This window comes from Streptomyces sp. CNQ329, assembly GCF_000482585.1.
The window spans coordinates 115344-346029 of sequence record NZ_AXVU01000001.1; the positions used below are offsets into that span (position 1 = coordinate 115344).

Consider the following 230686-nt stretch of genomic DNA (forward strand, 5'->3'; position numbering starts at 1 on the left):
TGTGTCCCGCCGTCTTTTCACCTCGGAGTCCGTTACCGAGGGTCACCCCGACAAGATCGCTGACCAGATCAGCGACGCCATCCTCGACGCCCTGCTCAAGGACGACCCGCACTCGCGGGTCGCGGTCGAGACACTGATCACCACCGGCCAGGTGCACGTGGCCGGCGAGGTGACGACCTCCGGTTACGCGGACATCGCGACCCTCGTGCGGAACAAGATCCTCGACATCGGGTACGACTCGTCGAAGAAGGGCTTCGACGGCGCCTCCTGCGGCGTCTCGGTCTCCATCGGCGCCCAGTCGCCGGACATCGCCCAGGGCGTGGACACCGCGTACGAGAGCCGCGTCGAGGGCTCCGGCGGCGACGACCTCGACTTGCAGGGCGCCGGCGACCAGGGCCTGATGTTCGGCTACGCCTGCGACGAGACGCCCGAGCTGATGCCGCTGCCCATCCACCTGGCGCACCGGCTGTCCGCGCGGCTCAGCGACGTCCGCAAGAACGGGACCATCCCCTACCTGCGCCCCGACGGCAAGACGCAGGTCACCATCGAGTACAACGGCGACAAGGCGGCCCGTCTCGACACCGTCGTGGTCTCCTCGCAGCACGCCTCCGACATCGACCTCGACTCGCTGCTGACGCCCGACATCCGCGAGTTCGTCGTCGAGCCGGAGCTGAAGGCCCTCCTCGACGACGGCATCAAGCTGGACACCGAGGGCTACCGGCTGCTGGTCAACCCCACCGGCCGGTTCGAGATCGGCGGCCCGATGGGCGACGCCGGCCTGACCGGCCGCAAGATCATCATCGACACCTACGGCGGCATGGCCCGCCACGGCGGCGGCGCCTTCTCCGGCAAGGACCCCTCCAAGGTCGACCGCTCCGCCGCCTACGCCATGCGCTGGGTCGCCAAGAACGTCGTCGCCGCCGGCCTCGCCGCCCGCTGCGAGGTGCAGGTGGCGTACGCGATCGGCAAGGCCGAGCCCGTCGGCCTGTTCGTCGAGACCTTCGGCACCCACACCGTCGCCGTCGAGAAGATCGAGGACGCCCTCTTCGAGGTCTTCGACCTGCGCCCGGCCGCCATCATCCGCGACCTGGACCTGCTGCGCCCGATCTACTCCCAGACCGCCGCCTACGGCCACTTCGGCCGTGAGCTGGAGGACTTCACCTGGGAGCGCACCGACCGCGTCGACGCGCTGCGCAAGGCCGCGGGCATCTGAGCGCCCGCTCCGGGACGTATGCGGCGGGCCCGTCCGCATGACCGGCCGCCGTACGCGGGCGACGCGGCCTTGCGGCACGGCGCGATACCGGGGTCGCGGCCCCGGAGACGATGTGCGGGACGGCCCCGGGCCCCGGACCCCGGTCCGGGGCCCGGGGCCGTCCGGCGGGCATGCGGCCGGGGTGTCCGCGGCGTCTGGTAGGACGGAGAGGTGAGCAGCGAGGACGGCCGGGACGCGGCACCCGAGGGGGCGGAACAGCTCGCGCTCATCCGGGAGACCGTGCGCAAGGCCAAGGGCCCCCGCGCCCGGCCGCGTACCTGGCGCGGTGCCGCGCTGGCCGAGGAGCTGCCCGTCGCCCGCGTCCTCGTCGACAAGGGGCTGCTGCACCTCGACCGCCTCTTCGACTACGCCGTGCCCGCCGCCATGGACGCCGAGGCGCGCCCCGGCGTGCGCGTGCGCGTCCGCTTCGGCGCCGGCGAGCGCGAGGGGCGCAGGGAGGGCGGCGGGCTGATCAACGGGTACGTGGTCGAGCGCCGCGCCGACAGCGACTTTCCCGGCGCCCTCGCGCCGATCGCCCAGGTCCTCTCGCCCGAGCCCGTCCTGGGGGCGCAGCTCCTCGGCCTCTGCCAGGCCGTCGCCGACCGGTATGCCGGAGCCCTCGCCGACGTCGTCCAGCTCGCGCTGCCGCCGCGGATGGCCCGCGCCGAGAAGAAACCCTCGCCCGATCCGCTTCCGCCGCCCCCGGCCCCCGGCCCCGGAACCTGGGCGCGCTATGCCAACGGGCCCGAACTGCTCGCCGCGCTGGCCGAGGGCGGCGGCCCGCGGGCGGTGTGGACGGCGCTGCCCGGGCCGGAGTGGCCCGACGAACTGGCGCGCGCGCTGGCCGCCACCCTGGCCGCCGGCCGCGGCGCCCTGGCCGTGCTGCCCGACGGACGGGCCGCCGCCCGGGTCGACGAGGCGCTGACCGCCCTGGTCGGCCGCGGCCGGCACGTGCTCCTCACCGCCGACGCCGGCCCCGAGGCGCGCTACCACCGCTGGCTCGCCGTCAGCCGCGGCGCCGTCCGCGGTGTCGTCGGCACCCGGGCCGCCGCCTTCGCGCCCGTGCGGGACCTCGGGCTCGCCGCCATCTGGGACGACGCGGACACCTCCCACGCCGACGACCGCGCCCCGCAGCCGCACGCCCGCGAGATCCTGGCTCTGCGCGCCGCCCGCGAGCACACCGCGCTCCTCGTCGGCGGCCACGCGTGCAGCGTCGAGGCCGCTCGCTACGTCGAGAGCGGCTGGGCCCAGCCCGTCGCCGCGCCCCGCGAGACGGTGCGGTCCGCCGCTCCGCTCGTCCGCACGGTCGGCGACAGCGAGCAGGCCCGCGACGCCGCGGCCCGCGCCGCCCGGCTGCCGACGCTCGCCTGGCAGGTCGCGCGGGAGGGGCTGCGGTCGGGCCCGGTCCTGGTGCAGGTGCCCCGCCGCGGCTACGCGCCCCGGCTGGCCTGCGCCCGCTGCCGGACGCCCGCGCGCTGCGTGCGCTGCGCCGGGCCGCTGGTCGGCGAGGGCCGCCGGGAGGCGCTGGTGTGCGGCTGGTGCGCGGCGCGCGAGCACGCCTGGCGCTGCCCCGCATGCGGCGGCACGCGGCTGCGTGCCCAGGTCGTCGGCGCCCGGCGGACCGCGGAGGAGCTGGGGCGGGCGTTCCCGTCGGTGCCGGTGCGCACGTCCGGCCGCGATCATGTACTGGCACAGGTGCCGGACGCCCCGGCGCTGGTCGTGAGCACGCCGGGCGCCGAGCCGGTCGCCGAACACGGGTACGCGGCGGCGCTGCTGCTCGACGGCTGGGCGCTGCTCAACCGCCCGGACCTGCGGGCCGGGGAGGAGGCGCTGCGGCGCTGGCTGACCGCCGCCGCGCTGGTCCGCGGGTCGGCCGCCGGCGGGGTCGCGGCGGTGGTCGCCGACCCGGCGCAGCGGCCGGTGCAGGCCCTGGTGCGCTGGGACCCGGCGGGCTTCGCCCGCACCGAGCTGGAGGAGCGGGCGGAGCTGGGCTTCCCGCCGGTGTCCCGGATGGCGGCGGTCTGGGGACCGGGGGAGGCGGTCACGGCGTTCGTCGGCGACGCGGGACTGCCGCCGTCGACGGAGGTGCTGGGCCCCGTACCCGTGCCGGAGGCACCCGCGGGGGTGCGGGGAGGAGCGGGCGGAGGCCCGGCGCCGGGGGAGTCGTGGGAGCGGGTGCTGCTGCGCGTCCCGCCGGGCCACGGAGCGGCCCTGGCGGCGGCCCTCAAGGCGGCGCAGGCCGCACGCATGGCCCGCCGCACGGGCCCGCCTCTGCGGATCCGCATCGACCCCCCGGACATCGGCTGAGCCGAGCCCCGCCGGGAGTCTGCGCCGGGCGCGCACAGCGGCACCTTGACCAACGCGCGGCGCGGTAGGTGCCGGCCGGGCGACCTCCACGCCGGTCCGGCCCGCCGCCCACGGCTTTCGGCCCTCCGCCCGCCGGCCTCAGGACTGCGTGATCGCCACCGCGTCCGTCGGCTGGGCCGGTGCCGCCCTGCCCGGAGCCGGCCGGGCCGCGGGCACGACCGGGAGCGTTCCGGACGGCAGCCGGGACTCTCCGGCGGTCTCGGCGGCGCCGGCCTCGCGGGGCGGCTGCTGGGCGCGGCGGGCACCGTAGCGGCGGTGCACCGCCTGCTTCGTGACGCCCAGCGCCGAGCCCACCGCGTCCCAGGAGAAGCCGAGCGAGCGGTCGAAGTCGACGGCCGCGGTCACCAGCGTCTCGACGCTGTCCCGCAGCTCCTGGGCGAGCCGCACCGTGGGCGCCGGGGCCCGCCCGTACACGACGAAGCCCGCGGACGGGCCCGTCCGCCGGGGGCGGTAGACGTTGCCAAGCTGGGCGGTGAGGGTGCGCAGCGCGTCGACCTGCCTGCGCACCCTTTCGATGTCCCGCACCAGGAGCTGCAGGCTCGCCCGCGCCTGGGCGTCGTGGCTTGCGTGGTCGGCCATGGAGAAGCCTCTCGAACCGGCGTCGTACGGATCGGGCTGCGGAGCGGCCCGTTTCGGTCACTTTTCACTTTCCTGCCTGAAGCAACGCGACACTTACCCGGCGGTCACGGGTCGGGGGCGCGCGCTCCGCGCCCGGGAGCGTGCGGCTGACCGCACGCCCCGGGCGTATCCGGACCCTGGCATTCCGACCGTGCCCGCCCCCGCGCCGGCCTGCGCCGGGTCCTAGACTTGGGCAGCTATGCCGCCGCCACGCCGTACGGCGACCCGCCCCCTGTTGCCGCCGAGAGGACCCGCACCGCACATGAGGCTCGTTTTCGCCGGTACGCCCGAAGTCGCCGTCCCCGCCCTCGACGCCCTCCTCGCGTCGGACCGGCACGAGGTCGTCGCCGTCGTCACCCGGCCCGACGCGCCGGCCGGGCGGGGCCGGCGGCTGGTGGCGAGCCCCGTCGCGCAGCGGGCCGAGGAGGCCGGCGTCGAGGTGCTGAAGCCCGCGCGGCCCAGGGAGCCGGAGTTCCTGGAGCGGCTGCGCGCCATCGCCCCCGACTGCTGCCCCGTCGTCGCGTACGGCGCGCTGCTGCCGAAGTCCGCGCTCGACATCCCCGTCCACGGCTGGGTCAACCTGCACTTCTCGCTGCTGCCCGCCTGGCGCGGCGCCGCACCCGTGCAGCACGCGATCCTCGCCGGCGACGAGGTGACCGGAGCGACCACGTTCCGCATCGAGGAAGGCCTCGACTCCGGGCCGGTCTTCGGGGTGGTCACCGAGCAGGTGCGGCCCACCGACACCAGCGGCGACCTGCTGACCCGGCTGGCCATGGCCGGAGCGGGCCTGCTCGTCGCCACGATGGACGGGATCGCGGACGGCAGCCTGCAGGCCGTGCCGCAGCCCACCGAGGGCGTGACATCGGCGCCGAAGATCCAGGTGGCGGACGCGCGGCTGGACTTCGCCGCGCCCGCGCTGCGCGTCGACCGGGTGGTCCGCGGCTGCGCACCGGCGCCCGGCGCGTGGACGACGTTCCGCGGCGAGCGGCTGAAGGTCCGCTCGGTCGTCCCGCGCCCCGAACGCACCGATCTGGCGCCGGGCGAGCTGGCCGTAACGAAGTCCGCGGTGCACGCGGGCACCGGTTCGTACGCCGTGGAGCTGCAGTGGGTGCAGGCCCAGGGCAAACGGCCGATGGCGGCGGCGGACTGGGCGCGCGGCGTGCGGGTCACCTCCGGCGAACGCCTCGGCGACGGCCCGGAGCCCGCCGGGGCGTAGGCTTCCGGTGTCAGCAACTGCCAGTCCCGGAGCACATGTCACGTGAGCGACCAGCCGCGCCGTCGCCGGCCAGCGAAGCCCTACCGCAGGCCGCGGAAGGACCCCGTTCGGATCCTCGCCTACGACGCGCTCCGCGCGGTCGACGAGCGCGACGCCTACGCCAACCTCGTGCTGCCGCCCATGCTCCGCCAGGCCCGGCAGCGCGACGGCTTCGACGCCCGGGACGCGGCACTGGCCACCGAGCTGGTCTACGGCACGCTGCGCCGCCAGGGCACGTACGACCGGATCATCGCCGCGTGCGTCGACCGCCCCCTGCGCGAGGTCGACCCCGAGGTGCTGGACGTCCTCAGCCTCGGCGCCCACCAGCTCCTCGACACCCGCATCCCCGCGCACGCCGCGGTCTCGGCGACGGTGGAGCTGGCGCGCGTGGTGCTGGGCGACGGGAGGGCACGGTTCGTCAACGCCGTGCTGCGCAGGATCGCCGCCCGTGACCTCGACGCCTGGCTGGCCGAGGTGGCGCCGCCCTACGACGAGGACCCCGAGGAACACCTGGCCGTCCTCCACTCCCACCCGCGGTGGATCGTCTCCGCGGTCTGGGACGCCCTCGGGGGCGGCCGGGCCGGAATCGAGGAACTGCTCGCCGCCGACAACGAGCGGCCCGAGGTCACCCTCGTCGCCCGCCCCGGCCGGGCCACGCCCGCGGAGCTGAGCGGCCCCGACACCCTGCCGGGGCGCTGGTCCCCGTACGCGGTACGGCTGGCCGAGGGCGGCGACCCCGGCGGGCTGGACGCGGTGCGCGACGGGCGGGCCGGCGTGCAGGACGAGGGCAGCCAGCTCGTCACGCTGGCGCTGGCGAACGCGCCGCTGGAGGGATCCGACACCCGCTGGCTCGACGGCTGCGCGGGCCCCGGCGGCAAGGCGGCGCTGCTGGCGGCGCTGGCCGCGGAGCGCGGCGCGGCGCTGGTGGCGGCCGAGAAGCAGCCGCACCGGGCCCGGCTGGTCGCCCGCGCGCTGGCCGGCAACCCGGGCCCGTACCAGGTCGTCGTCGCCGACGGCACCCGCCCGGCCTGGCGGCCCGGCGGCTTCGACCGCGTCCTCGTCGACGTCCCCTGCACGGGCCTGGGCGCCCTGCGCCGCCGCCCCGAGGCCCGCTGGCGCCGCCGCCCCGAGGATCTGGAGGGCTTCGCCCCGCTGCAGCGGGCGCTGCTGGGGGACGCACTGCGGGCGGTACGCACCGGGGGAGTCGTCGGCTACGTCACCTGCTCCCCGCACCCGGCCGAGACCCGCGCCGTCGTCGACGACGCGCTGAAGGCGGCCGGTGCCCCCGCCGCCGAGCTCCTCGACGCCCGCCCGCTGCTGCCCGGCGTACCGGACCTCGGCGACGGGCCCGACCTCCAGCTCTGGCCGCACCGCCACGGCACCGACGCGATGTACCTCGCGCTGCTGCGGCGCACGGGCTGAGGCCCCGACCCGCGGCTCCCGGGCGGCGGCTCCGGCACCGGCACCGGCGTCCCCGGCCCGTCGCGGGCATGGCAGGCTGGGGGTATGGCAGTCCAGATCAACCCCAGCATCCTGTCCGCCGATTTCGCCCGTCTCGCCGAGGAGGCGGACGCCGTCTCGGGCGCCGACTGGCTTCACGTCGACGTCATGGACAACCACTTCGTGCCGAACCTGACGCTGGGCGTCCCGGTCGTCGAGTCGCTGCGCCGGGCCACCGACACTCCTCTCGACTGCCACCTGATGATCGAGGAGCCCGACCGCTGGGCCCCCGCGTTCGTGGACGCGGGCGCCGGCTCCGTGACCTTCCACGCCGAGGCCGCCGCCGCGCCCGTGCGCCTGGCGCGCGAGCTGCGCGCGAAGGGCGCGCGGGCCGCGATGGCGCTCAAGCCCGCCACCCCGGTCGAGCCGTACGAGGATCTGCTGCCCGAGCTGGACATGCTGCTGGTCATGACCGTCGAGCCGGGCTTCGGCGGCCAGGCGTTCCTGGACATCATGCTGCCGAAGATCCGCCGCACCCGTGAGCTGATCGCCAAGCACGGCCTGGAGCTGTGGCTGCAGGTCGACGGCGGGGTCTCCGCGGAAACCATCGAGCGGTGCGCCGAGGCGGGCGCGGACGTGTTCGTCGCGGGCTCCGCGGTGTACGGGGCCGAGGACCCGGCCGCCGCGGTCCGGGCCCTGCGCGCGCAGGCGGCGGCCGCCGGCGAGGGGGCGGCCTGGGCGACGGGCTGCCGTTAGCGTCCGCGTACCACCGGAACACCCCCGCGCCCGCGGTCCGCGGTCTCCCGGAGCCGGTACCTCCGGGCCCGGATCGTGAAAGTATTGAGGAAGCAGCGCTGTCGAACAGCGCCGCCGGGGAGAGCAAAGGAGATTTCGTGTCGACGGGCCGGACGGCTGCGCGGATGGGACCCGCGGAGCTGGTGCAGGCGGCGGCGATGGCCCGCCGCTTCTACCTCGAGGGCAAGTCCAAGATCCAGATCGCCGACGAGTTCGGCGTCAGCCGCTTCAAGGTCGCCCGGGTGCTGGAGACCGCGCTCGAACGCGACCTGGTACGGATCGAGATCAGGGTCCCCGCCGAGCTGGACGCCGACCGCTCCGACGCCCTGCGCGCCCGCTTCGGCCTGCGGCACGCCGTCGTCGTGGAGGCGCCGGCCGACGCCGTGCCCGACACCCGCGACCCGGAGAACCTCGGCGGCGTCGCCGCCGACCTGCTCGCCGAGCTGGTCACCGAGGGTGACGTGCTGGGTCTGGCCTGGGGCCGGTCCACGATCAACATGGCCCAGGCGCTGCACCGGCTGCCCCCGTGTACCGTCGTCCAGCTCACCGGCGTCTACGACGCGGGCACCGCCGAGCGGGGTTCCGTGGAGGCGGTGCGCCGCGCCGCGGAGGTCGCCGGCGGCGAGGCCCACCCGATCTATGCGCCGATGCTGCTGCCCGACGCCGCCACCGCCACCGCGCTGCGCAGCCAGACCGGGGTGGCCCGCGCCTTCGAGTACTTCGACAAGGTGACCGTCGCCGCCGTCTCCATCGGGTCCTGGGAGGAGGGCATCTCCGCGATGCACGACATGCTCTCCGAGGAGGAGCGCGCGCACTACGCCTCGCTGGGCGCCGCCGCCGAGATGTCCGCCCATCTCTTCGACGCCGAGGGCCGGCGCATCGGCCGCGACCTGGGGGAGCGGTGCATCACCGTCGAGGCGGACCGGCTGCGCCGGATCCCCGAGGTGGTCGCCATCGCCGGCGGCGCGCGCAAGCGCGAGGCCATCGTGGCGGTGCTGCGCTCGGGCCTGGTCACGAGCCTGGTCACGGACACCGTCGCCGCGGACTACCTGCTGGACGAGGTGGCGCCGGGCCCGCGGCCCGCGCTGGACCGCGCCGACCCGGACGACCTGTAGCCCTCCGGCCCGCTCCTCAGTCCGCCCGTGTCTGCAGCGAGCCGGTCAGCACGCCCGGGATCTGGGAGCGCGAGGTGAAGCCGAACTTCGCGAGGATGTGCTCCACGTGCGCGTCCACCGTGCGCTTGGAGATCACCAGCTTCTCGGCGATCTCCCGGTTCGTCAGCCCCCGGGCCACCAGCCCCGCCACCTGCCGCTGCCGCGGGGTGAGGCCGTCGCCCGCACCGGGCGGCTGGGCCGGGACCGCGGGGGCGGCCGGCGCCGCCTCGTCGGCGAGCGCCACCGCCACGGCGGCGTCGGTGGGCAGCCGGCCGCCCTCGCGGAACGCGGTGTCGTAGCCGTCGTTGCCCAGCGCCTCGCGCGCCGCGTCCGCCGCGCTGTCGTGCAGGTCGTGCAGGACGGCGATGCCGAACCTCGCCTCCTTGACCGCCCGGCGCCACAGCGCGTCCGCGGCGCCCTGCAGCGCGGCCACCCGCTCGAAGTGCCGCAACTCCGCGGCGCGCCACGCGAAGCCCTCCAGGAAGTGCGCGATGCCCATCAGGTCGTGCAGCACCGCCTTGGCGCGGATGCCCTGCCGGGCGCACTCGATGCTCTCCAGGTGCTCGCCCTTCAGCCACAGGCCGATGCTCTTGACCCACAGCGCCCAGCCGCGCGACCACAGCTCGGCGGGGGTACCCGCGTTGCGCCTCAGCGAGTCCTCGCTGAGCGCGATGCCCTCGCCCGTGCCGCCGTTGAGAACGTGGAAGAAGCCCGCGATGAAGCCGCTCATCAGCAACCCGGTCTCGTCGCCCTGCTCGGCCAGCTCCCGCCGGGCCGCCTCGAAGCCCTCGGCGACGCCCGCGGTCCGGCCGCGGAAGTAGCGGGAGTGGTGCCGGAAGGTACGGGTCCAGGCGAGCCCCGTACGGTCGTCGATGCGCAGCGCGATGGCCTCGGCCTCGTCCAGCAGTGCGAAGGTGTCGCCGCGCTCGCCCTGCATGTCCATGAACCACGAGGTCAGCCAGAGCGCCTTGACCCGCTCCCGGCGTTCCTCGGGGCACCGGTCGAGGGCACGGCGCAGCCAGTAGCGGCCCTCGGTGAGGAGCCCGGTGCAGTGCCAGTAGCCCCACAGCATCGTGGCCATCTTCAGGCCCGAGGCCCCGTCGCCCGGGTCGGTGACGCAGAACTCCAGCGCGACCCGTATGTCCGCCTGGTCGCGCACCATCTGCCGCAGCAGCACGGACTGCCGGTCGCCGGTCCACTCGGCGTCGAACAGCCGCGCCCGGCGCAGGAAGTGGTCGCGGTGCCGGCGCCGGGTCCGCTCCGCCTCCGCGCCGGGGCCGAGCTGTTCGAGCCCGAACTCGCGGATGGTGTCGAGCATCCGGTAGCGGGTGCCGTCCTCGGACTCCACCCGCAGCACCACGGACTTCTCCACCAGCCCGATCAGCGCGTCGAGCACCCCTTCGACGGGCAGCGCCCCCTCCGCGCCGACCGCCTCGGCGACGTCCAGGCTGAACTCCCCGGCGCACACCGCGAGCCGGGACCACAGCAGCCGCTCGGGCTCGGTGGACAGCTCGTAGCTCCAGCCGATGGTGGTACGCAGCGTCTGGTGCCGCGGCACGGCGGTACGGCGGCCCCCGGTGAGCAACTGGAAGCGGTGGTCGAGCCGGTTCAGCATCTCCTCGGGGGAGAGCACCCGCAGCCGGCTGACGGCCAGTTCGATGGCGAGCGGGATGCCGTCGAGGCGGCGGCAGAGCGCGAGGACGTCGGCGCGGTTGTCGTCATCGACGGTGAAGCCGGGCACGGCCGCGGCGGCCCGGTCGGTGAACAACTGCAGCGCGTCGTCGGCGCGCCCGGACTCAGCGACGGCCAGCGGCGGTATCGGCAGGATGTGCTCGCCGGCGACGTCCAGGGGCTGCCGGCTGGTGGCGACGACGTGCAACCGCGGCGCGGCCCGCAGCAGATCCTCGACGAGCACGGCGCAGGCGTCGACCAGGTGCTCGCACGTGTCGAGGATGAGCAGCGCCGACTTGTCCCTGAGGTACGCGGCGAGCGCGTCCTGCGCCGGCAGCGCGGTCTGCTCCGGAAGATCGAGCGCGGCGGCGACGGTGTTGGGCAGCAGGCGCGGGTCGGCGAGCGCGGACAGCGGGACGAGGGTCACGCCGTCGGGGAAGCGCGCGCGCAGCCGGTGCGCGCCGCGCACCGCGGTGCGGGTCTTGCCGACTCCGCCGGGCCCGGTGAGCGTGACCAGGCGGGCCTGTTGCAGACAGGAGTCGAGCAGCGCGAGTTCCCGGCGGCGGCCGACGAAGCTGGTGGCTTCGGCGGGCAGCTCACCGGCGCTGCGGTTCCTCATCGTGGTCCCCCGGAGGTCGGTGACCGGCTGGCGATGTACAAGCGACGACGGTAGGGGTCGCGGGGGCGGGGGTCGGAGCGGGATCGCGGGATTCAGCCGAACGGGGGGCGCGCGTCGGTACGATGCCCGCCGGGTGGAAGAGGGGCGCGAGCCGGACGCTCCCGTGCCGGCCCTCGGTTCCCCGGCCGCCACCCGGGCGCCGGGCCGCGCGGACGATCTCGTACAGTGTCGGCCGACCCTGCCGAGGAGCGCGCATGACGGCCGAAGCCCGCCGTACGGACCCCGCCCTCGGCACTCCCGCACCCGCGGCCGGCCGGGCGGCGGGCGGATCGCGGCGCTGGATGTGGCTGGCCGCCTGGCCGGTCGTCGCCGCCCTCGCCCTGTCCAACGAGCCCGCGCCGCTCTACGTGCTGTGGCAGGGTCGGTTCGGCTTCTCCGCCGCCACGATCACGCTGATCTACGCCGCCTACATCGCCGGCCTGCTCGTCACGCTGACCTTCGCCGGCACGCTGGCCGACCGGTACGGCCGCAAGCCGGTGCTGCTGCCGGGGCTCACGCTGTCGCTCACGGCCGCCGTGCTCTTCGCCACCGCGCAGTCGGTCGCCGTGCTGGGGGTGGCCCGGTTGCTCAGCGGGTTCGCGGTGGGCGCGGTGCTGGCGGCGGGGATGGCGGCGGTGGCCGACCTCGCGCCGCCGGGGCAGAAGCAGCTCGGCGGGCTGATCGCGTCCGCTTCGATGGTCGGCGGGGCGGCGCTGGGGCCGATGCTCGCCGGGGTGCTGTCGGAGACGCTGCCGCACCCCACCACGCTGGTCTTCGTCGTGCAGGCGGGGCTGTTGGCGGTCGCGCTGGCGGTGGTGGTGCGGATGCCGCTGGCCCGCCCGGGGGCGCTGCCGGGCGGGGCGGCCGACGCCGGACCGGGGGACGGGGGAGCGGAGGATCCGGCGCCCCGGCGCGCACGCCGGCTCGTGCGCATCCCGTCCGTCCCCCGCCCGCACCGCCGCACGCTGCTGATGAGCCTGGCCGTCCTCGCCCCGGGCATGACCGCCACCGGCTTCGTGCTCTCCCTCGGTCCGTCCCTGCTGGCCGAGCTGCTGGACAGCGACAACCGCGCGCTCGCCGGCGGCATGATCTTCCTGCTCTTCGCGGCGGCCACCGGCGTGCAGTTCGCGGTGCGGACCCTGCGGGTACGTGTCCTCTTCATCCTCGGCGCCGTCCTCACCACCGCGGGCATGGTGGCCCTGGTGCTGGCCACCGCCCTGACCTCGGTGCCGCTGCTGCTCGCCGCCGCCGTGCTGGCCGGGCTCGGCCAGGGCAGTGCGCAGCTCGGCGGGCTCAGCACCCTCAGCGCCCGCATACCGGGCACCCGGCTCGCCGAGGCCAACGCGGCACTCACCGGCGGCGGTTACCTGATGGCGGGGGTGCTGCCGGTCGCCGCCGGGTACCTCAGCGACGCGCTGGGCCTGACGACGGGCACCACGGTGTTCGGCATCGCCGTCGCGGTGCTGGTGACGGCGGGCGCGGTGGCGGCGACCCGCCGCTGAGCCGCCGGAACCGCCCGCGGGGGCTCACCACTCCGCGTACGACCCGTCCGGGTGCCGCCACACCGGGTTGTGCCAGCTCTCCGCCGAGCCGTCCGCGGCCCGTACCGCCCGCTCGTCGATCTCGACGCCCAGCCCCGGCCCGTCCGGCCGCCGCAGGTGCCCGGCGTGGAAGCGGAAGACCTCGGGGTCGGCGACGTAGTCGAGCAGTTCCGCGCCGGTGTTGTAGTGAATGCCGATCGACTGCTCCTGGATGAGGAAGTTCGGCGTGCAGAAGGCGAGTTGCAGGCTCGCCGCCAGCGCCAGCGGCCCGAGCGGACAGTGCGGCGCGATCGCCACGTCGAAGGTCTCGGCCAGCGAGGCGATCCGCCGGCACTCCGAGATCCCGCCGGCGTGGGAGAGGTCCGGCTGCAGCACCGCGACGCCCGCCCGCAGCGCCGGCAGCATCTCGCCGCGCGAGAACAGCCGTTCGCCGGTCGCCACCGGCAGCGTCGTCGCGCCGGTGACCCGCTCCAGCAGATGCGTGTACTCGGGCAGCACCGGCTCCTCCACGAACATCGGCGCGTACGGCTCCAGCACCCCGATCGCCCTGATCGCACCGGCCGCGGAGAACCGCCCGTGGAAGTCGACGGCGAAGTCCCCCTCCGGGCCGAGCGCGTCGCGGGCCGCCTCCGCGCGCGCGGCGACGCGGCGCAGCTCCGCGACGTTCGGCAGCCGCTCCATCCGCCCGGAGCCGTTCATCTTCACCGCCGTGAACCCGGCCTCCACCTGCGCGGCGACCTGGTCGCGCACCTCGCCGGGGTCGTCGCCGCCGACCCAGCAGTACGCGCGGGCGCGCTCGCGCACCGGTCCGCCGAGCAACTGGTGCACGGGCGCGCCGAACGCCTTGCCCGCGAGGTCCCACAGCGCCTGGTCGAGCCCCGCGACGGCCGAGGAGAGCACCGGACCGCCGCGGTAGAAGGAACCCTTGGTCATGAGCTGCCAGTGGTCCTCGATCCGCAGCGGGTCGGCGCCGAGGAGGAACTGCTCGGCCAGTTCGTGGACCGCCGTGCGGACGGTCGCCGACCGGCCCTCCACGACCGGCTCGCCCCAGCCCACGAGGCCGTCGTCCGTCTCGATCCGGCAGAACAGCCAGCGCGGCGGCACGGCGAAGGTCTCGACGCGGGTGATCCTCAACTCGTCACTCCTTGACGCTGCCCTCGGTCAGCCCGGTCCGCCAGAAGCGCTGGAGGACGAGCATCGCGACGGCCAGGGGGATGACGGAGACGAAGGCTCCGCCGATGGTGTACTGCGTGAGTTCGGGCACCCGGTCCGCGGCCTGCTGCCAGGTGACCAGCCCGAGGGTGATCGGGTACTTCCGGTCGTCGGAGAGCATCACCAGCGGCAGGAAGTAGTTGTTCCAGATGTGGACGAACTGGAAGAGGAAGACCGTCACCAGCGCCGGCGTCATGATCCGCAGCACCAGTGAGAAGAAGATCCGGCCCTCGCCCGCGCCGTCCACGCGCGCCGCCTCCAGCAGCGAGTCGGCCACCGCCGCCTCGGCGTAGATGCGGCACAGGTAGACGCCGAACGGGCTGACCACGCTGGGGATCAGGACCCCCCAGTAGGTGTTGGTCAGCTCCAGCTTGCTGAACATCAGGTAGAGCGGCAGCGCCAGCGCCGTCGAGGGCAGCAGCACGCCCGCCAGGACGAACCTGAACACCGCCTCGCGGCCGGCGAAGCGGTACTTGGCGAGGGCGAAGCCGGCCGCGGCGGACAGCAGCGTCGCCACCACCGCGCCCACGCCCGCGTAGAGCAGGGAGTTCAGCGCCCAGCGCAGATAGACGTGCCCGTCGTAGGCGAAGATCCGGCCGAGGTTGTCCCACAGCCGCGGGTCGTCGAACCACAGGCCGAAGGAGCCGTAGAGGCTGTCGTTCGACTTGGTGGCCGCGACCACCAGCCAGTAGACCGGCAGCAGGAAGTACAGCGCTGCGGCCGTCAGGACCGCGACGAGGACGATACGGCCGGGGCGCGGCGCCCGGGGCCGCCGGGGCGCCCGCGGGCCGGGCCCGGGCCCGTCGGCCGGCGGGGTGCGGGTCGTGGTGGTCGTGCCGGTGGCGCTCACCGCTCGCTCCTTTGCTTGCGGGTGACCAGGCTGAGGAAGCCGAACGACAGCAGCATGGCGACGACGGCGAGGATGACCGACTTGGCCGCCGCCAGATACAGGTTGGCGTTCGCGAAGGCGTCGAAGTACGCGCTGAGATTGGGGGTGTAGTCGGTGGTCACGGCCGGGGCGACCTTCTTCAGCACCAGCGGTTCGGCGAAGAGCTGCATCGTTCCGATGATGGAGAAGACGGTGGTCAGCACGAGCGCCGGGCGCACCATCGGGATCTTGATGCGCAGCGCCGTCTGCCACGGCCCGGCGCCGTCGATCCGCGCGGCCTCGTACAGCTCCTGCGGCACCGACTTCAACTGCGCGATGATGATCAGCATGTTGTAGCCGGCGAACTCCCAGATGACGATGTTGGCGATCGACCACAGCACGCTGTCGTAGCCGAGGAAGTCCGGCTGGAAGCCGAGGTCGCCGAGCACGTCGTTGACCGGGCTGACCCCGGGCACGTACAGGAAGCCCCACAGGATGGTGGCGATCACGCCCGGGATGCCGTACGGCAGGAAGTACGTGGCCCGCAGCAACCCCGCCCAGCGGTCGGACACCTGGTCCAGCAGCAGCGCGAGCACCAGCGCCAGCAGCAGCATCACCGGCACCTGCACGATGCCGAAGAGCAGCACCCGGCCGAAGCCCTCGACGAACGTCTCCTGCCGCAGCGCGAGGGAGTAGTTCTCGAAACCGGCGAAGCCGACGGACGGCTCGCCCAGGCCCATGGGGCCGCTGCGCTCGACCTTCAGCAGGCTCTGGTAGACGGCGTAGAGGATCGGCACGATCATCGCGAAGAGGTACAGCGCGAGGAACGGGCCGAGGAACGCCCATGCCTTGCGGTCGGGGCGGCTGCCCCGCCTGCGGCGGGCGGTGGATGAGGACCGGCCGGAGCCGGGCTTCACGGAGGTGCTCATCGCGCGCTCCTCGCCTTCAGTCCCTTGGCCTTGAGGTCGTCCACGAACTTGCCCTCGGCGTCCTTCAGGGCGTCCGCGAGCGAGCCGTGGCCGGCGAAGACCCGGCCGAAGCCGTCCTGGATGTGGGCGTACGACTGTGTCGTCGTCGGCCCGAAGCGCCAGGAGGTGTCGACGTTCCGGTCGGAGAGCTGGAAGACCTCGTTGTAGCGCTGGCCGCCGAAGAACGGGTCGGGCTTGCCGAGCGCTGAGTCCGCCAGCTCGATCTTCGCCGCCGGCCAGCCGTAGCCGGCGGCGATCAGCAGGTCGACCGCCTGGGGGTCGGTGTTGAGCCAGTGCGCGAACTCCAGCGCCTCGACCGGGTGCCGGCTGCCCTGCAGGATCGCGGTGGACGAACCGCCCCAGTTGGACGAGACGTGCGTGCCGCGCTCCCACTGCGGCAGCTCGGCGACCCGCCACCGCCCCTCGGTGCGGGGCGCGTTGCCGCGGATCAGCGCGTCCCACCACTGCGCTCCCGGCCAGGAGGCGAGCTGGCCGGTCTGCAGCCCCTTGAAGAAGGCGGACTGCGAGTCCTGGAGGGGCGCGACGAGCCCGTCGGAGATCATTCCGTCCCAGAAGTCGGCGACCTCCAGTGACTCCGGGCCGGCCAGGTCCACCACCCAGGTGTCGTCCTCGGTGCCGACCCAGCGGGCGCCGCGCTGCCAGGCGAAGGAGGAGAACCACTGGGCGTTGGCGGGCGGGAAGGCGGAGATGAGGGAGCCGCCGCCGCGCTTCTTGATCTTCACGGCGGCGGCCCGGTACTCGTCCCAGGTCGCCGGGACGTCGATGTCCCACTTCTCGAAGAGGTCCTGGCGGTAGAAGAGGCCCATGGGGCCGGACGCCTGCGGGATGGCGTACGTCCGGCCGGCGAAGACGCCCTGCTGCCACTGCCAGTCGACGTAGGCGTCCTTCAGCTTGTCGGCACCGTACTCGCTCAGGTTCGTCAGGCCGTTGACGAGCATGAACTCGGGCAGCGCGTAGTACTCCACCTGCGCCAGGTCGGGCGGGTCGCCCGCGGTGAGGGAGGCGTGCATCTTCTGGTAGCCGCCGGAGGTGTTGGCGGGCACCGTCTGCACGTCGACCTGGACGTCCGGGTTCTGCTCGTTCCACAGCGCCACGGCCTTCTGCAGCGGTACCCAGGTCCAGAAGGTCAGCGTGACCTTCTGGCCCGGCCTGCGCTCGGTCGCCTCGGTCATGCGGGCCGCGCCGACCTTCTCGCCGCAGCCCGCCAGGGCGGGCACGGCCGCCGCCGCGGCGCCCCATGCCAGGGCCTCTCTCCGGGTGGGCATCCGACCTCCTTGTCAGTGCGTCTTCGCGGTGCTGCCGGACGGCGGCTCAGTGCTGCAGGACGACGACCCCGCGGGCGGGCAGGTCGACCGAGGCGACGGGACCGGCCCCGGGGCCGGCGCCGTCACCGACGAGGGCGCGCATCGGCGCGGGCAGGGTGACGGTCGCGGCGTCCTCGCCGTGGTTGAGCAGGAACACAAAGCGCTCGCCCGGCCCGTCCGCCCCGTCCGCGCTCTCGCGCACGGCGGCCTGCACGCCCGCCGGGAGCTCCGGCAGCACGGGCGTCACCCCGGCCGCGGCACGCACCCGGTCCACCAGGGTCCGCATCGCCGCCGCTGTGAGCCGGGTGCCCGCGTACCAGGCGGCGCCGTCCCCGTACGCGTGCCGGGTGACCGCGGGCCGGCCGGCCAGCTCGCCGGCGCCGAACGCGGCGACGGCGGTGGCGCCTTCGAGGTCGATCGACTCCGACCACAGGTCGCCGGTACCGGTGAGCGAGCCGGTCAGCGGCAGGCTGTCGTCCTCGGCCAGCGGCCAGAACTCCTCCACGCGCAGGCCCAGGACCTCGCGCAGCGGCGCCGGGTAGCCGCCGGTGTGGACGCGGTCGCAGTCGTCGCAGATGCCGGTGAAGTACGAGACGAGCAGGTGCCCCCCGGCGCGTACGTACGCGGTCAGCCGGGCCCCCGTCTCCGGGCTCATCAGGTACAGGTTCGGCACGATGACGAGCCGGTACCCGGACAGGTCGCGGTCCGGCGGCACGACGTCGCACGGCACCCCCGCCTCGAAGAGCGGCTTGTAGTGCCGGCGCAGCGTCTCGGTGAAGTCCAGATCCGCGGATGGGTGCGAGCCCTGCTCCAGCGCCCACCAGCTGTTCCAGTCCGCGAGCAGCGCCACCTCGGTGCGGGCCCGCGAACCGGCGAGCTGCGGGACGGCGCCCAGCTCCCGGCCCAGCGCGCTCACCTCGCGGAAGATCCGGGTGTCGGTGCCGGCGTGCGGGACCATCGCCGAGTGGAACTTCTCGGCGCCGCCCGGGGTGGCGCGCCACTGGAAGTACAGCACCGCGTCCGCGCCCTGGGCGACGGCCTGCCAGCTCCACAGCCGCATCGAGCCGAACGGCTTGGGGCTGTTGCGCCGCCGCCAGTTGACGGCACTCGGCGCCTGCTCCATCAGCATCCACGGCTGCCCGCGGCCCGCGGAGCGGGTCAGGTCGAAGGCCAGGCCGGCGCCGATGTGGGTCTCCGGGTCGTTCGGGTCCTGGTAGTAGTCCAGCGCCGTGACGTCCTCGTGCGCGGCCCACGAGAAGGCATCGACGGCCTTGTGAAGCGGCAGGTGGTTGGTGGTGACCGGCACGTCGGGGGTGATCCGGCGCAGCGCCTTCTTCTCGGCGAGGTAGCACTGCAGCAGGGCGTCGTCGCAGAAGCGGGCGTAGTCCAGCTCCTGGGCCGGGTTGGGGTGGGTGGGGGTGGTGCGCGGCGGCAGAACCTGCTCGAAGGTGTCGTAGCGCTGCGACCAGAAGGTGGTGGCCCAGGCGGTGTTGAGCGCCTCGACGGTGCCGTAGCGCTCCCGCAGCCAGCGGCGGAAGTCGGCGGCGGAGACGTCGCAGTAGCACCGCGGGTTGGAGCAGCCGTACTCGTTGCCGATGTGCCAGCTCTCCAGGGCGGGATGGGTGCCGTAGCGGGTGGCCAGCTCGGTGACCAGGCGGACGGCGTGCTCGCGGTAGACAGGGCTGGAGGGGCAGAAGTGCTGGCGCGAGCCGGGCCACTTGCGGACACCGTCGGCGTCCTGCAGCAGGATCTCGGGGTGCCGCTCGCTCAGCCACGGCGGCGGGGAGGCGGTCATGGTCGCCAGGCAGACCCGTATGCCGGCGCCGTGCAGGTCGTCCAGCACGCGGCCGAACCAGTCGAAGTCGTACGCACCGGGCCGCGGTTCGACCAGCGCCCAGGAGAAGATCCCGGCGGTGACCATGGAAACCCCGGCTTCCTGCATCAGCCGGATGTCCTCGGCCCTGACCGCCTCGGGCCAGTGCTCGGGGTTGTAGTCGCCGCCGAAGTGGATGCGCTCCACGCTGCCTCCGCCCCTCTTGCTCAATTCTTAAATTACGAATTAACCTTGCTGGGCAAGGTAGAAGTGCCGCGGCAGATCCGTCAACACCCGGAGCGTGACCTCGTGACACCAGCCGGAGCCACGCAACTCCCGCACACCGCCCGCTTCGGCGGTCGCACCGCCGTGGTCACCGGCGCCGCCGCCGGCATCGGCGCGGCCATCGCCCGCCGGCTCGCCGCGGAGGGCGCCGCCGTCGTCGTCGCCGACATCGACGGCGACCGGGCGGAGGCGGCCGCCGAGGAGATCCGCGCCGCGGACGGCACGGCCGCCGCCGTCGCCGCGGACGTGGCCGGGGAGGACGGCTGGGCGCGGATCACGGCCGTGGCCGGGGACTTCGGGCCCGTCGGCGTTCTGGTCTCCAACGCCGTCGCCGTCGACGTCGCCCCCGCACACGAGACGTCGCCCGCCTCCTGGCGGCGCCAGGTCGACGTCGGGCTGACGGCCGCCTTCCTCGGATTCCGCGCCTGCCTGCCCGGCCTGCGCGCGCAGCAGGGCGCCCCCGGCGCCGCGGTGCTCGTCTCCTCCGTGCACGCCAGGCACGGCATCCCCGGCCACCCCGCGTACGCCGCCGCCAAGGGCGGGCTGCTGTCGCTGGCCGGCCAGCTCGCCGTCGAGTACGGCCCTTCGGTACGGGTGAACACGGTGCTGCCCGGCCCGGTGCTCACCCGGCTGTGGGACCGTGTCCCCGAAGCGGACCGCCATGCCAGCGCGGCGCAGACCGCGGCCGGGCGGCTGGGAGCGCCGGAGGAGGTGGCTTCCGCCGTCGCCTTTCTCGCCTCGCCCGAGGCGTCCTACGTCACCGGCGCGAGCCTGGTCGTCGACGGCGGCTGGAGCGTCGTAAAGTCATCCGCCTGAAACGGACGCGCCGGAGGGCGCCGGTCCACGGGAGCAGGAACGTGAGGGAGGAGCGAGCGGCCATGTCGGGTTACGCCCGTCGCGGGGTGCACGGGCAGACGGTGGAGACGCTCGCGCACCGCGTTCTCAGCGGCGAGATCGCCGAGGGCGCGACCCTCGACCTCGCCGCACTCCAGAGTGAGCTGGGCGTCAGCCTCACCGCGCTGCGCGAGTCGCTGAAGGTGCTGGCGGCCAAGGGACTCGTCGATGCCCGGCAGAAGCGCGGCACGTTCGTCCGGCCGCGCGCCGACTGGCATCTCCTCGACGCCGACGTGCTGCGCTGGCGCTTCGAGACCGCGGGCCGGCAGCAGGGCGAGGGCGCCGCCGCGCGGGCCGCCTCCCCGCTGCTGCGCGACCTGGACGAGGTGCGCGGCATCGTCGAGCCGGCGGCGGTGAGGCTCGCCGCGGTGCGCCGCACCGCGGCGGACCTGACCGCCCTGGACGCGGCGCTCGCCGCGATGGCCGGCGCGCGGGACGCGGCGGCCGGCGCCGTCGCGGCGGACCTCGCGTTCCACCGCGCCCTGCTGGCCGCCTCGCACAACGAGCTGCTGGAGCGCATGGATCTGGTCATCACCAGCGGACTGGCCGCTCGCGACCGCCTGGTGCACGGCCCCGGACACCACCCGCAGGATCCCGTGCCGGGTCACCGCGCCGTGCTGGAGGCGATACGCGCCGGGGACCCCGACGCCGCGGAGTCGGCGATGCACCGGCTCCTCGCCCAGGCGGCGCGGGACCTGGCCGAGCTGTCCGCGGCACCCGCGACCGAACCCCCGCCGTCGCCCGAGCGGTCGGCGACGGAGCGGGCGGCCGGGGCGTAGCCCGTACACCGGGTCCGTCCACGGGTGCGCCCCGCCGCACGGTGGGATCCGCGCGACGGGGCGGCAGGAGACTCACCGCGGGCCCGGGGCCCCGGGCGTCAGTACCAGTTGTTGGCCTGCCAGAACTCCCAGGCGCCGCACGGGCTGCCGTAGCGGTCGTTCATGTAGTCCAGGCCCCACTTGATCTGGGTGACCGGGTTGGTGCGCCAGTCGGCACCGGCCGAGGCCATCTTGTCGCCCGGCAGTGCCTGCATCAGACCGTACGCGCCGGAGCTGGGGTTGGTCGCGGTGTGGTCCCAGCCGCTCTCCCGCTCCACGATGTTGCTGAAGCAGGTGAACTGGTCCGCGGGTACGATCTCCCGCGCCGCCGCCTGGATGCCGGACTCGGTGGTCGGGACACTCGCCTGCGACGCCTCGGTGGCGCCCCCGGAACTCCCGGCGGACGACGAGCCGTTCGGATCGATGGACTTGCCGACCTTGCCGCCCTGGGTGTCGACCCGCAGCTCGGTGCCGACCTTCAGTGCGGCCGGGTTGTCACCGATGGCCTTCTCGTTGTCGACGTACACCCGCTGCCAGCCGCCGGGCACGTCGTACTCCGCGGCGATCTTGGCCAGCGTGTCGCCGGCGCCGACGGTGTGCTGGAGGTAACGCTGCTGCTTCTTCTCGCTCTTGGCGGCCGTCCGGTCGGCCTCGGCGGGCTTGCTCTCCGCCTTGTCCCCGCCCAGGTCCAGCTCCTGGCCCGGGAGGATCAGGTGGGGATTGTCCCCGATGGCTTCCTTGTTGGCCTCGTACAACTTCTGCCAGTCGGGCCCGAAGCCGTTGTCCTCGGCGATCTCCGAGAGGGTGTCGCCCTTCTCGACCGTGTAGGCGTGCGCGGCGGTCGCCGCGAGACTGCCGGCGACGGGCAGGGCTATGCCCACTCCCGCGGCGGCGGCGTAGCGGCGGGTGGAGCGCGACTTGGGCGCGCGCCGGGTGCCGGTTCCGGCCATGGTGGCTCGCTCTTTCTCCGACGCCTGCGAAGTGAGCTGTCGGGTTCGGGCTGGAGTTGCCCGGCCGCGTCGTGCGGTGCGGCTTCACCCCGAGTCGGGGAGTCCGGTGCGGTCCTGCCACCGTGCCTCCGGCCGACGGAGAAGTGGTTCCCCCGCTCCTGCCCGAACGGCGGTGGGGACGACGGTTCCGGGCTCCGACGGGCAGGATTCGGCGTACCGGAGCGCGGCGCTCGCGTCTGCGAACGTCACGGACACTAGGAGATCGAACGTCAGATCACAAGCGGATCACGAGGATCCACGCGTAGTCTGACGTTCCGTGGCGGCGCGTGCACGCCTGGGACGGCTGGGGCGCGTGGGACGGTTACCCGTGCATTCCCGGTGCAGCGCCTCCAGAAGAGGCTGCCCGGCCGGTACGACGAGGCCGTGCACCCCGCGCTCCGCGGCGGCGGCGAGCGCGGCCTGCCAGGCGTCGGGGTCGGCCGGCGCCGTCACCGGGGTCCACCGCCCGGCGCCCGGCTCCTCGTACCCGGGACCGGCGGGCGCGAGCCGGCGGAAGGCGGGCACCGTCGGGGCCACGGCGACGAGTTCGGCGCACCGCCGGGAGCCGGCGGCGAGCGCGAGCCGGCCGCTGCTGAGCAGCACGACGGTGGCCAGCGCCCGGGCCAGCAGGGCGGCCTGCGGGACGCTGTCGGGCAGCGCGACGACGAGCCTCGCCCGGCTCGTGGCGGTGGCCAGGGCGGCGGCGAGCGCGAGCACGTCGTGTGCCGGGTCCGGACCGCCGTCCAGCCACAGTGCGTCGGCGCCGGCGGAGTCGTACGCCGCGCACTCCGCGAGCCAGTCGGCGGGCTCCTCCGGCAGCCTGGGGAGCAGCACCCCGACACGGACCGCCCGCGCCGTGCCCGTCGTGGCGGCGCGTGGGGACGGGGGTGGAGATGCGCTCATCGTGGGCCTCCCCGGGTGGCTGATGAGAGCCATCGGGGGCATACCGTACGCCGATACGTCGCGGAAGGCAGCGCCGCGTACACCCACGGTTCATGATTCCTGGAATTTCATGTGCCGGGCCGCGCAGCGGCTTTGCGCGGGAGCGGCCCGCGAACGCCGAGGGAGGGGACCCCCCCGGGGTGTCCCCTCCCTCACTGTGCTCCCGGCCGGTGGCCCACGTCAGCGCATGCGGGCCACACCCCCGTTCGCCGGGATGGGCTCGCCGTCCGGCCCGGACGGCGAGTGGACCGGGTGGCACCGCAGTCGGTGTGCGGGCACGGCGCCGGGCGCGGTCACGCCGAGCTCCGCGAGAGCAGGAAGTCCGCTGCGCCCGCCTTGGCGCCCTCGATGAAGGCGTCCATCTCACCGGGGGTGTAGATGAGGGCGGGGCCGTCGGGGTGGGCCGAGTGCCGTACCGCTATCCGGCCGTCCTTGAGTTTCATGGCCTCGACGCAGTTGCCGCCGTTGCCGCCGCTCCACGGCTTGTGCCAGCCCTCGGTGCCGAGGTCCTCGGCCGGCATGCCGTTGTAGATGCGTTCCATTCACAGCTCCTTGCGGAAGTCCCGGAGGACGTCCTTCGTGCGTGGTGCCGTCGCCGCCTGGGCCGCCATGTGGTCCAGGGCGGCGAGGTGTGTGGCCACCTCGTGCCGGCCGTCGAGGTAGACGGCGCCGGTGAGGTACTCGGTGTAGATCATGTCCGGCAGCTCCGGCATGGCGAACCGGAAGAGGACGAAGGGGCTGTACGTGCCCGGGTGGTGCCCGCTGCGGAACTCCGCCATCTGGAGCGTGACGTTGGGCAGCGACGAGAGGTCGAGGAGCCGGTCGACCTGCGCGCGCATCACCGTGCGGTCGCCCACCGGGCGGCGCAGGACCGTTTCGTCGACGACCGCCCAGAAGCGGGGCGCGTCCTCGCGGGTGAGCAGCTCCTGACGCTCCATGCGCAGGGCGACGTGCCGCTCGATGTCCTCGGGCGTGACGCGGCCGAGGGAGCCGACCTGCAGCACGTGCCGCGCGTAGTCCTCGGTCTGCATCAGACCGGGCACGAAGTGCGGCTCGTAGGACCTGATGAGCGACGCCGCGCCCTCCAGGCTCACGTACATGCTGAACCAGTCGGGCAGGATGTCGTGGAAACGCTGCCACCAGCCGGGTTCGTTGGCCTCCTCGGTCAGCGTGACGAAGGCGTCGATCTCCTCCCGGTCGATGCCGTACGCCTGCAGCAGCACCTGCACGTACGGAACCTTCAGCGCGACCTCGGCGGTCTCCATCCGGCGCACCGTGGCCGGGGCGACGCGCAGGGTCCGGGCGGCCTCCTCGCGTTTGAGTCCGGCCCGCTCGCGCAGCTCCTGAAGCCGCTTGCCGAGCACGACCTGCCCCACGGTCGGCGCGGACCGCGGTTCGCTCACGCCACTACCTCCCTGTCGGACTGCCTCCAGCAGTGTGCCACGCCCCCGGGCTTGACGGACACAGTGCAACGGCAACTCTGAAAATTTCACAGTGCGGGTTGCCAAGTGGCCACGGCGGGGCCATAGTTTGGAACGTGAGCCAGTCCACACAGCCGCATCACACGGGGGTCGTGACACAGGACCCCGGCTTGCCGGGGGCCCGTTCGGGGGCCGATGCGGCGAGGTGCGGTTTCGAGGTGCCAGGCAGGGCGGACGCCGTCACGGTGGCCCGCCGCCTGGCCCGCGAGCAACTGCACCGCTGGGGGGTGGAGGGCGAGGTCGGCGACAGCGCCACCCTCGTTCTCTCGGAACTGGTGACCAACGCACTGCTGCATACGGGGAGTCGGCGCATAGGGTGCGAGCTGCACTGCAGCGCCGACCGCCTGCGGCTGGCCGTCACCGACCAGGGTGCCGAGCCGGGAATCCTGCGGGTGCAGCGGTCGTCCGCGGACGAGCAGGGTCGGGGGCTCCTGCTCGTCACCGCGGTGAGCAGTAGCTGGGGGGCGTATGACGCCCGGCCCGGCCCGGGGCTGGTGGTTTGGGCGGAGCTGTTGCGGGAGTCGCCGGCGGCCGGGGGAGCCGTCGCACCGCGCGTTCCGGCCGGCAGCTCCGGGGCCGGCCGGGCGTTCGGCGGACGGGCCGCCGGATGAGGCGCACCGGGCCCGGGAGCCGGCTCCGGCTGGCCGTGCCGGGTGCGGGTGCCGCGCCGCTCGGCTGTGACGCGGTGGGCGTGCCGGAGCGGATCGGGTACGACGTGATGGCCCGGCTGCCCCGCGTCGGCTGCGTCTTCGCCGACGGCAGCCGGTGGTGGTGGATCGTGCCGGCCGGCTCCGGCACCGGTCTGCAGTGGCCGCGGAGCGTGGACTACGCCCCGGGCGCCGCCGTCTCCGAAGCGGCGGCCGGCGGGGGCGGCGCAGTGGCCGTGCCGCGGCTGGTGCACCGGCCGGCGGACGGTGTTCCGTACACGCCGCCGATCCCGCTGTACGTGCTGGTCTGCCGGCGTACGGGTGTCGAGCCGGCCTGGTCCTGCGACGTCGCCCGGGTCGCCGCGGGCCGCAGCGACGCCGCCTGAGCACCCGCGGCGGACCGGCCGGCGGGAACCTCCTTGTTTCGGTTGCGGGGGAGGTGCCCGCGACCGGTCCCGCCGCGGGAACGGAGAAACCGCGGGCCGCGCCACCGCCGTCGGCGGCGCGCGACCCGCGGTCGGTGCCCTTCGGGGCCGGTGTGCCCGCGGGTCAGTGGCCCCGGCCGCGCAGTGCCACCATCGCGTCGTAGCTCGCCTCGGCCGCCCGGATCGAGCCCTGCGGCTCTTCCGGAGCGCGGTCCTGCTCCCAGAGGTACAGCGGCAGCCCCGGCTCCCGCAGCCCGCCGAAGAAGGCGCGGAAGTCCAGCTCGCCCTGGCCGAAGATGACGTCGCGGTACTGGTTCGTCAGCGACGGGTCCCGCACGCCGTCCTTGACGTGGAAGGCGATGTAGCGCTTCGGAGCGGCGTTGACGTAGTCCAGCGGGTCGAACTCGCCGAGCTGGTCGCGGAAGCGGAGTGAGGCGCCGAACGCCCAGCAGATGTCCAGCTCCAGGAAGACGTACCGCGGGTCGGTGCCGCTCAGGAACAGGTCGTGGCGGCGCTTGCCCGGCCGGTCGGTGACCGGGCCGAACTCGTTGGTGTGGTTGTGCTGGTAGACCTTCAGCCCGTAGCTCCGGGCCACCTCGCCGGACTCGTTGAAGCGGTCGGCGCCGGCCTGGATCTCCGCGGCCGTACTGCCGGGGAAGTCGCTGGCGGTGCCGACGTGGCTCATGCCGAGGGCGGCGGCGTTCTCGAACTCCTGCTCGCGGGTGTCGGCGTTGAGCAGCGCGTCGAGCCCGAGGTGCGCGCCGCCTGCGTGCAGGCCGTTGTCGTCGAGCAGCTTGCGCAGCTTGGGGACGGTCATGTCCGGCTCGGCCGGCGAGGTGTAGCCGGCGAACTCGATGTGCTTGTAGCCCATTTGGGCCAGTTCCTCCAGCACCGGTGTGAAGCCGCGCTGCTGGATCTGGTCGCGGACGCTGTAGAGCTGCAGGCCGATACGGCCCCGGGGGATCAGGGCGTGGCGCCCGCGGGCGGCGGCGGGGGCCGCGAGGGCCCCGGCACCCGTGGCGACGGCGGCGGTGCCGGCCGCGGTACCGGCGGCGGCCCGGAGGAATCCACGGCGGTGCAGGCTGGGCTTGCTCATGTGCTCTCTCCTGCGAAGTGTGGGTGTGGACGGGGTGGGAACCGCGGGGTGGCGTACGTGCGCACGCCACCCCGCGCCGTGCCGGAAGGTCAGCCGACGGCCTTCACGACCGCCCGGTCACTGCCCATGAGGCCGCCCGGGTCGGTGTACTCCGCGACGAACACGCCGGTGACGTTGCCCTCGGAGGGGTCGTGGCCCGCGACGGGTTCGGTCTGGATGGTGCCACTGCAGCCCGCCGTCGTGCTCTGCGGGTGTCCGTGGGCGTCGTGGCCCACGATGTAGTGCACCTTGACGTTGCTGCAGTTCACCTCGGCCTCGTCGGCCACCGTGACCTCGAACTCCACCGCGTCGCCGAAGTGGAACTCCTGGCCGTCGACCGGCTTGACCAGGGTCACCTCGGGCGCCTGGTCGCCGACGGTGATGTCGACGTCCTTGTACGCCGACCGTCCCTTGGCGTCGGTGACCTTCAGGGCCGCCTTGAAGGTGCCGTCCTCCTCGTAGGTGTGCGAGGGGTTCGCGTCGGTGGAGTCGGTCCTGCCGTCGCCGTCGAAGTCCCAGGCGTAACGCACCTGGTCCCCGTCGGGGTCGGCGGTGCCGTCGCTGGAGAACTCGACGGTCAGCGGCGCGAGGCCCTTGACCGGGGCGGCGGCCAGCTCTGCCTTCGGCGCGTGGTTGCCGGTGCGGCCGATGTAGTCGATGCGGGAGAGCTGCGCGTCCGGGTTCTCCGAGAAGTAACCGTCGCCGTACTCCAGGACGTAGAGGGCGCCGTCCGGGCCGAACTCCATGTCCATCGGGTTGTCGACGGGCGGATCCCCGACACCCTGGGCGACCGGGTTGACCGCTTCCACGGCGCCGGAGCGGCCGAGCTGGAACTCCCTGATGTAGTCGCGGGACCACTCGGCGAACAGCGGCGTGCCGTCGTAGTACTCCGGCCAGGCCACGTCCTGGTTGCGCATCTCGGTCGGCCGGTTGTACTCGTACGCCGGTCCGGCCATCGGGGCGATGCCGCCGGTGCCCAGGCCCGGGAACTCCGCGGACTCGCCGTAGGAGTACCAGACCTCCGGCTGTTCGACCTCGGGCAGTTCGGTGCGGCCGGTGTTGTGCGGCGAGGCGTTCACCGGCTCGGCGCAGTCGAAGGGCTCGCCGGAGGCACCGGTGGCGAAGTCGTAGTCGGTGTACGGCAGTTCCGCGGTGGCGCAGTACGGCCAGCCGTAGTTGGCGGGCTTGTCGAGCACCAGCCACTTACCGTGCCCGGCGGGGCCGCGGGCGTCGCTGTTCTCGCGGGCGTCGGGGGAGTAGTCGGCGACGTAGACGTCGTCGGTCTGCGGGTCGATCTCCATCCGGTACGGGTTGCGCAGGCCCATGGCGTAGATCTCCGGCCGGGTCTTCTCCGTCCCCGGCTTGAAGAGGTTGCCCTTGGGTATCGCGTACGAGCCGTCGCCGCGGACCTTGATGCGCAGCACCTTGCCCCGCAGGTCGTTGGTGTTCGCGGAGGTCCGCTGGGCGTCGAACGCCGGGTTGCGGTCGTCCCGTTCGTCGATCGGCGCGTAGCCGTCCGACTCGAACGGGTTGGTGTCGTCACCGGTGGTCAGGTACAGGTTGTCCTTGGAGTCGAAGGCGATGTCGCCGCCGACGTGACAGCAGATGCCGCGGTCCACCGGGACCTGCATGATCTTCTGCTCGGTGCTGAGGTCCAGGCTGTCGCCCTTGAGCTTGTACCGGGAGAGCTGCAGGTGGCCCTTGTACGGGTCCCAGTCCTCCTGCGTGCCCTCGAAGGGCGCGTCGCCCTCGTTGACGGGCGTGTCGGGGTCGTCGACCGGGGTGTCCAGCGGCGGCGAGTAATAGAGGTAGACCCACTTGTTCTGGCGGAAGTGCGGGTCGATGGCGACGTTCTGCAGGCCCTCCTCGTCGTGCTGGTACACGTCCAGCTCGGCGGCGAGCTTGTTCACGCCGGTGTCCGGGTCGTTGAGCCAGACCTTGCCGGCGCGGGTGACGTGCAGGACCCGCTTGTCCGGCAGGACGGCAAGGTCGAGCGGCTCTCCCGGCCGGTCGTTGAGAGTGATCTTCTCGAATGCGGAATCCGGTGGCGGTTCCTCGGCGGCGCCCGGCGCCGCGGCGGTCGCGCCGGGCGCGACCAGCAGCGCGGCGCTGACCGCGCCGGCGGCGAACATGGCCAGTCTTCGTAGCATTTCCCCTCCCAGGGGCTCGGACGACAAGGCGGCTGGACACGCTCGTGGGTGGTCGGCCCGTTCGCGCCGTCCTTGATCGGCCCGCGCGCTGCGGCTCGTGCGCGGCTTCAGGTCCCCCCGCCGTCCACGTCCCGACATGTGACGGCGGCCGGTTGGAGATTAGACCTCTTTCGACGCAACGCCAATGCCTACGACCAGATTCAGCGCCACTTTGTCTTTGGAAAGAGCAAACTAGGGCATGGTTTCGGGCGGTTCGGCCCCCCGGGCGGAGGGATCGTCCGGCGGAGCCGCGGGGGTGGCGGAGAGGAGAAGATCGCCAGGAGGTTCAGCCGAGGGGCACGCCGCCGGCGGGAACGTCCGACGCCTCGCGCTGCCGGGGCAGCAGCGCCGGGCCGTCCTGGTGGTGCAGGACGACGTTGCGTACCGGGTGAGCGATCTCGATGCCCTCCTGCCGGTAGCGCAGTTGCAGCCGCTTGATGAACTCGTGCTTGATCCGGAACTGGTCGCTGAACTCCAGGGCGCGCAGCACCACCGAGAAGCCGGCGCGTGAGTCACCGAAGGTGTGGAAGCGGACCACCGGTTCGTACTCGGGCACGCCGCCCTCGACCGCCGACATGACCTCGTGCGCCACCTCCACCGTCACCCGCTCGACCAGGTCGAGGTCGCTGGAGAGCGCCACGCCCGCCTGTACGACGATGGACAACTCCTGTGCCGGGCGGTGGTAGTTCGTCATGATGGTGCTGGCGAGCTTGTCGTTGGGGATGACGACGAGGTTGTCCGACTGGGTGCGGATCACGGTGTTGCGCCAGTTGATGTCGGTGACGTAGCCCTCCTCGGCGCTGCTGAGCCGGATGTAGTCGCCGACCTGGACCGTCTTGGAGGCCAGGATGTGCACCCCGGCGAAGAGGTTGGCCAGCGTGTCCTGCAGCGCCAGCGCGACCGCGAGGCCGCCGACGCCGAGCGCGGTGAGCAGCGGGGCGATCGAGATGCCCAGGGTCTCCAGCAGGATCAGCAGCCCGATCGCCAGCACCGCGATGCGCGTGATGTTCACCAGGATCGTGGCCGAGCCCACGCCCTGCGAGCGGACCCCCATGAGCTGCGCGACCACCCGGGCGGCGGCCACGGTGACCGTCAGGATGAGAACCGCGACGACGATCCGGTCCACGGTGTGCTCGACGGGGCGCTTCAGCGGCAGCGAGGCGGCGGCGATCGAGACGCCGCCGGCCATCGCGCCCCAGGGGATGATCGTGCGCAGCGCGCCGACCAGGATGTCGTCACCGGCCCAACTCGTCCGCGTCGCGCCCCTGCCCAGCCAGCCCAGCAGCACACGCAGCAGCAGGCCGGCGCCGATGCCGCCGAGGATCGCGGAGCCGGCGACGACCAGATCGTGCAGAGTGAGGGCTCGGTTCACCTTGATACCTGTCTTCGTTCGGGAACGGGGGCGTGTCCGGACGCCTGTGCGATCCGGTGCGCCCGCCATCCTGCCGTATCCGGCGGGGGGACCGGCCCCGAGGACGGGGGAACGGAGGACCCGGTCCCGCTTGCCGGTGCGCGGGCCGGCGACGTTGCGGAGGCGGAAGTTCAGGGTCAGCCCTGAGGTACGGCGCTCACCGTGCGGCTACGGTGATCGGTACCGGCTCCGCTCCGCGGCGGGCGCGTGGAGTTGTACGGGGGATGACGGGGGCGCGCGTGGGGGATCGCCGCGGAGCGGCGGCCGGTACCGCGATGCCGCCGCCCCGCTCCGGTGCCTGTCCCCGCGGGCGTTCAGCCGCGCAGAAACGTGAGGACGGCCAGCACCCGGCGGTGCCCCGAGACGTCCGAGTCCAGACCGAGCTTGGTGAAGATGTGCCGTACGTGCGTCTCGACGGTCTTGGCGCCGATCACCAGGCCGCGTGCGATCGCCTCGTTGGACCGCCCCTCCGCCATCAGGGCCAGGACGTCCCGCTCCCGCGCCGTCAGCCCCGCCAGCGGCTCCGCCGCCCGCGGCGCTCGCATGAGGTGCGTGACCACCCGCGGGTCCACGACGCTCCGGCCGGCGGCCACCCTGCGCAGCGCGCCGGCCAGTTCGTCCGCGTCGGCGACCCGCTCCTTGAGCAGATAGCCGAAGCCGCGCGGATCCTCGGCGAGTGCGCGGACGACGGCGCCGGTCTCGACGTACTGCGACAGCAGCAGGACACCCGTGCCCGGGTGCCGTGCGCGGATCGCGGACGCGGCCCGCAACCCCTCGTCGGTGTGCGTGGGCGGCATCCGGATGTCGAGCAGCACGGCGTCCGGGCGATGGTGCCCGACCAGGGCGAGCAGCGGGCCGGCGTCTCCGCAGTGCGCGGGGACCGCGACACCGGCGTCGCCCAGCAGCCGCACGATGCCCTCGCGCAGAAGGGCGGAGTCCTCGGCGACGATCACTCGCACGGCAGCTCCGCGACCACCCGCGTGCCCCCGCCCGGCGGGCTGTGCACGGTGAGCACTCCGCCCACCGCCGAGACCCGGTCGGCCAGCCCGCGCAGTCCGCCGCCGAGGTGGTCGTGGCGGGCGCCGCCGACGCCGTCGTCCACGGCCTCCACCACCAGTCGGCCGTCGCGGTGGCGCGCGCTGACGCTGACGGCCCGGGCGCGGGCGTGCTTGGCCGAGTTCGCCAGCGCCTCGCTGACCGTGAAGTACGCGGTGGCCTCGACGTGCGGCGCGAAGCGCCGGTCCTCCGCGGCCACCACCACCGGCAGCTCCGCCCGCCCGGCCAGCTCCCGCAGCGCGCAGGCCAGGCCCTCGCGGGTCAGTACCGCCGGGTGGAGGCCGTGCGCGAGGCCACGCAGCTCCTCGACGGCCAGCCGCAGGCTCCGCTCCACCTCGCCCACCGACCGGCGCAGCTCCTCGTCGGGGTGGTCCGCCAGGCCCTTCTCCACCCGGCGCAGCGTCATCAGTGCAAAGACCAGCCGGGCCTGTGCCCCGTCGTGCAGGTCCCGCTCCAGGCGCCGGCGCTCGCTGTCCGCCGCCTCGACCACGCGCGCGCCCGCCGCCCGCGCCTCGGCCTGCAGCCAGACGTTCTCCAGCGCGAGGCGCAGCGCGGCGACCGCCGAGCGCAGCAGTTCCTCGTCCTCCGCCACCGCCGGGTCGTGGCGCAGCAGCGCCAGCGGGGCGCCGCCGGCCGCGTCGATCCGGGTGCTGCCCGCCGCCGCCTCCTCGACGGGCTCGCCCGCGGCGTCCAGGTACGCGCCGGCCGCCGGCCGCCATACCCCGAGCCGCAGTCCCGGGTCGCCGAGCACCGGTACGAGCGCCTCGCGCAGCCGGCCCGGATCCGGGTCGCCGCCGACCTCCATCACCAGACCCCCGACCTCCGCGCGCTGCAGCCGCATGCGCAGCAGCCCGACGAGGAAGGCGAGCGGCACGGCGGTCTGGGCCACGTCGGAGAAGACGCCCACGGCGCCTTCGACCGGCTTGCCCGCGGGCACGAGCACCACGAGCACGTCCCACAGCAGGAAGGAGGTGGCGACGACGACGGCGAGCCAGGCGGGCAGCAGCGCCCGGCGGCGGGCGACGGAGGCGCGCCGCCAGCGCCGTACGACCGCCGCCACCACGGCGACCGACACGGCCCAGCCGATGGCGCGGTAGCCGGCGTCGAAGGTGGGGAAGAGGTCGCCCAGCGCGGGCGTGAAGAGCGGGTTGGGACCGCAGTCGCGGCAGGCGAGGTACGAGCCGCCGGGGTGGGCCGCCGGGTCGAACGCCAGGGTGCGCAGCAGGCCACCGGTGGTCACCAGGCCGTAGCCGAGGAGGACCGTCCGGCGGGCCGCGGGGGAGCCGGTGCGGCCGTCGGGGTAGGCGAGGACGAGGTGGGCCAGGACGGCCACGTTCAGGCCCTCCCACCAGGCGCCGGCGGCGAAGAGCGGTGGAACCGTGGTGCCCTGCAGATTGCCGAGGAACCAGGTGACGCCCACGGCGGTCATCAGCGGCCCGGTCGCGTTGGCGGGGCGCCGCCACCAGGCTGCCAGCCCCGCGCCCGCGTAGGCCCAGCCGACGGCGAGGTCGCGCAGGAGGCCGGCGGTGGAGGCGCCGGTCCCGGCGTACGCCCAGGCGCCGACGGCGCCGGAGACGACGGCGGCCACCGCGGCCGCCACCGTCCAGCAGCGCATCACCTGCGTCGGTTCCCGGTTGTGCACGGGCCAACGCTAAGCCATCCGGAGGGGCGGATGCCGCCGTAAGACCGCTGGTCGCAGGCGGCTGCGTGCCTTCTGACCTGCGGCGGGAACCGTGCGCAGGCGGGCCGGGCCAACGGAGGGGTGAACTCCGATCGGAGGTGTGACGGGACAGGAAAGGCCGGGACCCCGTCGGCCGGCGGGGGGAGAGGGTGCCGGACGGCGGGGTCCCGGGGATCACGTGCGTGCGGGGGCGGGCCGCGAGGGGACGGTGCGCGGCTGGCTCAGTAGGCGCCCCAGACGTTGTCGATCGACCCGTAGCGGTCCGCGGCGTAGTTGCACGCGGCGACGATGTTGGCGACGGGGTCGACGATGTTCTTGGTGGTGCCGGCCACGTGGTAGGCGTCGAACGTGGGCGGGATCACCTGCAGCAGGCCCTGCGAAGGTACGCCGTTCACGGCGTTGATGTCCCAGGTGTTGATGGCCTTCGGGTCGCCGCTGGACTCACGCATGATGTTGCGGTGAATGCCGTCATAGGTGCCGGGTATGTTGTGGCGGTCCATGACGTCGAGCGCCTGCTTGATCCACTGGTCCAGGTTCTTGCCCTTCGTCGCGTGCGCGGCGGCCGGCTTCGAGGGCTTGGACGGCTTGGCCGGCTTGGACTCGGCCTTGGCGGGCTTGGAGTCGGCCTTGGCGGGGGAGTGAGCCGGGGCGGAAGCAGGGGCGGAGGCCGAGGCCGAAGCCGGGGCAGTGGTCTGCGGCGCGGCGGCGGCCTGCGGCACGACCGCAACGGTGAGGGCGACGGCCGCGGCGGCCCAGCCGCCTGCGGCCAGGACTCGTCGACGGGCGGCGGCGGGGCGCAGAAGGGTGGGTGCAGACATGTGAGCGTGTCTCTCTTCCGTGTGTCTACGTGGGGGGTGGGTCGCCAGAGTCGGGTAAACCGGGCGACTCGGGAAGTTCTAACGGACACAAACCGGGTATGTCACGCACCCCAGTTACTACCGCTCGTAGTGGGGCAAGGCACTGAAGCCGACCTTCTGCTGAAACATCGGGCCTCCGTGTCGGGGTGAGGTACGACGTTGCTTCGTATGTGACGCACCCCATGTGCCTGAGGTCACGCGCGAGAAGGTATATCTGCTGACAAATCGGACATCTACTGCGCCCCGTCCACGGGCCACCCAGGGGAAGGGGGAGTCGCGCGGCGTATCAGCCGGTCAGCTCCCTGGTCATCGGCGCCGGGAACCTGACCACGAGCCCCTGCGCCGCGAGCCACTCCTCCAGCCGCTCCGCCTCCTCCGCGACGGCCCGGCGGGCTTCGGCGCCCCGGTCGGCCAGCAGCCGGTGCACGACGGCGCCGTCGCGGCGCTGCGCCCAGGCGCCGACGATCTCGCCGCGCCACCAGACGGTGGGTCCGGCGTTCCCGGCGCTGTCGAAGAGTCTCGTGCGGTGGGCGGGGTCCGTGTACCAGTCGCGGTCGCGCCAGCCCATCGTGGCCGGGTCGAGGCCGGGCAGCAGCGCCGCCCACGGGCCGGGGTCCGGGTCCTCGCCGAGATCGTCCGGCAGGACATAGCCGGTGCCCTCGCCGAGGGCCACCTCCGCCGCCGCGACCTCCGCCAGCGCGGCCCGGACCTGGCCCAGTGGCAGCCCGGTCCACCACCTGACGTCCGCGAGCGTCCCCGGGCCGAACGCCGCCAGCCAGCGCCGCACCAGCTCCGCGCGCGCCCGCGCCGGATCCATCGGCGCCACCGGCGGTGCCACCGCGAAGCGGAACTGCCCCGACGTCCAGCCGCCGAGCGGCCGGGTGCGCCGGATCCGGCCCTCCATGCCCAGCACCCGCATGACCCCGCTGCCGGCCCGGTGGCGTGACTCGTACGGCTTCCCGGGATAAAGGGTGTACGTCACCCCCAGCTCCGGCACGGCGGCCGTGACCTCGGCGGTACTGGCCTCTCCCCGCTCGGCGAGGGCGGCCAGCGCCCGGCCCTGCGCGGCGGCCAGCCACGCGTCGTCGTACCGCGGCCCGGCGGTGGCGAGCTGCTTCAGCAGCAGCGCGCGCTCGCGTGCGGCGACGGTCTCGGCGACGGCGAAGCGGAACACGGGCACGAGATCCGTGGGGACCACCCACAGCGTGCGCCGCATGGCGTGCATCCGCTGCAGCGACCCCGTTTCGTACAGCGCCCGGTCCAGCGCGGCCAGCGACGGCTCGCGCAGCCGGGCCCGGGCGGACAGCGCGACGGTCGGTGAGTCGGTCGCGTGCAGCCCCGCGAGCGCCTCCGCCACCTCCTCGGGCCGCGCAGCGCGAGCGGAGCCGACGAGCATCTGCCGGTACGCGAGCCGGGCCCGGCGCCGCGCGGTAGTGATCACCATGCCGCCACCCTACGAAGCGGATCTGACACCGGCCCGTACGCGCCAAGGGGCGGCAGGTGAGGCACGGCTCCCGGCGGGCGGGTGCGGCGCGGGGCGCGCCGGCGGCTCCCGCCGGGTGCCCGGGACACGCCGCCGCCCCCGGGGTACCGCGGGGGCCGCCGGGCGGGGTCGTCCGGCGGGACCTTCGGCCCGGGACGACCGACCCCTTCCCCCTCTATCCTTCCCGGACCACCGCCACCGGGCACGGCGCCAGATGCAGCACCCCGTGGCTGGCCGGACCCAGTTGTATGCCCGTCGCCCCCGCGCCGGCCGTCGCGTCCACGAGCGGGGTGCGGCGCGCCCCCAGGACCACGAGGTCGGCCCCGACCGCCGCGGCCAGCAGTGTGTCGCGTGCCAGGCCCTCCGGCGACTGCCGCTCCAGCGGTACGTCCGGATAACGCTCCACCGCCGTGCGCACCGCGCGGCCCAGCGCCCACTCCGCCTCCCGCATCCGCGGGTCCGGCGCACCGCCCATGGTGTGCGCGTGCGTCGCCACGCCCCGCTCCGGCGAGCGCCAGGAGTGCACCGCCCTCACCGTGCAGCCGCGCGCCTGCGCCGCCCGGAACGCGAAGTCCACCGCCGCAGGCTCCGCCCCTTCGTTCCCGGTACCGAGCACGACCCGGCCGAACTCGCCGCGCCGCGCCGCCGCTTCGCCCCGTACCACCACGACCGGGCACGCCGCACGCGCCGCCACCGTCAGCGCCACGGAGCCCAGTGGCAGCGCGTCGTGCCCGCCGCGCCCCCGGTCGCCGACGACCAGCACCGTGCCCTTGCCCGCCTCGCGCAGCAGCGCCGGCACCGGGTCCCCGGACAGCAGTTCCGCCTCCACGGCCAGGCCCTGCCCCTGCGCGCGGGCGCGGTCGCCCGCGGTCGCCAGGACGTGCTCCGCCACGCTCCGGCCGCGCGGGCGGGCGGCGGCGAACTCCGGCCATGTGCGCTCGTACGGCTCCCAGAGCGGCGCATACACGATCCGCAGTTCCGCGCCGTGCCGGACCGCTTCGGCCACCGCCCAGTCGAGCGCCGTGAGGCTCGCCTCCGAGCCGTCCACCCCTGCCACCAGCTTTCTCATGGCCCCGAGGCTTGCACACCGCGCCCGCGCGGGCGAGGGGGCGCACCTTTCGTGCAAGCCGGTGTGCGCGTGCGGGCGCGCGGCGCCGGCCTCAAGTGATTCGACCCACAAGGAGCGTGGCCTTGTGTGCTACTCACGGGTTAGTCATACTCGGCGAGTTGTCTCGCAGTGATAAATCTTTGCGCTGCTTGGCATGCGCATGACCGACCAAATCCTCCAGAATCCACCCTCTACCGGGCGGATCCAACCCCCCATAGGAGGCAGCACGTTGAGGTATCGAGCCATATCCAAGAGCCGGTACGCCATCGCGGGCGTCGGCGCGGCCGCGCTGATCGCCGGCAGTCTCACGCTCGCGACCGCCAACGCCAGCCCGGGTGAGCCCGTCGCCGACACCCTGTCCTCGGCCGCCGCCGGCGAACTCGCCGGCACCCTCGTCCAGGACCTCAAGGGCGGTGCCGCCGGGGCGTACTACGACGCCCAGGCGAAGGAACTCGTCGTCAACGTCGTGACCGACGAGGCGGCCGAGCAGGCAGAGGCGGCCGGCGCGCGGGCGCGTATCGTCGACCACACCACGAAGGAGCTCACGGCCGCGAAGGCGGACCTCACCCGGAGCGCCGTCGCCGGCACGTCGCGCGCGCTCGACCCGGTCACCAACCAGGTCGTCGTCACCGCCGACAGCACGGTCAAGGGCGCCGAGCTGGCCGAACTGAAGAAGGAGGTCGCGGCGCAGGACGGCAAGGCCGTGCTCAAGCGCAGCGAGGGCACGTTCACGCCGTACATCTCCGGCGGCGACGCCATCTACACCGGCGGCTCCCGCTGCTCGCTCGGCTTCAACGTGACCAAGGACGGGGAGCCGTACTTCCTGACCGCCGGTCACTGCGTCGAGCTCGGCGGCAGCTCCTGGTCCGAGACCTCGGGCGGGCCCGTCATCGGCGAGGCCGAGGGCGCCACCTTCCCGGGCAACGACCGTGCGCTGGTGAAGTACACGGCGGACGTCGAGCACCCGAGCGAGGTCGACACCTACGACGGCAGCGCCCAGGAGATCACCGGCGCGCGTGTGGCCACGGTAGGCGAGACCGTGCAGCGCAGCGGCAGCACCACGCAGCTCCACGACGGCACCGTCGTCGCGCTCGACGTGTCGGTGACGTACCCGGAGGGCACGGTCGACGGTCTGATCCAGACCGACGTCTGCGCCGAGCCCGGCGACAGCGGCGGCTCGCTCTTCGCGGGCAGCGACGCGCTGGGCCTGACCTCGGGCGGCAGCGGCGACTGCACCAACGGCGGCGAGACGTTCTTCGAGCCGGTGGTCGCGGCCCTCGAGGAGTACGGGGCCACCATCCCGTAACCGAATCGCACCACGTACCACGCACGACTCATGACGCACGACTCATGACGCACGGCGTACGACCCGGGCCCCCGGCACCGCACGGTGCCGGGGGCCCGGCCGTCAGCGCAGCACGCGAAGGGCCGCCGGGAGGACGCGGGCCGTCAGCGGCAGGGCGGACGCCGGGATGCCGTCGGTCGCGTACGGCAGCGGGCGGTCCGCCTCGACGTGCACGGTGTGCCCGCGCAGCATCTCGCCGCGCGTCCGGGTCGGCCGACCCGGTCCGCCGCCGAGCACGGCGACGTCCAGTGCGCCGTCGTCGAGCCGGACCTCGGGGCCGGTGCCGGGGGGGCCGGCGCCGGGGGTGGGGGCGTTGGCGACGACGACGGTGTGGCCGCGCATGTCGTACCGCGTGCCGTCCACGGTGATACGGAAGAGCACGGATCGCCGCGAGGCCAGTGCGCGCCCGGGCGCCGTGCGGGCCGCGCCCGCGCCGATCCACACCGTGCCGAGTGCCACGGCCGGAGCCGTGCCGCCCTCGACCCGCAGCACGTCCACGGGCCGGGGCTCGCCGTGCAGCAGCAGCTCCGCCAGTTCCTCCGACGCCCGCGGCAGTCCCAGCGCGCGCGCGACGGCGTTGCGCCCGACCGCCCCGGGCACCAGCCCGCACACCGCGTCGGTCCCCGCGAGTGCCCCGGCCACGGTCCCGGCCATCCCGTCGCCGCCGACCGCGAGCACGGTACGGCCCGCCCCGGCGGCGCGCCCGGCGAGTTCGGCGGCGTGCCCGAACCCCCGGCTGTACTCCGCCTCGACCTGTGCGCCGGCCGCCCGCAGTGCCCGGGCCAGCGGAATGAGCGCCGCCGCGCCGGCGGCCCGGCCGGCGGCGGGATTGACGAGGGCGGTGAAGCGACGCATGGCGGCCTCCGGTTCGGTGGTGCGTACGGCGGTCTGGAGGTCACCCGCGGAGCGGGGGAGGGCGGCCCGTGCGTCGCCCGGACGACCCGCCGGTGCCGAACGGCACCCGCCCGCACGGCACCTGAGGCGCCACGGGACACGCCCCGGGCGACGCCGGGCGCCGGAGCACGACCGGCCGTGCGCGGTCACGGGGGGCGGGCTTGCCGCGGTGGTGTGCGTGCCGGGTGCGCGCGTCCGGCGCGTTGACCCTTACGGGCGCGGGGGTTGGCGTCCTCGTGCCGGGGTTCCGCTGTGGCGCCCCGGTGTGGGCGGTGCGGGCCCGCGGGCGCTCCGCCCCGGCGCCGGGCGGCGCGGGGCGTCGCAGCGCGGGCAGCCGTGCGCGGTCACGGGGGGCGGGCTTGCCGCGGTGGTGTCGGTGCCCGGGGCGCGGCTGCGCGTTCGCGGCGCGCGTCAGGGGCGCGGTGGTTCGCGTTCCGGTGCGAGGGTCCCGCCGCGGCGCCACGGACCCCGCGGTGCGGGCCCGCGGGCGCCGCGGGCCGCTCACTCGTCCTCCCGCGGCAGTAGGACGCCCGGGTTGAGGATGCCCGCCGGGTCCAGCGCCGACTTGACCGCCCGCAGCGCCGCAACGCCCAGCGGGCCGATCTCCCGGGCGTACCACGGGCGGTGGTCCGTACCCACGCCGTGGTGGTGGGTGATCGTGCCGCCGCACTCCAGGATCGCGTCGCTCGCCGCCCGCTTGGCGCGCTCCCACGTTCCCAGCGGGTCGTCGCCACGGGCGCCGACGACGGTGAAGTACAGCGACGCACCCGTCTCGTACACGTGCGAGATGTGGCACATCACCAGCGGCGGCGTCCCGGCCGCCGTCAGCGTCCGGGTCAGGGCCCCGCGGACCTCCTCGTACAGCCGGGGCAGCGCCGGCCAGAAGCCCGCCGTCTCCAGCGTTTCGGCGAAGGCGCCCGCGTCCAGGAGGGCGTCGCGCAGGTACGGGGCCCGGTAGCGGCCCCGGGCCCAGGACTCGCCCGGTTCCCCGCCCAGCGGCTCCCCGCCCGCCGCCCGCAGGGCGACGCGCGCCGCGGCGCGGCGGTCCGCCGCCTCGCCCGCCGCGCCCTCGTAGCCGGTGACGACCAGGCACCCGCCGCCCGGCGCCCCGCCGGCCGCGCCGATGTCCTCCGGACGGGCCAGGCCCACCATCGTCTCGGTCTCGTCGGAGAGCCGCAGTACCGTGGGCAGCGGCCCGTCCTGCGCCAGCGCGCGCAGCGCCGCCGCGCCGGCGTCGAAGGAGGCGAACCGCCAGCCCTCGTACATCCGTACCTGCGGGACCGGGCGCACCCGTACGGTCACCGAGGTGATCACGCCGAACGCGCCCTCGGAACCCAGCACCAACTGCCGCAGATCCGGCCCCGCCGCCGAGCGCGGCGCCCGTCCCAGCCGCAGCGTGCCCCCGGGCGTCGCCACCGTCAGGCCCACCACCGTCTCGTCGAACCGCCCGTAACCGGCGGACGCCTGGCCGCTGCCGCGCGTGGCGGCGAAGCCGCCGATCGTCGCCCACTCGAACGACTGCGGGAAGTGGCCGAGGGTGAACCCCCGCTCGCCGAGCAGCCGTTCGGCCTCCGGCGCGCGCAGCCCGGCGTCGAGGTCGGCGGTGCGCGCGACCTCGTCGAGCGCCGCCAGCCTGTCCAGCCGGCGCAGATCGAGGGCCACCACACCGGAGAAGGCGCCCTCGTTCGCGTACGGCGCCAGCCCGCCGGTCACCGACGTGCCGCCGCCGAACGGCACCACGGCGACCCGCAGTTCCGCGCACGCCCGCAGCACCGCCAGCACCTCGTCGTGCCCACCCGGCAGCACCACCGCGTCCGGCGCGTCCGCCACCTCGCCGGCGCGGATGCGCAGCAGATCCGGCGTGGACTTGCCGCGGGTGTGCCGAACCCGGCTCGCCGCGTCGGTGCGTACGTGCTCCGCGCCCACCGCGCGCGCGAGTGCGTCGAGGACGTCCGCGCCGAGCCGCGGCCCGGGCACGTCGAGGTCCTCAAGGGCCGCCGGCGGCGTCTGCGCCGGGCGCACCTCCAGCAGGTCGCGCAGCAGGTCGCGGACGCCGATGGGGAGCGGTGTCGCCTGCGCGGGGTCGCCCCACCCGTTCCACAGCATGTCCAACGCGAATCCTCCCGTACGGGCGGGCCACCCGGCCGGAGGGGTTTCCTCCGCCGCCATCCTCGTTACACTGTGACAGGTGAAGTCGAAACGTCACAAGCCCTCGCTGGACGACCTCGCGCTCGACGCGCTGCGCGACTGCGTCCTGGCCGTGGGCGTGCGCCGGACGACGCTCACGGACGTGGCCCGCCGCGCGGGCGTGTCGCGGATGACGCTGTACCGCCGCTGGCCCGACGTGCAGTCGCTGGTCGGCGATCTCATGACCCGCGAGTGGATCGGCGTCGCGCGCGGGGCGATCCCCGCCCCGGACGGCGCGGCGAACGCGTGCGAGACGCTGGTCGCGGGGCTCACGGAGGGCTCGCGCGCACTGCGCGCGCACCCGCTGTTCCGCAAGATCCTCGACGTGGACCCCGAGCTGCTCCTGCCGTACATGCTCGACCGCCGCGGCGCCAGCCAGGACGTGCTCCTCGATCTGATCGCCGACGACGTGCGCAAGGGCCACGCCGACGGTTCCGTGCGCGAGGGGCACGCGGTGCGGCAGGCCAGGGCCGTGCTGCTCGTCGTGCAGTCCTTCACCTTCTCGATGCGCACCATGACCGACGAGGACGACCCCGACCTCGGCACCGCCGCGTTCGAGCGCGAGTTGCGCGGCGTGCTGGAGAGGATGCTCTCGCCATGACCGTGCAGCACCCCGTGCAGAAGGCGGCGGGCGCGGACGGCGCCCCCCGCGACTTCTCCCTCAACGCCGGCCGCCGCGTCCGCGAGCTGGCCGGGCTGGCCGCCGGCGAGCGCGTCGACCTGCTGGTCGTCGGGCTCGGCGCCACCGGCGCCGGCGTCGCCCTGGACGCCGCCGCGCGCGGACTCTCCGTGGCCGCGATCGACGCGCACGACCTGGCGTTCGGCACGTCGCGCTGGAGCAGCAAGCTCATCCACGGCGGGCTGCGTTATCTGGCCTCCGGCCAGGTCGGCATCGCCCGCGAGTGCGCGGTGGAGCGCGGCGCCCTGCTGGAGCGCATCGCGCCGCACCTCGTGCACGCCCAGCCGTTCGTCATCCCGCTCACGCCGCTGACCACCCGCGCGCAGGGGGCCGTCGCCTGGGCCGGGCTGCGCGCCGGCGACCTGCTGCGTGCCGCCGCGCGCACCTCCCGCGCCGCGCTGCCCGCGCCCCGGCGGCTCTCCGCGGTGGAAACGGGGCAGCTCGTGCCCGGTCTGCGGCGGTACGGGCTGCGCGGCGGGCTGGTGTCCTGGGACGGGCAACTGTCCGACGACGCACGGCTGGTGACGGCCGTGGCGCGGACGGCCGCGGCGTACGGCGCCCGGGTGCTGACCCGGGCGCGGGCGGTGGAGCTGACCGGCTCCGGCGCGGTGGTGCGCGACGAGACGACGGGGGAGCGGCTGCACATCCGGGCCCGCGCGGTGGTCAATGCGGCCGGGGTGTGGGCCGGTTCGCTGGTGCCCGGCGTGCGGCTGCGCCCTTCGCGCGGCACGCATCTGGTGCTGCGCGCCGAGGCGCTGGGGATGGGGCGCCAGCCCGGCGGGGCGGGGGTGCACATCCCGATCCCGGGCGCGGCGGGCCGGTTCGCGCTGGTGCTGCCGCAGGACGACGGGCGGGTGTACGTGGGGCTGACCGACGAGCCGGTCGACGGCGAGGTACCGGACGTGCCGGCGGCGCCGGAGACGGACGTGGGATTCCTGCTGGACGTCCTGGACTCCGCGCTCGACGTGCCGGTGCGCCGGTCGGACGTGCTCGGCGCGTTCGCCGGGCTGCGCCCGCTGCTGGAGAGCGACGGCAGCACCGCCGACCTCTCCCGCCGGCATGCGATCCTCACCTCCCCGGACGGGGTGGTCACCGTCGTGGGCGGCAAGCTGACGACGTACCGGCGGATGGCCGAGGACGCCGTCGACGCCGCCGTGGCCGGCGCCGGCCTGACCGCGGGCCCGTGCCGCACCGCCCGGCTGCCGCTCGTCGGGGCCGCGCCGGCGGCGGAGCTGGCCGGTCTCGACGCGCCGCGCCGGCTGGTGCAGCGCTACGGGACGGAGGCGCCGGCGGTCCAGGCGCTGGCCGCCGCCGATCCGGCGCTCGCCGTGCCGGTCGTCCCGGGGTACCCGGTCACCCGTGCCGAGCTGGCCTGGGCCGTACGCCACGAAGGCGCCCTGGACGAGGACGACCTGCTGGACCGGCGCACCCGGCTGGGGCTGGTGCCGGCGGAGCGGGCGGCCGCCGTGGCGGCCGCCCGCGAGGTGCTCTCCGCGGTGCCCGGGGCCGTCAGCCCAGGGCGTTGAACACCGGGTAGTAGCCGCCGGAGTGGCCGGCCGCCGTGGGGTGGTACGAGTCACCGATGGGGAAGGTGACGCTGTGCAGCCACTCGCTGTCCGAGCAGATCTCGTGCCCGGAGAACGACGACCGCACGTCGCCGTACGAGAAGCCGTGGTCGGCCGCGCGCTTGGCGGTGACCTCGCTGAGCAGGTCCGAGGCGCCGTTGATGGCGGCCCGGGAGCTCTCGCTGATGCCGAAGATGCAACTGCCGTTGAGCTTGTACATCCGCGGGTAGCCGAGGACGACGACCCGTGCGTTGGGGGCGCGGGCGGTGATCGCGTTGTATGCCGCGTCCAGCCGCCCGGGCAGGGTGCCTTCGATATAGCTGCGCGCCTGGTTGATGCGGTTGATACAGGCCGACTCGCCCTGGAGCACACAGGTGGTCATGGCGTCGGCGAAGCCCGCGTCGTTGCCGCCGATGCTGATGGAGACGAGGGAGGTGCCGGAGTTGAGCGGGCCGAGCTGGTTGTTGATGACGTCGTTGGTACGGGCCCCGGAGCAGGCGGTGAAGGAGAAGGACGCCGGGGCGTGCGCGTTCTTCCACAGCACCGGGTAGGCGTTGTTGCTGCGTTTGCAGTCGCCGCTTCCCGAATCGTAGGAACCGGCGCCCACGCCGGAGGCGTAGGAGTCGCCGAGCGCCACGTAGTTCTCGGCGGCGGCGGTGTTCGCTGGTTGCGCGGCATGAGCCGGCACGCTGCCGAGCAGCGCCACTGTAGTGGCGACGAGGAAGCCCAGCAGCAGCCGCAAGGGCCGGGCAGTTCTCATGGAACCCCCTGGGGGTGAGGTTGTACCGAGTGGTAACCACACCCTGCCCCTTGAAACCCATGTCCATGCCAAGTCGCAACTGTGCGCCTGTGATACGCCGTTCAATCCCTGTTGCACGAGTTCATCAGGTCATGAGCTGATAATCGGGGACGTTGCCCGGCGGTTGTTCGCCCGCCCTCCTCTCGGTGAAGACGGGCACCAGAAGGTGCCCGCCGGCGAACGCGCCGCGCCACGAGGCGCCGAAGCCGCCGAGGGGCTCGTCCCCGCCCCTGACGCCCGCGCGACCGTGCCGCGGGCAGCCGCGCGACGTGCGCCCTTGTCCGGAGCTTTGGCCCGTCCCCCTTGTCCCGGCCGGTCGTTCACCGAAGACTTGACGCACTGAGCACCATGCACATCTGCGTTGGAGCGTGAGCGACCACCGTGAACGGGAAGAGAACGCTGGGCACTCGGGTGCGGCCGCTCGGGCCCCGCCCCGGCCGCCCCGACACCAGGGCGGACATCATCCGCGCCGCCAAGCGCATGTTCGCCCGCGGCTACGGCTCCTGCAGCCTGCGCGCCGTCGCGCGCGAGGCCGGCGTGGACCCGTCCCTTCTCGTCCAGTTCTTCGGCAGCAAGGAAGGGCTGTACCTGGCCGCCATCGCCGACGTGATGCGCCCCGACGACGTGCTCGGGCGGATCGTGGGCGACACCTCCGAGGGGCTGGGCCGCCGGCTCGCCGCCTATTACTTCGATCTGTGGGACGACGCCGAGACCAGATGGCCCTTTCAGGCGATCCTGCTCTCCGCCGCCTCGTACCAGCCGGCCGCCGTCGTGCTCCGCGACTTCATCACCCGCGAACTGGTCGCCCGTGTCGCCGCCCGCGCGGTCAAGGACCGCGCGGAGCTGCGCGCCGGCCTCGCCGGCTCCCACCTCGTGGGCACCGCCCTGGTGCGCTACGTGGTGCGCTTCGGCCCGCTCGCCGAGTTGCCCCGCCCGGAGCTGGCCGAGATCGTGGGCCGGACCATCGACGGCTACCTCTTCGGCCCTCTCCCGGCCGCGGCGCATTAGCGCCCCGAGTCAACCTCACGAGTGTCTGCTGCGTCAGGGGTGGGGGCAGTGGCGTGCGGGATCGGCGGCGATCTAGAATCCCGAGCTAACTCAACAGATGTTGATAAAGGGCTTCGTGCCGTGATGGACTCGGCGCAATCGGCGCATCTGCCGGAGGGAGAGCAATGGCCTTCGACATACCGGGCTACATCAACACGGCCGGACGCGTCCAGGTCGACGATCTGGACCTTGACGCGTTCGCCGACCGCCCGCTGTCCGCGGAGGCGCTGCGCTGTCTTCGCTACATGTCGGATGTGGAGAGCCACACGGTCTGTTACCTGCGGGACGTGCTGGTCACCCCGTCCCATCGCGACCCGGACGTGACGGCGTTCATGTCCATGTGGGCCTTCGAGGAATTCTGGCACGGCGAGGCGATCGACTCCGTGCTGCGCGCCCACGGGCAGAAGGCCGACTACGACCACATCCGCGAGGTGCGGGAGGCGCAGGGGCTCAAGGACCGGCTGGCGCCGATCTACCAGTCCATCGCGGCCAACGCCATCGGCGACGACTTCGTCGCCGTGCACATGACGTGGGGTGCCATAAACGAGTGGTCCGCGCACGCCGCGTACGGCAGCCTCATCGAGAAGGAGCAGCACCCCGAGCTGACCAAGCTGCTCGGCCGCATACAGCGTCAGGAGTCCCGGCATCTCGCGTTCTACGCCAGCCAGGCCAAGGAGCGCCTGGAGCGTTCCCAGCGCGCCCGTTCGCTGGCCCGCTGGGTGACCGAGCGTTTCTGGCAGCCCGTCGGCTCCACCATCCAGCCGGTGGAGGAGACCCGGTTCGTGCTGCGGCACCTGCTGGGTGACGACGCCGGCGCCGCCGCCGTGCGCAAGATCGACGAGAAGGTGCACAAGCTTCCCGGCATGGCCGGGCTCAACCTGGTCCAGCGCGGCGTCGCGGACTTCGGCGCCGGCGTGCCGGTGGGCGACGTGGGCGATGCGGGCACCGGGCGGCGCAGCTCCCGCAAACGGCTGGTCGCCGGCGCCGCGATGGTCGCGGGCGCGGCCGGGATCGCCGCCGTACGACGTCGATCGGCGGGCTCACGGGCATGACGGACGACGGCCCAGCCGCGCACCACGGCCCCGCCGACCGGCGGGGGCCCACCGCAACCGCGGCCGGTGACCCCGCTGCCGCCGCACCCGCGCAGGGGCGGGCCGCCGCCGGTGAGGCGGACGCGGAGGAGGCCGCCGCCGCGCTGCTGGCGGAAGTCGGAGGACTCGGCAGCGTCGCGGTGGCATACTCCGGTGGCGTGGATTCCACGGTCGTCCTCGCCGCGGCCGTACGCGCCCTCGGCCCCGGCCGGGCCGTCGCCGTCATCGCCGACTCGCCCGCCCTGGCCCGCGGCGAGCTGGCCCTCGCCCGCGACACGGCGGCGGACCTCGGCGCCGAACTCGTCGTGCTGGCCACCGACGAGCTGTCGGTCGCGGGCTACCGCGCCAACGCCGGGGACCGCTGCTACTTCTGCAAGCAGACCGTCCTCGGCCGGGTCGCCGGCTACGCCGCGGAGCACGGCTTCGCACACGTCGCCACCGGCACCCACCTCGACGACCGCCGCGCCGCGCACCGCCCCGGGCTGCGTGCCGCCAAGGAACTCGCCGCCGCCGAGCCGCTGGCCGCCGCCGGGCTCGGCAAGGCCGCGGTGCGCGCGGTCGCACGGGCGTGGGGGCTGCCGGTCGCGGAGAAGCCCGGCATGCCGTGCCTGGCGTCCCGCATCGCGGTGGGCATCCCGGTCTCCAAGGGCCGGCTGCACCTGGTGGAGCGGGCCGAGGAGCGGGTCCGCGAAACGCTGGACGAGCACCGGGTGGGCGCGCGTGACGTCCGCGTACGCCTGCTGAAGCAAGGATTCCGGATCGAGCTGGACGCACCCGCTCACCGCGAGGTCGCCGCCGCCCAGGGCCTGGGCGACACGCTGCTGCGCGAGGTCGCCGCGGTCGGTCCGCTCGGCGAGGGCAGCCTCGCCCCGTACCGTACGGGCGCCGTCAGCACCGCCGCCCGCTCCGCCTCCCCCGACGGGATGCCGGCGCGATGAGTGAGCCGCGCGGCAGCGCCCTGGACGCCACCGGCCTCGCCGGACTGCTGGACGGTGGCGTCGCGGAGGTCGGCGACTTCGCCCGCCTCGACGTCGGCCGGCGCCGCCGCACCGGAGTGCCCGAAGTCGTCTACGCCGACGGCAAGACCCCGCAGCAGACGCTCCGGCTCCTGGCCGAACTGCGCAGCCGGACGCCGGACTCCCCGGCGCTGGCCACCCGCTGCCCCGAGGAGGTGCTGCGCGACGCGCCCGGCGCCTTCGCGGACGAGCCGGTACGGGTCGACATTCCCGCCCGCACCGTCACCGTGGGCCCGCTGCCGGTCCCGCGCGGCACCGTTGCGGTGCTCACGGCCGGCACCAGCGACCTGCCCGTCGCCCGCGAATCCGTCGCGACCCTCGACGCCCTCGGCACCGGCTCCCGGCTCTACGCCGACGTCGGCGTCGCGGGGCTGTCCCGGCTGCTCTCGCTGCTCCCCGAGATCCGCACCGCCGACTGCGCGATCGTCGTCGCGGGCATGGACGGCGCCCTCCCGAGCGTCGTCACCGGCCTGCTCACCGCGCCCGTCGTCGGTGTCCCCACCAGCGTCGGCTACGGCTTCGCCGACGGCGGCCGCGCCGCCGCCGGCGCGATGCTGTCCTCGTGCGCCCCCGGGCTCACGGTCGTCAACATCGACAACGGCTTCGGCGCCGCCGTCCACGCCGCCAAGATCGTGGGGGTACGCGCCGGTGACTGAAGAGCGCAGCGCCCGCCCCGCCTTCGCGTACGACGTCGCTCACACGGGGGAGGCGGCACCGCGCGCCGGTGTGGCGGGGGAGAGGTACGGGAAGGGCTCTCCCAGCGATCATGAACGGGATTCGTCGGGGGTGGCACAGGGTGGCTGAGGGGACGGCGGCGGCCCATCTCGACTGCACCGCCGGGGTGGCCGGCGACATGCTGCTCGGCGCGCTGCTCGATGCCGGCGCGAGCCCGGCCGCCGTACGGGACGCGGTCGCGGCGCTCAAGATCGACGGGCTGGAGGTGTCCCTGGCGCGCGACCGCCGCGGCGGCTTCGGGTGCACCCGCGTCACCGTCCAGCGCCCCGGCGTCCCCGACCGCCACCGTCACCTCGCCGACGTCCTCGCCGACATCGAACGGGCCACCGGCCCCGGACTGGCCGAGGACGCCGCGGACTTCGCCGCCCGCGTCTTCCGGCTGCTCGCCGACGCCGAGGGCAGGGCCCACGGCACCACCGCGGACGAGGTCCACTTCCACGAGGTCGGCGCCTTCGACGCGCTCGCCGACGTCGTCGGCTGCGCCGCCGCCCTCGCCGACCTCGGCCTGCTCGCCCCCGGCGCCGCCGTCACCACCTCCCCGCTCGCGGCGGGCAGCGGTGAAGTCGACTGCGCGCACGGCCGGATGCCCGTTCCCGTACCCGCCGTGCTGCACCTGGCCGCCGCCGGCGGCCTCGCGCTGACCGGCGGCGGACTCCGCGGCGAGCGCACCACCCCCACGGGCGCCGCGCTCGTCGCCGCCCTCGCCGCGCCCGGCCCGCTGCCGGACATGGTGGTACGGGCCGTGGGCACCGGCGGCGGCAGCCGCGACACCCCGGACCGCCCCAACATCACCCGCGTGGTCGTCGGGACCCTCGCCGCCCCCGCGGCCGGCGGTCCCGCCGAGGGCGAGGTCACCGTCGTGGAGAGCACCGTCGACGACCTCGACCCACGGCTGTGGCCCTCGGTCCTCGCCGCCCTGCGCGCCGCCGGCGCGTGGGACTGCTGGACCACCGAGACCGTGGGCCGGCACGGCCGGCCCGGCCGCGTCGTCACCGCGCTGTGCGCCGCGGAGGTACGGCCCGCCGTCGCCGACGCGCTGTTCCGCCACACCACCACGCTCGGCGTCCGCTGGTCCGCCCACCGGCGCCTGATGCTGCCCCGGCAGAGCGCCGTGGTGGCCGTGGGCCCGCCCGGCGCCGAGCAGCAGGTCACCGTCAAGGTCGCCGACGGCCCCGGCGGCGCCCTCACCGTCCAGCCGGAACTGGCCGAAGCGGAGACCGCCGCGGCTGCGCTGGGCTGGTCCGTACGCGCGGTGTGCGAAGCTGCCGCAGTCCGCTACCGGGGCGACCTGGCGGTGCCGCGGCCCGCCACCGGTTGACGCCGGTCCGCAACAGAAAAAGAGACCGGCATATGCAAGACCAGACCAGGGGAGGGCACGAGTGACGGGGACTTACCGCATCGGGCGACTCGACGACGCGCACGTCCTGCTGACCGGGGCCACCGGCTTCATCGGGCAGGCGCTGCTGGAGCGGCTGCTGTCCGGCCATCCCGGCACCCGCGTCTCGATCGTCGTCCGCCCGCGGGGCAACGGCGGCGCCGCCGACCGCTTCCGCCGCCTGCTGCGCAAGGACGTCTTCCGTACCTGGCGCGCACAGGTCGGCGAGGAGGCCGCGTTCGCCGAGGCGGAGCGGCGCGTCACCGTCATCGAGGGCGCTCTCGACCGGCTGGAGGACGTCGAGCTCCCCGGCGACATCGACGTCGCCATCCACTGTGCCTCGTCCGTCTCCTTCGACCCGCCCATCGACGAGGCGTTCCGCAGCAACGTCTCCGGCGCCGTCGCGCTCTACGAGAAGCTGGGCCGGCAGCAGCGCCCGCCGCACATCGTGCACATCTCCACCGCGTACGTCTCCAGCGGCGGCCAGGGCCTCGTACGTGAGGGCCGGCTCACCCACGACATCGACTGGCGCGGCGAGCTGGCCCAGGGGCTGGCCGCCCGCGACGACGTCGAGCGCGCCTCACGCCGCCCCGAGGTGCTGCGCAAGGCGCTGGAGAAGGCCGGCCGCGACCACGGCAAGGCGGGACCGCAGATCGCCGCCAAGGACGCCGAGGACGCGCGCCGCGCGTGGGTCGAGGAGCGGCTCGTCGAACACGGCGCGACCCGCGCCGAGATCCTCGGCTTCTCCGACGTCTACACCTTCACCAAGGCGATGTCCGAACGCGCCGTCGAGGAGCTGTGGGCGGGCCGGCCGCTGTCGATCGTGCGGCCCGCCATCGTGGAGAGCGCGCTGCGCCACCCGTACCCCGGCTGGATCGACGGCTTCAAGATGGCCGATCCGCTGATCATCGCCTACGGCAGCGGGCTGCTGCGCGACATGCCGGGACAGCCCGACACCGTGATGGACGTCGTCCCCGTCGACCTCGTCGTCAACGCCACCCTCGCCGCCGCGGCCGCCCCGCCCGAGGAGGGCGCAGGGCCGCACTACTTCCACGTCGGCTCCGGCGCCACCAACCCCCTCACGCTGCGCGACCTGTACAAGCACGTGCACTCCTACTTCCGCCGCGACCCGCTGCCGGAGAGCAGTGGGCGCGGCCACGTCCGGCCGCCGTCGTGGACCTTCCCCGGCGCCTCCCGGGTGGAGTTCGCGCTCGGGGCCGGCGAACGCGCCGCGAACTTCGCCGACAGGATCCTGGGCCAGCTGCCCGGCACCGAGCGCACCCAGGAGTGGGCGAGCCGGCTGCACAAGGAGAAGCGGTCCCTGGAGACGCTGCGCCGCTACTCCGACCTGTACGGCGTCTACACCCGTACCGCCGTCGTCTACGACGACCGCGAGCTGCGCGCGCTCAACGCCGCGCTGCCCGCGGACCGCGCCGCCGAACACGGCTTCGATCCCGCCGAGATCGACTGGTACACCTACCTCGAAGAGGTGCACTGCCCGAAGGTCACCGCGCCCCTGCGGGCCAGAACTCCCGGGGGCCGTGTCACCCGCAAGCCGAACCCCGCCGCACTCCCGCCCGGCGGCGACGTCGCCGCCGGCAGCACCGCGGCCGTCTTCGACCTGGACGGCACGATCATCGCCTCCGACATCGTCGAGTCCTACGTCTGGACCCGGCTGGCGTCGCTGCCCCGCGGGCGTTGGGCACCCGAACTGTTCGACCTCGCCCGCAACGCGCCCCGCTACCTGCTCGCCGAGCGGCGCGACCGCGGCGACGTCATGCGCTCGTTCTTCCGCCGCTACGAAGGCGCCCACGCCGAGGAGCTGCGCGCCCTGGTCGCCGAGCAGGTCGGCGACGCGCTGCTGCACCGTGTGATGCCCGAGGCCGTGCGCCGCATCCGGGCCCACCGCGCCGCCGGCCACCGCACCGTGCTCATCACCGGCAGCCTCGACGTACTCGTGGAGCCGCTGCGGCCGCTCTTCGACGACATCGAGGCGACCCGCCTCGCCGAGCACGACGGCGTCCTGACCGGCTTCCTGCGCACCCCGCCGATCGTCGGCGAGGGCCGCGCGGCGTGGCTGCGCGGCCACGCCCGCGAGCGGGAACTCGACCTCGGTGCCAGCTTCGGCTACGCCGACAGCTACTCGGACCGGCCGCTGCTGGAGGCCGTCGGCAGACCGCACGCGGTCAACCCCGACACCCGGCTGTTCCGGCACGCCAAGCGCCACCGCTGGGAGATCGCCCGCTGGGGCACCCACACCGCGAGCCGCTGGGACGCGCTCGCGGGCACCGTGATCAGCCACACCCGGCCGCGTCCCGTACGGGCCCTGCCCGCGGCCGGCCGCACCGCATCCGACGGAGAGGCCCGATGAGCCTGGCGCTTCAGTACCACCGTTCGCCCGCGCGTTTCCTGGCGGCCCGCGGGCTCAGCCGCACCCGCAACCGCGCCGCCGGGTCGCTGGCCGGCTCGCTCGCGCCGCTGCGGCTCACCCGCGACCGGCTCGAACTGCCCAAGGGGGACGGCTGGACCCGGCTGGCGCCCGCGCTGTCCGGCATCTGCGGCTCGGACCTCGGGATGCTCAACGGCACCGTGTCGCCCTATCTGGCGGCGCTGACGTCCATGCCGTTCGTACCGGGACACGAGGTCGTCGGCACCACCGTCGACGACCTGCCGACGATCCCGCGCGGCACCCGCGTGGTGCTCGACCCGGTGCTCTCCTGCGCGGTGCGCGGCCTGCCCGAGTGCGACGCGTGCCGCGCCGGCCACACCAACCGCTGCGACCACATCACCTCCGGCCACCTCGCGCCCGGCATGCAGACCGGCTACTGCGCCGACACCGGCGGCGGCTGGGCCCAGCGCATGGTCGCCCACGAGCACCAGCTCCGCCCGGTCCCCGACGACCTGCCGGACGAGCGTGCGGTGCTCATCGAGCCGCTGGCCTGCGCGATCCACTCGGTACGCCGGGTGCCGATCGAGCCGGGCGCCTCGGTGCTGGTCATCGGGGCCGGCACGGTGGGGCTGTTCACCGTGCTGGCGCTGCGGCAGCTCACCGAGGCCGGCACCATCCACGTCGTCGCCAAGCACCGTCATCAGCGCGAACGGGCGCTGACCCTGGGCGCGAACGAGGCCGTCGAGCCGGACCGCGCGCTGCGCGCCGTGCGCCGGATGACCTCGGCGCTCGCCCATCGCCCCGAGATGGGCTCGGAGTTCCTGCTCGGCGGGGCCGACGTCGCCTTCGAGTGCACCGGCGGCGGCGCCGGCCTCGACACCGCGCTGCGTACCGTACGGGCCGGAGGGACCGTCGTCGTCTCCGGCATCCCGGGAGGGGCCGATCTGACCCCGCTGTGGTACCGGGAGCTGAGCCTCGTGGGTGCGTACACGACCAGACGCCGCGAGGACGTCACCGAGGACGACCCCGACGCGGGCCCCGACGGCCGCGCCGGCACCGACTTCGACAAGGCGGTGCAGCTTGCCGCCACCGCGCCCCTGGACGGCTACGTCGAACGCTATGCACTCCAGCAGTGGCGCCCCGCGCTGGAGCACGCGTTCGCGGCCGGCTCGGCGGGCTCCGTCAAGATCGCCTTTGACCCGACCCTGGACGGCTGACCGGGCACGAATGGCAGGGTAGGGGCCGACACCGGAGTCGGCCGCCCCCCACCGCCGTACGCAGCCGCCGGGCACCCGCCGCCCGCACCGCCGCCCGCTGCAGGCGCCGGCGACCACACTGAGGAGAGAGCGTGAGCAGACCAGGCTTCGTGCTGGAAGTCGACGAACGAACCCCGCCCCTGCTGGTGCACGAGGGCGAGAATTTCCGGCTGGAGCGGCTGCCCCACGGCACCCGGGTGATCTACCCGCCCGACTCGCTGCCCGGCATCCGCGACCTCGACGGGGTCATCCGCCGCGCGCTGCTCGAACCGCACGGCAGCGAACCCCTGCCCGAGCTGCTGTTCGCCGGCATGCGGCTGACGATCGTCTTCGACGACCTGTCGCTGCCGCTGCCCCCGATGCGCCGGCCTGACGTGCGCCAGCGCATCATCGAGCAGGTGCTGGAGATGGCGGCGGCCAAGGGCGTCGACGACGTCGAGCTGATCGCCGCCAACGCCCTGCACCGGCGCATGACCCCGGCGGAGCTGCAGCACGTCGTGGGCGACCGGGTGTTCCGGTCGTTCTTCCCGCAGCACCTCACCAACCACGACGCCGAGGACCGCGACAACCTCGTGCACCTCGGCGACACCGCGGAGGGCGAGGAGGTCGAGATCAACCGGCGGGCGGCCGAGAGCGACCTCGTCGTCTACGTCAACATCACGTCGACGGCGATGAGCGGCGGGCCCAAGTCGGTGTCGGTGGGCCTGGCCAGTTACCGCAGCATCCGCCACCACCACAACGTGCACACGCTGCGGCACTCCCGGTCGTTCAACGACCCGCCGAAGTCGGCCATGCACCACTCGTACAACCGGATGCAGGACCTGATCGGCGGCCAGGTGAAGGTGTTCACCGTCGAGACGACGCTGAACAACGACACCTTCCCCTCCGCCACCCGCTTCCTCAACAAGCGCGAGTGGGAGTGGAACTACGGCGACCAGGCCGCCTACCTCGCCTCACGGCGCGGCAACGCGCTGATGACGCCGTCGATGCGGCGACGGCTGTGGCACAAGACGGAGGCGCCGTACGGTGTCACCGGCGTCAACGCCGGCGCGCCGAGCGAGGTGCACCCGATCACCCTGCGCAACGTCCACCGCCAGCAGCTCACCGAGGTGCAGGGGCAGGCCGACGTGGCGGTCTACGGGCTGCCGTACATCTGCCCGTACAACGTCAACTCGGTGATGAACCCGATCCTGACGATGTGCCTGGGGCTCGGCTACTTCTTCAACCTCTATCTCAACAAGCCGATCGTGCGGGAAGGCGGCGTCGGGATCTTCTACCACCCGATGCCGAACGAGTTCCACCCCGTGCACCACCCCAGCTACATCGACTTCTACGAAGAGGTGCTGGCCGAGACCACCGACCCGGCGGTCATCGAGGCGAAGTTCGAGAAGCAGTTCGCCACCGACCCGTGGTACACGCATCTCTACCGCAAGAGCTACGCCTACCACGGCGTACACCCCTTCTACATGTGGTACTGGGGCGCGCACGCGATGCAGCACCTGGGGCAGGTCATCTTCGTCGGCGCCGACCGCAGCGCGGCCTCCCGGCTCGGGGTGCAGTCGGCTTCGACCCTGAACGACGCGCTGCAACTGGCCTCCCAGACGGTGGGCACCAGCCCGTCGATCACGTACCAGCACATGCCCCCGCTGACCCTGGCGTCCGTCCGATGAGCGGCGCCAGGGGCCCCGGAAAGGGCGGCAAGGCCAAGAAGGGCAGCCTGCGCGGCGACCTGGCCATGGTGCGGGCCGGCCGTGACTGGCGCGGCCGTGCGCTGGCGCCCCGCGGCTACCGCACCCCGGGCGGCAGCGCGGCGGGCTTCGGCGCGGGGAAGGCCGAACAGAAGACGTTCCCCACGGCGTGGGCGCGCACCCCCGCGGCGCGCGCCGTGCGCAACGTGCTTCAGCGCGGGGTGCTCAAGCAGTACGCCTGGGCCAAGACCCGGCCGCAGATCGAGGGTCTGGACCTGCTGGAGTCGCTGCGCGGCCCGGCGATCTTCGTCGCCAACCACTCCAGCCACCTCGACACCCCGCTGATCCTCGGCTCCCTGCCCCGTCGCATCGCCGACCGCACGGCGGTCGGCGCGGCGGCGGACTACTTCTTCACCTCCACGGCGGTCAGCATCACGACCGCGCTGATGTTCAACGCCTTCCCGGTGGACCGCTACGGCTCGCGCCGCGGCGGGGTGTCGCTGCCGGCGGAGCTGATCGACGACGGCTGGAGCCTGCTGCTGTACCCGGAGGGCACGCGGTCGCACGACGGCTGGATGAGCGCCTTCAAGATGGGCGCGTCGCGCCTCTGCGTGAACATGGGCATCCCGGTCGTCCCGGTCGCCGTCCGCGGCACGTTCGCGGCCATGCCCCGCGGCAAGGCGCTCCCCACCCGCACGGGCACGCGGCTGGTGGTCCGCTACGGCCGCCCCCTGCCCCCGCAGGAAGGCGAGTCGGTCACGGACTTCCGCACCCGCATGCTGCGCCACATCGCGGCCCTGTGGGCGGAGGAGGACCTGGGCTGGTACCAGTCCCTCCGCGCGGCGGCGGACGACCGCCTGACCCTCCCGGAGGGCCGCACGACCGCACTCCCGCTGACCTCGACGCCGGTGGAGCAGGGCAAGCCGGTGGCGGAGTGGCGGAGGGTGTGGGAGGCGACGAGACCGTCGCTGGGAGACGGCCGCAGAAAGGTGTGGCGGAACGACTGAACTGCCGCCGCGGCCGGCACAAGACGGCCCGCGCGGCAGACGCGGCGCCCGAAGCCCGACGCAACCCCGCGGTGAAGCCGCAGGGTCCGCCACGCCGCAGACACGGTCAGGGGCCCGGGGCGGAGCCGTGGGCCTACTCGCGCCGGAGGCGCGCTGCGGAGTCCGGGGCGGAGCCATTGGTTCCGCCGCGCCTGAGGTGCGGTTTCGGGTCCGGGGCGTAGCTCTGGGGTCACTCGTGGCAGTGGTGCGCCGGGCGGGATCGAGGGCAAAGCCCTGAGGGGTGCGGAGGGCCTGGCCTCCGGTTCGCCGCGCCGCAGACGGTTTACGGGTTCAAGGCGGAGCCGTGGGCTGCTCGCGGCGGTGGGGCGCCGGGTGGGATCGGGGGCGGAGCCCTGAGGGGTGCGGGGGCGGAGCCCTCGGGCTGCCAGCCGGAGGCGCCACTGCGAGGTTCGCGGCGTAGCCGCGGGGTTGCTTGCGCCGACGGCGCGCTGCGCGAGGGTGCGGGGGCGGAGCCCCCGGTTCTCCCGCGCCGCAGGCGCGTTACGGGATCCGGGGCGTACCCGCCGGGTGCGGGGCGGAGCCCCGAAGGGGTGCGGGGGCGGAGCCCCCGCGCGCTGCCGCGCCGCGGGCGCGGTCGCGGGGCCCGGGGCGCAGCCCCGGTTTCGGGAAGGGGCGGGGCCGGGGAACAACCCCCACCCCGCTGTCAGTGCACACTGGCACACTCGCCCTCATGCACTGGGCCATCGCCGACGGACCCCACGGCGGAGTCACCGTCGTCCCCGTCGACCCCGAAGGCGCCCCCGCCGGCCCGGTCCTCTCCTACCCCCACCCCGCCGACGCCGTCCGCCACCACCCCACCGCCGACCGCTGGATCTGGCCTTCCACCGCCGCGTTCTACCCCCGTCTCCTCGACGCCGGCATCACCGTCCCCCGCTGCCACGACCTCGAAGCCGCCGAGGCCATCCTCCTCGGCCACGAGGGGATGTGGGGCCTGCCCCGCTCCCTCGCCGCCGCCTGGGCACGCCTCCGCGGGCTCCCCGTGCCGGACGACCCGCCGCCCCGGTCGTTCGGCGGCGAGCCCGAGCCCACCCTCTTCGACGCCGCTCCCGCACGCCCTCACGGCACCGACGACCTGCACGCGCTGCTCGCCGTCCACGCCGCGCAGCAGCGCCGTATCGCCGCTTCCGCCCACCCCCACCGCCTGCGCCTCCTCGTCGCCGCCGAGTCCGCCGGGATGCTCGTCGCCGCCGAGATGCACCGCGCCGGTCTCCCGTGGCGCGCCGACGTGCACGACGCCCTGCTCACCGAGCTGCTCGGCGGCCGGTACCCCGGCGGCCTGGAGCCGCCCCGCCTCGCCGGACTCGCCGACGAGGTGTCCCGCGCGTTCGGCGAGCGGGTCCGCCCCGATCTGCCCGCGGAGGTCGTGCGTGCGTTCCGTAAGGCGGGTGTCAGGCTCACTTCCACCCGCAAGTGGGAGCTGCAGGACATCGACCACCCCGCCGTCGCGCCGCTGCTGGAGTACAAGAAGCTGTACCGGCTGCACACCGCCCACGGCTGGTCCTGGCTGCAGACCTGGGTGCACGACGGCCGGTTCCGCCCCGAGTATCTGCCGGGCGGCGCCATGTCCGGCCGCTGGACCACGCACGGCGGCGGTGCGCTGCAGATCCCGCGCGTCGTTCGCCGCGCGGTGGTCGCCGACGAGGGGTGGCGCCTGGTGGTCGCCGACGCGGACCAGATGGAGCCGCGGGTGCTGGCGGCCGTCTCCCGTGACGCGGGGCTGATGGCGGCGGCGGACGGTACCCGGGATCTGTACGAGGCGCTGGCGGACCGCGCGTTCGCCGGTGGGCGCGCGGAGGCGAAGCTCGCGCTGCTGGGGGCGATCTACGGCCAGACCTCGGGTGATGCGCTGACGTATCTGGCGGATCTGCGCCGCCGTTTCCCCGCCGCGGTGGCGTACGTGGACGAGGCCGCCCGCGCCGGGGAGGAGGGCCGGCTCGTCCGGAGCCATCTGGGCCGGACGTGCGCGCCGACCCGGGCGGCGGACCACGGGGAGGCCGGGCTGCCGCAGGAGGGCGACGGCGACGGGGCGACGGGCCGCGCGGGCGCCGAGGCCCGGGCGCGCGGGAGGTTCACGCGCAACTTCGTGGTGCAGGCCAGTGCGGCGGAGTGGGCCCTGTGCCTGCTGGCGGCGCTGCGCCAGGAGCTGGCGGGGATGCGGGCGGAGCTGGTGTTCTTCCAGCACGACGAGGTGATCGTGCACTGCCCGGCGGCGGAGGCGCCGGCGGTGGAGAAGGCGCTGACGGCGGCGTCCGCGCGGGCGGGGGAGGTGATGTTCGGCCGGACGCCGGTGGTGTTCTCGTTCACGACGGCGGTGGTGCAGTGCTACGCGGACGCGAAGTGACGGTGGTGCAGTGCCGCGCGGACGCGCAATAAAGGAGGGCGGAGGGTGCGGAACACAAGGTAGAACGGTGGCGTGCCAGACACCCCGCCGCAGCAGACCGCACCGCCCGCACCCGCCCCGCACCAAGCCGCCTCCCACGAAGCCCCCGCGCACCACCCGCCGCCCCCCGCCGCCCTGGTCGCCCGGCTCCGGGCCGGCGGCTGTGTCTTCGCCGAGGACGAGGCCCGCCTCCTCGCCGCCGCCTCCTCCACTCCCGCCGGGCTGGAGGCCCTCGTGGCGCGCCGGGTCGCCGGGTGGCCGCTGGAACAGGTCCTGGGCCGGGCGGAGTTCTGCGGGCTGCACATCGCGGTCGAGCCCGGCGTGTTCGTTCCGCGCAGGCGCAGCGAGTTCCTGGTCCGCCACGCCGCGCGAGCGGCAGCCGCCACACCGCACGCCGTCGTGCTCGACCTGTGCTGCGGCTCGGGCGCCATCGGCGCGGCCGTCGCCGCCGCCGTTCCCGGCGTCGAGCTGCACGCCGCCGACGTCGAGCCGGCCGCGGTCCGCTGTGCCCGGCGCAACGTCGGACCGGCCGGCGGCACCGTCTACGAGGGCGACCTGTACGCGCCGCTGCCGGCCCGCCTCCGTGGCCGCGTCGACGTGCTCGTCGTCAACGCGCCGTACGTGCCCACCGCCGAGGTCCCGTTCCTGCCGCCCGAGGCCCGCGACCACGAGCCGCTGACCGCGCTGGACGGCGGCGCCGACGGGCTCGACGTCCAGCGCCGCGTGATCGCGGAGGCCCCGCGCTGGCTGGCGCCCGGCGGGCTGCTGCTGGTGGAGACCAGCGAGCGGCAGGAGGCCCGCACCCGCGCGGCGGTCGCCGTCGCCGGGCTGGAGGCGTCCACGGAGACGTATGCGGACCTGGCGGCGACGGTGGTCACCGGCCGGGCGGGGACGCGGGGGTAGCCGGCGGCGTACGAGGACGCCGGCCACCGCCGCGGGCAGCACGCCGCCTACACGAACCCCCGCACCCGGTGCTGCATGACGCGGTAGGGCCATCCTTCGGCCGTGTTCCACTGGCTCACCGCGAGATGGAGGTTGTCCGGTGTCGAGCCCGGGATCACGTAGCCGCCGTACAACTGCGCCACATGGGAGTCGTCCTCGTTGCCCCACTGGCCGCCCCACACGAGGGTCTGCCGGTGCGCCTCGTACAGGTTGGACGTGGGGGTGTCCATGAGGATGCCGTCGATGCGGTAGTCGGCCTCGTTGAACCAGGTGAGGATCCACTTGCCCGCCATCGGCCGCAGGCACATCTCGCCGAAACGCCCCTCCAGCACGGGAGTCGGCGGATTGCCCCACGCCCAGGCGCCGTTGCGGTAGCCCCACGGCTCGTACGCGCCGGGGTCGGCGATCCGGGCCGACGGCACCCGCTGGAGGATCATCGGCTTGCTGCGGGTGAACTCCGTGGAGAAGACGTAGACGAAGCCGTCGTTCCCCTCCCCCCAGGTGAGCAGCTGGAAGAGCCCGCCGTGCAGGTCGGGGGCGAACTTCGCGCCGGTGTGCACCCAGGTGGCGCCGTTGTCGTCGGAGCGCCAGATCTCCGTCCAGACGACGTTGCCGAGGCCCTTGTTGACCATGGCGTGCAGGTACATGGTCGAGCCGATGGTGATCACGTCGGACGGCAGGACGGTGGAGAAGACGGGGTTGTCGTGCTCGTACGCCCACAGTTGCTGCGCAGCCGCCCCGCCCACGGCGCCGGACCAGGTGACGCCGGCGTCCAGGTCCGTGGTGGTGGAGTACAGCGCGACGGGTGAGCGCCACCAGCCGCCGCCGACGCGCGCCTCCTCGAAGGTGTCGCCGAAGACGAAGAGCATCCGGCCGTCCGGCGTGCGCACCGGGATGCCCAGGTCGGTGGCCTCCATCCGGTACGCGGTGGTGATCCCGGGCCCGGTGAGGTCCCGGATCTTCGTCACCTCCGGCGCCGCGGCTGCGCGGGCTCCGCGCCCGCCGGCCGCCGGTCCCGCCGCCGCCTGTCCGGTCCCCAGCAGTACCCCGCCGCCGACCGCGGCACCCGCCGCCGCTTTGAGGAAACGCGCCCTGCTCATCGGTGCCCGCCGACCGCCTCCGGCCTCGCGATGACTGCCCATGGGCCCTCCCGAAGATCATGAGAAATCGATTTCACGAACTCGGTGACAGAGCCTCCCATCGCGTTACTGCACCGTCAACAACGCCGACACACCCCCGTATGACCGTGCGCGATGAGTTCCGGCGGCCAGGCTGGTCGACACCGGGAGACACCCGCCGCGCCCGGAAGACGGCGGCAGACCCGCACCACGAGGAGTCCGCATGACCGACCAGACACGGCGCGAGCCCGAGCCGGTGCTCCACCCCGACTTCAGCGACCCCGGGGCCGCCGCCACCCCCTGGCCGGCCGCCCGCCGCGAGCTGGAGAGGGCGGGGGTCTTCTGGCTGACGTCCGTACGTCCGGGGGGACGCCCTCACGTCACCCCGCTGATCGGTGTCTGGCTGGACGGCGCCGTGTACTTCTGCACCGGCGCCGGGGAGCGCAAGGCCCGCAACCTCGCCGCCAACCCGCACTGCACCGTCGTCACCGGCGCCAACGCCCTGGACGAAGGGCTCGACGTGGTGGTCGAGGGCGACGCCGTGCAGGTCCGCGACCGCGCCCTGCGCGGCCGGGTCGCGGACGCGTACGTCGCCAAGTACGGCCGTACCGTCACCTCGCCGGAGGGCACGTTCCACGGGCTGCCCGAGTCCGTACGCAGCGGCGAAGGGCCGCTGGTCTTCGAGGTCGTCCCGCGGGTCGCGTTCGCCTTCGCCAAGGGCAAGCCGTTCGGCCAGACCCGCTACCGCTTCCCCGCCGGAGCGCCGGGCGGGGCATGAGCCGGGGCACCGCCGCGGCGCGGCGGCGGGCCCACCGGGTCACGGCTTGCGGCCGACGCCTCCGGCCATCAGACGCTCGAAGAGCTTCAGCTCCGTGCGGACCGGCTTGTCCGGACGCCAGTGCGGAAGTGAGACGACGCCCGGCTCCAGCAGTTCGAGGTCGGTGAAGTACTCCTCGATCTCGGCCACGGTACGGAAGCGGCCGGTGCCCAGGAAGGACAGGAAGGTGTCCTGGAGGGCCTGCGCCTCCTCGCCGACGTCGCAGAAGTGGGTGATCACCAGGTGGCTGCCCGAAGGAACCGCGTTCATGTAGGCGTCCACGATGCCCCGCGGGTCCTCGTCGTCGTGCAGGTGGTGGAGGATGCCGACGAGCAGGATCGCCACCGGACGGGAGAAGTCGATCATCCTGCGCACGTCGGGGTGTTCCAGGATCTCCTGCGGGCGCCGCAGATCGGCGGTGATGACGAAGGTGTCGTCGTTCTCCTGCAGCAGGGCGCGGCCGTGGGCCAGGACGATCGGGTCGTTGTCGACGTAGACGACGCGGGCGCCGGGCAGGTGGCGCTGGGCGACCTGGTGGGTGTTCTCCATGGTCGGGAGCCCGGCGCCGAGGTCGATGAGCTGGTCGATGCCGGCCTCGGCGGTCAGGTAGCGCACCGTACGGCCCAGCGCCTCGCGGTTGAGCCAGGCCAGGTCGTCGATGTGCGGCATCGTCTGCCGCAACTGGTCGGCGACGGCACGGTCGACCTTGTAGTTGTCCTTGCCGCCGAGCACCACGTCGTAGGCCCGGGCGATGCTGGGCCTGGTGGTGTCGATGTCGCCGGGTCCGGGTTTGGCGGCCCGCCCGTTGCCCTCGTCCTGCACAACTGTCCCTCTCTGCCCGGCTGGTGACGTGGGGCACGAGCCTAGTCGCTGCCTCCTGGGCACGCACTCGGGGGTCAACGGCCCCCGGCCAAGGGGCAATTGAGGCTGGCGAGAAGTACGGGTCCGCCTTGACGGCCGGCGCGCGCGCTCAATAGCGTTCCGGGGCATGCCAGCCCCGAACGAACCCGCCACCGAAGAAGAAGCCCTCGTCGTGCAGTTCTTCGCCGACATGGGCACCACCTACGCCGAGATGGTGCCCGCCTTCCGGCGCCATCTGGCCGACGACTGCGTCTGGGCCAACCAGGGGCTGCCGGAGGTCCGCGGCACGGAACAGATCCTGGGCTTCCTCCAGCAGCTCGTCGACCAGACCGGCCTGGAGAGCGTGGGGGGCGAGGTGCTGCGGATCGCCAGCCGGGGCGGCACCGTGCTCACCCAGCGGCACGAGCGCTGGACCGGCAAGGACGGCGCCGTCCTGGTCGAGTCGCTGCCGGTGATGGGCACCTTCGAAGTCGCCGACGGCAAGATCACCTCCTGGCGCGACTACTACGACTCCGCGCTCCTGGCCCACCTGATGGCGGCCGACGCGTGACCGCGCCGGCAGGGAGCCGCCCGGCGGGGCGGTTCGCGGGCAAGACCGCCGTCGTCGTCGGTGCCAGCGAGGGCATCGGGCTGGCCATCGCCGCCGGACTCGTCGAGGGCGGCGCCCACGTCGTCCTGGTGGCCCGGCGCGAGGACACGCTCGCCGAGGCCGCCGCCAAGCTCGGCCCGTCCGCCTCCGGCGTCGCCGGCGACGTGGCCGACGAGGCGACCGCCGCCCGCGCGGTCGCCCACGCCGTCGAGACCCACGGCGGCCTGGACCTGCTGCACTACAACGCCGGCACACTCCTGCCCGGCGACATCGCGGGACAGCCGCTCGACCACGTCGACCGCATGCTCGCGGTCAATCTGCGCGGCCCCATCGCCTTCGTCCGCGAAGCGGCGCCGGAGCTGGCGAAGCGGCCCGGTGCGGCGGTGACGCTCACCTCGTCGGCGACCGGACGGCTGCCCGTGCCCGGCCTCGGCGTGTACGGGGCCACCAAGGCCGCGCTGCACTACCTGGTGTCCACCTGGGCCATCGAGCTGGCGCCCGGCGACATCCGGGTCAACGCCCTCTGCCCCGGCGGCACGTACACGCCGTCGATGTACGAGGCGGCGAAGGCCATACCCGGTCTCGAGGAAGCCACGATCGCCACCAACCTCGTCAAGCGGATGGCCACTCCGGAGGAGATCGCCAGGCCGGCCCTGACGCTGCTGGACAGCGCCGAGAGCGGGTACGTCACGGGCGCCGTCTGGGACATCGACGGCGGCTACCAGCGCGACCGCCGGGCCGGCTGAGACCTCCCGGCGTGCGTCCCGGCCCGCCGGGCCGGGGCGCCGGACGCGCGCCCGAACGCCCGCGGCACCCCGGTGGCCGTACGCCACCGCCTCACCCGTCCTGCTGCGCCGCCACAAGCACCTCGCCCGTCGCCGTGCGGTAGTACAGCACCGACCTCCCCGCCCGCCGCCGGCCCACCAGCCGGGCGTCGAGCAGTACCCGCAGGTGCCGCCCCACCGAGCCGAGGCCCTGCCCGGTGAGCGCCACCAACTGCGTGGTGCTCTTCGGGGTGTCGAGCAGCGCCAGCACCGTCGCGCGTGCCGGGCCCAGGAGCCGGCCCAGCGACTCCGGCGGCGCGGCGGAGCCGGTGTCGGCCAGGGCGCCGGCGCAGGGGTGGACGAGGGCGTAGCGGTGCGGTTCCTCCCAGCAGACCCAGCCGGTGCGGGGCACGACGGGCACGAACAGCAGCCGGGCGCCCGAGATGTCGCGCGGCGGGTAGTCGCGCATGTTGATCTGCAGCCGGCTCGCGCCCAGCCATCGTGTCCCCGGGCGCAGCGCGTCCAGCGCCGCCGCCCAGCCGCCCTGCCCCACCTGCGCGGTGCGCGCGACGATGTCCGCCTCGATGACCCGCCGTCGCCGGGGCCAGTCCGGCAGCACCGTCTCGTGCCAGACCCACTCCAGGACCTCCGCCGCGCGCCGCGGCAGGTCGTCCCGGCGCAGCCGCTCCGGCAGCCGGCCGTCGAGGGAGACGGCGACGTCGGCGCGGGCGTCGTCCGGGGGCGTGGCCCGTATCGCCGCCAGCTCCTCCTCGAAGGACACCCCGGGCGCGCCCGTGGGCGTCGGGGTGAGGAAGCCGGCGTTCCACGGACGCAGCAGCCCCGCCCGGACCAGCTCGTCGGTCACCGGGTCCGCGGCCTGCCGGGCGCGGTAGGCCGGCAGGTGGGCGCCGAGCCAGGCGCGTTCGCCGGGGTGCGAGGGGATGCCCTGCGCCAGGGTCTTCAGGCACGCGAGTGCCTCGGCGAGCGGCGAGACGACGAACCGGCTGCCCGCCAGCGTGTCCGCGTCGACCTGCCACCACCCCACTGTTTCGCCTCCCGGCGAAACTCTAACCTCCGCGTCCCGGTCTCCCCGAAGCTGCCCGGCATGCGCACCTACCGCGAGCTCTTCCGTTCCCCGGAGTTCACGCCGCTCTTCGCCGCCTCCTCCCTCCAGGTCGCCGGGCTGACGATCAGCGGCCTGGCGCTCGGCACCCACATCTACGAGGAGACCGGCTCCCCGCTGCTGTCGGCCCTCGCCATGTTCGGCCCCTCCCTCGCCCAGGTCCTCGGCGCCGCCCTGCTGCTCTCCGCCGCCGACCGGCTGCCGCCACGCGGTGCGATGACCGCGCTCGCCCTGGTCTACGCCGCCGCGGCCGCCGCACAGACCGTGCCGGGACTGCCGGTGTGGGGCGCGTTCGTGATCCTGCTCCTTCTCGGACTGGTCGCCTCGGTGGGCGGCGGGGTGCGCTACGGGCTGCTCAACGAGATCCTGCCGCGCGGCGGGTACCTGCTCGGCCGCTCGGTGGTCAACATGTCCGCCGGTGCCATGCAGATCGCCGGCTTCGCGGTCGGCGGCGTGCTCGTGGCCACGCTGTCCCCCCGCGGCACGCTCCTGGTCGCCGCGGGCGCGTTCCTCGCCGGCGCCGTCGTCGCCCGCACCGGGCTCGGGGCACGCGCGCCACGCGCGGCGGGCCGGCCCTCGGTCGCGGAGACCTGGCGGGTCAACGGGCTGCTGTGGTCCTCGCGGCACCGCCGCGTCCTGTACCTCGCGCTGTGGCTGCCCAACGGCCTCGTCGTCGGCGCCGAGTCGCAGTTCGTGCCGTACGACCCGGGCCGCGCGGGTCTGCTGTTCGCGCTCGCCGCGTTCGGCATGTTCACCGGCGACGTGCTGGCCGGCCGGGTCCTGCCGCCGGCGTGGCGGCCCCGGCTCGGAGTGCCGCTGCTTCTGCTGCTGGCCGTCCCGTACCTGGTCTTCGTGCTGCGACCGCCGATCGCGGTCGCCGCGGTCGGCGTCACCGTCGCCTCGGCGGGGTTCGCCGCCGGCCTCGTCCAGCAGGAGCGGCTGATGGCGCTCACCCCGGAGGAGCTGAGCGGCCAGGCCCTCGGGCTGCACACCTCCGGGATGCTCACCATGCAGGGTGTCTCCGCCGCCCTGGCCGGCGGGATCGCGGAGCTGACCTCGCCGGGGACGGCGATGGCCGCGATGGGGGCGGCCTCGACAGGGACCACGCTGGCCCTGACGCCCGGCCTGCGGGCCGCCGGCACGGCGGCTGCGGACCTGTCCCCGGATGCCGCCGATGGTCCCCGGGACGTGGCCCGGGACCCGGCCCCGCGCCCGTCCGGTGGCGGGGACGGAACGCGGGACCGGGAGCCGGAGGCCGGCCCGGCGCAGGTCAGGCCGCGGGTGCCCCGGGCCAGGTGAAGGTGGCGACCGCGCCCGCGGGCAACTCGTACGTCAGCGACGCGCCGTTCTCCGTGACCGAGAACGTCCGGGCCGAGTCGGTGGCGTTGAGCACGACCGCGGCGCGGGAGCCGTCCGGATTCTCGAAGACCGCGTTCTGCACGCCGCCGGGCCCCTCGGTCGTCGAGCCGACGCGCACGGCGCCGCGGTCGACGAACTTCGCGACGTGCCCCAGCAGGTAGTACTCGGCGTTCTTCGTGACCGTGCCGCCGTCGACCTCGACCACGCCGTTGCAGCGGGTGCCGCAGTGACCGAAGTGCGGCCCGCCCTGCGCGTCGAGGGCGAGATTCCAGATCACCACGGTCTCGGAACCGGCGCGCAGACTGCGGATGACGAGGTTCTCCGTCTGCCACTTCAGCGTGTCGGCGAACGTACGCGAGGCGTCGTCGCTGTCGGTGCCCGAGCACTCGGTGAAGAACACCCGGTGGCCGGCGTCGCGCACCTGCTGCTGCGCCTCGGGGGAGCCGCCGTAGCAGTGGAACGCCGCGCCCTGCACGCGGTCGAGGTCGCCGGTGGCCTGAAGCACCTGAACCGGGTAGTCGGGGCGGTCCCAGTTGTGGTCGTAGACGAAGAGCTGCGTGCCGAGCCCTGCCGCGGCGAGCCTGCTGTCCAGGACGCGCAGGAAGTCGGCCTGTTGGGCCGACGACATGCCCATCGAGGGGTACGAGGTCTCGAAGAGCGGCTCGTTCGCCACCGTCAGGTCGTCGACCGGCACGCCCGCCTCCGCGTACGCCTCCAGCGCCTTGACCAGGTAGTCGGCATAGTCGCCGTAGTGCTCGGGCGCGAGGCTGCCGCCTTCCAGCTTCCCGGAGTCCTTCATCCAGCCCGGCGCCGACCAGGGGGTGGCCATGATGCGGATGTCCGCGTTCACGCCGAGCGCCTGGTTCAGCAGCGGCAGGATCTCGGCGCGGTCGCGGTCGACGGAGAAGAAGCCCGGCTGGTCCTCGTACGAGTAGTAGGGCAGCTCGGCGACGAAGTCGGTGCCGCCGAAGGGCTGGCGCAGGTAGTCGAGGGCGATGCCCTCCGCGCCGGTGCCGAACAGGTCGGTCATCAGCGAGTCCCGCGTGCCCTGGGGCAGTTCGGAGAGCAGTCGCGCGGACGCCTCGGTGACCGACGCGCCCGCACCGGTGAACTCCTGCGCGCGCTCGCCGGCGTCGACGGCGATGTCGGTCTGCTGCGGCGAGCCGTCGAAGGCGGCACCGGCCGCGGGGGCGAGTTTGCTGCTGCCGTCGGCCGTGGTGATCCAGACCTCGGCGGTGGTCTCGGCGGCCTGCGCCGGGCCGGCGAGACCGGAGCCGCCGGCGGCGAGCAGCAGCGTGACGGCCGCGGCGACCGCCCGGGCGGTGCGCGAGCGCGGCAGCCGGGCGTGGTGCGCGGGCCGTGGCCGTCGCGGGAGCCGGCGCGGACGCCGGGGCGGGGCGGGTGCGTCGTGCATGGTGCGGCTCCTTCGGTGTGGGGGGTGACCGCCCGGGCGCGCCGTCGTGGTGGGGGGACGCCGTGCGGGGCACGCGGCGGCGGGCCCGGGCGGAGTGCGGTGGCGTACGGGTTACGCCGCGCGCGGCACCGCCGCGCGGTGGCCGCGGATCAGCTCGGCGTAGCGCCGGCCGCTGCTCTTGACGGTCCGCCGCTGGGTGGCGTAGTCGACGTGGACCAGGCCGAAGCGCTTGTCGTAGCCGTACGCCCACTCGAAGTTGTCCAGCAGCGACCAGGCGAAGTACCCCGCCAGCGGCACGCCGCGGCGCACCGCCTCGGCGCAGGCGGCGAGGTGTTCTTCCAGATAGCGGGTGCGCTCCGGGTCGTCGATCTGCCCGTCGGGACCGACCGCGTCGGGGTAGGCGGAGCCGTTCTCGGTGACGTACAGGCAGCGGGCACGGTAGTCGTTCGTCATCCGCTCCAGCGTCTTCGTCAGCCCTTCGGCGTGCACCTCCCAGCCCATCGCGGTGCGGCGCACGCCGGGCAGATCGACCTGGCGCGCGTACGGCAGCGGCCCGTCCGGGTCGTCGGCGACGACGTTGCGGAAGTAGTAGTTCAGGCCCAGCCAGTCCAGCGGCGCGGCGATGGTCTCGGCGTCCCCGGGGCGTTCGGGGAGGTCGACGCCGTACAGCCGGCGCATGTCCTCGGGGTAGCCGCGGCCGTGGACCGGGTCCATCCACCAGCGGTTGACGTGGCCGTCGGCGCGCGCGGCGGCGGCCACGTCCTCGTCGCGGTCGGAGGCCGGCTCGCAGTGCGTGAGGTTGTTGACCAGCCCGATGCGCGCCCCCGGCACGGCGGCGCGCAGCGCCGCGACGGCAAGGCCGTGGCCGAGGTGCAGGTGGTACGAGGCCCGTACCGCCGCCGTCAGATCGGTGAGCCCCGGCGCCATCCGGCCCTCCAGATGCCCGATCCAGGCGGAGCACAGCGGCTCGTTGAGCGTGGCCCAGTCGGTGATCCGGTCGCCGAGCCGGCGGGCCACCGCGTCCGCGTACGCCGCGAACGCCTCGGCGGTCTCACGCTCCGCCCAGCCCCCGCGGTCCTGCAGTGCCTGCGGCAGGTCCCAGTGGTAGAGCGTCGGGAAGGGCGTGATGCCGGCTTCCAGAAGGGCGTCGGTGAGCCGGTCGTAGAAGGCGAGCCCCGCCTCGTTGACGGGTCCGTCGCCGCCTGGGACGACACGCGGCCAGGCGATCGAGAAGCGGTACGCCCCGGCGCCCAGCCGGCGCATCAGCGCGATGTCCTCGGGCCAGCGGTGGTAGTGGTCGCAGGCGACGTCGCCGGAGTCGCCGCCGTCGACCATGCCGGGCGTGTGCGAGAACGTGTCCCAGATCGACGGGGCGCGCCCGTCCTCGCGTACGGCGCCCTCGATCTGGTAGGCGGCGGTGGCGGTGCCCCAGACGAAGTCGGCCGGGAGGAGGTCGAGGTGCAGGTCGGTCACGGAGTTCCTTTCGGACGGGGTCACTTGACGGCTCCGGCGGTCAGCCCGGCGACGAGATAGCGCTGGAGCAGCAGGAAGCCGGCGACGACGGGGAGGCTGACGACGAGGGAGGCGGCCATGACCTGATTCCAGTACACCTCGGTCTGGGTCGCGTACCCCTGCAGCCCGACGGAGAGCGTGCGGGTGACGTCGTTGGTCATGACCGAGGCGAAGAGCACCTCGCCCCAGGCGGTCATGAACGAGTAGATGGCGACGGCGACGATCCCGGGGACCGCGGCCGGCACCACGACACGGAAGAGCGCCTTCAGCGGCCCGCAGCCGTCGACGAGCGCCGCCTCGTCCAGGTCGCGGGGGATGGAGTCGAGGTAGCCGACGAGCATCCAGATCGAGAAGGGCAGGGTGAAGGTCATGTACGTGAGGATCAGGCCGCCACGGGAGCCGTAGAGGGCGATCCCCGTGGTGTTCCCGATGTTGACGAAGATCAGGAACAGCGGCAGCAGGAACAGGATGCCGGGGAACATCTGGGTGGACAGCACCGTGACCGTGAAGATCCGCTTGCCGCGGAAGCGGTAGCGGCTGACCGCGTACGCGGCGAAGATCGCGACGACGACCGAGCAGCCGGTCGCGGCGCCCGCCACGATCAGTGAGTTCAGGAAGTAACGGGCCAGCGGCACCGTGTCCCAGATATCGAGATACGGCCGTATGGTCAGCCCGCGGGGAATCCACCGGAACGCCCCGGTGACGTCCTCCAGGGGCTTGAGCGAGCTGCTGAGCATCACGTACACGGGCGTGACCGCGAAGACCGTCAGCAGCGTGAGCACGACCCGCCGGGTCCAGACGAACGACCGCGGCGGCGCGGTGGGGGAGCTATGCACGGGCCGCCTTCCTTCCCCGGGAGGTGAGCAGCAGGTAGCCGGCCGTGACGACCAGCAGGAAGAGCAGCAGCAGCACGGACATGGCCGAGCCGGCGCCGAAGTTCCAGGTGACGAAGGACGACTGGTAGATGTGGAGGGAGATGATGTCCGCGGACTCCGGCGCCGACTTGCCGAAGAGGATGTAGGGCACGTTGAAGTCGTTGAACGTCCACAGGAACAGCACGAGGACCAGCACCTGGTTCACCGGCCGCAGCGACGGCAGCGTGACCCGGCGGATCTGCTGCCAGATCCCGGCGCCGTCGAGCGCGGACGCCTCGTACACCTCGCGCGGGATGTTCTGCAGCGCGGCGGTGAGCACCAGGAAGGCGAACGGCCAGGTGCGCCAGACCGAGACGACCACGAGCGAGACGAACGCGTTGTCGCCGATCAGCCAGAACGCCGGCTGGTCCGTCAGCCCCAACTGGTCGTGGATCACGTGGTTCACCAGGCCGTTGTCCCGCTGGAGCATGAACGACCAGGTGATGACGGCGGTGTAGACGGGCAGGGCGTACGGGGTGAGGAAGAGGGCGCGCAGCAGCCCGCGGCCCCGGAAGGAGTCCTGCATGAGGATCGCCGCGGTGACGCCGAACAGCCAGGAGAGACCGACCGCGAGCACCGTGAACGCACAGGTGATGAAGAACGAGCGCAGCAGCGCCTCGCCCACGGGGGCGTCGACGTCGACGGCGATACGGAAGTTGTCCAGGCCGGCCCAGGGCGCGGAGCCCCAGTCGCGGATGTAGTGCTGGGTCAGCTCCTTGAAGCTCATCACCACGCCGACGGCCATCGGCACCAGGTGGATCAGCAGCTCCAGCAGCAGGGCGGGCAGCAGCAGAAGGTACGGCAGGGCGCCTCGCCGTACGCGGCCGGTGCGGCGGCGTTTGCGGGCGGCACCCCGGCCGGCGGGCGGCTTGTCGCCGGGGCCGGCCGTGGGCGTGTCGAGAGCGGTCGCGGTCATCCGGGGCCGCTCACTTCTGCATCTGCTGCTGGGCCTCGGCCAGCCGCTTCCGGACCGACTCCGTCGTCACCTCGTCGCCGGCGGCGGCGTCCGCGAACAGCTCCTTCATCGCGTCGCCGACGAGGGTCTCGAACTGCGCCTCGTCCGGTACCTGCGGCAGCGGCGCGGAGGTGGAGGACAGCACCTCGCGCAGCACGGTCAGGTCGGTGGTGCTGAACGCCTGGTCCTCCTGAGCCTCCTTGACCGGCGGGATGGAGCCGTAGGTCTCGTTGAGGATCTGCTGCTCCTCGGTGGAGGTCATGAACTTCACGAAGTCCAGGGCGCCGTCGAGGTTGTCGGTGTTCTCGAAGACGGCGATGTTGATGCCGGCGACCATGGAGTTGACGTTCCGTCCCTCCGGCGGGTTCTCGCTCTGCATGGGTACGGGCGCGACGCCGTACTCCTCGGGCTTCATGCCGTGCGCCTTGAGCGAGCTGCCGGCGGCCTGCCACAGGAGCATGCCGACCTTGCCGGTGGCGAGGTCCTTGACCGACTGGTTCTGGGCGTACTCGGCGTTGCCGACCGCGGCGATCTTGTCGTTGGCGAGGAAGTCGACGTACTGCTTGACCGCGGCGACCGCCTCGGGGCTGTCGAACGTGGGGTTGCCCTCGGCGTCGAAGAAGTCCGCGCCGTGCTGCTTGCCGAAGACGAAGGCGTGGTGCGCGTTCTCCACCGGGTTGCCGCCCTCGACGGCCACGCCGTACGTGCCGTCCTTCGTGAGCCTCTTGCCGACCGCGACGAAGTCGTCCCAGGTGGCGGGCGGCCCCTTGATGCCGGCGTCCTCGAACATCTGCTTGTTGTAGTAGAGCGCGTACGAGAGGGAGTACAGCGGCACCGCCGCCGGGTCCTGGCCCTCCGCACCCGCGGCGGCCAGCGCCGAGGGGACGAACCGGTCCCTGCCGCCGATCTTGTCCAGCGTCTTGTCGTCCCACGCCAGCAGGCCGTCGCTCGCCTGCAGGGAGGCGGACCAGGTGTTGCCTATGTTGAGCACGTCGGGGCCCTGACCGGAGGAGGTGGCCGCGAGGATCCGGTCCAGCAGGCTGTCCCAGGGGACGACTTCGAGCTTGACGTCGATGCCCGTCTTCTTCTCGAACTTCTCGATCTCCGGGGTCAGCACCTCCTTGTCGTGCTCCAGGCTCGTGCCCTGGTTGCTCGCCCAGTAGGTCAGCTCGCCGGGCTTGTCGTTGCTGCCCTCCGAGCTGGTCGAGCTGCCGCCGCCGCACGCTGCGGCGGTCACGCTGAGGGCGGTGGCGAGTGCGGCGGTCGCCGCCAGGCGGATTCTGCGCATGGTCGTGAGGCCCCTCTCCGGGCGCATGACTTGAGGCTGTGAACGCGGCGCGCGCTTAATTCAGGGCGTGAGTTAAGTAGTGAGAGAAGTCCCCGTCAACCCTTCTCACACGGGTTTCCCGGCACGTATCTTTCCTCCGGGAAGGAGCCACATGGCGAGAAACAACGGCCGTACCGTGCGCGACCTGCGCCGCAGCAACCGCGCCTCGGTGCTGCACCACCTGTACTTCGAGGGACCGCTGAGCCGCCAGGAGTTGGGCCCGGTCACCGGGCTCAGCTCCGGGTCGATCAGCAACGTCGCCGCGGAACTGATCGCGGAGGGGGTGCTGGAGGAGGCGGGCGCGGTCGACTCCGACGGCGGGCGGCCCCGCACCCTGCTGCGGGTGGCGCCTTCGTGCGGGCACATCGCCGGCGTCGACGTCGGCGAGACCCGGGTGCGGGTGGAGCTGTTCGACCTGGCCCGTACCGAACTCGCGCGCGCCGAGCGCCCGCTCGCCGACGGCGGCCGGGACGCCGGACAGGTCGTCGCGCACATCGCCGACGGGCTGGCCGCGGTGCTCGCCGACACGGACGTGGCCGCCGGCCAGCTCCTCGGCGTCGGCCTCGGCGTCCCCGGCATCGTCGACCGCGAACCGGCCCGCGGCGGCGCGGTGGTGTACGCGCAGACCATCGACTGGGACGCCGTGCCGCTGGAGGCGATGCTGCGGACGGCGGCCACCGGCCTGGAGGAGGTGCCGTACATGGTGGCCAACGGCGCCAAGACGCTGGGCCAGGCCGAGATGTGGTTCGGCGCCGGACGCGGCGCGCGCAACGCCGTCATCGCGCTGATCGGCTCCGGCGTCGGCGCCTGCGTCGTCACCGACGGCACCGCGTACGGCGGCTCCTCCAGCGGGGCGGGGGAGTGGGGACACACGACGATGCAGATACGCGGCCGGCGCTGCCGGTGCGGCGCCCGCGGCTGCCTGGAGGCGTACGTCGGGGCGGAGGGCATGCTGCGGCGCTGGCGGGACGCGGGCGGCGAACCGGTCGCCGCGGACGAGGAGTCGGCGCTCGCCGAGCTGATCGCCGCGGACGACCCGGCGGCCCGCGCGGTGCTGGACGAGACCGCCGAGTACCTCGGCGCGGGCATCGCGGACCTCGTCAACCTCTTCAACCCGGAGCGCATCGTCCTCTCCGGCTGGGCCGGCCTGCTCGCCGGCCCGCGGCTGCTGCCCGCCGTACGCGGGGCCACCGCCATGTACGCGCTGCGCTACCCCGCGGCGCGCGCGGCGATCGAGCTGGGCGAACTCGGCACGGACGCCGTCACCGTCGGCGCCGCGACGCTGCCGCTGAGCCGCTTCCTCGACGCGGGCGGCACGTCACACCGCGACCCCGCGCCGGCCCCGGCACGCTGACGCCACCCGAAGCGGCGGGGGAGGACCGCCGCGGCGCGGCCCTCGGTCCGGGCGCGAGGAGAGGCCCCGTCCGTCCGCGGCGCCGCGGGCATGCGAACGGCGGCCGGACCGGGGCATCCCCGTCCGGCCGCCGCCGCGCGGTGCGTCAGTGCCCGGTCACTCCACCGTCACCTGCACCTCACCGGTCGTCAGATCCCCGGTGTCGTCCGTGACGGTCAGATGGGCGGTGTACGTCCCCTTCCTGGTGTACGTGTGCGTCGCCGTCGCCTCACCGTCGGCCGTCGCGTTGTCGCCGAAGGCCCAGTGGTACGACTCGGCCGTACGCCCCTCCGGCAGCGTCACCGCACCGTCGAAGGAGAACTCGGCCGGCGCCGTCCCGCTCTCCGGCGAGGCCGTCACCGTCACCTTCGCCGCCGACTCCTTCTCCGCGCCCCGGCCGTTGAAGTGCAGCCAGTCCAGCGCCACCAGGTCGGGGCTCGTCGGCGTCCACTCCGGGTTGGTGAAGACCACGTAGACCTTCTCCACCCCGCCCGGGTCGGCCAGCGGCACCGTGGGCGAGATCACGTTGGCGAAATCGCCCGTGTTCGGGATCGTCGCCTTGCCCAGCAGCTCGCCGTCAGGCGCGTTCGCGCGGAACTCGACGTCGCCGCCGAGCCCGCCGGAGGAGGCGCCGACCGTCACCGAGTCGATCCCGCTCGGGGTCCCCGGATCCAGCACGATCCAGTCGCCGTGCTCGATCTCGCCGAGCCGCTTGCCCCCGGAGGAGTCCTCCCGGGACAGCGTCTCCACGCCGCCGTTCTCCCCGCCGGTGCCGTTGAAGTGCTCGGCCTCGCGGAACTTCTGGCGCAGGCTCAGCGAGTCGGAGCCGACCAGGCTCGGCACGCCGTCGGCGCCCTGGTCCTCGTACTGCGCGCTGATGCCGTAGTAGAGGTTCTGGCCGGGACCGTGGCTGTCGCCCGGGTCGGTCTTGAACTCGCCCTCGCAGCCGGTCAGGTTGTCCAGCGGGTGCAGGTGGTCGTCGTGCCCGAGCTGCGTCTGCACCACGACGCGCGAGCAGTCGATCTCGCCGTCCTCCGCGTCGGTGACCTCCACCTTGTACGGAACCGTGTCACCGAAGTCGAACGCGGTGCCGTTGGCCGGCGTCGTGACCTTCACCTCCGGCCGGGTGTTGCCGACGGTCACCTCGTGCACCGCCATCGCCGTGCGCTCCGGCGGGCCCTCCACCGTCAGCCGGGCGTTGAACCGGCCCTCCTCGGTGTAGGTGTGCGTCGGATGGGGGTCGGTGGAGTCGGTCGTGCCGTCGCCGTCGAAGTCCCAGGCGTAGGTGATCGGGTCGTCGCCCGGCGAGTGCGAGCCCTCCGAGGAGAACTCCACGGTCAGCGGCGCGGGGCCGGAGTCCGCCGACGCCGTCAGCTTGGCCACCGGAGGCCGGCCCTCGGCGACGTAGTCGATGCGGTAGATGCCCGCGTTCTCGTTGCTGCCGCCGCGGCCGGTGCCGCTGCCCTCGCCGAAGTCGATGACGTACAGCGACCCGTCCGGGCCGAAGTGCGCGTCGAAGGGCTGGACCCAGTCCATGTCGGCGAAGATCCCGTTGATCGAGTGCAGGTCGCCCTTCTTGGCGGGCGCGAACCTCGGGTCCTCGAACCGCTGGTCCTTCTCCTGGAAGGAGAAGGTCTTGAACCACCTGCGGGTCAGCTCGTAGTTGATCCACTTCCCCTCGAAGTACTCGGGGAACTTGTACGGGCTGTCGTTCTTCGGGTCGTAGTCGTAGACCGGGCCGCTCATCGGGCCGCCGCCGCCGGTGCCCAGCTCGGGGAACTCCTCGGAGGCCGAGTAGGCGTACCAGACCGTGGCGGGCTGCGCGGGCGGCAGTTCGGTCTTGCCGGTGTTGTTCGGCGAGTCGTTCACGGGCGCGGAGCAGTCGAACTTCTCTCCCGCCTCGCCGGTGGCGAAGTCGAAGTCGTTGAACGGCGTGTTGTTTCCGATGCAGTACGGCCAGCCCTGGTTGCCCGCCTTCGTGATCCGGTTGTACTCCACCGTCCCCTCGGGACCGCGGTTCGGATCGGCGCCGCGCGCGTCGGGTCCGTAGTCCGCGACCAGCAGGGCGCCGGAGAGCGGGTCGGTGGTGATGCGGAACGGGTTGCGGAAGCCCATCGCGTAGATCTCGGGACGGGTCTTCGCCTCACCCGGCTTGAAGAGGTTGCCCTTCGGGACGGTGTAGCCGCCGCCGTTGGTGGGCTTCACGCGGAGCACCTTGCCGCGCAGGTCGTTGGTGTTGCCCGCGGTGCCCTGGGCGTCCCAGGCGCGCCGGCCCTCCCGCTCGTCGATCGGCGTGAATCCGCTGGACTCGAACGGGTCGGTGTTGTCGCCCGTGGCGACGTACAGGTTGCCCTTGGCGTCGAAGGTGATCGAGCCCGCCATGTGCACGTTGGCCCGGCCCTCACCGCGCCAGGTGGGGATCGTCAGCAGCACCTTCTGTGAGTCCGGGTCGGCGGTGTCCCCCTCCATGGTGAAGCGGGACAGGTTGATGTGGTTCTCCTCCTTGTCGGAGTGCAGGAGGTAGACCCAGTTGTTCTTCGCGAAGCCCGGATCGAGGGCGAGTCCGAGGAGACCGTCCGACTGACTGGTCATCTCGGGGGTGTAGTCGAAGTCCAGGGCGGTGGTGACGTTGAGCGTCTCCTGGTCGACGACCTTCAGCTCACCCGTGCGCTGGGCGTAGAACACCCGCCGGTCGGGGGCGACGGCCAGCTCGAACGGGTCGGCCAGGTCGTCGGAGACCAGCGCGGTGCGCTGGAAGTTCCCGGTCTGGGTGGCCGAGCAGTCGCCGGGCGCGTCACCGGCGGCCCAGCGGATGCCGCCGAGCAGGTGCTGGAGGAACAGCGGCTCGTCGAAGGACGAGGCGTCGTGGCCGCCGGCGGTGAACCACGACCGGCCGCCGTCGTACTTCTGGCACCACGAGAACGGGTGGTCGACGCCCTCGTCCAGGCCGGTGATGCCGTCGCGCACCTTGATCTGCGCGAGGGTGTGCACCTTGCCGGTGGGATTGGCGCGCCAGTTGTACCACTCCTCGTGGCGCTCCCAGAGCTGCGGCAGGCCCTTGGTGGAGGGATGGGCGTTGTCCAGCACCTTGATCCGGCCGGTCTGCGGCACGGGGTGCTGGTCGAAGATCGCTCCGACCAGGCCCTCGTACCAGTCCCAGTCGCGCTCGCTGGCGGAGGCGGCGTGCAGGCCGAGCCAGCCCCCGCCGGCCTGAATGTACGACTGCAGCGCGGCCCGCTGGTCCGCGTCGAGCAGATCGCCGCTCTCCGGCGTGGAGTTGGTGTTGTTGAAGAGGACCGCCTCGTAGTTCGCGAGGTTCTCCTCGGTGAATGCGGCGGCGTCGTCGGTCGCGTCGACCTCGAACCCGTGCTCCTCGCCGAGCTTCTCGACGGCCTCGACGCCCGCCGGGATGGAGTCGTGGTAGAAGTTCGTCACCTTGGAGAAGACCAGGACCCGGAAGCCGGCTTCCTCGTCATGCGGGGCGGCCGTCGCCGAGGCCGTGCCCAGGAGCAGCGCCAGCAGCGCGGCCAGGACGGCGACGGGTGACAGGGGTGGTCTGGCTAGGCGTCTCATAGTGCTCCCAGTCGTGCCGGAACGCGGGCGCGTCGGAGGACGGGCCCGCTTCGTTGAGGCGTAGAAAGCGCTTGCTGACGGTGCCCTGACAAAGTAAGCCCTTACCCACAGGTGGTCAACGGTCGTGCGCGCACCGGCATCCGCCGGCTTCGGGGCGTACGGGGACGGGGGGACCGGCGCGGGGTGGCGCGCCGGCCGCCCCCTCCGCGGCCGGCACGCCACCCCGCCCCCCGCGTCACCGCGCGTTCAAGATCTTGTCGCCGGGTATCCTCACAGCATGGGCGACGACCTGAGCGCGGCGGCGGCCAAGGGCTGGGCGGTGCGCTGGGAACTGCAACGGGAGCAGCGCGAGACCGGCCGCGAAGAGCGGTTCACCGTCGTCGGCGACCTTGTGGAGCTGGTCACCGACGGCCACGACCGCCCCGCCGTCCTCGACCTCGGCTGCGGCACGGGCTCGCTGGCCGCCCGGCTCAAGCGCCGGATGCCCGCGCTCGACGTCGTCGCCGTCGACGCGGACCCCGTGCTCCTCGGCCTCGGACGGCGGATGCACGGCACGCAGATCCGCTTCGTCGACACCGTGATCGGCGGCATCCGCTGGCAGGACGACCTCGATCTCGACCGCCCCCTGGACGCCGCGGTGTCGGCGACCATGCTGCACCGCCTGCCCGAGCGCCTGCTGCTGGAGGTCTACGGCCGGCTGCACACCCTGCTCCGCCCCGGCGGGCTGCTGGTCAACGCCGACCGGCTGCCCCCGGAGGACGCGGCGGTCGCGGAGCTGGCCGGCGAGGTCGGCCGCCGGCTGGCCGAGCGGCACCGGATGCCGGGCGGCGAGGACTGGTCGTCGTGGTGGGACGCCGCGGCCGAGGCGCCGGAGCTGGCCCGGCTCTTCGCCGAGCGGCGCCGCCGCGGTCCCGCCCCCGGCGGGGAGAACGGGCTGAGCCTGGCGCGCCACGTGGACCTGCTGGAGAAGGCGGGCTTCGGGGCGGTCGGCACGGTGTGGCAGAGCGGCGACAGGTGCGTGCTGGTGGCGGTCCGCGGCGAGTAGTACCTGATACCGCGGCTACGGCCGGCCGGGGCTTGGTTGGAGAAATAGGCCGTCCCGGCGGCGGTGCCGGTGTTCGGCGTCGACACCACCGGCTACGGCAAGGCGTCGATCGACACCGCCCGGCCCGGGCGGTACGAGATCGGGGGCTTCTCCGACGCGCTGTTCCGCATGGTCGGTCTCCTCAGCCGGGACCGCGCCACCGGCTGGCCCTGGGAGAACCGGCCGTAGTCCGTGCGGCCCTTCGCTGCCTTCGGGCGGCGGAGGGCCGCTCGGGCAAGGGGGCGTACGCGGCACGGGCGTCAGCCGGCGGCACCCGGTGCGTGTTCCGCGGCCCACCGGCGGAGGCGCGGTGGCAGCCAAGCACGACCGGCCGCTCAAGTGCCCCCCCGCAAGCGGTCAACCGCACACGGCGCGCGACTGGCGCCAGATGGCCGCGGCTTCGGCGGCACCGGTCATCGAGGCCCCGGGGTGCGGAGGGCGGACGGTGTCTCTGATCAGCGCACCGCGGTCGGTCCTGGCACCGGGCAGGACAGCAGGCTCAGGCCGCGGTGGCGAGCTGTCCGGGGCGTACCGCGCGTCGGGGCGCGACCACGGCGCCGGTCGGCAGCAGTTCACCGGTGTCGTCGAAGACGATCGTGCCGTTGCACAGCAGGCTCCAGCCCTGCTCGGGGTGGAAGGCCACGGTCTGCGCGGCGTCGCGGTCAGGGCGGTCGGCGGCGGGGCACTCGGGCCGGTGGGAGCACATCGGACACCTCTTGGTCGGGAGGCGGCGGCCCTGCCGGGCCGCCGGTGGCGGTGTGGAGCCGTCTGGAGGGTGAGACCCGGCGGGCGCCGGGAACTCATCGCCCATCCTCAGGAAAGCACCGCCGGGTTGAGTCCCGGTCCGTGCGCGGTCACAGTCGCGTCTCAGCGTCTCAGCGTCTCAGCGCCTCCGGCCGCACGCCGCCCCGTACCGGCCCGCCGTCCGCGGCCGGTACGGGGCGTGCCCGTGCGTCGGGCCGGCGTCAGCCGCGCGGCGGACGCCGGCCCGTGTCAGCCGCGCCGCTCGTCGTGCTTGTCCAGGTCGGGATTGCCGGTGACCGCCCGTTCCGCGCGGGCCAGCTCGCTGCGGCGGTAGGAGTACGTGAAGTACACGACCATCCCGATGGCGAACCACACGCCGAACCGCACCCAGGTCTCCCACGCCAGGAACGTCACCAGCCAGATGGAGAAGCCCACCCCCACCAGCGGCACGATCGGCATCCCCGGGCAGCGGAACGTCCGCGGCAGGTCCGGCTGCCGGTAGCGCAGGACGATCACCGCGACGCAGACGACCACGAACGCCAGCAGGATGCCGATGTTGGTCAGCTCCGCGGCCTCACCGATCTGCAGGAAGCCCGCGATCAGCGCCGAGCCGGCGCCCACGATCCACGTCACCCGTGTCGGCACGTGCCGCGTCCGGTGGGTCTTGGCGAACCACTTCGGCAGCAGCCCGTCGCGGCTCATCGAGAACCAGACGCGGGTGACGCCCAGCATGAAGGTGAACATCACCGTCAGGATGCCGATGATCGCACCCACCGCGATCAGGTTCGCCAGCCAGCCCAGGCCGACCGACTCGAACGCCGTGGAGAAGCCGCTCTCCGCGTCGATGCCCTTGTAGTTCTGCATCCCCGTCAGCACCAGGGTCGCGGCCACGTACAGCAGCATCGAGATCGCCAGCGAGTAGAGGATCGCCTTCGGCATGTGCCGCTGCGACTCCTTCGACTCCTCGGCCGCCGTCGACATCGCGTCGTAGCCGAAGACCGCGAAGAACACGGTTGCCGCGCCGGTGAACGCGCCGCCGACGCCGTAGGGGAAGAAGGGGTTGTAGTTGGCGGTGTCGATGTGGAAGACGCCGACCAGGATGACGACGAGCACCACCGCGACCTTCAGCACCACCACGACGGTTTCGAAGCGCGCCGCGTTCTTGATCCCGAGAGTCAGCAGATACGCCACCAGCAGGCACAGCACGACCGCGAACAGGTCGACCCGGTGCCCCTCGCCGGTGCCGGGGGCGCCGAGCATCCACGCGGGCAGGTCGGCGCCCAAGTTCTCCATCAGGAAGGAGAAGTAGCCGGAGATGCCGATGGCCACCACCGCGACGATCGCGGTGTACTCCAGCAGCAGATCCCAGCCGATGAACCACCCGGCGAGTTCGCCGAGGACCGCGTAGCCGTACGTGTAGGCCGAGCCGGCCTTGGGGATCAGGCCGGCGAACTCGGCGTACGACAGGGCCGCCGCCGCGCTCGCCACCCCCGCGATGAGGAAGGAGACGAGCACGGCGGGGCCCGCCGTGCCGTTGGCGACCGCGCCGGCCAGCGCGAAGATGCCCGCGCCGATGATGCCGCCGACGCCGATCGCCGTGAGCTGCCACAACCCGAGGACCCGGGTGAGCTGTTCGCCGCTGTCACCTTCGGCGGCCTCGATCTGCTCGATGGGCTTGCGGCGCAGTACGCCGTCGGTGCTCCAGAGCCCTGCCATGGTGCGTCCTCTCCGTCGAGGGCGTTCGGTGACAAGGGAGCACGATGACGCATGTGGCGCCTTTCAGGAAGAGCGCCGGGTTTCCGCCTTGAAGACCCAGGCGTGCCGGCCGGCCCTGCGGGCCGCCGCGGGCACCTCGATGACCAGCGCGCCCTTCTCGGTGCGCCAGTTCAGCGGACGTCCGCCGTAGCCGAGCATCGTGATCCTGTCGCCGGATCTGACGGGCACCGGTGCCTCGACGACCAGCCGGGAGGAGGGTGCGGCGAGCGAGTGGATGTAGAAGGCGTCGCGGGTCATGGTGAACCGCAGGTCCTCGCCGAGCTGCGCCATGCGCGACCAGTAGGTGGTGCCGTAGATCGCCTCGCCGTTGACCCGCAGCCACTCGCCGGTCTCGCGCAGCCGCCGCTCCATGATCTCGGGGATGGTGCCGTCGGCCCGCGGGCCGATGTCGAGGAGGAAGTTGCCGTTCTTGCTGACGATGTCGACGAGGCTGTGCACGACCTCCTCGGTCGTCATGTAGGCGTCGTCGGGGGTCTCGGCGTTGTAGCCGTAGGACCGCGGGTCGAGACCGCGGCTGGCCTCCCACTTGGCGACGACGGTGTTCTCGTACACCTCGTATTCGGGCGTGGTGAAGTCGTGCGGGCCGATGCCGGAGCGGTTGTTGACCGTCACCTCGATGGGGCGCGGCCGGTTCTTGGCGTGGTTGAAGAACTCGGCGAGCACCCGGTGGCTGTCGTTGTCGCCGCCGATGTCGCACCACATGATCTCGGTGTCGTAGTCGTGGATCAGCTCCAGCATCTGCCGCGCCTGGTAGTCGCGGACGTAGTCCTGGCCCGCGGTGTAGCCGGTGTACGGCACGGGCTCCAGCGTGTACGGGTTGCGCGGGGCGTGGCCGTACCACGGGTTGTCCGGGTTGAACCACTCCGGCATCGAGAAGTACAGCCCGCAGTGCAGGTCCGGGGTGTACCTGCGGGACGCGTCGAACAGCTCCCGGATCAGGTCGCGGCGGGGGCCCATCGCGACCGAGTTGCGGGTGGAGAGCTTGGTGTCCCACAGCGCGAAGCCCTCGTGGTGCTTGGAGGTGAGCACGTGGTACTGCGCGCCCGCGTCCCGGAACAGCTCGACCCAGGAGCGCGGGTCGAAGCGCTCGGCACGGAACATCGGGATGAAGTCGTCGTACGCGAAGTCCTCCCCGTACACCTCCCGGTGGTGCGCGTGCGTCGGGTTGTCCGGGTCGTTCATCTGCTGCCAGTACCACTCCGCGTACTGCTTGCCGACCGGCGCCCAGGCGGGCACGGAGTACACGCCCCAGTGGATGAAGACGCCGAACTTGGCGTCGTTGTACCAGTACGGCGCCTGGTGGCTGCTGAGCGAGGCGTCGGTCGGCTCGAAGTCGGGCACCCCGAGGGTCAGCGGCCGGGTGACCTCGGCGGCGGTGCCGCCCCGGCCGGTGGCAACGACGCGGCCGTCCTCCACGGTGCCCGGCGCCACGCCCGCGCGGTTGCGGATCCCGACCGTGACACGCGCCTGCTCGCCGGGGCCGAGGCGGGGCACGGAGACGGGTGCGACGGTGCGGGCGCCCTCGGTGTCGACGGTGACCGACAGGCCGTCGCGGGCACCGATCCACACGGCGCCGGCGTTGATCAGCGTGGCCTCGACGGACTGCGCGCCGGAGCGTTCCAGCGAGGTGGTGGTCGAGCGGACGTTGCGCAGCGCGACGGCGCGCCCCTCGGCCACCGGCTGCAGGGAGAGCGCGAAGACGTGCAGGGCGGCCTTGTCCGGCTCGGCCGGGTTGATGGTCGGCAGGGTGAGCGCGACCGCCTCGCGCACCGGGTCGAGGCCGAGTTCGACGACGGCGATGGACACCTGGTGCGGGTCCTTGGCCCCGTCGGGTCCGTAGCGGTACGGGGCGGTGAGCGAGCCGCCGCCGGAGTACCAGTCGGGGGCGGACAGGCCGGCGGTCGCGGTGCTGCCGTCCGCGTAGTGCACGGTGGCCGCGCCGGAGGCGGTGCCGTACGAGGAGGACGCGAGGAACAGCACGCTCAGGTAGTGGCCCGGGGGCAGTTCGACGCGCTGCCCCATGGCGACGATGTTGTTGGCGGCTCCCGCGTCCGCGCCGGGGAAGTCGAACGGGAAGCCGTCGACCTCGATCGGCCCCGCGGGCAGCTCCTCGCCGGGGTAGGTGTAGCCGCTGCCGTCGAAGTCGCCGCCGCGCGCGTCGGCGGTGTCGACGCCGTCGTTGTCGAAGAGGCCGGTCAGCGCCACCGGTACGGGATCCGGGACCCGGCCCCAGTCGTCGGCCGCCGCGGTCTCGTCCGCTCCCGCGGCCGGGCCCGGAGGTGCGGCGGCGGTGGGCGTGATGCCCAGCGTGGAGCCCGCCGCGGCTCCGGCGCCGATCGCCAGCACGTGCCGTCGTGCAAACCCGTTCATCCCCATCTCCCTCAAGGACCTTGATCCATCCGATGTCTATGGGAGTTCAGCCAGAATCAAGCGCTTGCTGGGGGAGGAACGTAGAGATTCATCGGATGAACGTCAAGACGCGGCGCACCGGACGGCACGCGAGTCACGCGCCGGGGCCCGGTGGCGCGAACGCCACCGGGCCCCGGTCGGATCGTTGGTGCGCCCCCCGGTGCCCGGCACCGGGGGACGTCCCTCAGCGCACGCCGGTGGGCTGAGGCTCCCGCTCCTCGCCGGCGGTCGGCGGCGGCACGGGGGCCGCGGCGAGCTGCCGGTGCAGCTTCTCGCCCTCCACGTCGACGTTCGGCAGGATCCTGTCCAGCCACGTGGGCAGCCACCAGGCCGACTTGCCGATCAGGGCCAGCACCGCCGGGACGATGGTCATCCGGACCAGGAAGGCGTCGAAGAGGACCGCCACCGCCAGGCCGAAGCCCATCATCTTCACCATGTCGTCGCCCGCGCCGATGAAGCCGGCGAAGACGCTGATCATGATGATCGCGGCGGCGGTGACCACCCGGGCGCCGTACCGGAAGCCGGTGACGACCGCGTCGCCGGCCGACTCTCCGTGGACGTACGCCTCGCGCATCCGGCTGACGAGGAAGACCTCGTAGTCCATCGCCAGGCCGAAGACCACGCCGATCAGGAAGATCGGCATCATCGACATGATCGGGCCGGTCTCCTCGATCCCGAAGACCCCGGACAGCCAGCCCCACTGGAACACCGCGACGACGGCGCCGAGCGCGGCCAGCACGGAGAACAGGAAGCCGAGCGCGGCCTTCAGCGGCACCAGGACGGAGCGGAACACCAGCATCAGCAGGACGAACGCCAGGCCGACGACCAGTGCCAGGTACGGCACCAGCGCGTCGTCGAGCACCTTCGAGAAGTCGATGTTCACCGCGGTGCTGCCCGTGAGGTACAGCTCCGCGCCGGTCTCGTCCTGAAGGCCCGAGGACAGGTCGCGGATCTCGCGGACCACCTTCTCGGTGTCGGTGTCGCTCGGCCCGGTGGACGGGGTGACCATGACGGTCGCGGTGTCCCCGGCCTCGTTGAACCCCGCGGGGGTGACGGAGACGACGCCGTCCACGTCGGAGATCCGCGCGACGACCTCGTCGGCCGCCTGCTGCGGGTTCTCCGCCCCGGTGGCGTCGATGACACCGGTGACCGGGCCGTTGAAGCCCGGCCCGAACGCCTCGGACAAGATGTCGTACGCCTTGCGCTGCGTGGTGTCCGTCGGGCTGCTGCCCTCGTCGGGCAGGCCCAGCTCCATGCTCGCCACCGGTGCGGCCAGCGCGCCGAGCCCGATGATGGCGGCGCCCAGCACCAGGACCGGGCGCTTGAGCACCTGACGGGACCAGCGGGTGCCCATGTTCGGCCTGGCGTCGTGGTCGGACGCCTTCGGGGCGCCGGTCTCCGGGTTGGCCTTGCGCACCTTGCGGCCGTAGATCCGCTTGCCCACGATGCCGAGCGCGGCCGGGACCAGCGTGAGCGCGATGAGGACCGCGAGCGCGACCGTGCCGGCCGCGGCCAGACCCATCTTCGTCAGGATCGGGATGTTGACGACCGCGAGGCCCGCCAGCGCGATGATCACGGTGAGGCCGGCGAAGACGACCGCGGAGCCGGCCGTGCCCACGGCGCGGCCCGCCGCCTCCTCGCGGGAGTGGCCCTCCGTCAGCTCCGCCCGGTAACGGGAGGCGATGAACAGGGCGTAGTCGATGCCCACCGCCAGGCCGATCATCATCGCCAGCGTGGAGGTGGTGGCGGACAGGTCGAGCACGTTCGCCAGCGCCGTGATCATCGAGATGCCGATGCCGACGCCGATGAGGGCCGTGATGATCGGCAGCCCCGCCGCGACCAGCGAGCCGAAGGTGACCACGAGCACGACCAGCGCGATGCCCACACCGATGATCTCGCCGTTGCCCATGTCCGGCTCGACCATCAGGGCGTCGCCGCCGGCCTGGATGTTCAGGCCGTCCTCGCGCTCCTTGTCCACCACGTCGTTGATGGCGTCGCGGGTCGAGTCCTCGATCTCCATCGGCGTGACCTTGTAGTCGACGACCGCGTAGGCCGTGGAGCCGTCCTCGCTGACGCCCGCGTTGTCCGCGAACGGGTCGCTGACCTGCTCCACCTGGTTGCCGGCGATGCCGTCGAGCACGCCGTCGACAGCCTCGCGGTGGTCGGTGGCCGTGATCTTCTGGCCGTCGGGTGCCTCGAAGACGATGCGGGCCGTCGCACCGTCGGCGGACTGGCCCGGGAAGCGCTCCTCAAGAAGGTCGAACGCCTGCTGTGCCTCGGTGCCGGGCAGCGCGAAGTCGTCCTCGGGCGCGGTGCCGGCGGACGATGCGCCGAACCCGGCGAGGCCGAAGAGCAGCAGCCATATCAGCGCCGTGATGCGGCGTCGCCGGAAGGCTAGTCTTCCGAGTTTGTACAGAAAGGTGGCCACGAGCAGGTCTCTCCTGATCTCGACGGTGGGTTGTGTTGTACCAGCCCGACGACGAGAGCGGCGTGCGCCAGGTGGAGCCGTATGCGGTTGTGGTGGTGAACGAACGGGTCAGTTCACGTGCAGGGCGGGGAGAATCACTGCGTCGATGTAGCGGACAAGGTATTCGCTGGTGACCGGTGCGTTGTCGATGAGGGGCCGGGCCAGCACGGCGCCCAGCATCATGTGCGGGACGAACTCCGCGGCGGGGATACCCGCGGTCAGCTCGCCCCGCTCGACAGCGCGGTCGACCAGCTCGTGGAAGGCGGCCAGCTCCGGTTCGACCATGAGTTGCCACATGGCCTGCTGCAGTTCCTCGTTGGACTGCTGGGCGAAGGCGACCGCGCGCAGGAGGGCCGTGTCCTTCTCGGCGCTTTCGCACACGTCTTCGGCGAACTGCACGAGATCTCCGCGCAGCGTGCCGGTGTCGATCCCGGCCGGCCTCACCGGCTTGCTGTGCCTGAGTGCCGTGGCGACCAAGTGCGGCTTGGAGTGCCACTGGCGGTAGAGGGTGGCCTTACTCGACCGGGTACGAGCCGCGACCGCGTCCATGGTGAGGGCCTCGTAACCGACTTCGCGCAGATGGTCGAGCACGGCCTCGAACAGCTCGTGCTCGCGCTCGGCGCTCAGCCGGCTGCGGCGCCCGGTGGTACTGGTGTCCTGTACGACCATCGGGCCCCCCTCCCGGTAGCGGAACGAAACGGTTTCGTACCCCAAAAAATAGTAGCCGCGCCTGGAATGCGTTCGCGCCAATCAGAATGTGCTTTGCGTCACTCCGTGAGGACGACCCAGACCGGGCCGCGCGCGAAGCGCAGCCGCTTGCCGTCCGGATCGGTGAACTCCGTGCCGTCACCGGCCGATTCGCGCTCCCACCTCGCCGGATACGATCTGCCGTCGCGCAGCACCTCCGCCTTCCCCTCGCCGACGGTCTCGGTGAGGGGGGAGCCGTTGGCCGAGCCCTCCCCGGCCCGGGAGCCGCGGATCCGCAGGTGCTGGACGACGACGGTGGCCGTTGACAGCCGCCCGCCCGCCGCGGAGACGGCCGGGTCGCCGTCGAACGAGACCAGGAAGCGTTCGGCGTCCGCGTCCCAGGTGAAGCCGAAGCTCGCCGCCGGGTAGCGCACGGTCCGTTCGGCGGTGGGCCTGCCGCCCTCCGGCGCGGCGCCGAAGCGGAAGCCGATGTCGTCCGCCCGGCTTGCGCCGGGCGCCGCGGCCAGCGCCTTCCCCGGTCGCACGAAGAGGTTGTGCGGCATGGGCCGCGCGGGGTCGCGGAGGTAGGCGTCGCCCGCCTCGGCCGGCGGCACGGGGAACAGGGGTGCCTCGTCGATGAGCGGGAGCAGTCCGGACCGCGCTCCGGAGAAGGCGAGCGCCGGCCTGCCGAACTGCTCCAGCAGGTCGAGGTCGGATTCGCGGGCGCTGCGCACCGGGCCGACGCGCTCCGGCCGGTGCGAGGCGTACACCGCCAGCAGCCGGCTGAGCCCCGCTTCCACCCGTTCGACGTAGACGATGTCCGCGCGCTCCAGACCCGCCTGCGGACGTGCGGGCGCGGCGTTGTCGATCTTCACGCCCAGTACCGGCCCGTCGCGTCCTTCCAGTCCGGTGAACGGCGAGCCGTCCTCCACCCCTTCTCCAGGTTTCTCCCGCTTCTGCTCGCCGTTCGCGGTGCATCCGCCCGTGAGCAGCAGCGACAGCAGCAGCAGGACCGCGGGCGTACGCGGGAGGCGGGTCAAGCGGGTGGCGCCCATGGCATCTCTCCCGGGCGAAATGAACGCTATATCTTTCTATGTCATGATTCTAGAAGCGATCCGCCCGGCCGGATAACGCCGGGCGCCCCCGGCGTGGAATCGTTACTCTGAGAAAACGGACAACCCCGCCGGAGGGGAAGGGCCGACACCCTCGGACCGTCCGCGAGTCCAGCCGGCGCCACCGCGTCCGAACTGCCCACCCGAACAGCCCGGGGTATCCGCCGCCGACACCCGCCGCCCAGGCAGGGCTGATCAGTTCATATGACCCGGAGGAGAGCACCGTGACCGCCGAAGCCGCACCGGAACAGGACGCACAGCCAGCCCCGCGGCCGCACCCGCGCCCGGGAGCGGCCGCTGAGTCCCTGAGCAGCCTGGAGGTGTGGGCGCGCTCGGCGCCCATCCGGCTCGCCGGGTACGACGACGACCCGGCCGACACCACCGAGCTGCACATCCTGCGCGGCATCGACTGATCCGGCCGGGCCCCGCGCCCGCCCTTCCGGGCCGCTAGCCGACGAACGTGCGGACCGCGGTCTTCAGATCGGCCAGCCCCTTCTTGGCGTCGGTGAAGAACATCCCGGTGTTCTCCGCCGTGTACAGCTCGTTGTCGATGCCCGCATAGCCGTGGCCCATCGACCGCTTGATCACCACCACGTTCCTGGCCCGGTCCACGTCCAGGATCGGCATGCCCGAGATCGCGTTCCCCGGCCGCCGCGCGGCCGGGTTGGTGACGTCGTTGGCGCCGATCACCAGCGCCACGTCCGCCTGCGGGAACTCGGGGTTCGCCTCCTCCATCTCCTTGAGCTGCGGATACGGCACGTTGGCCTCCGCCAGCAGCACGTTCATGTGTCCCGGCATCCGTCCCGCCACCGGGTGGATCGCGTACGTGACCTCCACGCCCTGCTCCTGGAGCAGGTCCGCCAGGTCGCCCAGCTCGTGCTGCGCCTGCGCGGCCGCCAGCCCGTACCCCGGCACGATGACGACCTTGCCGGCGTACGCGAGCTGGATCGCCACGTCGTCGACCGAGACCGGGCGCACCTGGACGTCTCCGTCCGCGCCCGCTGCCGCCGCGTCCTCACCGGTACCGAAGCCGCCGACGACAATGGCCGGAATCGAGCGGTTCATGGCGTCTGCCATCAGCTTGGTGAGAATCGTGCCGGAAGCGCCGACGAGCGCGCCGGCGATGATCAGCGCGGGCTCGTTCAGCACGAAGCCGGCCATGCCGACCGCCGTGCCGGTGAAGGCGTTGAGCAGCGAGATGACCACGGGCATGTCCGCGCCGCCGATCGGCAGCACCATCGTGACACCGAAGACCAGCCCCGTCAGGGTGAGCACCGTCAGTGCCGCGACGCTGCCCGGGTCCACCACCAGCCACACACCCGAGCCGGCGAAGACCAGGGCGAGCGCGGCGTTCAGCATCCGGGTGCCCGGCAGGACGATCGGCTTCCCCGGGATCAGGCCCTGCAGCTTCCCCGCGGCGACCAGCGAGCCGGAGAAGGTGATGGCGCCGATGAGGATGTCGATGCCGCCCGGCACGGTGGTGCGCGCGCCGAGATCCCCGGGGTGCGCGTGCTGGAGCAGCTCGACGATGGCCAGCAGCGCGGCGGCGCCGCCGCCGACCGCGTTGAACAGACTCACCAACTGCGGCATCGCCGTCATCTCGACGGTACGGGCCAGGTACAGCCCGGCGCCGGAGCCGATGACGGTCGCGGAGAGCAGCACCAGCCAGCCGGTCGTGGTGATGGCGCCGCGCTCCGCCAGCAGCACCGCGGTCGCGGCGATCGCCACGGCCATGGCGCCGGCCGAGAGGGTGTTGCCGCGGCGGGCGGTGGCGGGCGAGTTCATCAGCCGCAGACCCAGGACGAAGCACGCGGCGGCGGCCAGCAGGACGTACCGTACGGCGGTCTCCACATCGCTCATTCCGCCGCACCTCCCCGGGTACCGCCGGGCGTCGGCCGGGCGCGGAACATGTGCAGCATCCGGTCCGTGACGACGTACCCGCCGACGACGTTCATCGCGCCGAAAGCGACGGCCACGAACGCCAGCGCGTACTCCAGCGGCTCGTCGGCGAGGGACGTCACCAGCATCGCGCCGATCAGCACGATCCCGTGGATGGAGTTGGCACCCGACATCAGCGGCGTGTGCAGCGTCGCGGGCACCTTGCTGATCACTTCGAAGCCGACCAGCACGCTGAGCACGAAGATCGTGACGGCGGTGAGCAGATCGAGGTTCACCGGTTCCCTCCGTTCTGCGGGGCGACCGCGGCGCTGACGACCTCGCCGCCGTGCGCGACGACCACGCCTGCCTGGATGTCGTCGTCGAGATCGATGCGCACCGACCCGTCGGGCGCCAGGTGCGCCAGCAGGGCGCTGATATTGCGGGCGTACGCGGTGGAGGCGGCCGTCGCCATCACCGACGGCAGGTTTCCGGCGCCGATCAGCGTGACGCCCCCGGCGAGCACCTCCGTCTTGTCCGGTTCGGACAGCTCCACGTTGCCGCCGAGTTCGCTGGCGGCCATGTCCACCACCACCGAGCCGGGGCGCATCCGCTCCAGCGCGGCGGCCGTGACCATCAGCGGCGGCCTGCGGCCCGGCACCCGGGCGGTGGTGATCACCACGTCGAAGCGGGGGACCGCCGCCTCCAGCGCGGCGAGCTGCGCGCGCTGCTCCTCCTCGGTGAGCACGCGCGCGTAGCCGCCCTCGCCCGCCGCCGGGGCCACCCCCTCCAGCTCCAGGAACTTCGCGCCCAGCGACTCGATCTCGCCCTGCGCCGCGGGCCGTACGTCGAACGCGGTGACGACCGCGCCGAGCCGGCGCGCGGTGGCGATGGCCTGCAGTCCGGCGACGCCCGCGCCGAGCACGAGAACGGCGGCGGGCTTCGAGGTGCCCGCCGCCGTCGTGAGCATCGGAAAGTACCGGTCGTAGTTGTCGGCGGCGAGCAGCACCGCCTTGTACCCCGCGACGTTGGCCTGGGAGGTCAGCGCGTCCATCGTCTGGGCCCGGCTGAGCGTACGGGGCAGCAGGTCGAGGCTGACGACGGTCACCCCCCTGGCGGCCAGCTCGCGGATGTCGGGGGCCTGGCGGAGCGGGTCGAGCATGCCGATGAGCGTCTGGCCGGCGCGCAGGGCGGCGGCGGTCTCGCGGTCGGGCGGTGCGACGCAGAGCACGACGTCGGCGCGGCGGATCAGCTCGTCCACGCCGACGACCTCGGCCTCGGCGGCCGTGTAGTCGGCGTCGGTGAACCAGGCGCTTGCGCCCGCGCCGGTCTCGACGAGAACGTCGACACCCGACCGGCGCACACGGGTGACGACTTCGGGGGTGAGGGCGACGCGGCGCTCGTCGGGCGCGCGCTCCCTCAGGACCCCCGCGGTGACGGCTTGGGCTCCCATGCTTCTCGCTCCCTCTTGGGCGGATTGCGGGCGACCTCAGGGTGCTGCCCGTGGTCCGTGGCGGGGACACCCCGGGCGCTGAGCGGTGCGGTGCGGCGGTGCGGGGACTGGCACGCTATCGGACAACGGTCCCGTGCGGAGTGCTCCGGACGTGCGGGGAAAGCGGTCCCGGCCCGGCGGACGGGCCGTTTCCGACGGGGAGGTGGGTCAGGTCCTCACCGTCCGCGAGCCGGCGCACCAGGGTCTGGAAGTTCGGGCAGCGGGTGAAGTCGTGCGCCTCGCACTCCAGCGCGTGGTCGATCATCGCCGCCGACCGCTCGATCTCGCGCATCCGCTCGTGCAGCTCCGCCCGGTGCCGCTCCAGCAGCGTGTGCCGGTCGCCGGGGCCCTGCGCGGCGAACAGCTCGCGCAGTTGCTCCAGGCTGAGCCCGCCGCGCTTGCCACCGATGATCATGGCGACCCGGGAGACGTGGTCGGAGGTGTAGCGGCGGCGGCCGTTCACCCGCTCGGCGGGCGTGAGCAGGCCCCTCGCCTCCCAGTGCCGCAGCACGTGGGTGGCGAGCCCGAAGCGCCCGGCCAGCTCGCCGATGGTCATGGACTCGCTTGACTTCATGTTGACATTAACTTGCAGAGTGGGCGCGGAGTCAAGGGAGGACACCCATGTACGACGCGATCATCGTCGGTGGCGGGCCCGCCGGGCTGGCCGCCGGCCTCACCCTGGGCCGCTCGCGGCGCCGCACCCTCGTGCTCGACGCCGGCGAGGGCCGCAACGCCCCCGCCGCCGCCGTGCACAACTTCCTCACCCGGGACGGCACCCCGCCCGCCGAAGTGCGCCGCGTCGCCCGCGCCCAGCTCGAGGCGTACCCCGAAGTGGAGGTGCGGCAGGCCGCCGTGGCCGACGTGCTGCGCACGGCCGACGGAGCGTACCGCCTGGTGCAGGCCGGCGGCGGGGGGGCCGACGGGCGCCGGCTGCTGCTGGCCACCGGGGTCGTCGACGAACTGCCCGACGTCCCCGGACTCGCCCCGCTGTGGGGCAGGTCGGTGCTGCACTGTCCGTACTGCCACGGCTTCGAGGTCTCCGGCCGCCGCGTCGCCGTCCTCGGCGCCGGACCCGGTCACGTGCGCCTCGCCCTGCACCTGCTGCGGATCACGACCGACGTGGTCCTGGTCACCGGCGCCGCGCCGCTGCCCGACGAACAGCGTGACCTGCTCGGCACCCACGGGGTCGCGGTGCGCCGCGAGCCCGTCGTCCGGCTGGAGGGGTCCGGGGCGAAGCTGGAGCGGATCTGCTTCGAGGGCGGCGAGCCGCTGGAGCGCGACGCGGTGTTCGCCGGCGGCGCGCTGCGCGAGCGCTCCGGCCTGCCGGAGAAGCTGGGCTGCGCGCTGCTGCCCGGAGGCTCCGGGGGCGGGCTCGTGGAGATCGACGAGTTCGGGCGGACCAGCGTGACCGGCGTGTACGCGGCCGGGGACATGGCGCACCGCGCGACCCTCCCGATGCCGCTGGCGGCGGTCGTCACGGCGGCGGCGGCGGGCACGGTCGCCGGCGCCGCGCTCGACCAGGACCTGCTGAGCGAGGACTGCGGGCTGCCGGGCCCGTTCCCGGCGGCCGCCGCGGCTGCGCCGGCCGGGTGAGGGGCGTCCGATTCGTTCAAGACGCGCCGGCGCGCCGGTTCCTAGGGTCGGGGACATGACCGCACGATTCGACGCCATCGGAATGGTGACCGCCGACATGGCCGCCACCCTCGCCTTCTACCGCCTGCTCGGCCTGGACATCCCCGCCGACGCCGACGGGCAGCCGCACGTCGAGGCGTCGCTGCCCGGCGGGCTGCGGCTGATGTGGGACGCGGAAGAGGCCGTCAGGTCCTTCGCGCCCGACGTCCAGCCGCCCGCCGGGGAGGGCCGCATCGGCCTCGCCTTCCGCTGCGAGGGACCGGCCGACGTGGACGCGACGTACGCGATGCTCACCGAGGCGGGGTACAAGGGCGCCATGGCGCCCTGGGACGCCGAGTGGGGCCAGCGCTACGCGCAGGTGCACGACCCCGACGGCAACGGCGTGGACCTCTTCGCGCCGCTCGGCTGAGGGCATGGCCCGGGGACGCGCGGGGCGCCGCGCGCGGGGTGCCGCTCACAGCAGCGCGGTCAGCGGCACCCCGGCCAGCGCCCGCATCTCGCGCGCCAGGTGCGCCTGGTCCGCGTACCCCGCCAGCGCCGCCGCGCCGGCCGGCGGGGTGCCCGCCCGGGCCAGCTCCAGCGCCCGGTTCATCCGCAGCACGCGGGCCAGCGTCTTCGGCCCGTACCCGAACACCGCCAGGCTGCGCCGGTGCAACCGCCGCTCGCCGAGCCCCACCGCCTCCGCGACCTCGGCGACCGGCCGGCCCGCGGCCAGTGCCGCCACGACCGCCGGCACGTACGGCTCCGGCGGCTCCGCGTCCGCCAGGCGCGCCCGCACCAGCGCCTCCAGCGCCGCCCCCGGGTCCCCCGCCGCCGTCACCTGCTCCGCCGCCGCCCGGGCCCGCCGCTCACCCCACAGGTCCGCCAGCGGCACCCGGAGATTGCGCAGCTCGTGCGCGGGCGCCCCCAGCACCGCCGGGCCCTGCCCGGGGGCGAAGCGCAGCCCGGTGTAGGTCTCGCCCCCGGCGCCGGTGCCGACGTGCGCGCGGGTGTCGGGTCCCGCCACCAGCAGCCCGCCGGGCGTGAGGATCAGGTCGGTGCCGCCGTCCGGCAGCACCCGGTACGGGCCGGGGCGGACGTCCCGGCGGCGCCACACGACGGCGCCCGGCAGCAGCGCGGGCCTCTCCTCGTACATCGCTCCAGGATGCCGCAGACTGGAGGACATGCCCGAGCTTCCCGAAGTCGAAGCGCTCAGCGGATTCCTGGGCGAGCACCTGGTGGGGCGGCACATCGCCCGGGTGCAGCCGGTCGCGATCAGCGTGCTCAAGACGTACGACCCGCCGCTCACCGCGGTGGAGGGCGCCGAGGTCACCGCCGTCGGGCGGCACGGCAAGTTCCTGGACCTCACGGTCGCCGACGAGCTGCACGTGGTGATCCATCTGGCGCGGGCCGGCTGGCTGCAGTGGAAGGACAAGCTGCCGGCCGCGCCGCCGCGGCCGGGCAGGGGGCCGCTGGCGCTGCGGGTGCGGCTGGCCGACCCGGAGGGCACGGGGTTCGACCTCACCGAGGCGGGCACGCAGAAGCGCCTCGCGGTGTACTGCGTACGGGATCCCCGGGACGTACCCGGCGTCGCCCGGCTGGGCCCGGATCCGCTGGACGCGGCGTTCACGGCGGAGGCGTTCGGCGCGCTGCTGGCGAAGGAGCGGCGGCAGATCAAGGGCGTGCTGCGCGACCAGTCGACGATCGCCGGCATCGGCAACGCGTACTCGGACGAGATCCTGCACGTCGCGAAGCTCTCCCCGTACAAGCTCGCCGCGAACCTCACCGAGGAGGAGACCGCCGTGCTCCACACGGCGATCGGCGACACCCTGCGCGGGGCCGTCGAGCGCTCCCGCGGGGTGGCCGCGGGGCGGCTGAAGGCGGAGAAGAAGAGCGGGCTGCGGGTGCACGGCCGGGCAGGGGAGAAGTGCCCGGTCTGCGGCGACACCATCCGCGAGGTCTCGTTCGCCGACTCGGCGCTGCAGTACTGCCCCACCTGCCAGACCGGCGGCAAGCCGCTGGCCGACCGGAGAATGTCCCGGCTGCTGAAGTGACCGCGGCTGCGCGGGGCTGTCAGGAGCCGTCGGCGTCCTCCAGCCGGAAGCCCAGCTTCAGCCCCACCTGCCAGTGCGCGACGACGCCGTTCTCCAGTTGCCCGCGCACCTGGGTGACCTCGAACCAGTCGAGGTTGCGCAGCGTCTGCGCGGCGCGGGCGACGCCGTTGCGGACGGCGTCGTCGACGCCGTGCGGGGAGGAGCCGACGATCTCGGTGACGCGGTACGTGTGATCGCTCATGGACCCACCGTGCCGCAGACCCGCGGGCGGCGCGACACGAGCGGCGGGTGTCCGCGGCCGCTACGGCACCACCGTCACCGGCCAGCGGCCCGCCTTGACCAGCCGTACCGCGACCGAGCCGACGAACCGGTGCCCCGCCTGCTCCGACGCCCCGACGATCACCGCGTCCGCCTGCAGCTCCTGCGCCGCCTGCACCAGCCCTCCGTAGGCGTCGCCGTGCAGGGTGTGGAACTCCCAGCGCACGTCGAACATCCCGCGCAACTGCTCCACCGTCCGCCGGATCTCCGCGACCAGTTCCTCCGCCACGTCCGCGGTGGCGTCCGCCACCGGTGCGCCGAGCGCCGCGGCGGCGGCCAGCGTCGGCTGTACGTACACCACCGCGAGCAGCGAGCCCTGCCGCCGGGCCAGGCCGGCGGCGTAGGCGGCGGCGCGCCAGGAGGTCTCGGAGCCGTCGACGCCCGCGAGGATCACCTTCGGGCCGTCCGTGCCGCGCTCGAAGCCGGACGTGCTCCCGGGCAGGTCCGCCGGGCTGTCCCCGGCGGTCCCGTCCGGCCCGTCTTCGAGGCCGTCCCCGGCGCTGGCTTCGCTCACAACCCGGACGCTACCCGACGCGCCGCACGGCGGGCACGCCCGTACGCTGCGCGTGGCCGGGCGGTGCGGTTGACTGCGGTCATGACGGATACCCACCCGCCCGCCGGCGCGCCCGCGGGCCTGCGGCTCGCCGAGTCAGCGGGGCGCTGGCTGCTGACCGCGGTGGTGATCGGCTCCGGCATCACCTTCCTCGACGCCACCGTCGTCAACGTCGCGCTGCCCACCATCGGCGACGATCTCGGCACCTCCCTCGGCGGGCTGCAGTGGACGGTCAACGGCTACACCCTCACCCTCGCCGCGCTCATCCTCCTCGGCGGCGCCCTCGGCGACCGCTACGGCCGCCGCCGGGTGTTCGTCTTCGGCACCGTGTGGTTCGCGGTCGCGTCGCTGCTGTGCGCGCTGGCACCGAACGTCGGCATCCTCGTCACCGCCCGCACCCTCCAGGGCATCGGCGGCGCGCTGCTGACCCCCGGCTCGCTCGCCCTCATCCAGGCATCCTTCGCCCCCGAGGACCGGGCCCGCGCGATCGGCGTCTGGTCGGGCCTCGCCGGTATCGCCGGCGCCCTCGGCCCGCTGCTCGGCGGCTGGCTGGTGGAGGTGGCGAGCTGGCGGTGGGTGTTCGCCATCAACGTGCCGCTGGCCGTCGTCGTCGTGGCCGTCGCCGCCCGGCACGTCCCCGAGAGCCGCGACGAGACGGCCACCGGACGCTTCGACTGGACCGGCGCCGCGCTCGGCGCGCTGGGCCTTGCGGGAGTGACGTACGCCCTGATCGCCGCGCCCGAGAAGGGCGTCTCCGCGGTGGTGCTGGCCGCGAGCAGCGCCGCGGGGGTGGCGGCGCTGGCGGCGTTCGTCCTCGTCCAGCGGCGCAGCAGCCACCCGATGCTGCCCACGGGGATCTTCGGCTCACGCCAGTTCACCGCGGCGAACCTGGTGACGTTCGTCGTCTACGCGGCCCTGGGCGGGGTGACCTTCTTCCTCGTGCTGGACCTGCAGATCTCCGCCGGCTACTCGCCGGTCACCGCGGGCTCCGCCCTGCTGCCGGTCACGCTCATCATGCTGGCGCTCTCCGAGCGGTCGGGGAAACTGTCGGAGCGCATCGGGCCGCGCATCCCGATGACGGTCGGCCCGGCGATCTGCGCCGCCGGGCTGCTGCTGATGCTGCGCATCGGCGGCTCCGGCGACGACGTGTCGTACGTGGGCGACGTGCTGCCCGGCGTCGTGGTCTTCGGCCTCGGCCTGGCGACGACGGTCGCCCCGCTCACCGCCACCGTCCTCGGCGCGGTGGCGGACCGGCACTCCGGCGTCGCCTCCGGCGTCAACAACGCGGTGGCCCGCGCCGCGAGCCTGCTCGCCGTCGCCGCGCTGCCGCTGGCCGCGGGGCTCTCCGGCGACGACTTCCGCAATCCCGGGGCGTTCGGCGACGGCTTCCGCGTCGCCCTGCTCATCTGCGCCGGGCTCCTCGCCGGCGGAGCGGTGCTGTCCTGGGCGACGATCCGCTCCGCCGTGAAGCCCGCGGCGGCGCCGCCGGAGCCGCCGTGCCACGTGTACTGCGCGGTGACGGGCCCGCCGCTGCAGTCGCTGGTCGGGGAACCGGCCGCCGACGCACCCGAGGAGCCCGGACGTTCCTAGTCCGCGGGTCCGTAGACCAGGTGCAGCACGCCGGAGCCGAACGCCTTCGAGGTGAGCAGCTTCAGCGGGATCGTGGAGTCGCCCTCGTCGAAGAGCCGCTCGCCCCTGCGCACCGCGATCGGGTGGACCAGCAGGTGCAGTTCGTCCAGCAGTCCGTGCCGGAGAAGCTGGCGGATCACGGAGATCGAGCCGCCGATGGAGACGTCGCCACCGGACTCCTTCTTGAGCGCGGTCACGCCGGTGACCAGGTCGCCCCCGAGCTTCTCGGAGTTGCGCCAGGACAGATCGACCTCGCCGTGGCTGACGACGATCTTGCGGGCGTCGCCGAGGATCTTCGCGAACTCGGCGTCCTCGTCGTCGGTCCCCTCCCGCTGCGGCCACGCCTCCGCGAAGCCCTCGTAGGTCGTGCGGCCGTAGAGCATGGTGTCGGACATCAGGGCGCCGACCGCTTCGCCCATCTCGTCGTCGAAGTAGGGCAGGTGCCACTGGTCCGGCGCGTCCACGACGCCGTCGAGGGAGATGAACAGGCTGGCAACGATCTTTCTCACGGTGTGCTCCAGTAGCGAATGGCCGGCGGGCGTGCAGTCCGTCGGGACGCTAGCGGCTGGCGCTCGTCAGGTCTTGTACAGAAGCGACAGGGGCTGCGCGGGGGACGGGTCGTCCCGCAACTGCCCGGCGGTCCGGCCGATGTAGCGGGCGAGGGCGCGGGCCAGATGCGGCTCGTCGTAGTAACCGAGGCGGTGCACGACGTCGCCGGCCGCCGTGCCCCCGCGGAGCAGAACCGCGGCGTGCCGCGCCCGTTCGATCTGCCGGGCGGCGCCGTGCGTGAACCCCGTCGCGGCCCGGAAGCGCCGCTGCGCGGTGCGCGCGGACACGTCCGGTGCGCCGCCGCGCATCACCCCGGCGACGAGCGGATCGCGGGCGAGCACGCCGGCGCGCACCAGCCGGTCCGCGAACGCCTCGGCGTCGTCGGGTCCCGGCACGGGCCAGTGGGCGCCCTTCAGCCAGAACGACCTGCGCGTCGCGTCGGGTATCTCCACCCCACCGTCGACCAGGCGGTGCGCCGGGAGGTGCGTCAAAGTGGTGCCCAGCGCGAAGGTGATGCCGAAGAACGCGGCCTCCTCGGGCACCGGCGCCGTGCCCGCCCGCGACTCGGGGCCCGCCACCGCGGCCTGGAAACCGGCACGCGACTCCCAGAACACCAGGTCCCAGCGGGTCGACGCGACCGCCGTCATCCGGTCGACGCCCTCGCTGCGGCTTTGCCAGACGTACGACACGTACGGCGAGTCCGACGGCCGCCCCTCGATCTCCAGACCCATCGCGCCCCCTCGCGACGACGGGCGCCCCGCGCGGGCGCCGCTTTCGGTGGGCAGTCTGCCACGGACCACGGACAACGGGCGGACCGTCCCCGCGCCACCGCCGACCGCCCCGCCGGGGCGGGGCGTTTATGCGCGTTTTCGGGGCCCGGTGATTCGATGCAGGCCGCGCGACCGAACTCACCGAGGGGGATTCTTGAGACGTCTCACCACGGCACTCGCCGCCGTCCTCGCCGGCGCGGCCCTACTGACCCTGCCGGCCCAGGCCGCCGGGTCCGCGGCCCCGCCCGACCCCGCGCCCGGCGGGCCGCAGCGCCCGTACGAACCGGATGTGGAGGGCACCGACAACGTCGACAGCCTCGACGTCACCGCGACCCGCGGTCCCGGGCAGAGCGTGACCGTCGCCTTCGACCGGCGCAGCCGCGCCGCCGAGGGGACGACGCCCGCCGCCGCCCGCCGCTTCGTGTTCCTCTTCGACCGCTCCCTCAGCTTCCGTCCCGAGTCCTTCCCGACCTGCGCCCGCGCCGTGGTCGAGGCGGACGGCCCGGCGGCCTGCCCGTCCGGCTCGCTGGTCGGCGAGGGCCTGGGCACCTGGCCGGACGGCTCGGAACACGACGTCACCGTGGTCAACACGCGCGTCGACGGCACGCCCGGGGTGCTGGTGGTCATCCCCGGCGTCGACACGATCCTGGAGCAGACCTTCGAGCGGGTACGGGACCCGTACTACGGCGACTACCGGTGGGCGGCCGACGAGATCCTGCCGCCCAGCCCGGTCCCGCCGCAGGAGCGGGTGGGCACCACGCGCTTCCAGTTGTCGTTCGGCGCGACCCGCGAACACCGCGGCAGCACCGTCGGTTTCGTCGAGACCACGGCGCGGCCCGGCGACAAGCTGCGGTTCGGGCTGTGGAGCGAGTTCGTCACCGGACAGGTCGTGCTGCCCACCGCGACCGCGCCCCTGCGGCCCTGACGGCGCGCCGTTCGCACCACGGTGTCCCCGCCGGGAGTTCCCCGGCGGGGACACCCCTCGTTGACGCAAGAAGTCGGCTGAGCATGTGAGTTGCTTGCGTTCGCCGTGGCCGGCTCCTCCCCGCCGGCCGAGAGGGCACCGGCCGGGGCGCCGCCGTCCGCGGATGCGGGGGCGCGGAGACGTCCTAGCCCGCGGGGGCGATGGTGACGGACAGGTGCTTTACCACCGGCTGGTCGCTCTGGCTGCTGTGGTCGCCGATCGCGCACAGCACGTTCATCTCCGGCATGTAGCCGGCGGCGCAGCCGCGGGGGATGTCGTACGGCACGGCCAGATAGCGGCGCAGATGCCGCTTGCTGCCGTCCCGGGCGGTGCTCGTGATGTCCACCGGGGCGAGGTCGCCGATGCCGCGCTCGCGCATGTCGGCGCGGTTCATGAAGACCAGCGTGCGCAGGTTCCGGATGCCGCGGTAACGGTCGTCGGCCGAGTAGACGGTGGTGTTCCACTGGTCGTGCGAGCGCACCGTGGCCAGCGTCAGCGTCCCGGCCGCCGGGACGACGTCCGGCAGCGGCGCCGCGGAGAACTCCGCGCGGCCGGACGGGGTGCGGAACACCAGCTCGCGGGCGGGCTGCTTGATGCGGAAGCCCAGCGGCAGGCGCACCCGGCGGTTGAAGTCCTCGAAGCCGGAAAGTACCCGGGCCATCGTGTCGCGGATGCGGTCGTAGTCCTCGACGTACCACTCCCACGGCGTCTCGCTGTCCGGCAGCGCCGCCCGCGCCATGCCCGCGATGACGGCCGGCTCGGAGAGCAGGCGCGGCGACGCCGGGCGCTTCATGCCGACCGACAGATGGACCATGCTCATGGAGTCCTCGACGGACGTGCTCTGCAGCCCGCCGGCGCGGTGGTCCCGTTCGGTGCGGGCCAGGCACGGCAGGATCAGCGCCCGGCGGCCGTGCACCAGGTGGCTGCGGTTGAGCTTCGTGCTGACCTGCACGGTCAGGTCGCAGGCGCGCAGCGCCTCGAAGGTGTACGCCGTATCGGGCGCCGCGCGGGCGAAGTTGCCGCCCATGGCGACGAACACCCGTACGTCCCCGCGGTGCATCGCCTCCACGGTGCCGACGGTGTCGAGCCCGGGCGCGCGCGGCGGGTCGATGCCGCAGACCTCGGCGAGCCGGTCCAGGAAGGCGGCGCCCGGACGGTGGTCGACACCGCAGGTGCGGTTGCCCTGGACGTTGCTGTGCCCGCGGACGGGCGAGGGGCCGGCGCCCTCCCGGCCCAGGTTGCCGCGGAGGAGCAGCAGGTTGACGATCTCCCGTACGGTGTCGACGCCGTGCTCGTGCTGCGTGAGCCCCAGGCACCAGCAGACGATGCTGCGGTCCGCCTCGCCGTAGATGCGGGCCGCCCGCCGGATCTCTTCGCGGCCGACGCCGGACTGCCGCTCGATCTCCTCCCACGGCGTGGCCTCGCACACCGCGCGGTACTCCCCGAAGCCCGCGGTGTAGCGCTCGATGAACTCCCGGTCCAGCGCCCCCGGGTCGTCCGCCGAGCGTTCCAGGACGGCCTTGGCCATGCCGCGCACCAGCGCCATGTCGCCGCCGATGCGCACCTGGAGGTTGACATCGCCGGTGCGGGTGGCCTTGAACCGGGCCATGTTCCGCAGTTCGTGCGGCACGATGGTGCGCGTCGCGGCGGCCTCGATCAGCGGGTTGACGTGGACGATCCGCGCCCCGCGGCGGTGCGCGGCGGCGAGCGAGGTGAGCATCCGCGGCGCGTTGGAGGCGGCGTTGACGCCGAAGACGAAGAGCGCGTCGGTGGCGTCCCAGTCCTTGAGGTCGACGGTCCCCTTGCCGGTGCCCAGCGACGCGGTCAGCGCGCGGCCGCTGGCCTCGTGGCACATGTTGGAGCAGTCCGGGAGGTTGTTGGTGCCCAGCTCGCGCGCCATGAGCTGATAGAGGAACGTGGCCTCGTTGCCGAGCCGGCCGGAGGTGTAGAACGCGGCGCGGTCCGGGTCGTCCAGCTCCCGCAGGGCACGGCCGACAGTCTCGAACGCGTCGTTCCAGCCGACCGGTACGTAGTGGTCGGTCTCCGGGTCGTACGCCATGGGTTCCGTGAGCCGCCCCTGGTCCTCCAGGGCATGGTCGGTCCAGCCCGACAGCTCGGTCACCGAGTGCGCGGCGAAGAACTCCCGGCCCACCCGCTTGGGCGTCATCTCCCACGCGACGTGTTTGATGCCGTTCTCGCAGATGTCCAGGTGCAGGCCCTTGAAGTCGTCGGGCCAGGCGCAGCCGGGGCAGTCGAACCCGCCGTCCTCGTGGTTCATCCACCTGACGGCCCGCACCCCCTCCACCGCTGATCCCTGCCGCAGCAGGACCTCGGCGACGCTGCGCGCGGCTCCCCAGCCGGCCGACGGGTGGCGGTACGGGCGGAATCGCGGCTCGCCGTCGGGCACGGGGCCGACGGGGGCCTCCGGTGCGGTCTCGGCGTCGTCGTGGGTGCTCACGGGCTGGTGGTCCTCCGCGGTGCGGGGCAGAAGGTTCCGGTAGTGGCTCTTCTGCAGGTTAGGTGCCTTGATCCCGGTTTGCCACGCAGAGTGGCGCCCGTGTCCCGGCGTGTGGCGGAACCCGTATGCCTGAACGGGCATTGCCGCAGATGGCCGGATTGCGCCCTGGGCCGGCCGGCCGGCTTCGCAGGAAGGCTACTGACCCGTAGTCTTCTGTTCGGGCCCCGTTGTTCCCCCGGCAGCGGGGCCCTGAGCGTGTCCGTGCGCCCGGAGGGCCGGGCGCACGGGACGTCCCCGTCCCGGCGAGCGGCGCCGGCAGCGCGTCTGTCCCGCCGAAGGCTGCTGGCGGCGTTCCTCGCGCTGCGTGTCGGCGCGCGCCGGTTCGGACGCAGTCGGAGGTGCGCTGCCGCACGACCCGGTAAGGGAGGCGGCGATGAGTGCACCCGTCATCAGCCGGCCGCCCCGGCCGCCGGTCAAGGAGCAGAAAGCGCAGGTGCTCGGGGACTTCCACGACATCCGCTCGCGCGGGCGGTGGCGGTTCCGGATGGCGCTGCTCGGCCCCGCGTTCGTCGCCGCCGTCGCGTACATCGACCCGGGCAACGTGGCGACCAACATCGAGGCGGGCGCCCGCACCGGCTACCTGCTGGTGTGGGTCGTGGTGCTGGCCAACGTCATGGCGCTGCTCGTGCAGTACCTGTCGGCGAAGCTGGGACTGGCCACGGGGCGCAACCTGCCCGAGCAGTGCCGCGACCTCACGCCGCGCTGGGCGAGCCGCATCCTCTGGGCGCAGGCCGAGTTGGTGGCCATGGCCACGGATCTGGCCGAGTTCGCCGGCGCGGCACTCGGGCTGAGCCTGCTCTTCGGCATGCCCATCCCGCTGGCCGGGGTGGTGACCGCCGTCGTGGCCTTCGCGATTCTGGCGTGCCAGCGGCGCGGGTGCCGCGGCTTCGAACTCGCGGTGTTCGCACTCCTGCTGCTGGTGGTGGCCGGCTTCGCGTACGACCTCGTGGCCGTGGGCCGGCAGTCCCCGTCCGGGGTGGCGGCCGGCATGGTGCCGCACCTGGAGGGCGAGACGACCGTCCTGCTCGCGGCGGCGATCGTCGGCGCGACGGTCATGCCGCACGCGGTCTACCTCCACTCCGCCCTGACCCAGCGCCGGATCCGGGCCGACCGCCCCGCCGAACGGCGCTACCTGCTGCGCTACCTGCGGATCGACTGCGCGCTGGGGTTCACCCTGGCGGGCGCGGTCAACCTGGGCATGCTCTGCCTGTCCGCGGCGCTCTTCCGCGGCACGAGCCTGGGCGACCTGGACTCCATCACCGCCGCCCACGCCGACCTCGGCAGAACGGTCGGCGGCGCGGCGGCGATGGCCTTCGCCGTCGCCCTGCTCGCCTCGGGCGTCTCCTCCGCCAGCGTGGGCACCTACGCGGGCCAGGTGATGATGCAGGGGTTCCTGCGTCGGCGCATCCCGCTGTTCGCCCGGCGCGCGGCCACGATGGCGCCGGCACTGGCCGTCCTCTGCTCCGGACTCCCGGTCACCGACACCCTCGTCTTCAGCCAGGTGGTCCTCGCGTTCGGCATCCCCTTCGCCCTGCTGCCGCTCGTGGCCGTCACCCGCCGCCGCGACCTCATGGGCCCGCTGGTCAACCGGCGCGTGACCACCGTCGCCGGCGCGATCGTGTGTGCCCTGGTCATCGCGATGAACGCCTACCTGATCGTGCTCATGGTGACGGGCGCCTGACGCACCCGTCTCCCCGTCCCCTTCCCTCTCAGCCGGGACGACACCCCCTCCACCGAAAGGCAAGGATCATGGCAGACCAGACCGTCCACGACATGCCGCAGCCCATCCGCGACGGACACGGCGCAACCGACAACGGCCCGCGCAACCCCCAGATGGATCTCCAGAACCCGAACCTCCTCGTGCCCCCCAAGGAGGACTCCGGGACGCTGCCCAACATGAAGTTCTCCTTCAGCCAGGCGCACATGCGTCTCGACGAGGGCGGCTGGGCCCGCGAGGTGACGCGGCGGGAACTGCCGATCGCCACGACACTCGCCGGCGTCAACATGCGGCTCAAGCCCGGCGCCATCCGCGAGCTGCACTGGCACCCCAACAACGACGAATGGCAGTACTACCTCTCCGGCCGCGGCCGGATGGGCGTGTTCGCCAACTCCGGCCACAACAGGACGTTCGACTGCCAGCCCGGCGACGTCGGCTACGTCCCGTTCGCCATGGGCCACTACATCGAGAACACCGGCGACACCCCGCTGAGGCTGCTGGAGATGTTCCAGGCCCCGCGCTTCGAGGACGTCAGCCTCGCCCAGTGGATGGCCCTCACCCCGAGCGAAGTGGTCCGCCACCACCTCAACCTCAACGACAGGGTCATGGCCTCCCTGCGCAAGGAGAAGCAGCCGATCTTCCGGCCCTGACCGGCACGCCCCGGCCCCCGGGACCGGACGCGCGAGCGTCCGGACCCCGGGGCAGGGCGCGGCACCCGGGCGGCTCAGCAGCAGCGGCGCGTCCTCACCGCCGGGGTGGCGCGCCGTCAGCCCGGCCGTGTCACTCCGGCGCCTCGACCAGCCGCCACAGGTGGTCCGCCGTGCCGTTGTCGTCGTACTGCACCACCTGCGCGCTGTTCTCGGTCGACATCCCGTCCACGCCGAGCACCCTGCCGCTGTGCTCGTTGCGGATACGGAACCAGCCGTCCGCGTCGGGCACGAGCCGCCACAGGTGGTCCGGCGCGCCGTCGTCCTCGTCCTGCACGGCCGGCGCGCTGTTCGCCGTCGACGCGCCGTCGACGGCCAGCACCTTGCCGCTGTGCCCGTTGCGGATCACCAGCAGCCCGTCGTTGCGCTCCAGCAACTGCCAGGAGTGGTCGGAGGTACCGGAGTTGTCGAACTGGTGGACCCTGGCGCCGTCCGCCAGCGACATCCGGTCCACCGCCAGCACCTTGCCGCTGTGCTTGTTCTGCACCCGGTGGTACGGCGGCTCCGGCGTCCAGGGCGTGCCGTCGGGGTCCGCCGTCGGAAACGCCGTGATCCGCAGCCGGGCCGCGCCCATCGGGATCAGCGTCACCGTCTCCGGCTCCGCCGTGCTGCGGGCCGGGCTCTGCTGCAGCGGCGCGACGACGTGCTGCCGGTCGGCGACCCACTCCGGCAGCCGGCGCGCCGGGGCGGCGATGCGCACCGGGGTGTGCTCGTGGGTGAACGGGTCGCCGGTCAGCGGGCCGTCGTCGCGGTGGAACTCCAGCCCGTCCGCGGTGCCGGGGGCCAGCGCGTAGTTCCACGGGGTGGTCGCGTGTACGGCCACGTGGGGGAAGTCGTCGCTGCCGCCGATGCGCTCGTACGACTCGCCGATGCGCAGCGAGTACGTCAGCGGGCCCCGGTCGACGCTCACCGCGCCGCCGTTGGCGTCCCACACCCGCACGGACGTGCGCTGCGGCAGCCGCAGCACGACGGTGTCGCCGCTGCTCCAGTTCCGCTTCACCCGGGCGAAGCCGGGCCCGGGAGCCGCGGCCACCGGCTGTCCGTTGACCGTCACCTCCGGCGCGTCGCACCAGCCCGGCACGCGCAGCCGCAACGAAAAGGGCACCGGCCGCGCGGCGGTGACCCGCAGGGTCACCGTCTCGGTGAACGGGTAGTCCGTCTCCTCGGTGATCGTCACCTCCGTGTTGCGCACCCGCGTGGTCACCTCGCACGGCGCGTACATCGCCGCCGCGAGTCCGTCGTCGGGCGTGCTCAGCCACAGCTCCTCGGTGAAGTACGGCCAGCCCATCCCGTAGTTGTGCGGGCAGCAGCGGTACTGGTCGACGCCCGGCTGGAACGACTGCATGGCAAAGCCGTTCTGGAACTGGCCGTCGTTCTTGCGCACGTCGTCCAGGTCGACGGCGTTGGCGCTCGTCACGTAGTGCACACCGCGGCCCGCCGGGTCGGTGGCGGCCGGCAGCAGGTTGAACGCCAGGTCCTCGCAGCGGTCGGCCCACAGCGCGTTGCCGGTGATCCGGGTCAGCAGCTCGTGGCTGGCCATGAACTCGACGATGCCGCAGGTCTCGAAGCCCTGCCGGGGGTCGCCGAAGCCGGGCCTGGCGTTCTCGTCGCCCGCGAAGCCGCCGCCGGGGAACTGCCCGTACTCCGTGAGGATCCGCTCGTAGCCGCGGTACGTCGCACGGGTCAGCCCGTCGTCGCCGGCGCGCAGCGCGTACTGCGCGGGCTCCCGGAAGCCCTGCGCGACGTTGACGTTGTGCAGGTCCGGGAAGGTGTCGACCCAGTTCCCGCCCCACTCGTGCATCTTGTCGGTCAGCTCCAGCAGGAAGTCCTCGCCGGTGCGGGCGTGCACCCAGTACGCGACGTCCATGCCGTCGCCCCACCGCTTGGACACCCAACTGGAGTCGAACGCGCCCTTGCCCTGGGCGTTCATGAAGCGCAGGAAGGCCAGCACGAACGGCACGATCCGCTCGTCGCCGGTGAACTCCTCGTGGCTGCGCAGCGCCTGGAGCAGCGGCAGGTACGGCCAGAAGTCGGGGCCGCCGCCCAGAGCCGTGCGCAGCCGGGCGGGGCCGAAGAAGCCGTCGGGCTGCCCGGTGGCGAGGATGGCGTCGATCCAGCGGCGGGCGGTCGCCTGCGCTTCGGCGTCGCCGGTGAGCGCCGCGAGCGAGACGTAGCCGCGCAGCCAGTACGTGACCTCCTCCCACCCGGCGCGGTCGGGGTGCACCCAGCCGGAGGCGTCGTAGTCGAGGAAGTGGGAGATCCGGTCGTAGCGGCCGAAGAGCCCGCCGAGGAGCGTGCCGAGCTGGCCGGCGAGCCAGCCGCGGGGGGCGACGCTGCCGAGCGGCAGCTTGCCGAACCGGGCGGCGGCGTACGGGGTGCGCACCGGGCGGCCGGCGGCGGGCCCGTGGGCGTGGGCGGGGAGGGCGGTGGAGCCGAGGGCCAGCACGGACGCCCCGGCGGCGGAGGCGTGCAGGAAGTGGCGGCGGTTCAGCGGAGGAGGCATGTCGGGTCCCTGGGTGCCTGGAGTCCTGGAAGGAGGAGGGGTGCCTGGTGCCTGGAGCGCCCGGACGTCCGGGCCCGGGGCCCGCCCCCGGACCCGGCCGCGGCGGGTGCCGCGGCCGGGGGGCAGCCGGAGGCGGGCGGTCGTCAGGAGGCGTCGCAGGTGAGGGTGCCGGCGGCGGCTCCCCCGATGAGCGCCTCATGGGCGGCCCGGATGCGTTCCACATCGGGCTTGAGGACCTTGCGGTCGTAGGTGAGCAGTCCGTTCAGCTCGCCCTCCACATCCGTGATCTGGGTGTAGACGGCGCCGCTGCTGCCGTCGCAGGCGGCGAACTGCTCGATCTCGGCCAGCTTGACCAGGTACTCCTCGGTGTACGCCTCGCGGTCGACGCCCACGTAGGTGTGCCGCACCGGCCAGGCGTTGCCCGGGATGGCCAGACCGAGACCGCCGTACTCGCCGCTGACCAGCGCGCGGCTGCCGTCGGGTGCCGGGAGTTGCGCGCTCGGATAGCCGTGCGCGTCGGAGATGTCGCCGTTGCCGCCGTCGACCGCGCCGCAGCAGTTGTGGCCGCTCATGTTGTTGACCAGCCGGGTCGGGTCCAGTTCCTTGGCGTAGTCGGCGATGCGGGCCTGGTCGTACTGGCCCCAGCCCTCGTTGAACGTCACCCACATGACGACCGACGGGTGGCTGTCGTGCTGCTCGATCATCTCCTTCAGCTCGTGCTCGAACTGCGTGCGGGAGTTCTGCGAGGGCGTCTTGGTGTCCATCGACGGCATGTCCTGCCACACCAGCAGACCGAGCCTGTCGGCGTGGTAGAACCACCGGTCCGGCTCGACCTTGATGTGCTTGCGCACCGAGTTGAAGCCCATCTCCTTGTGCATCTCGAGGTCGTACTTCAGCGCCTCGTCGGTGGGCGCGGTGTGGATGCCCTCCGGCCAGAAGCCCTGGTCGAGGGTGGCCATGGAGAACACCGGCTCGCCGTTGAGCGTCATGCGCCGCTGCCCGTCGACGGTCTCGACGCCCACGGTGCGCATGCCGAAGTAGCCCCGAACCTCGTCGGCCGAGCCGCCGCGGCCGACCGTCACCTTCAGGTCGTACAGGTGGGGGTCGTCCGGGGACCACAGCCGCGGGTCGGGAACGGGCACGGTCAGCGCCTCGCCGGTCCTGCCGGTGGCGGTGCCGACCGGGCGGTCGCCGTCATACGCGGTGGCGGTGACCGGTACCCCGTCGCGTACGCCGCGCACCCGGACGGCGGTCTGCTCACCGGCCACGTCGGGGGTGATCTTCAGGTCCTCGGCGCGGTCGGTGGGCACCGGCTCCATCCACACGGACTGCCAGATGCCGGACGAGGAGGTGTACCAGATGCCGCTGGGCGACAGCCGCTGCTTGCCCATCGGCGGGTTCTCGCCGTCCTCGGAGTCGGTCGGGTCGTAGACCCCGACGATCAGCTCCTGCTTGCCGTGGCCGCGCAGGGCCCGGGTGACGTCGGCGCTGAACCGGTCGTAGCCGCCCTTGTGGGACGCGACCTGCTTGCCGTTGAGCCAGACGTCGGCCTTCCAGTCGACCGCGTCGAAGTTGAGCTGGAGCCGCTCACCGCCCTGGCCCACGCGCCAGTCCCGCGGCACGGTGAAGGTGCGCTTGTACCACATGCGCTCCTCGTGCCGCTGGACGCCGGACAGCTCGGACTCGACCGGGTACGGCACGACGATCTTCTCGTCCAGCGTGCGGCCGAAGGGCGGGCTCTCGCCCTCCGTGGCGCCGGCGAACTGCCAGGTGCCGTTGAGGCTCTGCCAGTCCTCGCGGGTGAGCTGCGGGCGCGGGTACTCGGCGAGCGGGGCGTCGGGGTCGACGTCATCGGCCCACTTCGTGTGCAACTGGTACGCGGAGTGGTTGGCCCCCGAAGTCCAGAACTCGCCGATGTCGGCGCCGTCGGCGCCGGTCAGGCCGCCCTGGCCGTCGTAGCGCACGTCGGCGGAGCCGCCCTGGCCGACGACCGGCTCGTCGAGCGGGACGATCAGCCGGGAGGGGTCGCCGGGGTCCAGTTCGGCCGCGGCGCGCGGCCACTCGGCACCGCCGATCACCGTCTCCAGGTGCTCGTCGAACGTCGCCGGGGGCGCGGCGAGAGGCTGCGCGAAGTCCATGGTCAGCGTGCGGCCGTCGGGCTGCACGGCGACCTCGGTGGGCCCGCTGTAGTCGAAGTCCCCGGGGAGCGAGAACGCGGACTGCGGCACGGCCTCCTTCTCGGCGCCCGGCGGGGTCCAGCGCAGGTGGAAGTTGGATCCGCCCTGGTGCTCGAAGTACTCCACCTTGAGGTCGTAGGTGCGGCCCGCCTCCAGCGTCACGGGCTGCGAGGTCTGCTCGACGTCCCAGTCGTCGGCCCAGTGGTCGATGACGATCTCGCCGTTCACCCAGAGGCGGAAGCCGTTGTCGGCGCTGACGTGGAAGGTGTGCTCGCCGGTGGCCGCGGGGGTGATCCCGCCGGTCCAGCGGACGCTGGCGTGGTCGGCCTGGCCGGCGCGGGCGGCGAGCCGCGGCTCCAGGTCGTTGAAGTCCAGCGACGGGTCGAAGGCGGTGGCCTTCAACTGGTCGAAGTCGAAAGCGCCGGGGGCGCTGTGGGTGTAGTACTCGCCCTTGAGACCGTGGACCTCCTCGGCTTCGGGGGAGTCGGCGGCCTCGGCGGCGGCCTGCCGGTCCGCGCCGGTGGCCGGGAAGCCCGGACCGGCGGGCACCAGCGTCAGCGCGAGGGCGGCGAGAATGGGCGTCGGCCAGCGGAGTAGTCGCCGTCGTACGCGTCTGCGGGAGCGGTGCACGGATACCTCCGGAAGTCGGAGAATGCGGGTGCTGGGTCTGCCCTTTGCCCCCGGGCGTCTTGTATAACGTTGGAAACAAGGGCAGTTGGCATGACAGCACGCCTCCTGCGTTGTGTCCAGTGCATGACCAAACGGCGTAGGAGGAACGCGGTGAGAGTCAGCCTGAAGGATGTGGCCGAGCGGGCGGGCGTGTCGGTGAAGACCGTCTCGAACGTGGTCAACAACTATCCGCACGTCACGCCGGCGATGCGGGCGCGGGTCCAGCAGGCCATCGACGAGCTCGGCTACCGCCCCAACCTCACCGCCCGCCACCTGCGCAAGGGTCGAACGGGCATCATCGCGCTCGCCGTGCCGGAGCTGGGCAACCCCTACTTCGCCGAGCTGGCGGGGCACGTGATCGACGAGGCCGCGCGGCACGACTTCACCGTTCTGCTCGACCACACCCAGGGCCGGCGGGAGCTGGAGCTGCTGGTCACCCAGGGCTTCCGTGCCCGGGTGATGGACGGGCTGATCCTCAGCCCGCTGGAGCTGGAGACCGGGGATCTGCGCGGCCGGGCCGAGGAGAGCCCGCTGGTGCTGCTCGGAGAGCGGCGCTACGACCTGCCGTACGACCACATCGCGATCGACAACATCGCCGCCGCCCGGCAGGCCGTCGGTCATCTGCTGGACCTCGGCCGGCGCCGTATCGCGTTCCTCGGCGCCCGCGAGGACCGCGCCCACCAACCCGCCCACCTGCGCCTTCTCGGCTGGCGGGCGGAGCTGGCGGACCGCGGCGTGCCGGTCGACGAGGCGCTCGTGGCGTACAACCCGGGCTGGGAGCGGGCGGACGGCGCTGCGGCCATGGCCGGCCTGCTGGACTCCGGGCAGCGGCCGGACGCGGTCTTCGCGTACAACGACCTGATCGCCATCGGCGCGATGCGGGTGCTGTCCGAGCGCGGGCTGCGGGTGCCGGAGGACGTGGCGGTCGTCGGTTTCGACGACATCACCGAGAGTCGGTACGGGGCCGTCACGCTGACCACCATCGCGCCGGACAAACGGGCCATCGCCAGGCTTGCGGTGGAGTCGGTGGTCAAGCGCCTGGACGCCGCCCACGGCGACGGCAGTGTGCCCGAGTCGCAGGAGATGCAGCCCGCGTTCGCGCTGGTGGAGCGGGAGAGCACGCGCGGTCGCGGACACGGCTGACCCCCCCGCAAAGGCCCCCGCCCGGGCCGGCCCCGGGCACCCCCTCCGGCCCGTCCGCCACGGCCGTGACGGGCCGTCAACTCCCCTGCGGGGCAAGGGTCGTGGCGATCTCCGCCGGACAAACCCGTGCTGCGGAAGGTGTTTACAGCACCCTTCCAACGATGTAAAACATCCCCTGAATTCCTCGGGCCCCGCGCAGCGGCCCGGCCCTCGTACTCCACCGCCCGAATCGGGGTATCACCATGAAGCCGCACGCCCGTACCGCCGCCAGAACACTCCTCGCCGTCACGCTCAGCGCGAGCCTCGCGCTCGCGGCCGGCTGCGCCAAGTCCGAGGACGACGAGGGGGGCACCGGTGCCGCCGCCGGCTCCGAGGAGGCCAAGGGTAGCGAGCAGAAGGTCTCCGGGGGGTCGGGCCCGACCTGCGTGATCGGCGACTACGGCGCCGAGAAGACGGACCTCGCCGGCGCCACCGTCGGCTTCTCGCAGTCCGAGAAGGAAGCCAACCCGTTCCGGATCGCCGAGACCGCCTCCCTCAAGGCCGAGGCCGACGAGCGCGGCATCGAACTGCTCACCGCGAACGCCCAGTCGCAGTTCTCCAAGCAGATCAGCGACGTCCAGGACCTCATCGCCAAGGGCGCCGATCTGCTGGTCATCGCCCCGCTGAACTCCGACGGCTGGGACCCGGTGCTGAAGTCAGCGGCGGACAAGAAGATCCCCATCGTCACCATCGACCGGAAGATCAACGCGGAGCCCTGCAAGGACTACGTGAGCTTCATCGGCTCCGACTTCACCGAGCAGGGCAAGCGGGCCGCCGACAAGATGATCGAGGCCACCGGCGGCACGGGTGAGATCGCCATCCTGCTGGGCGCGCCCGGCAACAACGTCACAACCGAGCGCACCAAGGGCTTCAAGGACCGTATCGCCGAAAAGGCCCCGGACCTGAAGGTCGTCTTCGAGCAGACCGGTGAGTTCGCCCGCGAGAAGGGCCAGCAGGTCACCGAGCAGCTCATCCAGTCCAACCCGGAGATCACCGGCATCTACGCCGAGAACGACGAGATGGGCCTCGGCGCCGTCAACGCGCTCAAGGGCGCGGGCAAGGAGCCCGGCGCGGTCAAGATCGTCACCATCGACGGCACCCGCAACGCCGTCCAGGGCATCGTCGACGGCTGGATCGACGCCGTCATCGAGTCCAACCCGCGCTTCGGCCCGCTGGCCTTCGAGACCCTCGACGCCTTCACCCAGGGCGAGGAGGTCGGCCAGGACATCGTGATCGAGGACAGCGAGTACACCGCCGACAACGCCGAGGCCGACCTCGGCAAGGCGTACTGACACCGATGGCCGCAGCGAACGAGCCGCCCGAGCGGCAGGATCCGGGCGGGCCCGTCGGGCCCGCCCGGCCCGCCGGGCCGCGCAAGGCCGACACCGGGTCCGACGCCGAGCCGGGTGCCGAGCCGGCCGCCGGGCCGGACGGCGCGGCGGAGCGCCCCGCCGTCCTGGCCGTACGCGACCTGACCAAGCGCTTCCCCGGCGTCCTCGCCCTCGACCGCGTCGACTTCACCGCCCGCGCCGGCGAGGTGCACGCCCTCGTCGGCGAGAACGGGGCCGGGAAGTCGACCCTCATCAAGGTCCTCACCGGCGTCTACCGGCCCGACGAGGGCGAGCTGACCCACCGCGGCGCACCGGCCTCCTTCGCCACCCCGCTCGCCGCCCAGCAGGCCGGCATCTCGACCATCTACCAGGAGGTCAACCTCATCCCGCTGATGAGCGTGGCCCGCAACCTCCTCCTCGGCCGCGAGCCGCGCCGCCGCGGCGGCCTCATCGACTTCGGCAGGATGCACCGCGATGCCGAGCGGATGCTCCTCGACTACGGCGTACGCGTCGACGTCCGCCGGCCGCTCGCCGAACTCGGCGTCGGCGCCCAGCAGATGGTCGCCCTCGCCCGCGCCGTCTCCGCGGCCGGCCGCACCGACGTCGTCGTCATGGACGAGCCTACCTCCTCCCTCGAACCCCGCGAGGTCGCGACCCTCTTCGGCGTCATCGGCCGGCTGCGGGCCGAGGGCGTCGCCGTCGTCTACGTCAGCCACCGCCTCGACGAGCTGTACGCCGTCTGCGACGCCGTCACCGTGCTCCGCGACGGCCGCGTCGTGCACACCGGCCCGCTCGCCGGGCTCGACCGGCTCCGGCTGGTCTCCCTCATGCTCGGCCGGGAGAGGGGAGAGGTGCGGGCCGAGGGCCTGACCAAGTTCACCGGCGATCACGACGCGGGCGCGGAGCCGGTGCTGCGCGCCGAGGGCCTGACACGCCGCCACGAACTCCACGATGTCTCCCTCGACGTACGCCCCGGCGAGGTCGTCGGCCTCGGCGGCCTCCTGGGCTCGGGACGCACCGAGACCGCCAAGGCCATCGCCGGTGCCCTCCCGCTGGGCGCCGGCCGTGTCACCGTCGCGGGCGTGCCCGTGCGCACCGGCTCGACGCCCGCCGCCGTCCGGGCCGGTATCAGTCTGCTGCCGGAGGACCGCAAGTCGGAGGGCATCGTGCCGGGGCTCTCGGTCCGCGAGAACATCGCCCTGGCCGCGCTGCCGCGCATGTCCCGCTACGGACTGGTCTCCGACGCCCGCATCGACGCCGTCGTCGAGACGTTCGTCAGCAGGCTGCGCATCAAGGCCGCGAGCCCGCACCAGAAGGTCGGCGAGCTGTCCGGCGGCAACCAGCAGAAGGTGCTGCTGGCGCGCTGGCTCGCCATGCAGCCCAAGGTGCTGCTGCTGGACGAGCCGACCCGCGGCATCGACGTCGGTGCCAAGGCCGAGGTGCAAAAGCTCGTCGACGAACTCGCCGAGGACGGCCTCGGCGTCCTGCTGATCTCCTCCGACGTGGAGGAGCTGATCGAGGGGTCCGACCGCGTGGTGGTGCTCAGGGACGGCGCCGTCGTCGGCGAGCTGACCGGCGACGACGTCACCGAGGACAGACTCATGGAGGCCATCGCTGCCGCCGCGGAGCCGGGTGCGGACCCGGACCGGGCGCCCCGCGGTGCCGGGACGGAGGCGGCCGGCCATGGCTGATCTCACGCTCCGCCGCGCGCTGCCGGCCGACCGCGACCGGGTGCTGCGCTGGCTGCAGGAGTACGGCGTCTACCTCGGCGTCGTCCTCCTGCTGCTCGTCAACATCGCCTTCACCCCCCACTTCCTGTCCGCCGAGAACTTCCGCACCCAGGCCGTCCAGGTGGCCCCCGTCGTCATCGTCGCGCTCGGCATGGCGCTGGCCATCGGCAGCGAGGGCGTCGACCTGTCCGTCGGCTCGGTCATGGCCCTGTCCACCTCGCTCGTCGCGCTGTACATGGGCTACGGGCCGTGGATCGCGCTGATCGTCGCGGTCGTCGGCGGCGCCGCGGTCGGCCTGGCGAACGGCTCGCTCATCGCGTTCATCGGCGTCCAGCCCATCGTCGCCACGCTCGCGCTGATGGTCGGCGCCCGGGGCCTCGCGCTGGTGCTCCTGCCGCAACTGGAGGACATCCGCGACCCGGGCATGGCCACCCTCGGCTCCGGCGAGTTCGCCGGCGTGCCGTACGTGGTGCTGATCGCGGCGGCGCTCGCACTCGTGGTCGCCTTCGTCGTCCGCCGCACCACCTTCGGCCGCCGGCTTCTCGCCATCGGCGACAGCCGCCCCGCGGCCACGCTCGCCGGGCTGCCGGTGCGCCGGGTGCTGATCGTGGTGTACGTGGTCTGCGGGGTGCTCGCCGCGGTCGCCGGCTTCCTGGCCACCGCGCGGCTGTCCGCCAGCGACCCCACCTCGCTGGGCAACCTGATGGAGCTGTCCGCCATCACCGCCGTGGTCGTCGGCGGTACGCCGCTGACCGGCGGCCGGGTCCGCATCGGCGGCACGGTGGCCGGTGCGGTGCTCATCCAGTTGCTGACGGCCACGCTGATCAAGCATGACCTGGAGCCTTCGTGGACGCAGATCGCCCAGGCCGTGGTGATCATCCTCGCCGTCTACGCCGCCCGGGAGAGGGGGAAGCGGTGACCGTCGTGAAAGACGAACCCGTCGCCGTGGCGTACGACGCCGGCGAGCCGGCCGGCTCCGCGCGCGGCGAGCGGCTGAGCGCCCTCGCGCAGCAGCACGGCGCCCTGGTCGCGCTGATCGCCATCGCCGCGGTGGCCTCGGTGTCCTTCGACTCCTTCGCCACCACCGGCAACCTCGGGAACATGGCGGTCTCCTCCGCCTTCCTCGCCATCGTCGCCCTCGGCATGACCTTCGTCATCATCACCGGCGGCATCGATCTGTCCGTCGGATCGGTGTTCGTGCTGGGCGGCGTGCTCGCCGCCTGGGGCTCGCGCCACGGCACGGTGGTGGCACTGCTCCTGCCGCTCGCCGTCTGCGGACTCTTCGGCCTGGTCAACGGGCTGCTCATCGCCCGCCTCAGGCTCGCGCCGTTCATCGTCACCCTCGCCGCCATGCTCGGTGCCCGCGGCGTGATGCTGTCGGTCACCGACGAGGGCGCCGACACCTACCTCGTCGCCGAGGGCTCGTTCTTCGCCGAACTCGGCCAGGGCAAGCTGCTCGGCATCGGGGTCCCGGTGTGGATCACGGCCGCGCTCTTCGTCGCCGGCGGGATCCTGCTGCGCCGCACCCGCTTCGGCCAGCACGTCTACGCCGTCGGCGGCAACGAGGACGCCGCCGCGCTGATGGGCGCGCCCGTGGCCCGTACCAAGACGCTGGTCTACACCCTCAACGGGCTGCTCGCCGGCTTCGCCGGCGCGCTGAACGCCGCGTGGCTCGACTCCGGCGTGACCATCCTCGGCTACGGCATGGAGCTGGAGGCGATCGCCGCCGTCGTCATCGGCGGCACGCTGCTCTCCGGCGGCATGGGCTTCGTCGGCGGCTCCCTGGCCGGCGTGCTGCTGCTGAAGGTGATCCAGAACGTCATCAACCAGATCGGCTCGCTCGACTCCGCCTACCAGCAGGTCGTCAGCGGCGGCTTCCTGGTGGTCGTCGTCGTCGCGCAGACCTGGCTCGCCCGGCGCCGCCGGGTGCCCTGACCGGCCGCCGGGCAACCGGGCGGGTTGGCCCGGCGGCCGTACGGCGGCCGGTCGCGGTCCCGAGCCGCGGCCGGCCGTCGGCACCGGTCTGGACCACTGCCGCCACCCAGTTGGGCGGCAGCCGTGCTGACGTGCAACTTTTCTGTCCCTGGGAGGGATTGACGGGCACGCGTCGGAGTAGGTACCCCTGATACGCACCGCACGCCTACGTCCCCGTCCCGACCTCCCCGAGGAGTCCCCTTGCCTCCCACTCCAGCCATCCGCCCGCGGGCGATCCTGCGAAGACGACCCTGGGCGACGGCCGCCGTCGCCGCCGGCCTGCTGCTGCCGCTGACCTCGGCGTCCCTCCCCGGCGCCGCCCGCGACGGCGGGGACGCGGCGGCTCCCGCGACCCGGCAGGCGCAGTACGCCGCGGCGGCCGAGGAGTACGGCGTTCCGGAGAGCGTGCTGCTCGGCGTGTCGTACCTGGAGTCCCGCTGGGACACCCACGCGGGTGAGCCGAGCACCGACGCCGGCTACGGCCCCATGCACCTGACCGACGCTCCCACCGTGCTCGCCGAGGACCACCACGGCGGCACCGCGGAAGACCCCCGCGGCGACACCGAGCGCCCCGTCGGCGACGAGACGTTCGGCCCCGCCCTGACCACGCTGTACGCCGCCGCCGAGCTGACCGGCACCGACGCGGCGACGCTGCGCGCCGAGCCCGCCCGGAACATCGCCGGCGGCGCCGCGCTGCTGGCCTCGTACCAGGAGGACCTGGGCGCGCCGGCCTCCGCCGACCCGGCCGACTGGTACGGCGCGGTCGCCAGGTACGCGGGCGCCGCGTACGAGCAGGACGCGGTGACGTTCGCCGACGAGGTGTACGCGACCATCCGCGAGGGCGCCGCCCGCACCACCGACGACGGCGAGGCCGTCCGGCTCGCCGGCGACCCGTCCGTGGCGCCGCGGCAGCGCTGGCTCGGCGAACTGGGCCTGCCGCGGCTGGAGAACGAGGAAGCGGAGTGCCCGGCCCGGCTCGGCTGCGAGTGGATCCCGGCGACGTACCGCCAGACGAACCCGGACGACATCGGCGCCTACGTCAACCACGACAAGGCGAACCGGCCGCACGACCAGAAGATCGAGTACATCGTCATCCACGACACCGAGGGCCGCTACCCCGGCGTCATCAGCCTGGTCCAGGACCCCACCCGCGCGGCGAGCTGGCAGTACACGCTGCGCAGTTCCGACGGTCACGTCGCCCAGCACGTCAAGCACAAGGACGTCGCCTGGCAGGCGGGCAACTGGAACATCAACGCCAAGTCCATCGGTCTGGAGCACGAGGGCTTCGCCAAGGACCAGGGCACCTGGTACACCGAGGCGATGATGCGCAGCTCGGCGACGCTGGTGCGCTATCTGGCGGCCAAGTACGGCGTTCCGCTGGACCGCACGCACATCATCGGCCACGACAACGTGCCCGGTACCACCACACCGAACATCCCGGGCATGCACTGGGACCCGGGCCCGTACTGGGACTGGGAGCGCTACTTCGAGCTGCTGAAGGCGCCGCTGCGCGGCCCGGGCGGGAGCTCCGGGGAGATGGTGCTGATCAAGCCGGACTTCGAGGACAACAAGCCGCAGTTCACCGGCTGCAGCTACGAGTCGGGCTCCGACCCCGCGGAGCCGTGCCCGCTCGCGCCCTCCTCGTCGGTCATCCTGCACGCGCAGCCCGACGCGGACTCCCCGCTGCTGGCCGACATCGGTCTGCACCCCGACGGCCGCGCCTCCGACATGCACGTCTCGGATGTCGGCAGCCGGGCCTCGGCCGGGCAGCGGTACGCGGTCGCCGAACGCAGGGGTGACTGGGTGGCGATCTGGTACCACGGGCTGAAGGGCTGGTTCCACAACCCCGCGGGCGCGCGGGTCGCCGAGTTCACCGCCGGGAAGATCGTCACGCCCAAGGAGGGCAGGGAGTCGGTGCCGGTCTACGGCCGGGCGTACCCCGAAGAGGCGGCGTACCCGCCGGAGATCCCGTACCAGCCGATCTCGGCCCATCCGTACGAGTTCAAGGCCGGCCAGGCGTACTCCTACGGCGGCACGGTCCCCGGTGAGTACTACCGCGCCGTGTCCTTCGACGGCTCCGCGCCGGGGGACCGCACGGTGGTCCGCGGCAAGATCAAGTACCACATCATCCAGATCGGTCACCGTATCGGCTTCGTCAACGCCGACGACGTGCACGTGCGCCGGGTCCGCTGACCCGTCCCGCAGTACGGCGCCGCCGGGCTCCTGCCCGGCGGCGCCGTACGCGTGCGGTCGCACGTCACGCGCGCGCCGGGCGCGACCCGGCCCGTCCCGTGGGAGCCGCCCGGTCCCCGGTGCCCGCGGTGCGGACTCCTCATTGCGCACTCATCGATCATCGGTTGTAATTGCGAACAACTCGCAATAACAGTCGACCTTCAACAGGGGAGTGGGTGGCATGGCGGTCCGCGGCATACGCGCGGCGCTCTCGGGCACGGCGGCAGCGGCGGTCCTCGCGGGGGCCGCCGCCTGCTCGGACCCGGACGCCGACGGCGGCTCCGGCCGCGACGGCACCACCGCCGTCATCGGCGTCGCCAACGAGCCCGACACCCTCAGCCCGCTCCTCGGTTACGGCAAGGACGGCAACTCCAAGCTCTTCGACGGCCTCCTCGCCCGCACCGGCGACATGGAGCTGCGCCCCGCCCTCGCCCGCGCCCTGCCCGAGATCGGCGACGACGGCACCACGTACACGTACAAGCTGCGCGACGACGTGACGTTCAGCGACGGCGAGCCCTTCACCGCCGCCGACGTCGTCTTCACCTACGAGACCATCCTCGACCCCGGCACCCGCAACGCCTCCAAGGGCGACCTGGAAGCCGTCGAGAGCGTCGAGGCCGAGGGGGACGACACCGTCGTCTTCCGCCTGAAGTACCCCTACGCCCCCTTCGCCGAGCGCACCGTGCTGCCCATCGCGCCCGAGCACGTCGCCGGCAGGGGCGATGTCAACACCGGTGCGTTCACCACCGAGCCGGTCGGCACCGGACCGTACGTCCTGGACCACTGGCGCAAGGGCGAGGAGCTCACCTTCTCCGCCAACCCCCGGTACTGGGGCGGCAGGCCGAAGGTGGAGAAGCTGACCATGGCGATCATCGCCGACGACGACATCCGCGCCACCCGGCTGCGCTCCGGCGACCTCGACGGCGCCATCCTGCCGCCGGACCTCGCCAGGACCTTCGCCGAGGACGAGGACAAGCAGACCCTCGCCGCCACCACCGCCGACCACCGCGCCGTCACCCTGCCCACGGACAACCCCGTCACCGGCGACATCGCCGTCCGCCGCGCCCTCGACGTGGCCGTCGACCGCGGCGCGATGGTCGACAAGCTGCTGGAGGGCCGCGGCAAGCCCGCATACGGGCCCGTGCCCACCGACAGCGAGTGGTTCGCCCGGGGCACCGAGCGCCCGTACGACCCCGGGCGGGCCGGGAAGATCCTCGACGACGCCGGCTGGCGCCCCGGGGACGGCGGCATCCGCGAGAAGGACGGGCAGAGGGCCTCGTTCACCCTCTACTACCCCTCCGGCGACAAGGTCCGCCAACAGCACGCCCTCGCCTTCGCCGGCGACGCCAAGAAGATCGGCATCGAGGCCAGGGTGGAGAGCGGCACATGGGAGGTCATCGAGCCGCGGATGGCCGAGGACGCCGTGCTCGCCGGCGGCGGCAGCCCCGCCGACCCCGACTTCGACCTCTACCCGATGCTCTTCTCCGAGCTGGCCGGCCAGGGCTTCCACAACATGGCCTCCTACGAGAACCCGGACGTCGACACCGCCCTGGCCGAGGGCCGGGAGAGCGGTGACGAGGCCGACCGGAGGCGGGCGTACGACAAGGTGCAACGCGAACTCGCCGACAACCCCGGCTATGTCTTCCTCACCCACATCGACCACGTCTACGTCGTCGCCGACACCTGGCGCGGGCTGACCACGCAGGTCGAGCCGCACGAGCACGGCTTCGGCAGCGGCCCCTGGTGGAACGTCGAGAGCTGGGAGCCCGCGCCGTGACCGGGCCGCCGGCCGCCCCGATGGCGCGGATGGCCGGGCGGCGGCTGCTGCACGCCGTCCCCGTCCTGCTGGCCGTCACCTTCGGGGTGTTCGCCATCGCCGCCGCCTCGCCGTTCGACCCGGTGAAGGCGTACGCGGGCACCGCCGGGTTCAGCGCCTCCCAGGAGGCGCTGGACCAGCTCCGCGACGGACTCGGCGCCGACGACCCGTTCGTCACCCGCTGGTGGGACTGGCTCTCCGCGGCCGTCGCCGGCGACCTCGGCGAGTCCACCAGCATGCGCCAGCCCGTCGCCGACGTCATCGGCGAGCGCCTCGGCTGGACGGTGCTGCTGTGCGCGGTCGCGTTCACCGTCGCCGTCGTCGCCGGCACGCTGCTGGGCGTACTCGCCGCCCGCCGCCGCGGCGGCCCGCTCGACCGGGCCGTCACCTCCGTCGCGTACGCCCTGGAGGCGGCGCCGCCGTTCTGGCTCGGGCTGCTCGCCGTCTGGCTGTTCGCGCTCCGCCTCGACGCGCTGCCGGCCGGCGGGCTCACCGACGCCGGTACGGACGTCGTCGGCTTCGGGCAGGTCGCCGAGCACCTGGTGCTGCCCGCGTCGGTCCTCGCCGTCTCGCAGATGCCGTGGTTCGTGCTCTACGTCCGCCAGGGCGTCGGCGACGCGCTGGACGAGGACCCCGTGCGCGGCGCCCGCTCCCGCGGTGTCGCAGAGCGCACCGTACTGCTGGGGCACGCGCTGCGCTCCGGGCTGCTGCCCGTGCTCACGCTGATCGGCACCCGGGTGCCGGAGCTGATCACCGGTGCGCTGCTCATCGAGACCGTCTTCAGCTGGCCGGGGATCGCCGCGGCCACCGTCGAGGCCGCCACGTCCGTCGACTTCCCGCTGCTCGCCGCGCTGACCGTGCTGGCGACCGCGGCGGTGCTGCTCGGCAACCTGCTGTCCGACCTGCTGTACGGGATCGCCGACCCGCGAGTGGGCTTCGATGGCTGAGACGTCACCGGCCACGGGGCGGCCGGGCGCGCCCGACGGCCCGCGGGACGCGGCCGGTTGGCGCACCGGAGCCACCGGCCGCACCTCTGCGCGCACGCTGCGGGTGCGCACCTCGGCCGCCGTCGTCGTGCTCGCCGTCCTCGCGGTGCTCGTCGTACCGCCGCTGGTCCAGCTCGACCAGCAGGCCGTCGACATCGGCAACAAGCTGGCCGCACCGTCCCCCTCCCACCTCTTCGGCACCGACGACGTCGGCCGCGACGTGCTGCTGCGCTGCGTCTACGGACTGCGCGTCTCGCTGCTCGTCGGCGTGGTCGCCGCCCTCGTCGCCACCGTCGTCGGCACCGCCGTCGGGGCCCTGGCCGGTGCGCTCGGCGGGCACGCCGACCGGGCCGTGATGCGGCTCGTGGACGTCTTCGCCTCCGTACCGCACCTGCTGCTCGGCATCTTCATCGTCGCCCTGTTCCAGCCCGGGGTGTGGCCGGTCGTCGCCTCCGTGGGGCTGACGCACTGGGTCTCGACATGCCGCATCGTGCGTGCCGAGGTGCTGTCGCTGCGCGGGCGGTCGTTCGTGGACGCGGCCGTCTCCGGCGGGGCCTCACGCACCCGGGTCGCGATCCGCCACCTCGTACCGGGGGTGCTGCCGCAGGCGGGACTCGCGGCGGTGCTGATGGTGCCGCACGCCATCTGGCACGAGTCGGCGCTGTCGTTCCTGGGCCTCGGGCTGCCGCCGCACCAGGCCAGCCTGGGCGCCATGGTGCAGGGCGCACGCGGCGCCCTGCTGGCGGGGGACTGGTGGCCCACCCTCTTCCCGGGCCTGTTCATCATCCTCCCGACCCTCGCCGTCGCCGGCCTCGCCGGGGCGTGGCGGGAGCGGCTGAACCCGCGCCGCCGATCGGAGCTGACGCTGTGACGAACCCCGCGGACACCCCCGCGCGCACGGATCGCGACACCGCCGCGCCGCTGCTGACCCTCGACCGGATGTCGGTCCGCTTCCGGATGCGCCGCGGCCGGTACGTCGCGGCCGTCACCGACGTCTCCCTCTCCCTGGCCGCCGGCGAGTGCGTCGCCCTGGTCGGCGAAAGCGGCTGCGGCAAGTCCGTCCTGGCCTCCGCGCTCCTGGGGCTGCTGCCCGGCAACGCCGAGACCGCGGGCACCGCGTACCTCGGTGAACTGGAGCTGCTCGGCGCCGCGGAGGCGGAGCTGTCCCGCCGGGTACGGGGCCGCCGCGCCGGCCTCATCCCGCAGTCCCCGGCCGCGCATCTGACGCCCGTACGGACCGTGCGCTCGCAGCTTGAGGAGGTGGTCCGGGAGCTGACCGGCACCCGCGGGTCCGGGGTGCGTGCCGCCGCGCTGAAGGCCGCGGAGCGGGCCTGGTACCCCGCCGATCACCTCGACCGCTACCCGCACGAACTCTCCGGCGGCCTCGCGCAGCGCGCCGCCACCGCCCTCGCGCTCGTCGGCGACCCCCCGCTGCTGCTTGCCGACGAGCCGACCACCGGCCTCGACCGCGATCTCGTCGAGCGCACCGTCGACGAGCTGCGCCGCCAGGTCGACGACGGGCACGGGCTGCTGATCATCACCCACGACCTGGCGGCCGCGGAGCGGATCGCGGACCGGGTGGCCGTGATGTACGCCGGGCGGATCGTCGAACTCGCCCGCGCCGCGGCGTTCTTCGGCGCCCCGGGGCCACGGCACCCGTACGCCCGGGGCCTCCTCGACGCGCTCCCGGAGCGCGGCTTCAGGCCCGTCCCGGGCATGCCGCCGGAGTTGGGGGCGCTGCCGCCGGGGTGTGCGTTCGCGCCGCGGTGCACGTCCGCCACGGCAGCCTGCGAGGCGGTGCCGGCGCTGACGGCGGGGGTGGCGTGCCACCACCCGGTGCCCGTGGGCACCGTGCCGGCGGGGAGGCCGGAGGGCGCGCCCGAGCAGGCTGCGGCGCAGCGGACCGGCGAGCCCGGTCCTCCCCGTGAGCAGGAGTCCGCCGATGCCGGCTGAAGCCCCGCCCGCGCTCCAACTGCGCGCCGTCACCGCCGGATACGACCGCCGCGCCCCCGTCGTCCGCGACGTCCGGCTCACCCTCGCCGCCGGTGAGGCCGTCGGGCTCCTCGGCCCCAGCGGCTGCGGCAAGTCCACTCTCGCGCGGGTCGCCGCACTGCTGCACCGCCCGGATGCCGGCGAGGTGCTGCTCGACGGCCAGCCCGTGCGCGGCTGGCGCCACCGCGCACCCCGCGCACAGCGCACCGCCTTCGGCGTCGTCTTCCAGCAGCCCCGGCTCGCCGCCGACCCGCGGATGACGCTCGCCGCCCTGATCGGCGAGCCGCTGCGCGCCACCGGCCGCCGGGCCGAGGCCCGGGGCCGTACGGCGGAACTGGCGTCGTTCACCGGCCTCACCCCCGACCTGCTGGCCCGCCGTCCCCACGAGGTCAGCGACGGCCAGCTCCAACGCGCCTGCCTCGCCCGCGCGCTGGCGCTGCGTCCCCGCATCCTGGTCTGCGACGAGATGACGGCCATGCTCGACGCCTCCACCGCGGCGGCGCTGGTCGCGGCCGTCGAGGAGTACCGCCGCACGTCGGGCGCCGCGCTGCTGGCCGTGGGCCACGACCGGACGCTGCTGGCGCGGTGGTGCGACCGCACCGTCGTCTGGGACGAGCCGGGCCCGGAGGCGAAGGCCCCACCGAGTGGCTGATTGCTTTCGTACGCGCGGACGGTGCGTGAGCGCCGCGTTACGGACAGCCCAGCCGGTCGGCCAGGTCCCGGAAGTCCGCCGCCGCCACGTCGCCCGGCACGTCCGCCGCGCGGTCCGCCGTGCCCGCCGGGCCCTTCTCCAGCGGGCGTTCGACGAACGCCGTCCTGAGCCCCGCACCGCGCGCGCCCGTCAGGTCCCAGCCGTGACAGGCCACCATCAGCAGCTCGCCGGGGGCGACATCCAGCAGCCGCGCGGCCGTCAGATACGGCGCCGGGTCCGGCTTGTAGAGCTGTGCCAGCTCCGCGGAGAGGATGCAGTCGAACCGCAGCCCGGCCGCCTTCGCCAGATGGGTCAGCAGCGCGAAGCCGCCGTTGGACAGCGCCGCCACCACGTACCGGCCGCGCAGCCGCGCCAGGCCCTCGGCCGCGTCCTCCCACGCGGGCAGCCGGTGCCAGGCGCGGACCAGCTCGCCGCGGGCCGCGTCGTCGAAGGCGGCGGCGACGCCGTGGCGTTCCAGCAGCTCGTCCAGCGACTCGCGGTGCAGCACGTCGAGGTACGCCCACGGCCGCTCGCCGCTGTTGACCCGGTTCATCGACGGCAGGTACCTCTCCCGCCACTCGTCGGCGAAGGCGGCACCGTCCAGTTCGGCGCCGCGGCGCCGCGCCAGAAGTGTCACCTGCTCCGCGACGCCGGTGCGCCAGTCGACGGTGGTGCCGAAGACGTCGAACGCCAGCGCCCGTACCGCTCCCGGATCGAACTCCGCCTCCGTCACGGCCTCACCCCTTCCGGCCCACGCCACCGAAGTGGTCGACCTCCTCCGGCTCCCCGCCGCCCTCCGGCCGCCACCGGGAGCACGACACGACGCCCGGCCCGACCAGCTCCAGGCCCGTGAAGAAACCTTCTATCTCCTCCGGCGTGCGCAGCACATACGGCACCGCGCCGCTCCTGTTGTACGCGTCCTGCGCCCGCCGGGCCTCCCGGTGCACCACGCCCGTCCCGTCGCTGAGCGCCAGATGGCTGCCCGCCGGGAGGGCGTCGACCAGGTGGGCGACGATCCGGCGCGCCTCGTTGTAGTCCGCGACGTGCCCCACGATCCCGCTGAGGATCAGCCCCACCGGCTCGTCGAAGTCCAGCGTCTTCGCCGCGCCGGTCAGCACCGCGTCCGGCTCCTGCAGATCGGCGTTCACGTAGCCGCACACCCCGGTGGGCCGGGAGACCAGCAGGGCGCGCGCGTGCGCGAGGACCATCGGGTCGTTGTCGACGTAGACGACCCGCGCGGTGGGGTGGACCCCCTGCGCCACCTCGTGCGTGTTCTGGGCCGTCGGCAGCCCGGTGCCGATGTCGAGGAACTGGCGTATCCCGGCCTCGGCCGCGAGATGGCGCAGGGAACGGGTGAGGAAGGCCCGCGAGGCGCGGGCGACGTCCACGATGGCGGGCGAGACCCGTACATACGCCTCGCCCGCGAGCCGGTCGACGCGGTAGTTGTCGCTGCCGCCGAGCCAGAAGTTCCAGATCCGCGCCGACTGCGGCACGGTGGTGTCGATCACCGGCGCTCTTTCGCCGCCATCCGCGTCCCCCATCAGAACTCTCCCGCCCACCGGTCGTGCTTGAAGCCACACAAAGTAGTCCAACGGCCCGTTCACCGTAAGCGATCCGGCCACCTCCGTGCCGTCCGGAGCGCTCGCCGTGCCCCCGCCGCCATGGGATCATCCGTTCCATGAGGCTGGACGGTGTCGGACGGCGCTACGGCAGACGCGAGCCCTGGGTGCTGCGCGGGGTCGACCTGCGGGTGCCGGCGGGTGCGCTCGTACGTGTCGAAGGCGCCAACGGCGGCGGCAAGTCGACGCTGCTGCGGCTGCTGGCCGGCATCGACCTGCCCAGCGCCGGGCGCGTCGCCGGCCGCCCCGCGCGCACCGCGTACGTGCCGGAACGGTTTCCCGTCGCCCTGCCGCTGACGGCCCTCGGGTATCTGACACACCTGGGCCGGGTGCAGGGGCTGCGCGGGGCGGAGGCGCGGCGGCGGGCGGGCCGGTGGCTGGAGCGGTTCGGGGCAAAGGACTCGGCGCGTACGCCGCTGGAAGAGTTGTCGAAGGGCGGGAGCCAGAAGGTGGCCGTGGCGCAGGCGCTGCTCGCGGAGCCGGACCTGCTGGTGCTCGACGAGGCGTGGACCGGGCTGGACGCGAGGGCGCGGGCGGAGCTGGACACGGCGGTGGGGGAGCGGCTGGCGGCGGGCGGGGCGGTCGTGTTCGTCGACCACGACCCCCGGCGGCTGGCGGACGTACCGTGCGCCGCCTACCGCGTGGGAGGCGGACGGGTCGTCGCCCGGCCGGCGGGCGGCGGGCCCGCGGTGGTGGTCGAGGCGGTCGGGGAGCCGGGCTCCTCCGTACCGGGCGGCCTGCCCGGGGCGCCGCTCTGCGAGGAGCTGCCCGGCGGCGGCTGCCGGCTGACGGTGCCCGCCGCGCACTCCGACGCGCTGCTGCGTGCGCTGCTCGACGCCCGCCCCGGCTGGCACATCCGCGGCGTGCACTCCGTGGCGCACGCGCCGGGGGAGGAGCCGGCGCCGTGACCGCGCTCGTGCGCTACCAACTCGCCCTGCTCGCCCGGTCGCACCGCTGGCTGCCCCCGCTGCTGGTGTACGCGGCGGCGGTCGCCGTCGGCGTCCAGCCGGGGCAGGCGGTGCTGGACTCGCTCGGGGGCGCCGCGGCGGCGGTGCTGCCGGTCGCCGCGTGGCTGGTGCGGGTGTGCACCGGGGTGGAGCCGCCCGCCGCGCGGGCCTGCCTGGCCGCGGCCGGGGGCCCGGCGCGGGCCCATCTGGCGAGCCTGACCGCGGCGTTGGCGGCGGCGTGCACGCTGGGTGCGGCGGGCGTGGCCGTCGTCGTGCTCATCAGCGGCGCGCACGGCTCGGACCGGGCCGCGGACACCGCCGTCCCGGTCGCGGCGGCGACGGGCGCGGGGCTGCTGGCGACGCTGACGTGCGCGCTGCTGGGGACGGCGGTGGGCGCGCTGTGCAACCGGCCGCTGCTGCGCAGCCGGGCGTGGACGGTGCCGGCGACGCTCGCCGGCGCCGGGGCGGTGCTGGTGGCGGCCGGCTCTCCCGCGAACGCCGCCGTGACGGGCCTGGTCAACGGCTCCCGGGCGGCGGAGGTGCCGGTGCCGCTGCTGCCGCTGACGGGCGCGGCCCTGGCGGCGGCGGCGACCGCGGCGCTGGCGGCGGCGCTGAGCGCCCGGCGCTGAACGCGGTCCGGCGCGGGCGCCGCCGGTCCGGTCTTCCCGCCGTCACACCACCCGCAGCCGCACCGGCGCCTGCGCCGCCGGTTCCGGCAGCCGCAACGGCCGGGCCCCGGGCGTGATCGACCCCAGCAGCGCCGCCTCGCGCGCGCCCGTCGCCGACGGGACGGACGCCGGCAGCCCGCACACCGTCAGAAAGCCCAGCAGCGCGAAGAGATACCCCTCCTTGCCCTGCGACGACAGCCCATGGTCCTCGATCGGCGACACCCGCGCCGGTGCGCACAGCTCCGCGAGCCGCGCCATCAGCGCCGGGTTGCGCACCCCGCCGCCGGAGACGACCAGCTCCTCCACCCGGTACTCCCGGCACGCCGCCGCCACCAGCTCGGCGGTCAGCTCGGTGACGGTGGCCACCAGGTCGTCCAGCTCCGGCCGCACGCCCGCGGCGGCCACCTGCTCGCGCAGATACGCCCCGTGGAACAGCTCCTTGCCGGTCGACTTGGGCGCGGCCAGCGCGTAGTACGGCTCGGCCAGCAGTCTGCCCAGCAGCTCCCGGTCCACCGTGCCGCGCCGCGCCCGCGCGCCGTCGGTGTCCATCGTCGCGGCGCCGCCCGTGCCGTCGGCCACCGCCGCGTCGATGAGCGCGTTGGCCGGCCCCAGGTCGTACGCGACGATCCCGCCGGAGCCGCCGCGGACCGTGATGTTGGCGATGCCGCCGAGGTTCAGCGCCGCCCGCCGTGGGCCGGAGCCGTCGCCGAGCAGCAGCAGCGCGTCGAGGGTGGAGGCGAGCGGGGCGCCCTGGCCGCCGCGGGCGATGTCGCGGGTGCGTACGTCGGAGACGACCGGCAGCCCGGTGGCCTCGGCGATCCAGGCGGCGCTGCCGAGCTGGAGGGTGCCGCGGGCCCGCCGGCCCTCGACCCAGTGGTAGACGGTCTGCCCGTGCGAGACGACGAGGTCCGCGCGTCCGCCCGCCACCGTGTCGACGGCCCCGGCGGCCACCCGGCCGAAGAACCGGCCCAGTTCGGTGTCGAGCCGGCAGACCTCCGCCATCGTCGTGTGCGCCGGGGGCAGGCAGGCGGCGACGGCGCGGCGCAGTTCGCCGGGGAACGGGGCGCTGTGCAGACCGCGGGGGTGCAGGAGCAGGTCGTCGCCGGCCAGGCGCAGGTCGCAGACGGCGGCGTCCACCGCGTCGTACGAGGTGCCGCTGAGCAGGCCGACGACGGTGAGGGCGGGGGCGGGGTGCGGATCGGTCATCGGGCCATTGTCGTCGGCACGTTCGCGGGGGCCCGGGCGCCGTACGCCGGCGGTGTCGAGGTCGCAGGCCCGGCGGCCGGGTGCCGTCCTTGCGCAGAGGCGCGGCGACGGGCCTGCGACCCCACTGGGCCAGAACTATACATTTCGGGCATTCTGTCGCAAGGGAAAGCGCGGCCCGACTTGTCGGGCCCTCCAATGAAATTTCACTGCAAGCCCATTGACGTCCGCCGTTGTCGGCCGTCAAGCTCTGTCCACTGCGTGTTAACGATAACACGAGCGCGACCAAGGGAGCCGCCTGATGTCAGGTCGTCATCCGCCGATCCCCCCGCCACCCGCCGACCCCCGCACGACCACCGCCCACCCCACCCGCTTCGACCGCCGCACCCTCCTTCGCACCTCCGCGGCCGGCGCGTTCGCCACCGCCACCGGCGGACTGGCCGCCGCCTGCGGCAGCGCCGCGGGACAGGGACCCGGCAAGGTCGCCATCCACGGCGACAACGCCACCTGGGAGGCGCCGCTGAAGGCCGCCGGCGAGGCGCTCAAGGCCACCGCCGGACTGCAGCTCGTCCCCGAGGTCATCCCGTCGCTGGAATCCTTCGAGCAGATCGTCAAGTCCTCGCTGCGCACGAGCAAGACCCCCGACCTGCTCAAATACTGGTCCGGCTACCGGCTGCGCGACCTTGCCCGCACCGGCGGCATCGAGGACCTTTCCGAGCAGTGGGAGTCCGCCGAAACCCAGGGCTGGGTCGACCCCTCGCTGCGCGAGGCGTTCACCTACGACGGCCGCGTCTACGGGCTGCCGATGAACCTCGCCTACTGGGTGATCTTCTACAACCCCGAGGTCTTCGCGGAGCACCGCCTCAAGAAGCCCGAGACCTGGGACGACTTCCTCACCGCCTGCACAAGGCTGAAGGACAACGGCATCACCCCGCTGCACGGCACCACGGCCGGCCGCTGGCCCGCGTTCATCTGGTTCCAGGAGATCCTGAGCCGTCAGGACCCGCAGTTCTACGACGACCTGATGAACGGGCGCGAGCGCTACACCGACCCGCGCGCCCAACGCGCGCTGCGCACGATCGCCGGCTTCTTCGACAAGAACTGGTTCACCAGTATGGACATGGACCACAACAACGCCGCCGCGGCCGTCGTCCACGGGGACCTCGGCATGGTCGCCTGCGGCACCTGGCTGGGCGGCGTCTTCGCCGGCGCCGGCGCCAAGCCCGGCAAGACCGTCGACGCCTTCGTCCTGCCCATGGCCGACCCGGCGGCGCGCCCGTGCGTGATCTTCGAGTCGAGCGCCTTCGCCGTCACGGTCAAGGGCCCGGACAAACAGGAGGCGCTGAAGGCCGCCGGCGGCTGGCTGCACCCCGAGGTCGCCACCGCCTTCGCCCACGGCCTCTCCGACGGCAGCCCCAACCCGAAGGTCGAGCCCGCCAACGTGGTCATCGAAGGCGTCACCCGGCAGTCGAAGGACCTGTGGCTGCTCAACCGCTTCTGGGAACAGGGCCCGCCCGAACTCGTCGAGTCCACCGTGGACGACCTCGCGGGCATGCTCATCGACCCGCACTCGTACCGCAGCGGGCTGCGGACCATGCAGGAGCGCGCCGACGACGCGTGGAAGGTGTGGCGGGAGGCGGAGAAGTCATGACCGACATCGTGGGCAGCACGGCACACGCCGCCAAGCCCGTGCGCGTACGCCGCCGCATCCCGTTCCGCAGCCCGCACCAGGCCGCGGGGAAGACCTCGGCAGGCCGCAGGGGCGGCCCGTTCGCCGGCGTCCCCTGGGCGCTGCCCGCGCTCGCGTTGGTCGGCGTGCTGCTCGTCTACCCCTTCCTCCGCAGCATCTACGGCAGCTTCTTCGAGGACAACGGCTTCACCAGCAGCTTCACCGGCATCGACAACTACACGCGGCTCGCCGAGGACCCGATCTTCGGCCGCTCGCTGCTCAACACCTTCCTGTGGGTGGCCGGCACCCTGCTGCTGCCCGTCGTCACCGGCCTCGCCATCGCGGTGGCCACCCACCGGATGCGCCGCTTCGGCGGACTCGCCCAGATCGTCATCGTGCTGCCGTTCGCGATCTCCGGCGCCGCCACCGCCTCGCTGTGGCGCTTCATGCTCACCACCGACGGCGCGGTCAACCAGGTGCTGCGCGGCATCGGCCTCGACTCCTGGGCCCAGGGCTGGCTGCTGGAATGGCCGCAGAACACCCTCTCGATGATCGTCGCCAGTACCTGGCAGGCCACCGGGCTGAACGTCGTCCTCTTCGCCATCGGCCTGCGCGCCATACCCCGGGAGACGATCGAGGCCGCCGAACTCGACGGTGCCACCGGCTGGCGGATGTTCCGCCACATCACCCTGCCGCAGCTGCGTGCCGTGACGGTCGTGGTCGTCGGCATGGCCATCGTCAACAGCCTCAAGGCGTTCGACATGATCTGGGTCCTCACCCAGGGCGGTCCCTCGCGCAGCTCCGAGACGCTGGCGCTGACCATGTACCGCGAGGCGTTCCGGCTCTTCCACGTCGGCTACGGATCCGCCGTCGCGCTCGTGCTCTCCGTGATCGTCGTCGCCTCTTCGTGGCTCTATCTGCGCCGCCAGATGCCCGGTGCCAAGGACTGAGAGGAGACACCGACATGGGACGCCACATGCGCAACCTCTTCGTCGCCGGCTGCGTGCTGCTCTGGCTGCTGCCGCTCTACATCCTGATCGTGAACTCGCTGACCCCGGCCGAGGAGTTCACCGGCTCGGTCGACTGGACCCCGCAGGGCTTCGCCTTCTTCGACAACATCAAGTCCGCGTGGACCGACGCCGGCATCGGCGACGGCTTCGCCAGTTCGATGCTGTACGCCACGGTGTGCGGCGGCGCGGCCGTGATGGTCGCGGCCATGGCCGCATTCGCCGTCATCGTCCTGCCGATACCCAGGCCCGCCCTGTGGTTCTGGGTCATCTTCTCCGGGACGCTCTTCCCGCTGCAGATGTTCCTGGCCCCCCTCTTCGGCATGTACGCCGACGCCAACCTCTACGACACCCGCCTGGGCCTGATGCTCGTCTACGCCGCCTGGGCCATCCCCTTCGCGTTCTTCCTCATCCGCAACCAGATGACGACGATGCCGCCCGAGATCACCGAGGCCGCGATGCTCGACGGCGCGTCCATGCGCCGCATCTTCTGGCGCATCCACGTGCCGCTCATGCGCTCCGGGCTCGGTGCCGCGTTCATCTTCCAGTTCACCGCGGTCTGGAACGACCTGCTGTTCGGCATCACGCTCAGCCGCAGCCCGGAGATCCAGCCGGTGATGGCCGCCCTCAACTCCCTCACCCAGGCCTACAGCACCGCCGGGCCCCCGGTGGTCCTCGCCGGCGCGTTCATCGTCTCGCTGCCCACGCTCCTGGTCTTCCTGGTGTTCCGCGGGCTGTTCCTGCGCGGCATCACCGCGTCCGCCCGCTGACCGACCGCCCGCCCACGACCGACCGCCGACCCCGTCCGCCCGCCGACTCCTGCCGATCCCCCGAACCCGCCCGCCTCACCGCCCGCACCGCCGCGGGAGATCACGGAGACCACCGCATGACCACTCGGGCCCTCGTCAAGACCACCGACTGGGACAACGACCGCATCCGCGACAGCCTGCGCAGCAGCGTCGTCACCGCCGAGGGCACCCTCGCCGGCACCGCCCTGCGCCTGACCCAGGAGCCGCTGCTGAAGCACGCCGAGGGCGGCGGGCTGCTGCAGAGCCTGCGCGTCGAGGCCGCCGGCGGCGCCCTGCCCGCCGGCCTCGCGGCCGGTCTCGTCGTCCGCACCGGTTCCGGCACGGCGCTGCCCGCCGCGCCGGAGCCGGGCCCCGGCGGGTCCGTACGCCTGCTGCTGCCCGCCGTCGACACCGCCACCCGCATCGCCGTCGGCCTGACCGCCGATGCCGGTGGCGGGGCCGACGCCGGCATCGAGCTGACGCTCACCCCGCAGCGGCAGTGGACTCTCCACCTCGTCCACCACTCCCACCTCGACATCGGCTACACCGACCCCCAGGGCCGCGTCCTGGCCGAGCACCTGTCCTTCCTCGACTCCTGCCTGGAGCTGACCCGCGCCACCGACGACTGGCCCGCCGAGTCCCGGTTCCGCTGGTGCGTGGAGTCCTTGTGGTCGTTCAAGCAGTGGGCCGACGCCCGGCCCGCCGAGCAGGTCGAGGAGTTCGTACGGCGTGTCCGCGAGGGCCGCATCGAGCTGACCGCCATGCCCTTCAACCTGCACACCGAGACCTGCTCCACCGACGAGTTGCACGAACTGCTGCGGCTCGCCCACGAGGTGCGCGACGAGCACGGCGTCGAGTTCACCTCCGCGATGCAGACCGATGTGCCCGGCGCCGTGGTCGGCCTCGTCGACGCCCTCGCCTCCGCGGGCGTCAGGTACCTGTCCGTGGCGCACAACTGGGCCGGCCGGTCCGTCCCCCACCTCGTCGGCGGAGAGAAGCTGCCCCGGCTCTTCCGCTGGCGGGCGCCCAGCGGCAACAGCATCCTCGTCTGGGTCACCGACACCCCGCACGGTCTGGCCTACATGGAGGGCCCGCTGCTCGGCTTCGACACCGACTACTCCAGCGTCGACGACCTGCTGCCCGCGTATCTGACGTCGCTGGCCAGCAACCCCTACCCGTACCGCGGCGGCGTCTTCGGCTGGGCCATGGACGTCGCCGACATCAAACGCGAGCCGTACCCGTGGGACATCCTGCACCTGCGCGTGCAGGGCAAGTTCGGCGACAACGCGCCGCCCCGGCGGATCATCGCCGACACCGTCCGCCGCTGGAACGAGACCTGGGCCTACCCGCAGCTCAGGCTCTCCCGCAACGAGGACTTCTTCACCGACGCCGAAGCCCGCCTGGGCGAGGAGATACGCACCTTCGAGGGCGACTGGACGGACTGGTGGGTCGACGGCGTCGGCTCCGGCGCCCGCCCGCTGTCCCTCGCCCGCACCGCGCAGGCCACCGTCGCCGACGCGCAGACCCTCGGCACCTTCGCCGGCGTCCTCGGTGCCGCGGGCGCCGCCGACGACAGCCGGGACGCGGCCCCCGTCTACGAGGCGGTGTCCCTCTTCGACGAGCACACCTGGGGCGCCGGCGACCCGTGGACCCACGGCGACCACGGCGGCCACAGCGGCGAGGAGCAGTGGCACTGGAAGTACGGGCAGGCGCTGCGCGCGTACGACGACGGCAACTCCCTGCTCGACCGCGCCCGCGCCCGCCTCGGCCAGCGCCTTGCCGGCGCGCCCGGCGCGGTCTCGTACCACGTCGTCAACACCTGCTCCTGGGCCCGCACCGACGTGGTACGGATCTTCCTGCCGGAGAGCAGCGTGCCGCTGGAGCAGCGCGTGGCCGTCCGCGACGCCCGCACCGGCGAGCGGCTGCGGCACGAGGAGCAGGCGCAGGTCAACGAGGACCACCGGGACGCGGGCCGGTTCCTGCTGGTGTGCGTCGCCGACGTGCCGGCCGCCGGATCCGTACGCCTCGACGTCGTCGCCGACGCCGCGGACGGCGGTACGGCGGACGACGAGGGCACCGTCGTGAAGGCCGCCACCGGGTGGAACCCCACCGGCGGCACCGAGCAGGAGGATCCCGCCGAGACCTCCGCCGCCGCACACGCGCAGGCCGACCCCACGCTGCTGGAGAACGAGCACCTCGCGGTGCGCGTCGACCTCGCCCGCGCCTGCATCGCCTCCGTCGTCGACAAGGCCACCGGCCGCGAACTCGTCCGCGCTGACGCCGTCGCCGGCTTCAACGCCTACATCCACGACAGCTACACCACCGCCGGCGGCTTCAACCACAACTCAAGCCGCACCACCGCCTCCGACCGCCTGGAGCACCTCGGCAACCGCTCCGTCGCCCCGCCCGCCGCCCTCATCGCCCGCAAGTCCACCGCCACCGGCGAGATACTCACCTACGAGACCCGCCCCGCCGGCGCCAACCGGGTGCGTACGACGCTCACGCTGCCGCACGGCGCGGCCCGCCTCGACATCGACAACCGCGTCGACAAGGACGCCACCCTCGGCAAGGAGAGCGCCTACTTCGCGTTCCCCTTCGCCTTCGAGTCGCCCACCGTGCGCATGGAGGCCACCGGCGGCGCCACCGGCACCGGTCTGTCCGTCATCCCCGGCTCCGCCCTGCACATGCGGGCCGTGCGCCGCTGGGTGACGCTCGCCGAGGACGGGCTCGCGGTCGCCTGGGCCACCCAGGACGCGCCGCTCGTGCAGTTCGGGAACATCGCGCTGCCGTACGCGCCGTTCCCCAGGACGATGGGCCACGACGAGCCCGCCACCGTCTTCTCCTGGATCCACAACAACCTGTGGGACACCAACTTCCCCAGCGAGCAGGGCTTCGAGTTCACCTTCCGCTACAGCCTCGCCTGCGGCCCGGCCGACGCCCCCTCGGGCATCGCCCTCGGCGCCCGCACCGCCGCCGGGCTCAGCAGGCCGCTGCACGCCGTACGGGCCCGCGCCCCGCAGGCCGACGGCCCCGAGGTCACCGACGGGCTGGCGTTCGCGGAGGTCGGCGACCCGCGGGTGCGGCTCGTGGGCGCCACCACGCCCGGCGGCGATGCCGGGGAGGACGCGGTGCTGCTGCGGCTGCAGTCCTTCGCGGAGGAGCCCGTCGCCTGCCCCGTACGCGCACTCTTCCCCGTCACCGGGGCCCGACTCGCCGACTACCTCGGCCGTCCGGGAGACGACCTGCCGGTACGGGACGGGGAGGTCACCGTCGACCTCCCCGCCCTCGGCACGACCGCGGTGCTCTTCCGGCGCCGCTGAACCACACCCGAAGGAGACTGCGTGTACCGGCTCGACCCGCGCTACGCACCCGCCCCGCCGGCCGTCCTCACCACCGGCTGGCGGGCCGTGGCGGCGGAACTCCCCCACGGCCCGGCGGTAGTGGCCGTCGAGGGACCCCCGTCCGCGGACTGGGAGGCCCTCGCCGGCCGGCTCCGGCGCGAGCTGACCGCCCGCGGCACCACCGTGACCCTGCTCGACGTACGGGGCCACTACGCCCCACCCGACGAGGTCAGGCGCCGCACCGAGCGGCCGGAGGACGCCGCCGACCCGTACTACTGCAAGCTCGCCGAGAACCGCCTCGACGACCTCTTCGGCACCCCGCCCGAGGCCACCCGCCCCGGCACCGGGCTGCTGATCGTCTACGGCCCCGGCGCCGCCGTCGTACCGCACGACCTGCTCTGGTACGCCGACGTACCCAAGCGCCACGCCGAGGCCGCCGTCACCGCCGGCACCCCCGGCGCCAACCTCGGCCTGCCCGGCGAACCCTCCGACCTCCGGCGGCTGTTCTACGTCGACTGGCCCATGCTCGACCGCCACCGCGACGCCCTGGCCCGCCGTCTCGACGGCTGGCTCGACGTCCAGGACCCCGACCACCCCGTCCACCTCGACGGCGCCGGCCTGCGCACCACCCTGGCCGCGCTGGCCCGCCGGCCCGTACGCACCCGGCCGTACTTCAACTCCACCCCCTGGGGCGGCCACTGGGCCCGGCGCGAACTCGGCTTCGACTCCGCAGGACCCAACACCGCCCTCGGCTACGAGCTGATCGCCCCCGAGTCCGGCATCCTGATCGGCACCGGACCCGACGCGCAGGCCGAGGTGCCCTTCCAGCTCATGTGCGTCCTCGCCCCCGAGGACGTGCTCGGCGCCGAGGTGCACGCCCGCTTCGGTACCTCGTTCCCGATCCGCTTCGACTACCTCGACACCATCGGCGGCGGCAACCTCTCGCTGCACTGCCATCCGCGCGAGGCGTACATGCGCGAGCGGTTCGGCTGGCCGTACACCCAGCACGAGACCTACTACATGACGCTCGGCGACGCCGGCACCAAGGTGTACCTCGGGCTGCGCGAGGACGCCGACCTCGGGCAGTTCCGCAAGGAGATCGAGAAGGCGATCACCGACGCGGTGCCGATGGACCCCGAGGACCACGTGCTGGCCTTTCCGGGGGAGCAGGGGCAGCTCTTCATGATCCCGGCCGGCACGCCGCACGCCAGCGGCGTCGGCAACCTCGTCCTGGAGATCAGCGCCACCCCGTACCTCTACAGCCTCCGCTTCTACGACTGGCTGCGGCCCGGCGCCGACGGCAGGCCGCGGCCCATGCCGTACGAGCACGGGCTGGCGAACCTCGACACCGGACGCCGCGGCGAGGCCGTGGCGCGGGACCTGGTGCAGCCACCGCGGGAACTGCGCTCGGGACCCGGCTGGCGCGAAGAACTCCTCGGCGCGCTGGACGAGATGTTCTACGAGGTCAGGAGGTACACCCTGGACGAGGGCGCCGAGGCGGACGACGACACCGAGGACCGCTTCCACGTCCTCAACGTGGCCGAGGGCCGGGGGGTGACCGTGCACACCGCGGCCGGCGACACCCACGAACTGTCGTACGCCGAGACGCTGACCGTGCCCGCGGCGGTCGGCGGCTACCGTCTGGTGGCCGCCGCGGACGGCGGACCCGTGCGGGTCGTCAAGGCCCTCGTCAGGAAGGCCACCGGGCGTTGATTCCCGTCCTGGAGATCGGCGGCACGCACGTCACCGCCGCGCTGGTCTCCCCCCGGACCGCCGCCGTGGCCTCCCGCGTGCGGCGCCCGCTGGACGCGCAGGCCCGCGCCGGGGACATTCTCGGCGCGGTCCTGCGCTGTGCGCGTGCCCTGCCGCCGGTGCCGGCGGGGGCGCGGTGGGGAGTGGCGGTGCCGGGTCCCTTCGACTACGCGACGGGCATCGCCCTCTTCGAGGGCGTCGGCAAGTTCGAGTCGCTGTACGGGGTGGACGTGCGGGCGGCGCTGCTCGACGGGCTGCCGGGGAGCCCGTCGGGCGTCGCCTTCCGCAACGACGCGCACGCCTTCCTCGCCGGGGAGTGGACCGCGGGCGCCGCTCGCGGCCACACCCGCGCGGTGGGCATCACCCTGGGCACCGGGATCGGTTCGGCGTTCCTCGCGGACGGCGAGCTGCGCACGACGGGCCCGGGGGTGCCGCCGGAGGGCCGGATGGACCTGACCCGGATCGGCGGCCGGCCGCTGGAGGAGGTCGTCTCGCGGCGGGCGATCCTCGCCCGGTACGGGGCCGCCGCGGGCGCCGGCGGCGGACCGGGCCCGGGCCCCGGGGACGGCGGGGGAGCCGGCCCGGGAAGAGGCTCCGGGACGGCTGCGGGATCCGGAGACGGCTCCCGGCCGGCCGGAACGCACGGCGACCCGGCGGCTGCGTACGGCGCCGGGACCGCCGGCGTCCCCGGGCGCCCGTGGCCCCCGGCCGGCCCGGACGGCGTGACGGTCCCGGCCGCCGGCGCGGCCGTCGACGTGCGGGAGGTCGCGGAGCGGGCGCGGGCGGGGGAGGAGCGGGCCCGCCGGGTGCTGGAGGCGGCCTTCGGCGCGCTCGGCGCCGAACTGGGGCCCCGGCTGGCGGCGTTCGGCGCGACGACGCTGGTCGTCGGCGGCTCGATGGCGGAGTCCTGGGACCTGGTAGCCCCGCCCCTGGCCGCCGCCCTGGCGGCGGGCGGCTGGCCGCCGGCCGCCGAGGCCGCGGCGGGGGCCGCGGCCGGTACACCGCCGATCGACGGGCACGGCGAGCGCACGAGCGGGGACCCCGGTCCGGCGCGATCCGGTGGCCCGCCGGGAGCCGGCCGCCCTGCGCGGCCGGACCGTCCGCCGCACCCCGGCCCCCCGGCAGGCGGCCGGGCGCCTCGCGGCGGGCCTGACGCGGCGTGCCGGACGCGTACGCACACCGTGCCCCGCCCCGGCGTCCCGCCCGGCTCCGCTGCCCCACCCCCCGGCACCCGGCGGCCGGTACGCGCCCTCCTCGGCGAGGACGCCGGACTGATCGGCGCCGCTGCCGCCGCCTCCACCGGGCCGGAAGGCGCCGCGTGACCGCGGGCACCGGCCGCCCGGCCGGGTCACCCACCCTGCGGGACGTCGCCGAACGCGCCGCCGTCAGCGCGATGACCGTCTCCCGCGTCCTGCGCGACGACCCCAGGGTGCTGCCCGCCACCGCCGCCCGGGTCCGCGCCGCCGTCGCCGAACTCGGCTACCGGCGCAACGAGGTCGCCCGCAGCCTCCGCCTCGGCAGCGGCACCGGACTCGTCGGCCTCGTCGTCACCAACCTCGCCAACCCCTTCTACTCCCGCCTCGCCCTCGGTGTCGACGCCGTCGTCGCCCGGCACGGACTGAAGGCCGTCATCGGCAACACCGGTCAGGACCCCGGCACCGAACGCAGCCTCGTCGAGGACCTCGTCGCCCGCCGCGTCGACGGGATCATCGCCGTCCCCGCCGGCCGCGACCAGCGGCATCTGGCCGCCGCCGCGGCCGGGGGCGTGCCCGTCGTGCTGGCCAGCCGGCCGCCCGTGGGGTTCGCCGCCGACCACGTCCTCGTCGACGACTACGGCGGCGCCCGCGCGGCGACCGAGCGGCTGATCGCCGCCGGACACCGCCGCATCGGCTTCCTCGGCTCCCCTCCCGCCGTCTACACCGGAACCGAACGGCTCCGCGGCTACTCCGCGGCACTCGCCGCCGCCGGGCTGCCCGTCGAGGACACCTGCGTACGGCAGGGCCAGCAGCAGACCGCCGAGGCCGCCCGCGCCGCCGCAGGGCTGCTCGCCCTGCCCGATCCGCCGACCGCGCTGTTCTGTTCCAACAACCGCAACACCATCGGCGCCTTCCGCGCCATCCGCGAGGCCGGCACCGACACGGCGCTGGCCGGCTTCGACGACTTCGAGATGGCCGACACGCTCGGCCTGCCGCTCACCCTCGTCGCCTACGACATCGACGAACTCGGCCGCGAGGCCGGCCGCCTGCTCCTCGCCCGCCTCGCCGAACGCGCGGGACCCGCTGCCGGATCCGGCACAGGCTCCGGTACGCAGGCAGGCACGGCCACCCCGCCGGCTCCCCCGGAGCGGCGCATCATGGTCCCGACCACCCTCGTCGCCTACGGCACCCCCGACCCCTGACGGGTTTCCCGCACCCGGCCCTCCGCGCCCATGTCACATCCGCTACCTGGATGGGCCATCTTCTGGCGTTCGGCCGCGGCTGCCTCGCCGCGCCCGTACGCGACCGCTCCGGCGCGGTCGTCGCCGCGCTGCTCGTCTCCGGGGCCCTGTCCGCCATGGACCTGCCGTCCGGAAGGACCCGCAGGTGCGCCCGCACCCCCGCCGGGCACGAGTGAGCCCGGTCCCGGGGTTGCGGTCCCCGGGACCGGGCTCCGGCGGGCGCCGGCCGAACCCTCGACGGCGACGACCGCCCGCTTCACTCGCGGACGCTCACGCTCCCCCCGCCCACCAGCCGGTGGTCGTGACCCGCGCGAGCGGGAACCCGACCGCGCCGGTGACGGGGGCCACGGAGAAGTCGACCGCGCGGGAGGCGGTCATGTCCAGCACCTTAAGCGACTTCGCATGCCGGCCGGCGTTCGCGTGCACGATCCGGGACGTGCGCTTGCCGTCACCGTAGCTGTATGGCGAGTCCCGCGACACCGGGAACACCTCCGCCCGCAAGCCGGGCCGGCGAACCCGCCTCCCCACGGCGCGCCGGCACGCCCTTCCCGCCCATGAGCGGGCGAGCAGCGACTCACCGAGCATCCACTCGTACCGCCGGGTCGACTTGTCGACCAGCCCGTACGCCCGCTCATCGCCGCATACGCCAGGTGCGGCGGGTCGTCGAGCCGCCCCGGACACGCCTCGCCGTGCGGCACCTTGCGTGCGTAGACGCGGACATCGGCGATGCGGGCCATGCCGGCCATCCCTGCTCCGGCAACGGGCTCAGGCGATGGCAGATCCCCCCTCGTGCAAGCGATACACAAGAAGTGCATGGGCCTTTACACAAGAGGGCCCGGTGAGCGGCAACACCCCTGAGCCGCCCACCGGGTGCTCGTGGATCCGGCGCCGCGTGTCAGGCGGCGCGGACCAGCCGCATGTACTTCGTCCAGTCCCAGTTGGAGCCGGGGTCGGTGTGGGTGGCGCCGGGCACCTGGTTGTGGCCGATGATGTGGTCGCGGGTGCGCGGGATGCCGTAGCGGTCGCAGATCGCCGCGGTCAGGAGCGCCGACTGCTCATACATCACGTCGGTGAACCAGGCCGGTTTGTCCACCCAGCCCTCGTGCTCGATGCCGATGCTGCGGGTGTTGTAGTTCCAGTTGCCGGCGTGCCAGGCGATGTCCTTCTCCCGGACGAGCTGGGCGATGTATCCGTCGCCCGAGGCGATGAGGTAGTGCGAGGAGACGGCGCGGGCCGGGTTCTGGAAGATGTCGACGGTGTCCTGGAAGTACTCCTGGGTCACGTGGATCACCACGAAGTCCAGCGGGTACGAGGACGGCCGGCTGGAGACCGTGTAGTTGGACGGGGACGCCGGTATCCAGTGTGTCGGCGGGTACTGCGCCGCCTGCGCGGGGGTGGCGGCGAGGCCGCCGAGGCCGGCCGCCGCGGCGGTGGCGGCGGCGCCCTGGATCAGCCGCCTGCGGGGGAGGTTCGCGAAGTCCATGGGGCTCCTGACAGAGGAGGGACATTTGCGCGTACATGACAGCTCAAGACCCATCATGAGGACACGTCACGCCGCTGCCAAGACATGGCCGGACATGCCAATGGGCGTACCAAAGACGGTGGTCGGGCGGCGGCCGGTGCGAAGGGGGCGCCGGGCGGGCGCGGCTCAGCCGGCGGCGACGGTGCCCGGTGCCTCCATGACGGCGTCGACCTCGCTCAGCGCCGCCCCGAGCAGCGGCCCCTCGGCGCCGAGCGCCGAGACGGTCAGCCGTACGGTACGGGCCGGGTCGGCGAGCCGGCGGCCCAGCTCGCGTTCGACCGCGGGCATCACCCAGGGCGCGAGGCCGGCGAGCGCGCCGCCCAGCACGACGGTCTGCGGGTCCAGGATGTTCACGGTGCCGGCGATCGCGACCCCCAGCGCGCCGCCCGCCTCACGCAGCGCCGCCCGCACCCGGACGTCGCCGCCGGCGGCGAGACCGGCGAGCATGGCGATCCGCCCGCCGGGGCCGGGGTGCGCGGCACGGGCCCGCGCCGGGTCGATGCCGGAGGACCGCAGCACGGCCTCCTCGCCGGCGTACTGCTCCAGGCACCCGCGCCCGCCGCAGGCGCACGGCCGGCCCTGGGGGCGTACGGGCACATGGCCCAGCTCCCCGGCGAACCCGTGTGCCCCGCGCAGCAGTTCGCCGTCCATGACGACGGCGGCCCCGATGCCGATCTCGGCGGAGACATGCAGGAAGTTCCGTCCGGGCCCGGGGGAGCGCTTGGTTCCGTCCGGGACCGCCGCGACGGGCTGATCCGCCGGCCCGGTGCCGGATGCCCCGCCGTCGCCGGTGCCGGGCGGCTCCGCCGCGCTCCCCGCCAGGCGCTGTTCCGCCAGCGCGCCGAGGTTCGCCTCGTTGCCCACGCGGGCCGGCGGGGCGGACGGGAGGAGCGGGCCGAGGCCGACGCCCTGCCAGCCGAGGTTCGGGGCCCGTACGACCGTCGACTCGTCGCGCGCGATCAGGCCCGGCACGGCCACTGTCAGCCCGGTCGGCGTCAGCCCTTCGTCCCGCACCTCGGTCACGACCTGCTCGATCAGCCCGCTGAGCCGCGCCAGCACCGGCCCCGGCGGGTGGTCGCGGTTCGCCGCGTCGGCGGCGACCCTGGCCCGTATCCGGCCGCGCAGGTCCACCGCGCAGACCGCGAGGTGGTCCACGCCGATCTCGGCGCCGAGCCCGCAGGGCCCGCGGTCGTTGAGCGCGAGCGCGCTGCCGGGCCGGCCCACCGTGCCCGGGCGGCCGGGACCCAGCTCCACCAGCAGCCCCGCCCGCAGCAGCTCGTCGACGACGGCCGCGACCCCCGCCCGCGTCATCCCGATCCGCGCCGCCACGGCCGCGCGCGAGAGCGGCCCCCCGGCGGCCACGGCGCGCAGGGCCAGGGACAGGTTCCGCTGCCGCAGCGCCTGCTGCGTCCGGGGCGAGGGCGCCGACACGGGCGTCTCCTTCCTGGCGGTGAAAACGGGCCTGGCGGTTCAACGGGCGGTGAGCGGCGGTGATGACCGTCACGCGGGGCTCGGGCACGACGACCCTACGGCCTGGTGGTCCGCTGCCGGAGCATGGGTGACAGGGCCGAAACCCATAGTTGCGCGAACTGCGCAGAAAATCTTGGTCGGACTGCTTGTTTCACGCAGGTCATGTCTGCATGATGTGCGTGTCCGCACGGACATCCACAGCAAAGTCGGAGGAGGATCGGCGTGGATCTTCAGCTTTTGGCGGCGCTCGTGCTAGGTATCGCCACGATCATCGTCATCGTGCTGCGTACCAGGCTCGACGCCTTCGTCGCACTGCTGGTCGCCTCACTGGTGACGGGCTTCGTCGCGGGTGCGCCCGCCACGGACATCCTCGATTCGATCACCGCCGGCTTCGGCTCGACGCTGGGGTCCATCGGCATCGTGATCGGTCTGGGCGTGGGCCTGGGCAAGATCCTCGAGGTCTCCGGCGCCGCGGACGCACTGGCCAGGATGTTCGTCAGGGCCTTCGGCAAGGGCCGGGAGCCGTGGGCGATGGGGACGACCGGCGCGGTCGTCTCGGTCCCCGTGTTCTGCGACTCCGGCTACGTGATCATGAATCCGCTGGCCCGCTCCATAGCCCGCGTGAAGCGCGCAGGGTACGTGACGCTCGCCCTCGCGCTCGGCTGCGGCATGACCCTCACCCACCACCTGGTGCCGCCGACGCCCGGACCGCTGGGCGTGGCCGGCATTCTCGACGCCGAGCTCGGCGCGCTGGTGCTGGCGGGCCTGGCCTTCTCCGTGGTGCTGCTGCCCATCGTGATCGGGTACGCGCGCTGGATAGGGCCGAAGCTGGAGAGCGAGGTCTCGGACGAGGTCCGCGAGGCCGTGTACGGCAAGGCCGCGGTCACCGTCGGCGCCGGCGGCGGTCCGGGCGCCGCGGGCGCTCCGGCCGACCTGTCCGTGAGCGACGAGCCGGACGGCCCGGAGCCGGAGCGCGACCCGGCCGCCGCGCTGGGCACCCCGCCGCCCGGTGCCAAGCCGCACCGGATGAACGCCGGACTCGCCGTGCTGCCCCTGGTGGTGCCGCTGCTGCTCATCGTCGCCAACACGGTGGCCTCCGCCATCGACCAGAACAACCAGGGAGCGGTGGGCTCCGACGACTACGAGCCCTCGCCGCTGCCCAAGGCCCTGGCCTTCATCGGCAGCCCGGTCGTGGCGCTCCTGATCGGCATCGTGCTCGCGGTCTACGTGCTGCTGCCCCGCTGGACGACCCGCACCCAGGTCGGCGGCTGGCTCTCCGAGGCGGCGGCGTCCGCCGGGCTCATCATCCTCATCACCGGCGCGGGCGGCGCCCTCGGCCAGGTCCTGCGCGACACCGGCGTGGGCGACGAACTGGCCGAGGCCATCTCCTCCTGGAGCCTGCCGGGCGTGCTGGTGCCGTTCCTCATCGCCTCGCTGGTGCGGGTCGCCCAGGGCTCCGGCACGGTGGCGATGATCACCGCCGCGTCCGTGACCGCGCCGCTCGTCTCCGGACTCGGGATCTCCGCGCTGCTCGCCGCGCTCGCCTGCTGCGCCGGCTCGATGGTCTTCAGCTACTTCAACGACTCGTACTTCTGGGTCGTGACCCGCTTCACCGGCCTGGACGGCGTCGCCGCCATCCGCGGCTGGTCGGGCATCACCACCGCGGTGTGGCTCGGGTCGCTGCCGCTGCTGCTGGTCGCGAGCACGTTCCTGTGACCATGCAGCCGACCGCACCCGCGAACGGTCCGGGAACCGGGCCGGGGCAGGCGCGGGGTACGGGCCGCCGGGCGGCCGTGCTGGTCGCCGCGGACGACCTGACGGGCGCGAACGCCACGGCCGCGGGCTTCGCCCGGGCCGGGCTGCGCGCCGTCACCGTCGGCGCCGACCAGGCGCCGGAGGTCCTCGCCGGGCTCGCGGAGCGGTTCGACGCCGTGGTGGTCAGCACCGACAGCCGGCACTGCCCGCCCGGCGAGGCGGCCCGCCGGGTGGCCGGCGCCGTACGGGCCGGCTGGCCGGCCGAACTGGTCAGCAACCGCGTCGACTCCACCCTCCGCGGCAACGTCGGCGCCTCCACCGAGGCCCTGCTGGAGGCCGTGCGCGCGGCCTCCGGCAGGCGGGCCGTGGCGCTGTGCGTACCGGCCCACCCCGAGGCGGGCAGGCACACCGTGCAGGGCACCCAACTGCTCGACGGCGTCCGGCTGGAGGAGACCGAGCTGGCCCGCGACCCGCGCTCGCCCGTGCCCACCTCGGACGTCGCGGAGCTGCTGCGGCGCCAGGCCGACCTGCGGATCGCCCGTGTGCCGCTGTCGGTGGTCACCGCCGAGGCCGGGACGCTCCAGGCCCGTCTGGAGAAGGCGATCGCCGAAGGCGCCGACGTGGTCGTCACCGACGCGCTGACGGTCGAGCACCTGGAGCGCACGGCCGCGGCGGCCGTCGCCGCCGGCGGGGACGAGATCGTGTGGACCGGCGTCGACTCGGGCCCCGGCGCGGTGGCCCTGGCGCGCGCACTCGGCATCACCGGCCGTGCCGCGGGCGCCCCGGTGCTCGCCGTCTCCGGTTCGGCGACCGCGCTGACCCGCACCCAGCTCGCCCGGCTGCGGGCCGCCGAGCCCGTGCGCGTCGTCCGCCCGGTCACCGCGGCCGGCTCGCCCGTCCCCGAGCCGGCCGCCACCGCCGGGGTGCTGGCGGTGGAGCTGGCCGCCGCGGGCCCCGGCGAGGTCGTGCTGCTCGCGACCGTGCTGGAGGAGGCCGACGTCGCCACCCTCGACCCCGCGGACGCGGCGCGGCTGCCGGCGGAGCTGGCCCGCGCGGTCCGTATCGCCCTCGAACGACAGCCCGTCGACGGCCTCTTCGCCACCGGCGGCGACGTCTCGGCCGCCCTGTTCGCGTCGCTGGGCGCTGCCGGGCTCGACGTCGAGGAGGAACTGGAGCCGCTGGCGGTCGCCGGCAGCTTCGTCGGCGGCGACTGGGCCGGGCTGCCGGTCGTCACCAAGGGCGGCCTGATCGGCGGCGCCGACACCACCGTCACCTGCGTCGCCCACCTGCGCCGGGCGGCGGCCGCCGCCCGGCGGCACGTTCCGGCCGCAGGAAGACGTTGACGTGGTGACCCCGGACGACGGGGACCACCGTGAACAGTGAAGACCTGAACCCCGAGTACACCGGCAGGCCCGAGGAGACCGGGCCGGCCGCACCACACCGTACGGCGGGCGCACCGCGCCACCGCACCACGAGGAGGAACCACCGATGACCCGCCCCGTCCTCGCCGTCACCCTCGGCGACCCCGTCGGGATCGGCCCCGAGATCACGGCGCGCACCCTCGCCGAGGTCGCCGGGCAGACCGGGCACCACGGCGTCGCCGTCGGCGACGCCGAGGCGCTGCGCCGCGGCGCCCGTGCCGCCGGCCTGGACACCGAGGTGCGCGCGGTGAGCGGCTTCGACGCCGAGCCCGCGGGCCCCGGCGTCATCGACGTCTTCGACACCGGCGAACTCGGCGCGGACGTACCGGAGTGGGGCAGGGTCGACGCCCGCGCGGGCCGTGCCGCCGTCACCGCCATCGAGGTCGCCACCCGCGCCGCCCTCGACGGCAAGGTCTCCGGGATCGTCACCGGCCCCATCAACAAGGAGGCCATCTGGAAGGCCGGCTCCCAGCACCTCGGGCACACCGAGATGCTCGGCGAGCTGACCGGCGTGACCCGCCAGGACACCATGTTCGTCGTGCGCAACACCGCGGCCGAGGGCCATCATCTGCGCATCTTCTTCACCACCCGGCACGTGGCGCTGCGCACCGCGCTCGACCAGATCACCGCGGAGCGCGTCGGCACGTCGATCCGCGAGGCCGTCACCGCGCTCCGGGTCTTCGGCACCGAGTCGCCCCGGCTGGCCGTCGCCGCGATCAATCCGCACGGCGGCGAGAACGGCGCGTTCGGCGACGAGGAGATCGTCCACATCGCCCCCGCCGTGGAGGCGGCCCGCGCCGAGGGACTGGACGTCAGCGGGCCCGTCCCCGCGGACTCGGTGTTCCACCAGGGCCTGACCGGCCGCTACGACGGCGTGCTGTCCCACTTCCACGACCAGGGCCACATCCCCGCCAAGACCTACGACTTCGACGGCACCATCTCCGTGACCGTCGGGCTGCCGATCCTGCGCACGTCCGTCGACCACGGCACCGCCTTCGATATCGCGGGCAGCGGCCGGGCCGATCACGGCACAATGCTCTCGGCGTATCTCGCGGGCGTGGACTACAGCCCCTTCGCGGAGCGGATCCGCCGGACGTACGGCTGACCCACCCGTCCGCCCGCGGGATCCGCCGCGGGCGGACGAGACGACAGACGGAGGCACGTGTGGCCCACCCGACGGCGCGCCGCGGTACGCGCGAGCGGCACGAAGCCCTGCTGAGGCTGCTCCGCGAAGGCACCACGCAGGTGGAGGAGTTGGCCGCGGCGCTCGCCGTGTCCCCCTCGACCGTGCGGCGTGACCTGGGCCGGCTCACCGAAGGCGGCCGGGTGACGCGCACGTACGGTGGCGCGCTGGTGCCCGAGGCGTTCGCCGAGCGGCCGGTGGGGGAGAGCGCGCTGGTACGGCTGCACGCGAAGGCCGCCATCGCGGAGTCGGCGCTGGCGCTGGTGCCGGCAAGCGGCGCGGTGTTCGTCGACGCGGGCACCACGTGCGCGGCGCTCGCCCGCCAGTTGCTCGACGCCGACGCGCCCGCCGGCGGCAGCGTCGTGGTCACCCGCGGCCTGGAGACCGCTCAACTGCTCGCCGGCGCGCCGGACATCGACGTGGTGATGCTCGGCGGCACCGTGCGCCCGCTCAGCCACGGCCTGGTCGGCCCGCTCACCGACCTGGCGCTGGACCGGCTGTCGTTCTCGGTGGCGTTCCTCGGCGCGGACGCGGTCGCCCCCGAACGCGGCGTGGGCGAGCCGACGCTGGAGGAGACGGCCGTCAAGGAGCGCGTCGCCTCCCGGGCGCAGCGCGTGGTGGTCCTGGCCGACGCGACGAAGCTGGCCGTCGACGACGCACCTGCCTGGACCCGGCTGCCCCGGGGCTGGACGCTGGTGACCGACGCCGAGGCACCGGCGGACCTGGAGGGGCGCTGCGCGGCGGCGGGCGTCACGCTCGTCCGCGCAGGGTGAACCGCGCCCCGGTCCGTACGCCCCTCAGACCGCCCGGCGCAGCAGCGTGCCCGCGTCGGCGAGGACCGCGCTGATCCGCTCCAGCGTCGCGTCGTCCCGCTCCACCGGCTCGTACGTGCGCCCCTCCGCCGTGCTCCAGCGCCGGGCCACGGCCGCGGCGTCCTCCTCCAGCAGCAGGCCCGCCGCCTGCGCCGCCGCACCGAGGGCGACCAGCTCCTGCGCCCGCGGCACCTGCACCGCACGGCCCGAGAGCCGCAGCACCGTTTCGCGCCACGCCGCGCCCTGCGCCCCGCCGCCGATGAGCAGCAGCGGCGCGTCGGGGTCGGCGTCCGGCCCGGAGACCTCCGCCAGCGCCGTCAGCAGGGCGTGCACGGCGCCGTCGTACGCGGCCTGGAGCACCTGGCCCGGGGTGGTGTCGTGGCGCAGCCCGTGGATGAGGCCCGAGGCGTGCGGCAGGTCGGGGGTGCGCTCGCCGTCGAGGAAGGGCAGCACGACGGCGGTGCCGCCGGGCCGGACCTCCTCGCGGAAGCGGCCGAGCAGCGCCGCGATCCGGTCCACCGCCTGCGTGCAGTTGAGGGTGCAGGCCAGCGGCAGCCAGTCGCCGCGCGCGTCGGCGAAGCCGGCGACGGTGCCGGTCGGGTCGGCGGGGCGGTGCCCGGAGACGGCGTACACGGTGCCGGAGGTGCCGAGGCTGAGCACCGGCTGCCCGGGGGCGAGGCCCAGCCCCAGGGCGGCGGCCATGTTGTCGCCGGTGCCGGGTGCGACCAGGGCGCCGCGGGGTACGGGCAGGTCGTCCCCGCGCACGGTGCCGGCCGCGGTGCCCGGGCGCAGCACGCGCGGCAGCAGGTCGGGGGAGAGCCCGACGTGGTCCAGCGTCGCGGTGTCGTACGTCTCCGTCGCCGCGTCCCACCAGCCGGTGCCCGAGGCGTCGCCGCGGTCGGTGACGGCCTCGCCGGTGAGCCGCTCGGTGAGGTAGTCGTGCGGCAGCCGGACGGCGGCGGTGGCGGCGGCGGAGTCCGGCTCCTGCTCGGTGAGCCACGCCCACTTGGTGACGGTGAAGGAGGCGGCCGGCACGCTGCCGGTGCGCTCCGCCCAGCCCTTCGGCCCGCCCAGCTCCGTGACCAGCCGGTCGCGCTGCGCCGCGGAGCGCACGTCGTTCCAGAGCAGCGCGGGACGCACCGGACGCCCGCCGGCGTCCAGCGTCACGAGCCCGTGCTGCTGTGCGCCGACGGCGATGGCGGCGGCCTCGCGCGCAGGCTCGCCGCAGGCGGCCAGCGCGGTGCCGAGCGCCTCCCACCACTGTTCCGGATCGTTTTCCCGCCGGCCGCCGGTGCTGACGGCGTGCGCGGCCTGGCCGTGCGCCACCACCTGCCCGGTCTCGCTGTCGACGACCAGCGCCTTGGTGGACTGCGTCGAACTGTCGACGCCGATGACGAGGGGCCCCATGCTTTGTCCTCCGCGACTCGTGGGCCGGCTCTTCCCTCCGACCCGGTCGGCATCCTATTTTGTAAAGCGGCCTTACGAAATAGATCCGCCGAAGGAGCCGCCATGTCGTTCACGCCCACCCCCGAGGACAAGTTCAGTTTCGGTCTGTGGACCGTCGGCTGGCAGGGCCGTGACCCCTTCGGCGACGCGACCCGCGCGCCGCTCGACCCGGCGGAGAGCGTCCGCCGGCTGGCGGATCTCGGCGCGTACGGTGTCACGTTCCACGACGACGACCTGATCCCCTTCGGCGCCTCCGAGACCGAGCGCGAGTCGCACGTCAAGCGCTTCCGGCAGGCGCTCGACGCCACCGGGATGGCCGTCCCCGCGGCCACCACGAACCTCTTCACCCACCCCGTCTTCAAGGACGGGGCCTTCACCGCCAACGACCGCGACGTCCGCCGCTACGCGCTGCGCAAGACGATGCGCAACATCGACCTGGCGGTGGAGCTGGGAGCGAAGGTCTACGTCGCCTGGGGCGGTCGCGAGGGCGCCGAGTCCGGCGCGGCGAAGGACGTGCGCGTCGCGCTCGACCGGATGAAGGAGGCTTTCGACCTGCTCGGCGAGTACGTCACCGGGCAGGGCTACGACCTGCGCTTCGCCATCGAGCCGAAGCCCAACGAGCCGCGCGGCGACATCCTGCTGCCCACCGTCGGCCACGTGCTGGCCTTCATCGAGCGGCTGGAGCGCCCCGAGCTCTACGGCGTCAACCCCGAGGTCGGGCACGAGCAGATGGCCGGGCTCAACTTCCCGCACGGCATCGCGCAGGCCCTGTGGGCGGAGAAGCTGTTCCACATCGACCTCAACGGCCAGAACGGCATCAAGTACGACCAGGACCTGCGCTTCGGCGCCGGGGACGTGCGGGCCGCGTTCTGGCTGGTGGACCTGCTGGAGACGGCCGGCTACGCGGGTCCGAAGACCTTCGACTTCAAGCCGCCGCGCACCGAGGACAAGGAGGGGGTGTGGGCGTCGGCCGCGGGCTGCATGCGCAACTACCTCATCCTCAAGGAGCGCGCCGCCGCCTTCCGCGCCGACCCGGCCGTGCAGGAGGCGCTGCGCGCGTCGCGCCTGGACCAGTTGGCGCAGCCGACCGCCGACGACTCCGGCCTCGCCGGGCTGCTCGCCGACCGCGGCGCGTACGAGGACTTCGACCCGGAGGCCGCGGCGCAGCGCGGCATGGCCTTCGAGCACCTGGACCAGCTCGCGATGGACCACCTGCTGGGCGTCTGAGGCCCGCGAGGGGGGGCGTACGGACCGGCGTCACCGGATCCCGTACGCACCGGCGACGCCGGGTCCGGTGCGGACCGGCGTCGCCGGGTCCCGCGCCGACCGGTGTCCCCGGACCCCGCATCCCCCTCACACCCGCCCAAGGGTAGGCGCCCTCGCCGACGACACCGCGTCACACCGGTACGGACGCGATCGCACGACGCGGGGCCACCGGCCGCGTACACGACCGGGCCCCCGGCCGCAGACGGGATCCGGCACCCCCGTACGCGCCCCCCCTCCAGCCCGCTGACCGGCGGCGGAGTGTCGCAACCGTGTCACGACCCCGGCGGAGCCATCCCTTCCGCCGCCACCGCGGGCGATGCTGGGGCCATGAGCTTCCCGCCGCCCGCAGACGCCCCGCCGCCGGACCACACACCCCCGGCCGGCAGTACCCAGCACTGGCCCGCGCCACCCCCGCCGCCCCGCGTCCGGAACGGCAGCAAGCGGTGGCTGGCGGTGGCCGGGGCGGTCGTGGTGCTCGTCGGCGGCGTCGGCGTGACGTACGCGCTCGTCAGCGACGACGACGGGAACAAGGACCAGCCCTGCGCCTGCACGCCGCCGCCGAGCGAGAGCCCGTCCGCCAGTCCCTCCGACGACCCGAAGCTCCCCGAGGACATCCCGACCGAACTGCTGCCCAGCGGTATGGACCTCGAAGACCTGCCCAGCGGTCTGAGCCCGGAGGACATCCCGACCGAGCTGCTGCCGTAGGGGGTCTCCTGGGCCGCGGCCCGCCGCCCCGCCCGCCGCCGTAGGATCGATCGTCATGACGACCAGGGTGGAGACCGTACGGCGTGCCGAGCGGCACGAGTTGACGTTTCGCGGGCACCGCCGCCGCTTCCTCCTGCTCCGGCCCGAGCGCGGGCCAGAACACGGCCCCGGGTCCGGCACCGGCGCGGATGACGCCCTCCGTACGGACCCCGCGCCCCTCGTCGTCGATCTGCACTCCAGCGGCCTCGGCCCCGCCGCCCAACTGCGCGGCAGCGGCCTCGGCGGACTGGCCGCCCGCGGATACGCCGTGGCCGCACCCCAGGGGTCGCTGTCCTACCAGGGCGGCTGGGCCTGGTCGCTGCCCGGCCTCCCACTGGCGATGGAGGAAGACATACGGGACGAGGCCGTCGACGTCGACGACGTCGCCTTCCTCGGCGCGCTGCTCGACACCCTCGACGGCATGCTGGACATCGACCCCGCCCGCCGCCACCTGGCCGGCTTCTCCGGCGGCGCCCGGCTCGCGAGCCACGCGGCCGCCGCCTTCGGCGACCGCCTCGCGTCGGTGGCCTGCATCGGCGGCGTCCGCCGGCCGGGCGGCCCGGACGATGCCGCCCCGCCGATGCTCGCCGTTCACGGCCTGCGCGACGACATCAACCCGTACCACGGCGCCGCCGGCCCCCGCTGGGACGAGCCCGTGCCCGGCGCCGTCGCCCGCTGGGCCACGGCGGCGGGCTGCGCGGGGGAGCCCGTACGGACCGAACCCGCACCCGGCGTCACGGAGTTCCGTTACCGCGACGCCGCAGGCCGCGAACCGGTACGCCTCGTCGCCGTCGCGCCCCTCGGGCACGCCTGGCCGGGCACCCCGGACCCGATCACCGGCGGGCACGCCGACGGCAGGGGCAGCGACGCGTACGACGCCTCGGCGGCCGTGCGGCGCTTCTTCGACGAGTTCCGCGGCGAACCGGCCGCGCCCTGAGCCGCACGGAGGCAGGCGGCGGCGACCGCCGACGGACGGCGGCAAACGGCAGCACGACACGGCGGACGGCAGTGGGCAGCGCCGGAAACCGCCCGGCGGCAGCAGGCCGGCGCCGCTACAGCTCCCCGACCTCCGCCGCCGCCGGGTCCAGCACCCGGGCCAGGAACGTCCGCGTCCGCCGGTGCTGCGGGTTGCCGATCACCTGCTCCGGCACCCCCTGCTCCACGATGGCGCCCTCGTCCATGAACACCACCCGGTCCGCCACCTCCCGCGCGAAGCTCATCTCGTGCGTGACCACCAGCATGGTCATGCCCTCGTCCGCGAGGTGCCGCATCACCGCCAGCACGTCGCCGACCAGCTCCGGGTCGAGCGCCGAGGTCGGCTCGTCGAAGAGCATCAGCTCCGGCTCCATCGACAACGCCCGCGCGATCGCCACCCGCTGCTGCTGGCCGCCGGACAACTGCGCCGGATACGACCTCTCCTTGTCCGTGAGCCCCACCCGCACGAGGTTGGCCCGCGCCACCTCCTCCGCCTGCGACCTGCTGCGGCGCAGCACCCGGCGCTGCGCGATGGTCAGGTTGTCCAGCACGGTCAGATGCGGGAAGAGGTTGAACGACTGGAAGACCATGCCGATCCGGCGCCGCACCCGGTCGATGTCGACGTCCGGGTCGGTGACTTCGGCGCCGGCCACGGAGATCCGCCCCGCGCTCGGCACCTCCAGCATGTTCACGCAGCGCAGCAGCGTCGACTTGCCGGAACCCGAGGGGCCGATGACGCACACCACCTCGCCGCGCGCGACGGTCAGGTCGATGCCGCCGAGCACCTCCAGATCACCGAACGACTTGTGCAGCCCTTCGACGGTGATGGCCTGCGTGCCCGGGGCCGTCTTGTCCGCGGACTTGTCCACCGTGGTCACCTGGCCTTCGCCGCCTTCGCCTCTAGCCGCCGGACGAGGTGCCCGAGGGGGATGGTGATGATGAGGTAGCACAGTCCCGCGACGAGGATCGGCGTCAGGCTCAGGTTGTCGTTGAGCGCGTCCCGCCCGAACTTCGTCAGCTCCTGCTCGTCCACCGTCAGCCCCAGCACGTAGACGAGCGAGGAGTCCTTGGTGAGCAGGATCAGCTCGTTCGTCAGCGGCGGCAGCACGATCCGGAACGCCTGCGGGATCACGATGGTGATCATCGCCCGCGTCTGTGACATGCCCAGCGACCGGGCCGCCTCCACCTGCCCCTTCGGCACGGCCTGGATGCCCGCGCGGATGGTCTCCGCCATGTACGCGGCGCCGACCAGGCCGAGCGCGAGCATCGTGGTGACGAGCAGGTTGATGTTCACCTGGAAGGCCAGCGGCACGCCGTAGCCCAGGGCGATGAACACCAGCAGCGCGGGCACGCCGCGGAAGAGCTCGATGTACACCGTCGCCAGCCACCGGTTCGGCGCCACCGACGACAGCTTCATCAGCGCCAGCAGCAGGCCGAGCGCCAGGCCGAAGGCGAAGCCGAGGGCCGTGTACGTGACGGTGTTGACGAGCGCGGTGGTGATGACGTCGGGGAACTGGTCGCGCGCCACGTCGAGGTTGAAGAACGCGTCCTTGACCTCACCCCAGTCGGCCAGCAGGCCGACCGCGGCGGCCGCGGCGAGCAGCGCCCCGTACTGCGCGCCGCGGGCCAGCTTCGCCCGCTGACGGCGCGTCAGGGACCGGGAGCCGGCGGCGGGCTTGGTGGCGGGCTCCTTCACTGGGGCGCCTCGCCGAACCACTTCTGGTAGATCTTGTCGTAGGTGCCGTCGTCCTTCGCCTTCGCGAGGACGTCGTTGATCACCTTCAGCAGTTCCGCGTTGTCCTTGCCGACGCCGATGCCGTACTTCTCGCCGGTGTCGAACTCCGTGGAGACCTCGAAGTCCGGGCGGTCCTTGACCCAGTCGTAGAGCACGCCGTTGTCGTTGATGGCGGCCTGGACCTGCCCGCCCTCCAGTGCCTGCAACTGCAGCCCGAGGTCCTCGTAGTCCTTGACCTCGGCGCCCTGGACGTTGTCCTCCGCGTACATCTGGCCCGTGGTGTCCATCTGCACGCCGAGCCGCTTGCCCTTCAGCGCCTCCAGCGAGTCGAGGCCGGAGCCCTTCTTCGTCGCCAGCGCCTGGGTGGCGTCGAAGTACGGGTCGGAGAAGGCGAACTTCTTCTTCCGCTCGTCGGTGATGGTCATCCCGGCCGCGGACAGGTCGCACTTGTTGGAGGCGAAGACCGCCCCGGACTCGATGCCTTCGAAGGGCGTGTCGATGACTTCCTGCTTGACGTCCAGCTCCTTCGCGACGAGATCGATCAGCTCGATGTCGAAGCCGACGATGTCGTCGCTCTTCTTGTCCTTGTACTCGAAGGGCTCGTAGGGCAGTCCGGTGCAGTTGAGGAGCTTGCCGCTCTCGACGAGCGACACGTCGCCGCTCTCCCCGGACTTCTCGGTGCTGCTGCACCCGGCGAGGAGTACGGCCGCCGCGCCGATGGCTATGAGCGGCAGCGGGGGGCGGTACGACACGATGCCTCCTGGGCAGGTCTGCGCTGGTGAGGTGCTACTGGGATTCCGCATCCTGCCACCGGTCTACGCGCGTGTCTCCGCCCCGGTCATTGCGAGCATGTAACGGAGGGGGGCACATGATCCAGAAAGCTCCCTATGGGAGGGGTTGTTCCGGGGGCGGGCCGGTGTAGTGGCCGCTCGGCCGCATGCGCAGGGGGCGCTCGGCGTACTCCTCCAGCGCGTGCGCGATCCAGCCGGCCGTGCGTGCCACCGCGAACACCGTCTCGCCCGCCTCCGCCGGCATCTCCGCCGACACCGACAGCACGGCCAGCGCCAGGTCGATGTTCGGCCGCACGGAGACGTGCCGCGCGGTGATGTCGGCGACCTCGCGCGCGGCGGCCAGCGCCGCGGCGGCCCGCGGGATGCCGTCCAGCAGCGCGAACAGCGCCTCCGCGCGCGGGTCCGCCGCCGCGTACAGACGATGCCCCAGGCCCGGGACGCGGCGCCCCGCGCGCAGGTGGTCGGAGACCACGGCGGCGGCGCTGCCGCGCGCCAGCGCCTCGGCGAGCATCCGGTGTGCCAGGCCGCTCGCGGCGCCGTGCAGCGGGCCGTCGAGGGCGCCGAGGCCCGTGGTGACGACGGCGTACGGGTGCGCGCGGGCGGAGGCGGCGACGCGGGTGGCGAGGGTGGAGGCGGCCAGATCGTGGTCGATGAGCAGGGTGAGCGCGGTGTCCAGGCAGCGTACGGACCCGGAGTCGGGCGGCAGCGCCGTCAGCCGCGCCCACAGCCTGCGCGCCACGGGGGCGGACGGGGCGTGTGCGGTGCCGGCCAGGGGGAGTGCGGCGGCCATGGTGGCGACCACGCCGCGGGCGGTGGCGCGGACGGCGTCGTCGGCGAGGTCGAAGCGCAGCGGGTCGGCCGCGGCGGCGGCGACCACCGCGGCCCGCAGCCGGTCGACGGGGCCGGCGTGGGCGGGGAGCGCGGCGACGGCGGCGGTGGCGGCGGCCAGCAGCTCGCAAGGCGCCGTGAAGCGGACGCCGGGGGTGAGCCGGCCGGTCCAGAGCCAGTCGGCGACCTCCTCGTAGCCGTACGCGGCGGCCAGTGCGGTGGCGTCGACGCCGCGGAAGAAGTACCGGTCGCGCTCGATGAGCGTGATGCCGGTACGGACCGGGGTGGCGCCCGGGGCCCCACCGTCCTCCGCGACGGCCGCGGCGTGCGGGCGGCGGTGGCGGCGGGCGAGCGCGTCGACCTCGCGGGCGTCGAACCGGCTGCCGCGGCCTCCCGGCGCCCTGCGGCTGCTCAGCAGGCCGCGGCTGACGTAGGCGTAGAGGGTCTCGGGCTTCACGCCCAGCCGCTCGGCGGCCTCGCGCGTCGTCAGTTCGTCCATCGTCTCCTCGCCCCGGCGACATTGATCGAATCAAGATTGACAGACATTGAATCAAGGGTGGACAGTCGAATCAATAGAGGAGAGAGGAAGACCGGCATGGCCACACCCGCAGCCGACGCCCCGGCCCCCGCTCCGCGCGGGCTGAGCGGCGTCGTCGTCACCGACACCCGGCTGGGCGACGTCCGCGGACGCGAGGGCTTCTACCACTACCGCCAGTACTCCGCGGTGGACCTTGCGCGCGAGCGCACCTTCGAGGACGTCTGGTACCTGATGCTCGAAGGCGCGCTGCCGGACGCCGCGCAGCGGGCCGCGTTCACCGAGCGCACCGCCGCGCTGCGCCATCTGCCGGCCGGCCTGCGCGACGCGCTCCCGGGCATCGCCCGCTCCACCGTGCTCGCGGGTCCGCTCGCCGGGCTGCGCACCGCGCTCTCCCAGGCGGGCGCGGCGGCCGGCTTCCGGCCGCTGTACGACCTGACGCCGGCGCGGCGCCGCGAGAACGCGCTCGCCGCCTGCGCGATGGTGCCCACGCTGCTGACCGCGCTGTACCGCATCGGCCAGGGACAGGAGTCCGTCGAGCCTCGTGACGACCTGCCGTACGCCGCCAACTATCTGTACATGCTCACCGGCGAGGAACCCGACCCCGCCCGCGCGCGTGCGATCGAGGCGTATCTGATCTCCACCGTCGACCACGGCTTCAACGCCTCGACCTTCACCGCCCGCACGATCGCCTCCACGGGGGCGGACCTGGCGGCGTGCCTCGTCGGCGCCGTCGGCGCGCTCTCCGGGCCGCTGCACGGCGGCGCGCCGAGCCGCGCGCTGGACGCGCTGGACGCCATCGGCACACCCGACCGCATCGACCCGTGGATCCGCGAACGGGTGCTCGCGGGCGAGCGGATCATGGGCTTCGGCCACGCCGTGTACCGCACGGAGGACCCGCGCTCGCGGCTGCTGCGCGGGTACGCCGAGTCGTTCGGCGGGCCGCTGGTGGAGTTCGCCGTCGAGGTCGAAAGGCGGGTGGTGGAGATACTCGCGGAGCTGAAGCCGGGGCGGGAACTGCACACGAACGTGGAGTTCTACGCGGGCGTGGTGATGGAACAGTGCGGACTGCCGCGGGAGATGTTCACGCCGACGTTCGCGTCGGCGCGGGTGGTGGGCTGGAGCGCGAACGTCCTGGAGCAGGCGGAGGACTCCAAGATCATCCGCCCCGCGGCCCGTTACGTGGGCCCGCCCCCGCCGCAGCCGGTCCCGCAAGCGGCTTGAGGGGGTGCCGCGGGGCGGGAGGCACCCCGCGGCACCCCTGCGGCCTCGCGGCCGCCGCCCTCGGCCGCGGCGAGCTGGACCCCGGGCTCCGCCGCCCGCCCTCGCCGCTGCCCTCCGGCCCGCGGACCCGGCTGCTCACGCGGAGCCGCCGGTCGCGCGCTCCCGCGGACCACCGCCTCGCCGGGGCCTCCCGTCTCACGCCCGCGGATCTGCGGGGCGAGCCCTTCGTCCGTTTCCCGCGGGAGAAGGGCGCGTGGAGGTACGACCTCCTCACCGACTACCGCCGCGGCGACGGCGGTCCTGGGGCGTGGTCCGCCTGCGGCGTGGTCAGGATTCTTCCAGGACCGTTGCCAGGGCCGCCGCCGGGTCCGGGGCCGGGGGGCCCGCCGGGGTCCACGCGGTGCCCTCCTTACGGTACGGCCACCAGCGGCCGTCGGGGCCGTAGCGGAGCTGGGCGCCCGTGCCCACCGCCGTCCAGCGGGCGCCCGTCGCGCGGAGGTCCGGGCGGGTGCCCGGCTCCCACGCGGCGGCCAACTGGTCCGTGGCGCGGGCCAGGGCCGCCGGGTCCGGGGTCCAGTCCTCCTCCAGCACCGCCAGGCCCACGGCGCCGCCGTGGCGCCAGGCCCGTACCGCGCGCTCCATCCCGCCCCGGTCCCGCCCGGTGCCCCGGGCCAGCCGTACGGCGACCCGCGCCGCGGTGGCGCCGGCGCCCCCGCCCGTGCCCGTGCCCGTGCCGGGGTCCGTACCGGCGCCCGGTTCCGGCGCCCTCGCCGCCGCCGCCATCCGTACCGCGTCCTCCGACACCGTCAGCTCCCGCGGCAGCGGCGCTCCCGCGTGGTCCGGCGCCAGGGCGTCGGCCAGCAGCCGGCGGGCCCGTAGCGCCGTGTCCGCGGCCAGGAACTCCAGCGCCGCCACGTCCAGCCCGTCCGCCGGCTCCGCGCCCCCGGTGAGCACCGGGGGCACCCCCGCCCCGGCGACCGGTCCCGCGGGAGGCGGCAGCGGCGGGAGCGACTGCGCCTGTGCGTACGCCCGCACGGCCGGCACCCCCGCGGCCACCGCGGCCCCCGCCTGGCCCGCCGCCTGCTCCGCACGCGCCGCGCTCCGCTCCTGCAGGTCCGCCAGCAGCCGCGCCTCGCCCCGCCCCCGCATCAGCAGCAGCACGAACGGGTCCGCGTCCAGCAGCCGCGCCACCAGATAACTCAGCGCCGCGGTGTGCTCGCAGTGGTCCCACTCCCCGCAGCCGCACTCCGGCTGCAGGTCCCCGATCCCCGGCAGCAGCGACACCCCGGCCGCCGCCGCGTCCTCGTCCAGCTCCGGTGGCATGTCCCGGTCCAGCAGCGCCGCGATGTGGCCGGCGCGGTCGGCGATCGCGTCGAGCAGCCGCTCCCAGTCGGCGTCGTCGAGCTGTTGCACGAGCACGTCCGTGCGGTACGGCGTACGGTCCGCGCCCAGCACCCGCGCGGTGATCCGCCCCGGCCGCACCGCGACCGCGCCCACCGCGCCCGCGCGCGCGTGCCTGCGTCCGCGGCGCAGCAGTGTGGCGTCCAGCACCGTGTCCTCCAGCGCCTTCTGCCAGGCCCGCCCCCACCACGTACGGGCGAACACGCGGCCCTGGCTCGGCGGCAGCGCCTCGAAGGTCAGCTCCTCCGGCTCGCTCATCACTCGCCCCCTCGCGGCCCGGCCAGCCGGACCAGTTCGGCCAGTTGCTCATCGGACAGTTCGGTGATCGCCGCCTCGCCGCCCGCGCCGAGAACGGCGTCCGCGAGGCCCTGCTTGTGCTGCAGCATCTGCGCGATGCGGTCCTCGATCGTGCCCTCGGCGACCAGCCGGTGGACCTGTACGGGCTGCGTCTGCCCGATGCGGTACGCGCGGTCGGTGGCCTGCGCCTCGACGGCCGGGTTCCACCAGCGGTCGTAGTGCACGACGTGGCCGGCGCGGGTGAGGTTGAGGCCGGTGCCGGCGGCCTTCAGCGAGAGCAGGAAGACCGGTACCTCGCCGTCCTGGAAGCGCCGTACCAGCTTCTCGCGCTCCGGCACCGGCGTGCCGCCGTGCAGCAGCTGGGCGCGGACGCCGCGCGCCGCGAGGTGTGCTGCGAGCAGCCGGGCCATCTGCACGTACTGGGTGAAGACCAGCGCGCTCCCGTCCTCGGCGAGGATCACCTCCAGCAGCTCGTCGAGGAGTTCCAGCTTCCCCGAGCGGCCGGCGATGCGCGGGCTGTCCTCCTTCAGATACTGCGCGGGGTGGTTGCAGATCTGCTTCAGCGCGGTCATCAGCTTGAGGATCAGCCCGCGTCTGGCCATGGCGTCCGCCTCGGCGATCTCCGCGAGCGTCTCGCGCACCACCGCCTCGTACAGACCGGCCTGTTCCGCCGTCAGCGCCACCGCCCGGTCGGTCTCGGTCTTGCGCGGCAGCTCCGGCGCGATGCCCGGGTCGGACTTGCGGCGGCGCAGCAGGAAGGGGCGGACGAGCCGGGCCAGCCGCTCGGCGGCGCCGGCGTCCGACTCGGCAGCGTCGGCGTAGCGGGTACGGAACGTCCGCAGCGGGCCGAGCAGCCCCGGCGTCGTCCAGTCGAGGATCGCCCACAGCTCGGACAGGTTGTTCTCGACGGGCGTGCCGGTCAGCGCGACACGCGCCCGGGACGGGAGGGTGCGCAGCGCCTTCGCGGTCGCGGAGAAGGGGTTCTTGACGTGCTGTGCCTCGTCGGCGACGACGAGCGACCAGTCCGCCTCCGCCAGCCGCTCGGCGTCGAGCCGCATCGTCCCGTACGTCGTGAGCACGAACCCGCCGTCCGCCGGCGCCTCCAGCGACCGGCCGGCGCCGTGGTAGCGGCGCACGGGCGTGCCGGGCGCGAAGCGCTCGATCTCCCGCTGCCAGTTGCCCAGCAGCGAGGCGGGGCAGACCACCAGCGTCGGGCCCGCGGTCTCCGCCCGCTCCTGCCGGTCGAGGTGGAGGGAGATGAGCGTGACGGTCTTGCCCAGACCCATGTCGTCGGCGAGGCAGCCGCCGAGTCCGAGCGAGGTCATCGTGCGCAGCCAGCCGAGGCCGCGCACCTGGTAGTCGCGCAGGGTCGCGGCGAGGGCCGCGGGCGGCACCGTCGGCTCGCTCTGCTCCTCCGGGTCGGCGATGCGCCGGCGCAGCGCGTCGAGCCAGCCGCTCGCGGCGACCTCGACCCGTCCGCCGGGTACGGCCGGGTCGTCGATCTCACCGGTGAGCGCGGCACCGAGGGCGTCGACGGGAGTCAGATCGGCGTCCTTGCGCTCCAGCGCGCGGCGCACGGACGCGGGGTCGACCAGCACCCACCGGTCGCGCAGCCGCACCACTGGGCGGGCGGCCTCGGCGAGCCGGTCCAGCTCGGCGCGGGTCAGCTCCACGTCGCCGACCGCGTAGCGCCAGCCGAAGGCGACGAGGGAGTCGGCGGAGAGGTACGACGGGCCGGGGTGCCGGCCGTCCGGGTCGTCGGCGGGGCCGACGACGGCGCGGGCGGTGAGGTGGCGGGTCAGATCGCGGGGCCAGTGGATCTCGACGCCGGCGGCGGCCAGGTCACGGGCGCCGGGGCCGAGGAGCGCGGCGAGGTCGTCGTCGCCGAGGTCGACGGCGTCGGGCACGGCGGCCGAGAGCAGCGGGGAGAGCGCGTCCCAGGCGTGGGCGGCCCGGCGCAGGGTGAGCAGGGCCTGCATGCGCGCACCCGGACCGAAGCGGGTGGCCGTGCCGGCCCAGACGTCGGCGGCGTCGGCGAGGAGGGTGGGGTCGGAGGTGCCGTGCAGTTGGACGACCGCGCGGAAGGCGGGGCGGACGCCGGTGGTGTCCATGTCGACGCGCAGCGAGACCCGTACGCCCGCGTCGTGCCCGGTGGCGACCGCGTCGGCCCAGGCGCGCTGCTCGGGGACGTGCCGCGGCTCGGGTGCGGCGAAGGCCCGGCCGCCGGCCGCGAGCACGGCGGCGGGGGAGCGGGGGAGCCCGTCGGCGACGGCATCGAGGAAGGCGCGCAGCAGGTGCTCGGGGCCGGGCAGGAGCACTCCGGGGTGCCGGCCGCCGTCCCGGGCGTCGGTGCGGGCCTCGTCCGGGCCGGGGCCGCCGTCCTCCGGTAGTGGCGCCGCGTGCGCCTCCGGCGGCATCGCCGCCGCCAGCCCCCGCAGGTCCCGTATGTCGTCCTCGCCCAGCGGCCCGCAGCGCCAGGCGTCGTACGCGCCCGCACTCAGCCCCGGCAGCAGCTTGCCGCGTGCGGCGAGGCGCAGGGCCAGCAGCGCGGCGGTGCCCCAGAACACGGCGGATGGGTGCACGCCGTCCGCGCCGGCGGCGTGCGCCGCCCTGGCGCGGGTGAGCACGGGCACCGCGTCCGCGGCGGGCAGTAGCAGCGCCGGCACGTCCCGGGTGCCGCCGCCGGGCACGGCGACGGTCAGCTCGGTGAGGGTGCCGCGGGGGTGGTCGGGCGGCCGGGCGGAGTGCCCGCCCGCGCCGGCGCCCGGATCGCCGTCCGGGGCCGGCAGCCAGAAGGCCATCCGGCCGGTGCGGGCGGGGTCGGCGGGGAGGAAGAGGGCGGCGCAGCGGGAGAGCGGGGGAAGGGCGGTCACGTACGGACGCACTCCTCAAGTTTGACTACTGGGCGGTCGAGAGTACCTCAGGCATTGCGGAGCCGGACGCCGCCGCGGAGTGATCAACTTCACTTTTCCGCGGGCGGGGTGGCCAGGGGTGTATCTGGCACTACCTTGTGCCGGGTGGATTGCACCCGGGCGTTCCGGGTGCTGACGTCACCGCGCCGAGCTGTCCGGTTCCGTAGCGTCGAGGTCCTCAGTAGCGAGAGACCGGAGGCGCCATGCCGCAGGCCACAGCCATTTCGACCGCCAAGGGGCCGCCGGTCGCGAGGGGGTCGGAGTTCACCCCGCTCCTGCGGGAGGTCAAGGCTTCCGGGCTGCTGCGGCGGCGCCGCGGCTGGTACGCCCGCAGCACGGTGATGACGCTGCTGGCGCTTGCCGCGACCGGCGTGGGTATCCACGTCGTCGGGAACACCTGGTGGGTCCTCTTCCTCGCGGTACCGGCCGCGGTCTTCTCCACCCGCGCCTGCTTCCTCGGCCACGACGCGGGCCACGCGCAGATAGCCTCGACCCGGCGGGCGAACGGGGTGATCGGCCTGCTCGGCGGCAACCTCCTCATAGGCATGAGCCGCAACTGGTGGAACGACAAGCACAACCGCCACCACGCCAACCCCAACCACGTCGACAAGGATCCGGACGTCGGCGTCGGCGTCCTGGTCTGGACCCAGCGCCAGGCCGCGGGGCGCGAGGGCTTCGCCCGCTGGCTCACCCGTCACCAGGCGCGTCTGTTCTTCCCCCTGCTGCTTCTCGAAGGCATCAACCTGAAGGTGTCGAGCTGGCGCGATCTGCGCCGGCAGAAGCCGGGCGAGCGCTGGGTCGAGGGTCTGCTGCTGGGCGCCCACCTCGCGGGATACGCCGCCCTGCTGCTGACCGCCATGTCGCCGGGCAAGGCCGTGGTCTTCGCGCTGGTGCAGCACGCCGTCTTCGGCCTGCACCTGGGGATGTGCTTCGCGCCCAACCACAAGGGCATGGAGATGCTGGAGCCCGGGGACGACTGGGGCCATCTGCGCAAGCAGGTGCTCACCTCGCGCAACGTGCGCGGCGGGATCGTCACCGACTGGCTCATGGGCGGCCTGAACTACCAGATCGAGCACCACCTCTTCCCCAGCATGCCCCGCCCCCACCTCCGCCGGGTCCAGCCGATGGTCCGCGCGCACTGTGAGGCGCTCGGTCTGCCCTACGTGCAGACCAGCGCCTTCGACTCCTACCGGCAGGCCCTGGAGCACATGCACGAGGTCGGCGACCCGCTGCGCGACCCGGCCGCCCGGTAAGCTCCGCACCGGGACGGGCACCCCCACGTCCCGTCAAGGGTGCCTGTTCCCGTAATGGGCCCCTCATCCACATGTATGACGCCCTCCGGCCCCTGTCATGGGATAAAGGAACCGGGGGAGCGGTGCGGCCGTTCCCCAGTCGAGGGCGGTGTGCCGCCGCTGTAGGAGGCAGGAACATGTCGAATCGAGGGAAAGTCGCGGCCGGTGGAGTGGCGGTCGGCTTGCTGCTGTGGTGGTTGACCTCGTTCTGGATCGCGGTGCTGGTGATAGTCGGTGTGCCGGTGGCCGCCTACCTGGCGCTCGACCCCGGGCAGCGCCGCAGGCTCAAGAGGGTGACACGCAAGGAGCTCGGCCGCTGACCGTGCGCCCCTCCCGTGGAGACACTCGGCCGCGGGGCATATGGCAGAACAAATTTGCCAGGGATGTGCCTTTTTAGGTGCCGCCTGATCGGCCGAGAGCATGACTCTGTCAAATTCAGCCAGGTTTGGCATGCGCCCCGGTCGTGCGCCCCCGACCGGACTAGCGTCCCTGAGACATGGGACACCTCGACCACGCAGCCTACGGGTGGCTGACGCCCGTCCTCTCGTATGCGATGGCGTGCATCGGCGCCGCGCTCGGGCTGCGCTGCACCGTCCAGGCGCTGGCGGCCCCCACCGCCCGCTCCCGGCGCAACTGGCTGCTCACCGCCGCGTCCGCCATCGGGACCGGCATCTGGACGATGCACTTCATCGCCATGCTGGGCTTCACCGTCAGCGGCACCGAGATCCGCTACGACATCCCCCGCACCGTCCTCAGCCTCGTCGTCGCCATGGCCGTCGCCGGAGCCGGCGCCTTCGCCCTCGGCTACGGCCGCGCCCGGGGCCCCGCGCTGCTGGTCGCGGGCCTCGCCACCGGCCTCGGCGTGACCGCCATGCACTACCTCGGGATGTCCGCCGTCAGCCTGCACGGCTCGATCCGCTACGACCCGCCCGCCGTGGCACTGTCCGTCCTGATCGCCGTCGCCACCGCCACCGCCGCCCTGTGGGCCGCACTCACCATCCGCTCCCCGCTCGCCGTGGGCCTCGCCTCCCTCGTCATGGGGGCGGCGGTCACCAGCATGCACTACACCGGGATGGCCGCCGTGTCCGTCACCGTCATGCCCTCGCCCGAGGTCCTGTCCGGGGCCACCGCCACGCAGTTCATCTTCCCGCTGACCGTGGGACTCGGCTCGTACCTCTTCCTCACCTCGGCGTTCGTCGCGCTCACGCCGACCGCCGCGGAACGTGCCGCCACCGTCTCCGCCCAGCGTCTGACCCGAGCGCCCGGCCCCGTCTAGCCGGCCGCGCCGCGCCCGCACACCGGCCGGACGGACCCCGGGGGACGGGCCGTCCCCGCAGAACGGATATGAGGTGGCCATGCGAACTCCGGACAGCAGCCCGCCGAGCGGTCACTCCGGTACGCCGTCGGGAACCCCGGCGGAGCGGCCCGGGGCCGGCCCTGCGGACGGGGCGGCGGCGCCGGTGCCGGTGCGCGGCCGGAGGGCGCACGCGGGGCCGCCCGCCGACGAACCCGGGCCGCCGCCCGGGCCGGGCGGCGGCGCCGGGGGACCGGAGGGCACCGGAGATTCGCGGGCCGGAGGGCCGGGCGCCGGGGGTCCGGGTTCCGGGGGGCCGGGCAAGGGGGGCGCACACCGGACGCCCGCAGCCGCGCACCGGGGGCGGCGCCGGCGCCTCGGGCCCCGTACCGTACGCGCGAGGATCATCTGCCTGCTGACCGTGCCGGTCGTCTCCCTGATCGCACTGTGGGGCCACGCCACCGTCGGCACCGCCCAGGACGTCTCCCGGCTGCGCCAGCTCGAACAGGTCGAGACCGAGGTGCGCCGGCCCCTCGCCGCCGCCGTCGCGGCGCTCCAGGACGAACGGCGCGCCGCCGCCGGCTACCTCGCCGACCCCGGCGACGACCGCCGCCGCGCCTACGGCGCGGCTGCCGTCCGCACCGACCGGGCCGTGGACCGGCTGCGGCTCGACGGCGGCCACACCGTCGCGGAGGGCGCCGGCCTGCCCCCGGAAGCCGCCCGGCGGCTCGACGGCTTCGTCTCGGGTACGGCGTCGCTGGGCCGCTTACGTACCGAGGTTCAGGCGCGGACGGCGGGCTGGCCGCGGACGTACGGGGAATACACCCGGGCCGTCGACCGCGCCTTCGGTGCCTCCGGGGCGCTGACGCGGATCCAGGGTGCCGGGGCGGCATCCGAGGCCCGGGTGCTGCTGGAGCTCGGCCGGGCCGGCGAGATGCTCTCCCGCGAGGACGCGCTCCTGGCCGCCGGGCAGTTGCGCGGGGCGCTCAGCGCCGCGCACCACCGCGCCTTCGCCGACGCCGCCTCCGCCCGCGCCGTCCTGGAGCAGGGTTCCGCCGCGGACCTCGGCGGCGGCGAGGCGGCGGTGTGGCGGCGGGCGAGCGGGAGCGAGGCGTCGCGCAGTCTCGGCGAGATGGAGAAGGCCGTGGCCGCCGCGGACTCCGGCACCGACGCCGTCGCCGCCGCCCCGGCGGAGGAGTGGAAGGGCCCGTACGAGGACGTGGCCGGTGCCATCCGCGATGTCGGGCGGGAGCACGCCGCGGCCTCCGGGCACATCGATCCCTTCAGCGACGGCATGCTCACCCCCTCCGGCGCCGCGGCCCTCCTGGGCCTCGCGGCGGTGGCGGCGGCGCTCCTGATCTCCGTGCGGATCGGCCGCGGGCTGATCGTCGAACTCGTGGGCCTGCGCAACTCCGCGCTCGGGCTCGCCCGCCGCAAGCTGCCGTACGCCATGCGCAGGCTGCGCGCCGGGCAGGAGATCGACATTGACGGCGAGGCACCCCGGGGCGACCCCGGCGACGACGAGATCGCGCAGGTCGGCGAGGCTCTGACCACCGTGCACCGGGCGGCGCTGCGCGCCGCCGTGGAACGGGCGGAGCTGGCCGGCGGCATCTCCGGGGTGTTCGTCAACCTCGCCCGCCGCAGCCAGGTCCTCGTCCACCGCCAGCTCGCCCTGCTGGACAGCATGGAGCGGCGCGCCGAGGACCCCGAGGAGCTGGACGACCTCTTCCGGCTCGACCACCTCACGACCCGTATGCGGCGGCACGCCGAGAGCCTGATCATCCTCTCCGGCGCGGCACCGGGCCGCGCGTGGCGGATGCCGGTCCCGCTGCAGAGCGTCGTGCGGGCCGCCGTCTCGGAGGTGGAGGACTACGCGCGCGTCGAGGTGCGGGCGCTGTCCGACGTGGCCGTGGTGGGGGCGGCCGTGGCCGACCTGACGCACCTGCTGGCGGAGCTGGTGGAGAACGCCGCGCAGTTCTCGCCGCCGCACACCAAGGTGCGGGTCTACGGCGAGCCGGTCGGCAAGGGCTACGCGATCGAAGTCGAGGACCGGGGCCTCGGCATGGGCAAGGAGGCGCTGGAAGCGGCGAACCGGCGGATCCGGCAGTCGGAGGCGCTGGACCTCTTCGACAGCGACCGGCTCGGGCTGTTCGTCGTGAGCCGGCTTGCGGCGCGGCACGGGATCCAGGTCAGCCTGCGGGAGTCGGCGTACGGGGGCACCACGGTGGTGGTGCTGCTGCCCACGGCGCTGCTGGAGGCGGCGGTGGAGGGGGCCGTGGACCCGGGAGCCGGGAACCGGGGCGGCGCGGCGCGGCCGTTCCCCGGAGGGCCGGCTTCGCGTGGGCCGGTCCCGGGGGTGGCGCCGCCGGAGGTGAGGCTGTCGCCCGGGATGCCCGGCGCACCGGCGGGGGACGGGACGGACGGGGGCGGCGGTGCCGTGCACGACACCGAGAACGGGGCGCCTCCCGGGGAGAACGGGTTGCCCGAGCGGCGGGCCGGGCGGGCGCTGCCGGGGCCCTGGAGCACGGGACCCGGGCCCGGGGGACCGGTCGTCGGGCCGGTGGGGGAGCGGCCCGTGCCGGCGTCGCGGGAGGACGTGGTCCTGCTGCGGGCCCGGCTCGGCGTGGATCCGGCGGGTGGCACCGCGCACGGGGCCGACCGGCTGGACGGGGCGGACCGGGCGGACGCCGGTGCGGGGTCCGGGGGCGGCGCGGAGGCGGCCCCGGGCGAGGAGGCGGGGGACGCGGGGGCCGGCGGCAGGCCCGGGACGTACGCCGGGCGCGCCGGGCGGGAGGCGGCTGCCGTCCAGTCGCCGGGGGACGTCACCGAGCTGCCCAGGCGCGTACGGCAGGCGAGCATGGCGCCGCAGTTGAGGCTGGAGCCGGCCCCCGGCGGCGGCGCGGACGCCGGTGACCGCGCGGACACCGCGGCGGACCCCGCCGCGGGGGACGCCGGATCGCACGGAGAGCCCGGCGCCCCGGCACCGCGGGTGCGCACGCCGGAAGAGGCGCGCGCACGCATGGCCGCGTACCGCAGCGGCTGGTTACGCGGGGGCGGCCTCCCACCGGGCCGCCCGCACGGCGAATCCGGCGACGAGAGCCGGGATTCGGACGAGACCGCGCACACGTCGAGGGAAGGGGATCGCCCATGATCGAACCGGACACCGTGCACGCGAGGAGATCCGGAGGGCTCGACTGGCTGCTGGACGACCTCGTCCGGCGCGTCGCCGAGGTGCGCCACGCCGTGGTGCTCTCCGGCGACGGCCTCGCGGTCGGCAACTCCACCACCCTCTCCCGCGAGGACGCCGAGCACCTGGCGGCGGTCGCGTCCGGCTTCCACAGTCTCGCCAAGGGCGCCGGGCGGCACTTCCGTGCCGGGGGCGTACGGCAGACGATGGTCGAGATGGACGACGGTCTGCTCTTCGTGGCCGCGGCCGGGGACGGCTCCTGCCTCGCCGTCCTCAGCGCGGCGACCGCGGACATGGGCCTCGTCGCGTACGAGATGGCCCGCCTGGTCACACGGGTGGGCGAACATCTATACACCGCTCCGCGAAGGGCCGCAGCGAAGCCGCGGAATCCGGGCTGAGCACGGCGGTGAGACGCTATGACTGAAGATATGAGTGGCACCCCTCCGCACCACGGCAGTCACTGGTACGACGCCGAGGCCGGCCCGCTGGTCCGCCCGTACGCGATGACCGGGGGCCGCACCCGGCCGGTGACGACCACGGTACGGTTCGACCTCATCGCACTCATCGACCTGGAGGAAGAGGCGCTGGCGGCGGCGGGGAAGGAGGCCGGGACGTTCGGGCCCGAGCACCGGGCGCTGATCGACCTCTGCCGGATCGAGACCCAGTCCGTCGCCGAACTGGCGGCGGAGACCGATCTGCCGGTGGGGGTGGTCCGGGTGCTCCTCGGCGACCTGGTCGAACTCGGTTGCGTACGGGTCAGCAGGCCCGTACCGCCCGCGCAGCTTCCCGACGAGATGATCCTGAGAGAAGTGATCGATGGACTCCGCGCCCTCTGACCGCAAGGTCGATGACGCGCTGGCGCTGAAGATCCTCATCGCCGGCGGCTTCGGGGTGGGCAAGACCACCCTGGTCGGCTCCGTCAGCGAGATCCGCCCGCTGCGCACCGAGGAGCAGTTGAGCGAGGTCGGTACCGCCGTCGACGACACGGGCGGCGTGGACGAGAAAGCCACGACCACCGTGGCGATGGACTTCGGCAGGATCACGATCCGCGCCGGGCTCGCGGTCTACCTGTTCGGCACGCCCGGCCAGGACCGCTTCTGGTTCCTGTGGGACGAGCTGGCCACCGGGGCGCTGGGTGCGGTGGTGCTGGCCGATACGCGCAGACTGCAGGACTGCTTCCCGGCGGTGGACTACTTCGAGCACCGCGGCATCCCGTTCATCGTCGCGGTGAACTGCTTCCCCGAGTCGCGCAGTTACGGCGCCCACGAGGTCGCCCGTGCGCTCGACCTGGACCAGGGCACCCCCGTCGTGCTCTGTGACGCCCGCGACCGCGACTCCGGCAAGGAAGTGCTGATCAGGCTGGTCGAGTACGCGGGACGGGTGCACACCGCCCGGCTGCTCGACACGGAGCCGGTGGGCTGAGCGCGGCCCGGCGTGCCGGCGGACGTCATTCGGCGACGCGCGCCTCGGAGACCACCTTGTCGATCGAGACGCGGACGAGGAGTTCGCCGGGAACGGCGTTGCGCGCACCGTAGGTCCCGGCGAGCTCCTCGTCCACGTAGCGGGCGGCGATGACGGTCGCCCAGTGGCGCATCGCGTCCAGGTCGTCGCTGAGCCGGGCACGGCCGGAGAGCACGGCGAACGAGTACGGCATGCGTTCGTCGTCGACGCAGAGGGCGGCGCGGCCGTCGCGCGCGAGGTTGCGGCCCTTGACGGTGTTCGCGCCGGTGTTGAAGACGAAGTCGTCGCCGTCGAGCACGAACCAGACCGGGGCCAGGTGAGGGCTGCCGTCGGCGCGGACGGTGGCCAGCTTGCCGGTGCGGGTGCCCTCGGAGACGAAGGTGCGCCACTCTTCGTCGGTCATCTTCTCGCCCATGGGAGCACGTTATCCACAGGGGGAGGCGGAGGGTGAGGCGACGCGCTAGGCTCGTCACTGAGAGTAATCGAGATGGGGCTCTTCGAGCGACGACGGGGGAGAAAGCCATGGCGGTATGGACCGAAACGGGTACGGGTGCGCGCCCGGCAGGTGCGGCGCGGGAGCGGACGGAACTGCTGCCCTTCGGCCGGGCGGCGGCGGAGCTGGATCTGCTGCCACGGCAGTTGGACTTGGCGGTGCAGCTCGGGCTGGTGCTGACGGAGCCGCCCAAGCGGGCCGGCGGGCGGCGCCGGGTGCCGCGGGCCGAGGTGGAGCGGCTGCGCGCGGAGGACGGGGCCGGGGAGGCCGGGCCGGGAGCGTCGGCTGCGCTGCGTGAGCGGCTGCGGCTGGTGGGGACCGCCGCGGGGGCGGAGGAGCTGGGTGTCCCGTCCGTCCGGTTCACGCGGCTTGCGCGGGCGGGGTGCTTCGCGCCGGCGCGGTTCTATGTGAACCGGTATCGCGTCGTGGTCTGGCTCTATCTCGCGACGGAGGTGGAGCAGTTCGGGGAGCGGGAGCCGGGGCTGCTGCGCGGACCACTGCCGCCCGCGATGCGGGCGGAGCTGGCCGACGGCACGGACGTGCGGGCCCGCGGCTGGCGGCAGCGGCGGGTGGAGCAGCTTCTCGCGGAGCGGGTGGGCCCGTGGGAGCGGGCGGGCGCCTATGCGGCGGTGCTGAGCGACGCGGCGCTGGCGGAGGAGGTGCCCGACGCCGGGGAGCGGGCGCGCGTCGTCGAGCACCGGGCGGAGCTGGTGACTCCGGTGCGTGGCGGTAGCGAGACCGCCCGCCGGGTGGTGGAGGGCGTGCTGCTCGCGGAGTCCGGCGCCGAGGCGCTGGGTTTCCGGCTGGGCCTGGCGGTGGAGCTCTCCGCGGCACGGTCCGAGCGCGCGGCGTCGCCGGCGATCCCGCCGCCGTCCCCGGCGGCACCCCCGGGCGGCGCCCCGCCGGCGCGCCCGGCGGGAGGGACACGACCACGGCGCGGCAGCCTCACCTGGCTCCGCCGCGGTCGCCGGCGCCGCACGGGCCTGCAGCGATGACGGCGGGTCGGCCGGTGGCCGGTGGACGGCGGCCGGTGTCTGGGGGACGGCGGCCGGTGGGACGGCGGACCGCGTGAGGGTCAGCCGGCCTGACGGCTCAGCGGGCCGACGTCGGTGACGCGCAGGACGGCGCGGCCCTCGGCGTCGGAGGCGGTCAGGTCCACCTCCGCGGAGATGCCCCAGTCGTGGTCGCCCTCCGGGTCTGCGAAGGTCTGGCGGACACGCCAGAGCGCGTGCTGCGGGTCCTCCTCGATCTGCAGCAGCCGCGGCCCGCGGGCGTCCGGCCCGGTGCCGATGTCCTCGTACTCCTCCCAGTACGCGTCCAGCGCCTCGCCCCAGCGCTCCGCGTCCCAGCCGGACTCCTCGTCCAGCGTGCCCAGTTCGTCCGCGTCGTCGAGCGCGGCCAGCTCCACCCGGCGGAACAGCGCGTTGCGTACGAGGACCCGGAAGGCACGAGCGTTGGCGGTCACCGGGCGGACCTGGTCGGCGTGCTCCATGGCCTGCTCGGCGGTCTCCTCGGCCGGGTTGGCCAGTTGCTCCCACTCGTCCAGCAGGCTGGAGTCGACCTGGCGGACCATCTCACCGAGCCAGGCCACGATGTCCTCGAAGTCCTCCGACTTCCGCTCGTCCGGCACGGTGTGGTCCAGCGCCTTGTACGCACCGGCGAGGTAGCGCAGCACGATGCCCTCGGTGCGGGCCAGCTCGTAGAAGGAGACGAACTCGCCGAAAGCCATCGCCCGTTCGTACATGTCACGGATGACCGACTTGGGAGACAGGGGGTGGTCGCCGACCCACGGGTGGCTCTTGCGGTACAGGCCGTAGGCGTGGGAGAGCAGTTCCTCCAGCGGCTTGGGATAGCCGACGTCCATCAGCCGCTCCATCCGCTCCTCGTACTCGACGCCGTCCGCCTTCATCTGCGCGACCGCCTCGCCGCGCGCCTTGTTCTGCTGGGCGGCGAGGATCTGCCGGGGGTCGTCGAGGGTGGACTCCACCACGGAGACCATGTCGAGCGCGTAGGAGGGGGATTCGGGGTCGAGGAGGTCGAAGGCGGCCAGCGCGAAGGTGGACAGCGGCTGCTGGAGGGCGAAGTCCTGCTGGAGGTCGACGGTCAGGCGCACGATGCGGCCCTGCGCGTCCGGCTCGTCGAGCTGCTCGACCACGCCGCCGTCGAGGAGGGAGCGGTAGATCGCGATGGCGCGGCGGATGTGCCGGAGCTGTTTCCTGCGCGACTCGTGGTTGTCCTCCAGCAGCCGGCGCATGGCGGTGAAGGCGTTGCCCGGGCGGGCGATGACCGACAGCAGCATGGCGTGGGTGACGCGGAAGCGGGAGGTGAGCGGTTCGGGGTCGGCGGCGATGAGCTTCTCGAAGGTGTTCTGCGACCAGTTGACGAAGCCCTCCGGCGGCTTCTTGCGCACCACCTTGCGGCGCTTCTTCGGATCGTCGCCGGCCTTGGCGAGCGCCTTTTCGTTCTCCACCACGTGCTCCGGCGCCTGTGCCACGACCAGCCCGGAGGTGTCGAAGCCGGCCCGGCCGGCGCGTCCGGCGATCTGGTGGAACTCGCGGGCCCGCAGGGTGCGCACCCTGCTGCCGTCGTACTTGGTCAGGGCGGTGAACAGCACGGTGCGAATCGGCACGTTGACGCCGACGCCGAGGGTGTCGGTGCCGCAGATGACCTTCAGCAGCCCGGCCTGCGCCAGCTTCTCCACCAGCCGCCGGTACTTGGGCAGCATCCCGGCGTGGTGGACGCCGATGCCGTGTCTGACGTAGCGCGAGAGCTGCTTGCCGAACCGGGTGGTGAAGCGGAAGTTGCCGATGAGGGCGGCGATCTCGTCCTTCTCGGCGCGGGTGGACATGTTGATGCTCATCAGCGCCTGCGCCCGCTCCACCGCCTGCGCCTGGGTGAAGTGCACGATGTACACCGGCGCCTGCCGGTTCTCCAGCAGTTCCGTCAGCGTCTCGGTGAGCGGGGTGGTGCGGTACTCGTAGGACAGCGGGACCGGCCGGGTCGCCGAGCGGACCACCGCGGTGGGCCTGCCGGTGCGCCGGGTCAGGTCCTCCTCGAAGCGGGAGACGTCGCCGAGCGTCGCGGACATCAGCACGAACTGCGCCTGCGGCAGCTCCAGCAGCGGGATCTGCCAGGCCCAGCCGCGGTCCGGCTCGGCGTAGAAGTGGAACTCGTCCATCACCACCTGGCCGACGTCGGCGTCCTTGCCGTCGCGCAGCGCGATGGACGCCAGCACCTCGGCGGTGCAGCAGATGACGGGGGCGTCGGCGTTGACGGAGGCGTCGCCGGTGAGCATGCCGACGTTCTCCGTGCCGAAGATCTTGCACAGGTCGAAGAACTTCTCCGACACCAGCGCCTTGATCGGCGCGGTGTAGAAGGAGACCTCGTCCCGGGCCAGCGCCGCGAAGTGCGCGCCGGCCGCGACCAGCGACTTCCCGGAGCCGGTGGGGGTGGAAAGGATCACGTTCGAGCCGGAGACGACCTCGATCAGAGCCTCTTCCTGCGCCGGGTAGAGGGAGATACCCCGCTCCTCGGTCCAGGAGGAGAACGCCTCGAAGAGGTCGTCGGGGTCGGCGGTGGGCGGCATCTGATCGATAAGGGTCACCCGTCCATACTGCCCTCCGTCCGGCCCTAAGTGTGAACCCCCGGTACGCGTGAAGATCACCCGCGCTAGGCTGTGCCGCCGACGGGCGGAGACGGCGGGGCCAACGGCCGTTCATCACAGGGGCGGACGAGGGGTGGGGGAGCGTCATGATGGGTCCAGCGCACTCGCTTTCGGGGGCTGCGGCGTGGCTGGGGGTGGGCGCGGCGGCCACGGCGGCGGGCCACGAGATGCCCTGGCCCGTCCTCGCCGTCGGCGCCCTCATCTGCGCCGGCGCGGCCCTCGCGCCGGATCTGGACCACAAGTCCGCGACCATCTCCCGGGCCTTCGGCCCCCTCTCCCGCATCCTGTGCGGATTCATCGACAAGCTCTCCGCGAGCGTCTACAAGGCGACGAAGAAGCGCGGTGACCCCCGCCGCTCCGGCGGCCACCGCACCCTGACCCACACCTGGGTGTGGGCGGTCCTGATCGGCGCCGGATTCTCCGCGCTGGCGGTGCTCGGCGGCCGCTGGGCGGTCCTCGGCATCCTCTTCGTCCACATGGTGCTGGCCATCGAAGGGCTGCTGTGGCGGGCCGCCCGGGTCTCCAGCGACGTGCTGGTGTGGCTTCTGGGCGCCACCAGCGCCTGGATCCTCGCCGCCATCCTCGACGAGCCCGGCAACGGCGCGGGCTGGCTCTTCACCGAACCCGGCCAGGAGTACCTGTGGCTGGGCCTGCCCATCGTCCTCGGCGCCCTCGTCCACGACATCGGCGACGCCCTCACCGTCTCCGGCTGCCCCGTCCTGTGGCCGATCCCGGTGGGCCGCCGGCGCTGGTACCCCATCGGGCCGCCGGGCTTCATGCGCTTTCGCGCCGGAAGCTGGATCGAGCTGAAGATACTGATGCCGTTCTTCATGCTGGCCGGCGCCGCGGGCGGGCTCACCGCGATGGGCGTCATCGGCTGACGACGCCCCGGCCGGGAGGGCACGGAAGGCCCCCCGGCCGGGGCGCGCACGAGGGCCACTTTCGGCCCCGCCGGGACCGGCCGCCGGCGTCCCGTCAGCCGTGCCAGGAGCGCCACAGCGCGGCGTACGCGCCGTCCGCCGCGACCAGTTCGTCGTGGCTGCCCAGTTCGCTGATGCGCCCGTCCTCGACCACCGCGATCACGTCCGCGTCGTGGGCCGTGTGCAGCCGGTGGGCGATGGCCACGACGGTGCGCCCGTCCAGCACCTTCGCCAGCGACCGTTCCAGGTGCCGCGCCGCCCGCGGGTCCAGCAGCGACGTCGCCTCGTCGAGGACCAGCGTGTGCGGGTCGGCCAGCACCAGCCGGGCCAGCGCGATCTGCTGCGCCTGCGCCGGGGTGAGCGCCGCGCCGCCCGAGCCGACCTCCGTGTCCAGGCCGTCGTCCAGCGCCCGTGCCCACTCGCCCGCGTCGACCGCCCCCAGGGCCGCCCACAGCTCCGCGTCGCCCGCCTCGGTACGCGCCAGGCGCAGGTTGTCGCGCAGCGAGCCGACGAACACGTGGTGCTCCTGGTTGACCAGCGCCACGTGCTCGCGCACCCGCTCGGCGGGCATCCGTGCCAGTTCCGCGCCGCCGAGCCGGATCTCGCCGCGCCGCGGCGAGTAGATGCCGGCCAGCAGCCGCCCCAGCGTCGACTTGCCCGCGCCCGACGGGCCGACCAGCGCCAGCCGGCTGCCCGGCTGCAACCGGAGCGAGACGCCGTGCAGCACGTCGGCACCGGCGTGGTAGCCGAAGCGGACCCCGTCGGCGTGTACGTCCCGGCCGCCGGGCCGCACGGAAGCGTCACCGGGTTCCTCCTCGATGTCCCGCACGCCCACCAGCCGGGCCAGCGAGACCTGGGCCACCTGCAGCTCGTCGTACCACCGCAGGATCATGCCGACCGGCTCGGTGAGCATCTGCGCCAGCAGCGCGCCCGTCGTCAGCTCGCCGACGCTCATCCAGTCCTGGAAGACGAACGCGCCGCCGATCAGCAGCACCGTGCCGACGACGATGACGTGCGTGGCGTTGAAGACGGGGAAGAACATGCAGCGCAGGTAGAGCGTGTACCGCTCCCACGCCACCCACTCCTTGACGCGCCGGTCCGACAGCGCGACGCGACGCGCACCCAGCCGGTGCGCCTCCACGGTCCGCCCGGCGTCCACCGTCTCGGAGAGCGCCGCGGCCACGGCGGCGTACCCCGCTGCCTCCGAGCGGTACGCGCTCGGCGCCCGCCTGAAGTACCAGCGGCAGCCCGCGAGCAGCACCGGAGCGGCCAGCACCACCGCCACCGCCAGCGGCGGCGCCATCACCACCATGCCGCCCAGCACCAGCCCGACCCACACCACCGCGATCGTCAACTGCGGCACGGCCTCGCGCATCGCGTTCGCCAGCCGGTCGATGTCGGTGGTGATGCGGGACAGCAGGTCGCCGGTCCCGGCCCGCTCCAGCACGCCCGGGGGCAGGCCCACGGACCGGATGAGGAAGTCCTCACGCAGGTCCGCGAGCATCCGCTCGCCGAGCATCGCGCCGCGCAGCCGCACCAGCCGGACGAAGACCGCCTGCAGGGCCAGCGCGATCGAGAAGAGCACCACCGCGCGCGTCAGATGGAGGTCCCCCACCCCCGCCGACAGGTCCTCGACCAGGCCGCCGAGCAGGTACGGGCCGGCCATCGAGGCGATGACGGCGATCGCGTTCACGCCGATCAGCAGCAGGAACGCCGTACGGTGCCGGCGCAGCAGCTCCGCCACGTAGCCGCGCACGGTCGCCGGCGCGCCCACCGGCAGGGTGGTCGCGGTGCGCGGCGCGGCCGGGTCGTACTCCGGCGGTCGCACGCCGATCATGCGGTCTCCTCCATCATGTGCGGCACGCCGCCACTGTCACGTACGGGCCCGCCGCCGGCGGCGCCGCCTTCGTCTCCGCCGTGTACGCCGCCGGCGGCGGCCTGCTTCTCGTCGTCCGTCTCCCGGGTGACCACGGCGCGGTAGGCGACGTCGCCGTGGAGCAGCTCGCGGTGGGGGCCCTCGGCGGCCACCGCGCCGTCCTGCACGAACACGACCGTGTCGGCGCGGTCCAGCAGCAGCGGGCTGGAGGTGAACACCACCGTCGTGCGGCCCGCGCGGATCTCCCGCAGGCTCCCGGCGACGCGGGCCTCGGTGTGCGAGTCGACGGCCGAGGTCGGCTCGTCGAGCACCAGCACCTCCGGGTCGGCCACCAGCGAGCGCGCCAGTGCCAGGCGCTGGCGCTGGCCGCCGGAGAGCGACCGGCCGCGCTCGGTGATCGGCGCGCCCATCGGCGCCCCGTCACCGTTACCGTCGTCCGGCGCCCCGGCCGCCGCCTGCGCCAGCGCGGTCAGCACGTCACCGCACTGGGCGGCGGCCAGCGCGGCGGCGGGCTTCACCGACCCGGACGCCGGCACGTCCAGCAGCTCGGCCAGCGTCCCGGACAGCAGCATCGGGTCCTTGTCCTGCACCAGCACCGCCGCCCGCGCCTCCGCCAGCGGCACGTCGTCCAGCTCCACGCCGCCCAGCCGCACCGACGGCAGGTCGTCCGGCTCCGCCGGGTGGCCGCCGAGCCGGTCGGCGAGCCGTCCCGCCGCGTCCGGGTCGCCGCACACCACGGCGGTCAGCCGCCCGGCAGCGGCGCGCAGCCGGGTCGCCGGGTCGTACAGCTCGCCGCCGAGCGTCCCGTGGCCGGCGGCGCCGCCGGTGGTGCGCGCGAGCCCGAGGACCCGGGCGGCGCGCTTGGCGGACGGCCGGGAGAAGGAGTACGCCATCGCCAGCTCGGCGAAGTGGTGCATCGGGAAGAGCAGGAACGTCACGGCCCCGTAGACCGTCACCAGCTCGCCGACCGTGATCGTCCCGCTGCGCGCGAGCCCCACCCCGTGCCCGACGACGATCACCAGCAGCACGCCCGGCAGCGCCACCTGCACGGCGTGGATCAGCGCCCACATCCGCGCGCTGCGCACCGCCGCCGTGCGGACCTTCTGCGACGCCTCCCGGTAGCGGTCGAGGAAGAGCTCCTCGCCGCCGATGCCGCGCAGCACCCGCAGCCCCGCCACGGTGTCCGCGGCCAGCTCGGTCGCCCGGCCGGCCTTGGCCCGCTGGTCGTCCGCGCGCCGGGTGGCGTACGGGAGCAGCGGCAGCGGCGCGAGCGCCAGCGCGGGCAGCGCGACGGCGACGACGACGCCCAGCTCCGGCGCGTAGACGACCAGGCCCGCGGTGACGGCGAGCGCGGTGACCAGCGCGGCGGTGAACCGCGAGAACGACTCGACGAACCAGCCGATCTTCTCCACGTCGCCCGTGCTCACCGCGACGACCTCGCCGGCCGCCACCCGCCGGGTGAGCACCGAGCCCAGCTCGGCCGCCTTGCGCGCCAGCAACTGCTGGACCCGCGAGGCGGCGGTGATCCAGTTGGTGACCGCCGCGCGGTGCAGCATGCTGTCGCCGAGCGCGATGAGCGCGCCGAGGACGATCAGCAGCGCCCCGGCGGCGGCCAGTTCGCCGCCGTCGCGGTCCACGACCGCCTGTACGGCCATCCCCACGGCCAGCGGCATCGCACCCAGGGGGAGCATCCACACCAGGCCCCACAGCAGGGCGACGACCTGCCCGCCGAGCTGCATGCGGCCGAGCCAGACGAGGAAGTGGCGGCCCGATCGGACGTCGGGGTCGCCGGGGTCCGTGTGCGGCAGGTCGCGCAACTGCATGGCATCCCAAAGGGTCGTCTCGGGTGTGGGTGAGCCGTGCAAGGCTGGCGGTTTGCGGGCGCATTCTCAACCGGTTTTCCCCCGTGGCGCGCCCTTACGGCCACGTGCCGCGGGGGCCGCCCGGCCGGGTGCCGGGGGCGGCGTGTGACGATGGGTGTATGCGTGCGTACGGGACGAGCGGGCGGCTGCCGCGCCGGGCCGCCGCGGCGGCGGTGGGGCTGTTTCTGCTGGCGGGCTGCGGCGGCTCGGGCGGTGGCGACGGCGGCGGCCCGGACGCCGCAGGCACGGGCAGGGCCAAGGGGAAGGACACCGGCGGCACGAGCGCGTCGCCCAGCACCCCGCCCGGCGACATCCCGGGTGTCGGCGCCCGGTTGAACGCGAAGGTGCCCGAGGACTCCCGCCAGGCCGTCGCCGTCTACGGCAAGGGTCCCGACTCGGCCGACGCCACCGTCGTGCTCTACGAGAAGCGCGGCGGGAACTGGCAGCGCCGGGAGAGCTGGCTCGGGCACAACGGCAAGAAGGGCTGGACCCCCGACCACCGCGAGGGCGACAAGCGCAGCCCGGTGGGGGTGTTCACGCTCTCCGACGCCGGCGGCGTCCTCACCGACCCGGGCGCGAAGCTGCCGTACCTCCAGAGCCCGGCCTTCGCCGCGCCCCGCTTCTGGCCGAAGACCCACTGGAACGACTTCGACCTCGTCATCGCCATCGACTACAACCGCCTGCGGGGCACCTCGCCGCTCGACCCCACCCGTCCGCAGGGGCAGGAGAAGGGCGGCTCGATCTGGTTCCACATGGACCACGGCAGCGGTACGTCGGGCTGCGTGAGCATCTCCAAGTCCGGGATGACGGAGCTGCTGCGCACCCTCGACCCGCGGAAGGACCCGGTCGCCGTGATGGGCGACCGGGCCTCCCTCGCCGGCTAGCGGCGTACGCCGGTCAGCCGGCGCTCACGCCTCGTCGGGCTTCTCCGAGTCGACGCCCGGGCGCTCGTCCTTCCAGCCGCCGCGGGTGAAGTCCGGGATCTGCTGCGGCCGGCCGCCCGCCTTGATCGACTGATGGCTGAGCGGTACGGGCGCGGTCCACACCGCGGCGTCGTAGACGTCGAAGTCCGGGACCAGGCCGAGCCGCATGCACTGCATCAGCCGGAAGACCATGATGTAGTCCATGCCGCCGTGGCCGCCGGGCGGGTTGGAGTGCTCCTTCCACAGCCAGTGGTCGTACTCCGCGAACTCCGCGAAGTCGTGCCACTGGTCGTCCGTGTGCATCGGCTCCAGATAGATCCGCGGCTCGTAGTCCTCGAAGACTCCCTTGGTGCCGCCGAGGGAGTTGATCCGGCTGTACGGGTGCGGGGTGGAGACGTCGTGCTCCAGCCGGATCACCCGGCCCTTGGCGGTCTGCACCAGGCTGATGGTGCGGTCGCTCTCGATGTACGTCTCCTTCCAGCTCGGATCGCCGGGGGGCATGTGCTCCTCGCGGTACGCGGCCAGGCCCAGCGCGGGGGTGCCGAAGCTGGCGATGTGCGTGACGCGGTCGCCGCGGTTGACGTCCATGTAGTTGGCCGCCGGGCCGAAGCCGTGGTTGGGGTAGAGGTCGCCCAGCAGCCGGGTGTGCCACAGGCGGCGCCAGGGGCCCTCGTAGTAGTCGGGGTCGAACATCAGGCCGCGCAGGTCGTGGTTGTAGGCGCCGGCGGCGTGCAGCAGGTCGCCGAAGAGCCCGGCGTGCGCCATGCGCAGGACGCGCATCTCGTTCCTGCCGTACGCGCAGTTCTCCAACTGCATGCAGTGCCGGCGGGTGCGCTCGGAGATGTCGACCAGGTCCCACAGCTCGTCCAGGCGCATCGCGATGGGACATTCGACGCCGACGTGCTTGCCGTTCTCCATGGCCGTCTTCGCCATCTCGAAGTGCCAGTCCCAGGGGGTGGCGACGTAGACGAAGTCGATGTCGGTACGGGCGCAGAGCTGCTCGAAGTCGTGGTCGCCCTTGGTGTACGTGGCGGGGGCCGGCTGGCCGGCCGCGACGACCTTCCCGGCGGCCGACTCCACCTTGTCCACGACCGGGTCGCACAGGGCGGTCACCTGCACACCCTGCTGGGCGAGGAACAGGTCGATCATGCTGCCGCCGCGGTTGCCGAGGCCGACGATCCCGACCCGTACGGTGCCGTGGGTCTCGAACGGCACGCCGATCATCGTCTTGCCGCGCCGCGGCCGTGCGGCCGGGGCGGCGGCCCCGGCCGCCGCGGACTCCGCGGTCCCGCCCTCCGCCGCGTGGGCCTGGGAGGTGCCGAAGGCCCCCAGGCCGAGCCCTGCACCGGCGATGCCCGCCGAGCGCAGAACCGAGCGGCGGGAGTAGCCGTCGTCGGAATCGCCGGATCTCGGGGTGGCGTTCTCCTCGCGCATGCGTCCTCCGGATGGTGTGCGTCAGGTTCGCCGCCACCCTCGCCGGACCCGCGCGCGCCGACAAGAGGTCTGCACCACTGAGGACTTGGACTTACCGCCCGGGCCGGATGGACTTGTCCGCGACGCCCCGGACGTCCGCCGGGCGGGTGGCGCGCTCCAGTTCCAGCAGTACGGAACGGTACGAGCGCCCGGTCGCCCGGTCCATGCCGATCTCGCACATCCGGTTCGCCGACAGGTGCGCGTCGTAGTCGCGGGCGGTGACCTCGGCGGCCTCGCGAACGGTCGCGGAGGCGGTCAGTTCCTTGTGCAGCATGCCGCGGTCGCCGGCGAAGGCGCAGCAGCCCGCGTCGTCCGGCACGACGACCTCCTCCGCCACCGCTTCGGCCAGCGCGGTGAGCCGGCCGGCGTTGCCCAGGTGGCGCATCGAGCAGGTCGGGTGGACCACCGCGGAGGACACCCGGCGCTCGACCGTCAGGTGGGGCAGCAGTTCGCCGGCGGCCCAGTCGAGCGAGTCCACGACGGTGAGCCGGTCGTGCAGCTTGCGGCCGGCCTCCGTCAGATACGGCACCACCTCCCGGGCGAGGCCCAGCGTGCAGGACGAGGCGTCGACGACGACCGGGAGCCGGGCGCCGTCCGTCCACCGCCAGGCGGCCTCGACGATGCGGTTGGCCATCAGCCGGGTGCCCTCGTCGTAGCCCTTGGAGTGCCAGATGGTGGCGCAGCAGGTGCCGGTGACGTCGTCCGGGATCCACACGGGCCGCCCGGCGCGGGCCGAGACGGCGACGAGCGCCTGGGCCAGGTTCGGTCCGCGCGCGTCGTCGGGGCCGCCGAAGATGCGGTTGACGCACGCCGGGAAGTAGACGGCGGCGGCGCCCTCCCGGACGGTGCCGGGCAGCCGGCGGGCGGCCGGACCGGGGATCTCCGGCAGCCACTCGGGTACGAGGTCGGGGCGCACCGCCCGGCGGGCGAGCCGGGTCGCGGCGCCCGGCACCCGGTCGCCGAGCCGGTGCGCCACGGCGACGGCCAGCCGGGCGGCGCGTTCGACCCGGCGGAAGCGGCGGGCGGTGCCGGTGGCGGCGCGCTCCTCGCGGGCGGAGTGCCGCGCGTGCCGGAAGTCCTTCATCATCTGCCCGGTGTCGATGCCGACGGGGCAGTCCAGGGCGCAGGTCGAGTCGCCGGCGCAGGTGTCCACGGCGTCGTACCCGTACGCCTGGAGCAGGCTGCCGGTGACCGGCGCGTCCGCCGGCTGGCGCAGCATCTCCCGGCGCAGCGCGATCCGCTGGCGCGGGGTGGTGGTCAGGTCGCGGCTGGGGCAGGTGGGTTCGCAGAAGCCGCACTCGATGCACGGGTCGGCTATGTCCTCGATCCGGGGGATGGTCTTGAGCCCGCGCAGATGCGCCTCCGGGTCGCGGTCGAGCAGGACCCGCGGGGCGAGGATGCCGTGCGGGTCGATCAGCTCCTTGATCCGCCACATCAGCCCGGTGGCCCGCTCGCCCCACTCCAGCGCCAGGAAGGGGGCGATGTTGCGGCCGGTGGCGTGCTCGGCCTTGAGCGAGCCGTCGAAGCGCTCGACGGTCAGCCGGCAGAAGTCGTCCATGAAGGCCGCGTACCGCTCGACGTCGGCGGGCTCGGCGGCGTCGAAGGCGAGCAGGAAGTGCAGGTTGCCGTGGGCGGCGTGGCCGGCGACGGCGGCGTCGAAGCCGTGCCGCGCCTGAAGTCCGAGCAGCGCCTCACAGGCTTCGGCGAGCCGGGAGGGCGGGACGGCGAAGTCCTCGGTGATGAGGGTCGTCCCGGCCGGTCGGGAGCCGCCGACGGCGGTGACGAACGCCTTACGGGCCTTCCAGTAGCCGGCGATCAGGCCCGGGTCGCGGGTGAAGACGTTGCCGGTGGCCGCGACGGACCCGACCGGCGCCACCAGGTCGAGTCCTGCCAGCACCCCGGCCGCCGCCGCCTCGTACGCCTCCCGCGCCGCCTCGTCCGGCGCCCGGAACTCCACCAGCAGCGCCGCGGTCTCCTTCGGCAGCTCCGCCCAGTCGGCGGGCACGCCGGCGACGCTGACCGACGCGCGCAGCGTGTTGCCGTCCATCAGCTCCACGGCCGTCGCCCCGGCTGCGCCCCACGCCGGCACCGCCGCCGCGGCGGCCTGCAGGGTGGGGAAGAACAGCAGCGCGGTGGAGGTGTGCCGGTCCAGCGGCAGGGTGTCGAAGACGGTGTCGGCGATGAACCCGAGCGTGCCCTCGGAGCCGACCATCAGCCCGCGCAGGATCGCCACGGGGGTGGCGCCGTCGAGGAAGGCGTCCAGCCGGTAGCCGTTGGTGTTCTTGATCTCGTACTTGGCGCGGATCCGGGCCGTCAGCTCCGCGTCCGCCTCGATCTCCGCCTTGAGCGCGAGCAGCCCGCGGCACAGCTCCGGCTCGGCAGCGGCCAGCCGCTCGTCGGCGTCGGGCGCGGCGGTGTCCACGACGGTGCCGGAGGGCAGCACGAAGGTCAGGGAGGCCAGCGTGCGGTAGGAGTTGCGCGTCGTGCCGGCGGTCATGCCCGAGGCGTTGTTGGCGACCACGCCGCCGAGGGTGCAGGCGATGGCGCTGGCCGGGTCGGGGCCGAGGACGCGGCCGTACCGGGCGAGGGTGGCGTTGGCCCGTACGACGGTGGTGCCGGGGCCGACGCGGGCGCGCGTCCCGGCGTCGTCGAGCACCTCGACGCCCGCCCAGTGCCTGCGGACGTCGACGAGGACGTCCTCGCCCTGCGCCTGGCCGTTCAGCGACGTGCCCGCCGCCCGGAAGACCAGCTTCCGGCCGCGCTCGCGGGCGAACCGGAAGAGCGCCGAGACGTCCGCCACCGTCTCGGCGACGGCCACGGCCCGCGGCACGAACCGGTACGGGCTGGCGTCCGAGGCGTACCGCACCAGGTCCGAGGCGCTCGTCAGCACCTTCTCCGCGCCGAGCAGCGCCGTCAGCTCCCCGCGCAGCGGCTCCGGGGTGCCCGCCGCGAGCTCGTCGGCGACCCGGTCCGGCGCGGCGGCCGCACCCCGGCCGGGGCGCAGGGCCGAGGGCTTGGGCTGGAGCAGCGGCATGGAACGGACTCCTCAGGAGGGGTGGCCGTGCGTGTCGACCAGGGGGGCGATGAGCCCCAGCAGTTTTTCACGCTGCTCTTCGGACAGCGGCTCCAGCACGTCCGCGGCGGCGGCGAGCCGCGCCCGGTGCAGCTCGGCGAGCGCCGTACGCCCGGCTTCGGTGGTCTCGATACGGATCACGCGCCGGTTGGCCGGGTCGGGTACGCGCCGGACCAGCCCGCCCGCCTCCAGCGCGTCCACGTGCGTGGTGACCGCGCGGGGGACGACGCCGAGGTGCTCGGCGAGGTCCGCCATCCGCGGCGGCTCCTCGTGGCGCTCCAGGGTGCGCAGCAGCCGGGACTGGGCGGGCGTGATGCCCAGCGGCTTGAAGTGGTGCTTCTGCGCGTGGTGGATGCGGCGGGTGAGGAGCAGGAGCTGCTCCGCCAACTGGCCGGTCACGTCTGCGGGGGGCGGCGGCGACGGGGACACGCTCCGAGGGTAGCAGGACGATATTCATTGTGTATATAGGTAACAATGAGCTACGCTCTCATAGTCGTCTCATTCTGCTAGGAGGCTCATGCCGCACGATCCGCTCGACGGGTGGACACCCCCGTCACCCGATCCGGAGCAGCCCGCCCAGGTGCGCCGGATCCTCGCGCTCTTCCGCCCGTACCGCGGCCGCCTCGCCGTGGTCGGGCTGCTGGTGGCCGCGTCCTCGCTGGTCTCGGTCGCCTCGCCCTTCCTGCTCCGGGAGGTCGTCGACACCGCGCTGCCACAGGGCCGCACCGGCCTGCTGACGCTGCTCGCGCTCGGCATGGTCGGCGTCGCCGTGCTGGGCGGCGTCTTCGGCGTCCTCCAGACCCTCATCTCCACCACCGTCGGCCAGCGCGTCATGCACGACCTGCGCACCGCCGTCTACGCCCAGTTGCAGCGCATGCCGCTGGCGTTCTTCACCCGCACCCGCACCGGCGAGGTGCAGTCCCGCATCGCCAACGACATCGGCGGCATGCAGGCCACCGTCACCACCACGGCCACCTCGCTGGTCTCCAACCTCACCAGCGTCATCGCCACCGTCGTCGCCATGCTCGCGCTCGACTGGCGGCTGACCGTCGTCTCGCTGCTCCTGCTGCCCCTCTTCGTCTGGATCGCCCGCCGCGTCGGCCGTGAGCGCAAGAAGATCACCTCGCAGCGGCAGAAGCAGATGGCCGCCATGGCCGCCGGCGTGACGGAGTCGCTGTCGGTCAGCGGCATCATGCTCGGCCGCACCATGGGGCGCTCCGACAGCCTCACCCGCGGCTTCGCCGACGAGTCGGAGAGTCTGGTGGACCTGGAGGTACGGGCCAACATGGCCGGCCGCTGGCGGATGGCCACCATCGGCGTGGTCATGGCCGCCATGCCCGCGGTCATCTACTGGACCGCCGGCCTGGCCTCCGGCACCACCGGGCAGGCCGTGTCCATCGGCACCGTCGTGGCCTTCGTCTCGCTGCAGCAGGGCCTCTTCCGGCCCACCGTCAGCCTGCTCTCCACCGGTGTGCAGATGCAGACCTCGCTCGCCCTCTTCCAGCGCATCTTCGAATACCTCGACCTGCCCGTCGACATCGCCGAGCCCGAGCGGCCCGTGCGGCTGGCCAGGCCCCGCGGGGACGTGCGCTTCGAGAACGTCGACTTCGCCTACGAGCCGGGGCAGCCGACGCTGCGCGACGTCACCCTCACCGTGCCCGCGGGAAGCAGCCTGGCCATCGTCGGCCCCACCGGCGCCGGCAAGTCCACCCTGGGCTACCTGGTGCCGCGGCTGTACGACGTCACCGGCGGCCGGGTCACCATCGACGGCACCGACGTGCGCGACCTCGACTTCGACTCGCTCGCCCGCGCGGTCGGCGTGGTCGCCCAGGAGACGTACCTCTTCCACGCCTCCGTCGCCGACAACCTGCGCTTCGCCCGCCCGGACGCCACCGACGCCGAGATCGAGGCCGCCGCCCGGGCCGCGCAGATCCACGACCACATCGCCGCCCTGCCCGACGGCTACGACACCCTCGTCGGCGAGCGCGGCTACCGCTTCTCCGGCGGCGAGAAGCAGCGCCTGGCCCTCGCCCGCACCATCCTGCGCGACCCGCCGGTGCTCATCCTCGACGAGGCCACCAGCGCCCTGGACACCCGCACCGAGCGCGCGGTGCAGGAGGCGGTCGACGCCCTGGCCGAGGGCCGGACGACCCTCACCATCGCGCACCGGCTCTCCACGATCCGCGACGCCGACCAGATCGCCGTCCTGCACGACGGCCGGATCGCCGAACTCGGCACGCACGAGGAGCTGATGGCCGCCGGCGGCCGGTACGCGGCGCTGGTACGCCGGGACCACGACACGGACGTCCCGGCCGGCGCCGCCGTCGCGGAGGGGGCGTCGGTGGCCGTCTGACCTGCCGTACGCCGCCGGGCCCGGCAGGTGCGCTTCGTGCTCTTCGACGACCGGTCGTACGAGTCGTTCGCCCGGCGACTCGGCTGACCGCCCCGGTGACGGCACCGCCGCGGACACTGCCATCCTGGCATGGTGCACACACCCGCGCCCGTCACGCCCGATGCCCCGCAGCCGGTGCGCTTCCCGCTGCTCACCCAGCAGTGGCTCGATCTGACCTTCCTGCACTGGGCCGTCGAACCGGACGCCGTGGCGCGGCTGCTGCCCCGCGGGACGGTGCCGGACACCCACGAGGGTCTCGCGTACGTCGGGCTCATCGCGTTCCGGATGCACCGCGTCGGGTGGCTCCGGCTGCCCGCGGTGCCGTATCTCGGCTCCTTCCCCGAGACCAACGTGCGCCTGTACTCGGTCGACGCGCAGGGGCGGCGCGGCGTCGTGTTCCGCTCGCTGGACGCCGCCCGGCTGGTACCCGTGGTCATGGGCCGACTGGGCTTCGGGCTGCCGTACGTGTGGTCGCGGATGGCCGTACGCCGGGACGGCGACACCGTCGACTACACCAGCCACCGCCGCCGGCCGGGACCGCGTGGCGCGTCCAGCCGCCTGACGGTGCGCACGGGTGAGCGCATCGAGGAGCCGAGCGCGCTGGAGCACTTCCTCACCGCGCGCTGGGGACTGCACACCGCCTTCCTCGGCAGGACGCGCTACCTGCCCAACGACCATCCCCGCTGGCCGCTGCACCGCGCGGAGCTGATCCGGTGTGAGGAGAACCTGATCGCGGCGGCGGGCCTGCCCGCGCCCGCCGGCGCCCCGGTCAGCGTCCTGTACTCGCCGGGCGTCCCGGTCCGCCTGGGCCGCCCGCTGCGCCCCGCGGGCGGCCCCACGCCGTGACACGCGATCCGCGGGCGGACGGTGCCCGCGGTAATCACTCCCCCCGGCCGGGCGGTGAGGGCTCCGGAAGCCAGCCGCGCCGCTGCGCCAGGATTCCCGCCTGGAAGCGGGTACGGGCGCCCAGGTCGTCCAGCAGCTCCGCCACCCGCCGGGTGACCGTACGCGGGCTCACGCCCAACTGCCGGGCGATGGCCTCGTCCTTGACCCCCGCCGCCAGCAGCGTCAGCAGCCCCAGGTCCGAGCACGACGGCCGGTCCTGCGCGTGCTGGGGCAGCAGCGGCGCGGCCTGCTGCCACAGCAGCTCGAAGAGGCCGACGAGCGCGTCCAGCAGCGCGCACGGACGGATCACCAGCGCGCTGTCCACCTGGTCGTCGAGGGCGATCGGCAGCAGCGCCACCGCCCGGTCCGCGACCGCCAGCTTCATCGGCACCTGCGGATGGACCCGCGACAGCTCGCCGTTGGCCGCCGCCCGCCGGGCCGCCGCCAGGGCGCCGGGATACTCCAGCGACTCCGGCGCGTAGATGCCGCGTACCACCACCTGCTCGTGCAGCCGCGCCGTCACGCCTTCCTCCGAGGGCGTCGCGTCGGCGGCGTACGGCGGCCGGTCGAAGACCAGCAACTCCCGCTCGCAGCCGCGGACGAGCTGGCCGAAGCGCTCCGCGATGGCCTGCCTGCCGGTGAGGATCTCCAGCAGCTCGTCCGGCTGCCGGCCAGCGCTGAGCGTCGCCGCCAGCGCCCGTGCGTTGCGCTGGAGTTCACCCAGCTCCCGGCGGCGCCGCGCGACGAGCAGGTCGACCGCGGTGTCCGGGCGGGTGGCCAGCAGCCGTACCGGGCGCCCGGGCAGCCGGCTGACCAGGCCCATCTCCTCCAGCTCCGTCACGCTGCGCCGGGTGGCGCGCTCGGAGCGGCCCAGCTCCCCGGCGACCTGGGCGACGGTACGGCCGGGCGCGGCCAGCAGCGCGCGGTAGACGGACTCGGCGTACGGCGGTATCCCCAGGGCCTCGAGCATCCCGCCATGGTGGCCACTTGTAGACGTGGCGACAAGACGCCACGAAGATTCGTTCCGCCGTGCGGGCCGCCCACGGTAAGACCGGATCATGTACTCCCGACGGCTTCCTCAGCACGTCCGAACCGCCGTGACAGCCCTCCTCCTCGGCGGGCTGACCCTCCCGGCCCTGTCGGCGACGCCGGCCGCGGCCGGGCCTCCGCCCCTCGCCGCGCCGCCCGCGGGCGCCGCCGGCTCCTCCGCCTCCGCCACGGTCACCCTCGTCACCGGCGACGAGGTCACCCTCGGCCCCACCGCCGCGGACGCGGCGGACGGCCCGCCGGCCGTCTCCGTCACGCCCCGGTCCGGCGCCGCAGGGACCCGCTCCTTCACCACCCTGCGCGACGGCGAGGACGTCTACGTCGTCCCCGACGACGCCGCCGGGCTCGTGCCCGAGGTGCTCGACCTCGAACTCTTCAACGTCACCGCCCTCGTCGAGATGGGCTACGACGACGCCGTCACCGGGACGCTGCCGGTGATCGTGCAGGGCCCCCGGCCGCTGGCCGCGGCCGGTGAGGCGGCCCGCGACGGCGCCCTGCCGCTGCCGGCCATCGACGCCGTCGCCGTCGGTCTCCCCAAGAAGACCGCCGGCACGTTCGCCGCGACGCTCGCCCGCCCGGCGGGCCCCGCCGCTGCCGGGGTGCGCAAGGTGTGGCTGGACCGCCGTCTGGAGGCCGCCGAACTCGACGGCAACCTGGGCCAGATCGGCGCCCCCGAGGTGTGGGACGCCGGGCTGAGCGGCGCCGGCGTGGACGTCGCCGTGCTCGACTCCGGTGTCGACGCCGACCACCCCGACCTGCGCGGCAAGGTCGCCGACGCCGCCGACTTCACCGGGGAGGGCACCACCGAGGACCGCAACGGCCACGGCACCCACGTCGCCTCCCTCGTCGCGGGCAGCGGCGCCGCGTCCGGCGGCGCCCGCAAGGGCGTCGCGTACGACGCCCGGCTGCTGTCCGGCCGGGTCCTCGACGGGGAGGGCCAGGGCCGGGCGTCCTGGGTCATCGCCGGCATGCAATGGGCCACCGAGCAGGGGGCGGACGTCGTCAACCTCAGTCTCGGCGGCACCGCGCCCGAGGATCCCGGGAACGACCCCGTGGCCCGCGCGCTCGACGCCCTGGCCGCCGACACCGGCACCCTCTTCGTGGTCGCCGCGGGCAACTCCGGTCCGTACTCCGGCACCATAGGCAGCCCCGGCGTCGCCGAGAGCGCGCTGACCGTGGGGGCCGTGGACGCCGACGGCCGTGCGCCCCGGTTCACCAGCGTCGGGCCGACGACCGGCGCTTTCCTCGCCAAGCCGGACCTGACCGCCCCCGGTGTCGCCGTCACCGGCGCCCGCGCCGGCGGCGGCACGGCCGACCCGTACACGCAGATGGACGGCACCTCGCAGGCCACCCCGCACGTCGCGGGGGCCGCGGCGCTGCTGCTGCAGAAGCACCCCGACTGGGACTGGCGGCGGCTGAAGACCGCTCTCATGACCACCGCGGACGGCGACGCCGCCGAGCCCAGGCCGCACGTCGCCGGCGCCGGCGTCCTCGACCTGCCCGGCGCCGCGAACGAGACGCTGCAACTCAACCGCGGCAACGTCGACTTCGGCTACCTGCGCCACCCCGCGGGCGGACGCCCGGCGTCCGTCGAACTGACCCTGACCAACAACGGCACCGAGCCCCGCGCGATCTCCCTCACCGACCTGGCCACCGAGCGCGCCGGTGCGCCCCTCGCCGACGACGCGGTGACCGTCACCCCCGCCGCCGTGACCGTCGCGCCCGGCGCCACCGAACAGGTGACGGTGACGCTGACCCCCGAGGACGTCGCGCCCGGCGTCTACTCCGGCGCCGTCGTCCTCGCCGAGAGCGGGCACGACACCGTCACCCTGCCGCTCAGCTTCTACCGCGAGCCGCCCCGCCACGACGTGGACCTGACGGTCCTGGACCGCAACGGCCGGCCCTGGGCGGGCGGCAGCCTGTGGGTGCTCAACATGGAGGAGGTCTACCCCGAGACCGGCGGCGGCTTCCGGACCGTTCACCTCGACGAGAACGGCCGCGCCACCGCCCGCATGCTCCCCGGGCCGCTGTCGATGCTGGCCAAGGTCGAGACCCCCGCCACGGACGGTGAACCCGCCACCGTCGCCTTCGCCGGGTCGCCCGAGGTCATGGTCGACGCCGACACGGCGTACACCATCGACGCGCGCAAGGCGCTGCCGCTGCGTCCCGCGACCGTCGAGGGCGCCGACACGAAGGTGCGGCACGCCTCGGTCCACTACGCCCGCCACGATGCCGCCGGCACCGGCGGCTACGACGAGGGGATCTACGCCACCGGCGAGGAGATCGAGCAGGGCCGGGTCTTCCTCCAGCCCACCGAGCCGGTCCGGTACGGCACCGCGGCGTTCGCGACCCGCTGGCGCCTGGAGGCCGGCGGCGAGCCGCGCGGGCGGCAGGCCGACCTGTATGAGCTGGTGCTCGGCCGCGGCGAGACGATCCCCGACCCGCCGCGCTACCGCGTCACCCGCGCCGAGGCGCGCCGCCTGGCCCGGGTCGAGGCCGACCACCGCTCCCTGCTCGGCCGGCAGGACACGTACACCGAGACCCGCGAGGCGCGCACCGACGGGATCGAGACGGCGATCGTCTTCGAGTACCCGCTCGCGGTGCCGCAGCGCCGCGTCGAGATGGTCACCGCACAGCCCGGCGTCAAGTGGCGCCACTGCGTGCTCGGCCCCGAGCCGGCGCTTCCGCGCCTGTGCGCGCCCACGCTGCCGTACGAGCCGGGGGAGAACGCCGACCCGGTCTGGTTCGGCGCACCGGCCCCGGCGGTCATCTCCGGCCTGCACTACGGCGACCAGATGGACCTGCCCGTCTCGCTGAGCGACGGCGAGCACCAGGGCCCGGTGTGGAACACCGCGACCGCCGGAAACCAGAGCCTGCGGCTCTTCCGCGACGGCGCCGAGATCCCGGCCCGGCCCGGCACGAGCTACTTCCCCGTCACGCCCGAACCCGCCACCTACCGGCTGGAGCACACCTCCCGGCCCGACCGCGACGCGCTGCCCATCGGCAGTCAGACGCGCACGAGCTGGACGTTCCCGGCGCGCGGACCGGCGGATCCGGTGGTGGGCCAGGAGCGGGTGCGGCTGCTGGGAGTCGACTACGCGCCCCGCACCACCCGCGACGGCGGTGTCCCCGCGCACCGGCCGCTCACGGTCGGCCTGCGGCTGACGTCCACCGCGGGCCCGGAGGACGCGATCAGGACCGAGCACGGCAGCGTGCGTTTCTGGGCCTCCACCGACGGCGGGAAACGCTGGCACGAGGCGCTGGTGGTCCCCGGCCGGGGCGGTGAGCTGACCGCGCTGGTGCCCGGGGTGTGGCCACGCAAGGGGCAGGAGGTGTCCGTACGGGTCCGCGGCACGGCGGCGGAAGGGCGGGCGATCGAGCAGACGATCCTCGACGCCTACCGCGCCGGCTGAGAAGGCCCGCCGCCGCGCCGGCCCCGGCCGACCGCCGGGGCCGGCGCCCGTCCTGCGCGCGTCGCCACGTGTCCACCGGCTGCGGACCGTCGCGAAAAAGTAAGCGAACGGTCGTGCTATCTTCTGCTCATGAAGCCTGTCGTCACCGCGCTCCTAGGCAAGGTCCTCAACGCCACCGCCGCCGTCCTCCCGGGCCTCGCCGGCCGCGGCGCCCTCGTCCTCTACCGCTATCCGCGCGCCGACCGTTCCTTCCGGGAGGCCGAACGCCGGCTGCTCGAGGGCGCGTTCACCGGCAGCCTCACCGTGGCCGGCAAGAACGTGGTCACCTACTGCTGGGGCGACGGCGAGCGGCCGGTGCTGCTCGTGCACGGCTGGCGCTCGCGGGCCGCCGACTTCGCGCCGTACATCACCGCGCTGCGCGCCGCGGGCTACACGCCCGTCGCCTTCGACGCCCCCGCCCACGGCGCCTCGGAAGGCCGCCGCACGACCGTGCTGGAGTACCGCGAGATCATCGCCCGGCTGTACCGGGAGCACGGCAGGTTCGAGGCCGTCGTCGCGCACTCCCTCGGCGGTTCCGCCGCTTTCCTCGCGCTGCGCGGCGCCGCGGCGGCGGACCGGCTGGTGGTCGTCTCCGGCGTCGCCGACTTCGACCACGTCGTCGACGTCTTCTGCGCCGGCCTCGGCCTGGCTCCCCGGGTGAAGAGCGCGCTGCGCCGGCGCATCGAGACCGACATGTTCCCCGGCGAGCACGACCTGTGGCGCCGCTTCGACGTCACCTACCGGCCGGCCGAGGTCACCCTGCCGATCCTGCTCGTCCACGACGAGAAGGACCGCATGGTCGCGGAGGCGCAGGCGGACAAGACCGCGGCGGCCTACGGCAACCAGGTGCGCCGGCACCGCACCAGCGGCCTCGGACACCGGCGGATCCTGGCGGACCCCGACGTGGTGCGCACCGCCCTCGCGTTCGTCTCAGCCGGGGAGCGCGTCCGGGACTGAGTCCGGGTCCGTCGCCACCGCGCGCAGCCGCGCCACGACGGCCGTGGCTGCCAGGTCGTACGCGTCCTGCGCGCCGTGCAGCAGCGACAGCAGGTTCGCGTGCTCCAGCAGGGCGATCAGCTCGAACGCGAGCCCGGCCGGATCGGTCTCCCGCCGCAGCTCGCCGGCCCCGCGGGCCTCCTCGGCCGTCCGCGCCACATACGCCGCCCAGTCGCGGTGCGCCGCCGCCACCGCGTCGTGCACGGGCCCGCTGCGGGAGGCGAACTCCGCCGCCGCGCCGTAGAAGAAGCAGCCGCCGGGGAAGACGCGCTCGCGGGAGTAGCGCAGCCAGTGGGCGCAGAGCGCCAGCAGCCTGCCCACCCCCGGCGGCCGGTCCTCCACGGGCACCACCACGGCCTTGGCGAACACCGCGCCCGCGGCCCGTACCGTCGCGAGCTGCAGCTCCTCCTTGGAGCCGAAGAGCGCGAAGACACCGCTCTTGCTCAGCCCCAGCTCGCCCGCGATCCGGCCCAGGGACAGGCCCTCCAGCCCTTCGACCGAGGCGATGTCCATCGTCCGCCGCAGCACGAGCCGGCGCGTCTGGTTGCCGCGCTCGACCCGCCCGTCCACCCGCGTACCGGCCACCGTGCTCGCCTCCTTCATGTGGCCGCCAGTCTACTGACCAGCGCCGTCCCTGCCTCCGGCGGCGAGGTCCCGCTCCCCCGGCCGGTGCCGTCCGCCCCGGGGCCGTTGCCGGCGGGCGGCGGCACACTGGTCGTGACGGGTGAGACGCGAAGCGCGACCGAGGAGCTGACGGGGTGGTGTTTCTCCACCGGCGACGGGGGCGGGCAGACGGCGACGCGGGCGGACGTACCCCGCGCGGGCGGATGCCGCGGGGCTCGCGGCTGACCGTGGCCGGCGCGGTCGCGGCCGGGCTGCTGCTGGTCAGCGGGGTGTGGGCGGCGCTGGGCGAGGACGAGCGGCGGTTAGGGGTGCCGGTGCCGGGCGCGGACCTGGTGCACTTCGAGTCCGGCCACGGGTACGAGCCGGTGCGTACGGTTCTGCGGTCGCGGGCGGACCTGGCTGCCTTCGCCGAGCGGTTCTCCTGGGCGGCCAGGGGCGGCAAGGGCCCCGGCCGGCCCGCCGGGCGGGACTTCGGGACCGAGGCGCTGGTCGCCTTCGCCTGGAGCACCGGCTGCACGAGCGCGGGCTCCGCGGGCCTGCGCAGCTCCAGGGAGCAGGGCCTGTTCGCGGTGCCCGCCGACACCACGGCGTACCGGAAGTGCACGGAGCCCTGGGACGCGCTCGCCGTGTTCGCGGTGCCGCGGGAGTGGGTTCCCCACGACGTCGAGCTGGCGGGCCGGCCGCCGGACCCGCCCGGGCCGCCCGCCGGGGCATCCGACGAGCCGTGACGTGCCGTCAGGAGAATGCGGCCCGCAGGGGGGAGAAGCCGGACGCGGCCTACCGTGCGCGCAGCTCCGCCGGCACCCGCCGCTTCTCTTCGAAGACGCAGAACTCGTTGCCCTCGGGGTCGGCCATGACGTGCCAGTCGATCTCGTCGTCGCGCCGGCGGAGCAGCGTCGCGCCCAGCGCCTCCAGCTCCTCGGGGACCCCCCACACGTCGATGTGCATCCGGTTCTTGGCCGTCTTCTCCTCCGGGACGGGGTTGACCCAGATGAGCGGGCCGCGCCCGGTCGGATCGTGGATGGGCACCGGCCATGCGGAGGGCCGGGGACCGTCGGGATCCGGCCGGCGGGCGTAGCCCATGGCGGTGCACCACCAGTCGGCGAGCGCCTGGTGGTCCCGGGCGTCGAGCGCGAGATCCTTGAAGCGTGCGGGCATGGGGCGAGCCTAACCCGCACGCTTCAGGCCCGGGACCCGCTGGCGAGCGGGCCCCGGACGGCCGTTCAGCGGTAGAGGAGGTAGCGCCGGCGACCGCGGGTGAAGCCGGCCAGTTCGTCCTTCCAGGCGCCCACCACCTCGGCCACGTCCCGGCCCTCGTCGATCATCGTGCGCATCCGCGGCGAGCCCGACAGCTTGTCGATCCAGAACGGCCGCTGCGGGTCCCAACTGTCCTGCCGCCAGGCGAACTCCGGGTAGCGCGCGGCCTCGACCAGCATCGCCACCGCCGCCGGCACGGGCTGGTAGCGCCGCCGGTCGGTGACGTGCACCTGTACGCCCGCGCACGTCTCACCGACATGCTTGCCGAACGTCGGCACGAAGTACGCCTCGCGGAACTCCACCCCCGGCAGCCCAAGGGCGTTGAGCCGGTCGCTGTAGCGGTAGTCCAGGTACGGCGCGCCGATCCACTCGAACGGGCGCGTGGTGCCGCGGCCCTCGGAGAGGTTGGTGCCTTCGAAGAAGCAGGTGCCCGCGTAGGCCAGCGCCGTGTCGGCGGTCGGCATGTTCGGGGAGGGCGGCACCCAGGGCAGGTCGCCGTCCTGCGCGTACGACTCCGGGTCCCAGCCCCGCACCCGTACGACCTCCAGCTCCACCTCGCCGCCCGCGCCCTCGTCGGGCAGCAGCTCGCCGTTGAAGTAGCGGGCCAGCTCGCCGACGGTCATGCCGTGCTGCTGGACGATCGGCTTCAGGCCCACGCCGGAGGTGAACTCCGGGGTCATCATCGCGCCGTCGGCGCGGCGGCCGATCGGGTTGGGGCGGTCGAGCACGACGAAGGCGGCGCCGGTCTCGCGGGCGGCGACCATGGCGTTGTACATCGTCCAGATGTACGTGTAGAAGCGCGCGCCGACGTCCTGGATGTCGAAGACGATCGTGTCCGCACCGGCCTTGGTGAACAGCTCGGCCATCTTCGCGGCGTTCGCGCCGTACGCGTCGTAGACCGTCAGGCCCGTGCGCGGGTCGATGGTCTCCGGCTCGGCCTCCCCGGCCTGCGCGCTGCCGCGGAAGCCGTGCTCCGGGCCGAAGACGCCGGCGATGTCCAGGGTGCCGGAGGCGTGCATGGAGTCGACGACGTGGCGGGTGTCGCGCAGGACGCCGGTCGGGTTGCTGACGATGCCCAGCCGGCGGTCGCGCAGCATGGACCAGCCCTGCGCGGCGGCGGCGTCGGCGCCGGTCAGCACCTCGGCGGGGCGGCCGGCGGCGCGGGCGGGGGCGGTGCCGGCGAGCAGGGGGACGGCCGCGCCGGCGGCGGTGCCCGTCAGGAGCGTACGGCGGGACGGTGCGGAAGGTCTCGGCATGGCGGAGAAGCTAACCGACGGCGGTTGAGGGCAACAGGGGCCCGGCCGGTTGCCAGTGGTGTACAACTCTGGTGGCGGGAGACGGCCGGGGGTGTCAGCCCGTGGCGAGCACGACCTCCAGCGTCCGCGGCCCGTGCACGCCCTCCACCCGGTCCAGCTCGATGTCGCTGGTCGCCGAGGGGCCCGAGATCCACGTCAGCGGCCGGGCCGGGTCCAGCCGCTCCATGGCCTGCGGCAGCGAGTCCACCACCTGCTCCGGGACGGCCACCACGCACACGTGGTGGTCCGGGATCAGCGTGATGCGCCGCCGGCCCTGACCGGGCCCGGCGTCCAGCACGACCGTGCCGGTCTCGGCGATGGCCAGCGCGCAGCCGGTCAGCACGCTGTCGACCGCGTCCAGGTCCCGGGCCGTGCTCCCCGCCCGGTCGGGGACGACGGCGGCGCCGACCGCCGCGGTCCAGGCGGGCGGCAGCCCGTCCGGTACGAGCAGCGTGCGGGTGCCGCGCTCGGCGAACAGCCGCGCCAGCAGCCCCGGCAGGCCGTCGGTGTCCGTGCGGTGCACGAAGGCCCGGTAGTCGGCGAGGTTCTCCGCGAGCAGGTCAGCGGACTCGGCGGGGGAGCGGTCGCCGTGTACGCGCAGATAGTCGCGCGGCACCGCCGGCTCCGGTGTCCCGGCGGTGTCGCGGACGGCGGCCCGCACCCGTGCGAGGATCGTCTCCCTGCTGCTCACCGCGTGCTCCTCACGATCGGTCCCGGGTGGCCGCCCCGTCCGTCCTGCCGGTCCTGTCGATCCCTCACGATCCCGCTCCCCGGGTGCGCCGCCACCACGCCCGGAACGGCTCCGCCGGCACCGGCGGCAGGTCGCGCGTCGCCGACCACGCCTTCCCCGGGCCCGGCAGCCGGCGCGGGTGCAGCCTCCGGGTGCCCGTCGTGGAGCGCAGCACCGCGCCGTAGGCGCGCGGGTGGGCCATCGTCCAGCGCGCAGCGCGCATCGCCGCCCGCTCCGCGGCGTGTCCCTTCGCCGGCTTGATCACGGCCTTCGTGCCGCGCACCGTGTACGCGCCGCCCTCCGCGACCCGGGTGCGCAGGTGCACCAGCACCTCGGGGATGTCGATCGCGACCGGACACACCTCGTAGCACGCCCCGCACAGGGTCGAGGCGTACGGCAGCGAGGCGTCCAGCGCGCTCGCGGTGCCGCGCAGTTGGGGGGTGAGGATCGCCCCGATGGGACCGGGGTAGGCGGAGCCGTACGCGTGCCCGCCCGCGCGCTCGTAGACCGGGCAGACGTTGAGACACGCGGAGCACCTGATGCACCGCAGTGCCTGTCGTCCCACCTGGTCGGAGAGCGTGTCGGTGCGTCCGTTGTCGAGCAGCACGAGGTGGAAGTCGCGCGGCCCGTCGTCCTCGGAAGGGCCGGTCCAGGTGCTCGTGTACGGGTTCATCCGTTCGGCGGTCGAGGAGCGGGGCAGCAGTTGGAGGAAGACCTCCAGGTCCCGCCAGGTCGGCACCACCTTCTCGATGCCCACGACGGAGATCAGCGTCTCCGGCAGTGTCAGGCACATCCGGCCGTTGCCCTCGGACTCCAGCACCACCAGCGTGCCGGTCTCGGCGACCATGAAGTTCGCGCCGGAGACCGCGACCTTGGCGCCGAGGAACTTCTCCCGCAGGTGCAGCCGCGCGGCCTCGGCCAGTTCGGCGGGCCGGTCGCCGAGCCCGGCGGGCGCGGGACGGCCCCAGGCGCCCATGCGGTCGCGGAAGATGTCGCGGATCTCGCCGCGGTTCTTGTGGATGGCGGGGACCAGGATGTGCGACGGCAGGTCGTCGCCGAGCTGCACGATCAGCTCGGCGAGGTCCGTCTCGTAGGCGCGGATGCCTTCCGCGGCCAGTGCCTCGTTCAGGCCGATCTCCTGCGTGGCCATCGACTTGACCTTGACGACCTCGTCGGCGCCGGCCTCCCGGACCAGCCGGGTGACGATCGCGTTGGCCTCCGCGGCGTCCACGGCCCAGTGCACGTGCCCGCCCGCAGCGGTCACCGCGGCTTCCAACTGCTCCAGATAGCGGTCCAGGTGGCGCAGCGTGTCGTCCTTGACGGCGGCGCCCGCCGCCCGCAGCCGGTCCCAGTCGGCGAGCTCGGCGACGGCCGCCGCGCGCCTGCCGCGGATGGTGTGCGTCGCGCGGGTGAGGTTGCCACGCAGGGTGGTGTCGGCGGTGGCCGCCGCGGCGGCCTGCGGGAAGGCCGCCGGGCGCGTACGGGGCATGCCCAGGAACGTACGGGCCCCGCCGGCTCCTGCGCTCGCGCGGGTCTCGGTCACCGGACGTCCCCTTCCGTGCTCGCCAGAATCTCCGCGATGTGCACCGGCCGCACCGTCGAGCCCCGGCGCGCCAGCGTGCCGCCGATGTGCATCAGGCACGAGTTGTCCGCCGCGCAGACGGCCTGTGCACCCGACTCCTCCACGTGCCGCGCCTTGTCGGCGCCCATCGCCGCCGAGACCGCCGGGTTCTTCAGCGCGAACGTGCCGCCGAACCCGCAGCACTCCTCGGCGCCCTCCAGCTCGCGCAGCGTCAGCCCCTTCACGTGGGCCAGCAACTGCCGCGGCCGGTCACCGAGCTTCAGCATCCGCAGCCCGTGACAGGTCGGATGATAGGTCACCGTATGTGGGTAGTACGCGCCGACGTCGGTCACCTTGAGCACGTCGGTGAGGAACTCGGTCAGTTCGTACGTGCGCGGCGCCACGCCCGCCGCGGCGGGCTCGCCGAGCCGGGGGTAGTTGTCGCGGACCATCGCCGCGCACGAGCCGGACGGAGTCACCACATACTCGTAGCCGGCGAAGACCTCCGCGTACCGGCGTGCGAGCGGCTGGGTCTCACGCCGGTAGCCGGTGCTGAACTGGACCTGCCCGCAGCAGGACTGCGCGAGCGGGAAGTCGACCGTCACCCCCAGCCGCTCCAGCAGGGTCACGACCGCGCGTCCGGTGTGCGGGTAGAGCGTGTCGTTGACACACGTCACGAAGAGCGCAACGCGCATTCCGCTTCCTCCCAGGCCGATCCGCCGCCGTCGGGTTCATACTCCCGCAGCGGCTGCGTTCTGTGAAGCAGAGATCGGAGGTCTGAAAGAGTGCCCTCGATCGCGCCGGCCGCGCGCGCCTGGACCAGAAGGTTACCCAGCGCCGCCGCCTCCACCGGTCCGGCGACCACCGGCAGCCCGCAGGCGTCCGCCGTGAGCCGGCACAGCAGCCCGTTGCGGGCGCCGCCGCCGACCACGTGCACCACGCGCACCGTACGGCCCGAGAGCCGCTGCGCGTCGGCCACGGCGCGGCGGTGCGCCAGGGCGAGCGAGTCCAGCACGCAGCGCACGGTCTCCGCCGCCGACCTCGGCTCCGGGCGCCCGGCCCGGCGGCACGCCGCCGCGATCCGCTGCGGCATCCGGCCCGGCGCGAGGAACGCCGGGTCGCCGGCGTCCACGTACGAGCGCAGCGGGGGCGCCGCGGCGGCGTCGGCCAGCAGGGCGTCCAGCTCGTAGGTGTACCCCTCGGCGTCCCAGGCGCGCAGGCACTCCTGGAGCAGCCACAGGCCCATGATGTTGCGCAGGTAGCGGACGGTGCCGTCCACGCCCAGCTCGTTGGTGAAGTTGGCGGCGCGGCTTTCCTCCGTGAGCACGGGGGCGGCCAGTTCCACGCCGGCCAGCGACCAGGTACCGGTGGCGATGTACGCGAAGTCCGCGTCCCGCGCCGGTACGCCGACGACCGCCGAGGCGGTGTCGTGGGAGCCGACCGCCGTCACCGGCACCGGAGCGGTCAGGCCCGTCTCCTCCAGCACCGCGGGCAGCAGTTCGCCCGCCGGGTCACCGGGGCGGCGCAGCGGTGCGAAGAGCCCGAGATCGACGCCCGCGGCCTCGGCGACGCGGCGCGAGAACGCACCCGTGCGCGGGTCGATCAGCCCCGTGGTGGAGGCGTTGGTCAGCTCGGTGCCGGCCTCGCCGGTCAGCCAGTACGCCAGGAGGTCGGGGACGAGAAGCAGTCGCCGGGCGGCGGCCAGCGCGGGGGTCCCGCGGGCGGCGAGGAGCTGGTAGACGGTGTTGAACGGCAGGTGCTGCAGGCCCGTCGCCCGGTACAGCTCGTCCTGCGGCAGCACCGCGGCCAGCTTCGCCGCCATGCCCTCGGTGCGGGTGTCGCGGTAGTGCACCGGGTTGCCGATCAGCGCGCCGGAGGCGTCGAGCAGCCCGTAGTCGACGGCCCAGGAGTCGACGCCCACCCCGGCGAGCCGGCCTCCCGACCGCCTTCCCGCCGCGCGCAGGCCGTCCAGCACGCCGGCGTAGAGCGCGAGGACGTCCCAGTGGAGCGTGCCGGCCAGCCGGACGGGACGGTTGGGGAACCGGTGCACCTCCTCCAGGTGCAGCTCGCCGCCGCCGGCGCGGCCGAGCATCACCCGCCCGCTGGCCGCGCCGAGGTCGACGGCCGCGAACGGCAGCGAACCCCCGTCGCCGGCCGCGCCGCCGCCCGCCGACGGCCCGTACGCCCCGCTCACCGCAGGAAGGCGGCGGCCACGCCCGCGTCCACGGGGATGTGCAGCCCGGTCGTGTGGCTCAGCTCGCCGGCCGTCAGCGCGAACACCGCGTTGGCCACGTGCTCCGGCAGCACCTCCCGCTTCAGCAGCGTCCGCTGCGCGTAGAACTCGCCCAGCTTCTCCTCCGGCACCCCGTAGACCGCCGCCCGCTTGGCCCCCCAGCCGCCGGCGAAGATGCCGGAGCCGCGCACGACCCCGTCGGGGTTGATGCCGTTGACACGTACGCCCAGCTCGCCCAGCTCCGCGGCCAGCAGCCGCACCTGGTGCGCCTGGTCGGCCTTGGCGGCCCCGTACGCGATGTTGTTGGGCCCGGCGAACACGCCGTTCTTGGAGGCGATGTAGACGATGTCGCCGCCCATGCCCTGCGCGGCCAGCACCCGCGCCGCCTCGCGGGAGACGAGGAACGAGCCGCGCGCCATGATGGCGTGCTGGGTGTCCCAGTCCGCCGCGGTGGTCTCCGCCAGCGGCTTGGAGACCGAGATCCCGGCGTTGTTGACGACGAGGTCCACGCCGCCGTACGCGAGCGCCGCGGCCCGGAACGCCGCCGCGATCTGCTCCTCGTCGGTGACGTCCACCGGCACCGCGACGGCCTTGTCGGGCCCGCCCAGCTCCGCGGCGACGGCCTCGGCGCCGGCGGCGTCCCGGTCGGCGACGACGACGCACGCGCCCTCCGCGGACAGCCGGCGGGCGATGGCCCGCCCGATGCCGGAGCCCGCGCCGGTGACCAGCGCCACCCGGGTCGCCAGCGGCTTCGGCGGCGGCATGCGGCGCAGCTTGGCCTCCTCCAGCTCCCAGTACTCGATGCGGAACTTCTCCGCCTCGGGGATGGGGGCGTACGACGAGACGGCCTCGGCACCGCGCATCACGTTGACGGCGTTGACGTAGAACTCGCCCGCCACCCGCGCCGTCTGCTTGTCCTTGCCGAAGCTGAACATCCCGACCCCGGGCACGAGCACGATCGCCGGGTCGGCGCCGCGCATGGCCGGCGAGTCCGTTGCGGCGTGGCGCTCGTAGTAGGCGCGGTAGTCCTCGCGGTACGCGGCGTGCAGCTCCCGCAGCCGGGCGACGGCCTCATCGAGCGGCGCGTCCGGCGGCAGGTCGAGGACCAGCGGGCGGACCTTGGTGCGCAGGAAGTGGTCGGGGCAGGAGGTACCGAGGGCGGCCAGCCGCGGGTGGGCCTCGCGGGCGAGGAAGTCCAGCACCGCACCGGTGTCGGTGAAGTGGCCGACCTGCGGCCGGTCGGTGGAGGCGAGTCCGCGGACGACCGGCGCCAGCGCGGCGGCCCGCTCCCGGCGTTCGGCGTCCGGCAGCGGCCCGTAACCCTCGACCAGCGGGCCGAACGGCTCGGGCCGCCCCTGCTCGGCCAGGAATCGCTCGGCGGTGCGGATGATCTCCAGGGAGTTGCGCTCGCACTCGTCGGCGTCCGCGCCCCACGCGGTGATGCCGTGGCCGCCGAGGATCACGCCGATCGCGCCGGGGTGCGCCTCGTACACGGCCGCGATGTCCAGGCCGAGCTGGAACCCGGGCCGCCGCCACGGCACCCACACCACCCGCTCGCCGAAGCACCGCCGGGTCAGCTCCTCGCCGTCCGCGGCGCAGGCCAGGGCGATGCCGGAGTCGGGGTGGAGGTGGTCGACGTGCGGGGCGCCGACCAGCCCGTGCATGGCCGTGTCGATCGACGGCGTGGTGCCCTCTCCCCCCGGGAGCCATCCCCTGCCGTGCAGGCAGTAGTCGAACGCGCCCACCATCTCGTCCTCGCGCTCCACCCCCGGGTACGTGCCGGTCAGCGCCCGCAGCCGGTCCAGCCGCAGCACCGCCAGGCCCGCGGCGGTCAGCGTGCCGAGGTCGCCGCCGGAGCCCTTGACCCACATCAGCTCCACCTCGCCGCCGGTCACCGGATCCGTCGCGGTCCCCTTCGCGGAGGCGTTGCCGCCCGCGTAGTTGGTGTTGCGCGGGTCCGCCCCCAGCCGGTGCGCGCGCGCCAGCAGGGCGGAGACCGGGTCGTACGCGCCGGGCCCCCCGCTCACGCGCCCCACCCCGCCTGCGTGCCGCCGACCCGCTCCGCGACGATGCGCTCGGCCCACCCCGAGCGCCGGTACGCGGCCACCGGGTCCGGATCGAGTCCCATCTCCTCGCGCACTTCGGCCAGCAGCGGCCGTACGTCGGTGTTGTAGGCGTCCATCAGGACGGCGTTGGCGCCCAGCACGTCGCCCTCGCGCTGCGCGGCGGCCAGCGCCTCGCGGTCGACGAGCAGCGCCTTGGCCGTGGCCTCCTGGACGTTCATCACCGACCGGATGATCGCGGGGATCTTCGGCTCGATGTTGTGGCACTGGTCGAGCATGAACGCCACGTCCGGGCCGAAGCCCCCGCCCCGTACGACCTCGTACATCAGGCGGAACAACTGGAACGGGTCGGCCGCGCCGACCATCAGGTCGTCGTCGGCGTAGAAGCGGGAGTTGAAGTCGAAGCCGCCGAGCTTCCCCTCCCGCAGCAGCACCGCGACGATGAACTCGATGTTCGTGCCCGGCGCGTGGTGCCCGGTGTCCACCACCACCTGCGCCCGGTCGCCCAGGCGCAGGCAGTGCGCGTACGCGGTGCCCCAGTCCGGCACGTCCATGTGGTAGAACGCCGGCTCGAAGAGCTTGTACTCCAGCAGCATCCGCTGCCCCTCGCCCAGCCGTGCGTACACCGCGTCGAGCGCCTCGGCCAGCCGGTCCTGGCGCTCGCGCACGTCGTCCTGGCCGGGGTAGTTGGTGCCGTCGGAGAACCAGAGCTTCAGGTCCCGCGAGCCGGTGGCGTCCATGATGTCGACGCACTCCGTCAGGTGCGCCAGCGCCTTGCGCCGCACCGCCGGGTCCGGGTGGGTGACCGAGCCCAGTTTGTAGTCGTCGTCCTGGAAGACGTTGGCGTTGATCGCGCCGAGCCTGAGCCCCCGCTCCTTCGCGTACGCCGCGAGGGCCGCGTAGCCGTCGGCGCCCTCCACCCGGTCCCAGGGGATGTGCAGTGCGACGGTCGGCGCCACGCCGGTGTGCTCGTGCACCCGGGCGGCGTCGTCCAGCTTCTCCCGGGGCGTGCGCGGCACCCCCGGCTGCGCGAAGACCTTGAAGCGTGTGCCTGAGTTGCCGTACGCCCAGGACGGTGTCTCGACTGCCTGGGACTTGAGTGCCGCTTTCACGGTCATCGCGAAGCCTTTCCGCGGGGGTGTCGCTGTCGTGTGGGGTGTGTTCAGTTGGCGAAGCGGTGCGTGCCCGCGCCCGCGGCGAAGACGGCGCAGCCGTCCTCCATCCGCAGGAACCGGGCGCGGCCGTGGGAGACGTCCGCCGCGGACCGGGCCGGGACCCAGACCTCGGCGGTGGTGTTGAAGGGGAGCGTCACGTCCAGCCGCAGCCGGCCGCCGCTCACCTGCCAGTCGGTGGTGACGGGGCCGTAGAGCGTGCTGAGCCTGCCGCGCGCCCGGTCGACCTCGCCGCCGGGGCGGGGCCGGATAAGCAGCTTGCGGAAGCCCGGCTCGGCCGGGGCGATGCCGGTGATGTGGCGGTACATCCACTCGCCGACGCAGCCGTAGGCGTAGTGGTTGAAGGAGTTCATACCCGCGTCCTGGAAAGAGCCGTCGGGCTTGAGGGAGTCCCAGCGCTCCCACATGGTGGTCGCGCCGTTGGCGATCTGATAGCCCCAGCCGGGGAACGTGTCCTGGTGCAGCAGCCGGTAGGCGACGTCGTGGTGGCCGGTGGCGGTCAGCACGGGCAGCAGCCGGGGGGTGCCGAGGAAGCCGGTGGACAGGTGCCAGTCGCGGGCTTCGACCAGCGCGACGAGACGGTCGGCGGCGGGCCCCCGGGCGTCCTCGGGGAGCAGGTCCATGGAGAGCGCCAGGACGTACGCGGTCTGCGTGTCGCCCTTGATCCGGGCGCCGCCCTCGGAGACGTACGCGGCGGTGAACGCCTCGCGTACGGCGCCGAAGAGCGTGTCGTACGGGGCCGGGTCGCGGCCGAGGACACGCGCGATGCGGGCGACGAGGTCGGCGCTGTGCGCGAAGTACGCGGTGCCGATGACGTCCTTGGGGGTCTCGTCCTGCGTGTTGAGCCAGTCGCCGTAGCCCTCGGCGGGGCGCAGAAAGCCGTTGCTGTTGCGCTTGAGGTACTCCAGCCACTCCAGCACCGAGTCCCAGGACTGCTCCAGCACCCGCGTGTCGCCGTACGCCTGGTAGAGCGCCCAGGGCACCGTGGTGCCGGCGTCGCCCCAGCCGGCGACGCCCTTGCCGACGGGGCCGACCCAGGGGGCGACATCGGGGTACGCGCCGTCGTCGTCCTGGTCGTCGCGCAGGTCGTACAGCCACTTGGTGAGGAAGCGCGCGGACTCCATCGTGTAGGCCGCGGTGGGTGCGAAGACGTTGATGTCGCCGGTCCAGCCGAGGCGTTCGTCGCGCGCGGGGGTGTCGGTGGGCACCGACAGGAAGTTGCCGCGCTGGCCCCAGGTGATGTTGGAGTGCAGTTTGTTCAGCGTCTCCACGTTGGTCTCGAAGTCCATCGTGAACGGCGCGGCGGTGTGCATGACCCGGCCGGTGACGGCGTCCTTCGGCGGCCTGCCGGGGTAGCCCGTGACCTCGACGTAGCGGAAGCCGTGGAAGGTGAACTTCGGCTCGTAGACCTCGCCGTCGGCGGCGCCGCGCAGGGTGTAGGTGTCGGTGGCGCGGGCGGTGCGCAGGTTGGCCGTGTACACGGTGCCGTCGGGGTTGAGGACCTCGGCGTGGCGCAGCGTGACGACGGTGCCGGCCTTGCCCCGGACGCGCAGCCGCACGGTGCCGACCATGTTCTGGCCGAGGTCGAAGACGAACACCCCGGGGGAGGGCTCGGTGACCTTCCGCGCGGGCAGCTCGCTCTCCACCCGGGTCGGCGCGTCGACCTGCGCCACGACGGCGGTGCCCCCGGAGTCCGCGGCCTCGGCCGGGCGCCAGCCGGAGTCGTCGAAGCCGGGTGCGGTCCAGCCGGGGGTCTCCAGCCGGGCGTCGTGGTCCTCCCCGGCGATCAGGTCCGCGGCGGTGACCGGGCTGCCGCCGCCGCGCCAGCCGGTGTCCGACAGGACGCGCTCGACGCTGCCGTCGTCGTAGGTGACCTCCAACTGCGCCAGCAGCGCGGGGCGTTCGCCGTAGTGGTGCGGGCCGAACCAGCCGAGGTTGCCCGCGTACCAGCCGGCGCCCAGATCGACGCCGATGGCGTTGGCGCCGGGCCGCAGCAGACCGGTGACGTCGTACGTCTGGTACTGCACCCGCTTGTGGTAGTCGGTCCACCCGGGCGCGAGCACGTCCTCGCCGACGCGGCGGCCGTTGAGGTGCGCCTCGTACAGCCCGAGGGCCGTGGCGTACAGCCGCGCGCGGGCGACGCGCCGCGCCGGCAGCCGGAACTCGTGCCGAAGCCGGGAGGCGGGCAGGGAGACGGGCACGGCGACCTCGCCCCACGGGCCCGCACCCCAGGGGGCGAGCACCTTGGCGGCGGCCCAGGCGGAGTCGTCGAAGCCGGGCGCGGTCCAGCCGTCGGCCGGCTCGGCGTCGGCGGACTTCCAGCCGTCGCCGGTGACGAGGGTGGTCACGCCGTCGGCGGTGGTGAGTTCGAGGGCGCCGAGCAGCCCGGCCGGGCCGACGGAGCCGTTGGTGGCGGAGACGGCGATCACGACCGCGCCCGCGGCGGCGGTGACCGGCCCGGTGACGTCCACGACGTCGGGGCGGTTCCAGGCGGTGCCCGCGGCGACCTCGGTGCCGTCGACGTACGTGGTGTGGCGGTCGTCGGCGGCCATGACGAGCCGGGCCCGGGTGACGCCCTCGGGGAGGTCGAGCCGGGCGCGGAACCAGCGGGTCTCGGCGGGGGCGCTGGAGGCGGGGTCGCCCTCGGGGAACCAGATCCACGAGGCGCCGGTGATGTCGGGGGCGTCGGCCGGCAGGTCGGGCGCGGCGATCCAGGTCGCGGCCCATTCCTCGCCGCGCAGCCCGGTCTCCCACCAGGTGGGCTCGCTCCAGCCGGAGGCGGTGCCGTCCTGGTCCCAGACGCGGACCGTCCAGTGGTAGCGGGTACGGGGCCGCAATGCGGGCCCGCCGTACGGCACGAGGACGGAGTCGGCGGAGGCGACCTTGCCGCTGTCCCACACGTCCGGGTCGCTCAGCCCGCCGGGGGCCGTGGCCACGCGGATCTGGTACGCGCTCTGCGTGCCGCCCGGCGAGCCCGCCTCCACCGGCCAGCTCAGCCGGGGGCGGTCGACGTCCAGACCGAGGGGCCGGCTGACGTACTCGGCGGTCGGCCGGGTCACCTCCGCCTCCCGGACCGCACCACTCCCGTCCGCGGCAGCGCGGGCGGCGGGCGCGGCGCCGGTGGCGGCGGCGGTGCCCAGGGCGGTGGCGGTGCCGAGGAGTGAACGTCTGCTGATCACGGGGTCCTCCGGGGGACGGCGCGAGCATGAATCGTTTCAGATCACGAAGTTAAGGAGGTGCCGGTGGTGTGTCAAGGGTCCGCGGAGAACGTGACGTTGCTCAGGAACTTTCCATGTCCGACCCATTGACGGGCCTATCGGGGGAGGTCTAGCTTCCGTGAAAACCCATTGAAACCTTTCATGAACTGCCGACCGCAACGGTGCTGAGACCATGACAGAAGTGCCCGTCCTGGCCGCGCGCGGCCTGAGCAAGTCCTTCGGGGCCGTACGCGCCCTCGAGGACGTCTCCCTCACGCTGCACGCCGGCGAGGCGCACGCCCTCGCCGGCGAGAACGGCGCGGGGAAGTCCACCCTCATCAAGACCCTTGCCGGCGTCCACCGCCCCGATGCCGGCCGGTTGCTCCTCGACGACTCCCCGGTGGCCTTCCACGGACCGGCCGACGCCCGCGACGCGGGTATCGCCGTGATCTACCAGGAACCCACGCTCTTCCCCGACCTGTCCATCGCCGAGAACATCTTCATGGGCCGCCAGCCCCGCCGCACCCTGCGCCGCATCGACCGCGCCTCGGTCCACGACGCCACCGCCGCGCTCATGCGCCGTCTCGGCGTCGACCTCGGCCCCGACCGCCCGGCGCGCGGGCTGTCCATCGCCGACCAGCAGATCGTGGAGATCGCCAAGGCGCTGTCGTTCGACGCCCGCGTCCTGATCATGGACGAGCCCACCGCCGCGCTCACCGGCAGTGAAACCGCCCGTCTCTTCGCCGTCGTCGAGGCGCTGCGCGCCGAGGGCGCCGCCGTGCTGTTCATCTCGCACCGGCTGGAGGAGATCTTCCGGCTCTGCAGCCGCGTCACCACGCTGCGCGACGGCCGCTGGATCGCCACCGACGAGGTCGCCGCGCTCACCGAGGACGATCTCGTCCGCCGCATGGTCGGCCGCGACTTGGACGAGCTGTACCCCAAGCAGGACGCCCGACTGGGCGAGACCGCGCTGTCCGTACGGCGGCTGACCCGCGAAGGGGTCTTCCACGACGTCTCCTTCGACGTCCGCCGCGGCGAGATCGTCGCCCTCGCCGGGCTCGTCGGCGCCGGCCGCAGCGAGGTCGTCCAGGCCGCGTTCGGCGTCGACACCCCCGACGCCGGCGAGGTGCACGTGGCCGGCCGCCCGCTGCGCCGCGGCTCGCCGACCGCCGCCATGGACGCGGGCGTCGCCCTCGTCCCGGAGGACCGGCGCCAGCGCGGCCTGGTCATGGAGATGTCCATCGAGCGCAACATCGGCCTCACCGGTCTCGGCCGGCTCGGCTCCGCCGGGCTCGTCCAACGGACGCTGGAACGCGCCCGGGCCGCCGACTGGGCGGCGAAGCTGCGGCTGAAGTACGGGCGACTCACGGACGACGTGGGGGTGCTGTCCGGCGGCAACCAGCAGAAGGTCGTCCTCGCCAAGTGGCTGGCCACCGAGCCGTCGGTGCTCATCGTCGACGAGCCGACCCGCGGCATCGACGTCGGCACCAAGGCCGAGGTGCACCGGCTGCTCTCCGAACTGGCCGCCGGGGGACTGGCCGTCCTCATGGTCTCCTCCGACCTGCCCGAGGTCCTCGGCATGGCCGACCGCGTGCTCGTGATGCACGAGGGCCGGCTCGTCGCCGAGATCCCGAGGGCCGAGGCCACCGAGGAGTCGGTGATGACCGCCGCGACCGGCCGCGGCGCCAGGGAGGCGGCTGCATGAGCGCGACCGTACAGAAGACCGAGCCCGCCCCCGCCGCCGGCGGCGAGCGCTCCGCGCGCTCGCTGGCCGACCTCGTCTTCCGCGCCCGCGAGCTGTCCATCGGCGGCGCACTCGTCCTGCTGATCCTCTGCACCTGGATCGCCAACCCCTCTTTCCTGGACGACCAGGGCGTCGAGGACCTGCTGCTCAACTCCTCGATCCTGGTGCTGCTCGCCGTCGGCCAGTCCGTCGTCGTCATCACCCGCAACATCGACCTGTCCGTCGGCTCCGTCGTCGGACTGACCGCCTTCGCCTGCGGCGACTTCGTCTCCGGCACCGACCACAGCGTGTTCGTCGTCGTCCTCCTCGGCATCGCGCTCGGCACCGCGTGCGGACTGGCCAGCGGGCTTCTGGTGAGCTTCGGCAAGGTGCCCGCGCTGGTCGTGACCCTCGGCATGCTCTACGTCATCCAGGGCCTGGACTACTGGTGGGCGGGCGGCGAGCAGATCAACGCCGCCAACCTCCCCGACGACGTCCTCTCCCTGGGCACCGGCGGCGTTCTGGGCATTCCGTACCTGCCGCTGATCACCGCCGTCGTCCTCGCCGGCACCGCCTACTACCTGCGCTGCTACACCGGCGGCCGGGAGCTGTACGCCATCGGCTCCAACCCCGAGGCCGCGCGGCTCGCCGGCATCCCCATCCGCCGCCGCGTGCTCGGCGCGTACGCCTTCTCCGGCGCGATCGCCGGCTTCGCCGGTGCGCTGTGGCTCGCCCGCTTCGGCACCGTCGTCGCCGACGCCGCCAACGGCTGGGAGCTGACCGTCGTCAGTGCCGTCGTCGTCGGGGGCGTCGCCATCACCGGCGGCGTCGGCTCCGTCTGGGGCGCCGCGCTGGGCGCCGCGCTGCTCACCACCATCGGCAGCGCGCTGGTCGTCCTCAAGGTCAGCTCCTTCTGGCAGCAGGCCATCACCGGCGTGCTGCTGCTCGCCGCCATCACCACCGACCGCATCGTGCAGCGGCGCACCACCAGCGCGCTGCGGAAGAGGAGGCGGCAGTGAAGTCGCTCGGCACCTACCTGCGGTGGGACACCGCCGTCGGCATCCTGCTGATCGCCGTGTTCCTCGCCGGCACCTCGTCCACCGACGGCTTCGCGTCCACCGGCAACATGTCCGCCGCGCTCAACGACACCGCCGAGATCGCCCTCATCGCGCTGCCGATGACGCTGCTCGTCGTCGCCGGCCAGGTCGACCTGTCCGTCGCCTCCATGCTCGGCCTGTCGAGTGCGCTCGCGGGCACCCTGTGGGACGCGGGGTACGCCTTCGAGCTGATCGTGCCGGTCTGCCTGCTCGCCGGCGCCGCCGGCGGGCTGCTCAACGGCTGGCTCGTCACCCGCGTCGGGCTGCCGCCGCTGGCCGTCACCATCGGCACCCTCACCCTCTACCGGGGCCTGGCCTCGGTCGTCCTCGGCGACAAGGCCGTCGCGGGCTTTCCGGACACGTACTCCAGGTGGGCCTCCTCCACCGAGACCGTGCCGGGCACCTTCGTGCCGTACCCCATCGCGCTCTTCGCGGTGCTCGCCGTGCTCGCCGCCGTGCTGCTGCACATGACCGGCTTCGGACGCTCGCTGTACGCCATCGGCGCCCAGGAGGACGCCGCCTGGTTCGCGGGCATCCGCGTCAAGCGCATCAAGCTCGCGCTGTTCGTCGTCTCCGGGCTGATGGCGTCCTTCGCCGGCATCGTCTACACCCTGCGCTACGGCAGCGCGCGCGCCGACAACGGCCTGGGCCTCGAACTCGTCGTCATCGCCTCCGTCCTCCTCGGCGGCGTCGACTTCAACGGCGGCAAGGGCACCCTCGGCGGCGCCGTCGCCGGCGTACTCCTCATCGGCCTGCTCAACAACCTGCTCACCCTCAACGACGTGGCGAACGAGATCCGCGTGATCGTCACCGGGCTGCTGCTCATCGCCTCCGTACTCGCCCCGCGCGCGCTCTCCGCGCTCGCGGAGCGCCGCAACCGCCGCCTCGCCGCGGCCTCCTGACCCCATGGCACCGACTCCGCCCGACTCTGCTCCGCGGACTCGCGGAAGCGAACGCGAAAGGTTCACCCGCATGCGTAACAAGAGCCGCACCCTCGCCGCGACGGCCGCGCTGTGCGCCCTCACCCTGGCGGTCGGCGCCTGCTCGGGCACCACCAAGGACGACGCGGAGAACGACGCCAAGGAGCAGGCGTCGGAGGCCACCGCGAACCCGGACGCGCCGCTGAAGAAGGGCCTGAAGATCGCCTTCCTGCCCAAGCAGATCAACAACCCGTACGAGCAGATCGTCGACGAGGCGGGCATCGAGGCGAGCGCCGAGTTCGACGCCCAGGCCAAGGAGGTCGGGCCTTCCGACGCCAAGGCGTCCTCGCAGGTCTCGTACATCAACACCCTCGTCCAGCAGCGCCAGGACGCCATCCTCATCGCCGCCAACGACCCCAACGCGGTCTGCGGCCCGCTGAAGACCGCCATGCAGCAGGACATCAAGGTCGTCGCCTACGACTCCGACACCGCCAAGGACTGCCGCCAGCTCTTCATCAACCAGGCCAGCTCCGAGGAGATCGGCCGCAGCCAGGTACGGCGCATCGCCGAACAGCTCGACCACAAGGGCCAGATCGCCATCCTGTCGGCGACGCAGAACGCCACGAACCAGAACACCTGGATCGACTACATGAAGGACGAGCTGAAGAAGCCCGAGTACAAGGACATGGAGCTGGTCAAGGTCGCCTACGGCGACGACGACGACCAGAAGTCCTTCCAGGAGACCCAGGGGCTGCTCAAGGCGTACCCCGACCTGAAGGGCATCATCTCGCCCACCACCGTCGGCATCGCAGCCGCCGCCCGCTACATCAGCTCCTCCGACTACAAGGGCGAGGTCGTGCTCAACGGGCTCGGCACGCCGAACCAGATGCGCAAGTTCGTCAAGGACGGCACCGTCGCGGAGTTCTCCCTCTGGGACCCCAAGGACCTCGGCTACCTCGGCGCCTACGCCGCCGCCGCGCTGGCCTCCGGGCAGATCACCGGCAAGGAGGGCGAGACGTTCGAGGCCGGCCGGCTCGGCGAGTACACCGTCGGCAAGGACGGCGAGGTCATCCTCGGCCCGCCGACCGTGTTCGACGAGAAGAACATCGACGAGTACGACTTCTGACGGGCGCGACGCGATGCCCCGCGTCTGCTTCCTGCTGAAGGTACGCGCCGACCGGCTGGCGGAGTACCGCGAGCGGCACGCGGCCGTATGGCCCGACATGCTCGCCGCGCTCTCCGCCGCCGGCTGGCGCAACTACTCGCTCTTCCTGCGCGACGACGGGCTCCTGGTCGGCTACCTGGAGACCGACGACTTCGCCGCCGCGCAGGCCGCGATGGCCGCGAGCGACGTCAACGCGCGCTGGCAGGCCGAGATGGCCCCGTTCTTCGAGGCGCTCGACGGCGCTGCGCCGGACGCGGCCGTACACCCCCTGACAGAGGTCTTCCACCTCGACTGAGGATCCCCCATGAGACTGCTCTCCCGCCCTCTCGTGCAGCCCGCGCTCCTCGCCGCCGCCCTGCTGCTGGCGGCGACCGCGCTCCCGGCCGCCGCGGCGGACCCCGGCCCCGCCGCGGCGCCGGGCCGGCCGCCCGCGCCGGGCCCCTCGCTGACCCGGATCGCGGATACCGAACTCGACCCGCAGGCGGTCTACTTCGTCTCGTACGACGGCCTGGTCAACAACAGCTCCTTCACCAAGAACGGGATCCTCACCCACGAGGGCCATCAGTACGCGGCCTGGTACACCGCCGACCGCAGCGCCGTCGTCGCCCGCCGGGCCCTGGGCGAACGCACCTGGCAGACCGTCACCCTGGACCACCGGCTGAAGTACGACGACTCCCACAACGTCATCTCCCTCGGCGTCTCCGCCGCCGACGGCCGGCTGCACGTCAACATGGACTCGCACTCCGACGGCTTCTTCTACCTCAAGTCCGTCCCGGGTCTGATGAACCGGCCGAAGGCGCACGACTGGAGCGCGGACGCGTTCGGGTCCGTCCAGACCTCACTCGACGGGCTCGCGCTCACCGACCGCTTCACCTACCCCCAGTTCGTCGCCACCCCCGCCGGCGGGCTGCTGCTCAGCTACCGCGACGGCGTCTCCGGCAACGGCCGCAACGCGCTGGCCGCGTACGACGGGAAACGCTGGCGGGCGCTCGGCCCGTGGTCCGGCTCCACCGGCACGTACACCACCGAACACGGCAGCAGCTCCGCCCGCAACATGTACCTGCACGGCATCGACTACGGCCCCGACGGCACCCTGCACGCCTTCTACACCTGGCGCGAACAGAACACCGCCGTCATGTGCGCCCCCGGCGGCCTCAGCAACCACGACACCGGATACGTCCGCTCCGCCGACGACGGCCGCACCTGGACCAACGCCGCGGGCCAGGCCGTCGGCACCACCGGCGGCAGCGACCTCGTGTCGTTCGACGACCCCGGCACCGTCGCCGACCCGCTGAACGCCGACCACGCCCTGATGAACCAGGAGCACCAGGCCACCGACTCCGCCGGCCGCCCGCACGCGCTCATCAGCTACGTCCCGGGCCGCTTCGGTCAGTGCTCCACGGACTACGTCGCCGACCGCAGGGCGAACGCCCGCGCCTTCCACGTCCACCGCGACGACGCCGGCCGCTGGCACAAGACCGAGATCGACGTGCCGCTGGAGTCCACCCAGCGCTCCAAGCTCGCCTTCGACCGCCACGACAACGCCTACGCCGTACTGCCCTACGGACGGGTCGTCGCCGCCTCCGCCGCCTCCGGCTGGACCGACTGGAAGGTCCTCTTCGACGGCGCCGGCCTCGACGCCTTCGGCGAGGTGATCCTCGACGAGACCCGGCTCGCCCAGGACGGCGTCCTGTCCTTCATGTACCAGCAGAAGTCCACCGGCACCACGCCCTCGCCGCTGCGCACCGTGGACTTCGCCCTGCCCCGCTAGGCGCGACCGCTAGGAGCCATCCATGACGACCGCACGCACCCCCGCCACCGCCCGCCGGCCCCGCATCGGTCTGGTCGCCGGCGGACTCGGCGCGTACTGGCCGCAGTTCCCCGACCTGCTGCCGCAGCTCAAGCGCTCCGCCGCCCGCGTCGCCGAGCGGATGGCGGGCTTCGACGCCGAGGTCGTCGACGTCGGCTTCATCTCCGACGCCCCCGAGGGCGCCGCCGCCGCGGAGAAGCTGCGCGCCGCCGACTGCGACCTGATCGTCGGCTTCCTCACCACCTACATGACCGCGACCATGCTCGTCCCCGTGGCCCGGCGCAGCGGCGCGCCCGTCCTGCTGATCAACCTGCAGCCCACCGAGGCGATGGACCACGCGAGCTTCGACACGGGCCAGTGGCTGGCGTACTGCGGCGCCTGCCCGCTGCCCGAGATGGCCAACGCCTTCGAGCGCTGCGGCGTCCCCTTCCGCTCCGTCTCCGGCCACCTGGAGGACGAGCGGGCGTGGGCGCGCATCGGCCGGTGGATCCGGGCGGCGGGGGTCCGCGCGGTGCTGCGCGGCGGGCGGCACGGGCTGATGGGCCACCTCTACCCGGGCATGTACGACGTCTCCACCGACCTCACCATGGTCACCGCGAACCTCGGCGGGCACGTCGAGGTGCTGGAGTTCGACGACCTGCGGGTACGGGCCGAGAAGGCCGGCGAGGACGAGGTCGCGGCCAAACTCGCCGAGACCCGCGAGGTCTTCGACCTCGACGGGACCGTCGACCCCGACGACCTCGCGTGGGCGGCGCGGGTCTCGGTGGGCCTGGACCGGCTCGTCGCCGACTTCGACCTCGACTCCCTCGCCTACTACCACCGCGGCCTCGACGGCGAGACGCACGAGCGGCTGGGCGCCGGCATGATCCTCGGCGCCTCCCTGCTCACCGCCCGCGGCATCCCCGCCGCCGGCGAGTACGAGCTGCGCACCTCGCTCGCGATGCTCGTCGCCGACCGCTTCGGCGCCGGCGGCTCCTTCACCGAGATGCAGGCCCTCAACTTCCGCGACGGCGTGGTGGAGATGGGCCACGACGGGCCCGGGCACCTGGCGATCAGCGAGGGCCGGCCGCTGCTGCGCGGCCTCGGGGTCTACCACGGCAAGCGCGGCTGGGGGGTGTCCGTGGAGTTCGACGTACGGCACGGGCCCGTCACCGCCGTCGGAATCGGCCAGACCCGTGACGGCCGCTACCGGCTCATCGCCTCCGCCGGAACCGTCACCTCCGGGCCGCTGCTGGCCATCGGCAACACCACCTCCCGCGTCGACTTCGGCCGCGACCCCGGCGAGTGGTGCGACGAGTGGAGCGCGAGCGGCGTCGGCCACCACTGGGCGCTGGCCACCGGCGACCTGCTGCCCGAGCTGCGGGCGCTCGCGGACCTCACGGGGCTGGACCTGGTGGAGGTCGCCGGGGCCGGCGGGCGCCATGCGTAGCATGAGCGACGGGCCGCGGCCGGGGCGCGCCGCGTACGACCGGCTGGACGGCTGAAGGGGAACGCGCGTGGGGCGCATGGTGGGCATCAAGGACGTCGCGCGGCACGCGGGCGTCTCCGTCGGCACCGTGTCGAACGTCATCAACCGGCCCGAGAGCGTGGCCGCCGCCACCCGCGAGCGGGTGCAGGCGGCCATCGACCGGCTCGGTTACGTACGCAGCGAGTCGGCGCGGCAACTGCGCGCCGGACGCAGCCGGATCATCGCGCTGCTCGTGCTCGACATGACCAACCCCTTCTTCGTCGACGTCGCCACCGGGGCCGAGCGCGCCGCGCGCGACGCCGGCCTCGGGGTGATGCTGTGCAACAGCGCGCAGAGCCCCGCGGAGGAGGCCGAGTATCTGGGCCTCTTCGCCGAGCAGCGGGTACGCGGCGTGCTCGTCACCCCCGCCGACACCAGCGGGCGCACCCTGGAGTCCTTCGGCCGGCACGGCATCCCGTACGTCTTCGTCGACCGCACCGTCGCCAGCGCCGACGCCTGCTCGGTCTCGCTGGACGACGTCCAGGGCGGCCTGCTCGCCGCCCGTCACCTGATCGGCGCAGGCCACGGCTCCCTGGTCTACGTCAGCGGCCCCATGCAGCTCCCGCAGTGCCAGGACCGCCACACCGGCGCCCTGGCCGCCCTCGCCGAGGAAGGGCTCGGGCCGGAGTCGCTGGTGCACGTCGAGACCGGGCAGATGGACGTCGCCGCCGGCCGCGACGCCGGGGCCCGGCTGCTGGGCATGTCGCCGCGCCCGTCGGCGGTGTTCTGCGCCAACGACCTCCTCGCGCTCGGCGTGCTCCAGACCCTCTTCGCCGCGGGCGTCTCGGTGCCCGGCGACATCGCGCTCGTCGGCTACGACGACATCGAGTTCGCCGCCGCGGCGGCGGTACCGCTGACCTCGGTCCGCCAGCCGGCGCACCGGATGGGCCGGGAGGCGGCGGAGCTGCTGATAGAGGAGACGGAACGGGGCGTCGAGCACCACGACCACCAGCGGATCGTGCTCCAGCCGGAGCTGGTCGTACGCAACTCCAGCCTCAGACAGCAGCGCTGAGGGCGCCGCGCTCCCCGGCCGCGCGACCGGGGCCGGGCGGTCCGGCGAGGAGGCGGGTGAGGTCGCGGACCGCCGTGCGTCCGGCGCGGTTGGCGCCGATGGTGCTCGCCGACGGGCCGTAGCCCACCAGGTGGATCCGCGGGTCGCGGGCCGCGCGCGTGCCCTCCATGCGGATGCCGCCGCCCGGCTCGCGCAGCTTCAGGGGCGCTAGGTGGTCGACCGCCGCGCGGAAGCCGGTCGCCCACAGGATCGCGTCCGCACCGAAGACGGTCCCGTCCGCCCAGGCCACGCCCTCCGGCGTGATCCGCTCGAACATCGGCCGCCGCACCAGCACGCCCGCCGCCATCGCCGCACGCATCTCGTCGGTGAGCGGGAGCCCGGTCTCGCCGACCACGCTCTTCGGCGGCAGCCCGGCCCGTACCCGCTCCTCGACCCGGGCCACGACCGCGCGGCCCCAGTCCTCGTTGAACGGGCCCTCGCGCCACACCGGCGGCCGGCGCGTGACCCAGGCGGTCTCCGCCGCCGTCCCCGCCAGCTCCAGCAGGTGCTGCGTGCCCGAGGCACCGCCGCCGACGACCACCACCCGCTGCCCGGCGAACTCCCCCGGGCCGCGGTACTGCGCCGTGTGGAGCTGCCGGCCGCGGAACGTCTCCTGGCCCGGGTAGCGCGGCCAGAACGGCCGGTCCCAGGTGCCGGTGGCGTTGACCAGCGCGCGCGCCGACCACGTGCCCGCGTCCGTGACCACCAGCAGCCGCCCGGCCTCCTTCTCCGCGCCTTCGCGCACCTCGGTCACGTTCACCGGCCGGCGCACCGGCAGGTCGAAGGCGCGCTCATACGCGCCGAAGTACCCGGCGACGACCTCGGCCGCCGGCCGGGTGCCGTCCGCGTCGGTGGCGGCCAGCGGCATGCCCGGCAGGTCGTGCACGCGGTGCGCCTTGCCGTACGTCAGCGTGGGCCAGCGGAACTGCCAGGCGCCGCCGGGGCCGGGGGAGTGGTCCAGGACGACGAAGTCCAGGCCCGCGCGGCGCAGGAAGTACGCCGCCGACAGGCCGGCCTGGCCGGAGCCGATCACCACCACCTGCGTCCTCACGATGCCGCTCATGTGTGCGCCAACGTCCGTGGCGGCACGGATCTTCCCGATGAGCGATGCTGGGCTCATGACCGACGCCTTCACGACCCGTTCGCTCCGGATCACCACCGGGGCCGGAGAGACCGTGCACGACCTCACCGCCGACTGCGCCGCATTCCTGCGCGAGACGGCGGACGGCCGCGACGGGCTGCTCAACGTCTTCGTGCCGCACGCGACCGCGGGCGTCGCGATCATCGAGACCGGTGCCGGCAGCGACGACGACCTCCTGGCCGCGCTGCACCACCTGCTGCCCGCCGACGACCGCTGGACCCACCGGCATGGCAGCCCCGGCCACGGCCGCGACCACGTGCTGCCCGCGCTGGTGCCGCCGCACGCCACGCTGCCGGTGATCGGCGGCCGGATGGAGCTGGGCACCTGGCAGTCGGTGGTGCTGGTCGACACCAACCGCGACAACCCGCACCGCAGCGTGCGGCTGTCGTTCCTCGGCTGACCCCGGGCCGGCACCGCCGGCCGGGCGGATGGCCGATTCGGCGACGGTCGGGACAGCCCGGAGGAATACCTCCGGTCGGTCGCGGCATACTGATTCGTAAGCAACCCGGTCGAACCCGCCGGGCCGCCGCGGTGGTTCCCCGTTGACTGCCCCGCGGCGACCGGGCCGGTTCCCTCCGCTACCCGGGACCGAGTCGGGCGTGGCGGCCCCCGCGAGGGGCGTGCCACGAGGGGCGGAGGTGGAGCCGCTGATGGCGACCGAAGCGGAGCGGACGGGCCGTGCGGCGGGCGCAGAGCCCACGGACCCGGCGGCGCGCACGGTGGGTACGGAACAGGCCGCGGGCGGGGCGTGGCCGGCGGTGCTGCCGCTGCACTCCGGCCCCGCCCGGGACCCCGGCCGCGCCGGGGCCAAGGCCGCCGGCCTGGCCCGCGCCGCCACCGCGGGGCTGCCCGTACTCCCGGGCTTCGTGCTCACCGACCCAGCCCTCGCACCCGGATCCCCGGCCGGCCCCGGCGCGCTGCACGCCGCCTGGCTGGACCTGAGCGAGGACGGCCGGCGGCCGCTGATCGTGCGGTCCTCCTCCGCGTACGAGGACGGCGCCGACTCCTCGATGGCCGGCTGGTACGAGACGGTGCCCGACGTCCGCGGCTGGGAGGACTTCACCGCCGCGGTGCGCCGGGTGCGCGACTCCGCCGCCCGCGGTCTCGTCGGCCCCGCGGCGGCACCCCGCGAGGCGCCGCTGCGGGCGGAGGCGCCCGGGCCCATGGCGGTCCTCGTGCAGCCCATGCTGCGGGCGGCGGCCGGGGGCGTCATGTTCGGCGCCGACCCCGTGGCCGGCCGCCACGACCGGCTGCTGGTCAGCGCCGTCGACGGCGGCCCCGACACCCTCGTCGGCGGTACCGCGCAGGGCGTCCGCTACCAGCTCACCCGGCGCGGCCGGCGCGTCGCCGTCGACCCCGCGGAGCCGCCCGGCGCCGCGCTCCTCGGCCGCCGCCGGCTGGCCCGGCTGGCGTCCCTGGCCCGGCGCGCGGAGCGGGTCTTCGGCGGGCCGCAGGACGTCGAGTTCGGCTTCGACGCCGACGGGCGGCTGTGGCTCTTCCAGTCCCGGCCGATCACGGCGATGCCGCCGCGCCCGCCGCGCTCCGCCCGGCTGCTCGGCCCGGGACCGGTCGCCGAGACCTTTCCCGCGGTGCTCCAGCCGCTGGAGGAGGACCTGTGGGTGGCGCCCATGTCGCACGGTCTGACCGTCGCCCTCGACCTCGCCGGCACCGCACCCCGGCGGCATCTGCGCGCACTGCCGGTCGTCACCACCGTGGACGGCCGGGCCGCCGCCGACCTGCGGCTGCTCGGCGCGGTCAAGTCCGGCCACCCGGTACGGGACTTCGTCAACCCGCTGCGCTCCGCCCGGCTGCTCTGCGCTGCCTGGCGGATGGGGCGGCTGCGCACCGCGCTGCCCGTGCTCGCCCTCGATCTCATGGCCGAGGTCGACGAGCAGCTCGCCGGGCTCCCCGAGCCGCAGGCGCTGGCCGGCGGGAGACTGCTGGACGCCGCGGGCTGGGGCCGCACCGTGCTCTCCGCGCTGCACGCCCAGGAGTCGCTGGCCGGCGCACTGCCCGGCGCGGGCGCCGGGACCACCGCGGCGGGTGAGGCGCTGGCGGTGCTGGCGGAGGTGCAACGGCAGCACCGCCAGGAACGGCAGGAACAAGCCCACGACGACGCCGGGTTGATCGCCCGGCATCCGGTGCTGCTGGCACTGCTGCCGCCGGCGCTCGGTGCGGCGCCCGCGCTGCCCGTACGCGCCCGGTGGAGCGGAGTGCCGCGCGGGGTGGGCGCGTTGCCGGTGCGGGAAGGGCTGCGGCTGCGGATCCGGTGGGTGCAGGAGATGCAGAGCCGGGTCGTCGCGGAGCTGGCGGAGCGCCTGGTGGCCGCGGGGGTGCTGGACGACGCCGCGCGGGTGGCGCTGCTGCGGTGGCCGGAGCTGGTCGCCCTCGCGCACGGCAGAGGGCTGCCGGAGGACTTCGCGGAGCGGCTGCCACGGCCGGAACGGCTGGTGCTGCCCGCGGCGTTCCGGATAGCCGGCGGCCGGCCGGTGGCGGAGGTGCCGGATGCGCCCGGTGGCTCCGGGGCGGCGGGCGGCGGGCAGGGCGCCGGGGGCGGGTCCGGCGCGGGGCTGGCATGGGACGGCACGGGGGAGCGGCCGGAGGGCGCGGTGCTGGTGGTGCCGGCGCTCGACCCCGGGCTCGCGCCGCAGCTCGCCGGGCTCGCCGGGCTGGTCGCGGAGACCGGCAGTGTGCTGTCGCATCTGGCGGTGCTGGCCCGGGAGTTCGGGGTGCCGACGGCCGTGGGCGTACCGGGTGCGGTGCGGCGCTTCCCGCCGGGTACGGCGCTGAGGGTGGACGGTACGACGGGCGCGGTGACGGCCGCCGGGGGTGAGGCCGCCCGTAGCGGCGGGGACGGCGACGCGGCCCGCGGGGACAGCCGCGAGGCGGCGGCGTGAGGTACGCGGGCTACGTCTTCGGCGGGCTTTCCGGCGCCGCCGCCGGCGGCTACTTCGTGGTCTACCTCTCTCGCTGGGAGTGGCAGCGTGCGCTCATCAGCGGCGTGCTGCTGCTTGCCGTCGAGGTGCTGCTCGTGGGCATCGTGCTCCACGCCCGGGTCTCCCGGCTGCGGCGCGAGATCGCCGACGGCCGCGACCGCACCGAGGAGATCCTGCGCGGTCTGGAGCGCACCCGGGCCGAGCCGGCCCCGCGCTTCCGCTGGCTGGAGGGCCGGCGGCCGGACGGTACGAGCCGCACGTACGTCTTCGTGCCCGTGCTGATGGCCGCCGGGGCGGTGATGTCGGCCGCCGCCTGGGTGGTGCAGAGGATCGCCGCCGCCACCGGCCGCCCCGCGGACCGTCGCACCGCCGCACGCCTGGCCGGCCTCGCGGCCCCGCCCGGCGGTATCGGGCGCGCGGAGCCGCTGGAGTCACGCCCCGCCGTCCGGCGCCCGCCCCGGATCCGCATCGCCGCTGTAGCCGTACTCGCCCTGGCCGCCCTGGTCTTCGGCCTCGACAGGCTCGCCGACGCCACCCGGACCCGGCCCGGGGACCGCCCGGACGCGGCGGCCACGACGGTCGTCTTCGAGGTCGCCGTGCGGGGCTCCGCCGACGCCGCCGCGGGCCGGATGGCCGCGCGCGATCTGTGGGAGAGCTGCCGGCGCTCGACCCGCGTCCCCGCGCGTCACGCCCCGCTGAACCGGCTGGAGGGCGACGTCTGGGTGGGCAGCGTGCGCCCGGCGCTCGGCGATCACGACCGCATGCGCCTGCGCGGCTGCCTGGACGACGCCACCGCGGAGCGCACGGTGGCGAAGGTTCTGGGCGACGGCCAGATCGGCGGCTGAAGGCACCGGGCGGGAGGCGGCGACCGGCCGTGAGCGGGCCCGTTTCCCTTCCGCACCCCGCGGCAACGGCCGCGGCCGGCGCGTCACCCCGGCGGCTGCGGGAAACCCGGCTGCCCGTCCGGCTCCGCGGGGGTGTGCGGGGGCCGCGCCGCACCCGTCACCCACGCGAACGCCCGCGCCGCCGAGAAGTCCCGCTGCCCGCCACGGAACACCAGCCCCGCGCCCGCGCCGACCGCCTCGTCGGCCTGCTCCGGCAGATACGGCACGGCCACGCACCGCATCCCGGCCCGGCGCGCGGCCTCCCAGCCCGGTGGCGCGTCCTCCACCACGGCGCAGTACGCCGGCCGTACGCCCAGCCGCCGGGCCGCCTCCAGGAACACGTCCGGCTCCGGCTTGCCCCTCGCGACCTCCTCCGCCGAGACCAGCGTGCTGAACAGCCCGTCGAGTCCCGCCGCCGGCAGCACCGCCTCGATGGCGGCGCGCGAGGAGCCGGACGCGACGGCGATCGGGCACCCGGCCGCGCGCAGCATCTCGGCGAACGCCCGCATCTGCGGGTACGCCTGCGTCGACGCCCGTGCCAGTTCCAGGTACGCGGCGTTCTTCTCCGCCAGCAACTCCGCCACCGGCGCGGCCAGCCCGTACCGCTCGCGCAGCGTGTGCATCGTCTCCCGGGTGCCCACGCCCAGGAACCCGGCGTGCTCCTCCCAGGTGAAGCCGGTGACGCCGTGCTTTTCGAGAACACGGCGTCCGGCCTCGTAGTAGTTCGGCTCGCTGTCGACGAGGGTGCCGTCGAGGTCGAAGACGACGGCGGTGGTACCGGTGGCGCTCATGCGGCAAGCATGCCAACCCCGGGACGACGGGCACGGCCCGGGCCCGCCCGGCGGAGGAAGCCGGGTCGGCCGGTGACCGGGATACCGGGGTCGGCCAGGCCGCGGCCACCGGTGACGGTGCTGCCGGCGGAGACGGTCACGGGGCAGCTCTGCGCGTCGTCATGGGTGACGTTGATGGCGTACCGGCCGGGACCCGTAGGTGCTGCCGATGATCCGGGCGCCGGTGGTGCCTTCCTTGATGTCGATGTTCCCGCCGCCGACGCCGGGGCAGTCCTGCACGCGCGCCGTACGCGGTACGTGGCCTTCGCGCAGCCCGCCGCGGCGGGCCGTTCCGGGCCGTGGTTGCGGCGTGCGGAGTTGGCCGGACGCGCGGGAGATCGTCGGGTAGGGTCGCCCGGACCGGCTCCGGACCTGCTGGAAGGGGAAAGCGCATGAGTGAATCGGTTCTGCGGGCTTGTGTCGGCTCGTTCTCCAGCCGCGGCGGCGCCGGGATCACCGTCGCCGACGTCGACCCGGGCACGGGCGCCCTCACCCCGCGGCACTCGACCGACGCCGTCGCCGACCCCTCGTTCCTCGCCGTCGCCGACGGCGGCCTGCTGTACGCCGTGAGCCAGACCGAGGGCGGCAGCGCCGCCGCGTTCCGGCTCACCGGCGACAAGCCCGAGCCCGTGGGCGACCCCGTGCCCGTCAGCGGCGACCACCCCACCCATCTCGCGCTCGCCGGCGGCCACGTCATCACGGCCAACTACACCTCCGGCAGCTTCAGCACCGTGCCCATCACCTCCGGCGGCGCCCTCGCGGGACCCGCCGCCCTGCTGCAGCACGAGGGCAGCGGCCCGGTCGCCGAGCGCCAGGAGGGCCCGCACGCTCACCAGGTCGTCCTCGACCCGTCCGGCCGCTGGGTCCTCGGCGTCGACCTCGGCACCGACTCGGTGCTCGCCTGTGCGCTCGACGCCGAGCGCGGTGCCCTGCAGGTGAACCACGAGGTGCCGCTGCGCCCCGGCACCGGCCCGCGCCACCTGGCCTTCCACCCGGAAGGCCACCGCGTCTACGTCGCCTGCGAGCTGGAGCCGGTCGTCACCGTCTGTTCGTGGGACGCCGCCACCGGCACCCTCGAACCGCTCGCCGAGGCCCCGATGCTGAGCGCCGAGCCGGACGCCGACCCGTACGCCTCGGGCATCGTGGTCTCCCCGGACGGCCGGTTCTGCTGGACCGCCGTCCGCGGCCCCGACGTCATCGCCACCCTCGCACTCGACGAGGAGGGCGGTGTGCGTGAACTCGTCTCCGAGGTCCCCTGCGGCGGCGCCTGGCCGCGGGATCTCGCGATCGACCCGCGGGGCAGCCACCTCTACGCGGCCAACGAGCACTCCGGCGACGTCACCTGGTTCGAGATCGACACCGGGACCGGCGCCCCGCGCCGCACCGGCTCGGCCGCGGTGCCGGCGGCTTCCTGCGTCGTGTTCGCCTGATCCCGGCCCACCGGCCGTCCGCACCGCCGGCCCGTGAAACGGGCGGAGCCGCCGGCGCTCGCCGGCGGCTCCCGATGTCCTGCACGGGGTCCGCGCCCCGCCCGTACGGCCGTGTCAGCGCATCGGCGACCCGGCGGGCTGCGGCGCGATGCCCAGCGTCGTCGTGTACTGCGTCAGCGCCAGTTGCCCCACCGACGGGTACGGACCCAGCGGCTCCGCCGCCTCGCACGCCGCCTCCTGCGCCGCCGCGGTCAGCATCTCCGGAGGCAGCTCCGGGCCCAGCGCGTACGGCGCGAGCGCGAGCCGGGCGGAACCCGAACTCCGCAGCGACTCCGCGACCTTGGCCACCGCGCCCGCCCGGTCCAGCGGCGCCGCCATCACCGGCACCGCCAGCCGCGCCGAGAGCAGCATGCCCGTCACTCCCGCAGCCTGCACGGCCTCCTCGCCGCCCACCGCGCCGAGGATGATGCCGTCCGCCGCCGTCGCGACGGTGAACAGCCGCGCGCGGTCCGCGCGGGCCAGACCCGCCTCCGAAAGCCGCACGTGCAGTGCCTCGGCAAGCAGCGGGTGCGGCCCCAGGACGTCGGTCAGCTCGACCGTGGTCCCGCTCGTCGCGATGGTGTCGCGCAGCCGGTCCAGCAGCACCGGGTCCGGGCCCGCGAGCAGCGGCACCACGACGGCCACCGGCACGTCCTCCGCGACCTCCAGCGTCCCGGCCTCGGCGAGCGCGGCGCGCTGCGCCGCGGCCTGCGCGAGGACCGTCGTCAGCGGCGGGAACTCGTCGTCCGCACCGTCGATGTAGGCCACCCGGCCGTCGAGCCCCGGAAGGTCGGAGCGGGCGATGCTGAGCACCTCCTCCGCCATGCCGCGGATGGCCGCGGACGGCGTCCCGGGCACCGCCAGGACCAGCGCCGGCGCGCCCTCGGGCGCGCTCGGCCGCTCCGGCTTGCGGTGCCGCCCCGGCTGACGGCGGGGCATACGTACGGGCAGACCGGCTGCGTGTCCATCGGCAGAGCTCATGGCGCCGCATGCTAACGCGTCATCGCGGTCCGCCACATGCCCGGGGTCGCCATTCGTCTGCGTGCGTGACCACGGGGGCACACCGCGGGACAGCCGGTGACGGGAGCCCGTACGGAACGTTTCCGCGCCGCTACGGACGGTTGCCGCGCCGGTGGTGGCGCCGCCCCGGGGAAACCGGCCTACCGGACGTCGAGCATGCCCCGTTCCACCGGCAGCACCAGCTCGTCCGCCGCGAGCGCGGCGGCGATCCGCAGCGACCCCGCCAGGGGGGTCGCCGTCGCCGTCGACACCCGGGCCCGCGGCAGCCGTACCGCCAGCTCCGCGCGGAGCGGCGCGAGCAGCGGCTCCCCGATGCCGAAGAGGCCACCCGTGAGCGCGACCGTGCTGGTGGGGTCCGCCGGGCAGACCGCCACGGCCGCGGCGGCGATGTGCTCGCCCGCCTCGGCGAGGATCCCGGCCGCGACCGCGTCGTGCGGGGCGCACCGGGCCACCTCCGGGGCGAACGACGCCAGCACCGCCGGGCGGTCCGGCCGCGGGTAGAGCAGGCCGGGCATCTGCGTACCGGTGCCGAACACCGTCTCCATCCGGGCCAGCAGCGCCGCGGAGCCACCGCGGCGGCCGTCGAAGGCCCGCATCGCCGCCTCCAGCCCCGCGCGCCCGATCCAGGCGCCGCCCCCGCAGTCGCCGAGCAGGTGCCCCCAGCCGTCGGCCCGCCGCCAGCCCGCCGCGTCGAGCCCGGTGCCGACCGCGATCATGCCGGTGCCCGCGGCGACGACGGCACCGGGGTGCTGCCCGACGGCGCCCGCGTAGGCGGTGACCCCGTCGGCGGCGAGCGCCAGGCGCCGTACGCCGAGGGCGTCCTTGAGCGCGTCGGGGAGGCGGGCGCGCAGATCCGCGCCGAGGCTGGCCATGCCGGCGGCGCCGACGCACACGGCGGCGAACGAGGCGGCGCCCGTGTCGCGCAGGAGCCGGTGGGCCGCGGGCAGCGCCTTGCCGAGGAGGTCGTCGGCGTCGATCCCGTTCTCCCCGGTGACGACGGGATCCGCGGTCTCCACGGCGGCGGCGTCGCCCTCTGCGAGGTCGCCGGCGTCCTCGGGGACGGCCGCCGCGGCGACCCGCAGCCCGGAGCCGCCGGAGTCGATACCGAGCACCCACCGGGCCGTGTCGCTGGTCATGGCGGCTATCCGTTCGTCGGCAGCGTCCAGTCCACCGGCTCGGCGCCCTGCTTCTGGAGCAGCTCGTTGGCCCGGCTGAAGGGGCGGGAGCCGAAGAAGCCGCGGTCGGCGGACATGGGCGAGGGATGGGCGGATTCGATGGCGGGGTACTCGCCGAGCAGGGGACGCAGGTTGCGCGCGTCGCGGCCCCACAGGATCGCCACCAGCGGCCGGCCGCGGGCGGCGAGCGCCCGGATGGCCTGCTCGGTGACCTCTTCCCAGCCCTTGCCGCGGTGCGCGGCCGGGCGCCTCGGCGCGGTGGTGAGCGCCCTGTTGAGCAGCAGCACGCCGTGTTCGGTCCAGGGCGTGAGGTCGCCGTTGGCGGGCCGGGGGTGGCCCAGGTCGTTGTGGAGTTCGCGGAAGATGTTCTCCAGGCTGCCGGGCAGCGGGCGGACGTCGGGGGCGACGGAGAAGCTGAGGCCCACGGCATGGCCGGGCGTGGGGTAGGGGTCCTGGCCGACGACGAGGACGCGCACGGCGTCGAACGGCTGCTGGAAGGCCCGGAGCACGTTCGGCCCGGCGGGCAGGTATGTTCGCCCGGCCGCGATCTCCGCGCGCAGGAAGTCGCCCATGGCGGCGATCTGTTGGGCGACCGGTTCCAGGGCCTTGGCCCAGCCGGCTTCGACGATGTCGGGGAGAGGACGTCCAGCCATGGCCGGTCACTCTACTGGCTTCGCGCCCCCCCGCCCGCCACGTCTCAGACGGCCGCCGCCCGCACGCACAGCACGTCTGGCAGGTGCGAGGCGAGCTGACTCCAGCTCTCCCCCTCGTCGGCGCTGGCGAAAACCTCCCCGTTGCGGTTGCCGAAGTACACCCCGGCGGGGTCGGCGTCGTCGGTGCACAGCGCGTCCCGCAGCACCGTGCCGTAGTGGTCCTCCGCCGGCAGGCCCGCCGTCAGCGGCTCCCAGGTCGCCCCCGCGTCGGACGTGCGGTAGACCCGGCAGCGGTTCTCCGCGGGCACCCGGTCGGCGTCGGCGGTGATGGGGAAGAGGTACGCGGTGTCGCCGCGCGAGGGGTGGGCGGCGACGGCGAAGCCGAAGTCGGAGGGCAGCCCGGTGCCGATGTCGGTCCAGGTGGCCCCGGCGTCGTCGCTGCGGTAGACGCCCCAGTGGTTCTGCAGGTAGAGCCGGTCCGGGCGCACCGCGTCCCGCGCGACCTTGTGCACGCACTGGCCGAACTCCGGGTATCTGTCCGGCTGGAAGACCACCTGCACGCCGGAGTTCGACGGGGCCCAGCTCGCCCCGCCGTCCTCGGTGCGGTACACCCCGCCGGCGGAGACGGCGACCGTCACGGAGTCGGCCCCCCGCGGGTCCGTGACCACCGTGTGCACCGCGAGCCCGCCGCCGCCCGGCTCCCACTTCTCCCGCGTCGGGTGGTCCCACAGCGACCGCACCAGCTCGAACGTCTCGCCGCCGTCCGCCGACCGGAACAGGCCGCCGGGCTCCGTGCCCGCGTACACCACGCCGGGGGCTTCGGCCCCCGCGGGCTGCAACTGCCACACGCGCTCCAGCGACGTGCCCGTGTCCTTCGGGTACGTCACCGGCTGGTGGCGGGGCTCCTCCCACGTCGCCCCGAGGTCGTCGGAGTGGAAGACCGACGGGCCCCAGTGCGCGCTGTCGCCCCCGGCGAGCACCCGGGGCACCGCCCCGCGGGTGTCGATGCCCACCGAGTAGATCGCCTGGGCCCTGAAGTGCGGGCCGTCCAACTCCCATGCGCCGCCCCGGCGCCGTCCGAGGAACAGCCCCTTGCGCGTTCCGACCGCCAGCACTACGTCCTGCATCCGGATGCACCTCCGTGCGACTCGTCGTCGAGTACGGGCCAGTCTGCACCCGGCCACTGACAACGCCCCCGGACGTGCGGAACGGGGGCCGGAGCTAGGCCAGCTTCTCCATGCGTCCGATCTCGCTCAGCTGCTGCGCGATCACACCGGTGGCCAACTGCTCGACGTATTCGTTGTTGCCCTTGCCGAGCACCTCCTCGGCCATCGTCACCGCCCCCCGGTGGTGGGCGATCATCAGCTTGAGGAACAGCGTGTCGAACTCCTCGCCGCGTGCCCCCCGCAGCCGGTCGAGGTCCGCCTCGCTCGCCATCCCCGGCATCTCCCCGTGCCCGCCGGCATGTCCGCCGTTGTCGCCCGGGTTCTCCTCAACCCACGCCTCCATCACCGCGATCTCCGGCTTCTGGCCGGCCGCGATCCGCTCGGCGATCTTGCGCACGTCCCCGGAGCCCGCGTGCTTCTGCGCGATGCCGGTCATCACGATCGCCTGTCCGTGGTGTTCGATCATGTCCCGCATGTACGCCGTGTCGGCCGAGTTGGGCCGGTCCTCGCCGCGCACCTCGTCGACCTTGTCCGCGGGGATCGTGGCCGCCTCCTCGCCCGGCTTCCCGGGGGCGATGACGGATGCCTCGCCGCCGTCCTTCGCGTCGCCGGAGGCGTCGTCTCCGGTGCAGCCTGCCAGCAGCAGCGCGGCGATGAGCGGAACGACGGGGGCGAGTGCTCGGCGGTGCCGCAAGGTGACCTCCGTACGGGTGGTTCGGGCGAGGTGCCAGTTACGTCCTAGCACGCGCGTGCACTGACAGGACCAAAACTTTCCATTACGGCTGTGTTTCCGTCTGTTGTTCTGTACATGCTTGGCGGGATACTGCCTTGGTTTCAACTGCCAGGCGCCACCACAGGAGGGAACCACGTGACGTCGTTGCACAGATCGCGCGCACGGCGCAGAGGTCTGGCCGCGGCCGCAGCCCTGATCGGGCTCGTCGGCTCGCTGCTGACCGCAGGATCTGCTGCTGCCGTCCCCGGCCCGGGGGACGAGCAGCAGGCCCCCAAGAAGCTCAGCAGCAGTGAAAGGTCGCAGGCACGGGACGCCATCGAGCGCGGAGACGTGCCGGGCGTGGACGAGATCGACAAGAGCGACAACATCGAGCACGTCGCCCACCTGGACAAGCGCGGCCTGCAGGGCACGAACTCCGACATCGCCTTCCAGGGCCACTACGCCTTCGCGGGCAACTACGACGGCTTCGTCATCTACGACATCGCCGATCCCAGGAGTCCCGAGATCGTCAGCGAGGTGCTCTGCCCCGGCTCGCAGAACGACGTGTCGGTCTCCGGCGACCTGCTGTTCCTGTCCACGGACTCGTCGCGCAGCGACGACTCCTGCAGCAGCACCACCCAGCCCGCCACGGAGAAGGACTCCTGGGAGGGCATGAAGGTCTTCGACATCAGCGACAAGCGCAACCCCGAGTACGTCGCCGCCGTCGAGACCGCCTGCGGCTCGCACACGCACACGATGATTCCCGACCGCAGGAACATCTACCTCTACGTCTCCTCGTACTCGCCCAGCCCCACCTTCCCCGACTGCCAGCCGCCGCACGACGGCATCTCGATCGTCAAGGTGCCGCGGTCCGCACCGGAGCGCTCGGAGGTCATCGACTTCCCGGTGCTGTTCCCCGACGGCGGCAACCCGGGGGAGACCGGCAAGTCGGCCACCACCGGCTGCCACGACATCACCGCCTACCCCAAGCTGGGCCTGGCGGCCGGTGCCTGCATGGGCGACGGCATCCTGCTGGACATCTCCGATCCGGAGGAGCCGGAAGTCATCGACCAGGTGCGTGACTCCGAGAACTTCGCCTTCTGGCACTCGGCGACGTTCAGCAAGGACGGCAGGAAGGTCGTCTTCACCGACGAGCTGGGCGGCGGCGGTGCCGCGACCTGCAACGAGGAGATCGGCCCGGAGCGGGGCGCCAACGGGATCTACGACCTGAAGCGCCGCGGAAAGCACTCCGAGCTGATATTCCGCAGCTACTACAAGATCCCGCGACACCAGGCGGACACCGAGAACTGCGTCGCGCACAACGGCTCGCTGGTCCCGGTGGCCGGCGGGCGCGACATCATGGTGCAAGCCTGGTACCAGGGCGGCGTCTCCGTCTGGGACTTCACCGACTCCCGCAGGCCGAAGGAGATCGCCTACTTCGAGCGGGGCCCGCTGTCCGACTCCGAACTCGTCGGTGGCGGCTCCTGGTCCGCGTACTACTACAACGGCTACGTCTACTCCAACGACATGGCCAAGGGCCTGGACGTCCTGAAGATCGACGACCGGCGCACCGACAGCGCGCGCCGGGTGCGGCTGCACGAGCTGAACACGCAGACGCAGCCGGACTACCGCTGATCCGTGCGCGCCGCCGGCCGGCACCCCGCCGGCCGGTACGCCGCTGACCGGCACCGTCCGGTCCGCGTACCCGGCGGTCGTCGCGTCCCGTGGCTACCGCCGGTGCGCGGCCTTCACCGGCGTTCCGTCGGAGGGCAGCACGCCCTCCGGCGGAACGCCGAGGTGCCAGTCCAGCCCGTAGCGCCGGAACAGCTCGCCGCGCAGCCGGTCGAGCGGCATCGGCACCCCCGGCAGCAGCAGCGCGAAGACCGCGCCCATGAGCTGCGCGCGCAGCATCGGGTACTCGGTGTCCGGGTCGGGTGAACCCCAGCTCGCGACGGTCTCGCGCAGCAGGGCCGCGAGCCGCTGCTGCTCCGCGCACTGAATGAAGCCGTCCGCCTGCAGGATGCCGGCCATGTGGTGCCGCATGAGCACGGGATGGTCCTGCGAGAGGCCCAGGATCGCGTCGATGGCGCGGGCCATCCGCTCCTGTCCGTCGTCCGTGTGCGGCGGGCGCTCCAGGGCGGCGCCGAGCGTCAGATGCATCAGCCTGTGCACCGCGGACTGCACCAACTGGCGTTTGCCGGGGAAGTAGTACGACACCAGACCGCGCGCGGAACCCGCGCGTTCGGCGATGTCTCCCAAGGTCGTGCCCTCGAAGCCCCGTTCGTCGACCAGCTCCACCGTGGCCTGCAGCAAGCGCTCCCGCGAACGGCGTCGGAGTTCTTCATTGACTGCGGGCCTGCGGGGGGACATTCTGTAACTCCTGCCTTCACTGGCTGAGAGCCAGTATACTCAGGAAGGCACCCGGCACCGAGGCGAGCACGCCCCGTGCCGGGAGGAAGTGGTGGGCTCGGGCGATGCGGGGGATCGCCTGAGCCCACCATGCCTGGGCGCAGAAATTCTTTGTCCCGCCGGGAACCCGGAGCCCACGTCGGCCGTTTGGCGGTGTGAGGCCCCGCGCTCCCCCGTCGCGGGGCCTCACCAATTGCCGTGGCGCCGGGCTCGCCCCGGCGCCGTACCCGGGGGACGCGTACGGGAGGCAGGGCATGCTGACACCGGGCCGCGAGGTCGAGGTCACGCTGGTCAAGCAGCTCCGGCCGGGTCTGAGCTACCCGGCCGTCGTCGTCCGCGACGACGGCGACCACGCCGTCGTACGGGCTCCCTGGGCCGGTCCGGAGGACCGCGACGCCGGGTACGTGCGGTTCGAGCGGGGCGATGTGTGGACCGAGCACTTCTGGCGCGACCGCTGGTACTCGGTCAAGGAGATCCACGCCGCCGACGGCCGCCTCAAGGGCTGGTACTGCGACGTGGCCCGGCCCGCCCGCGTCGACGAGGACCGGGTCACCGTGCACGACCTGGAGCTGGACCTCTGGCTCTCCGGCGACCGGCGGACCCTCCTCCGGCTCGACGAGGACGAGTTCGTCGCCAGCGGTCTGCCCGAGCGGGACCCCGGGACGGCCGCCCGTGCCCGCGCCGCGCTCGACGAACTGGAGGACCTGGCCCGCGACGGTTTCGGCACACTGCTGGCCGCCTGACGTGACCGCACGGGACGCCGCCCGGCCCCTCCTCGGCCGCTTCCTGGCCGCCCTGCGCGAAGCCGTGCCGCTCAAGGCGCTCTGGGCCCACGGCTCGCTCGCACTCGGCGACTACCGCCCGTACCGCAGCGACCTCGACCTCATCGCCGTCGTCCGCGAGGACGCCGGCGCCGACCCGGCCGTCCGCGGGCGGCTGAAGGCGCTGCACCGCAGGCTCCACCGCGAGGTGCCCCTGGCCGCCAAGCTGCACTGCTCGTACGTCGCCGTGGACCGCCTCGCCGGCGCCGGTCTCGACCACCTCACCTGGGCCCACGCCGAGCTGTTCAGCCGCCCCGTCACCCCGGTCACCCGCCGCGAACTGCACACCGGCGCGCTGGTGCTGCACGGCCCGGGGCCCGCGGAGCTGCTTCCGCCGGTGCCGGACGCGGAGCTGACGGCGTTCATCCGCCGGGACCTTGCGGAGTACTGGCTGCCGGCGACGGCCGGAAGGCGGCGGTGGCTGTACGACGTCTGGGTCGACCTCGGCCCGATCACCGTCGCCCGCGCCGGCGTCACCCTGCGCGAGGGCCGTCTGATCACCAAGGGCGAGGCCCTGGACGTGCTCACCGCGACCGGTGCCCCCGCGCGCCTGGTGGCCGACATCCGCGACCGCCGCTACGCCGAGCACCCGGCCCGTACCGCCCCGCACTGGCGGCTGCGCCGCGCCAGGCTCGCGCGCGACTTCGTCCGCTCCCGCATCCCGGTCACCCTCGCGGAGCCGGGCGCCGGTTCTTGACAGGGGCGGTCGGCGGAGTCCACTGTGCCGTGCACTTCCCCACCCCCGAACGGGAGTCGCATGGCTGTCTACGTCTGCTCGCTCATCGTCGACGAACCACAGGTCATACCCGGCGACGGTGCGTACCACCTCGTCCGTTTCCCTTACGGCACACGGGAGTCGTTCGACGCGCACGGCATGCACCAGGCCGCCCAGCCCGACGGCGAACGCTCCTCCTACCCCGACCGCCGCTCCGGCCTCATCTGGCCGAGCCGCGAGGGCTGGGGGTCGCTGACGGCGATGGTGTACTGGGAGAAGGGCGACTACACCGAGGTACGGGACCGGTTCGTCCGCGACCCCCTCGGCCTCGCCGGGGGCTACGACGCCACCGCGACCGAGGACCACGCCGGTACCCCCGGCGGGGAGTACCGCCACAAACACCACGAGATCTTCGTCCGGCCGCGCACCCCGCTGGCGTTCCTCGTCCGCCACAACGGCGCCAGGAGCGCGCGCGTCATGC

At 74.0% G+C, this 230686-nt stretch carries 188 protein-coding genes, 3 pseudogenes and 1 riboswitch (1 of these 192 running past the window's edge); of the genes and pseudogenes, 101 read left to right on the forward strand and 90 right to left on the reverse strand.

What is annotated here, in order from left to right; all coding sequences use genetic code 11:
* The first annotated feature begins 1 nt into the window (after position 1).
* Both metK and I003_RS0100585 read left to right on the forward strand, forming a co-directional pair.
* A complete protein-coding gene (gene metK / locus I003_RS0100580; RefSeq protein WP_027769683.1) occupies positions 2 to 1213 on the forward strand; it encodes a methionine adenosyltransferase in 1212 nt (403 codons plus the stop codon).
* Between the two features lie 210 nt (positions 1214 to 1423).
* Positions 1424 to 3559, forward strand: coding sequence for a primosomal protein N' (locus tag I003_RS0100585; protein ID WP_027769684.1), 2136 nt, complete (start codon positions 1424 to 1426; stop codon positions 3557 to 3559).
* A 138-nt stretch (positions 3560 to 3697) separates the two neighbouring features.
* Here the strand turns inward: I003_RS0100585 and I003_RS0100590 are convergent, their stop codons facing one another.
* Positions 3698 to 4198, reverse strand: a complete 501-nt coding sequence (locus tag I003_RS0100590) for a hypothetical protein (protein WP_027769685.1) — start codon at positions 4196 to 4198, stop codon at positions 3698 to 3700.
* A gap of 301 nt (positions 4199 to 4499) precedes the next feature.
* On the opposite strand from I003_RS0100590, the gene fmt reads away from it, so the two are divergent.
* From fmt to I003_RS0100610, 4 genes are all read left to right on the forward strand, one after another.
* Positions 4500 to 5453 carry a methionyl-tRNA formyltransferase gene (gene fmt, locus I003_RS0100595; RefSeq protein ID WP_027769686.1) on the forward strand — a complete coding sequence of 318 codons (954 nt, stop codon included), beginning with the start codon at positions 4500 to 4502 and terminating at the stop codon, positions 5451 to 5453.
* Positions 5454 to 5495: 42 nt separating this feature from the next.
* A complete protein-coding gene (locus I003_RS0100600; RefSeq protein ID WP_027769687.1) occupies positions 5496 to 6914 on the forward strand; it encodes a transcription antitermination factor NusB in 1419 nt (472 codons plus the stop codon).
* Between the two features lie 84 nt (positions 6915 to 6998).
* Positions 6999 to 7688, forward strand: coding sequence for a ribulose-phosphate 3-epimerase (gene rpe, locus I003_RS0100605; protein WP_027769688.1), 690 nt, complete (start codon positions 6999 to 7001; stop codon positions 7686 to 7688).
* 164 nt (positions 7689 to 7852) lie between these two features.
* Complete coding sequence (locus I003_RS0100610) at positions 7853 to 8842, forward strand: sugar-binding domain-containing protein (RefSeq protein WP_027769689.1); 990 nt, start codon at positions 7853 to 7855, stop codon at positions 8840 to 8842.
* A gap of 16 nt (positions 8843 to 8858) precedes the next feature.
* Here the strand turns inward: I003_RS0100610 and I003_RS0100615 are convergent, their stop codons facing one another.
* Positions 8859 to 11171 carry a LuxR C-terminal-related transcriptional regulator gene (locus tag I003_RS0100615; RefSeq protein ID WP_027769690.1) on the reverse strand — a complete coding sequence of 771 codons (2313 nt, stop codon included), beginning with the start codon at positions 11169 to 11171 and terminating at the stop codon, positions 8859 to 8861.
* 254 nt (positions 11172 to 11425) lie between these two features.
* Between I003_RS0100615 and I003_RS0100620 the strand changes: the two genes are divergently transcribed.
* Complete coding sequence (locus tag I003_RS0100620) at positions 11426 to 12712, forward strand: MFS transporter (protein ID WP_027769691.1); 1287 nt, start codon at positions 11426 to 11428, stop codon at positions 12710 to 12712.
* 24 nt (positions 12713 to 12736) lie between these two features.
* Here the strand turns inward: I003_RS0100620 and dgoD are convergent, their stop codons facing one another.
* From dgoD to I003_RS0100645, 5 genes are read right to left on the reverse strand one after another with little or no spacing between them, the layout of a single operon-like run.
* Positions 12737 to 13885 (reverse strand): galactonate dehydratase, encoded by a 1149-nt coding sequence (gene dgoD / locus I003_RS0100625; protein ID WP_027769692.1) that lies wholly within the window; start codon positions 13883 to 13885, stop codon positions 12737 to 12739.
* 4 nt (positions 13886 to 13889) lie between these two features.
* Complete coding sequence (locus tag I003_RS0100630; RefSeq protein ID WP_027769693.1) at positions 13890 to 14813, reverse strand: carbohydrate ABC transporter permease; 924 nt, start codon at positions 14811 to 14813, stop codon at positions 13890 to 13892.
* Complete coding sequence (locus I003_RS0100635) at positions 14810 to 15760, reverse strand: carbohydrate ABC transporter permease (protein WP_027769694.1); 951 nt, start codon at positions 15758 to 15760, stop codon at positions 14810 to 14812. The genes I003_RS0100630 and I003_RS0100635 overlap by 4 nt, the downstream gene beginning before the upstream one ends.
* On the reverse strand, positions 15757 to 17085 hold the full coding sequence (locus I003_RS0100640) for an ABC transporter substrate-binding protein (RefSeq protein WP_027769695.1): 1329 nt from the start codon (positions 17083 to 17085) through the stop codon (positions 15757 to 15759). The genes I003_RS0100635 and I003_RS0100640 overlap by 4 nt, the downstream gene beginning before the upstream one ends.
* A 46-nt stretch (positions 17086 to 17131) precedes the next feature.
* Positions 17132 to 19144 carry a beta-galactosidase gene (locus I003_RS0100645; RefSeq protein WP_027769696.1) on the reverse strand — a complete coding sequence of 671 codons (2013 nt, stop codon included), beginning with the start codon at positions 19142 to 19144 and terminating at the stop codon, positions 17132 to 17134.
* Between the two features lie 102 nt (positions 19145 to 19246).
* On the opposite strand from I003_RS0100645, the gene I003_RS0100650 reads away from it, so the two are divergent.
* Both I003_RS0100650 and I003_RS0100655 read left to right on the forward strand, forming a co-directional pair.
* Positions 19247 to 20038 carry an SDR family oxidoreductase gene (locus I003_RS0100650; RefSeq protein ID WP_027769697.1) on the forward strand — a complete coding sequence of 264 codons (792 nt, stop codon included), beginning with the start codon at positions 19247 to 19249 and terminating at the stop codon, positions 20036 to 20038.
* Between the two features lie 62 nt (positions 20039 to 20100).
* Positions 20101 to 20895, forward strand: a complete 795-nt coding sequence (locus tag I003_RS0100655; RefSeq protein WP_027769698.1) for an FCD domain-containing protein — start codon at positions 20101 to 20103, stop codon at positions 20893 to 20895.
* A 98-nt stretch (positions 20896 to 20993) separates the two neighbouring features.
* On the opposite strand, the gene I003_RS0100660 is transcribed toward I003_RS0100655, so the two are convergent.
* From I003_RS0100660 to I003_RS0100675, 4 genes are all read right to left on the reverse strand, one after another.
* Entirely contained in the window at positions 20994 to 21884 is an 891-nt protein-coding gene (locus I003_RS0100660) for an aggregation-promoting factor C-terminal-like domain-containing protein (protein ID WP_027769699.1), read from the reverse strand.
* 6 nt (positions 21885 to 21890) lie between these two features.
* Positions 21891 to 22066, reverse strand: a riboswitch (cyclic di-AMP (ydaO/yuaA leader).
* Between the two features lie 103 nt (positions 22067 to 22169).
* Positions 22170 to 22826 (reverse strand): LLM class flavin-dependent oxidoreductase, encoded by a 657-nt coding sequence (locus tag I003_RS0100665; protein ID WP_027769700.1) that lies wholly within the window; start codon positions 22824 to 22826, stop codon positions 22170 to 22172.
* 332 nt (positions 22827 to 23158) lie between these two features.
* Positions 23159 to 23407 carry a DUF397 domain-containing protein gene (locus I003_RS0100670; protein ID WP_027769701.1) on the reverse strand — a complete coding sequence of 83 codons (249 nt, stop codon included), beginning with the start codon at positions 23405 to 23407 and terminating at the stop codon, positions 23159 to 23161.
* Positions 23408 to 24268 carry a Scr1 family TA system antitoxin-like transcriptional regulator gene (locus I003_RS0100675; RefSeq protein ID WP_027769702.1) on the reverse strand — a complete coding sequence of 287 codons (861 nt, stop codon included), beginning with the start codon at positions 24266 to 24268 and terminating at the stop codon, positions 23408 to 23410.
* Between the two features lie 236 nt (positions 24269 to 24504).
* Here I003_RS0100675 and I003_RS31285 point away from each other — a divergent pair, with 236 nt between their 5' ends.
* Complete coding sequence (locus I003_RS31285) at positions 24505 to 24957, forward strand: ATP-binding protein (RefSeq protein ID WP_486584031.1); 453 nt, start codon at positions 24505 to 24507, stop codon at positions 24955 to 24957.
* Positions 24954 to 25379, forward strand: a complete 426-nt coding sequence (locus I003_RS0100685; protein ID WP_027769703.1) for a hypothetical protein — start codon at positions 24954 to 24956, stop codon at positions 25377 to 25379. The genes I003_RS31285 and I003_RS0100685 overlap by 4 nt, the downstream gene beginning before the upstream one ends.
* A gap of 163 nt (positions 25380 to 25542) precedes the next feature.
* On the opposite strand, the gene I003_RS0100690 is transcribed toward I003_RS0100685, so the two are convergent.
* The 8 genes from I003_RS0100690 to I003_RS0100725 all read right to left on the reverse strand — a co-directional run bounded on the left by I003_RS0100690 (position 25543) and on the right by I003_RS0100725 (position 36299).
* Entirely contained in the window at positions 25543 to 26514 is a 972-nt protein-coding gene (locus tag I003_RS0100690) for a sugar phosphate isomerase/epimerase family protein (protein WP_027769704.1), read from the reverse strand.
* Between the two features lie 89 nt (positions 26515 to 26603).
* Positions 26604 to 28703 (reverse strand): PQQ-dependent sugar dehydrogenase, encoded by a 2100-nt coding sequence (locus tag I003_RS0100695; protein WP_027769705.1) that lies wholly within the window; start codon positions 28701 to 28703, stop codon positions 26604 to 26606.
* A gap of 325 nt (positions 28704 to 29028) precedes the next feature.
* Positions 29029 to 30114: a mechanosensitive ion channel family protein gene (locus tag I003_RS0100700; RefSeq protein ID WP_027769706.1), complete on the reverse strand. Its 1086-nt coding sequence runs from the start codon at positions 30112 to 30114 to the stop codon at positions 29029 to 29031.
* 353 nt (positions 30115 to 30467) lie between these two features.
* Positions 30468 to 31106, reverse strand: coding sequence for a response regulator transcription factor (locus I003_RS0100705; protein WP_027769707.1), 639 nt, complete (start codon positions 31104 to 31106; stop codon positions 30468 to 30470).
* Complete coding sequence (locus I003_RS0100710; protein WP_486584032.1) at positions 31103 to 32851, reverse strand: sensor histidine kinase; 1749 nt, start codon at positions 32849 to 32851, stop codon at positions 31103 to 31105. Before I003_RS0100710 ends, I003_RS0100705 begins: the two co-directional genes overlap by 4 nt.
* Before the next feature lie 260 nt (positions 32852 to 33111).
* Positions 33112 to 33708, reverse strand: coding sequence for a transglycosylase SLT domain-containing protein (locus I003_RS0100715; protein WP_027769709.1), 597 nt, complete (start codon positions 33706 to 33708; stop codon positions 33112 to 33114).
* Positions 33709 to 34033: 325 nt separating this feature from the next.
* Positions 34034 to 35191: a winged helix DNA-binding domain-containing protein gene (locus I003_RS0100720; RefSeq protein ID WP_027769710.1), complete on the reverse strand. Its 1158-nt coding sequence runs from the start codon at positions 35189 to 35191 to the stop codon at positions 34034 to 34036.
* A gap of 214 nt (positions 35192 to 35405) precedes the next feature.
* Positions 35406 to 36299: a universal stress protein gene (locus tag I003_RS0100725; protein WP_078563636.1), complete on the reverse strand. Its 894-nt coding sequence runs from the start codon at positions 36297 to 36299 to the stop codon at positions 35406 to 35408.
* A 268-nt stretch (positions 36300 to 36567) separates the two neighbouring features.
* Between I003_RS0100725 and I003_RS0100730 the strand changes: the two genes are divergently transcribed.
* Positions 36568 to 37644 carry a trypsin-like serine protease gene (locus tag I003_RS0100730; protein WP_027769712.1) on the forward strand — a complete coding sequence of 359 codons (1077 nt, stop codon included), beginning with the start codon at positions 36568 to 36570 and terminating at the stop codon, positions 37642 to 37644.
* Positions 37645 to 37746: 102 nt separating this feature from the next.
* Here I003_RS0100730 and I003_RS0100735 read toward each other — a convergent pair whose 3' ends face one another.
* Both I003_RS0100735 and I003_RS0100740 read right to left on the reverse strand, forming a co-directional pair.
* A complete protein-coding gene (locus I003_RS0100735) occupies positions 37747 to 38538 on the reverse strand; it encodes a diacylglycerol kinase family protein (RefSeq protein ID WP_027769713.1) in 792 nt (263 codons plus the stop codon).
* A gap of 540 nt (positions 38539 to 39078) precedes the next feature.
* Positions 39079 to 40689: an FAD-binding oxidoreductase gene (locus tag I003_RS0100740; RefSeq protein WP_027769714.1), complete on the reverse strand. Its 1611-nt coding sequence runs from the start codon at positions 40687 to 40689 to the stop codon at positions 39079 to 39081.
* 76 nt (positions 40690 to 40765) lie between these two features.
* Here I003_RS0100740 and I003_RS0100745 point away from each other — a divergent pair, with 76 nt between their 5' ends.
* Both I003_RS0100745 and I003_RS0100750 read left to right on the forward strand, forming a co-directional pair.
* A complete protein-coding gene (locus I003_RS0100745; protein WP_027769715.1) occupies positions 40766 to 41365 on the forward strand; it encodes a TetR/AcrR family transcriptional regulator in 600 nt (199 codons plus the stop codon).
* Complete coding sequence (locus tag I003_RS0100750; RefSeq protein ID WP_051368046.1) at positions 41362 to 42969, forward strand: glycerol-3-phosphate dehydrogenase/oxidase; 1608 nt, start codon at positions 41362 to 41364, stop codon at positions 42967 to 42969. Before I003_RS0100745 ends, I003_RS0100750 begins: the two co-directional genes overlap by 4 nt.
* Here I003_RS0100750 and I003_RS0100755 read toward each other — a convergent pair.
* Together I003_RS0100755 and I003_RS36635 are read right to left on the reverse strand one after the other, a co-directional pair.
* Positions 42953 to 43768, reverse strand: a complete 816-nt coding sequence (locus tag I003_RS0100755) for an SGNH/GDSL hydrolase family protein (protein ID WP_027769717.1) — start codon at positions 43766 to 43768, stop codon at positions 42953 to 42955. The two genes, I003_RS0100750 and I003_RS0100755, sit on opposite strands and share 17 nt — an antisense overlap.
* A 124-nt stretch (positions 43769 to 43892) precedes the next feature.
* Positions 43893 to 44057, reverse strand: a pseudogene (locus I003_RS36635) (aldehyde dehydrogenase family protein); the annotation flags it as partial.
* Between the two features lie 131 nt (positions 44058 to 44188).
* Between I003_RS36635 and I003_RS0100760 the strand changes: the two are divergent.
* The 11 genes from I003_RS0100760 to I003_RS0100810 all read left to right on the forward strand — a co-directional run bounded on the left by I003_RS0100760 (position 44189) and on the right by I003_RS0100810 (position 58754).
* On the forward strand, positions 44189 to 44815 hold the full coding sequence (locus I003_RS0100760; protein ID WP_486584033.1) for a TetR/AcrR family transcriptional regulator: 627 nt from the start codon (positions 44189 to 44191) through the stop codon (positions 44813 to 44815).
* Positions 44816 to 44979: 164 nt separating this feature from the next.
* Entirely contained in the window at positions 44980 to 45906 is a 927-nt protein-coding gene (locus I003_RS0100765; protein WP_027769719.1) for a hypothetical protein, read from the forward strand.
* On the forward strand, positions 45903 to 46883 hold the full coding sequence (gene larE, locus I003_RS0100770; RefSeq protein ID WP_027769720.1) for an ATP-dependent sacrificial sulfur transferase LarE: 981 nt from the start codon (positions 45903 to 45905) through the stop codon (positions 46881 to 46883). Before I003_RS0100765 ends, larE begins: the two co-directional genes overlap by 4 nt.
* Positions 46880 to 47617, forward strand: a complete 738-nt coding sequence (gene larB, locus I003_RS0100775) for a nickel pincer cofactor biosynthesis protein LarB (RefSeq protein WP_027769721.1) — start codon at positions 46880 to 46882, stop codon at positions 47615 to 47617. The genes larE and larB overlap by 4 nt, the downstream gene beginning before the upstream one ends.
* A 140-nt stretch (positions 47618 to 47757) precedes the next feature.
* On the forward strand, positions 47758 to 49014 hold the full coding sequence (larC, locus tag I003_RS0100780) for a nickel pincer cofactor biosynthesis protein LarC (protein ID WP_486584034.1): 1257 nt from the start codon (positions 47758 to 47760) through the stop codon (positions 49012 to 49014).
* A 61-nt stretch (positions 49015 to 49075) separates the two neighbouring features.
* Complete coding sequence (locus tag I003_RS0100785; RefSeq protein WP_027769723.1) at positions 49076 to 51442, forward strand: HAD-IB family hydrolase; 2367 nt, start codon at positions 49076 to 49078, stop codon at positions 51440 to 51442.
* A complete protein-coding gene (locus I003_RS0100790; protein ID WP_027769724.1) occupies positions 51439 to 52677 on the forward strand; it encodes a zinc-binding dehydrogenase in 1239 nt (412 codons plus the stop codon). The genes I003_RS0100785 and I003_RS0100790 overlap by 4 nt, the downstream gene beginning before the upstream one ends.
* A gap of 131 nt (positions 52678 to 52808) precedes the next feature.
* Positions 52809 to 54386, forward strand: a complete 1578-nt coding sequence (gene larAH / locus I003_RS0100795) for an NPN-dependent hydroxyacid isomerase, LarAH14/15/16 family (protein ID WP_486584035.1) — start codon at positions 52809 to 52811, stop codon at positions 54384 to 54386.
* A complete protein-coding gene (locus I003_RS0100800) occupies positions 54383 to 55411 on the forward strand; it encodes a lysophospholipid acyltransferase family protein (RefSeq protein WP_027769726.1) in 1029 nt (342 codons plus the stop codon). Before larAH ends, I003_RS0100800 begins: the two co-directional genes overlap by 4 nt.
* A gap of 730 nt (positions 55412 to 56141) precedes the next feature.
* A complete protein-coding gene (locus I003_RS0100805) occupies positions 56142 to 57812 on the forward strand; it encodes a bifunctional 3'-5' exonuclease/DNA polymerase (protein WP_027769727.1) in 1671 nt (556 codons plus the stop codon).
* 174 nt (positions 57813 to 57986) lie between these two features.
* Positions 57987 to 58754, forward strand: a complete 768-nt coding sequence (locus I003_RS0100810; protein ID WP_027769728.1) for a putative protein N(5)-glutamine methyltransferase — start codon at positions 57987 to 57989, stop codon at positions 58752 to 58754.
* A 47-nt stretch (positions 58755 to 58801) separates the two neighbouring features.
* On the opposite strand, the gene I003_RS0100815 is transcribed toward I003_RS0100810, so the two are convergent.
* Complete coding sequence (locus I003_RS0100815) at positions 58802 to 59893, reverse strand: glycoside hydrolase family 183 protein (protein ID WP_027769729.1); 1092 nt, start codon at positions 59891 to 59893, stop codon at positions 58802 to 58804.
* Positions 59894 to 60134: 241 nt separating this feature from the next.
* Here I003_RS0100815 and I003_RS0100820 point away from each other — a divergent pair, with 241 nt between their 5' ends.
* Entirely contained in the window at positions 60135 to 60689 is a 555-nt protein-coding gene (locus I003_RS0100820) for a pyridoxamine 5'-phosphate oxidase family protein (protein ID WP_027769730.1), read from the forward strand.
* Positions 60690 to 60728: 39 nt separating this feature from the next.
* On the opposite strand, the gene I003_RS0100825 is transcribed toward I003_RS0100820, so the two are convergent.
* Complete coding sequence (locus I003_RS0100825; RefSeq protein WP_027769731.1) at positions 60729 to 61550, reverse strand: SAM-dependent methyltransferase; 822 nt, start codon at positions 61548 to 61550, stop codon at positions 60729 to 60731.
* Between the two features lie 166 nt (positions 61551 to 61716).
* Here I003_RS0100825 and I003_RS0100830 point away from each other — a divergent pair, with 166 nt between their 5' ends.
* Together I003_RS0100830 and I003_RS0100835 are read left to right on the forward strand one after the other, a co-directional pair.
* Complete coding sequence (locus I003_RS0100830; RefSeq protein WP_486584036.1) at positions 61717 to 62139, forward strand: limonene-1,2-epoxide hydrolase family protein; 423 nt, start codon at positions 61717 to 61719, stop codon at positions 62137 to 62139.
* Positions 62136 to 62924 (forward strand): SDR family oxidoreductase, encoded by a 789-nt coding sequence (locus I003_RS0100835; RefSeq protein WP_027769733.1) that lies wholly within the window; start codon positions 62136 to 62138, stop codon positions 62922 to 62924. Before I003_RS0100830 ends, I003_RS0100835 begins: the two co-directional genes overlap by 4 nt.
* Positions 62925 to 63015: 91 nt before the next feature.
* On the opposite strand, the gene I003_RS0100840 is transcribed toward I003_RS0100835, so the two are convergent.
* Positions 63016 to 63987, reverse strand: coding sequence for a helix-turn-helix domain-containing protein (locus I003_RS0100840; protein WP_027769734.1), 972 nt, complete (start codon positions 63985 to 63987; stop codon positions 63016 to 63018).
* A 60-nt stretch (positions 63988 to 64047) separates the two neighbouring features.
* Between I003_RS0100840 and I003_RS0100845 the strand changes: the two genes are divergently transcribed.
* A complete protein-coding gene (locus I003_RS0100845) occupies positions 64048 to 65364 on the forward strand; it encodes an MFS transporter (RefSeq protein WP_027769735.1) in 1317 nt (438 codons plus the stop codon).
* Here the strand turns inward: I003_RS0100845 and I003_RS0100850 are convergent.
* The 5 genes from I003_RS0100850 to I003_RS0100870 form a co-directional block, all read right to left on the reverse strand.
* Positions 65336 to 66838 (reverse strand): glycoside hydrolase family 30 beta sandwich domain-containing protein, encoded by a 1503-nt coding sequence (locus I003_RS0100850; protein ID WP_027769736.1) that lies wholly within the window; start codon positions 66836 to 66838, stop codon positions 65336 to 65338. The two genes, I003_RS0100845 and I003_RS0100850, sit on opposite strands and share 29 nt — an antisense overlap.
* Positions 66839 to 66949: 111 nt before the next feature.
* Complete coding sequence (locus I003_RS0100855) at positions 66950 to 68311, reverse strand: GH1 family beta-glucosidase (RefSeq protein WP_027769737.1); 1362 nt, start codon at positions 68309 to 68311, stop codon at positions 66950 to 66952.
* Positions 68312 to 68331: 20 nt separating this feature from the next.
* On the reverse strand, positions 68332 to 69186 hold the full coding sequence (locus I003_RS0100860; RefSeq protein ID WP_027769738.1) for a carbohydrate ABC transporter permease: 855 nt from the start codon (positions 69184 to 69186) through the stop codon (positions 68332 to 68334).
* Positions 69179 to 70180: a carbohydrate ABC transporter permease gene (locus I003_RS0100865; RefSeq protein ID WP_027769739.1), complete on the reverse strand. Its 1002-nt coding sequence runs from the start codon at positions 70178 to 70180 to the stop codon at positions 69179 to 69181. The genes I003_RS0100860 and I003_RS0100865 overlap by 8 nt, the downstream gene beginning before the upstream one ends.
* A 10-nt stretch (positions 70181 to 70190) precedes the next feature.
* On the reverse strand, positions 70191 to 71507 hold the full coding sequence (locus I003_RS0100870) for an ABC transporter substrate-binding protein (protein ID WP_027769740.1): 1317 nt from the start codon (positions 71505 to 71507) through the stop codon (positions 70191 to 70193).
* Positions 71508 to 71658: 151 nt separating this feature from the next.
* Here I003_RS0100870 and I003_RS0100875 point away from each other — a divergent pair, with 151 nt between their 5' ends.
* Entirely contained in the window at positions 71659 to 72900 is a 1242-nt protein-coding gene (locus I003_RS0100875) for an ROK family protein (RefSeq protein WP_027769741.1), read from the forward strand.
* A 156-nt stretch (positions 72901 to 73056) separates the two neighbouring features.
* Here I003_RS0100875 and I003_RS0100880 read toward each other — a convergent pair whose 3' ends face one another.
* On the reverse strand, positions 73057 to 76512 hold the full coding sequence (locus tag I003_RS0100880; protein ID WP_027769742.1) for a ThuA domain-containing protein: 3456 nt from the start codon (positions 76510 to 76512) through the stop codon (positions 73057 to 73059).
* Between the two features lie 277 nt (positions 76513 to 76789).
* Here I003_RS0100880 and I003_RS0100885 point away from each other — a divergent pair, with 277 nt between their 5' ends.
* Positions 76790 to 77557, forward strand: a complete 768-nt coding sequence (locus I003_RS0100885; RefSeq protein WP_027769743.1) for a class I SAM-dependent methyltransferase — start codon at positions 76790 to 76792, stop codon at positions 77555 to 77557.
* 69 nt (positions 77558 to 77626) lie between these two features.
* Positions 77627 to 77785 carry a hypothetical protein gene (locus tag I003_RS34435; protein ID WP_486584037.1) on the forward strand — a complete coding sequence of 53 codons (159 nt, stop codon included), beginning with the start codon at positions 77627 to 77629 and terminating at the stop codon, positions 77783 to 77785.
* 310 nt (positions 77786 to 78095) lie between these two features.
* On the opposite strand, the gene I003_RS0100895 is transcribed toward I003_RS34435, so the two are convergent.
* The 6 genes from I003_RS0100895 to I003_RS0100920 all read right to left on the reverse strand — a co-directional run bounded on the left by I003_RS0100895 (position 78096) and on the right by I003_RS0100920 (position 86734).
* A complete protein-coding gene (locus tag I003_RS0100895) occupies positions 78096 to 78302 on the reverse strand; it encodes a DUF5999 family protein (protein ID WP_027769744.1) in 207 nt (68 codons plus the stop codon).
* A 287-nt stretch (positions 78303 to 78589) separates the two neighbouring features.
* Complete coding sequence (locus I003_RS0100900) at positions 78590 to 80056, reverse strand: amino acid permease (RefSeq protein WP_027769745.1); 1467 nt, start codon at positions 80054 to 80056, stop codon at positions 78590 to 78592.
* Between the two features lie 63 nt (positions 80057 to 80119).
* Complete coding sequence (locus tag I003_RS0100905) at positions 80120 to 82462, reverse strand: alpha-L-fucosidase (protein ID WP_027769746.1); 2343 nt, start codon at positions 82460 to 82462, stop codon at positions 80120 to 80122.
* 247 nt (positions 82463 to 82709) lie between these two features.
* Positions 82710 to 84953, reverse strand: coding sequence for an MMPL family transporter (locus tag I003_RS0100910; protein WP_027769747.1), 2244 nt, complete (start codon positions 84951 to 84953; stop codon positions 82710 to 82712).
* Positions 84954 to 85061: 108 nt separating this feature from the next.
* On the reverse strand, positions 85062 to 85661 hold the full coding sequence (locus tag I003_RS0100915; RefSeq protein WP_027769748.1) for a TetR/AcrR family transcriptional regulator C-terminal ligand-binding domain-containing protein: 600 nt from the start codon (positions 85659 to 85661) through the stop codon (positions 85062 to 85064).
* Between the two features lie 98 nt (positions 85662 to 85759).
* Positions 85760 to 86734: a DUF3048 domain-containing protein gene (locus I003_RS0100920; protein ID WP_027769749.1), complete on the reverse strand. Its 975-nt coding sequence runs from the start codon at positions 86732 to 86734 to the stop codon at positions 85760 to 85762.
* Positions 86735 to 87015: 281 nt separating this feature from the next.
* Between I003_RS0100920 and I003_RS0100925 the strand changes: the two genes are divergently transcribed.
* Positions 87016 to 87204, forward strand: a complete 189-nt coding sequence (locus tag I003_RS0100925; RefSeq protein ID WP_027769750.1) for a hypothetical protein — start codon at positions 87016 to 87018, stop codon at positions 87202 to 87204.
* 34 nt (positions 87205 to 87238) lie between these two features.
* On the opposite strand, the gene I003_RS0100930 is transcribed toward I003_RS0100925, so the two are convergent.
* From I003_RS0100930 to I003_RS0100945, 4 genes are all read right to left on the reverse strand, one after another.
* Positions 87239 to 88651, reverse strand: a complete 1413-nt coding sequence (locus tag I003_RS0100930) for an NAD(P)(+) transhydrogenase (Re/Si-specific) subunit beta (RefSeq protein ID WP_027769751.1) — start codon at positions 88649 to 88651, stop codon at positions 87239 to 87241.
* On the reverse strand, positions 88648 to 88965 hold the full coding sequence (locus I003_RS0100935; RefSeq protein ID WP_027769752.1) for an NAD(P) transhydrogenase subunit alpha part 2: 318 nt from the start codon (positions 88963 to 88965) through the stop codon (positions 88648 to 88650). The genes I003_RS0100930 and I003_RS0100935 overlap by 4 nt, the downstream gene beginning before the upstream one ends.
* Positions 88962 to 90119 carry an NAD(P) transhydrogenase subunit alpha gene (locus I003_RS0100940; protein WP_027769753.1) on the reverse strand — a complete coding sequence of 386 codons (1158 nt, stop codon included), beginning with the start codon at positions 90117 to 90119 and terminating at the stop codon, positions 88962 to 88964. Before I003_RS0100940 ends, I003_RS0100935 begins: the two co-directional genes overlap by 4 nt.
* Before the next feature lie 115 nt (positions 90120 to 90234).
* Positions 90235 to 90732, reverse strand: a complete 498-nt coding sequence (locus I003_RS0100945; protein WP_486584038.1) for a helix-turn-helix domain-containing protein — start codon at positions 90730 to 90732, stop codon at positions 90235 to 90237.
* Positions 90733 to 90779: 47 nt separating this feature from the next.
* Here I003_RS0100945 and I003_RS0100950 point away from each other — a divergent pair, with 47 nt between their 5' ends.
* Together I003_RS0100950 and I003_RS0100955 are read left to right on the forward strand one after the other, a co-directional pair.
* Positions 90780 to 91751: an NAD(P)/FAD-dependent oxidoreductase gene (locus I003_RS0100950; RefSeq protein WP_027769755.1), complete on the forward strand. Its 972-nt coding sequence runs from the start codon at positions 90780 to 90782 to the stop codon at positions 91749 to 91751.
* Between the two features lie 55 nt (positions 91752 to 91806).
* Positions 91807 to 92199, forward strand: coding sequence for a VOC family protein (locus I003_RS0100955; RefSeq protein ID WP_027769756.1), 393 nt, complete (start codon positions 91807 to 91809; stop codon positions 92197 to 92199).
* A gap of 45 nt (positions 92200 to 92244) precedes the next feature.
* Here I003_RS0100955 and I003_RS0100960 read toward each other — a convergent pair whose 3' ends face one another.
* Entirely contained in the window at positions 92245 to 92925 is a 681-nt protein-coding gene (locus tag I003_RS0100960) for a helix-turn-helix domain-containing protein (protein ID WP_027769757.1), read from the reverse strand.
* Between the two features lie 28 nt (positions 92926 to 92953).
* Here I003_RS0100960 and I003_RS0100965 point away from each other — a divergent pair, with 28 nt between their 5' ends.
* Positions 92954 to 93823 (forward strand): DNA-formamidopyrimidine glycosylase family protein, encoded by an 870-nt coding sequence (locus tag I003_RS0100965; protein ID WP_027769758.1) that lies wholly within the window; start codon positions 92954 to 92956, stop codon positions 93821 to 93823.
* A gap of 19 nt (positions 93824 to 93842) precedes the next feature.
* Here the strand turns inward: I003_RS0100965 and I003_RS0100970 are convergent, their stop codons facing one another.
* Positions 93843 to 94064 carry a dodecin gene (locus I003_RS0100970; protein WP_027769759.1) on the reverse strand — a complete coding sequence of 74 codons (222 nt, stop codon included), beginning with the start codon at positions 94062 to 94064 and terminating at the stop codon, positions 93843 to 93845.
* 60 nt (positions 94065 to 94124) lie between these two features.
* Positions 94125 to 94583: a universal stress protein gene (locus I003_RS0100975; protein WP_027769760.1), complete on the reverse strand. Its 459-nt coding sequence runs from the start codon at positions 94581 to 94583 to the stop codon at positions 94125 to 94127.
* 153 nt (positions 94584 to 94736) lie between these two features.
* Here I003_RS0100975 and I003_RS0100980 point away from each other — a divergent pair, with 153 nt between their 5' ends.
* On the forward strand, positions 94737 to 96284 hold the full coding sequence (locus I003_RS0100980; protein WP_027769761.1) for an MFS transporter: 1548 nt from the start codon (positions 94737 to 94739) through the stop codon (positions 96282 to 96284).
* On the opposite strand, the gene I003_RS0100985 is transcribed toward I003_RS0100980, so the two are convergent.
* Both I003_RS0100985 and I003_RS0100990 read right to left on the reverse strand, forming a co-directional pair.
* The gene (locus I003_RS0100985) at positions 96281 to 96832 is read right to left on the reverse strand and encodes a dihydrofolate reductase family protein (protein WP_027769762.1); all 552 of its coding nucleotides are present in this window, start codon (positions 96830 to 96832) and stop codon (positions 96281 to 96283) included. The genes I003_RS0100980 and I003_RS0100985 overlap by 4 nt on opposite strands.
* Positions 96833 to 96898: 66 nt before the next feature.
* Positions 96899 to 97603, reverse strand: a complete 705-nt coding sequence (locus tag I003_RS0100990; RefSeq protein ID WP_027769763.1) for a helix-turn-helix domain-containing protein — start codon at positions 97601 to 97603, stop codon at positions 96899 to 96901.
* 193 nt (positions 97604 to 97796) lie between these two features.
* Between I003_RS0100990 and I003_RS0100995 the strand changes: the two genes are divergently transcribed.
* On the forward strand, positions 97797 to 98567 hold the full coding sequence (locus tag I003_RS0100995) for a hypothetical protein (RefSeq protein ID WP_027769764.1): 771 nt from the start codon (positions 97797 to 97799) through the stop codon (positions 98565 to 98567).
* A 184-nt stretch (positions 98568 to 98751) separates the two neighbouring features.
* Here I003_RS0100995 and I003_RS0101000 read toward each other — a convergent pair whose 3' ends face one another.
* Complete coding sequence (locus tag I003_RS0101000) at positions 98752 to 101064, reverse strand: FdhF/YdeP family oxidoreductase (protein ID WP_027769765.1); 2313 nt, start codon at positions 101062 to 101064, stop codon at positions 98752 to 98754.
* 433 nt (positions 101065 to 101497) lie between these two features.
* On the opposite strand from I003_RS0101000, the gene I003_RS0101005 reads away from it, so the two are divergent.
* Both I003_RS0101005 and I003_RS0101010 read left to right on the forward strand, forming a co-directional pair.
* Entirely contained in the window at positions 101498 to 102805 is a 1308-nt protein-coding gene (locus tag I003_RS0101005) for an Nramp family divalent metal transporter (RefSeq protein ID WP_027769766.1), read from the forward strand.
* A 68-nt stretch (positions 102806 to 102873) separates the two neighbouring features.
* Positions 102874 to 103491 (forward strand): cupin domain-containing protein, encoded by a 618-nt coding sequence (locus I003_RS0101010; RefSeq protein WP_027769767.1) that lies wholly within the window; start codon positions 102874 to 102876, stop codon positions 103489 to 103491.
* Between the two features lie 130 nt (positions 103492 to 103621).
* Here I003_RS0101010 and I003_RS0101015 read toward each other — a convergent pair whose 3' ends face one another.
* Together I003_RS0101015 and I003_RS0101020 are read right to left on the reverse strand one after the other, a co-directional pair.
* Positions 103622 to 106051 carry an RICIN domain-containing protein gene (locus tag I003_RS0101015; protein WP_027769768.1) on the reverse strand — a complete coding sequence of 810 codons (2430 nt, stop codon included), beginning with the start codon at positions 106049 to 106051 and terminating at the stop codon, positions 103622 to 103624.
* Positions 106052 to 106194: 143 nt separating this feature from the next.
* A complete protein-coding gene (locus I003_RS0101020) occupies positions 106195 to 108777 on the reverse strand; it encodes a glycoside hydrolase family 2 (protein WP_027769769.1) in 2583 nt (860 codons plus the stop codon).
* Between the two features lie 231 nt (positions 108778 to 109008).
* Here I003_RS0101020 and I003_RS0101025 point away from each other — a divergent pair, with 231 nt between their 5' ends.
* From I003_RS0101025 to I003_RS0101075, 11 genes are all read left to right on the forward strand, one after another.
* On the forward strand, positions 109009 to 110040 hold the full coding sequence (locus tag I003_RS0101025; protein WP_027769770.1) for a LacI family DNA-binding transcriptional regulator: 1032 nt from the start codon (positions 109009 to 109011) through the stop codon (positions 110038 to 110040).
* A 242-nt stretch (positions 110041 to 110282) separates the two neighbouring features.
* Positions 110283 to 111371: an ABC transporter substrate-binding protein gene (locus tag I003_RS0101030; RefSeq protein WP_027769771.1), complete on the forward strand. Its 1089-nt coding sequence runs from the start codon at positions 110283 to 110285 to the stop codon at positions 111369 to 111371.
* Positions 111372 to 111376: 5 nt separating this feature from the next.
* Positions 111377 to 113101: a sugar ABC transporter ATP-binding protein gene (locus tag I003_RS0101035; RefSeq protein WP_027769772.1), complete on the forward strand. Its 1725-nt coding sequence runs from the start codon at positions 111377 to 111379 to the stop codon at positions 113099 to 113101.
* Complete coding sequence (locus I003_RS0101040) at positions 113094 to 114059, forward strand: ABC transporter permease (protein WP_027769773.1); 966 nt, start codon at positions 113094 to 113096, stop codon at positions 114057 to 114059. Before I003_RS0101035 ends, I003_RS0101040 begins: the two co-directional genes overlap by 8 nt.
* Positions 114056 to 115075: an ABC transporter permease gene (locus I003_RS0101045; RefSeq protein WP_027769774.1), complete on the forward strand. Its 1020-nt coding sequence runs from the start codon at positions 114056 to 114058 to the stop codon at positions 115073 to 115075. The genes I003_RS0101040 and I003_RS0101045 overlap by 4 nt, the downstream gene beginning before the upstream one ends.
* A gap of 240 nt (positions 115076 to 115315) precedes the next feature.
* Entirely contained in the window at positions 115316 to 117307 is a 1992-nt protein-coding gene (locus I003_RS0101050; protein ID WP_027769775.1) for a peptidoglycan recognition protein family protein, read from the forward strand.
* Between the two features lie 220 nt (positions 117308 to 117527).
* Complete coding sequence (locus I003_RS0101055) at positions 117528 to 119123, forward strand: ABC transporter substrate-binding protein (protein WP_027769776.1); 1596 nt, start codon at positions 117528 to 117530, stop codon at positions 119121 to 119123.
* Between the two features lie 20 nt (positions 119124 to 119143).
* Positions 119144 to 120109 carry an ABC transporter permease gene (locus I003_RS0101060; protein WP_051368058.1) on the forward strand — a complete coding sequence of 322 codons (966 nt, stop codon included), beginning with the start codon at positions 119144 to 119146 and terminating at the stop codon, positions 120107 to 120109.
* A complete protein-coding gene (locus tag I003_RS0101065; protein WP_027769778.1) occupies positions 120102 to 121019 on the forward strand; it encodes an ABC transporter permease in 918 nt (305 codons plus the stop codon). The genes I003_RS0101060 and I003_RS0101065 overlap by 8 nt, the downstream gene beginning before the upstream one ends.
* 68 nt (positions 121020 to 121087) lie before the next feature.
* Positions 121088 to 122101 (forward strand): ABC transporter ATP-binding protein, encoded by a 1014-nt coding sequence (locus I003_RS31290; RefSeq protein WP_078563662.1) that lies wholly within the window; start codon positions 121088 to 121090, stop codon positions 122099 to 122101.
* Positions 122091 to 122792 carry an ATP-binding cassette domain-containing protein gene (locus tag I003_RS0101075; protein WP_027769779.1) on the forward strand — a complete coding sequence of 234 codons (702 nt, stop codon included), beginning with the start codon at positions 122091 to 122093 and terminating at the stop codon, positions 122790 to 122792. Before I003_RS31290 ends, I003_RS0101075 begins: the two co-directional genes overlap by 11 nt.
* A gap of 37 nt (positions 122793 to 122829) precedes the next feature.
* On the opposite strand, the gene I003_RS0101080 is transcribed toward I003_RS0101075, so the two are convergent.
* Entirely contained in the window at positions 122830 to 123564 is a 735-nt protein-coding gene (locus tag I003_RS0101080) for a haloacid dehalogenase type II (RefSeq protein ID WP_027769780.1), read from the reverse strand.
* Positions 123565 to 123568: 4 nt separating this feature from the next.
* Positions 123569 to 124339 carry an SAM-dependent methyltransferase gene (locus I003_RS0101085; RefSeq protein WP_027769781.1) on the reverse strand — a complete coding sequence of 257 codons (771 nt, stop codon included), beginning with the start codon at positions 124337 to 124339 and terminating at the stop codon, positions 123569 to 123571.
* Between the two features lie 170 nt (positions 124340 to 124509).
* Here I003_RS0101085 and I003_RS0101090 point away from each other — a divergent pair, with 170 nt between their 5' ends.
* Entirely contained in the window at positions 124510 to 125358 is an 849-nt protein-coding gene (locus I003_RS0101090) for an ATP-binding cassette domain-containing protein (protein ID WP_027769782.1), read from the forward strand.
* Positions 125355 to 126026 carry a hypothetical protein gene (locus tag I003_RS0101095; protein ID WP_027769783.1) on the forward strand — a complete coding sequence of 224 codons (672 nt, stop codon included), beginning with the start codon at positions 125355 to 125357 and terminating at the stop codon, positions 126024 to 126026. The genes I003_RS0101090 and I003_RS0101095 overlap by 4 nt, the downstream gene beginning before the upstream one ends.
* A 42-nt stretch (positions 126027 to 126068) precedes the next feature.
* On the opposite strand, the gene I003_RS0101100 is transcribed toward I003_RS0101095, so the two are convergent.
* Positions 126069 to 127271 (reverse strand): anhydro-N-acetylmuramic acid kinase, encoded by a 1203-nt coding sequence (locus I003_RS0101100; protein ID WP_027769784.1) that lies wholly within the window; start codon positions 127269 to 127271, stop codon positions 126069 to 126071.
* A gap of 298 nt (positions 127272 to 127569) precedes the next feature.
* Between I003_RS0101100 and I003_RS0101105 the strand changes: the two genes are divergently transcribed.
* The 8 genes from I003_RS0101105 to I003_RS35895 all read left to right on the forward strand — a co-directional run bounded on the left by I003_RS0101105 (position 127570) and on the right by I003_RS35895 (position 138438).
* Entirely contained in the window at positions 127570 to 128919 is a 1350-nt protein-coding gene (locus I003_RS0101105; protein ID WP_027769785.1) for an extracellular solute-binding protein, read from the forward strand.
* Complete coding sequence (locus tag I003_RS0101110; RefSeq protein ID WP_027769786.1) at positions 128916 to 129887, forward strand: carbohydrate ABC transporter permease; 972 nt, start codon at positions 128916 to 128918, stop codon at positions 129885 to 129887. Before I003_RS0101105 ends, I003_RS0101110 begins: the two co-directional genes overlap by 4 nt.
* Before the next feature lie 14 nt (positions 129888 to 129901).
* On the forward strand, positions 129902 to 130714 hold the full coding sequence (locus I003_RS0101115; protein ID WP_027769787.1) for a carbohydrate ABC transporter permease: 813 nt from the start codon (positions 129902 to 129904) through the stop codon (positions 130712 to 130714).
* Positions 130715 to 130830: 116 nt separating this feature from the next.
* Positions 130831 to 134052 carry a glycoside hydrolase family 38 N-terminal domain-containing protein gene (locus I003_RS0101120; protein ID WP_027769788.1) on the forward strand — a complete coding sequence of 1074 codons (3222 nt, stop codon included), beginning with the start codon at positions 130831 to 130833 and terminating at the stop codon, positions 134050 to 134052.
* A gap of 21 nt (positions 134053 to 134073) precedes the next feature.
* Positions 134074 to 135786, forward strand: coding sequence for a class I mannose-6-phosphate isomerase (locus tag I003_RS0101125; RefSeq protein ID WP_027769789.1), 1713 nt, complete (start codon positions 134074 to 134076; stop codon positions 135784 to 135786).
* Complete coding sequence (locus tag I003_RS0101130) at positions 135783 to 137147, forward strand: ROK family protein (RefSeq protein WP_027769790.1); 1365 nt, start codon at positions 135783 to 135785, stop codon at positions 137145 to 137147. The genes I003_RS0101125 and I003_RS0101130 overlap by 4 nt, the downstream gene beginning before the upstream one ends.
* 71 nt (positions 137148 to 137218) lie before the next feature.
* On the forward strand, positions 137219 to 138223 hold the full coding sequence (locus I003_RS0101135) for a LacI family DNA-binding transcriptional regulator (protein ID WP_486584060.1): 1005 nt from the start codon (positions 137219 to 137221) through the stop codon (positions 138221 to 138223).
* A gap of 50 nt (positions 138224 to 138273) precedes the next feature.
* The gene (locus I003_RS35895) at positions 138274 to 138438 is read left to right on the forward strand and encodes a hypothetical protein (RefSeq protein WP_158688930.1); all 165 of its coding nucleotides are present in this window, start codon (positions 138274 to 138276) and stop codon (positions 138436 to 138438) included.
* Between the two features lie 94 nt (positions 138439 to 138532).
* Here the strand turns inward: I003_RS35895 and I003_RS36640 are convergent, their stop codons facing one another.
* The 3 genes from I003_RS36640 to I003_RS0101155 form a co-directional block, all read right to left on the reverse strand.
* Positions 138533 to 138742 carry a hypothetical protein gene (locus I003_RS36640; RefSeq protein WP_486584039.1) on the reverse strand — a complete coding sequence of 70 codons (210 nt, stop codon included), beginning with the start codon at positions 138740 to 138742 and terminating at the stop codon, positions 138533 to 138535.
* A gap of 415 nt (positions 138743 to 139157) precedes the next feature.
* Entirely contained in the window at positions 139158 to 139745 is a 588-nt protein-coding gene (locus tag I003_RS0101150) for a peptidoglycan recognition protein family protein (RefSeq protein WP_027769793.1), read from the reverse strand.
* A 165-nt stretch (positions 139746 to 139910) separates the two neighbouring features.
* Positions 139911 to 141215, reverse strand: a complete 1305-nt coding sequence (locus tag I003_RS0101155; protein WP_027769794.1) for an ROK family protein — start codon at positions 141213 to 141215, stop codon at positions 139911 to 139913.
* Between the two features lie 261 nt (positions 141216 to 141476).
* Between I003_RS0101155 and I003_RS0101160 the strand changes: the two genes are divergently transcribed.
* The 4 genes from I003_RS0101160 (at position 141477) to I003_RS0101175 (ending at position 146386) form a co-directional block, all read left to right on the forward strand.
* Positions 141477 to 142970, forward strand: a complete 1494-nt coding sequence (locus I003_RS0101160; RefSeq protein WP_027769795.1) for a GntT/GntP/DsdX family permease — start codon at positions 141477 to 141479, stop codon at positions 142968 to 142970.
* A gap of 2 nt (positions 142971 to 142972) precedes the next feature.
* Positions 142973 to 144352, forward strand: a complete 1380-nt coding sequence (locus I003_RS0101165) for a four-carbon acid sugar kinase family protein (RefSeq protein WP_051368059.1) — start codon at positions 142973 to 142975, stop codon at positions 144350 to 144352.
* A 145-nt stretch (positions 144353 to 144497) separates the two neighbouring features.
* A complete protein-coding gene (gene pdxA, locus I003_RS0101170) occupies positions 144498 to 145535 on the forward strand; it encodes a 4-hydroxythreonine-4-phosphate dehydrogenase PdxA (RefSeq protein WP_027769797.1) in 1038 nt (345 codons plus the stop codon).
* A 59-nt stretch (positions 145536 to 145594) separates the two neighbouring features.
* Positions 145595 to 146386: a DeoR/GlpR family DNA-binding transcription regulator gene (locus tag I003_RS0101175; protein ID WP_027769798.1), complete on the forward strand. Its 792-nt coding sequence runs from the start codon at positions 145595 to 145597 to the stop codon at positions 146384 to 146386.
* A gap of 24 nt (positions 146387 to 146410) precedes the next feature.
* On the opposite strand, the gene xylB is transcribed toward I003_RS0101175, so the two are convergent.
* The gene (gene xylB / locus I003_RS0101180; protein ID WP_027769799.1) at positions 146411 to 147832 is read right to left on the reverse strand and encodes a xylulokinase; all 1422 of its coding nucleotides are present in this window, start codon (positions 147830 to 147832) and stop codon (positions 146411 to 146413) included.
* Between the two features lie 102 nt (positions 147833 to 147934).
* Here xylB and xylA point away from each other — a divergent pair, with 102 nt between their 5' ends.
* The 3 genes from xylA (at position 147935) to I003_RS0101195 (ending at position 150818) form a co-directional block, all read left to right on the forward strand.
* Entirely contained in the window at positions 147935 to 149098 is a 1164-nt protein-coding gene (xylA, locus tag I003_RS0101185) for a xylose isomerase (protein WP_027769800.1), read from the forward strand.
* A gap of 366 nt (positions 149099 to 149464) precedes the next feature.
* Entirely contained in the window at positions 149465 to 149842 is a 378-nt protein-coding gene (locus I003_RS31295) for a hypothetical protein (protein ID WP_486584040.1), read from the forward strand.
* A 55-nt stretch (positions 149843 to 149897) separates the two neighbouring features.
* Positions 149898 to 150818 carry a hypothetical protein gene (locus I003_RS0101195; protein WP_027769801.1) on the forward strand — a complete coding sequence of 307 codons (921 nt, stop codon included), beginning with the start codon at positions 149898 to 149900 and terminating at the stop codon, positions 150816 to 150818.
* A gap of 115 nt (positions 150819 to 150933) precedes the next feature.
* On the opposite strand, the gene I003_RS0101200 is transcribed toward I003_RS0101195, so the two are convergent.
* The 4 genes from I003_RS0101200 to I003_RS0101220 all read right to left on the reverse strand — a co-directional run bounded on the left by I003_RS0101200 (position 150934) and on the right by I003_RS0101220 (position 154709).
* Positions 150934 to 151725, reverse strand: a complete 792-nt coding sequence (locus I003_RS0101200; RefSeq protein ID WP_027769802.1) for an amino acid ABC transporter ATP-binding protein — start codon at positions 151723 to 151725, stop codon at positions 150934 to 150936.
* A 5-nt stretch (positions 151726 to 151730) separates the two neighbouring features.
* Complete coding sequence (locus tag I003_RS0101205) at positions 151731 to 152552, reverse strand: amino acid ABC transporter permease (protein WP_051368048.1); 822 nt, start codon at positions 152550 to 152552, stop codon at positions 151731 to 151733.
* Positions 152549 to 153343, reverse strand: a complete 795-nt coding sequence (locus tag I003_RS0101210; protein WP_027769804.1) for a basic amino acid ABC transporter substrate-binding protein — start codon at positions 153341 to 153343, stop codon at positions 152549 to 152551. The genes I003_RS0101205 and I003_RS0101210 overlap by 4 nt, the downstream gene beginning before the upstream one ends.
* Before the next feature lie 133 nt (positions 153344 to 153476).
* Positions 153477 to 154709, reverse strand: coding sequence for a citrate synthase (locus I003_RS0101220; RefSeq protein ID WP_027769805.1), 1233 nt, complete (start codon positions 154707 to 154709; stop codon positions 153477 to 153479).
* Between the two features lie 96 nt (positions 154710 to 154805).
* Here I003_RS0101220 and I003_RS0101225 point away from each other — a divergent pair, with 96 nt between their 5' ends.
* Together I003_RS0101225 and I003_RS34445 are read left to right on the forward strand one after the other, a co-directional pair.
* Positions 154806 to 155969 carry a citrate synthase/methylcitrate synthase gene (locus tag I003_RS0101225; protein ID WP_027769806.1) on the forward strand — a complete coding sequence of 388 codons (1164 nt, stop codon included), beginning with the start codon at positions 154806 to 154808 and terminating at the stop codon, positions 155967 to 155969.
* Positions 155966 to 156223, forward strand: a pseudogene (locus tag I003_RS34445) (LysR substrate-binding domain-containing protein); the annotation flags it as partial. The gene I003_RS0101225 and the pseudogene I003_RS34445, both read left to right, overlap by 4 nt.
* 73 nt (positions 156224 to 156296) lie before the next feature.
* On the opposite strand, the gene I003_RS0101230 reads toward I003_RS34445, so the two are convergent.
* On the reverse strand, positions 156297 to 157628 hold the full coding sequence (locus tag I003_RS0101230) for an SWIM zinc finger family protein (protein ID WP_486584041.1): 1332 nt from the start codon (positions 157626 to 157628) through the stop codon (positions 156297 to 156299).
* Positions 157628 to 160540, reverse strand: coding sequence for a DEAD/DEAH box helicase (locus tag I003_RS0101235; protein WP_027769808.1), 2913 nt, complete (start codon positions 160538 to 160540; stop codon positions 157628 to 157630). Before I003_RS0101235 ends, I003_RS0101230 begins: the two co-directional genes overlap by 1 nt.
* A gap of 242 nt (positions 160541 to 160782) precedes the next feature.
* Here I003_RS0101235 and I003_RS0101240 point away from each other — a divergent pair, with 242 nt between their 5' ends.
* From I003_RS0101240 to I003_RS0101270, 7 genes are all read left to right on the forward strand, one after another.
* Positions 160783 to 161832 (forward strand): acyl-CoA desaturase, encoded by a 1050-nt coding sequence (locus I003_RS0101240; RefSeq protein WP_027769809.1) that lies wholly within the window; start codon positions 160783 to 160785, stop codon positions 161830 to 161832.
* 176 nt (positions 161833 to 162008) lie between these two features.
* On the forward strand, positions 162009 to 162191 hold the full coding sequence (locus I003_RS0101245) for a hypothetical protein (RefSeq protein WP_027746601.1): 183 nt from the start codon (positions 162009 to 162011) through the stop codon (positions 162189 to 162191).
* A 176-nt stretch (positions 162192 to 162367) separates the two neighbouring features.
* Positions 162368 to 163147 (forward strand): MHYT domain-containing protein, encoded by a 780-nt coding sequence (locus tag I003_RS0101250; protein WP_027769810.1) that lies wholly within the window; start codon positions 162368 to 162370, stop codon positions 163145 to 163147.
* A 79-nt stretch (positions 163148 to 163226) separates the two neighbouring features.
* Positions 163227 to 166316, forward strand: a complete 3090-nt coding sequence (locus I003_RS0101255; protein WP_486584042.1) for a sensor histidine kinase — start codon at positions 163227 to 163229, stop codon at positions 166314 to 166316.
* The gene (locus I003_RS0101260) at positions 166313 to 166750 is read left to right on the forward strand and encodes a roadblock/LC7 domain-containing protein (protein ID WP_027769812.1); all 438 of its coding nucleotides are present in this window, start codon (positions 166313 to 166315) and stop codon (positions 166748 to 166750) included. The genes I003_RS0101255 and I003_RS0101260 overlap by 4 nt, the downstream gene beginning before the upstream one ends.
* 18 nt (positions 166751 to 166768) lie before the next feature.
* A complete protein-coding gene (locus tag I003_RS0101265; RefSeq protein WP_027769813.1) occupies positions 166769 to 167188 on the forward strand; it encodes a DUF742 domain-containing protein in 420 nt (139 codons plus the stop codon).
* A complete protein-coding gene (locus I003_RS0101270; RefSeq protein ID WP_027769814.1) occupies positions 167169 to 167774 on the forward strand; it encodes an ATP/GTP-binding protein in 606 nt (201 codons plus the stop codon). Before I003_RS0101265 ends, I003_RS0101270 begins: the two co-directional genes overlap by 20 nt.
* Positions 167775 to 167799: 25 nt before the next feature.
* Here I003_RS0101270 and I003_RS0101275 read toward each other — a convergent pair whose 3' ends face one another.
* On the reverse strand, positions 167800 to 168228 hold the full coding sequence (locus I003_RS0101275; RefSeq protein ID WP_027769815.1) for a PPOX class F420-dependent oxidoreductase: 429 nt from the start codon (positions 168226 to 168228) through the stop codon (positions 167800 to 167802).
* Positions 168229 to 168335: 107 nt separating this feature from the next.
* On the opposite strand from I003_RS0101275, the gene I003_RS0101280 reads away from it, so the two are divergent.
* Positions 168336 to 169301, forward strand: coding sequence for a DUF6397 family protein (locus tag I003_RS0101280; protein WP_027769816.1), 966 nt, complete (start codon positions 168336 to 168338; stop codon positions 169299 to 169301).
* An 80-nt stretch (positions 169302 to 169381) separates the two neighbouring features.
* On the opposite strand, the gene I003_RS0101285 is transcribed toward I003_RS0101280, so the two are convergent.
* Positions 169382 to 171910, reverse strand: coding sequence for a DEAD/DEAH box helicase (locus tag I003_RS0101285; RefSeq protein WP_027769817.1), 2529 nt, complete (start codon positions 171908 to 171910; stop codon positions 169382 to 169384).
* A 146-nt stretch (positions 171911 to 172056) separates the two neighbouring features.
* Here I003_RS0101285 and I003_RS0101290 point away from each other — a divergent pair, with 146 nt between their 5' ends.
* A complete protein-coding gene (locus I003_RS0101290; RefSeq protein ID WP_027769818.1) occupies positions 172057 to 172851 on the forward strand; it encodes a metal-dependent hydrolase in 795 nt (264 codons plus the stop codon).
* A gap of 94 nt (positions 172852 to 172945) precedes the next feature.
* Here I003_RS0101290 and I003_RS0101295 read toward each other — a convergent pair whose 3' ends face one another.
* Together I003_RS0101295 and I003_RS0101300 are read right to left on the reverse strand one after the other, a co-directional pair.
* Entirely contained in the window at positions 172946 to 174727 is a 1782-nt protein-coding gene (locus I003_RS0101295; RefSeq protein ID WP_027769819.1) for an ABC transporter ATP-binding protein, read from the reverse strand.
* Positions 174724 to 176589, reverse strand: a complete 1866-nt coding sequence (locus I003_RS0101300; RefSeq protein WP_027769820.1) for an ABC transporter ATP-binding protein — start codon at positions 176587 to 176589, stop codon at positions 174724 to 174726. The genes I003_RS0101295 and I003_RS0101300 overlap by 4 nt, the downstream gene beginning before the upstream one ends.
* Before the next feature lie 158 nt (positions 176590 to 176747).
* On the opposite strand from I003_RS0101300, the gene I003_RS0101305 reads away from it, so the two are divergent.
* The gene (locus I003_RS0101305) at positions 176748 to 177512 is read left to right on the forward strand and encodes a L,D-transpeptidase family protein (protein ID WP_027769821.1); all 765 of its coding nucleotides are present in this window, start codon (positions 176748 to 176750) and stop codon (positions 177510 to 177512) included.
* A gap of 24 nt (positions 177513 to 177536) precedes the next feature.
* Here I003_RS0101305 and I003_RS0101310 read toward each other — a convergent pair whose 3' ends face one another.
* The 3 genes from I003_RS0101310 to I003_RS0101320 all read right to left on the reverse strand — a co-directional run bounded on the left by I003_RS0101310 (position 177537) and on the right by I003_RS0101320 (position 182526).
* Positions 177537 to 178985, reverse strand: coding sequence for a Gfo/Idh/MocA family oxidoreductase (locus I003_RS0101310; protein WP_027769822.1), 1449 nt, complete (start codon positions 178983 to 178985; stop codon positions 177537 to 177539).
* Positions 178986 to 179076: 91 nt separating this feature from the next.
* On the reverse strand, positions 179077 to 182058 hold the full coding sequence (locus I003_RS0101315) for an FAD-binding and (Fe-S)-binding domain-containing protein (protein ID WP_027769823.1): 2982 nt from the start codon (positions 182056 to 182058) through the stop codon (positions 179077 to 179079).
* A 12-nt stretch (positions 182059 to 182070) separates the two neighbouring features.
* A complete protein-coding gene (locus I003_RS0101320; protein ID WP_037719797.1) occupies positions 182071 to 182526 on the reverse strand; it encodes a MarR family transcriptional regulator in 456 nt (151 codons plus the stop codon).
* A gap of 88 nt (positions 182527 to 182614) precedes the next feature.
* On the opposite strand from I003_RS0101320, the gene I003_RS0101325 reads away from it, so the two are divergent.
* Both I003_RS0101325 and I003_RS0101330 read left to right on the forward strand, forming a co-directional pair.
* A complete protein-coding gene (locus tag I003_RS0101325) occupies positions 182615 to 184450 on the forward strand; it encodes an ABC transporter ATP-binding protein (RefSeq protein WP_027769825.1) in 1836 nt (611 codons plus the stop codon).
* A 129-nt stretch (positions 184451 to 184579) separates the two neighbouring features.
* On the forward strand, positions 184580 to 185335 hold the full coding sequence (locus I003_RS0101330; protein WP_037719799.1) for a YqjF family protein: 756 nt from the start codon (positions 184580 to 184582) through the stop codon (positions 185333 to 185335).
* A gap of 34 nt (positions 185336 to 185369) precedes the next feature.
* On the opposite strand, the gene I003_RS0101335 is transcribed toward I003_RS0101330, so the two are convergent.
* The gene (locus I003_RS0101335) at positions 185370 to 186344 is read right to left on the reverse strand and encodes a helix-turn-helix domain-containing protein (RefSeq protein ID WP_027769827.1); all 975 of its coding nucleotides are present in this window, start codon (positions 186342 to 186344) and stop codon (positions 185370 to 185372) included.
* A 127-nt stretch (positions 186345 to 186471) separates the two neighbouring features.
* Here I003_RS0101335 and I003_RS0101340 point away from each other — a divergent pair, with 127 nt between their 5' ends.
* Both I003_RS0101340 and I003_RS0101345 read left to right on the forward strand, forming a co-directional pair.
* Positions 186472 to 189834, forward strand: a complete 3363-nt coding sequence (locus I003_RS0101340; RefSeq protein WP_486584043.1) for a S8 family peptidase — start codon at positions 186472 to 186474, stop codon at positions 189832 to 189834.
* Between the two features lie 129 nt (positions 189835 to 189963).
* On the forward strand, positions 189964 to 190830 hold the full coding sequence (locus I003_RS0101345; RefSeq protein ID WP_027769829.1) for an alpha/beta fold hydrolase: 867 nt from the start codon (positions 189964 to 189966) through the stop codon (positions 190828 to 190830).
* Here the strand turns inward: I003_RS0101345 and I003_RS0101350 are convergent.
* Entirely contained in the window at positions 190804 to 191454 is a 651-nt protein-coding gene (locus tag I003_RS0101350; RefSeq protein WP_027769830.1) for a TetR/AcrR family transcriptional regulator, read from the reverse strand. The genes I003_RS0101345 and I003_RS0101350 overlap by 27 nt on opposite strands.
* A gap of 173 nt (positions 191455 to 191627) precedes the next feature.
* Here I003_RS0101350 and I003_RS31300 point away from each other — a divergent pair, with 173 nt between their 5' ends.
* Entirely contained in the window at positions 191628 to 192221 is a 594-nt protein-coding gene (locus I003_RS31300; RefSeq protein ID WP_486584044.1) for a hypothetical protein, read from the forward strand.
* A 49-nt stretch (positions 192222 to 192270) separates the two neighbouring features.
* Here the strand turns inward: I003_RS31300 and I003_RS0101360 are convergent, their stop codons facing one another.
* The 9 genes from I003_RS0101360 to I003_RS0101400 form a co-directional block, all read right to left on the reverse strand.
* On the reverse strand, positions 192271 to 192651 hold the full coding sequence (locus tag I003_RS0101360) for a glyoxalase/bleomycin resistance/extradiol dioxygenase family protein (protein ID WP_027769832.1): 381 nt from the start codon (positions 192649 to 192651) through the stop codon (positions 192271 to 192273).
* Between the two features lie 65 nt (positions 192652 to 192716).
* The gene (locus I003_RS0101365; RefSeq protein ID WP_027769833.1) at positions 192717 to 194006 is read right to left on the reverse strand and encodes a DUF1343 domain-containing protein; all 1290 of its coding nucleotides are present in this window, start codon (positions 194004 to 194006) and stop codon (positions 192717 to 192719) included.
* A gap of 94 nt (positions 194007 to 194100) precedes the next feature.
* On the reverse strand, positions 194101 to 194736 hold the full coding sequence (locus I003_RS0101370) for a LutC/YkgG family protein (RefSeq protein ID WP_027769834.1): 636 nt from the start codon (positions 194734 to 194736) through the stop codon (positions 194101 to 194103).
* A 64-nt stretch (positions 194737 to 194800) separates the two neighbouring features.
* Positions 194801 to 196264 (reverse strand): lactate utilization protein B, encoded by a 1464-nt coding sequence (locus tag I003_RS0101375; protein WP_051368060.1) that lies wholly within the window; start codon positions 196262 to 196264, stop codon positions 194801 to 194803.
* A 50-nt stretch (positions 196265 to 196314) separates the two neighbouring features.
* The gene (locus I003_RS0101380; RefSeq protein ID WP_027769836.1) at positions 196315 to 197031 is read right to left on the reverse strand and encodes a (Fe-S)-binding protein; all 717 of its coding nucleotides are present in this window, start codon (positions 197029 to 197031) and stop codon (positions 196315 to 196317) included.
* Positions 197010 to 198530 (reverse strand): rhamnulokinase, encoded by a 1521-nt coding sequence (locus I003_RS0101385; RefSeq protein ID WP_027769837.1) that lies wholly within the window; start codon positions 198528 to 198530, stop codon positions 197010 to 197012. Before I003_RS0101385 ends, I003_RS0101380 begins: the two co-directional genes overlap by 22 nt.
* On the reverse strand, positions 198527 to 200605 hold the full coding sequence (locus I003_RS0101390) for a bifunctional rhamnulose-1-phosphate aldolase/short-chain dehydrogenase (RefSeq protein WP_051368049.1): 2079 nt from the start codon (positions 200603 to 200605) through the stop codon (positions 198527 to 198529). The genes I003_RS0101385 and I003_RS0101390 overlap by 4 nt, the downstream gene beginning before the upstream one ends.
* Positions 200593 to 201750: an L-rhamnose isomerase gene (rhaI, locus tag I003_RS0101395; RefSeq protein ID WP_027769839.1), complete on the reverse strand. Its 1158-nt coding sequence runs from the start codon at positions 201748 to 201750 to the stop codon at positions 200593 to 200595. The genes I003_RS0101390 and rhaI overlap by 13 nt, the downstream gene beginning before the upstream one ends.
* A 44-nt stretch (positions 201751 to 201794) precedes the next feature.
* Positions 201795 to 204983 carry an alpha-L-rhamnosidase gene (locus tag I003_RS0101400; protein WP_027769840.1) on the reverse strand — a complete coding sequence of 1063 codons (3189 nt, stop codon included), beginning with the start codon at positions 204981 to 204983 and terminating at the stop codon, positions 201795 to 201797.
* 211 nt (positions 204984 to 205194) lie between these two features.
* On the opposite strand from I003_RS0101400, the gene I003_RS0101405 reads away from it, so the two are divergent.
* From I003_RS0101405 to I003_RS0101440, 8 genes are all read left to right on the forward strand, one after another.
* Positions 205195 to 206706 carry a sugar ABC transporter ATP-binding protein gene (locus I003_RS0101405; RefSeq protein WP_027769841.1) on the forward strand — a complete coding sequence of 504 codons (1512 nt, stop codon included), beginning with the start codon at positions 205195 to 205197 and terminating at the stop codon, positions 206704 to 206706.
* The gene (locus tag I003_RS0101410) at positions 206703 to 207743 is read left to right on the forward strand and encodes an ABC transporter permease (RefSeq protein WP_027769842.1); all 1041 of its coding nucleotides are present in this window, start codon (positions 206703 to 206705) and stop codon (positions 207741 to 207743) included. The genes I003_RS0101405 and I003_RS0101410 overlap by 4 nt, the downstream gene beginning before the upstream one ends.
* Complete coding sequence (locus tag I003_RS0101415; RefSeq protein WP_027769843.1) at positions 207740 to 208723, forward strand: ABC transporter permease; 984 nt, start codon at positions 207740 to 207742, stop codon at positions 208721 to 208723. The genes I003_RS0101410 and I003_RS0101415 overlap by 4 nt, the downstream gene beginning before the upstream one ends.
* A 70-nt stretch (positions 208724 to 208793) precedes the next feature.
* The gene (rhaS, locus tag I003_RS0101420; protein WP_027769844.1) at positions 208794 to 209867 is read left to right on the forward strand and encodes a rhamnose ABC transporter substrate-binding protein; all 1074 of its coding nucleotides are present in this window, start codon (positions 208794 to 208796) and stop codon (positions 209865 to 209867) included.
* Between the two features lie 13 nt (positions 209868 to 209880).
* Complete coding sequence (locus I003_RS0101425) at positions 209881 to 210201, forward strand: L-rhamnose mutarotase (RefSeq protein WP_027769845.1); 321 nt, start codon at positions 209881 to 209883, stop codon at positions 210199 to 210201.
* Between the two features lie 9 nt (positions 210202 to 210210).
* A complete protein-coding gene (locus tag I003_RS0101430) occupies positions 210211 to 211677 on the forward strand; it encodes a BNR repeat-containing protein (protein ID WP_027769846.1) in 1467 nt (488 codons plus the stop codon).
* 22 nt (positions 211678 to 211699) lie between these two features.
* Positions 211700 to 213145: an L-fucose/L-arabinose isomerase family protein gene (locus I003_RS0101435; RefSeq protein WP_027769847.1), complete on the forward strand. Its 1446-nt coding sequence runs from the start codon at positions 211700 to 211702 to the stop codon at positions 213143 to 213145.
* A gap of 76 nt (positions 213146 to 213221) precedes the next feature.
* Entirely contained in the window at positions 213222 to 214235 is a 1014-nt protein-coding gene (locus tag I003_RS0101440) for a LacI family DNA-binding transcriptional regulator (RefSeq protein WP_027769848.1), read from the forward strand.
* Here I003_RS0101440 and I003_RS0101445 read toward each other — a convergent pair.
* Positions 214219 to 215337 (reverse strand): flavin-containing monooxygenase, encoded by a 1119-nt coding sequence (locus I003_RS0101445; protein ID WP_027769849.1) that lies wholly within the window; start codon positions 215335 to 215337, stop codon positions 214219 to 214221. The two genes, I003_RS0101440 and I003_RS0101445, sit on opposite strands and share 17 nt — an antisense overlap.
* Before the next feature lie 55 nt (positions 215338 to 215392).
* On the opposite strand from I003_RS0101445, the gene I003_RS0101450 reads away from it, so the two are divergent.
* The 3 genes from I003_RS0101450 (at position 215393) to I003_RS0101460 (ending at position 219196) form a co-directional block, all read left to right on the forward strand.
* Positions 215393 to 215815, forward strand: coding sequence for a secondary thiamine-phosphate synthase enzyme YjbQ (locus I003_RS0101450; protein WP_027769850.1), 423 nt, complete (start codon positions 215393 to 215395; stop codon positions 215813 to 215815).
* A 250-nt stretch (positions 215816 to 216065) separates the two neighbouring features.
* Positions 216066 to 218312: a PEP/pyruvate-binding domain-containing protein gene (locus tag I003_RS0101455; RefSeq protein ID WP_486584045.1), complete on the forward strand. Its 2247-nt coding sequence runs from the start codon at positions 216066 to 216068 to the stop codon at positions 218310 to 218312.
* Positions 218309 to 219196 carry a hypothetical protein gene (locus I003_RS0101460; RefSeq protein WP_027769852.1) on the forward strand — a complete coding sequence of 296 codons (888 nt, stop codon included), beginning with the start codon at positions 218309 to 218311 and terminating at the stop codon, positions 219194 to 219196. The genes I003_RS0101455 and I003_RS0101460 overlap by 4 nt, the downstream gene beginning before the upstream one ends.
* 83 nt (positions 219197 to 219279) lie before the next feature.
* Here the strand turns inward: I003_RS0101460 and I003_RS31305 are convergent, their stop codons facing one another.
* Entirely contained in the window at positions 219280 to 220026 is a 747-nt protein-coding gene (locus I003_RS31305) for an HAD family hydrolase (RefSeq protein ID WP_051368050.1), read from the reverse strand.
* Positions 220023 to 220293, reverse strand: a pseudogene (locus tag I003_RS36645) (hypothetical protein); the annotation flags it as partial. The pseudogene I003_RS36645 and the gene I003_RS31305, both read right to left, overlap by 4 nt.
* 164 nt (positions 220294 to 220457) lie before the next feature.
* On the opposite strand from I003_RS36645, the gene I003_RS0101470 reads away from it, so the two are divergent.
* On the forward strand, positions 220458 to 221495 hold the full coding sequence (locus tag I003_RS0101470) for a lactonase family protein (protein ID WP_027769853.1): 1038 nt from the start codon (positions 220458 to 220460) through the stop codon (positions 221493 to 221495).
* Between the two features lie 114 nt (positions 221496 to 221609).
* Here I003_RS0101470 and I003_RS0101475 read toward each other — a convergent pair whose 3' ends face one another.
* The 5 genes from I003_RS0101475 to I003_RS0101495 form a co-directional block, all read right to left on the reverse strand.
* Complete coding sequence (locus I003_RS0101475) at positions 221610 to 222515, reverse strand: hypothetical protein (RefSeq protein WP_199784219.1); 906 nt, start codon at positions 222513 to 222515, stop codon at positions 221610 to 221612.
* A gap of 179 nt (positions 222516 to 222694) precedes the next feature.
* Positions 222695 to 223690: a BadF/BadG/BcrA/BcrD ATPase family protein gene (locus I003_RS0101480; RefSeq protein ID WP_027769855.1), complete on the reverse strand. Its 996-nt coding sequence runs from the start codon at positions 223688 to 223690 to the stop codon at positions 222695 to 222697.
* Between the two features lie 5 nt (positions 223691 to 223695).
* Positions 223696 to 224382 carry a uracil-DNA glycosylase gene (locus I003_RS0101485; protein ID WP_027769856.1) on the reverse strand — a complete coding sequence of 229 codons (687 nt, stop codon included), beginning with the start codon at positions 224380 to 224382 and terminating at the stop codon, positions 223696 to 223698.
* 44 nt (positions 224383 to 224426) lie between these two features.
* A complete protein-coding gene (locus I003_RS0101490) occupies positions 224427 to 225509 on the reverse strand; it encodes a glycosyl hydrolase (protein ID WP_027769857.1) in 1083 nt (360 codons plus the stop codon).
* A gap of 94 nt (positions 225510 to 225603) precedes the next feature.
* A complete protein-coding gene (locus I003_RS0101495) occupies positions 225604 to 226242 on the reverse strand; it encodes a DUF305 domain-containing protein (RefSeq protein WP_027769858.1) in 639 nt (212 codons plus the stop codon).
* A gap of 174 nt (positions 226243 to 226416) precedes the next feature.
* Here I003_RS0101495 and I003_RS0101500 point away from each other — a divergent pair, with 174 nt between their 5' ends.
* Entirely contained in the window at positions 226417 to 227895 is a 1479-nt protein-coding gene (locus I003_RS0101500; protein ID WP_078563642.1) for a hypothetical protein, read from the forward strand.
* Between the two features lie 93 nt (positions 227896 to 227988).
* On the opposite strand, the gene I003_RS0101505 is transcribed toward I003_RS0101500, so the two are convergent.
* On the reverse strand, positions 227989 to 228630 hold the full coding sequence (locus I003_RS0101505; RefSeq protein WP_027769860.1) for a TetR/AcrR family transcriptional regulator: 642 nt from the start codon (positions 228628 to 228630) through the stop codon (positions 227989 to 227991).
* A gap of 293 nt (positions 228631 to 228923) precedes the next feature.
* Here I003_RS0101505 and I003_RS0101510 point away from each other — a divergent pair, with 293 nt between their 5' ends.
* The 3 genes in view from I003_RS0101510 to I003_RS0101520 are tightly spaced (at most 60 nt apart) and all read left to right on the forward strand, a layout consistent with a single transcriptional unit that may run on beyond the window.
* Positions 228924 to 229412 (forward strand): ribonuclease FAU-1 family protein, encoded by a 489-nt coding sequence (locus tag I003_RS0101510; RefSeq protein ID WP_027769861.1) that lies wholly within the window; start codon positions 228924 to 228926, stop codon positions 229410 to 229412.
* A 1-nt stretch (position 229413) separates the two neighbouring features.
* Positions 229414 to 230187, forward strand: coding sequence for a nucleotidyltransferase domain-containing protein (locus I003_RS0101515; protein ID WP_027769862.1), 774 nt, complete (start codon positions 229414 to 229416; stop codon positions 230185 to 230187).
* Between the two features lie 60 nt (positions 230188 to 230247).
* On the forward strand, positions 230248 to 230686 hold the 5' portion of the coding sequence (locus I003_RS0101520) for a hypothetical protein (RefSeq protein ID WP_027769863.1). Its footprint extends 59 nt past the window's final position; the window shows 439 of its 498 coding nt (coding positions 1–439); its start codon is at positions 230248 to 230250; its stop codon lies off the right edge, out of view.

What these genes read in the sequence shown, in the direction of transcription:
- I003_RS0100590 (WP_027769685.1), bottom strand. Translation starts at nt 4,198, where the DNA reads ATGGCCGACCACGCAAGCCACGACGCCCAGGCGCGGGCGAGCCTGCAG.
- fmt (WP_027769686.1), top strand. Translation starts at nt 4,500, where the DNA reads ATGAGGCTCGTTTTCGCCGGTACGCCCGAAGTCGCCGTCCCCGCCCTC.
- rpe (WP_027769688.1), top strand. Translation starts at nt 6,999, where the DNA reads ATGGCAGTCCAGATCAACCCCAGCATCCTGTCCGCCGATTTCGCCCGT.
- I003_RS0100610 (WP_027769689.1), top strand. Translation starts at nt 7,853, where the DNA reads ATGGGACCCGCGGAGCTGGTGCAGGCGGCGGCGATGGCCCGCCGCTTC.
- I003_RS0100615 (WP_027769690.1), bottom strand. Translation starts at nt 11,171, where the DNA reads ATGAGGAACCGCAGCGCCGGTGAGCTGCCCGCCGAAGCCACCAGCTTC.
- I003_RS0100620 (WP_027769691.1), top strand. Translation starts at nt 11,426, where the DNA reads ATGACGGCCGAAGCCCGCCGTACGGACCCCGCCCTCGGCACTCCCGCA.
- I003_RS0100635 (WP_027769694.1), bottom strand. Translation starts at nt 15,760, where the DNA reads ATGAGCACCTCCGTGAAGCCCGGCTCCGGCCGGTCCTCATCCACCGCC.
- I003_RS0100640 (WP_027769695.1), bottom strand. Translation starts at nt 17,085, where the DNA reads ATGCCCACCCGGAGAGAGGCCCTGGCATGGGGCGCCGCGGCGGCGGCC.
- I003_RS0100655 (WP_027769698.1), top strand. Translation starts at nt 20,101, where the DNA reads ATGTCGGGTTACGCCCGTCGCGGGGTGCACGGGCAGACGGTGGAGACG.
- I003_RS0100660 (WP_027769699.1), bottom strand. Translation starts at nt 21,884, where the DNA reads ATGGCCGGAACCGGCACCCGGCGCGCGCCCAAGTCGCGCTCCACCCGC.
- I003_RS0100665 (WP_027769700.1), bottom strand. Translation starts at nt 22,826, where the DNA reads ATGAGCGCATCTCCACCCCCGTCCCCACGCGCCGCCACGACGGGCACG.
- I003_RS0100670 (WP_027769701.1), bottom strand. Translation starts at nt 23,407, where the DNA reads ATGGAACGCATCTACAACGGCATGCCGGCCGAGGACCTCGGCACCGAG.
- I003_RS0100685 (WP_027769703.1), top strand. Translation starts at nt 24,954, where the DNA reads ATGAGGCGCACCGGGCCCGGGAGCCGGCTCCGGCTGGCCGTGCCGGGT.
- I003_RS0100690 (WP_027769704.1), bottom strand. Translation starts at nt 26,514, where the DNA reads ATGAGCAAGCCCAGCCTGCACCGCCGTGGATTCCTCCGGGCCGCCGCC.
- I003_RS0100695 (WP_027769705.1), bottom strand. Translation starts at nt 28,703, where the DNA reads ATGCTACGAAGACTGGCCATGTTCGCCGCCGGCGCGGTCAGCGCCGCG.
- I003_RS0100715 (WP_027769709.1), bottom strand. Translation starts at nt 33,708, where the DNA reads ATGTCTGCACCCACCCTTCTGCGCCCCGCCGCCGCCCGTCGACGAGTC.
- I003_RS0100720 (WP_027769710.1), bottom strand. Translation starts at nt 35,191, where the DNA reads ATGGTGATCACTACCGCGCGGCGCCGGGCCCGGCTCGCGTACCGGCAG.
- I003_RS0100725 (WP_078563636.1), bottom strand. Translation starts at nt 36,299, where the DNA reads ATGAGAAAGCTGGTGGCAGGGGTGGACGGCTCGGAGGCGAGCCTCACG.
- I003_RS0100735 (WP_027769713.1), bottom strand. Translation starts at nt 38,538, where the DNA reads ATGCGTCGCTTCACCGCCCTCGTCAATCCCGCCGCCGGCCGGGCCGCC.
- I003_RS0100750 (WP_051368046.1), top strand. Translation starts at nt 41,362, where the DNA reads ATGACCGTGCAGCACCCCGTGCAGAAGGCGGCGGGCGCGGACGGCGCC.
- I003_RS0100755 (WP_027769717.1), bottom strand. Translation starts at nt 43,768, where the DNA reads ATGAGAACTGCCCGGCCCTTGCGGCTGCTGCTGGGCTTCCTCGTCGCC.
- I003_RS0100765 (WP_027769719.1), top strand. Translation starts at nt 44,980, where the DNA reads ATGGCCTTCGACATACCGGGCTACATCAACACGGCCGGACGCGTCCAG.
- larE (WP_027769720.1), top strand. Translation starts at nt 45,903, where the DNA reads ATGACGGACGACGGCCCAGCCGCGCACCACGGCCCCGCCGACCGGCGG.
- larB (WP_027769721.1), top strand. Translation starts at nt 46,880, where the DNA reads ATGAGTGAGCCGCGCGGCAGCGCCCTGGACGCCACCGGCCTCGCCGGA.
- I003_RS0100790 (WP_027769724.1), top strand. Translation starts at nt 51,439, where the DNA reads ATGAGCCTGGCGCTTCAGTACCACCGTTCGCCCGCGCGTTTCCTGGCG.
- I003_RS0100800 (WP_027769726.1), top strand. Translation starts at nt 54,383, where the DNA reads ATGAGCGGCGCCAGGGGCCCCGGAAAGGGCGGCAAGGCCAAGAAGGGC.
- I003_RS0100805 (WP_027769727.1), top strand. Translation starts at nt 56,142, where the DNA reads ATGCACTGGGCCATCGCCGACGGACCCCACGGCGGAGTCACCGTCGTC.
- I003_RS0100815 (WP_027769729.1), bottom strand. Translation starts at nt 59,893, where the DNA reads ATGAGCAGGGCGCGTTTCCTCAAAGCGGCGGCGGGTGCCGCGGTCGGC.
- I003_RS0100820 (WP_027769730.1), top strand. Translation starts at nt 60,135, where the DNA reads ATGACCGACCAGACACGGCGCGAGCCCGAGCCGGTGCTCCACCCCGAC.
- I003_RS0100830 (WP_486584036.1), top strand. Translation starts at nt 61,717, where the DNA reads ATGCCAGCCCCGAACGAACCCGCCACCGAAGAAGAAGCCCTCGTCGTG.
- I003_RS0100845 (WP_027769735.1), top strand. Translation starts at nt 64,048, where the DNA reads ATGCGCACCTACCGCGAGCTCTTCCGTTCCCCGGAGTTCACGCCGCTC.
- I003_RS0100850 (WP_027769736.1), bottom strand. Translation starts at nt 66,838, where the DNA reads ATGCACGACGCACCCGCCCCGCCCCGGCGTCCGCGCCGGCTCCCGCGA.
- I003_RS0100865 (WP_027769739.1), bottom strand. Translation starts at nt 70,180, where the DNA reads ATGACCGCGACCGCTCTCGACACGCCCACGGCCGGCCCCGGCGACAAG.
- I003_RS0100870 (WP_027769740.1), bottom strand. Translation starts at nt 71,507, where the DNA reads ATGCGCAGAATCCGCCTGGCGGCGACCGCCGCACTCGCCACCGCCCTC.
- I003_RS0100875 (WP_027769741.1), top strand. Translation starts at nt 71,659, where the DNA reads ATGGCGAGAAACAACGGCCGTACCGTGCGCGACCTGCGCCGCAGCAAC.
- I003_RS0100880 (WP_027769742.1), bottom strand. Translation starts at nt 76,512, where the DNA reads ATGAGACGCCTAGCCAGACCACCCCTGTCACCCGTCGCCGTCCTGGCC.
- I003_RS0100885 (WP_027769743.1), top strand. Translation starts at nt 76,790, where the DNA reads ATGGGCGACGACCTGAGCGCGGCGGCGGCCAAGGGCTGGGCGGTGCGC.
- I003_RS0100895 (WP_027769744.1), bottom strand. Translation starts at nt 78,302, where the DNA reads ATGTGCTCCCACCGGCCCGAGTGCCCCGCCGCCGACCGCCCTGACCGC.
- I003_RS0100900 (WP_027769745.1), bottom strand. Translation starts at nt 80,056, where the DNA reads ATGGCAGGGCTCTGGAGCACCGACGGCGTACTGCGCCGCAAGCCCATC.
- I003_RS0100915 (WP_027769748.1), bottom strand. Translation starts at nt 85,661, where the DNA reads ATGGTCGTACAGGACACCAGTACCACCGGGCGCCGCAGCCGGCTGAGC.
- I003_RS0100920 (WP_027769749.1), bottom strand. Translation starts at nt 86,734, where the DNA reads ATGGGCGCCACCCGCTTGACCCGCCTCCCGCGTACGCCCGCGGTCCTG.
- I003_RS0100930 (WP_027769751.1), bottom strand. Translation starts at nt 88,651, where the DNA reads ATGAGCGATGTGGAGACCGCCGTACGGTACGTCCTGCTGGCCGCCGCC.
- I003_RS0100940 (WP_027769753.1), bottom strand. Translation starts at nt 90,119, where the DNA reads ATGGGAGCCCAAGCCGTCACCGCGGGGGTCCTGAGGGAGCGCGCGCCC.
- I003_RS0100945 (WP_486584038.1), bottom strand. Translation starts at nt 90,732, where the DNA reads ATGAAGTCAAGCGAGTCCATGACCATCGGCGAGCTGGCCGGGCGCTTC.
- I003_RS0100950 (WP_027769755.1), top strand. Translation starts at nt 90,780, where the DNA reads ATGTACGACGCGATCATCGTCGGTGGCGGGCCCGCCGGGCTGGCCGCC.
- I003_RS0100955 (WP_027769756.1), top strand. Translation starts at nt 91,807, where the DNA reads ATGACCGCACGATTCGACGCCATCGGAATGGTGACCGCCGACATGGCC.
- I003_RS0100960 (WP_027769757.1), bottom strand. Translation starts at nt 92,925, where the DNA reads ATGTACGAGGAGAGGCCCGCGCTGCTGCCGGGCGCCGTCGTGTGGCGC.
- I003_RS0100965 (WP_027769758.1), top strand. Translation starts at nt 92,954, where the DNA reads ATGCCCGAGCTTCCCGAAGTCGAAGCGCTCAGCGGATTCCTGGGCGAG.
- I003_RS0100970 (WP_027769759.1), bottom strand. Translation starts at nt 94,064, where the DNA reads ATGAGCGATCACACGTACCGCGTCACCGAGATCGTCGGCTCCTCCCCG.
- I003_RS0100980 (WP_027769761.1), top strand. Translation starts at nt 94,737, where the DNA reads ATGACGGATACCCACCCGCCCGCCGGCGCGCCCGCGGGCCTGCGGCTC.
- I003_RS0100990 (WP_027769763.1), bottom strand. Translation starts at nt 97,603, where the DNA reads ATGGGTCTGGAGATCGAGGGGCGGCCGTCGGACTCGCCGTACGTGTCG.
- I003_RS0101005 (WP_027769766.1), top strand. Translation starts at nt 101,498, where the DNA reads ATGAGTGCACCCGTCATCAGCCGGCCGCCCCGGCCGCCGGTCAAGGAG.
- I003_RS0101010 (WP_027769767.1), top strand. Translation starts at nt 102,874, where the DNA reads ATGGCAGACCAGACCGTCCACGACATGCCGCAGCCCATCCGCGACGGA.
- I003_RS0101015 (WP_027769768.1), bottom strand. Translation starts at nt 106,051, where the DNA reads ATGCCTCCTCCGCTGAACCGCCGCCACTTCCTGCACGCCTCCGCCGCC.
- I003_RS0101030 (WP_027769771.1), top strand. Translation starts at nt 110,283, where the DNA reads ATGAAGCCGCACGCCCGTACCGCCGCCAGAACACTCCTCGCCGTCACG.
- I003_RS0101035 (WP_027769772.1), top strand. Translation starts at nt 111,377, where the DNA reads ATGGCCGCAGCGAACGAGCCGCCCGAGCGGCAGGATCCGGGCGGGCCC.
- I003_RS0101040 (WP_027769773.1), top strand. Translation starts at nt 113,094, where the DNA reads ATGGCTGATCTCACGCTCCGCCGCGCGCTGCCGGCCGACCGCGACCGG.
- I003_RS0101055 (WP_027769776.1), top strand. Translation starts at nt 117,528, where the DNA reads ATGGCGGTCCGCGGCATACGCGCGGCGCTCTCGGGCACGGCGGCAGCG.
- I003_RS0101060 (WP_051368058.1), top strand. Translation starts at nt 119,144, where the DNA reads ATGGCGCGGATGGCCGGGCGGCGGCTGCTGCACGCCGTCCCCGTCCTG.
- I003_RS0101065 (WP_027769778.1), top strand. Translation starts at nt 120,102, where the DNA reads ATGGCTGAGACGTCACCGGCCACGGGGCGGCCGGGCGCGCCCGACGGC.
- I003_RS31290 (WP_078563662.1), top strand. Translation starts at nt 121,088, where the DNA reads ATGTCGGTCCGCTTCCGGATGCGCCGCGGCCGGTACGTCGCGGCCGTC.
- I003_RS0101075 (WP_027769779.1), top strand. Translation starts at nt 122,091, where the DNA reads ATGCCGGCTGAAGCCCCGCCCGCGCTCCAACTGCGCGCCGTCACCGCC.
- I003_RS0101090 (WP_027769782.1), top strand. Translation starts at nt 124,510, where the DNA reads ATGAGGCTGGACGGTGTCGGACGGCGCTACGGCAGACGCGAGCCCTGG.
- I003_RS0101100 (WP_027769784.1), bottom strand. Translation starts at nt 127,271, where the DNA reads ATGACCGATCCGCACCCCGCCCCCGCCCTCACCGTCGTCGGCCTGCTC.
- I003_RS0101105 (WP_027769785.1), top strand. Translation starts at nt 127,570, where the DNA reads ATGTCAGGTCGTCATCCGCCGATCCCCCCGCCACCCGCCGACCCCCGC.
- I003_RS0101110 (WP_027769786.1), top strand. Translation starts at nt 128,916, where the DNA reads ATGACCGACATCGTGGGCAGCACGGCACACGCCGCCAAGCCCGTGCGC.
- I003_RS0101115 (WP_027769787.1), top strand. Translation starts at nt 129,902, where the DNA reads ATGGGACGCCACATGCGCAACCTCTTCGTCGCCGGCTGCGTGCTGCTC.
- I003_RS0101120 (WP_027769788.1), top strand. Translation starts at nt 130,831, where the DNA reads ATGACCACTCGGGCCCTCGTCAAGACCACCGACTGGGACAACGACCGC.
- I003_RS0101135 (WP_486584060.1), top strand. Translation starts at nt 137,219, where the DNA reads ATGACCGTCTCCCGCGTCCTGCGCGACGACCCCAGGGTGCTGCCCGCC.
- I003_RS35895 (WP_158688930.1), top strand. Translation starts at nt 138,274, where the DNA reads ATGGGCCATCTTCTGGCGTTCGGCCGCGGCTGCCTCGCCGCGCCCGTA.
- I003_RS0101150 (WP_027769793.1), bottom strand. Translation starts at nt 139,745, where the DNA reads ATGGACTTCGCGAACCTCCCCCGCAGGCGGCTGATCCAGGGCGCCGCC.
- I003_RS0101165 (WP_051368059.1), top strand. Translation starts at nt 142,973, where the DNA reads ATGCAGCCGACCGCACCCGCGAACGGTCCGGGAACCGGGCCGGGGCAG.
- pdxA (WP_027769797.1), top strand. Translation starts at nt 144,498, where the DNA reads ATGACCCGCCCCGTCCTCGCCGTCACCCTCGGCGACCCCGTCGGGATC.
- xylB (WP_027769799.1), bottom strand. Translation starts at nt 147,832, where the DNA reads ATGGGGCCCCTCGTCATCGGCGTCGACAGTTCGACGCAGTCCACCAAG.
- xylA (WP_027769800.1), top strand. Translation starts at nt 147,935, where the DNA reads ATGTCGTTCACGCCCACCCCCGAGGACAAGTTCAGTTTCGGTCTGTGG.
- I003_RS31295 (WP_486584040.1), top strand. Translation starts at nt 149,465, where the DNA reads ATGAGCTTCCCGCCGCCCGCAGACGCCCCGCCGCCGGACCACACACCC.
- I003_RS0101195 (WP_027769801.1), top strand. Translation starts at nt 149,898, where the DNA reads ATGACGACCAGGGTGGAGACCGTACGGCGTGCCGAGCGGCACGAGTTG.
- I003_RS0101220 (WP_027769805.1), bottom strand. Translation starts at nt 154,709, where the DNA reads ATGGACGAACTGACGACGCGCGAGGCCGCCGAGCGGCTGGGCGTGAAG.
- I003_RS0101225 (WP_027769806.1), top strand. Translation starts at nt 154,806, where the DNA reads ATGGCCACACCCGCAGCCGACGCCCCGGCCCCCGCTCCGCGCGGGCTG.
- I003_RS0101230 (WP_486584041.1), bottom strand. Translation starts at nt 157,628, where the DNA reads ATGAGCGAGCCGGAGGAGCTGACCTTCGAGGCGCTGCCGCCGAGCCAG.
- I003_RS0101240 (WP_027769809.1), top strand. Translation starts at nt 160,783, where the DNA reads ATGCCGCAGGCCACAGCCATTTCGACCGCCAAGGGGCCGCCGGTCGCG.
- I003_RS0101245 (WP_027746601.1), top strand. Translation starts at nt 162,009, where the DNA reads ATGTCGAATCGAGGGAAAGTCGCGGCCGGTGGAGTGGCGGTCGGCTTG.
- I003_RS0101250 (WP_027769810.1), top strand. Translation starts at nt 162,368, where the DNA reads ATGGGACACCTCGACCACGCAGCCTACGGGTGGCTGACGCCCGTCCTC.
- I003_RS0101255 (WP_486584042.1), top strand. Translation starts at nt 163,227, where the DNA reads ATGCGAACTCCGGACAGCAGCCCGCCGAGCGGTCACTCCGGTACGCCG.
- I003_RS0101260 (WP_027769812.1), top strand. Translation starts at nt 166,313, where the DNA reads ATGATCGAACCGGACACCGTGCACGCGAGGAGATCCGGAGGGCTCGAC.
- I003_RS0101265 (WP_027769813.1), top strand. Translation starts at nt 166,769, where the DNA reads ATGACTGAAGATATGAGTGGCACCCCTCCGCACCACGGCAGTCACTGG.
- I003_RS0101270 (WP_027769814.1), top strand. Translation starts at nt 167,169, where the DNA reads ATGGACTCCGCGCCCTCTGACCGCAAGGTCGATGACGCGCTGGCGCTG.
- I003_RS0101275 (WP_027769815.1), bottom strand. Translation starts at nt 168,228, where the DNA reads ATGGGCGAGAAGATGACCGACGAAGAGTGGCGCACCTTCGTCTCCGAG.
- I003_RS0101280 (WP_027769816.1), top strand. Translation starts at nt 168,336, where the DNA reads ATGGCGGTATGGACCGAAACGGGTACGGGTGCGCGCCCGGCAGGTGCG.
- I003_RS0101290 (WP_027769818.1), top strand. Translation starts at nt 172,057, where the DNA reads ATGATGGGTCCAGCGCACTCGCTTTCGGGGGCTGCGGCGTGGCTGGGG.
- I003_RS0101295 (WP_027769819.1), bottom strand. Translation starts at nt 174,727, where the DNA reads ATGATCGGCGTGCGACCGCCGGAGTACGACCCGGCCGCGCCGCGCACC.
- I003_RS0101300 (WP_027769820.1), bottom strand. Translation starts at nt 176,589, where the DNA reads ATGCAGTTGCGCGACCTGCCGCACACGGACCCCGGCGACCCCGACGTC.
- I003_RS0101305 (WP_027769821.1), top strand. Translation starts at nt 176,748, where the DNA reads ATGCGTGCGTACGGGACGAGCGGGCGGCTGCCGCGCCGGGCCGCCGCG.
- I003_RS0101310 (WP_027769822.1), bottom strand. Translation starts at nt 178,985, where the DNA reads ATGCGCGAGGAGAACGCCACCCCGAGATCCGGCGATTCCGACGACGGC.
- I003_RS0101315 (WP_027769823.1), bottom strand. Translation starts at nt 182,058, where the DNA reads ATGCCGCTGCTCCAGCCCAAGCCCTCGGCCCTGCGCCCCGGCCGGGGT.
- I003_RS0101325 (WP_027769825.1), top strand. Translation starts at nt 182,615, where the DNA reads ATGCCGCACGATCCGCTCGACGGGTGGACACCCCCGTCACCCGATCCG.
- I003_RS0101330 (WP_037719799.1), top strand. Translation starts at nt 184,580, where the DNA reads ATGGTGCACACACCCGCGCCCGTCACGCCCGATGCCCCGCAGCCGGTG.
- I003_RS0101335 (WP_027769827.1), bottom strand. Translation starts at nt 186,344, where the DNA reads ATGCTCGAGGCCCTGGGGATACCGCCGTACGCCGAGTCCGTCTACCGC.
- I003_RS0101345 (WP_027769829.1), top strand. Translation starts at nt 189,964, where the DNA reads ATGAAGCCTGTCGTCACCGCGCTCCTAGGCAAGGTCCTCAACGCCACC.
- I003_RS0101360 (WP_027769832.1), bottom strand. Translation starts at nt 192,651, where the DNA reads ATGCCCGCACGCTTCAAGGATCTCGCGCTCGACGCCCGGGACCACCAG.
- I003_RS0101365 (WP_027769833.1), bottom strand. Translation starts at nt 194,006, where the DNA reads ATGCCGAGACCTTCCGCACCGTCCCGCCGTACGCTCCTGACGGGCACC.
- I003_RS0101375 (WP_051368060.1), bottom strand. Translation starts at nt 196,264, where the DNA reads ATGCCCCGTACGCGCCCGGCGGCCTTCCCGCAGGCCGCCGCGGCGGCC.
- I003_RS0101380 (WP_027769836.1), bottom strand. Translation starts at nt 197,031, where the DNA reads ATGCGCGTTGCGCTCTTCGTGACGTGTGTCAACGACACGCTCTACCCG.
- rhaI (WP_027769839.1), bottom strand. Translation starts at nt 201,750, where the DNA reads ATGACCGTGAAAGCGGCACTCAAGTCCCAGGCAGTCGAGACACCGTCC.
- I003_RS0101405 (WP_027769841.1), top strand. Translation starts at nt 205,195, where the DNA reads ATGACAGAAGTGCCCGTCCTGGCCGCGCGCGGCCTGAGCAAGTCCTTC.
- I003_RS0101410 (WP_027769842.1), top strand. Translation starts at nt 206,703, where the DNA reads ATGAGCGCGACCGTACAGAAGACCGAGCCCGCCCCCGCCGCCGGCGGC.
- rhaS (WP_027769844.1), top strand. Translation starts at nt 208,794, where the DNA reads ATGCGTAACAAGAGCCGCACCCTCGCCGCGACGGCCGCGCTGTGCGCC.
- I003_RS0101425 (WP_027769845.1), top strand. Translation starts at nt 209,881, where the DNA reads ATGCCCCGCGTCTGCTTCCTGCTGAAGGTACGCGCCGACCGGCTGGCG.
- I003_RS0101430 (WP_027769846.1), top strand. Translation starts at nt 210,211, where the DNA reads ATGAGACTGCTCTCCCGCCCTCTCGTGCAGCCCGCGCTCCTCGCCGCC.
- I003_RS0101435 (WP_027769847.1), top strand. Translation starts at nt 211,700, where the DNA reads ATGACGACCGCACGCACCCCCGCCACCGCCCGCCGGCCCCGCATCGGT.
- I003_RS0101440 (WP_027769848.1), top strand. Translation starts at nt 213,222, where the DNA reads ATGGTGGGCATCAAGGACGTCGCGCGGCACGCGGGCGTCTCCGTCGGC.
- I003_RS0101445 (WP_027769849.1), bottom strand. Translation starts at nt 215,337, where the DNA reads ATGAGCGGCATCGTGAGGACGCAGGTGGTGGTGATCGGCTCCGGCCAG.
- I003_RS0101450 (WP_027769850.1), top strand. Translation starts at nt 215,393, where the DNA reads ATGACCGACGCCTTCACGACCCGTTCGCTCCGGATCACCACCGGGGCC.
- I003_RS0101455 (WP_486584045.1), top strand. Translation starts at nt 216,066, where the DNA reads ATGGCGACCGAAGCGGAGCGGACGGGCCGTGCGGCGGGCGCAGAGCCC.
- I003_RS31305 (WP_051368050.1), bottom strand. Translation starts at nt 220,026, where the DNA reads ATGAGCGCCACCGGTACCACCGCCGTCGTCTTCGACCTCGACGGCACC.
- I003_RS0101470 (WP_027769853.1), top strand. Translation starts at nt 220,458, where the DNA reads ATGAGTGAATCGGTTCTGCGGGCTTGTGTCGGCTCGTTCTCCAGCCGC.
- I003_RS0101475 (WP_199784219.1), bottom strand. Translation starts at nt 222,515, where the DNA reads ATGAGCTCTGCCGATGGACACGCAGCCGGTCTGCCCGTACGTATGCCC.
- I003_RS0101480 (WP_027769855.1), bottom strand. Translation starts at nt 223,690, where the DNA reads ATGACCAGCGACACGGCCCGGTGGGTGCTCGGTATCGACTCCGGCGGC.
- I003_RS0101485 (WP_027769856.1), bottom strand. Translation starts at nt 224,382, where the DNA reads ATGGCTGGACGTCCTCTCCCCGACATCGTCGAAGCCGGCTGGGCCAAG.
- I003_RS0101490 (WP_027769857.1), bottom strand. Translation starts at nt 225,509, where the DNA reads ATGCAGGACGTAGTGCTGGCGGTCGGAACGCGCAAGGGGCTGTTCCTC.
- I003_RS0101505 (WP_027769860.1), bottom strand. Translation starts at nt 228,630, where the DNA reads ATGTCCCCCCGCAGGCCCGCAGTCAATGAAGAACTCCGACGCCGTTCG.
- I003_RS0101510 (WP_027769861.1), top strand. Translation starts at nt 228,924, where the DNA reads ATGCTGACACCGGGCCGCGAGGTCGAGGTCACGCTGGTCAAGCAGCTC.